Origin of the sequence: Ectopseudomonas guguanensis, assembly GCF_900104265.1 — a bacterium.
GTDB classification, from domain to species: Bacteria; Pseudomonadota; Gammaproteobacteria; order Pseudomonadales; family Pseudomonadaceae; genus Aquipseudomonas; species Aquipseudomonas guguanensis.
In genome coordinates this window covers 40672-265483 of record NZ_FNJJ01000003.1, presented here as the reverse complement: position 1 = coordinate 265483, position 224812 = coordinate 40672, and the positions used below count along the sequence as shown (strand labels likewise).

219 protein-coding genes, 4 tRNA genes and 1 other RNA gene (1 of these 224 cut by a window edge) are annotated in these 224812 nt (G+C 64.2%); 102 read left to right on the top strand and 122 right to left on the bottom strand.

What is annotated here, in order from left to right; all coding sequences use genetic code 11:
- The 4 genes in view from BLS61_RS06015 to sdhC are tightly spaced (at most 11 nt apart) and all read right to left on the bottom strand, a layout consistent with a single transcriptional unit that may run on beyond the window.
- Nucleotides 1-44, bottom strand: partial view of a succinate dehydrogenase iron-sulfur subunit gene (locus BLS61_RS06015; protein WP_003240848.1) — the start only. The gene continues 664 nt to the left of window position 1, outside the view; only the first 44 of its 708 coding nucleotides appear in the window; it begins with the start codon at nt 42-44; its stop codon lies off the left edge, out of view.
- An 11-nt stretch (nt 45-55) separates the two neighbouring features.
- Nucleotides 56-1828, bottom strand: a complete 1773-nt coding sequence (gene sdhA / locus BLS61_RS06010) for a succinate dehydrogenase flavoprotein subunit (RefSeq protein WP_090428744.1) — start codon at nt 1826-1828, stop codon at nt 56-58.
- A 3-nt stretch (nt 1829-1831) separates the two neighbouring features.
- A complete protein-coding gene (gene sdhD / locus BLS61_RS06005) occupies nt 1832-2200 on the bottom strand; it encodes a succinate dehydrogenase, hydrophobic membrane anchor protein (RefSeq protein WP_090428741.1) in 369 nt (122 codons plus the stop codon).
- On the bottom strand, nt 2194-2580 hold the full coding sequence (sdhC, locus tag BLS61_RS06000; protein WP_208598773.1) for a succinate dehydrogenase, cytochrome b556 subunit: 387 nt from the start codon (nt 2578-2580) through the stop codon (nt 2194-2196). The genes sdhD and sdhC overlap by 7 nt, the downstream gene beginning before the upstream one ends.
- Nucleotides 2581-2929: 349 nt before the next feature.
- On the opposite strand from sdhC, the gene gltA reads away from it, so the two are divergent.
- Nucleotides 2930-4210: a citrate synthase gene (gene gltA / locus BLS61_RS05995; RefSeq protein WP_090428735.1), complete on the top strand. Its 1281-nt coding sequence runs from the start codon at nt 2930-2932 to the stop codon at nt 4208-4210.
- Nucleotides 4211-4278: 68 nt separating this feature from the next.
- Here the strand turns inward: gltA and BLS61_RS05990 are convergent, their stop codons facing one another.
- From BLS61_RS05990 to BLS61_RS05980, 3 genes are all read right to left on the bottom strand, one after another.
- The gene (locus tag BLS61_RS05990) at nt 4279-4878 is read right to left on the bottom strand and encodes an START domain-containing protein (RefSeq protein WP_090428732.1); all 600 of its coding nucleotides are present in this window, start codon (nt 4876-4878) and stop codon (nt 4279-4281) included.
- Nucleotides 4879-4943: 65 nt separating this feature from the next.
- On the bottom strand, nt 4944-5195 hold the full coding sequence (locus BLS61_RS05985) for a YkgJ family cysteine cluster protein (RefSeq protein ID WP_090428728.1): 252 nt from the start codon (nt 5193-5195) through the stop codon (nt 4944-4946).
- A 187-nt stretch (nt 5196-5382) separates the two neighbouring features.
- Nucleotides 5383-6255 carry an NAD(P)-dependent oxidoreductase gene (locus tag BLS61_RS05980; protein WP_090428726.1) on the bottom strand — a complete coding sequence of 291 codons (873 nt, stop codon included), beginning with the start codon at nt 6253-6255 and terminating at the stop codon, nt 5383-5385.
- A 120-nt stretch (nt 6256-6375) separates the two neighbouring features.
- On the opposite strand from BLS61_RS05980, the gene BLS61_RS05975 reads away from it, so the two are divergent.
- From BLS61_RS05975 to rhtA, 3 genes are all read left to right on the top strand, one after another.
- Nucleotides 6376-6924 (top strand): 3'-5' exonuclease, encoded by a 549-nt coding sequence (locus tag BLS61_RS05975; RefSeq protein WP_090428723.1) that lies wholly within the window; start codon nt 6376-6378, stop codon nt 6922-6924.
- A gap of 67 nt (nt 6925-6991) precedes the next feature.
- Nucleotides 6992-7273 carry a pyrimidine/purine nucleoside phosphorylase gene (gene ppnP / locus BLS61_RS05970; RefSeq protein WP_024308040.1) on the top strand — a complete coding sequence of 94 codons (282 nt, stop codon included), beginning with the start codon at nt 6992-6994 and terminating at the stop codon, nt 7271-7273.
- A 77-nt stretch (nt 7274-7350) separates the two neighbouring features.
- Nucleotides 7351-8202: a threonine/homoserine exporter RhtA gene (rhtA, locus tag BLS61_RS05965; protein WP_090428721.1), complete on the top strand. Its 852-nt coding sequence runs from the start codon at nt 7351-7353 to the stop codon at nt 8200-8202.
- Here the strand turns inward: rhtA and BLS61_RS05960 are convergent.
- Genes BLS61_RS05960 through BLS61_RS05940 form a run of 5 tightly spaced genes read right to left on the bottom strand, consistent with a single transcriptional unit; the run spans nt 8199 to nt 12517 of the window.
- Nucleotides 8199-9962, bottom strand: a complete 1764-nt coding sequence (locus BLS61_RS05960) for an ABC transporter transmembrane domain-containing protein (protein WP_090428718.1) — start codon at nt 9960-9962, stop codon at nt 8199-8201. The two genes, rhtA and BLS61_RS05960, sit on opposite strands and share 4 nt — an antisense overlap.
- 8 nt (nt 9963-9970) lie before the next feature.
- The gene (locus BLS61_RS05955; protein WP_090428715.1) at nt 9971-10378 is read right to left on the bottom strand and encodes a DoxX-like family protein; all 408 of its coding nucleotides are present in this window, start codon (nt 10376-10378) and stop codon (nt 9971-9973) included.
- Nucleotides 10371-10805, bottom strand: coding sequence for a thiol-disulfide oxidoreductase DCC family protein (locus BLS61_RS05950; protein WP_090428712.1), 435 nt, complete (start codon nt 10803-10805; stop codon nt 10371-10373). The genes BLS61_RS05955 and BLS61_RS05950 overlap by 8 nt, the downstream gene beginning before the upstream one ends.
- Nucleotides 10802-11392: a DUF1287 domain-containing protein gene (locus BLS61_RS05945; protein WP_090428708.1), complete on the bottom strand. Its 591-nt coding sequence runs from the start codon at nt 11390-11392 to the stop codon at nt 10802-10804. The genes BLS61_RS05950 and BLS61_RS05945 overlap by 4 nt, the downstream gene beginning before the upstream one ends.
- A gap of 9 nt (nt 11393-11401) precedes the next feature.
- On the bottom strand, nt 11402-12517 hold the full coding sequence (locus tag BLS61_RS05940) for an ATP-NAD kinase family protein (RefSeq protein WP_090428704.1): 1116 nt from the start codon (nt 12515-12517) through the stop codon (nt 11402-11404).
- Between the two features lie 290 nt (nt 12518-12807).
- On the opposite strand from BLS61_RS05940, the gene BLS61_RS05935 reads away from it, so the two are divergent.
- Complete coding sequence (locus BLS61_RS05935) at nt 12808-12987, top strand: PA1571 family protein (protein ID WP_090428701.1); 180 nt, start codon at nt 12808-12810, stop codon at nt 12985-12987.
- A 41-nt stretch (nt 12988-13028) separates the two neighbouring features.
- Here the strand turns inward: BLS61_RS05935 and msrB are convergent, their stop codons facing one another.
- Nucleotides 13029-13424 (bottom strand): peptide-methionine (R)-S-oxide reductase MsrB, encoded by a 396-nt coding sequence (msrB, locus tag BLS61_RS05930; protein WP_090428698.1) that lies wholly within the window; start codon nt 13422-13424, stop codon nt 13029-13031.
- Between the two features lie 291 nt (nt 13425-13715).
- Here msrB and BLS61_RS05925 point away from each other — a divergent pair, with 291 nt between their 5' ends.
- The 3 genes from BLS61_RS05925 (at nt 13716) to htpX (ending at nt 16346) form a co-directional block, all read left to right on the top strand.
- On the top strand, nt 13716-14927 hold the full coding sequence (locus BLS61_RS05925) for a pyridoxal phosphate-dependent aminotransferase (RefSeq protein ID WP_090428695.1): 1212 nt from the start codon (nt 13716-13718) through the stop codon (nt 14925-14927).
- 6 nt (nt 14928-14933) lie between these two features.
- Entirely contained in the window at nt 14934-15380 is a 447-nt protein-coding gene (locus tag BLS61_RS05920) for a hypothetical protein (protein WP_090428692.1), read from the top strand.
- A gap of 93 nt (nt 15381-15473) precedes the next feature.
- A complete protein-coding gene (gene htpX, locus BLS61_RS05915) occupies nt 15474-16346 on the top strand; it encodes a protease HtpX (RefSeq protein WP_090428690.1) in 873 nt (290 codons plus the stop codon).
- 128 nt (nt 16347-16474) lie between these two features.
- Here htpX and BLS61_RS05910 read toward each other — a convergent pair whose 3' ends face one another.
- Nucleotides 16475-17134, bottom strand: a complete 660-nt coding sequence (locus BLS61_RS05910; RefSeq protein WP_090428687.1) for a thiopurine S-methyltransferase — start codon at nt 17132-17134, stop codon at nt 16475-16477.
- A gap of 104 nt (nt 17135-17238) precedes the next feature.
- Between BLS61_RS05910 and BLS61_RS05905 the strand changes: the two genes are divergently transcribed.
- A complete protein-coding gene (locus tag BLS61_RS05905) occupies nt 17239-18006 on the top strand; it encodes a DODA-type extradiol aromatic ring-opening family dioxygenase (protein WP_090429162.1) in 768 nt (255 codons plus the stop codon).
- Here BLS61_RS05905 and BLS61_RS05900 read toward each other — a convergent pair.
- Nucleotides 18003-18587 carry a TetR/AcrR family transcriptional regulator gene (locus tag BLS61_RS05900; RefSeq protein WP_090428684.1) on the bottom strand — a complete coding sequence of 195 codons (585 nt, stop codon included), beginning with the start codon at nt 18585-18587 and terminating at the stop codon, nt 18003-18005. The two genes, BLS61_RS05905 and BLS61_RS05900, sit on opposite strands and share 4 nt — an antisense overlap.
- A 101-nt stretch (nt 18588-18688) precedes the next feature.
- Between BLS61_RS05900 and BLS61_RS05895 the strand changes: the two genes are divergently transcribed.
- Nucleotides 18689-19126: a hotdog fold domain-containing protein gene (locus tag BLS61_RS05895; protein WP_090428681.1), complete on the top strand. Its 438-nt coding sequence runs from the start codon at nt 18689-18691 to the stop codon at nt 19124-19126.
- Nucleotides 19127-19160: 34 nt separating this feature from the next.
- Here BLS61_RS05895 and BLS61_RS05890 read toward each other — a convergent pair whose 3' ends face one another.
- Together BLS61_RS05890 and sohB are read right to left on the bottom strand one after the other, a co-directional pair.
- Nucleotides 19161-20150: a YhdH/YhfP family quinone oxidoreductase gene (locus tag BLS61_RS05890; RefSeq protein ID WP_090428678.1), complete on the bottom strand. Its 990-nt coding sequence runs from the start codon at nt 20148-20150 to the stop codon at nt 19161-19163.
- 69 nt (nt 20151-20219) lie between these two features.
- Complete coding sequence (sohB, locus tag BLS61_RS05885; protein WP_090428675.1) at nt 20220-21239, bottom strand: protease SohB; 1020 nt, start codon at nt 21237-21239, stop codon at nt 20220-20222.
- A gap of 199 nt (nt 21240-21438) precedes the next feature.
- Between sohB and BLS61_RS05880 the strand changes: the two genes are divergently transcribed.
- The 4 genes from BLS61_RS05880 to BLS61_RS05865 all read left to right on the top strand — a co-directional run bounded on the left by BLS61_RS05880 (nt 21439) and on the right by BLS61_RS05865 (nt 24652).
- A complete protein-coding gene (locus tag BLS61_RS05880; RefSeq protein WP_090428672.1) occupies nt 21439-22137 on the top strand; it encodes a histidine phosphatase family protein in 699 nt (232 codons plus the stop codon).
- A gap of 57 nt (nt 22138-22194) precedes the next feature.
- Nucleotides 22195-22506 (top strand): SCP2 sterol-binding domain-containing protein, encoded by a 312-nt coding sequence (locus BLS61_RS05875; RefSeq protein WP_003459932.1) that lies wholly within the window; start codon nt 22195-22197, stop codon nt 22504-22506.
- 294 nt (nt 22507-22800) lie between these two features.
- The gene (locus BLS61_RS05870; protein ID WP_090428669.1) at nt 22801-23868 is read left to right on the top strand and encodes a phosphotransferase family protein; all 1068 of its coding nucleotides are present in this window, start codon (nt 22801-22803) and stop codon (nt 23866-23868) included.
- Between the two features lie 16 nt (nt 23869-23884).
- Nucleotides 23885-24652 carry an SDR family oxidoreductase gene (locus BLS61_RS05865; protein ID WP_090428666.1) on the top strand — a complete coding sequence of 256 codons (768 nt, stop codon included), beginning with the start codon at nt 23885-23887 and terminating at the stop codon, nt 24650-24652.
- 575 nt (nt 24653-25227) lie between these two features.
- Here BLS61_RS05865 and BLS61_RS05860 read toward each other — a convergent pair.
- Nucleotides 25228-25875, bottom strand: coding sequence for a hypothetical protein (locus tag BLS61_RS05860; RefSeq protein WP_090428662.1), 648 nt, complete (start codon nt 25873-25875; stop codon nt 25228-25230).
- Between the two features lie 102 nt (nt 25876-25977).
- Between BLS61_RS05860 and BLS61_RS05855 the strand changes: the two genes are divergently transcribed.
- On the top strand, nt 25978-26757 hold the full coding sequence (locus tag BLS61_RS05855; protein ID WP_090428659.1) for a TSUP family transporter: 780 nt from the start codon (nt 25978-25980) through the stop codon (nt 26755-26757).
- Nucleotides 26758-26804: 47 nt separating this feature from the next.
- Here the strand turns inward: BLS61_RS05855 and nudC are convergent, their stop codons facing one another.
- The 7 genes from nudC to BLS61_RS05820 form a co-directional block, all read right to left on the bottom strand.
- Nucleotides 26805-27626 (bottom strand): NAD(+) diphosphatase, encoded by an 822-nt coding sequence (gene nudC / locus BLS61_RS05850; protein WP_090428655.1) that lies wholly within the window; start codon nt 27624-27626, stop codon nt 26805-26807.
- Complete coding sequence (locus BLS61_RS05845) at nt 27626-29305, bottom strand: FimL-related protein (protein WP_090428652.1); 1680 nt, start codon at nt 29303-29305, stop codon at nt 27626-27628. The genes nudC and BLS61_RS05845 overlap by 1 nt, the downstream gene beginning before the upstream one ends.
- Before the next feature lie 37 nt (nt 29306-29342).
- Nucleotides 29343-30155, bottom strand: coding sequence for a crotonase/enoyl-CoA hydratase family protein (locus BLS61_RS05840; protein WP_090428649.1), 813 nt, complete (start codon nt 30153-30155; stop codon nt 29343-29345).
- A 201-nt stretch (nt 30156-30356) separates the two neighbouring features.
- Nucleotides 30357-32600: an Orn/Lys/Arg family decarboxylase gene (locus tag BLS61_RS05835; protein ID WP_090428646.1), complete on the bottom strand. Its 2244-nt coding sequence runs from the start codon at nt 32598-32600 to the stop codon at nt 30357-30359.
- 176 nt (nt 32601-32776) lie between these two features.
- Nucleotides 32777-33529 carry a DNA polymerase III subunit epsilon gene (dnaQ, locus tag BLS61_RS05830; protein WP_090428644.1) on the bottom strand — a complete coding sequence of 251 codons (753 nt, stop codon included), beginning with the start codon at nt 33527-33529 and terminating at the stop codon, nt 32777-32779.
- 208 nt (nt 33530-33737) lie between these two features.
- Nucleotides 33738-34190, bottom strand: coding sequence for a ribonuclease HI (rnhA, locus tag BLS61_RS05825; RefSeq protein ID WP_012018492.1), 453 nt, complete (start codon nt 34188-34190; stop codon nt 33738-33740).
- 41 nt (nt 34191-34231) lie between these two features.
- On the bottom strand, nt 34232-34990 hold the full coding sequence (locus BLS61_RS05820; RefSeq protein ID WP_090428641.1) for a class I SAM-dependent methyltransferase: 759 nt from the start codon (nt 34988-34990) through the stop codon (nt 34232-34234).
- Between the two features lie 72 nt (nt 34991-35062).
- Here BLS61_RS05820 and gloB point away from each other — a divergent pair, with 72 nt between their 5' ends.
- Together gloB and BLS61_RS05810 are read left to right on the top strand one after the other, a co-directional pair.
- The gene (gloB, locus tag BLS61_RS05815) at nt 35063-35836 is read left to right on the top strand and encodes a hydroxyacylglutathione hydrolase (protein ID WP_090428638.1); all 774 of its coding nucleotides are present in this window, start codon (nt 35063-35065) and stop codon (nt 35834-35836) included.
- 106 nt (nt 35837-35942) lie between these two features.
- Nucleotides 35943-37520, top strand: a complete 1578-nt coding sequence (locus BLS61_RS05810; protein ID WP_090428635.1) for a LysM peptidoglycan-binding domain-containing protein — start codon at nt 35943-35945, stop codon at nt 37518-37520.
- Here the strand turns inward: BLS61_RS05810 and BLS61_RS05805 are convergent, their stop codons facing one another.
- Nucleotides 37521-38963 carry an HDOD domain-containing protein gene (locus tag BLS61_RS05805; RefSeq protein ID WP_090428632.1) on the bottom strand — a complete coding sequence of 481 codons (1443 nt, stop codon included), beginning with the start codon at nt 38961-38963 and terminating at the stop codon, nt 37521-37523.
- A gap of 147 nt (nt 38964-39110) precedes the next feature.
- On the opposite strand from BLS61_RS05805, the gene BLS61_RS05800 reads away from it, so the two are divergent.
- The 7 genes from BLS61_RS05800 to BLS61_RS05770 all read left to right on the top strand — a co-directional run bounded on the left by BLS61_RS05800 (nt 39111) and on the right by BLS61_RS05770 (nt 49098).
- Nucleotides 39111-40940: an extracellular solute-binding protein gene (locus BLS61_RS05800; RefSeq protein WP_090428630.1), complete on the top strand. Its 1830-nt coding sequence runs from the start codon at nt 39111-39113 to the stop codon at nt 40938-40940.
- Complete coding sequence (locus tag BLS61_RS05795; protein WP_090428627.1) at nt 40937-42796, top strand: extracellular solute-binding protein; 1860 nt, start codon at nt 40937-40939, stop codon at nt 42794-42796. Before BLS61_RS05800 ends, BLS61_RS05795 begins: the two co-directional genes overlap by 4 nt.
- Complete coding sequence (locus BLS61_RS05790; protein WP_090428624.1) at nt 42796-43869, top strand: microcin C ABC transporter permease YejB; 1074 nt, start codon at nt 42796-42798, stop codon at nt 43867-43869. The genes BLS61_RS05795 and BLS61_RS05790 overlap by 1 nt, the downstream gene beginning before the upstream one ends.
- A gap of 2 nt (nt 43870-43871) precedes the next feature.
- The gene (locus BLS61_RS05785; RefSeq protein ID WP_090428621.1) at nt 43872-44891 is read left to right on the top strand and encodes an ABC transporter permease; all 1020 of its coding nucleotides are present in this window, start codon (nt 43872-43874) and stop codon (nt 44889-44891) included.
- A 1-nt stretch (nt 44892) separates the two neighbouring features.
- Entirely contained in the window at nt 44893-46506 is a 1614-nt protein-coding gene (locus BLS61_RS05780) for an ABC transporter ATP-binding protein (protein ID WP_090428618.1), read from the top strand.
- A gap of 28 nt (nt 46507-46534) precedes the next feature.
- Nucleotides 46535-47329, top strand: a complete 795-nt coding sequence (fabI, locus tag BLS61_RS05775) for an enoyl-ACP reductase FabI (RefSeq protein WP_090428615.1) — start codon at nt 46535-46537, stop codon at nt 47327-47329.
- Nucleotides 47330-47550: 221 nt separating this feature from the next.
- On the top strand, nt 47551-49098 hold the full coding sequence (locus tag BLS61_RS05770) for a phospholipase D family protein (RefSeq protein ID WP_090428612.1): 1548 nt from the start codon (nt 47551-47553) through the stop codon (nt 49096-49098).
- 54 nt (nt 49099-49152) lie between these two features.
- Here BLS61_RS05770 and BLS61_RS05765 read toward each other — a convergent pair whose 3' ends face one another.
- The 9 genes from BLS61_RS05765 to BLS61_RS05725 all read right to left on the bottom strand — a co-directional run bounded on the left by BLS61_RS05765 (nt 49153) and on the right by BLS61_RS05725 (nt 58040).
- On the bottom strand, nt 49153-51000 hold the full coding sequence (locus BLS61_RS05765; RefSeq protein WP_090428609.1) for a SurA N-terminal domain-containing protein: 1848 nt from the start codon (nt 50998-51000) through the stop codon (nt 49153-49155).
- Nucleotides 51001-51194: 194 nt separating this feature from the next.
- Nucleotides 51195-51467, bottom strand: coding sequence for a nucleoid-associated protein HU-beta (hupB, locus tag BLS61_RS05760; protein WP_003239952.1), 273 nt, complete (start codon nt 51465-51467; stop codon nt 51195-51197).
- A gap of 135 nt (nt 51468-51602) precedes the next feature.
- Nucleotides 51603-53999, bottom strand: coding sequence for an endopeptidase La (gene lon / locus BLS61_RS05755; protein ID WP_090428605.1), 2397 nt, complete (start codon nt 53997-53999; stop codon nt 51603-51605).
- A 149-nt stretch (nt 54000-54148) separates the two neighbouring features.
- Nucleotides 54149-55429, bottom strand: a complete 1281-nt coding sequence (clpX, locus tag BLS61_RS05750) for an ATP-dependent Clp protease ATP-binding subunit ClpX (protein ID WP_090428603.1) — start codon at nt 55427-55429, stop codon at nt 54149-54151.
- A gap of 107 nt (nt 55430-55536) precedes the next feature.
- Nucleotides 55537-56178, bottom strand: a complete 642-nt coding sequence (clpP, locus tag BLS61_RS05745) for an ATP-dependent Clp endopeptidase proteolytic subunit ClpP (RefSeq protein WP_090428600.1) — start codon at nt 56176-56178, stop codon at nt 55537-55539.
- Nucleotides 56179-56272: 94 nt separating this feature from the next.
- Nucleotides 56273-57583, bottom strand: a complete 1311-nt coding sequence (gene tig / locus BLS61_RS05740; RefSeq protein WP_090428597.1) for a trigger factor — start codon at nt 57581-57583, stop codon at nt 56273-56275.
- 126 nt (nt 57584-57709) lie between these two features.
- Nucleotides 57710-57794: transfer RNA gene (locus BLS61_RS05735), tRNA-Leu, on the bottom strand.
- Nucleotides 57795-57849: 55 nt separating this feature from the next.
- Nucleotides 57850-57925, bottom strand: a tRNA-His gene (locus BLS61_RS05730).
- A 38-nt stretch (nt 57926-57963) separates the two neighbouring features.
- Nucleotides 57964-58040 (bottom strand) — tRNA-Arg (locus tag BLS61_RS05725).
- Between the two features lie 269 nt (nt 58041-58309).
- Here BLS61_RS05725 and folD point away from each other — a divergent pair.
- Entirely contained in the window at nt 58310-59164 is an 855-nt protein-coding gene (gene folD / locus BLS61_RS05720; RefSeq protein WP_003239941.1) for a bifunctional methylenetetrahydrofolate dehydrogenase/methenyltetrahydrofolate cyclohydrolase FolD, read from the top strand.
- Nucleotides 59165-59284: 120 nt separating this feature from the next.
- Here the strand turns inward: folD and BLS61_RS05715 are convergent, their stop codons facing one another.
- The 6 genes from BLS61_RS05715 to BLS61_RS05690 are packed head-to-tail and all read right to left on the bottom strand — an operon-like array spanning nt 59285 to nt 65224.
- Nucleotides 59285-61027 (bottom strand): ABC transporter substrate-binding protein, encoded by a 1743-nt coding sequence (locus tag BLS61_RS05715; protein WP_090428594.1) that lies wholly within the window; start codon nt 61025-61027, stop codon nt 59285-59287.
- 51 nt (nt 61028-61078) lie between these two features.
- Nucleotides 61079-61351, bottom strand: a complete 273-nt coding sequence (locus BLS61_RS05710; RefSeq protein WP_003459912.1) for a DUF2160 domain-containing protein — start codon at nt 61349-61351, stop codon at nt 61079-61081.
- Nucleotides 61352-61363: 12 nt separating this feature from the next.
- On the bottom strand, nt 61364-62164 hold the full coding sequence (locus tag BLS61_RS05705) for a carbohydrate ABC transporter permease (protein WP_037000801.1): 801 nt from the start codon (nt 62162-62164) through the stop codon (nt 61364-61366).
- A gap of 8 nt (nt 62165-62172) precedes the next feature.
- Nucleotides 62173-63036: a carbohydrate ABC transporter permease gene (locus BLS61_RS05700; protein WP_090428591.1), complete on the bottom strand. Its 864-nt coding sequence runs from the start codon at nt 63034-63036 to the stop codon at nt 62173-62175.
- The gene (locus tag BLS61_RS05695) at nt 63033-64130 is read right to left on the bottom strand and encodes an ABC transporter ATP-binding protein (protein WP_090428588.1); all 1098 of its coding nucleotides are present in this window, start codon (nt 64128-64130) and stop codon (nt 63033-63035) included. Before BLS61_RS05695 ends, BLS61_RS05700 begins: the two co-directional genes overlap by 4 nt.
- Nucleotides 64130-65224 carry an ABC transporter ATP-binding protein gene (locus BLS61_RS05690; RefSeq protein WP_090428585.1) on the bottom strand — a complete coding sequence of 365 codons (1095 nt, stop codon included), beginning with the start codon at nt 65222-65224 and terminating at the stop codon, nt 64130-64132. Before BLS61_RS05690 ends, BLS61_RS05695 begins: the two co-directional genes overlap by 1 nt.
- A gap of 260 nt (nt 65225-65484) precedes the next feature.
- Here BLS61_RS05690 and BLS61_RS05685 point away from each other — a divergent pair, with 260 nt between their 5' ends.
- Nucleotides 65485-67320 carry a sigma-54-dependent Fis family transcriptional regulator gene (locus BLS61_RS05685; protein WP_090428582.1) on the top strand — a complete coding sequence of 612 codons (1836 nt, stop codon included), beginning with the start codon at nt 65485-65487 and terminating at the stop codon, nt 67318-67320.
- Here the strand turns inward: BLS61_RS05685 and BLS61_RS05680 are convergent.
- Nucleotides 67310-68206, bottom strand: coding sequence for a DMT family transporter (locus tag BLS61_RS05680; RefSeq protein WP_090429159.1), 897 nt, complete (start codon nt 68204-68206; stop codon nt 67310-67312). The genes BLS61_RS05685 and BLS61_RS05680 overlap by 11 nt on opposite strands.
- 133 nt (nt 68207-68339) lie before the next feature.
- Here BLS61_RS05680 and BLS61_RS05675 point away from each other — a divergent pair, with 133 nt between their 5' ends.
- Nucleotides 68340-68777, top strand: a complete 438-nt coding sequence (locus BLS61_RS05675; protein WP_090428579.1) for an Lrp/AsnC family transcriptional regulator — start codon at nt 68340-68342, stop codon at nt 68775-68777.
- A 12-nt stretch (nt 68778-68789) separates the two neighbouring features.
- A complete protein-coding gene (ampC, locus tag BLS61_RS05670) occupies nt 68790-69926 on the top strand; it encodes a class C beta-lactamase (RefSeq protein WP_090428576.1) in 1137 nt (378 codons plus the stop codon).
- Nucleotides 69927-70143: 217 nt separating this feature from the next.
- Here the strand turns inward: ampC and cysS are convergent, their stop codons facing one another.
- On the bottom strand, nt 70144-71529 hold the full coding sequence (gene cysS, locus BLS61_RS05665; protein WP_090428573.1) for a cysteine--tRNA ligase: 1386 nt from the start codon (nt 71527-71529) through the stop codon (nt 70144-70146).
- Entirely contained in the window at nt 71529-73193 is a 1665-nt protein-coding gene (locus BLS61_RS05660) for a glutamine--tRNA ligase/YqeY domain fusion protein (RefSeq protein WP_090428570.1), read from the bottom strand. The genes cysS and BLS61_RS05660 overlap by 1 nt, the downstream gene beginning before the upstream one ends.
- Nucleotides 73194-73350: 157 nt before the next feature.
- Between BLS61_RS05660 and BLS61_RS05655 the strand changes: the two genes are divergently transcribed.
- On the top strand, nt 73351-73848 hold the full coding sequence (locus BLS61_RS05655) for a peptidylprolyl isomerase (RefSeq protein ID WP_024307989.1): 498 nt from the start codon (nt 73351-73353) through the stop codon (nt 73846-73848).
- Between the two features lie 4 nt (nt 73849-73852).
- Nucleotides 73853-74581, top strand: a complete 729-nt coding sequence (gene lpxH / locus BLS61_RS05650) for a UDP-2,3-diacylglucosamine diphosphatase (protein ID WP_090428566.1) — start codon at nt 73853-73855, stop codon at nt 74579-74581.
- A 191-nt stretch (nt 74582-74772) separates the two neighbouring features.
- Here the strand turns inward: lpxH and BLS61_RS05645 are convergent, their stop codons facing one another.
- Nucleotides 74773-75426, bottom strand: a complete 654-nt coding sequence (locus tag BLS61_RS05645) for a MiaE family protein (RefSeq protein WP_090428563.1) — start codon at nt 75424-75426, stop codon at nt 74773-74775.
- A 157-nt stretch (nt 75427-75583) separates the two neighbouring features.
- Here BLS61_RS05645 and BLS61_RS05640 point away from each other — a divergent pair, with 157 nt between their 5' ends.
- A complete protein-coding gene (locus BLS61_RS05640; protein WP_090428560.1) occupies nt 75584-76447 on the top strand; it encodes a universal stress protein in 864 nt (287 codons plus the stop codon).
- Nucleotides 76448-76541: 94 nt separating this feature from the next.
- Here the strand turns inward: BLS61_RS05640 and BLS61_RS05635 are convergent, their stop codons facing one another.
- The gene (locus BLS61_RS05635) at nt 76542-77018 is read right to left on the bottom strand and encodes a DUF1289 domain-containing protein (protein WP_090428556.1); all 477 of its coding nucleotides are present in this window, start codon (nt 77016-77018) and stop codon (nt 76542-76544) included.
- Between the two features lie 404 nt (nt 77019-77422).
- Between BLS61_RS05635 and acnB the strand changes: the two genes are divergently transcribed.
- From acnB to BLS61_RS05590, 9 genes are all read left to right on the top strand, one after another.
- Entirely contained in the window at nt 77423-80023 is a 2601-nt protein-coding gene (gene acnB, locus BLS61_RS05630) for a bifunctional aconitate hydratase 2/2-methylisocitrate dehydratase (RefSeq protein WP_090428553.1), read from the top strand.
- 143 nt (nt 80024-80166) lie between these two features.
- Nucleotides 80167-80376: a YgdI/YgdR family lipoprotein gene (locus BLS61_RS05625; RefSeq protein ID WP_090428548.1), complete on the top strand. Its 210-nt coding sequence runs from the start codon at nt 80167-80169 to the stop codon at nt 80374-80376.
- Nucleotides 80377-80562: 186 nt separating this feature from the next.
- Complete coding sequence (locus BLS61_RS05620) at nt 80563-81774, top strand: CmpA/NrtA family ABC transporter substrate-binding protein (protein WP_090428546.1); 1212 nt, start codon at nt 80563-80565, stop codon at nt 81772-81774.
- Nucleotides 81775-81792: 18 nt separating this feature from the next.
- Nucleotides 81793-82371 carry an ANTAR domain-containing response regulator gene (locus tag BLS61_RS05615; protein ID WP_090428544.1) on the top strand — a complete coding sequence of 193 codons (579 nt, stop codon included), beginning with the start codon at nt 81793-81795 and terminating at the stop codon, nt 82369-82371.
- 241 nt (nt 82372-82612) lie between these two features.
- Nucleotides 82613-83725 carry a polysaccharide lyase family 7 protein gene (locus tag BLS61_RS05610; protein WP_090428541.1) on the top strand — a complete coding sequence of 371 codons (1113 nt, stop codon included), beginning with the start codon at nt 82613-82615 and terminating at the stop codon, nt 83723-83725.
- A gap of 152 nt (nt 83726-83877) precedes the next feature.
- Nucleotides 83878-85107, top strand: a complete 1230-nt coding sequence (gene alaC, locus BLS61_RS05605; protein WP_090428537.1) for an alanine transaminase — start codon at nt 83878-83880, stop codon at nt 85105-85107.
- Between the two features lie 161 nt (nt 85108-85268).
- Nucleotides 85269-85991: a 1-acylglycerol-3-phosphate O-acyltransferase gene (locus BLS61_RS05600; RefSeq protein ID WP_090428534.1), complete on the top strand. Its 723-nt coding sequence runs from the start codon at nt 85269-85271 to the stop codon at nt 85989-85991.
- A 145-nt stretch (nt 85992-86136) separates the two neighbouring features.
- On the top strand, nt 86137-86343 hold the full coding sequence (locus tag BLS61_RS05595) for a hypothetical protein (RefSeq protein ID WP_090428531.1): 207 nt from the start codon (nt 86137-86139) through the stop codon (nt 86341-86343).
- Nucleotides 86340-86582, top strand: a complete 243-nt coding sequence (locus BLS61_RS05590) for a hypothetical protein (protein WP_090428527.1) — start codon at nt 86340-86342, stop codon at nt 86580-86582. Before BLS61_RS05595 ends, BLS61_RS05590 begins: the two co-directional genes overlap by 4 nt.
- Nucleotides 86583-86624: 42 nt before the next feature.
- Here the strand turns inward: BLS61_RS05590 and BLS61_RS05585 are convergent, their stop codons facing one another.
- Nucleotides 86625-87350: an amidotransferase gene (locus BLS61_RS05585; RefSeq protein WP_090428525.1), complete on the bottom strand. Its 726-nt coding sequence runs from the start codon at nt 87348-87350 to the stop codon at nt 86625-86627.
- A 297-nt stretch (nt 87351-87647) separates the two neighbouring features.
- Between BLS61_RS05585 and BLS61_RS23970 the strand changes: the two genes are divergently transcribed.
- Both BLS61_RS23970 and ptrC read left to right on the top strand, forming a co-directional pair.
- A complete protein-coding gene (locus BLS61_RS23970) occupies nt 87648-87761 on the top strand; it encodes a PA2485 family small membrane protein (protein ID WP_277425981.1) in 114 nt (37 codons plus the stop codon).
- Nucleotides 87762-87782: 21 nt separating this feature from the next.
- Nucleotides 87783-87983, top strand: a complete 201-nt coding sequence (gene ptrC, locus BLS61_RS05580; protein WP_090428522.1) for a type III secretion system co-regulatory protein PtrC — start codon at nt 87783-87785, stop codon at nt 87981-87983.
- A gap of 173 nt (nt 87984-88156) precedes the next feature.
- Here ptrC and BLS61_RS05575 read toward each other — a convergent pair whose 3' ends face one another.
- Both BLS61_RS05575 and BLS61_RS05570 read right to left on the bottom strand, forming a co-directional pair.
- The gene (locus BLS61_RS05575) at nt 88157-90301 is read right to left on the bottom strand and encodes a 3-hydroxyacyl-CoA dehydrogenase NAD-binding domain-containing protein (RefSeq protein ID WP_090428519.1); all 2145 of its coding nucleotides are present in this window, start codon (nt 90299-90301) and stop codon (nt 88157-88159) included.
- An 89-nt stretch (nt 90302-90390) separates the two neighbouring features.
- Nucleotides 90391-91596 carry an acetyl-CoA C-acetyltransferase gene (locus BLS61_RS05570; RefSeq protein WP_090428517.1) on the bottom strand — a complete coding sequence of 402 codons (1206 nt, stop codon included), beginning with the start codon at nt 91594-91596 and terminating at the stop codon, nt 90391-90393.
- 682 nt (nt 91597-92278) lie between these two features.
- Here BLS61_RS05570 and BLS61_RS05565 point away from each other — a divergent pair.
- Together BLS61_RS05565 and BLS61_RS05560 are read left to right on the top strand one after the other, a co-directional pair.
- Nucleotides 92279-92638 (top strand): rhodanese-like domain-containing protein, encoded by a 360-nt coding sequence (locus tag BLS61_RS05565; protein ID WP_090428514.1) that lies wholly within the window; start codon nt 92279-92281, stop codon nt 92636-92638.
- Nucleotides 92635-93444 (top strand): c-type cytochrome, encoded by an 810-nt coding sequence (locus BLS61_RS05560; RefSeq protein ID WP_090428512.1) that lies wholly within the window; start codon nt 92635-92637, stop codon nt 93442-93444. The genes BLS61_RS05565 and BLS61_RS05560 overlap by 4 nt, the downstream gene beginning before the upstream one ends.
- A 236-nt stretch (nt 93445-93680) precedes the next feature.
- On the opposite strand, the gene BLS61_RS05555 is transcribed toward BLS61_RS05560, so the two are convergent.
- The 4 genes from BLS61_RS05555 to BLS61_RS05540 all read right to left on the bottom strand — a co-directional run bounded on the left by BLS61_RS05555 (nt 93681) and on the right by BLS61_RS05540 (nt 97897).
- Complete coding sequence (locus BLS61_RS05555; RefSeq protein ID WP_090428510.1) at nt 93681-94478, bottom strand: transglutaminase family protein; 798 nt, start codon at nt 94476-94478, stop codon at nt 93681-93683.
- The gene (locus BLS61_RS05550) at nt 94475-95425 is read right to left on the bottom strand and encodes an alpha-E domain-containing protein (RefSeq protein WP_090428507.1); all 951 of its coding nucleotides are present in this window, start codon (nt 95423-95425) and stop codon (nt 94475-94477) included. Before BLS61_RS05550 ends, BLS61_RS05555 begins: the two co-directional genes overlap by 4 nt.
- A gap of 2 nt (nt 95426-95427) precedes the next feature.
- Nucleotides 95428-96837: a circularly permuted type 2 ATP-grasp protein gene (locus tag BLS61_RS05545; protein WP_090428504.1), complete on the bottom strand. Its 1410-nt coding sequence runs from the start codon at nt 96835-96837 to the stop codon at nt 95428-95430.
- A 385-nt stretch (nt 96838-97222) separates the two neighbouring features.
- Nucleotides 97223-97897 (bottom strand): alpha/beta family hydrolase, encoded by a 675-nt coding sequence (locus BLS61_RS05540; protein ID WP_244157913.1) that lies wholly within the window; start codon nt 97895-97897, stop codon nt 97223-97225.
- 101 nt (nt 97898-97998) lie between these two features.
- Here BLS61_RS05540 and ccoN (BLS61_RS05535) point away from each other — a divergent pair, with 101 nt between their 5' ends.
- The 14 genes from ccoN (BLS61_RS05535) to hemN all read left to right on the top strand — a co-directional run bounded on the left by ccoN (BLS61_RS05535) (nt 97999) and on the right by hemN (nt 111791).
- The gene (gene ccoN, locus BLS61_RS05535; RefSeq protein WP_090428496.1) at nt 97999-99438 is read left to right on the top strand and encodes a cytochrome-c oxidase, cbb3-type subunit I; all 1440 of its coding nucleotides are present in this window, start codon (nt 97999-98001) and stop codon (nt 99436-99438) included.
- A complete protein-coding gene (ccoO, locus tag BLS61_RS05530; RefSeq protein ID WP_090428493.1) occupies nt 99438-100046 on the top strand; it encodes a cytochrome-c oxidase, cbb3-type subunit II in 609 nt (202 codons plus the stop codon). Before ccoN (BLS61_RS05535) ends, ccoO (BLS61_RS05530) begins: the two co-directional genes overlap by 1 nt.
- A 5-nt stretch (nt 100047-100051) precedes the next feature.
- Nucleotides 100052-100228, top strand: coding sequence for a cbb3-type cytochrome oxidase subunit 3 (locus tag BLS61_RS05525; RefSeq protein ID WP_090428490.1), 177 nt, complete (start codon nt 100052-100054; stop codon nt 100226-100228).
- Nucleotides 100225-101151, top strand: coding sequence for a cytochrome-c oxidase, cbb3-type subunit III (ccoP, locus tag BLS61_RS05520; protein ID WP_090428487.1), 927 nt, complete (start codon nt 100225-100227; stop codon nt 101149-101151). Before BLS61_RS05525 ends, ccoP (BLS61_RS05520) begins: the two co-directional genes overlap by 4 nt.
- A gap of 346 nt (nt 101152-101497) precedes the next feature.
- Nucleotides 101498-102940: a cytochrome-c oxidase, cbb3-type subunit I gene (gene ccoN / locus BLS61_RS05515; protein ID WP_090428484.1), complete on the top strand. Its 1443-nt coding sequence runs from the start codon at nt 101498-101500 to the stop codon at nt 102938-102940.
- The gene (gene ccoO, locus BLS61_RS05510) at nt 102940-103548 is read left to right on the top strand and encodes a cytochrome-c oxidase, cbb3-type subunit II (protein WP_090428481.1); all 609 of its coding nucleotides are present in this window, start codon (nt 102940-102942) and stop codon (nt 103546-103548) included. Before ccoN (BLS61_RS05515) ends, ccoO (BLS61_RS05510) begins: the two co-directional genes overlap by 1 nt.
- 6 nt (nt 103549-103554) lie before the next feature.
- A complete protein-coding gene (locus BLS61_RS05505) occupies nt 103555-103743 on the top strand; it encodes a cbb3-type cytochrome oxidase subunit 3 (RefSeq protein WP_090428479.1) in 189 nt (62 codons plus the stop codon).
- On the top strand, nt 103740-104735 hold the full coding sequence (gene ccoP, locus BLS61_RS05500; protein ID WP_090428477.1) for a cytochrome-c oxidase, cbb3-type subunit III: 996 nt from the start codon (nt 103740-103742) through the stop codon (nt 104733-104735). Before BLS61_RS05505 ends, ccoP (BLS61_RS05500) begins: the two co-directional genes overlap by 4 nt.
- A 161-nt stretch (nt 104736-104896) precedes the next feature.
- On the top strand, nt 104897-106306 hold the full coding sequence (ccoG, locus tag BLS61_RS05495) for a cytochrome c oxidase accessory protein CcoG (protein ID WP_090428474.1): 1410 nt from the start codon (nt 104897-104899) through the stop codon (nt 106304-106306).
- Between the two features lie 13 nt (nt 106307-106319).
- Nucleotides 106320-106838: a FixH family protein gene (locus tag BLS61_RS05490; protein WP_090428472.1), complete on the top strand. Its 519-nt coding sequence runs from the start codon at nt 106320-106322 to the stop codon at nt 106836-106838.
- Nucleotides 106839-106846: 8 nt separating this feature from the next.
- Nucleotides 106847-109255, top strand: coding sequence for a heavy metal translocating P-type ATPase (locus BLS61_RS05485; protein WP_090428469.1), 2409 nt, complete (start codon nt 106847-106849; stop codon nt 109253-109255).
- 74 nt (nt 109256-109329) lie between these two features.
- Nucleotides 109330-109536, top strand: a complete 207-nt coding sequence (gene ccoS / locus BLS61_RS05480) for a cbb3-type cytochrome oxidase assembly protein CcoS (RefSeq protein ID WP_090428464.1) — start codon at nt 109330-109332, stop codon at nt 109534-109536.
- Nucleotides 109529-110212: a sulfite exporter TauE/SafE family protein gene (locus BLS61_RS05475; protein ID WP_090428462.1), complete on the top strand. Its 684-nt coding sequence runs from the start codon at nt 109529-109531 to the stop codon at nt 110210-110212. The genes ccoS and BLS61_RS05475 overlap by 8 nt, the downstream gene beginning before the upstream one ends.
- A gap of 196 nt (nt 110213-110408) precedes the next feature.
- Nucleotides 110409-111791 (top strand): oxygen-independent coproporphyrinogen III oxidase, encoded by a 1383-nt coding sequence (hemN, locus tag BLS61_RS05470; RefSeq protein ID WP_090428458.1) that lies wholly within the window; start codon nt 110409-110411, stop codon nt 111789-111791.
- A gap of 13 nt (nt 111792-111804) precedes the next feature.
- Here hemN and BLS61_RS05465 read toward each other — a convergent pair whose 3' ends face one another.
- The gene (locus BLS61_RS05465) at nt 111805-112248 is read right to left on the bottom strand and encodes a hypothetical protein (RefSeq protein ID WP_090428455.1); all 444 of its coding nucleotides are present in this window, start codon (nt 112246-112248) and stop codon (nt 111805-111807) included.
- A gap of 153 nt (nt 112249-112401) precedes the next feature.
- Here BLS61_RS05465 and fnr point away from each other — a divergent pair, with 153 nt between their 5' ends.
- The 4 genes from fnr (at nt 112402) to BLS61_RS05445 (ending at nt 115681) form a co-directional block, all read left to right on the top strand.
- The gene (fnr, locus tag BLS61_RS05460) at nt 112402-113136 is read left to right on the top strand and encodes a fumarate/nitrate reduction transcriptional regulator Fnr (protein ID WP_090428452.1); all 735 of its coding nucleotides are present in this window, start codon (nt 112402-112404) and stop codon (nt 113134-113136) included.
- 42 nt (nt 113137-113178) lie between these two features.
- Complete coding sequence (locus BLS61_RS05455) at nt 113179-113727, top strand: adenine phosphoribosyltransferase (RefSeq protein ID WP_090428449.1); 549 nt, start codon at nt 113179-113181, stop codon at nt 113725-113727.
- 79 nt (nt 113728-113806) lie between these two features.
- Entirely contained in the window at nt 113807-114622 is an 816-nt protein-coding gene (locus BLS61_RS05450) for an ion transporter (protein ID WP_090428446.1), read from the top strand.
- Nucleotides 114623-114844: 222 nt separating this feature from the next.
- A complete protein-coding gene (locus BLS61_RS05445; RefSeq protein ID WP_090428443.1) occupies nt 114845-115681 on the top strand; it encodes a metal-dependent hydrolase in 837 nt (278 codons plus the stop codon).
- A 141-nt stretch (nt 115682-115822) separates the two neighbouring features.
- On the opposite strand, the gene BLS61_RS05440 is transcribed toward BLS61_RS05445, so the two are convergent.
- On the bottom strand, nt 115823-116530 hold the full coding sequence (locus BLS61_RS05440) for a TetR family transcriptional regulator (protein ID WP_090428440.1): 708 nt from the start codon (nt 116528-116530) through the stop codon (nt 115823-115825).
- 116 nt (nt 116531-116646) lie between these two features.
- Between BLS61_RS05440 and BLS61_RS05435 the strand changes: the two genes are divergently transcribed.
- From BLS61_RS05435 to BLS61_RS05425, 3 genes are all read left to right on the top strand, one after another.
- The gene (locus BLS61_RS05435; RefSeq protein ID WP_090428437.1) at nt 116647-118200 is read left to right on the top strand and encodes a flavin-containing monooxygenase; all 1554 of its coding nucleotides are present in this window, start codon (nt 116647-116649) and stop codon (nt 118198-118200) included.
- A complete protein-coding gene (locus BLS61_RS05430; protein WP_090428435.1) occupies nt 118197-119084 on the top strand; it encodes an SDR family NAD(P)-dependent oxidoreductase in 888 nt (295 codons plus the stop codon). The genes BLS61_RS05435 and BLS61_RS05430 overlap by 4 nt, the downstream gene beginning before the upstream one ends.
- 372 nt (nt 119085-119456) lie before the next feature.
- Nucleotides 119457-119705 (top strand): hypothetical protein, encoded by a 249-nt coding sequence (locus BLS61_RS05425; protein WP_090428432.1) that lies wholly within the window; start codon nt 119457-119459, stop codon nt 119703-119705.
- Nucleotides 119706-119842: 137 nt separating this feature from the next.
- On the opposite strand, the gene BLS61_RS05420 is transcribed toward BLS61_RS05425, so the two are convergent.
- Genes BLS61_RS05420 through BLS61_RS05410 form a run of 3 tightly spaced genes read right to left on the bottom strand, consistent with a single transcriptional unit; the run spans nt 119843 to nt 121472 of the window.
- Complete coding sequence (locus tag BLS61_RS05420; protein WP_003243834.1) at nt 119843-120058, bottom strand: DUF3820 family protein; 216 nt, start codon at nt 120056-120058, stop codon at nt 119843-119845.
- 45 nt (nt 120059-120103) lie between these two features.
- Complete coding sequence (locus BLS61_RS05415) at nt 120104-120697, bottom strand: 2-hydroxychromene-2-carboxylate isomerase (RefSeq protein ID WP_090428429.1); 594 nt, start codon at nt 120695-120697, stop codon at nt 120104-120106.
- Nucleotides 120698-120740: 43 nt separating this feature from the next.
- The gene (locus BLS61_RS05410) at nt 120741-121472 is read right to left on the bottom strand and encodes an SDR family oxidoreductase (RefSeq protein WP_090428427.1); all 732 of its coding nucleotides are present in this window, start codon (nt 121470-121472) and stop codon (nt 120741-120743) included.
- A 90-nt stretch (nt 121473-121562) separates the two neighbouring features.
- On the opposite strand from BLS61_RS05410, the gene BLS61_RS05405 reads away from it, so the two are divergent.
- From BLS61_RS05405 to BLS61_RS05375, 7 genes are all read left to right on the top strand, one after another.
- Nucleotides 121563-122129 carry a TetR/AcrR family transcriptional regulator gene (locus BLS61_RS05405; protein ID WP_090428423.1) on the top strand — a complete coding sequence of 189 codons (567 nt, stop codon included), beginning with the start codon at nt 121563-121565 and terminating at the stop codon, nt 122127-122129.
- A 48-nt stretch (nt 122130-122177) separates the two neighbouring features.
- Nucleotides 122178-122828: a YceH family protein gene (locus tag BLS61_RS05400; protein ID WP_090428420.1), complete on the top strand. Its 651-nt coding sequence runs from the start codon at nt 122178-122180 to the stop codon at nt 122826-122828.
- A 34-nt stretch (nt 122829-122862) separates the two neighbouring features.
- Entirely contained in the window at nt 122863-123177 is a 315-nt protein-coding gene (locus BLS61_RS05395) for an I78 family peptidase inhibitor (RefSeq protein ID WP_090428417.1), read from the top strand.
- A 70-nt stretch (nt 123178-123247) separates the two neighbouring features.
- Nucleotides 123248-123700 (top strand): MarR family winged helix-turn-helix transcriptional regulator, encoded by a 453-nt coding sequence (locus tag BLS61_RS05390; protein ID WP_090428414.1) that lies wholly within the window; start codon nt 123248-123250, stop codon nt 123698-123700.
- 345 nt (nt 123701-124045) lie between these two features.
- Nucleotides 124046-124471: an organic hydroperoxide resistance protein gene (locus BLS61_RS05385; protein WP_090428411.1), complete on the top strand. Its 426-nt coding sequence runs from the start codon at nt 124046-124048 to the stop codon at nt 124469-124471.
- 57 nt (nt 124472-124528) lie between these two features.
- Entirely contained in the window at nt 124529-124789 is a 261-nt protein-coding gene (locus BLS61_RS05380) for a DUF2790 domain-containing protein (RefSeq protein ID WP_090428407.1), read from the top strand.
- Nucleotides 124790-124822: 33 nt separating this feature from the next.
- The gene (locus BLS61_RS05375) at nt 124823-125839 is read left to right on the top strand and encodes an alpha/beta hydrolase (RefSeq protein ID WP_090428404.1); all 1017 of its coding nucleotides are present in this window, start codon (nt 124823-124825) and stop codon (nt 125837-125839) included.
- 87 nt (nt 125840-125926) lie between these two features.
- Here BLS61_RS05375 and BLS61_RS05370 read toward each other — a convergent pair whose 3' ends face one another.
- From BLS61_RS05370 to BLS61_RS23630, 6 genes are all read right to left on the bottom strand, one after another.
- On the bottom strand, nt 125927-127294 hold the full coding sequence (locus BLS61_RS05370; protein ID WP_090428401.1) for an aspartate aminotransferase family protein: 1368 nt from the start codon (nt 127292-127294) through the stop codon (nt 125927-125929).
- Nucleotides 127295-127317: 23 nt separating this feature from the next.
- Nucleotides 127318-128664 carry a glutamine synthetase family protein gene (locus BLS61_RS05365; protein ID WP_090428398.1) on the bottom strand — a complete coding sequence of 449 codons (1347 nt, stop codon included), beginning with the start codon at nt 128662-128664 and terminating at the stop codon, nt 127318-127320.
- 28 nt (nt 128665-128692) lie between these two features.
- On the bottom strand, nt 128693-129250 hold the full coding sequence (locus BLS61_RS05360) for a helix-turn-helix domain-containing protein (protein ID WP_090428395.1): 558 nt from the start codon (nt 129248-129250) through the stop codon (nt 128693-128695).
- 16 nt (nt 129251-129266) lie between these two features.
- Entirely contained in the window at nt 129267-130556 is a 1290-nt protein-coding gene (locus BLS61_RS05355) for an NAD(P)/FAD-dependent oxidoreductase (protein ID WP_090428393.1), read from the bottom strand.
- A gap of 115 nt (nt 130557-130671) precedes the next feature.
- Entirely contained in the window at nt 130672-130971 is a 300-nt protein-coding gene (locus tag BLS61_RS05350; RefSeq protein WP_090428390.1) for an antibiotic biosynthesis monooxygenase family protein, read from the bottom strand.
- Nucleotides 130972-130990: 19 nt separating this feature from the next.
- The gene (locus tag BLS61_RS23630) at nt 130991-131137 is read right to left on the bottom strand and encodes a hypothetical protein (protein ID WP_167358702.1); all 147 of its coding nucleotides are present in this window, start codon (nt 131135-131137) and stop codon (nt 130991-130993) included.
- A gap of 327 nt (nt 131138-131464) precedes the next feature.
- Here BLS61_RS23630 and BLS61_RS05345 point away from each other — a divergent pair, with 327 nt between their 5' ends.
- Nucleotides 131465-132412, top strand: a complete 948-nt coding sequence (locus BLS61_RS05345; protein WP_090428387.1) for an AraC family transcriptional regulator — start codon at nt 131465-131467, stop codon at nt 132410-132412.
- A gap of 91 nt (nt 132413-132503) precedes the next feature.
- Here BLS61_RS05345 and BLS61_RS05340 read toward each other — a convergent pair whose 3' ends face one another.
- Together BLS61_RS05340 and ftrA are read right to left on the bottom strand one after the other, a co-directional pair.
- Nucleotides 132504-133652: an acyl-CoA dehydrogenase family protein gene (locus BLS61_RS05340; RefSeq protein WP_090428384.1), complete on the bottom strand. Its 1149-nt coding sequence runs from the start codon at nt 133650-133652 to the stop codon at nt 132504-132506.
- A gap of 76 nt (nt 133653-133728) precedes the next feature.
- Nucleotides 133729-134697: a transcriptional regulator FtrA gene (gene ftrA, locus BLS61_RS05335; RefSeq protein WP_090428380.1), complete on the bottom strand. Its 969-nt coding sequence runs from the start codon at nt 134695-134697 to the stop codon at nt 133729-133731.
- A gap of 96 nt (nt 134698-134793) precedes the next feature.
- Here ftrA and BLS61_RS05330 point away from each other — a divergent pair, with 96 nt between their 5' ends.
- Both BLS61_RS05330 and BLS61_RS05325 read left to right on the top strand, forming a co-directional pair.
- Nucleotides 134794-135231: a rhodanese-like domain-containing protein gene (locus BLS61_RS05330; protein WP_090428377.1), complete on the top strand. Its 438-nt coding sequence runs from the start codon at nt 134794-134796 to the stop codon at nt 135229-135231.
- Nucleotides 135225-135746: a GNAT family N-acetyltransferase gene (locus BLS61_RS05325; RefSeq protein WP_090428374.1), complete on the top strand. Its 522-nt coding sequence runs from the start codon at nt 135225-135227 to the stop codon at nt 135744-135746. Before BLS61_RS05330 ends, BLS61_RS05325 begins: the two co-directional genes overlap by 7 nt.
- On the opposite strand, the gene BLS61_RS05320 is transcribed toward BLS61_RS05325, so the two are convergent.
- From BLS61_RS05320 to dnaX, 4 genes are all read right to left on the bottom strand, one after another.
- A complete protein-coding gene (locus tag BLS61_RS05320; RefSeq protein WP_090428371.1) occupies nt 135727-136296 on the bottom strand; it encodes an eCIS core domain-containing protein in 570 nt (189 codons plus the stop codon). The genes BLS61_RS05325 and BLS61_RS05320 overlap by 20 nt on opposite strands.
- A gap of 30 nt (nt 136297-136326) precedes the next feature.
- Entirely contained in the window at nt 136327-136926 is a 600-nt protein-coding gene (gene recR, locus BLS61_RS05315) for a recombination mediator RecR (RefSeq protein ID WP_090428369.1), read from the bottom strand.
- 210 nt (nt 136927-137136) lie between these two features.
- Nucleotides 137137-137463, bottom strand: coding sequence for a YbaB/EbfC family nucleoid-associated protein (locus tag BLS61_RS05310; protein WP_003240957.1), 327 nt, complete (start codon nt 137461-137463; stop codon nt 137137-137139).
- A 26-nt stretch (nt 137464-137489) separates the two neighbouring features.
- A complete protein-coding gene (dnaX, locus tag BLS61_RS05305) occupies nt 137490-139562 on the bottom strand; it encodes a DNA polymerase III subunit gamma/tau (protein ID WP_090428366.1) in 2073 nt (690 codons plus the stop codon).
- Nucleotides 139563-140024: 462 nt separating this feature from the next.
- Between dnaX and BLS61_RS05300 the strand changes: the two genes are divergently transcribed.
- Complete coding sequence (locus BLS61_RS05300) at nt 140025-140246, top strand: hypothetical protein (RefSeq protein WP_090428363.1); 222 nt, start codon at nt 140025-140027, stop codon at nt 140244-140246.
- A gap of 53 nt (nt 140247-140299) precedes the next feature.
- Entirely contained in the window at nt 140300-140587 is a 288-nt protein-coding gene (locus tag BLS61_RS05295; RefSeq protein WP_090428360.1) for a DUF3509 domain-containing protein, read from the top strand.
- Nucleotides 140588-140708: 121 nt separating this feature from the next.
- On the opposite strand, the gene ffs is transcribed toward BLS61_RS05295, so the two are convergent.
- Together ffs and BLS61_RS05285 are read right to left on the bottom strand one after the other, a co-directional pair.
- Nucleotides 140709-140805: signal recognition particle sRNA small type (gene ffs, locus BLS61_RS05290), an RNA gene on the bottom strand.
- 106 nt (nt 140806-140911) lie between these two features.
- On the bottom strand, nt 140912-142546 hold the full coding sequence (locus BLS61_RS05285; protein ID WP_090428357.1) for a methyl-accepting chemotaxis protein: 1635 nt from the start codon (nt 142544-142546) through the stop codon (nt 140912-140914).
- A gap of 338 nt (nt 142547-142884) precedes the next feature.
- On the opposite strand from BLS61_RS05285, the gene BLS61_RS05280 reads away from it, so the two are divergent.
- Nucleotides 142885-143163: an HU family DNA-binding protein gene (locus BLS61_RS05280; protein ID WP_090428355.1), complete on the top strand. Its 279-nt coding sequence runs from the start codon at nt 142885-142887 to the stop codon at nt 143161-143163.
- Between the two features lie 44 nt (nt 143164-143207).
- Here the strand turns inward: BLS61_RS05280 and BLS61_RS05275 are convergent, their stop codons facing one another.
- From BLS61_RS05275 to BLS61_RS05235, 9 genes are all read right to left on the bottom strand, one after another.
- Nucleotides 143208-143501 (bottom strand): copper-binding protein, encoded by a 294-nt coding sequence (locus tag BLS61_RS05275; protein ID WP_090428353.1) that lies wholly within the window; start codon nt 143499-143501, stop codon nt 143208-143210.
- Nucleotides 143502-143520: 19 nt separating this feature from the next.
- Entirely contained in the window at nt 143521-144015 is a 495-nt protein-coding gene (locus BLS61_RS05270) for a cupredoxin domain-containing protein (protein WP_090428350.1), read from the bottom strand.
- 51 nt (nt 144016-144066) lie between these two features.
- Entirely contained in the window at nt 144067-145479 is a 1413-nt protein-coding gene (locus BLS61_RS05265) for a multicopper oxidase family protein (RefSeq protein WP_090428348.1), read from the bottom strand.
- Nucleotides 145480-145495: 16 nt separating this feature from the next.
- On the bottom strand, nt 145496-146896 hold the full coding sequence (locus BLS61_RS05260; RefSeq protein WP_090428345.1) for a TolC family protein: 1401 nt from the start codon (nt 146894-146896) through the stop codon (nt 145496-145498).
- Nucleotides 146883-147182, bottom strand: a complete 300-nt coding sequence (locus BLS61_RS05255; protein WP_090428342.1) for a hypothetical protein — start codon at nt 147180-147182, stop codon at nt 146883-146885. The genes BLS61_RS05260 and BLS61_RS05255 overlap by 14 nt, the downstream gene beginning before the upstream one ends.
- 73 nt (nt 147183-147255) lie before the next feature.
- Complete coding sequence (locus tag BLS61_RS05250; RefSeq protein ID WP_090428338.1) at nt 147256-147660, bottom strand: hypothetical protein; 405 nt, start codon at nt 147658-147660, stop codon at nt 147256-147258.
- Between the two features lie 68 nt (nt 147661-147728).
- Entirely contained in the window at nt 147729-149156 is a 1428-nt protein-coding gene (gene arcD, locus BLS61_RS05245) for an arginine-ornithine antiporter (RefSeq protein WP_090428335.1), read from the bottom strand.
- A gap of 62 nt (nt 149157-149218) precedes the next feature.
- Nucleotides 149219-149821, bottom strand: a complete 603-nt coding sequence (locus BLS61_RS05240) for a glutathione S-transferase family protein (protein WP_090428332.1) — start codon at nt 149819-149821, stop codon at nt 149219-149221.
- A 105-nt stretch (nt 149822-149926) separates the two neighbouring features.
- Nucleotides 149927-151084, bottom strand: coding sequence for an aminotransferase-like domain-containing protein (locus tag BLS61_RS05235; RefSeq protein ID WP_090428328.1), 1158 nt, complete (start codon nt 151082-151084; stop codon nt 149927-149929).
- Nucleotides 151085-151167: 83 nt separating this feature from the next.
- Between BLS61_RS05235 and BLS61_RS05230 the strand changes: the two genes are divergently transcribed.
- The 4 genes from BLS61_RS05230 to BLS61_RS05215 all read left to right on the top strand — a co-directional run bounded on the left by BLS61_RS05230 (nt 151168) and on the right by BLS61_RS05215 (nt 155844).
- On the top strand, nt 151168-151689 hold the full coding sequence (locus BLS61_RS05230) for a MarR family winged helix-turn-helix transcriptional regulator (protein ID WP_090428325.1): 522 nt from the start codon (nt 151168-151170) through the stop codon (nt 151687-151689).
- 196 nt (nt 151690-151885) lie between these two features.
- Complete coding sequence (locus BLS61_RS05225; protein WP_003243715.1) at nt 151886-152404, top strand: RNA polymerase sigma factor; 519 nt, start codon at nt 151886-151888, stop codon at nt 152402-152404.
- Nucleotides 152401-153357 (top strand): FecR family protein, encoded by a 957-nt coding sequence (locus tag BLS61_RS05220; RefSeq protein ID WP_090428322.1) that lies wholly within the window; start codon nt 152401-152403, stop codon nt 153355-153357. The genes BLS61_RS05225 and BLS61_RS05220 overlap by 4 nt, the downstream gene beginning before the upstream one ends.
- Before the next feature lie 78 nt (nt 153358-153435).
- Nucleotides 153436-155844: a TonB-dependent siderophore receptor gene (locus tag BLS61_RS05215; protein ID WP_090428319.1), complete on the top strand. Its 2409-nt coding sequence runs from the start codon at nt 153436-153438 to the stop codon at nt 155842-155844.
- A gap of 54 nt (nt 155845-155898) precedes the next feature.
- Here BLS61_RS05215 and BLS61_RS05210 read toward each other — a convergent pair whose 3' ends face one another.
- Nucleotides 155899-156546, bottom strand: a complete 648-nt coding sequence (locus BLS61_RS05210; RefSeq protein WP_090428316.1) for a hypothetical protein — start codon at nt 156544-156546, stop codon at nt 155899-155901.
- A gap of 157 nt (nt 156547-156703) precedes the next feature.
- On the opposite strand from BLS61_RS05210, the gene BLS61_RS05205 reads away from it, so the two are divergent.
- Both BLS61_RS05205 and BLS61_RS05200 read left to right on the top strand, forming a co-directional pair.
- Nucleotides 156704-157315, top strand: a complete 612-nt coding sequence (locus BLS61_RS05205; RefSeq protein ID WP_003243708.1) for a LysE family translocator — start codon at nt 156704-156706, stop codon at nt 157313-157315.
- Nucleotides 157315-158505, top strand: coding sequence for a benzoate/H(+) symporter BenE family transporter (locus BLS61_RS05200; RefSeq protein WP_090428313.1), 1191 nt, complete (start codon nt 157315-157317; stop codon nt 158503-158505). The genes BLS61_RS05205 and BLS61_RS05200 overlap by 1 nt, the downstream gene beginning before the upstream one ends.
- Nucleotides 158506-158598: 93 nt before the next feature.
- Here the strand turns inward: BLS61_RS05200 and BLS61_RS05195 are convergent, their stop codons facing one another.
- From BLS61_RS05195 to BLS61_RS05175, 5 genes are all read right to left on the bottom strand, one after another.
- The gene (locus tag BLS61_RS05195; protein WP_090428310.1) at nt 158599-159492 is read right to left on the bottom strand and encodes a bile acid:sodium symporter family protein; all 894 of its coding nucleotides are present in this window, start codon (nt 159490-159492) and stop codon (nt 158599-158601) included.
- Nucleotides 159493-159600: 108 nt separating this feature from the next.
- Nucleotides 159601-160362 (bottom strand): SDR family oxidoreductase, encoded by a 762-nt coding sequence (locus BLS61_RS05190; protein WP_090428307.1) that lies wholly within the window; start codon nt 160360-160362, stop codon nt 159601-159603.
- A 218-nt stretch (nt 160363-160580) separates the two neighbouring features.
- Entirely contained in the window at nt 160581-161282 is a 702-nt protein-coding gene (gene pyrF, locus BLS61_RS05185) for an orotidine-5'-phosphate decarboxylase (protein WP_090428304.1), read from the bottom strand.
- 240 nt (nt 161283-161522) lie between these two features.
- The gene (locus tag BLS61_RS05180) at nt 161523-162440 is read right to left on the bottom strand and encodes a response regulator (protein WP_090429156.1); all 918 of its coding nucleotides are present in this window, start codon (nt 162438-162440) and stop codon (nt 161523-161525) included.
- Nucleotides 162437-163741, bottom strand: a complete 1305-nt coding sequence (locus BLS61_RS05175) for a sensor histidine kinase (RefSeq protein ID WP_090428302.1) — start codon at nt 163739-163741, stop codon at nt 162437-162439. Before BLS61_RS05175 ends, BLS61_RS05180 begins: the two co-directional genes overlap by 4 nt.
- Before the next feature lie 232 nt (nt 163742-163973).
- Here BLS61_RS05175 and BLS61_RS05170 point away from each other — a divergent pair, with 232 nt between their 5' ends.
- From BLS61_RS05170 to BLS61_RS05155, 4 genes are all read left to right on the top strand, one after another.
- Nucleotides 163974-165368, top strand: a complete 1395-nt coding sequence (locus tag BLS61_RS05170) for an ethanolamine ammonia-lyase subunit EutB (RefSeq protein WP_090428300.1) — start codon at nt 163974-163976, stop codon at nt 165366-165368.
- Complete coding sequence (gene eutC / locus BLS61_RS05165; RefSeq protein WP_090428297.1) at nt 165368-166132, top strand: ethanolamine ammonia-lyase subunit EutC; 765 nt, start codon at nt 165368-165370, stop codon at nt 166130-166132. Before BLS61_RS05170 ends, eutC begins: the two co-directional genes overlap by 1 nt.
- 55 nt (nt 166133-166187) lie before the next feature.
- Entirely contained in the window at nt 166188-166361 is a 174-nt protein-coding gene (locus tag BLS61_RS05160) for a DUF2897 family protein (RefSeq protein WP_081648502.1), read from the top strand.
- A gap of 61 nt (nt 166362-166422) precedes the next feature.
- Nucleotides 166423-167181: a CPBP family intramembrane glutamic endopeptidase gene (locus tag BLS61_RS05155; protein WP_090428294.1), complete on the top strand. Its 759-nt coding sequence runs from the start codon at nt 166423-166425 to the stop codon at nt 167179-167181.
- Here the strand turns inward: BLS61_RS05155 and BLS61_RS05150 are convergent.
- The 3 genes from BLS61_RS05150 to BLS61_RS05140 form a co-directional block, all read right to left on the bottom strand.
- Complete coding sequence (locus BLS61_RS05150; RefSeq protein ID WP_167358701.1) at nt 167132-167950, bottom strand: substrate-binding periplasmic protein; 819 nt, start codon at nt 167948-167950, stop codon at nt 167132-167134. The two genes, BLS61_RS05155 and BLS61_RS05150, sit on opposite strands and share 50 nt — an antisense overlap.
- Nucleotides 167951-168026: 76 nt before the next feature.
- On the bottom strand, nt 168027-168764 hold the full coding sequence (locus tag BLS61_RS05145) for a substrate-binding periplasmic protein (protein ID WP_090429153.1): 738 nt from the start codon (nt 168762-168764) through the stop codon (nt 168027-168029).
- A gap of 142 nt (nt 168765-168906) precedes the next feature.
- On the bottom strand, nt 168907-169530 hold the full coding sequence (locus tag BLS61_RS05140) for a TetR/AcrR family transcriptional regulator (protein ID WP_090428287.1): 624 nt from the start codon (nt 169528-169530) through the stop codon (nt 168907-168909).
- A 219-nt stretch (nt 169531-169749) separates the two neighbouring features.
- Here BLS61_RS05140 and BLS61_RS05135 point away from each other — a divergent pair, with 219 nt between their 5' ends.
- The 8 genes from BLS61_RS05135 to BLS61_RS05100 all read left to right on the top strand — a co-directional run bounded on the left by BLS61_RS05135 (nt 169750) and on the right by BLS61_RS05100 (nt 181390).
- Nucleotides 169750-171537 carry an acyclic terpene utilization AtuA family protein gene (locus BLS61_RS05135; protein WP_090428284.1) on the top strand — a complete coding sequence of 596 codons (1788 nt, stop codon included), beginning with the start codon at nt 169750-169752 and terminating at the stop codon, nt 171535-171537.
- 94 nt (nt 171538-171631) lie between these two features.
- The gene (locus BLS61_RS05130; RefSeq protein WP_090428282.1) at nt 171632-172501 is read left to right on the top strand and encodes an SDR family oxidoreductase; all 870 of its coding nucleotides are present in this window, start codon (nt 171632-171634) and stop codon (nt 172499-172501) included.
- Nucleotides 172502-172505: 4 nt separating this feature from the next.
- The gene (gene atuC / locus BLS61_RS05125; protein ID WP_090428280.1) at nt 172506-174122 is read left to right on the top strand and encodes a geranyl-CoA carboxylase subunit beta; all 1617 of its coding nucleotides are present in this window, start codon (nt 172506-172508) and stop codon (nt 174120-174122) included.
- Between the two features lie 81 nt (nt 174123-174203).
- Nucleotides 174204-175364 carry a citronellyl-CoA dehydrogenase gene (gene atuD / locus BLS61_RS05120; RefSeq protein WP_090428277.1) on the top strand — a complete coding sequence of 387 codons (1161 nt, stop codon included), beginning with the start codon at nt 174204-174206 and terminating at the stop codon, nt 175362-175364.
- A gap of 70 nt (nt 175365-175434) precedes the next feature.
- Entirely contained in the window at nt 175435-176232 is a 798-nt protein-coding gene (gene atuE, locus BLS61_RS05115; RefSeq protein ID WP_090428274.1) for an isohexenylglutaconyl-CoA hydratase, read from the top strand.
- 116 nt (nt 176233-176348) lie between these two features.
- Nucleotides 176349-178337 (top strand): acetyl/propionyl/methylcrotonyl-CoA carboxylase subunit alpha, encoded by a 1989-nt coding sequence (locus BLS61_RS05110; protein WP_090428271.1) that lies wholly within the window; start codon nt 176349-176351, stop codon nt 178335-178337.
- Nucleotides 178338-178430: 93 nt separating this feature from the next.
- On the top strand, nt 178431-179255 hold the full coding sequence (locus BLS61_RS05105) for an SDR family oxidoreductase (RefSeq protein WP_090428268.1): 825 nt from the start codon (nt 178431-178433) through the stop codon (nt 179253-179255).
- Nucleotides 179256-179563: 308 nt separating this feature from the next.
- Nucleotides 179564-181390: a long-chain-acyl-CoA synthetase gene (locus BLS61_RS05100; protein ID WP_090428265.1), complete on the top strand. Its 1827-nt coding sequence runs from the start codon at nt 179564-179566 to the stop codon at nt 181388-181390.
- 8 nt (nt 181391-181398) lie between these two features.
- Here the strand turns inward: BLS61_RS05100 and BLS61_RS05095 are convergent, their stop codons facing one another.
- The 9 genes from BLS61_RS05095 to BLS61_RS05055 form a co-directional block, all read right to left on the bottom strand.
- Nucleotides 181399-183492: a hypothetical protein gene (locus BLS61_RS05095; protein WP_090428262.1), complete on the bottom strand. Its 2094-nt coding sequence runs from the start codon at nt 183490-183492 to the stop codon at nt 181399-181401.
- 123 nt (nt 183493-183615) lie between these two features.
- On the bottom strand, nt 183616-183999 hold the full coding sequence (locus BLS61_RS05090; protein ID WP_244157912.1) for a hypothetical protein: 384 nt from the start codon (nt 183997-183999) through the stop codon (nt 183616-183618).
- 218 nt (nt 184000-184217) lie between these two features.
- Nucleotides 184218-184907: a hypothetical protein gene (locus BLS61_RS05085; RefSeq protein WP_090428256.1), complete on the bottom strand. Its 690-nt coding sequence runs from the start codon at nt 184905-184907 to the stop codon at nt 184218-184220.
- Nucleotides 184904-185476: an RNA polymerase sigma factor gene (locus BLS61_RS05080; RefSeq protein WP_090428253.1), complete on the bottom strand. Its 573-nt coding sequence runs from the start codon at nt 185474-185476 to the stop codon at nt 184904-184906. Before BLS61_RS05080 ends, BLS61_RS05085 begins: the two co-directional genes overlap by 4 nt.
- Nucleotides 185473-187161, bottom strand: coding sequence for a vWA domain-containing protein (locus BLS61_RS05075; RefSeq protein WP_090428250.1), 1689 nt, complete (start codon nt 187159-187161; stop codon nt 185473-185475). Before BLS61_RS05075 ends, BLS61_RS05080 begins: the two co-directional genes overlap by 4 nt.
- A gap of 86 nt (nt 187162-187247) precedes the next feature.
- Nucleotides 187248-188693, bottom strand: coding sequence for an aminotransferase-like domain-containing protein (locus tag BLS61_RS05070; protein ID WP_003243660.1), 1446 nt, complete (start codon nt 188691-188693; stop codon nt 187248-187250).
- 994 nt (nt 188694-189687) lie between these two features.
- Entirely contained in the window at nt 189688-190500 is an 813-nt protein-coding gene (locus BLS61_RS05065) for an OmpA family protein (protein WP_090428248.1), read from the bottom strand.
- Nucleotides 190500-190850 carry a DUF4398 domain-containing protein gene (locus BLS61_RS05060; protein ID WP_090428245.1) on the bottom strand — a complete coding sequence of 117 codons (351 nt, stop codon included), beginning with the start codon at nt 190848-190850 and terminating at the stop codon, nt 190500-190502. Before BLS61_RS05060 ends, BLS61_RS05065 begins: the two co-directional genes overlap by 1 nt.
- Nucleotides 190851-190859: 9 nt before the next feature.
- Nucleotides 190860-191693 carry a substrate-binding periplasmic protein gene (locus tag BLS61_RS05055; RefSeq protein WP_090428242.1) on the bottom strand — a complete coding sequence of 278 codons (834 nt, stop codon included), beginning with the start codon at nt 191691-191693 and terminating at the stop codon, nt 190860-190862.
- A gap of 112 nt (nt 191694-191805) precedes the next feature.
- Between BLS61_RS05055 and BLS61_RS05050 the strand changes: the two genes are divergently transcribed.
- The gene (locus BLS61_RS05050) at nt 191806-192732 is read left to right on the top strand and encodes an alpha/beta fold hydrolase (protein ID WP_090428240.1); all 927 of its coding nucleotides are present in this window, start codon (nt 191806-191808) and stop codon (nt 192730-192732) included.
- 61 nt (nt 192733-192793) lie between these two features.
- Here BLS61_RS05050 and BLS61_RS05045 read toward each other — a convergent pair whose 3' ends face one another.
- Nucleotides 192794-193723 (bottom strand): electron transfer flavoprotein subunit alpha/FixB family protein, encoded by a 930-nt coding sequence (locus BLS61_RS05045; protein WP_090428235.1) that lies wholly within the window; start codon nt 193721-193723, stop codon nt 192794-192796.
- Nucleotides 193724-194473, bottom strand: a complete 750-nt coding sequence (locus BLS61_RS05040; protein WP_012018936.1) for an electron transfer flavoprotein subunit beta/FixA family protein — start codon at nt 194471-194473, stop codon at nt 193724-193726.
- A gap of 323 nt (nt 194474-194796) precedes the next feature.
- On the opposite strand from BLS61_RS05040, the gene BLS61_RS05035 reads away from it, so the two are divergent.
- Nucleotides 194797-196461, top strand: a complete 1665-nt coding sequence (locus BLS61_RS05035; protein ID WP_090428232.1) for an electron transfer flavoprotein-ubiquinone oxidoreductase — start codon at nt 194797-194799, stop codon at nt 196459-196461.
- 130 nt (nt 196462-196591) lie between these two features.
- On the opposite strand, the gene BLS61_RS05030 is transcribed toward BLS61_RS05035, so the two are convergent.
- The 15 genes from BLS61_RS05030 to leuC all read right to left on the bottom strand — a co-directional run bounded on the left by BLS61_RS05030 (nt 196592) and on the right by leuC (nt 213862).
- Nucleotides 196592-197368 carry an SDR family oxidoreductase gene (locus BLS61_RS05030; protein ID WP_090428230.1) on the bottom strand — a complete coding sequence of 259 codons (777 nt, stop codon included), beginning with the start codon at nt 197366-197368 and terminating at the stop codon, nt 196592-196594.
- Nucleotides 197368-198579, bottom strand: a complete 1212-nt coding sequence (locus tag BLS61_RS05025; protein WP_090428227.1) for an O-succinylhomoserine sulfhydrylase — start codon at nt 198577-198579, stop codon at nt 197368-197370. Before BLS61_RS05025 ends, BLS61_RS05030 begins: the two co-directional genes overlap by 1 nt.
- Before the next feature lie 73 nt (nt 198580-198652).
- Nucleotides 198653-200161 carry an amidophosphoribosyltransferase gene (gene purF / locus BLS61_RS05020; protein WP_090428224.1) on the bottom strand — a complete coding sequence of 503 codons (1509 nt, stop codon included), beginning with the start codon at nt 200159-200161 and terminating at the stop codon, nt 198653-198655.
- 75 nt (nt 200162-200236) lie between these two features.
- Nucleotides 200237-200758 carry a CvpA family protein gene (locus BLS61_RS05015; RefSeq protein WP_003461125.1) on the bottom strand — a complete coding sequence of 174 codons (522 nt, stop codon included), beginning with the start codon at nt 200756-200758 and terminating at the stop codon, nt 200237-200239.
- 85 nt (nt 200759-200843) lie between these two features.
- Nucleotides 200844-201458, bottom strand: coding sequence for an SPOR domain-containing protein (locus BLS61_RS05010; protein WP_090428221.1), 615 nt, complete (start codon nt 201456-201458; stop codon nt 200844-200846).
- Between the two features lie 15 nt (nt 201459-201473).
- Complete coding sequence (gene folC, locus BLS61_RS05005) at nt 201474-202751, bottom strand: bifunctional tetrahydrofolate synthase/dihydrofolate synthase (RefSeq protein WP_090428218.1); 1278 nt, start codon at nt 202749-202751, stop codon at nt 201474-201476.
- Nucleotides 202748-203632: an acetyl-CoA carboxylase, carboxyltransferase subunit beta gene (accD, locus tag BLS61_RS05000; RefSeq protein ID WP_090428215.1), complete on the bottom strand. Its 885-nt coding sequence runs from the start codon at nt 203630-203632 to the stop codon at nt 202748-202750. The genes folC and accD overlap by 4 nt, the downstream gene beginning before the upstream one ends.
- A gap of 146 nt (nt 203633-203778) precedes the next feature.
- Nucleotides 203779-204399 (bottom strand): phosphoribosylanthranilate isomerase, encoded by a 621-nt coding sequence (locus BLS61_RS04995; RefSeq protein ID WP_090428212.1) that lies wholly within the window; start codon nt 204397-204399, stop codon nt 203779-203781.
- Nucleotides 204400-204446: 47 nt separating this feature from the next.
- Nucleotides 204447-205310 (bottom strand): tRNA pseudouridine(38-40) synthase TruA, encoded by an 864-nt coding sequence (gene truA / locus BLS61_RS04990; RefSeq protein WP_090428208.1) that lies wholly within the window; start codon nt 205308-205310, stop codon nt 204447-204449.
- A gap of 7 nt (nt 205311-205317) precedes the next feature.
- On the bottom strand, nt 205318-208128 hold the full coding sequence (locus tag BLS61_RS04985; protein WP_090428205.1) for a motility hub landmark protein FimV: 2811 nt from the start codon (nt 208126-208128) through the stop codon (nt 205318-205320).
- A 155-nt stretch (nt 208129-208283) separates the two neighbouring features.
- A complete protein-coding gene (locus BLS61_RS04980; protein ID WP_090428202.1) occupies nt 208284-209294 on the bottom strand; it encodes an aspartate-semialdehyde dehydrogenase in 1011 nt (336 codons plus the stop codon).
- Between the two features lie 141 nt (nt 209295-209435).
- Nucleotides 209436-210548, bottom strand: coding sequence for an aspartate-semialdehyde dehydrogenase (gene asd, locus BLS61_RS04975; RefSeq protein WP_012018946.1), 1113 nt, complete (start codon nt 210546-210548; stop codon nt 209436-209438).
- Between the two features lie 57 nt (nt 210549-210605).
- Entirely contained in the window at nt 210606-211688 is a 1083-nt protein-coding gene (gene leuB, locus BLS61_RS04970) for a 3-isopropylmalate dehydrogenase (RefSeq protein WP_090428200.1), read from the bottom strand.
- A gap of 87 nt (nt 211689-211775) precedes the next feature.
- On the bottom strand, nt 211776-212423 hold the full coding sequence (gene leuD, locus BLS61_RS04965) for a 3-isopropylmalate dehydratase small subunit (RefSeq protein WP_090428197.1): 648 nt from the start codon (nt 212421-212423) through the stop codon (nt 211776-211778).
- A gap of 11 nt (nt 212424-212434) precedes the next feature.
- Nucleotides 212435-213862: a 3-isopropylmalate dehydratase large subunit gene (gene leuC, locus BLS61_RS04960; protein ID WP_090428194.1), complete on the bottom strand. Its 1428-nt coding sequence runs from the start codon at nt 213860-213862 to the stop codon at nt 212435-212437.
- Nucleotides 213863-214068: 206 nt separating this feature from the next.
- Between leuC and BLS61_RS04955 the strand changes: the two genes are divergently transcribed.
- Nucleotides 214069-214950, top strand: coding sequence for a LysR family transcriptional regulator (locus tag BLS61_RS04955; RefSeq protein WP_090428191.1), 882 nt, complete (start codon nt 214069-214071; stop codon nt 214948-214950).
- Nucleotides 214951-215051: 101 nt separating this feature from the next.
- On the top strand, nt 215052-218339 hold the full coding sequence (locus BLS61_RS04950) for a sensor domain-containing protein (protein WP_090428189.1): 3288 nt from the start codon (nt 215052-215054) through the stop codon (nt 218337-218339).
- A 112-nt stretch (nt 218340-218451) separates the two neighbouring features.
- On the opposite strand, the gene BLS61_RS04945 is transcribed toward BLS61_RS04950, so the two are convergent.
- A complete protein-coding gene (locus BLS61_RS04945) occupies nt 218452-218901 on the bottom strand; it encodes an Hsp20 family protein (protein ID WP_024307861.1) in 450 nt (149 codons plus the stop codon).
- 183 nt (nt 218902-219084) lie between these two features.
- Nucleotides 219085-220035 carry a tRNA dihydrouridine synthase gene (locus BLS61_RS04940; protein WP_090428186.1) on the bottom strand — a complete coding sequence of 317 codons (951 nt, stop codon included), beginning with the start codon at nt 220033-220035 and terminating at the stop codon, nt 219085-219087.
- Nucleotides 220036-220258: 223 nt separating this feature from the next.
- Between BLS61_RS04940 and BLS61_RS04935 the strand changes: the two genes are divergently transcribed.
- Nucleotides 220259-220654, top strand: a complete 396-nt coding sequence (locus BLS61_RS04935) for a hypothetical protein (protein WP_090428182.1) — start codon at nt 220259-220261, stop codon at nt 220652-220654.
- Nucleotides 220655-220660: 6 nt separating this feature from the next.
- Here the strand turns inward: BLS61_RS04935 and BLS61_RS04930 are convergent, their stop codons facing one another.
- Entirely contained in the window at nt 220661-221110 is a 450-nt protein-coding gene (locus BLS61_RS04930) for an acyl-CoA thioesterase (RefSeq protein ID WP_090428179.1), read from the bottom strand.
- A gap of 156 nt (nt 221111-221266) precedes the next feature.
- Here BLS61_RS04930 and BLS61_RS04925 point away from each other — a divergent pair, with 156 nt between their 5' ends.
- Nucleotides 221267-223180, top strand: a complete 1914-nt coding sequence (locus tag BLS61_RS04925; RefSeq protein WP_208598772.1) for a sensor domain-containing diguanylate cyclase — start codon at nt 221267-221269, stop codon at nt 223178-223180.
- Here the strand turns inward: BLS61_RS04925 and BLS61_RS04920 are convergent.
- From BLS61_RS04920 to BLS61_RS04910, 3 genes are all read right to left on the bottom strand, one after another.
- Nucleotides 223150-223989 (bottom strand): alpha/beta hydrolase, encoded by an 840-nt coding sequence (locus tag BLS61_RS04920; RefSeq protein ID WP_090428173.1) that lies wholly within the window; start codon nt 223987-223989, stop codon nt 223150-223152. The two genes, BLS61_RS04925 and BLS61_RS04920, sit on opposite strands and share 31 nt — an antisense overlap.
- A 22-nt stretch (nt 223990-224011) precedes the next feature.
- Nucleotides 224012-224551: a TetR/AcrR family transcriptional regulator gene (locus BLS61_RS04915; protein WP_090428169.1), complete on the bottom strand. Its 540-nt coding sequence runs from the start codon at nt 224549-224551 to the stop codon at nt 224012-224014.
- Nucleotides 224552-224736: 185 nt separating this feature from the next.
- Nucleotides 224737-224812: transfer RNA gene (locus BLS61_RS04910), tRNA-Glu, on the bottom strand.

Sequence of the window (224812 nt, the reverse complement as noted above, 5' to 3'; positions counted from 1 at the left end):
GCGTCCTTCTCCGGGTTGTAGCGATAAACACTGACTTGCAACATATCAGTCACCCTTAATAAGTCCGAACCTTGGGTTCAAATGCCGGAACGGTCTTCGGCGCGAAGTTGACAGCACGCTTGGCCACGCGCTTCTCGCCTGGGAAGTACAGGGAGTGGCACAGCCAGTTCTGGTCATCGCGCTCCTCGAAGTCTTCACGAGCGTGGGCGCCACGGGACTCTTTACGAGCCTCGGCGGCGACCGCGGTCGCTTCGGCGACTTCGAGCAGGTTTTGCAGTTCCAGCGCTTCGATACGCGCAGTGTTGAACGCCTGGCTCTTGTCGGAGATCTTCACCTTGGCGATACGCTCGCGCAGGTCGGCCAGTTGTTGGATGCCCTTCTGCATGTATTCGCCGGTACGGAATACACCGAAGTAGTTCTGCATGCACTGTTGCAGCTCGCGCTTGAGCGGCGCGACCTCTTCACCAGTGCTGCGCTCGTTGACGCCAGCCAGGCGGGCCAGCGACTGCTCGATGTCGGTTTCGCTGGCGCCACGCACCTCGACACCTTCCTTGAGCGCCTTTTCCAGGTGCAGACCGGCAGCGCGGCCGAATACCACCAGGTCCAGCAGCGAGTTGCCGCCCAGACGGTTGGCACCGTGCACCGATACGCAGGCGACTTCACCCACGGCGAACAGACCTTCGATGATCTTGTCGTTGCCATTGGCGTCCTGGGTGATGGCCTGACCATGAATGTTGGTGGCAACGCCGCCCATCATGTAGTGGCAGGTCGGGATGACCGGAACCGGCGCGACCACAGGGTCAACGTGGGCGAAGGTCTTGGACAGTTCGCAGATGCCCGGCAGGCGGCTGTGCAGCACTTCCTCGCCGAGGTGATCGAGCTTGAGCAGTACGTGGTCCTTGTTCGGGCCACAGCCGTTGCCGGCGATCACTTCCTTGACCATGGAGCGGGCGACCACGTCGCGGCCGGCCAGGTCCTTGGCGTTCGGAGCGTAACGCTCCATGAAGCGCTCGCCATGGGCGTTGATCAGGTAACCACCCTCGCCACGGCAGCCTTCGGTAACCAGCACACCGGCGCCGGCGATACCGGTCGGGTGGAACTGCCACATTTCGATGTCCTGCACCGGCACGCCGGCACGCAGGGCCATGCCCACTCCGTCACCGGTGTTGATCAGGGCGTTGGTGGTGGAAGCGTAGATACGGCCGGCACCGCCAGTGGCCAGAACCACGGCCTTGGAGCGGATGTAGACGGTTTCGCCAGTCTCGATGCAGATGGCGATAATGCCGACGATGGCGCCGTCCTGGTTCTTCACCAGATCAACGGCGTACCACTCGTTGAGGAACGAGGCGCCGGCCTTCAGGTTGGCCTGGTACAGGGTGTGCAGCAGCGCGTGACCGGTACGGTCGGCAGCGGCGCAGGTACGGGCAGCCTGGGTCGGATTGTCCGGCCCCTTGGACTGGCCGCCGAACGGGCGCTGATAGATGCGACCCTGCTCGGTACGAGAGAACGGCAGGCCCATATGTTCGAGTTCGAACACGGCCTCCGGGCCGACGGAGCACATGTATTCGATCGCGTCCTGGTCACCGATGTAGTCGGAGCCCTTGACGGTGTCGTACATGTGCCAGCGCCAATCGTCGTTCGGGTCGGCCGAAGCGATGGCACAGGTGATGCCGCCCTGAGCGGAAACGGTATGCGAACGGGTCGGGAATACCTTGGTGACCACGGCAGTCTTGTGACCGCCCTGAGCCAGTTGCAGCGCAGCACGCATGCCGGCGCCGCCGCCACCTACGATGATGGCGTCATAGGAAAGAGTACGGATGCTAGCCATGGATCAGAAACCCCACAAAATCTGCACGCCCCAGACGAACATCGCGAACATGGCGATGCCGCACACGGCCTGGAACAGGAAACGCACAACGGTCGCCGACTTGCCCAGCGCCATCGGCGTCAGGTAGTCAGTGGAGATGGTCCACATGCCGACCCAGGCGTGCACGCTCAGTGCTACCAGAGCCAACAGGCTGAAGATGCGCATTGCGGTATGCGAGAACAGACCATGCCACTCGGCGTAGCCCATACCCGGATTGCAGATCACATAGCCCAGCAGAAACAGCGTATAAGCCGCGAGAACGACCGCAGAAACGCGTTGCGCCATCCAGTCATAGAGGCCCGAACGCGAGAAATTCGTGACATTGGTTACCATATCCACACCCCCAGCAGCACGATCACGACCGCCGCGACGGCGATGACGATTTTCGAGCCCAGCTTGCCGCCTTCCAGCGTCTCGCCGATACCCATGTCCATGATCAAGTGGCGCACGCCGGCCACCAGGTGATACAGCAGAGCGGACAGAAGACCCCAGATCACGAACTTGGCCAGCGGGCTGGTCAGGCACTCTTTCACCTGGGCGAAGCCCTCTTCGGAGGTCAGCGACTTGTCGAGGCCGAACAGCAGGATGGCGATACCGACAAAGAGGATGACACCGGAGATGCGGTGAAGAATGGAGGTGTAAGCGGTGACTGGGAGCTTGATAGTCCTAAGGTCTAGGTTTACAGGTCGTTGGCTATTCACGGCTTTTATCACACTGAGAGCCCCTAACTATCAGGGCAAAGTTGTTGGGAAGTGCACTGGTCAGGTACCCATCACCCAAGGAGTGACGACCGCCATGATATGGCCGCAAAGCCCCTGGCGGTCGGGCGCAGAGTATAGACAGTTAGCAGACTAATGACAATGCAATGCCCTACCCCAAAAAGCGCATTGCAGCCTTGAAACAAATGGCGTAAATAGCGGCCTTTTTTCATTGAAAATCCCGTGCAAACCCTTCTACTGCCTGGGTTCTCGCAAATTGACTTTCGGATTTATCCCACTATAGTGGTGCGGGCCCTGCGTGGGGGGCTGTCTGATGATTTCAAGCATAACTAGGAGGCCACATATGGCTGACAAAAAAGCGCAGTTGATCATCGAGGGCAATGCCCCCGTCGAACTGCCCGTTCTGACCGGCACTGTTGGTCCCGATGTAATCGATGTGCGGAGCCTGACCGCCACGGGTCGGTTCACCTTTGATCCTGGTTTCATGTCGACCGCCTCCTGCGAGTCGAAGATCACCTATATCGATGGCGACAAGGGCATCCTGCTGCACCGCGGCTACCCCATCGAGCAGCTCGCCGAGCGCTCCGACTACCTGGAAACCTGCTACCTGTTGCTCAACGGCGAACTGCCGAGCAAGGAAGAGAAGGCCAAGTTCGTCAGCACCATCAAGAACCACACCATGGTTCACGAGCAGCTGAAGACCTTCTTCAACGGTTTCCGCCGCGACGCCCACCCGATGGCCATCATGTGTGGCGTGGTCGGCGCCCTGTCCGCCTTCTATCACGACTCGCTGGACATCAATAATCCGCAGCATCGCGAGGTTTCGGCCATGCGCCTGGTGGCCAAGATGCCGACCATCGCCGCCATGACCTACAAGTACTCCATGGGCCAGCCCATGATGTACCCGCGTAACGACCTGAACTACGCGGAAAACTTCCTGCACATGATGTTCAACACCCCGTGCGAGATCAAACCGATCAGCCCGGTGCTGGCCAAGGCGATGGACAAGATCTTCATCCTCCACGCCGACCATGAGCAGAACGCCTCCACCTCCACCGTCCGCCTGGCCGGCTCTTCCGGCGCCAACCCGTTCGCCTGTATCGCCGCCGGCATCGCCGCGCTGTGGGGTCCGGCACACGGCGGTGCCAACGAAGCGGTGCTGACCATGCTCGACGAGATCGGCAGCGTGGACAACATCGACAAGTACGTGGCCAAGGCCAAGGACAAGAACGATCCGTTCAAGCTGATGGGCTTCGGCCACCGCGTGTACAAGAACTTCGATCCGCGCGCCAAGGTCATGAAGCAGACCTGCGACGAAGTGCTGGCCGAGCTGGGCATCAACGACCCGCAATTGGAACTGGCGATGAAGCTCGAAGAGATCGCGCGCAACGATCCTTACTTCAAGGAGCGCAATCTCTACCCGAACGTGGACTTCTACTCGGGCATCATCCTCAAGGCCATCGGCATTCCGACCTCGATGTTCACCGTGATCTTCGCCCTGGCACGTACCGTGGGCTGGATCTCGCACTGGAAGGAAATGCTCTCCGGCCCGTACAAGATCGGCCGTCCGCGCCAGCTGTACACCGGTTACGAGCAGCGCGACCTGCCCGCCGATCGCGACTGATAGCGCCGCGAGACGAAACGAAAAAGGCTGCCCATCCGGCAGCCTTTTTTATTGATAACGCCACGTTTTCAGCGGCCCTCCACCTTGGCCCGCAAGCCTTGCAGCGTCTGCAACGGCGCATCGACGACGAAACTGTTGGCCAGCCACGACGGCACGCTGCCGCCCGGCTCGGTATGCGCCTCGTAGGTCACCTCCACCTTGCCGTCAGCCAGCGGCTTCAGCTGCCAGCGGCCATCGACGCGCTGCACGCGCACGAAGTCCTTTTCCTCAGGCAGGCGATCCGGCACCGCCTCGAGCAGACGCATAACGCCGCCATCGGCATCGATGTGCGTGGTCACCCTAATCACCGAATCGCGTGCCTTCACCGGCCAGGGCATTTCGAAGCGGGTGTACAGCTCGCTCACATCGCCCCGGGTGTCCAGCAGACGCTGCTGCTGGCAACTGAAGATCCAGGCGCAGGAACCTTCGATGTCCTCCTGCGCGGCCTGCACCGCAGCCAGATCGCCATTGATCGTGACCACGCCGCGATAGGCCTTGTACTTCGAGCCTGGCACGTCAGCCAGATACACGCTGACGCCCTGCTCTTCACGCTCCAGACGCCACTGCCTTTCGGCGGCCTGGACGGCGGTCGCGCAGAGCATCATGAGCAAAACGGAATAACGCATCATCTTCGAGCAACTCCCGGTGGGACTGTTTGCCTTCGACCCGCACGATGTGCAGGCGGTTCGGCTGCTCAGGCAGTCGCCTGCTCCAGCCAACCCAGCAGGCGGATGGCACTTTCCCGGTCATCGCCGCACACCTGCTCATCCGCCTTGAACCCGCTACAGACCGCGGGCCGCTCCGGGCGACCGAACAGGGCGCAGAGAAAATCGGCGTTGAGATGGATGCAGCGCACGCCAGCCGGCTTGCCGTTCGGCATGCCTGGAATCGGCGAGCTGATGGAAGGCGCGATGCAGCAGGCACCGCAACCGGCACGACACTCCATGAAACGACCTCGACTACAAACGAACGGCGGCGATCCTAATGAGGCGCGCGCCATCCGTCGAGGCCCTCGGGCGGGCCGCTGAACACCACCTTGCGCTGCACTGCCCGCCCCGGCTCGGGCGCCCTGCTTCGCCCCACCGCCTGCAGCCATGCCTTCGTTGCCGACGACGTTCAACGGCCTTTGTCAATCAGCGGTCTCGCTGCAGACGCGCCAGCAGGCTGGACGTATCCCAGCGCCCGCCGCCCATGCCCTGCACGTCGGCATAGAACTGGTCGACCAGCGCCGTCACCGGCAGCTGCGCGCCATTGCGTCGCGACTCCTCGAGCACGATCGACAGGTCCTTGCGCATCCAGTCGACCGCGAAGCCGAAATCGAACTCGCCGGCGAGCATGGTCTTGTAGCGGTTTTCCATCTGCCAGGACTGAGCCGCACCCTTGCTGATCACATCGACCAGGGCGTGAGCATCCAGGCCGGCGCGCTGGGCGAAGTTGAGGCCTTCGGCCAAGCCCTGGACCAGGCCGGCAATGCAGATCTGGTTGACCATCTTGCTCAGCTGCCCGCTGCCTGCCGGACCCATTAGGCGGATCATCCGTGCGTAGCACTGGATCACCGGCTCGGCCGCGGCGTAGGCCTGCTGTTCGCCGCCCACCATGACCGTCAGCACGCCGTTGACCGCGCCAGCCTGACCGCCGGACACCGGCGCATCGAGAAACCCCAGGCCGCGCTCGGCCGCGATGGCCGCCAGCTCACGCGCGACGTCGGCCGAGGCCGTGGTGTGGTCGACGAGAATGGCCCCCGGCGCCATGCCGGCGAAAGCGCCCTGCTCGCCCAGAATCACACTACGCAGGTCGTCGTCATTGCCGACGCAACACATCACCAGCTCAGCCCCCTGCGCCGCCTCGCGCGGAGTCGGCGCGCTGCTGCCGGCGTACTCGCCCATCCACTGCTCGGCCTTGCCCGGCGAGCGGTTGTAGACCGTCACCTGATGGCCTTTACGGGCCAGATGCCCGGCCATCGGATACCCCATAACACCCAAGCCGATAAATGCGACCTTTGCCATGACAACCTCCTGCGGACATAGGCCGCAGAGCCTAACACGACGTTTGCCCTGGCCGGAAAGGCCTTCCATACTGCCTGCCAGTCGGCCCCGAGCAGGCCTTGCGAACGATTAGGAGCGCCAATGGGACATTGGTTGGTCATCGACCTGGAAGCCACGACCGACGAAGGTGGCTGGCCGCTGGAGGAAATGGAAATCATCGAGATCGGCGCCAGCCTGGTCGGCGCTGACGGGCATGAGCGCGATCACTTCCAGCGCTTCGTCAAACCACAGCGCCGTCCCTGCCTGACCGACTTCTGCCGTGACCTCACCCACATCGCCCAGGCCGATATCGACAGCGCCGCCCCCATGCCGCAGGTCTGGGCACAGTTCGAGCGCTGGCTGACGCAGCATGCGCCACGCCTGGTCGGCTGGAGCAGCTGGGGCGATTACGATCGCCGCCAGCTGGAGCAGGAGTGGCGCCAGCATCGCCTGCACAGCCTGCTGGCCGACGCGCCTCACCTGAACCTGAAGCAGGCCTTCGCCAAGGCCCGCCAGCTGCAGCGTCCGGTCGGCCTGCACAGCGCACTGCAACTGGCCGGCATGCAGTTCCAGGGGCAGCAGCACCGGGCCCTCGAGGACGCGCGCAATACCGCGCGCCTGCTGCCGCTGGTACTCCCCCTCAAAGACTGATGACGAAGAAAAGGCGCTTGGGCATACTGGCGCCCCCTTTCGTAACCCTTTTCCCGAGGAATCGCAGATGTTCAAGGTCAACGAGTACTTCGACGGCACCGTCAAATCCATCGGCTTCGCCATGGCCGAAGGCCCTGCCACCATCGGTGTGATGGCCCCGGGCGAATACGAGTTCGGCACCAGCCAGCTGGAAGTGATGCACGTGGTGGCCGGTGCCCTGACCGTGAAACTGCCGGGCAGCGACAGCTGGAACACCTATGAGGCCGGCAGCCAGTTCACCGTCGAGGCCAACAGCAAGTTCCAGCTCAAGGTGGCCGTGGATACCGCCTACCTCTGCGAATACCGCTAACAGCCCAGCCGTAAAGCACTCAAAGAACCGGCCCCAGCGGCCGGTTTTTTCTTTGATCACCATCAGGACCCCAGCCCATGCCACGCTCCGCCCTTCTTGTTCCCATCGCCCTGCTCGTGGTGGCCATGGTGTCGATCCAGAGCGGCGCCTCGCTGGCCAAGAGCCTGTTCCCGATAGTCGGCGCCGAAGGCACGACCACCCTGCGCCTGGTGCTAGGGGCAATCATTCTGTCGCTGGTGATGCAGCCCTGGCGTGCCAAGCTGGACCTGCGCAAGTGCCAGTCATTGCTTGCCTACGGCCTGGCGCTGGGCGGCATGAATCTGCTGTTCTACATGTCATTGCAGAGCATCCCACTGGGTATCGCCGTAGCACTGGAGTTCACCGGCCCGCTGGCCCTGGCGCTGTTTTCCTCGCGCCGCCTGCTGGATTTCGTCTGGGTGATCCTGGCCGTCATCGGCCTGTGGATGCTCCTGCCAACTGGCGCCACGCAGAGCGCCATCGATCCACTCGGCGCGGCTCTGGCCCTTGGCGCAGGCGTTTGCTGGGCGCTATACATCATCTTCGGGCAGAAAGCCGGCGCCCAGCATGGCCGCCACACCGTCGCGCTGGGCACCTGGGTCGCCGCATTGCTGGTCTTGCCCATCGGCGCCTGGCACGCAGGCAGCGATCTGCTCAGCCTCGACCTGCTGCCCATTGCCTTAGGCGTCGCAGTGCTGTCCTCAGCACTGCCCTACAGCCTGGAGATGGTGGCTCTGACGCGCCTGCCAGCGCGCACCTTCAGCGTCTTGATGAGCCTGGAGCCGGCAATCGCGGCCATGTGCGGCCTGGCTTTTCTCGGCGAAAAGCTGCTCTGGGGCCAGTGGCTGGCCGTCGGCGCGATCATCGTCGCCTCGGCCGGAGCGGCGGCGACGATCCGGCCCAAGAGTTAGCCGGCCTCGCCGAACTGCAGCTGCGCCAGGCGCGCATAGAGCGGACTGCCGGCGAGCAACTGGGCATGGCTGCCGATGGCCGCCAGCCGACCGCGCTCGATCACCGCGATGCGTTCGGCCTGCTTGACGGTGGCCAGCCGATGCGCGATCACCAGCGTGGTGCGACCGCTCATCAGCGTAGGGAGCGCCTGCTGGATCAGGTGTTCGCTCTCGGCATCCAGGGCGCTGGTGGCCTCGTCTAGCAGCAGGATAGGCGCATCGGCCAGCAAGGCGCGGGCGATGGCCAGACGCTGACGCTGCCCACCCGACAGCCCGAGCCCGGCTTCACCCAGGTGGGTCTGATAACCCTGCGGCAGACGCTCGATGAACTCATGGGCATACGCCGCTCGCGCGGCTGCTTCTACCTCGGCCTGGCTGGCGTGTAGCCGGCCATAGCGAATATTGTCCTCGACCGTACCGAAGAACAGCGCCGGATTCTGCGACACCAGAGCGAAGCAGGCGCGCAGCTCGCGCGGATCGAGCTGATCGATCGGCACGCCGTCGATGAGGATGCGCCCGGCCTGCGGGTCGAAAAAGCGCAGCAGCAGATCGAACAGCGTCGACTTGCCCGCCCCGGACGGCCCGACCAGCGCCAGCGTTTCACCAGCCGCCACCTGCAGGTCGATGCCATCGATGGCATAGCTGTCGGGCCGCGACGGGTAGGCGAAACGCACGCCCTGCAACTCGATGCGCCCACGCACCGGCTGCGGCAGATGCTGAGGCTGCTCCGGCGCGACGATGGCATTGCTGGAGCGCAGCAGTTCGCCAATACGCTCCGCCGCTCCGGCCGCGCGCTGCAGCTCGCCGATCACCTCGCTCAGGGTGCCGAAGGACGAACCGACGATCAGGGCGTAGAAGACGAAGGCTGCCAGCTCGCCGCCGGAAATGCGCCCGGCGATCACGTCCATGCCGCCAACCCAGAGCATGACGCCCACCGCCCCGAGTACCAGCACGATGACCACGGTGATCAGCCAGGAACGCTGAGCGATGCGTTTACGCGCGACATCGAAAGCGGCCTCGGCGGACTCGCCAAAGCGTCGCTTGTCCTCGTTCTGGTGGTTGTAGGCCTGCACCGTCTTGATTTGCCCCAACACCTCGCCGACGTAGCTGCCCACGTCGGCCACGCGGTCCTGGCTCTGCCGCGACAGCGCGCGCACGCGGCGGCCGAACAGCAGGATCGGTGCCACCACCAGCGGCAGCGCGGCCAGCACGATGCCGCTGAGCTTGGGGTTGGTGACCACCAGCAGCACGCTGCCGCCGACCAGCATGATCAGATTGCGCAGGGCCATGGACAGCGACGAGCCGATCACCGACTGCAGCAAGGTGGTGTCGGCGGTCAACCGTGACTGAATCTCCGAGCTGCGATTGCTTTCATAGAAGCCCGGATGCAGCTCGATCAGGTGATCGAACACCCGCCGGCGAATATCGGCCACCACCCGCTCGCCCAGCCAGGACACCAGGTAGAAGCGCGTGTAGGTGCCGAACGCCAAAGCCAGCACCAGCACGAAGAACAGCAGCAGGGACTGACGCAATGCAGCCGGCGATTGCGTGGCCAGGCCCTGATCCACCAGCAGCTTGATGCCCTGGCCCATGGACAGGGTGATGGCGGCGGTAAACAGCAGCGCCAGCAAGGCGCCCAGTACCCGCCCGCGATAAGGCGCGATAAAGCGCCAGGCCAGGCGTATCGCACCACGCTGGCGGGAGGAAAGCAGAGAAGTCATGAGGGGCCTCAGGAGTCGGCGGTGGCAGGCGCTTCGGCCAGCCAGGCCACCGCGCAGAGGGCCAGCGCCGCCAGGTTGGTGGACAGCGGATTGAACGCCTGAATCAACAGATGGGGGCTCAGCAGCGCAACATCAAGCAGCAGCACCAGCAAGACTGCAGCGGCCACCAGCAACGGCCAGCGCTGACGGCGAATCGTCAGCAGCGCGATGCCCAGCAATACCTCGGCAACGCCGCCGACACGGGCGATCAGCTCCGGCGCGAACAACGCGTGATCGGGCAAGCCGTGCGCACCGATCATCGCCACCTCGTCAGGGCTCAGCCAGAGAATCTTCGGTGCCAGACCATGCCAGACGAATACCGCCGCCAATGCAAGCCGCGCAAGCCAGGCGATCTGCGCTAGCCGCCGTTCAGTCATGCAGAAAGCGCTCGGCGTGGTCGGCCGTGGGCAGCAGGCAGACGGCATGCCGGCCGAACAGGCGATAGCGATTCAGCGCAATGCGGTCATAACACCAATCCCGCAGCGGCCGGGGCACCAGGCGCAGCAATCGCAGCGCACGCCAGGGTTGCGGCAAGCGCGAGAGAATGCGCAGCAGCGCCGTGGAGCGTACATGCAGCCCCGCCTCGTCGATCAGGGCCATGGTGTCGAAACGATCGGTCGGCAGCCCATACCAGGCCAGCAACGCCTGCCCCTGGACGGACTGCACGGATGCCAGGCGAAACTGCCGCGTGGGGTCATGACGGATGAGGAACCTCGCCCAGCCGTTGCACAGCTTGCAGACGCCGTCGAACAGCACGACGCGCTCGCCTGCCGACAGGCCGGGTGGTAGCGATGGCTCCGTCATCTCAGGGCACTCGCCTGTTGCGCCTGCGGGCGGTAATGGCCAGTGATGCGGTAGGCGAAGAGGATGTCTTCCTCCTGCGTGCCGCGGCCGATGTTGTGCAGGATCAGCGGCGCACCATTTGACGCCCGGCGATCGCTGACGATGCCGATATGAGTCAGGCCGCGTCCCAGATCCCAGGTGACGATATCGCCGGCGCGGTAGGAATCAGCGTCCTGACTGATCGGCAGCGACCAGCCCTGACGTTTGAACCAGGTCATCAGATTGGGCACGCGACGGTGGTCGATATTGCTGTCCGGCCGGCTCAGGCCCCAGTTTCTCGGGTAGACGGCAAAATTGCCGCGCATGTCGCGATGCACCGCCTCCTGCAGGTCCAGCCCCTGCTGGCGCAGCGCGCGGATCACCACGTCGGTGCACACGCCGGTGGCCATGGGCACGTCGCCGCCCGGATAGCTCAACTGGCGGTAGGCCGGATCATAGCTCAGGGTCACGCCGACCTGCTTGCGCGCATCCAGCACCAGCCTGTCAGCCTCGATGGCCTGCGCAGCCAGGGCCAGCGCCCAGGCCAGCAGGACAACCAGCATCCGCATCGCGATCTCCTATCGAGCCAAGGGATACAGCAACTCTTCCTTGTAACCTGCCCAGACCCGCACGGCATCGGGGAAGGCATCGTCCAGCGTCACCTCGCCACTGTCCACCAGCAGCGGCCGGCCCTCAAGCGTCGCCAGCTTGCGCTTGGTGGCGACCACGCGCAGCCTCTCCAGGCCGACGGCGCGCAACACCCGCGGGCTGATCTGCTGATTGCCGCGACCAATGATATGCCCCTGGCCGCCAATGGCGGTGACCAGCAGGTAAGTCGGATGCCCATCGACCAGGGCGAACAGCTCGGCTTCATTGACGTCGCGAGCGATCACCTGGCCATCCTCGATCATATCGACACCGAGCAAGGTAGTTTCCAGCCCGAGATTCTGCGCCAGGCCATGCAGGGTCGAGCCGGGACCGAACACGTAGCGAACGCCCGGCTCCCATTCACTCTCCAGCCAGGCGGCCAGGTCGGCCAGCACCAGCTCTTCGGACTCCATCCCCCCCTGCTTGACCGCCTGCACGTAGCCGCCCTCCTGCGGCACGCACAGCTCGCCGTACCAGCGCGCGGTGACGCGGTCTTCGCGCAGGGCGGCCTCGTCGATGTCGCGCACCTCGCCGCTGGCCAGACGCACCAGGCCGCCCTCGACCAGGCGAGCGGTGAGCTCACCCGCCGCCCTTGGGCTGATGGCATAGACGCCGGACTGAATCTTCACCCCGGCCGGAATGCCCAGCACAGGCTGCGACGCGTTCACCACCGCACAGACATCACGTGCAGTACCGTCACCGCCGGCGAACAGAATCAGTGCCACGCCGGCGTCCTGAAGCTGCCGCACCGCACGCCGGGTATCCTCGGCGGTGGTCGCGCCGTCACCCAACTCACCCAGCAACCGATGCTCAAAGCCCATCTGCGCCAATAGCTCGCCACCCATCGCCCCCGGGTAGCTGACGAATTCGATGCGCTCGCGCAGGGCCAGCAACTGTTCCAGGGCCGTACGCGTGCGCTGCGCGGCTTTCGCCTCGACGCCAAGGGCCAATGCCTGCTCGGCCATGCCGTCGCTGCCCTTGAAGGCAGCCGGGCCACCCAGCCCGGCCAGCGGATTGATGATCAGACCGATATGAAAACGCGCCATGTATTCCTCGTTCCACGCAGGCTGGCACGCAGCCTGCAATACGACTTTCGCTAAGTGTTTTGTGACGGAGTTCCGCCGTCATGGAATCTGCTTAAAGTATCGCGAGCTAGAGCCAGGCAAGGCGAAATTGGGCGAAGAAGCGGAGTTTACGAGTTGTAAATGAGCATTCTGAGCCCGATTTCAACGCAGCATGGCCGACGCGCAGCAGACTTTAAGCAGGTTCCTTGTTGTCACCGCGCGTTCATCTAGCCCCCCTAGACTGGCGCGCATCACTGATGAGGAGACAGGCCATGAGCTTGCAAGACAATGTCGCCCAACGCCCCAACACCCCGGTCAAGCAACCGCAGATGCCGGTGGGCGGTTTTATCATCGATGGCCAGGGCCGCGAAGTGCCCATTACCGAAGACATGATCCAGCAGGCCTGCAAAGCCCTGGAAGAAAGCCGCCAGCAAGCGCATCGGCAGGGTTGAGTGTCAGGCGCCAGGCACGCAAGGTGCCTGGCGCACCCTGCTCAAGCGCGCGGCACCAGTTTCAGCGACAGCGAGTTGATGCAGTAGCGCAGCCCGGTCGGCCGCGGGCCATCCGGAAACACGTGCCCCAGATGAGCATCGCACTTGGCGCATTTGACCTCGATGCGATGCATGCCATGGCTGTAATCGTCGAGGCTGGCGATCACCTCCTCGTTGATCGGCTGGAAATAGCTTGGCCAGCCGCTGCCGGAATCGTACTTGGCGTCCGAATCGAACAGGGCTTCGCCACAGCAGGCGCAGTGGTAGATGCCTGGGGTCTTGCTGTCGTGGTAGGCACCGGTGAATGGTCGCTCCGTGCCTCCCAGGCGACAGACATGGAACTGCTCGTCGGTCAGCTCTTCACGCCAGGTGTCCAACGACTTGTCGACTTTATCCACGAGCGGGTTTCCTCCTCGGTAAATGGGCAGCACGGGGTTTCGCGCGCGACGCCAGCACTGCCCTGAAACTCTGGCCCACGGAGACCGCCGCTGAGAAGTTTCCGGGCCGCGGCATGAGTGTGCGGCGCGTGGCAGGCCAGAAAAAAGCAGGGCTGGCACCTTTGCCGCGCCCAGGTCGCCACGTATGATTCGACCCCAGTCTGTCACCCACGTTACGGGCTGCCAAGATTCCCCGTCGGGAGAATTTTGCAGCGTGCTTCAGTGGGTTTTCCTTAGCTCGGGATCCCTTACATGCAGGTCAGCAAATCGAACAAGCTCGCCAACGTCTGCTACGACATTCGCGGGCCGGTGCTCAAGCACGCCAAGCGTCTGGAAGAGGAAGGCCATCGCATCCTCAAGCTGAATATCGGCAACCCGGCGCCGTTCGGTTTCGAGGCACCGGAAGAAATTCTTCAGGACGTCATCCGCAACCTGCCCACCGCCCAGGGTTACAGCGACTCCAAGGGGCTGTTCAGCGCACGCAAGGCGGTGATGCAGTACTACCAGCAGAAGCAGGTCGAAGGCGTCACCATCGAGGACATCTACCTCGGCAACGGCGTGTCCGAACTGATCGTCATGGCCATGCAGGCGCTGCTCAACAACGGTGACGAGGTGCTCATCCCGGCGCCCGACTATCCGCTGTGGACCGCTGCCGTGGCACTGTCCGGCGGCAAGCCGGTGCACTACCTGTGCGACGAACAGGCCGGCTGGTTCCCCGACATCGCCGACATGCGCGCTAAGATCACGCCGAACACCAAGGCGCTGGTGCTGATCAACCCGAACAACCCCACCGGCGCGGTGTATTCCAGGGAAGTCCTGCAGGACATCGTCGAACTGGCGCGCCAGCACAACCTGGTGATCTTCTCCGACGAGATCTACGACAAGATCCTCTACGACGAAGCCGTGCACATCAGCACCGCCTCGCTGGCGCCGGACGTGCTCTGCCTGACCTTCAACGGCCTGTCCAAGAGCTACCGCGTGGCCGGCTTCCGTTCCGGCTGGGTGGCCATTTCCGGGCCCAAACACAAGGCGCAGAGCTACATCGAAGGCCTGGATATCCTGGCCAACATGCGCCTGTGCGCCAACGTGCCGAGCCAGCACGCGATCCAGACCGCGCTGGGCGGCTACCAGAGCATCAACGACCTGGTACTGCCGAACGGCCGCCTGCTGGAGCAGCGCAACCGCGCCTGGGAGCTGCTCAACGACATCCCCGGGGTCAGCTGCGTCAAGCCCATGGGCGCGTTGTACGCCTTCCCGAAGATCGACCCGAAGGTCTGCCCGATCCACAACGACGAGAAGTTCGTTCTCGATCTGCTGCTGTCGGAGAAGCTGCTGATCGTCCAGGGCACCGCCTTCAACTGGCCGTGGCCGGATCACTTCCGCGTGGTCACCCTGCCCCGCGTCGACGACCTGGAGCAGGCCATCGGCCGTATCGGCAACTTCCTCAAGGGCTACAGCCAGTAAGCCGACATGGACCTGCAGATCGACGACTTCTACAAGGATGCGGCCAGCGGCCTGCTGATGCTCTACCAGGCCTTCCCGCGCAAGATGGCCTTGTACGTGGAAGACCTGATCGGCCGCGAGGAGCCCGACGAATTCGGCCTGCCGAGCAAGCGCCACCAGGCCTGCCTGGGTGCGCTGCTGTGGCTGGCCGAGGAAGGCTATCTGCGTTTCGAGTCGACCATCGCCTACGACGCGCTGGATCAGGCGGTGCTCACCGAGAAGGGCTTCCTGCGTCTGTCACGCGCCGTCCCTCATGCCTTGCGCGAGGGCGAAGCACTGCCACCGAGCGTGCGCCGCGTGCATGCCACACTGGCCTTCCAGCTACGCGAAGCCCTGGCCCAGCAGCACGGCGAGCGCACCGCCCGCCTCACCCGCCTGCTGTTCGAGAGCTCGCTGCACGGCCAGGATACATAGTTTGAAATAGTCACTGGTTGAAAGCCCCAGGGGCGCGCCCTTATATAGCCGGCATTACTCGTACGTCTTTCCCGTGAGGAGTCCGTTCACACCATGATGCGCATTATGTTGTTCCTGGCCACCAACCTGGCGGTGCTGATCATCGCCAGCATCACCCTCAAACTGCTGGGGGTCGACCGCTTCACCGGCCAGAACCATGGCAGCCTGCTGATCTTCTGCGCCGTGTTCGGTTTCGCCGGCTCGCTGGTGTCGCTGTTCCTGTCCAAGTGGATGGCGAAGATGAGCACCGGCACCCAGATCATCACCCAGCCGCGTACCCGCCATGAACAATGGCTGCTGCAGACCGTCGAGGAGCTGTCGCGCGACGCCGGCATCAAGATGCCGGAAGTCGGCATCTTCCCCGCCTACGAGTCCAACGCCTTCGCCACCGGCTGGAACAAGAACGACGCGCTGGTGGCCGTCAGCCAGGGCCTGCTGGAGCGCTTCTCGCCGGATGAGGTGCGCGCGGTACTGGCCCACGAGATCGGCCACGTGGCCAACGGCGACATGGTCACCCTGGCGCTGATCCAGGGCGTGGTGAATACCTTCGTGATGTTCTTCGCGCGCATCTTCGGCAACTTCGTCGACAAGGCGATCCTGAAGAACGAGGACGGCCATGGCATCGGCTACTTCGTCGCGACCATCTTCGCCGAGCTGGTACTGGGCATTCTGGCCAGCATCATCGTCATGTGGTTCTCGCGCAAACGCGAGTTCAAGGCCGACGAAGCCGGCGCACGCCTGGCGGGTACCGGCTCGATGATCGCCGCCCTGCAGCGCCTGCGTGCCGAACAGGGCGTGCCGGTGCAGATGCCCGATAGCCTGACGGCCTTCGGCATCAACGGTGGCCTGAAGAACGGCCTGGCCGGCCTGCTGATGACCCACCCGCCGCTGGAAGATCGCATCGAGGCGCTGCGCCGCCTGGGTTGATCGCCCCGAAACAAAGAAAAGGCGACCTTCGGGTCGCCTTTTTTGTGCTCGACGCAAAAACGCCCCGCTCGTAGGATGCGCCGCGCGCACCGGGGTCCGCGGTGGATCGCTGGTGCGCGCGGCGCACCCTACTCCCGTTTATCCAGACGATAGACCACTTCGTCCAGCGCCTTGAGCTCGTGGCGGATGAACTTCCAGTTGCCCGCCAGCACGTCCTCGCGCTGCAGCGTCTTCAGTTGCCAGGCGGCAGCGAAATGCCCCTGCACTTCGTCGTCGCTGACGGCGAATGGCGGTCCATCCATCTGGCTCTGCAGATAGTCAAGAGTGATCAGCAGCCCGCGACAGCCGCGCGGCAGAATCGCCGTCAGGTGGGCCGCATAACGCTCGCGCATCGGCGGCGGTAGCGCGATGAGCGCGGCGCGGTCATAGAGCGCCAGGCAATCGGCGACGTCATCCGCGCGCAGCGCGAAGAAGTCACCACACCACAGCTCCAGCGCACCGGCGCGATAGACCTTGAAGGCGCCTTGCCGGGAGATTTCCGGCTGCAGCTCCTGCTCGGCGAAGAAGGCCTGCACGGCCTTTTCCGCCAGTTCCACGCCGAGCACTCGATGGCCCTGCCCGGCCAGCCAGGCCAGATCCAGGCTCTTGCCGCACAGCGGCACCAGCACCCGAGCAGCGGCAGGCGCGCCTAGCTGCGGCCAGTGCCGCAGCAGGTAAGGATTGACCTGCTCCAGATGAAAACCGATCTGCTCACGCGCCCAGCGCTCCTGCCAGAAACTCTCATGCACGAGGAAACTCCTGATTAATCGATAAAAAGGCTCAATAATTTATGCTGGAAGTCGATAGGCCCAGCAACGAAGATGACGACATCCTACTTCAGGAGCTGATCGCCATGCTGCCCTCACTGTTCATCTCCCACGGCTCGCCGATGCTTGCGCTGGAGCCCGGCGCCAGCGGGCCGGCACTGGCCAGGCTGGCCGCCGAGCTGCCCAGACCGAAGGCCATCCTGGTGGTGTCGGCGCACTGGGAAAGCCGGAACCTGCTATTGACCGCGGGCGCGCAGCCGCAAACCTGGCATGACTTCGGCGGCTTTCCCGCCTCGCTCTATGGCGTGCAATATCCAGCCCCTGGAGCGCCGCTGCTGGCCGCCGAAATCGCGGAACGACTGAAGGCTGCCAAGCTGCCGGCCGAGCTCGATGCACAGCGCCCCTTTGACCATGGTGCCTGGGTTCCGCTGTCGCTGATGTATCCGCAAGCCGACATTCCGCTGCTGCAACTTTCGCTACCCAGCCATCACGGCCCAGAGCTGCAGACCCGCGTGGGCCGGGCGCTGAGCGGCTTGCGGGAACAGGGCATCCTGCTGATCGGCTCCGGCAGCATCACCCACAACCTGGGCGAGCTGAACTGGCGCGCCGGCCCCGACGTCATCACGCCCTGGGCCAAGGCCTTTCGCGACTGGATGGTGGAAAAGCTCGCAGCGGGCGATGCAGAAGCCCTGCATCAGTACCGTCGACTGGCGCCGAATGCCGAACGCAATCACCCGAGCGAAGAGCATCTACTGCCACTGTTCTTCGCCCGTGGCGCTGGCGGCGCCTTTTCCGTGGCCCACTCGGGCTTCACCTACGGCGCACTGGGCATGGACATCTACCGCTTCGATTAGCCCCCGCCCTTCACGCTCTCCCAGGCGATCTGCGCGAGCAGCTCGCGGCACTCGCCCAGCTCGCTTTGGGTGCGACCAGCCAGCCAGTTGCGCGCCAGGTCCTGCGTCGGCCCGATCACCACCGAGGCGAAACAGTCGTCCGGCAGGCTCCTGAACAGCCCCTGCCGGCGGTACTCGGCGAGCGCCGCAAGTATCCGGGCAAAGTGCTCACGGTTGGCCTCACGCAGCACGTCGCCCAATTCCCCCGCTTCGACCCGGCTGCGGCTGTGCAGGATGAAACGCGCCCAATCCGGGTTGGCCACCACCCAGTCGATGTAGCTGGTCACCAGCAGTTTGACGCATGCCTCGGCGCTGCCTGCTTCGGCGAACCCGCGCTGCAGCAGATCGGCATATTGCGCGGTACCGGCCAGATAGAGCGCGGCGATGATGCGCTCCTTGTTGCCAAAGTGATGATACAGACTGCCGATGCTCGCCCCTGAGCGGTCACGGATCATCTCGATGGTGGTGGCATCGACGCCGTGCTCGGTGAAGCAGGCCAGCGCAGCCTGGAGAATCTCGTCTTTACGCGATGGACGGGCCATGCCACTCCTCGACTAGAATATTTTTCTAGAATAATTTTCTAACACTCGTATACTGCCTCGGCGCGCACTCTTCTTCAATCGCAGCACCCCAGGAGATAGCCATGAGTCAGATGTTGCAGATGTTTCAGCAGGCAGGCGCTGCCCAGTTCAGCGCAATGATCGGTCAGGTCGCCCCCTACTTCGCCAGCATCGCCCCGCAAATGGTCGAACTGCGTCCCGGCTATGCCGAGGTCCACTTCGCCAAGCGCCGCGAAGTGCTCAATCATATCGGTACGGTACATGCCATCGCGCTGTGCAACGCCGCCGAGCTTGCCGCCGGCAGCATGACCGACGCCTCCATCGCCCCCGGCTGTCGCTGGATTCCCAAGGGCATGACGGTGCAGTACCTGGCCAAGGCCGATGGCGATGTGCGCACGGTGGCCGATGGCAGCGAGGTGGATTGGAGCCGGACCGGCGACATCAAGGTGCCGGTGATGGCCTACGTGGGGGACAAACCTGTGTTCAGCGCAGAGATCACCATGTACGTCAGCCAGGCCTGAAAACGACGAGGCCCGTCATCGACGGGCCTCTCGCTCAATCCAGCCGAACCAGAATCCGGCCGACCATGCCGCCGGCCAGGATGCGCTCGATGGCCTCGGGCAGGTCCTCCAGCCCGACCTCCCGGCACAGCGCGGAAAGATCGAGCTTCCATTGCAGCGACAGCTTGTCCCACATCGAGGCCTTGACCACCAGCGGCAGCTCCACCGAGTCGACGCCCAGGAGGTTGACCCCGCGCAGGATGAACGGCAGCACACTGGCCTGGAAGCCGACACCGGCGGTCAGCCCGCAGCAGGCCACGCTGCCGCTGTGGCGCAGCGACTTGACCACGTTGAACAGAATGTCTCCGCCCACCGTGTCCACCGCAGCCGCCCAGCGCTCCTTGAGCATCGGTCGCTCGCTGCCCTGCTGCAGTTCTTCACGGCTGACGATTTCGTCAGCGCCCAGGCCACGCAGAAACTCGGCCTGTTCGGCCTTGCCGGTCGCGGCGGCGACGCGATAGCCCAGCTGCTTGAGCAGCACCACGGCAATGCTGCCGACCCCGCCCGTGGCGCCGGTGACCAATACGGTTCCGGCCTCGGGGGTGACGCCCGCCTGCTCCAGCTTGTCCACGCACAGGGCGGCGGTCAGGCCGGCGGTACCGAGGATCATCGCCTCGCGCAGCGGCAGGCCTTGCGGGCGCTTGATCGCCCAGGCGGCCGGCACGCGAATGTACTGGCCGAAGCCGCCGGCCGTGTTCATGCCCAGGTCATAGCCAGTGACGATGACCTCATCACCGACAGCGAACTCGGCCACGCCGGAGGCCTCGACCACACCGGCGGCATCGATGCCGGGCGTATGCGGATAGGCCTTGGTCACCCCGCGGTTGCCACTGGCGGACAGCGCATCCTTGTAGTTCAGCGAGGAATAGCGCACGCGGATCAGCAGTTCGCCCTGCGGCAGTTGCTCGACGTTGCGCTGGACGACTTCACGCTGGAAGCTGCCGTCGGTGCCTTCACTGACCAGCAAGGCCTTGAACTCGGTCATCACCCTCTCCTCTTGTCGTGGTTCGCTGCGCGACGCGAGTCGGTTGCACAGCCCATCCTGAACGAAGCGTTACCAGAAGCGCTGCTGGTTGAGCCGGCTCAACCAGGTCAGCACGAAACGATCCAGCGCCATGCTCGCGGCCAGCCCGACGCGTTCCTGCAGACTCTTTTTCTGAGCGAAATGCAGGTGGAACAGTTCAGCTTCGGCGGCGCGTTCGGCCAGGTACTGGTCGCTGGTCTTGAGCTCGTCCACCAGCAGCCGCTCCTGCGCGGCCATGCCCAGCCAGACCTCGCCAGTGGCAATGGCATCGATATCCAGCTGCGGGCGATAGCGCGCGACGAAGCCCTTGAACAGCTCGTGAGTGGTTTCCAGGTCCTCCTGGAATTTCTCCCGGCCCTTTTCGGTGTTCTCGCCGAACACGGTCAGGGTGCGCTTGTATTCACCGGCTGTCAGCACCTCGAAGTCGATTTCGTGCTTCTTGAGCAGGCGATGCACGTTGGGCAACTGCGCCACCACACCGATTGAGCCGAGAATGGCGAACGGCGCGCTGAGAATCTTCTGGCCGATGCAGGCCATCATGTAACCGCCGCTGGCGGCCACCTTGTCCACGCACACGGTCAGCGGAATGCCGGCGTCGCGGATGCGCACCAGCTGCGAGGACGCCAGACCGTAGCTGTGCACCATGCCGCCGCCGCTTTCCAGGCGTAGCACCACTTCATCTTCGGCCTTGGCCATGGACAGCAGCGCAGTCACTTCATGGCGCAGATTGTCGGTGGCCGAAGCCTTGATGTCGCCGTCGAAGTCCAGCACGAACACGCGCGGCTTGCCGGGCGGCGCTTTCTTGTCCTGCTTGGCGGCCTTGGCCTCTGCCTTGCGCGTGGCCTTGAGCTGCTCCTTGGACAGCACGCTCTGCTCCAGGCGCTCGCGCAGGTCCTTGTAGAAATCATTGAGCTTCTGTACCTGCAGTTGACCACTTGCCCGCCGACCTCGGCCACGGGTGGCTGCGACGGCCACCAGCACCACGACGATGGCGACCACCAGGGTCAGGGTTTTCGCCAGAAAGCTGGCGTACTCGCTAAGAAACTCCACGGTTCCCCCTTGGGTAATGCGGCTGCGCCTGGGCGCACAAAGGCTCAAGCATACCGGCGCAGCGCACCGCCGGCCAAGCGCGTCGGCGCTGCTGAACGCCCGTGCAAGCAATTCAAACAAGCGTATGTTTTTTCGTTGACAGCCCCCGAGCTTCCTCATAACCTCGCGAAACATTCAACGTGCCGAGATCGATACGGACGTGGGCAGCATCTACCTGATTCGACATGGCCAGGCCTCATTCGGTGCAGACGACTACGATGTCCTGTCTCCTGTCGGAGTGCGCCAGGCCGAAGTGTTGGGCGAACACCTCGAACAGCTTGGCATCACCCTCGATCGCTGCGTCAGCGGCAGCCTCCGCCGTCAGCAGCACACGGCCAACGCCGCGCTGCAACGCATGAGCAACGCACCTGCGCTGGATATCGACGAAGCCTTCAACGAATTCGATGCCGATGCGGTGATCCGCACCCTGCTGCCGGATCTGCTGCCTGAGGAACCCGAAGCGCTGCACATCCTGCGTAATGGCGCGCAGAATCGCGCCGAGTTCCAGCGCCTGTTCGCCAAGCTGATCCATCGCTGGATTTCCGGGGAGCATGACAAACCCGGTCTGCAAAGCTGGCAAGCCTACGTCGAGCAGGTCGAAGGTGGCCTGCGGCGCATCCTCGAGCAGGCAGGCAGCAAACAGAATATCGCCGTGTTCACCTCCGGCGGCACCATCACCGCCCTGCTCCGCCTGATCACCGGCGTGCCTTCGGCAAAGGCCTTCGAACTGAATTGGCAAATCGTCAATACCTCGCTCAGCCAGCTGAAATTCCGCGGCAGCGAGGTGAGTCTGGCTTCCTTCAACAGCCATGTGCATTTGCAGCTGCTGAAGGCGCCGGAGCTCATCACCTACCGATGAACTCCAGCCCAATGCGGCCGCGAGGCTGCGCGAAAAAACCGAAAAAAGGATAAGACCATGAGTGTTGCTGACATCGCCCAAACCATGCAATCCAAGTTCAACGCCAGCGCCGCTGCAGGCCTGGACCTGGTGTTCCAGTTCAACATCGAAGATGGCGAGAACTACGCGCTGATCGTCAAGGACGGCACCTGCGCCCTCGAGCAAGGCGACAACCCGAACGCCAACGTGACCCTGATCATGGACAGCGAAACCCTCAAAGGCATCGTCAGCGGCGAAACCGACGGCATGCAGGCCTTCATGGCCGGCAAGCTGCGCGCCGAAGGCGACATGATGCTGGCGATGAAGCTGGGCGAACTGTTCCCGGTCTGATCGGTGAACTGAGCGCAAGACACGAAAAACCGGAGTCCTGGCACTCCGGTTTTTTATTGCCTGCCATCCATGGCGGCAACCCTTCGGGCCGTCGCTGCGCGACGTTAAAAATTTCTCCTGAAATTTTTTATTGCCTGCGCACAAGCAAAGGCTCAGGTCAAAGTGACTGATCAGGCAGTTTGATCGAGGTGCAACACGCCCGCCTATAACGGCGCGTATTGCTTGTGACAGCCTGGGTGCAGCATTAGATTAACCAATTATCTAGGGCACCCATCATAAGTAGAAGGGATAAGCATGGCGCTCACTGACCAATCCACCCGCATCCGCACGGGCGAAGAGCTCGACGCTTCTATCATCGATGCCTACCTCAAAGCGAATATCCCGGGCCTCAGCGGCGAAGCGAAGATCAGCCAGTTCCCCGGTGGCGCGTCCAACCTGACCTACCTGATCGAATACCCGCAGCAGGAGTTCGTCCTGCGTCGCCCGCCGTTCGGCCACAAGGCCAAGTCCGCCCATGACATGGGCCGCGAATACCGCATCCTCAACCAGCTCAACGCTGGCTTTCCCTACTGCCCCAAGGCTTACGTGCACTGCATCGACGAGTCGGTGATCGGCGCCGAGTTCTACGTCATGGAGCGGGTCAAGGGCATCATCCTGCGTTCGGACATGCCGGCCGAGCTGAACTTCAGCGCCGAGCAGACCACCGCGCTGTGCAAGAGCTTCATCGACAAGCTGGTGGAGCTGCACAACGTCGACTACAACGCCTGCGGCCTTGGCGATCTGGGCAAGCCCGAGGGTTATGTCGAGCGCCAGATCAGGGGCTGGAGCGACCGCTACGAGAAGGCTCTGACACCGGACGCACCGACCTGGGAGCCGGTCAAGGCCTGGCTGAACGACAAGATGCCGGCCGATCACCACAAGCCGGGCATCGTGCACAACGACTACCGTTTCGACAACGTGATCCTCGATCCGAACAACCCGATGCAGATCATCGGCGTGCTCGACTGGGAGATGACCACCATCGGCGATCCGCTGATGGACCTGGGCAACACGCTGGCCTACTGGATCGAAGCCGGCGACCCGGCGCCGGTGCAGTTGATGCGCCGCCAGCCAAGCAACGCGCCGGGCATGCTCACCCGCCAGCAGTTCGTCGACTACTACGCCGAAAAAGCCGGCATCGAGATCAAGAGTTTCGACTTCTACTACACCTATGGCCTGTTCCGCCTGGCCGGCATCGTCCAGCAGATCTACTACCGCTTCTACCACGGCCAGACCCAGGACAAGCGCTTCGCCCAGTTCATTCACATGAACAAGCTGCTGGAGCAGATGTGCCTGCAGGTCATCGGCAAATCCACTCTCTAACCCCGGGGTAATCACAATGTCCAAGACCCAACTGTTCGACCTCGACGGCAAGATCGCCTTCGTCTCCGGCGCCAGCCGCGGTATCGGCGAGGCCATCGCCAAGCTGCTGGCCCAGCAGGGCGCACACGTGATCGTCTCCAGCCGCAAGATCGACGGCTGCCAGGCCGTGGCCGATGCCATCACTGCCGAGGGTGGCAAGGCCACCGCCATCGCCTGCCACATCGGCGAGATGGAACAGATCACCAATGTCTTCGCACAGATTCGGGAACAGTTCGGTCGCCTTGACGTCCTGGTCAACAACGCCGCCACCAACCCGCAGTTCTGCAACGTGCTGGACACCGACCTGGGCGCCTTTCAGAAAACCGTGGACGTGAATATCCGCGGCTACTACTTCATGTCCATCGAAGGCGGCAAGCTGATGAAGGAAAACGGCGGCGGCTCGATCATCAACGTCGCCTCGATCAACGGCGTCTCCCCCGGCGAGTTCCAGGGCATCTACTCGGTGACCAAGGCCGCGGTGATCAGCATGACCAAGGTGTTCGCCAAGGAGTGCGCGCAGTTCGGCATTCGCTGCAACGCCCTGCTGCCGGGCCTGACCGACACCAAATTCGCCTCGGCGCTGACCAAGAACGACGCCATCCTCAAGCACGCGCTGCAGCGCATCCCGCTCAAGCGCGTGGCCGACCCCAGCGAGATGGCCGGCGCAGTGCTCTACCTGGCCAGCGAAGCGTCCAGCTACACCACCGGCGTGGCGCTGAACGTCGACGGCGGCTTCCTCTCCTGAGGCCGGACTGCATGAACGACAAAGGCACCTAAGGGTGCCTTTGTCGTTCATGCAGGATAGGCCGAGCGCAGCGCGATTGCAGGGTCGGCGGGGCAGGGCTCTGCTTCAGGTCGCGGTGGGCTAAAGCCCACCCTACGGCACCGAGGCGAACGCCAACTTCGCTCCCTTCTCCCAACCTTCACGCACGCTCCCATCAAGCGGGAGAGGTTCATCAATTTTTGTAGGGTGGGCTTCAGCCCACCAACGACTCCGCAATGGGGGCTAAAGCCAACCCTACGGCACCGAGGCGAACGCCAACTTCGCCCCCTCTCCCACCCTTCACGCTCGCTCCCCATCAAGCGGGAGAGGTTCATCAATTTCTGTAGGGTGGGCTTCAGCCCACCAATGACTCCGCAATGGGGGCTAAAGCCCACCCTACGGCACCGAGGCGAACGCCAACTTCGCCCCCTCTCCCACCCTTCACGCTCGCTCCCCATCAAGCGGGAGAGGTTCATCAATTTCTGTAGGGAGGGCTTCAGCCCACCAATGACTCTGCAACGGGGCTAAAGCCCACCCTACATCCACCCTCCCGGCCACTACCAATCCTTAAGCGCGGCTTCGGCCGCAGGGTTCATCGGCTCGGCCAGCAAGCCGGTCGGCGTCAGGCTGACGCTGTACACCGCATCGGCGGCGATCGGCAGGTAGGTGACGCGCAGCGCCTGCGGATCGAACAGCAACAGGTCACGCTGATTCAGGCGCAGCCAGCGCCACAGGTCCACGCCGTAGGGGCTCTCGGCCAGCTGGACGCGGCCATGTTGCGCCAGCGCCTGCTGCTCGATGGCGAGAAACCGCCCGGACAGACGTTCCAGACGGTAGCCGGGTTCGAGGCCGATCAGCTCGGCCAGGCCCTTCCAGCGGATCAGGCGACCGTCGAGTTGCCACATGTCGCCCTCGAGCGTGACGGTACGCTCACGTCCTCTCTCGAGCAGCGTCACCTGGTAGCGCTGCGGACCATCGGCCTTGAAGCTCAGCGTCACCAGGGGCTTGCCCGCCTGCAGCGGCTCGTAGGCATACAGGTCGTAAGCCACCAGGCCGACCAACCCGGCCAGGGCCAGAAATGCCAGGCCACAGGTGCCACGCAACCAACCGAGGAACCAGCCCGCATTGAGCAGAATGCGCAATGCCACCAGCAGCGCCAACACGGCCAACAGCGCCACCGCCCAGGCCAACCCGTCGTATTGCATCGATTGCGTTCCTTCTCTGACGAAATCCCGGCATTATGCGCAGCTCTCCTTACGACGAACAGCCAGCAGGCTGCGCACTCGCCCACAAGTCGACACTTTGATATGCCTTTCGCCCTCGAGCTCGCCATCGATCCCGGTACTTTAGCCATTCTCGCCCTGGTCGCCTTCATCGCCGGCTTCATCGATGCCATCGCCGGCGGCGGCGGTCTGCTGACCATCCCCGCCCTGCTCACCGCCGGCCTGCCGCCGCATCTGGTGCTGGGCACCAACAAGCTGTGCGCCACCTTCGGCTCGGGTACCGCCGCCCTGACCTTCTACCGACGCAAGCTGTTCGACCCTGGGCAATGGCGCAACGCGCTACTGGCGACGCTGATCGGTGCCCTGCTCGGCGCCATCGTCGCGCACTGGATGCCGGCCGCCTGGCTCAACCAGATGCTGCCGGTGATCGTCTTCGCCTGTGGTCTCTATCTGCTGTTCGGTCGCATGCCGGAGGCGCCGGCCGAGCAGGACCTGCCGATAGCGCGCGGCCGGCAATGGCCGCAGGGGCTTGGCCTGGGACTCTACGACGGCGTGGCCGGCCCCGGCACCGGCGCGTTCTGGACGGTCAGCAGCCTGCTGATGTATCCGCTCGACTTGGTGCGCGCCAGCGGCGTGGCGCGCACCATGAACTTCGTCAGCAACGCCGCGGCGCTGGCGGTGTTCATCGCCTTCGGTCAGGTGGCCTGGGTGCTGGGCCTGAGCATGGGTGCGGCGCTGATGGTCGGCGCCTTTCTCGGCGCGCGCACGGCAATCAAGGGCGGCTCGAAATTCATCCGCCCGGTATTCATCACCGTGGTGCTGGCGCTGACCGCACGCCTGGTCTGGCAGCACTGGGTCGCGTAGGGCGGGCGCAACCCGCCACAGCATCGATTTGGCGGGTTGCACCCGCCCTACGGCAGACTGGGCTCGGGCAGGCCTAGACGGCGCGCGACGTAGAGATCGATCAGATGGCGGGCGATGGAGCGCGATGCCGGCAACGGCGGCAGGTCATCGACGCGAAACCAGCGGGCATCCTCGATCTCGTCCTCCTGCATGACGATATCGCCACCGGCATATTCGGCATGAAAGCCAAGCATCAGCGAATGCGGGAAGGGCCAGCCCTGGCTGCCGATGTAGTGCAGGTTCTTCACCTCGACCCCGACCTCCTCACGCACCTCACGCGCCACGCAATGCTCCACGGATTCACCCGGCTCGACGAAACCGGCCAGGGTGCTGTAGACGCCCGTGACGAAGCGCGGCGAACGGGCCAGGAGGATTTCGTCGCCACGGGTGACCAGCACGATCATGCTCGGTGAAATGCGTGGATAGTGTTGCGACTCGCAGCTGTCGCAACGCATCGCCCGCTCACCGGGAAGCTGACGCGTCGGCGCGCCGCAGCTGCCGCAGAAACGATGCTCGGCATACCAGGTACCGATCTGCGCGGCGTACGCCAGCATGCGGAAGGTTTCCGCCTCGCCCTGCAGCATGAACTGGCGCAGGCTCTGCCAGGTACAGCCTTCCAGCGTGGCCGAGGGTTTGAGCTGCAAAAGGTAAACGGCATCCTCGCCGAAATGACCGATGCCCTGCTCGCCGATGATCGGCAGATCCTGGCGCTTTACCCAGTCTCGCGGGAACAGCACGCCATTGCTGTCGGCCAGAAAATGCTGCTGGCTGTAGAGCACTGCCCAGCCGCCAGCCTGCGCCGGATCGAGAAAGGCATTGCGCCAGACCATCAGGCCGCCACCGACATACCCAGCGCCTTGACGCTTTCTTCGGCCAGGTCGAGCACGCTGGGACGGGTTTCCGGACGCATCACGGCGCCCGCCTCCAGGTAGTACTCCAGGCTGCTGAGGGCATCGGCCAGGGTTTCCAGCATCTGCTCCGACGGCATTTGCGCGGATTCGAGCATGCGCGTCTGGATATAGTCTGCGCAGGCACCGACCAGCATCGCGGCGCGAGGCTGCTCGAGGAACCACAGCCCGCCGCGCACCGCCTGCAGACTGAACGGCACGTTGGACAGGTGCATCTTGTCGCCGCCCGACTCCAGATAAGCCGTGATGGCGCGCTTGGCCAGGGCCAGACCGGCCTGCGCTTCGTCGACCACTACGATACGCGCTTCGTTGAGCTGGTGATTGGCGAAGGAATCGGCCTCGTTGCCAGGCTCGACCGCTGTCGGGCGGGAATCGCGACCTTCGCCACGTTCCAGGCTGGCCACCATGCCTTCGACATAGAGCACGGCATCGGCCAGCTTGTGCAACTGCTCCGGCTGCGGCGGCGTGTCCTCGCTCCAGGCGGCGACGTGCGGCAACTGCGCGCTCAGCGAGTTGCCGGCGGAATTCAAACCGACCATGCCGAGGGTCTTGGCCAGCTTGCCCAGCAGCGCATGCAGGGTGCCCAGGGTTTCGCCCTGCAGGGTGCCGCGCTCGAGCAGATCGAGCATGTCCTTGACGCTGGCCAGCTCTTCGCGAATCGCCGTGGACAGCGAACGCATTACCGCCTGGCCCGGGCCGGCCAGGCGCTGGTATTCCTCTTCCAGCAGGTGATCGGTGAACGGCAGCGGCGTCAGGCCGAACACCTCGCGCATGGCGCTGGCCAGCGGGCCGTGGCTGTCGGCCAGCGCGACCAGATACAGCAGCTCCTTGAGCAGGCTGCGCGGTGCTTCGTATTGCGGGTTGCCGAGCATCAGCTTGAGCTCGCGGTCGAGCCGCGAGAACAGCTGCTTGCGGGCCTTGCGCGGCAACAGCTGGCCATCGCACTGCGCCTCGATGGCGGCTGCGCCGATCCAGCACATGCGCCCGCGCGGCTCGTTGGCGAACAGGCTGTCCAGACGCGCCATGGCGCGAACCATCAGCTTGAGGCTGGCCTGGGGATTCTGCTCACGGATGAAACCGAGCAACCCCACCTGATACATGTGGCGCAGGCGTTTGCCTTCAGCCAGCTTGGCGGCGCCGTCGAGCGGCTGGGTCGCGCTGTGCGGCCGCGCATGATCCAGGCGCACACTGAAGAAGAAACTTTCCGGCAGCGGCTGCTGCGCGCCGGCCTGACGCAGATCGTTGATCGCCGGCAGCAGCAGCTCGGGCATTTCCTGGCGATGGGCGTCGACGTTCTCCAGATAGCGCCGCAGCACGTGCAGCGCGTTGCTCAGCGCCGCCAGCTGAACGTCGCGCTCCTCGCCGGCGCCGGCAGGGATGTCGGTGGCCTGGTCGAGCACTTCCTGCGCCAGCAGCTCGGCGCCGGCCAGTTCGATCAGATTGAGCGTACCGCGCACCTGCTGCAGGCTTTCCACCGCCTGCTGCAGCAGGCTGCCATTGTGCCGCTCGGCGATGAAGTGCTCGAGGCTCTGCTCGGCCTCTTCCATGGTGACGAACAGCTCGTCGCGCACCAGGTTCAGCGATGTGGCTCCACTTACCATGCTCTAGGCCTCGCAACGAACATCAGCGAATACGGCATCAGTCGGCGAACCCCGGCTTCTGCTTGGTCATGTGCGCCGCCATGGCCAGGCGCAGGTCTTCAGACTGCAGCATGGCGGCGTTCCAGGTGGCAATGTATTGCAGACCATCGTCGACCCGGTGATCGCGCATGTAGCGAATCATTTCCTTGGTACCGCGCACGGCGATCGGCGACTTGGCGGCGATCTGCGCGGCGATGTCCATGACCCCGTCCAGCAGGGTTTCCTGGTCTTCGTAGGTGCGGTTGACCAGGCCGATGCGGGCCGCCTCGTGACCGTCGATGCTGCGCCCGGTATAGGCCAACTCGCGCATCATGCCGTCACCGATGATGCGCGGCAGGCGCTGCAGGGTGCCGACATCGGCGGCCATGCCCATGTCGATCTCCTTGATGGAGAATTGCGCATCGACGGTGCTGTAGCGCATGTCGCAGGCGCTGATCAGGTCGATGGCGCCGCCGATGCAATAGCCCTGAATGGCGGCCAGCACCGGCTTGCGGCAGTTGTCGACGGCGTTGAAGGAGGCTTGCAGCTCGAGAATCTTGCGGCGCAGCGCGGTGGCGTTGCGCCCGACATCCTTGCCCAGCTGGGCGCCGACCGAGGCCAGCAGCGTCAGATCGATACCCGAAGAGAAATGCTTGCCCGCACCGGAGAGCACCACCGCGCGTACCGCGTCGGTATCGTCGACCCACTGGAAGATTTCGATGATCTCGCGCCAGAAGTCGGCATTCATGGCGTTGATCTTGTCCGGACGGTTGATCTGCACGTGGGCGATCTTGTCCACCTGCTCGACGCGGAAGGCTTGGTAGTCGGACATGGCAGGCATCCTCAGCCGCGGCGCGGCAGCGCTGTAATTATTGGTGATTAATAACCGGGCAACTATAACAAGCACGCCATAAAAGTCGATGCTTGCCACTGTGACGCAGGGCACGCCCCGGCACGTTAGCAACAGCTTTGAATATCAGAGATAAGAGATTGATCTGTCGGGGTTCTTGCACCCCGACAGTTTCGCCCAGGTTTATTCGACCAGGCAGTCCACGCAGTACTCGCCCGCTTCGGTCTGCAGGCCGTGCACATCGATGTCGAAACCCGGGAATGCCTGATCGAAGGTTCTGGCGAATGCCAGGTAGTCGAGAATCGAACGCGTGGCGGCGGTGAAGCGCTCGCCCGGCATGATCAGCGGGATACCCGGCGGGTAAGGCACCAGCATCACGGCGGCAATCCGCCCCTGCAGCTGGTCGATGGGCACCGCTTCCACTTCGCCGCGCACCAGCCGGTCATAGGCATTGGCCGGCTTGATCGCCACTTCCGGCAGTACCGTGTACATGCTCTTCAGCGCCTTGGCCGTGGCGTTGTCGCGGTAGCAGCCGTGCAGCGCGTCGCACAGATCGCGCAGGCCCATGCCCTGGTAGCGCCCGCCACCGGCGTGGGCGATGGAAGGCAGTACGTCGATCAGCGGCAGGTTGGCGTCGTAGCTGCGTTTGAACTCCAGCAACTCGGTCAACAGCGTGCTCCACTTGCCCTTGGTGATACCCATGGAGAACAGCACCAGGAAGGAATAAAGCCCGGTCTTCTCCACCACCAGGCCGCGCTCCCAGAGGAACTTGCTGACCACCGCGGCGGGAATGCCCCGCTGCTCCAGCCTGCCTGCGGCGTTGAGGCCCGGCATCACCAGGGTGACCTTGATCGGATCGAGCAGCACGTAATCGCTGGCCACCTCACCGAAGCCGTGCCAGTCGGCGTCCGGCTGCAGCACCCAGTCGGCGGTCGACAGACTGTCGGCGCCGTCGGCAGCCCCCGGCTGCCAGATGCTGAACCACCAGTCCTCGGCATCGAGGTTGCGCCGTACGTTGGCCAGCGCGCGGCGGAAGCTCAGCGCCTCGTCGAAGGTTTCCTGAATCAGCGAACGCCCGGCCGGGCCTTCCATCATCGCCGAGGCCACGTCCAGCGAGGCGATGATGCCGTACTGCGGCGAGGTGGAGATGTGCATCATGAAGGCTTCGTTGAAGCGGTCACGGTCCAGCTGGCGCTGGCCGCCATCCTGCACATGGATCATCGAGGCCTGGCTGAAAGCGGCCAGCAGCTTGTGCGTGGAGTGGGTGGTGAATACCAGCGGCGAGCGCGCGTCGCATCGAGTACCCATGCCGTAGCGGCCGGCGTAGAACTCGTGGAACGCGGCGTAGGCGTACCAGGCCTCGTCGAAATGCAGCACCTCCACCGAGTCGCCCAGGGCCTGCTTGACCATCTCGGCGTTGTAGCAGAGCCCGTCGTAGGTGGAGTTGGTCACCACCGCCAGCTTGACCCTGGGCGCACGACCGCGGGCCAGCGGACTGGCGTCGATCTTGGCCTGGATCGATTCGCGGCTGAACTCCGACAGCGGGATCGGCCCGATGATGCCCAGCTCGTTGCGCTCGGGGCACAGGTACAGCGGAATCGCACCGGTCATGATGATCGAGTGCAGGATCGACTTGTGGCAGTTGCGATCCACCAGTACCAGGTCATCGCGTCCGACCATGGAATGCCAGACGATCTTGTTCGCCGTCGAGGTGCCGTTGATCACGAAGAAGGTGTGGTCGGCGCCGAAGTTGCGCGCGGCACGCGCTTCGGCCTCGGCCAGCGGGCCGGTGTGATCGAGCAGCGAACCGAGCTCCGGCACCGACACGGACAGGTCGGAACGCAGCGTGTTTTCGCCAAAGAACTGGTGGAAGGCCTGGCCCACCGGACTCTTGCGATAGGCCACGCCGCCACCATGACCGGGTGTGTGCCAGGAATAGTTGGATTGCGCGGTGTGCTGCACCAGCGCCTTGAAGAACGGCGGCAGCAGGCCGTCGAGGTAGTTGTGTGCCGCGCGCGCCACCTGGCGGGCGAGGAAGGATACGGTGTCCTCGTAGAGATAGAGGATGCCGCGCAGGTGATTGAGATCGGCCATGGCCTCGGCCGGGGCATTCTCGATGGTGACCTGCTCGCCGAGGGCGAAGATCGGCAATTGCGGCGCACGCACGCGCGCCACGCGGATCAGCTCGACCATGTCCTGCAGCAGACGGCTGTTCTCCCCCGCCCCCTCCGCTGCCACCAGGATGCAGGCCAGGCCGTGGTGGGTGGAAGCGACGATGCGCCCCTCGGCGGCACTGGCCGTGGGCAGGATGCTGAAACCGTCCTGGGTGAGCTCCTGAGCGATGGCGCGCACGCGATCACCGGCGACCGTGTCGGCCTTGATGTCGCGGTGCACGATGAGGACGGGGAATTTTAGATCTTTATACATTGTGACGTCCTGAAGGCTGGCAGGCACGCGCCTGCCCATCACCTCAGGTTAGAGGCTCGCCCTGATCGGCGGAACCCCCCGTGCATCACGCTATAAGAAAAGGTCGCAAAGAAGCAGCTACAGTCAGCAGCCCCCCCCCTTCACAAGGCTTTTACTTTTGCCTGAAGCCTGCGCCCCTACTGCTCTTCCATCTGCGCCCACAGCGACGGGCCACCAGCAGATTTCTCGATGGCAGCCAGACGCGCCAGATGCGCCGCGAGTTCGTCCTCGCTGGCACGAATCACTCGGGTGCGCGGGCGCGCAGGGTCAAGACGACGAATCGGCGTGGCCTGCTGACGGCCGCTGCCATCACCATCGGCGCCCTCACCGGCCAGGGACAGATTGGTCTGCCCGCCGGTCATCGCGAGGTAGACGTCGGCGAGGATTTCCGAGTCGAGCAGTGCGCCGTGCAGTTCGCGGTTGGAGTTGTCGACGCCGTAGCGCTTGCACAGCGCATCGAGGCTGTTGCGCTGCCCCGGATGGCGTTCACGGGCCATCATCAGGGTATCGAGCACCGAGCAGTAATCGCTGACGTCGGCGCGCTCGCTCTGCCCCAGCAGGGCGAACTCGTTGTTGATGAAGCCGACGTCGAACGCCGCGTTATGGATGATCAGCTGAGCGCCCTGGATGAACTCGTAGAATTCATCGGCCACGTCCCTGAATCGCGGCTTGTCGGCCACGAACTCGTTGGTGATGCCGTGAACCGCGATGGCGCCTTCGTCGATTTCGCGATCCGGGTTCAGATAGACATGGAAATGACGCCCGGTCAGGCGCCGTCCCAACAACTCGACACAACCGATCTCGATGATGCGGTGCCCGTCGGTGACCGGCATACCCGTGGTTTCGGTATCCAGCACCACGTAGCGCTTGACGGTATTCTCGGTTGTCACGCCTTGCCTCTCTCAACTATTGGGGTTGTCGCACATTCAAGCGCGGCATATTAACTCATGTGGCCTAGCAGGCCGTTGAAAAACGTTGGCGAGGCAGCCAGTGCAAGGCGAAAACAGGCGAAAAAGCGGAGTTTACGAGCTGTAAATGAGCATTTTGAGCCTGTTTTTAACGCAGCAATGGCAACGCAGGTAGTTTTTCAACAGCCTGCTAACGCGCCGAACGCACCTCGTCGACCCCACGATTGGCCAACTGGTCAGCTCGCTCGTTGCCGGGGTGGCCGGTATGCCCGCGCACCCACTGCCAGCTCACCTGATGACGGTTTACTTCCTCGTCCAGCTTCTGCCAGAGGTCGGCATTCTTCACCGGCTCTTTCGAGGCGGTCTTCCAGCCGCGCTTCTTCCAGTTCGGCAGCCATTCCTGGATACCCTTCATCACGTACTGCGAGTCGGTTACCAGCTTGACCGAACAGGGTCGGGTCAGGGCGATCAGGCCGGCGATCGCCGCCATCAGCTCCATGCGGTTGTTGGTGGTGCTCGGGTCACCGCCCCACAACTCCTTTTCCACGCCTTTATAGACCAGCAGCGCCCCCCAGCCTCCGGGGCCAGGGTTGCCCTTGCAGGCGCCGTCGGTGTAGATCACCACTTCATCGGTTTCGGACATTCATAAGCTCTGTACGGAATTGACGGGCCGTGGCCCGGCCTTCAACTGTCGGCATCACGCCGGCTGATCTTGGCCACCGGCATCGGCAGCAACTTGCCCATCGGTTCGCGGCGCGATTGCCGCAAGGGACGCAAGCCGACCACCAGTTTGCGCGCCACCAACAGGTAGAAACCGGCGCCCGGCAGCTGCCAGGCATCGCCCCAGCTCTCCATTCGCCGCAGGCGCATTTGCCAGGCCAGCGAAGCGAGCGGCGGACGATAGCACCCGAAGCGACGTTTCTCCAACGCAAAGCCCAGCAGCGTCAGCCAGTCGCCAACGCGGCTCGGCGCGATACAGCGCGCCCTGGCCAGGCCATCCTGAGCGAACAGTCGCCGCACGCCCCAGGTGCTCCAGGGATGGATGCCGAGGATCAACAGATGTCCGCCAGGCCTGACGCTACGGGCCGCCTCACGCAACAGACCGTGGGGCGACAGACTGAAATCCAGACCATGCTGCAGCACCACCACATCGGCAGCGTGCTCGCCCAATGGCCAGGATTGCTCCTCACAGATGATCTGCACCCCCGGCATGGGCGCGCCGAGGCGCACGTTGTGCTGGATCTGTCCGGCCTTGGGCGGGCCTTCGGCGCCCGGGCCGTAGCTCACCAGATAACCACCGAAGAAACGCGCCAGCTCTTCCTCCAGCAAGCGCCGCTCTTCTTCCAGCAATAGCTGGCCGAGCGGCCCGGCCAGCCAGTCGCGCGCCTCGCCGATCAGCTTGAGCCACTCCGGGTCGGCCTGGGCGAATGCCTGATCAGTCATCGCTGCCTCCGCATGACAGGTTCTGCATGTCCTGTCTAAGATGCACCTTTATCACCAGCTTAGCGACCCGCAATGATTCAGATCGACGCGCTGCCCGCCTTCAATGACAACTATATCTGGCTGCTGCAGGATGCCGGCAGCAAGCGCTGCGCCGTGGTCGACCCCGGTGATGCGGCGCCGGTGCAGGCCTGGCTGGAAGCTCACCCGGACTGGCAGCTCAGCGATATCCTGATCACCCATCATCACTTCGATCATGTCGGCGGCGTCGAGACGCTGAAGAACGCCACCGGCGCTCGTGTCGCCGGCCCGGCGACGGAAAAGATCCCGGCGCGCGACCTCGACCTGAACGACAACGATACGATCGACGTGCTCGGCCTGCGTTTCCAGATCATCGCCGTGCCAGGCCACACCCTCGGCCATATCGCCTACTACCATGCCGGGCAGAATCTGCTGTTCTGTGGCGACACCCTCTTCGCCGGTGGCTGCGGTCGCCTGTTCGAAGGCACACCGCAGCAGATGCACCGGTCACTGAGTCGCCTTGCAGCGCTGCCTGCCAGCACGCGGGTTTACTGTACCCACGAATACACCCTGAGCAACCTGCGCTTCGCCCATGCCGTGGAACCGGACAACGTGCGCCTGAACGAGCGCCTGGCCGAAGTGACTCGCTGGCGCGCTGAAGGTCGCATCAGCCTGCCGTCCACCCTCGAACTGGAGTTGGCCACCAATCCCTTCCTGCGTACGGGCGAGCCGTCGATCATCGCGGCGGCCCAGGCACGCGACGGCGATCAGGTGACCGAACCGAGCGCCGTGTTCGCCAGCCTGCGCGCCTGGAAGGACAGCTTCTAGAAACTCGACAGGGAGGCAGGTCACAAAAGGCTGGTGAAAACTTGACCACCCCCGCTTCGGTTCCTAGAATCGCCCGACCTTTTCGCCGGGACAGCCACCTCACCCAATGCCTTTATCATCACGCAAGCCATTGAATATAAAGGCATTGGTGCGAAGCGCGCGAGCGCTAGCGGTGATGTGCAGCATGATCCTGGCCGGCTGTCAGAGCCTGCCCAGCGATCCACCCGACCGCTCGACCGATACCTCCCGAGCCGTGGGCCTGGAACGCGAGCCGGAGTGGCTCAACAGCCAGATCAAGCCGCGCGAGTACACCGATATCTGGGAGCGCGTGCGCGACGGTTTCAAGCTGCAGGATGAAATCGGCATCAACCCGCGCATCGAGCGCGTGCGCCTGTGGTACGCCAGCAACCCGAAACACGTCGACACCGTCAGCGAGCGCAGCGCTCCCTACATTCACTACATCGTCGAACGCCTGGCCGAACGCGATATGCCGATGGAGCTGGCGCTGCTGCCGGTGATCGAAAGCGCCTACGACCCACAGGCCTACTCCTCCGCCCACGCCGTCGGCCTCTGGCAGTTCATTCCCTCCACCGGCCGCCACTACAACCTGCGCCAGACCAACTGGTACGACGGCCGCCGTGACGTCACCGCCTCGACCCAGGCCGCGCTCAACTACCTGAGCCGCCTGCACGAGATGTTCAACGGCGACTGGCTGCTCGCTCTGGCCGCCTACAACGCCGGCGAAGGCCGCATCAGCCGCGCCATCGAACGCAACGAGAAACTCGGCCTGCCCAGCGACTACTGGAACCTGTCGCTGCCCAAGGAAACCGAAGACTACGTGCCCAAGCTGCTGGCCCTGTCGCAGGTGATCCTGACCCCTGAGGCCTATGGCGTGACGCTGTCGTCGATCGCCAACGAGCCCTACTTCGAGCAGGTCGCGATCAAGCAGCACATGGACCTGTCCCGCGTCGCCAAACTGGCCGATCTGGATGAACAGGAGCTGCTGCAGCTCAACCCCGCCTATACACGCGGCATCACCCTCGACGGCCCGCAGCACCTGCTGGTCCCGACCGAGAAGGCCGAGCTGCTGAGCGCCAACCTGGCCCTGATGAAACCGCAGGAAATGGTCGACTGGCAGAGCTACACCGTGCGCTCCGGCGACAGCCTGCATGCCATCGCCAACCGTCATCATCTGTCGGTGAACATGCTCAGGGACGTCAATCGCCTGAGCAGCAACAACCTGAGCATCGGCCAGGTGCTGACCATACCGGCCAAGCCAGGCACAGCGCCGAGCGAGCCGCTATATCAGCAGCGCAGCACCGCGCAGAGCACTGCCAACCGCACCTACCGGGTAAAGGATGGCGACAATCTCTGGCAGATCGCCCGTGCCAACCAGGTGGCGGTACATGACCTGAAACGCTGGAACAAGCTGCAAGGCAATCAGTTGCAGGTCGGCCAGCTGCTCAACCTGGCCGGCGCCGAAAGCGCCCCTCAGGTAGCCGACAACACGCGCCGCAGCACCTCCGGCTCTCGGGACAAGGCCACCTACTATCGCGTGCAGCAGGGCGACTCGCTGTACGAGATCGCCAAACGCTTCAAGATCGAACTCAAACGCCTGCAGGCCTGGAACCCGCGCAGCAGCACGCTGCGTCCCGGGCAGATGCTGACGCTTTATCTACCCTGATCAGCGCTTGCTGATGGCCTCCAGGCAGCGCCCCGTCAGCTGGGTGAAGCGCTGAAAGGCCACGAACTGCTCATGCCGCAGGGCCCGCCCGGACAGCCGGCTGTCGGCGTAGAGCACACCGATCTCGCGGGAGCCCGCAACGATCGGAGCGATGAAGAACATGCCACTGCCCAGACTGCGGCGAATCGGCTGGGTCACCAGCTCGGCAAGGTTATAGCTGGCCGGCACCCCCATCCAGATCGCCTCACGATTGCGCAGCGCATAGCTGAAGATGTGTGGCTGCTCGGCCTGCTCGGCCGGCAAGACGAAATCCTGCAGCCACTGCTCGCTCTTGTCGCCGATCACGCGCTTGGCGCGAAAGCGGCTTTGCCCATCGGCCAGCACCGCGAGCATCACCCGCTCCAGCCCGGCGCCACGGTGCAGTCCCTTGAGCAGGGTATCGAGCACCAGCCCGACATCGGCCCTGGCACTGACCATCAGGCCGAGATCCTGCAACGCCTGCTGCATCACCAGCAGATCCGGCTGCAGCAGGCGCGCCTTGCGCTCCTCCTGCTGCAGGCGAATCTGCTCGGGATCGGTATTGGGAATCAGCCGGCACAGCTTGCTGGCGCCGAACGTCGAGGCCACCTTGACCGCCTCGTCAGCGCTGGCCAGCACCTGCTGCAGCGCCTCCTCGGGACTGAGATCGACGAACGCGGCCATCTTCGCCAGTACCGCCTCCATCTCCGGCGACTCCCAGCCCTGCAGTGCGGCCTCGCTGATGCGCACGCCCAACTGCACGGCGTATGCCGCCGGGTCATGCTGACTGGCGCCGGCATGGGCCAGGCTGGCGGTCTCGCCCAGGTTCCAGCTCTTCAGCAGGCCCTGGGTGAGCTGGCGGAAGCTGGTGCCAAGCACCTCGCGCACCGCCTCCTCGGTCTCGAAACCCGGCTGCGCCAGGGCCGCGGCCAACTCGTCCGCCTGCTCGCCGCCGCAGCCCCAGAAGGCCAACTCGCCGAGATGATGAAGCAGCGCGGCGATGAACACCTCCTCGGCATGCTTGGAGAGTACGTAGCCGGCGATGTTGCGCGCCTGCACGGCGGCGTGGAAGGAGCGTGCGAGCAACTCCTGCAACTGCTCGCGCGGAGCGCGGGTGAGCAGGCCGTCGATCAGGCTGACCGACAGCCCGATCAGGCGCACGTTGTCGAAGCCGATCAGCACGATGGCCCGCGAGATGGTCTTGATGGTTTCCTGGGACGGGTTGTAGTAGACGCTGTTGCCGACCCGCAACACCTTGCTGGTCAGCGCCGCATCGCGCAGCAACACGTCGGCCAGCTGCTGCACCGAGGCAGAATCCTGCTGCGCCAGGCGCTGCAGATCCTGCACCACGGCAGCCAGCGCGGGCAGTTCGGCTTGGTTCAGGCGATCGATCCATGACTGCAGACCATGGCTACGTTCCGACAAATTTGTACCCTCGTGATGTGTACTGGAAGTGTATGCCAAAGTGCCGTCACTGCTTGCCCGGCACGGCGCTCTTTTTCCTGCCCAGACAAGCTGTTACTGTACGGCCCCAGAAGCCCAAACGCCGCCAAGGATCGGATCTCACGCCCGATGCGTCCCCTCCTCCTGCTGTTCCTCAGCCTGGCCTTGAGCTTTCCCGCCTCTGCGACTATCAGCGAGAGCCACGGCTACGCCCAGTTCGGGACACTCAAGTACCCTGCCAGCTTCAGTCATTTCGACTGGGTCAACCCCGATGCGCCCAAAGGCGGCACCCTGCGCATCATGGCTTCCGGCACCTTCGATACGCTCAACCCCTACACGCTCAAGGGCAGCAGCCCGATCTCGACCGCGCATTTCCTGCAATACGGCGCCAATGAGCTGAACGAGCCGCTGATGGTTGGCACCGGCGCCTACGATCCGTCGGGCGACGAGCCGGCTTCCAGCTACGGCCTGATCGCCAGGAGCGTCGAGTACAGCGAAGACCGCAGCTGGGTGGTGTTCAACCTGCGCCCGGAAGCCCGCTTTCACGATGGCAAGCCGATCACCGCCTACGATGTTGCCTTCTCCTATCGCCTGCTGCGCCATGACGGCCATCCGCAGTACCGCACCAACCTGCAGGAAGTGAAGCGCGTCGATATTCTCGGTCGGCACCGCATCCGCTTCGTCTTCAAGCGTGCCGGCAACCCGCTGCTGATCCTGCGCCTGGGCGAACTGCCGGTGCTGCCGCAGCACTACTGGAAAGACCGCGATTTCAAGAGCACCACCTTCGAGGCGCCGCTGGGCAGCGGCCCCTATCGCATCGTCCAGGTGGTGCCGGGCCGGCGCCTGGTATTCGAGCGGGTCAAGGACTGGTGGGGCAAGGACCTGCCGGTCAATCGCGGCAAGTACAATTTCGACCGCGTCGAGGTGGAGTTCTACCGCGACAACCATGTCGCCTTCGAAGCCTTCAAGGCCGGCGAATTCGACTTCTACATCGAGAACCAGGCGAAGAACTGGAGCAACGGCTATCGCTTCCCGGCCGTGACCCGCGGCGACGTGGTGCGCGCCGAGATACCGCACCAGATTCCGACCCAGACCCAGGCGCTGTTCATGAACACCCGCCGCGCCCTGTTCAGCGACCGCCGCGTGCGCGAAGCGCTGGGGCTGATGTTCGATTTCGAATGGACCAACCGCACCCTGTTCAACAACGCCTACGTGCGCGCCGCCAGCTACTACCCCAACAGCGAATTCTCGGCTACCGGCAAGCCGGAGGGCGCCGAGTGGCTGCTGCTTTCGCCGCACCGCGACAAGCTGCCCGCTCAGCTGTTCACCGAGCCTCCGACACAACCGCTTACCGATGGCCGCGGCATCCCCCGGGAAACCTTGCGCCGTGCCCTCGGTCTATTGGCCGATGCCGGCTGGAAGCCCGCCGGCCAGGAGCTGCGCAATGCGCGCGGGCAACGCCTGGAGTTCGAGATCATGCTGGTCAATCCCAGCCTCGAACGCATTCTCCAGCCCTATGTCGCCAACCTCGCCAGCGTCGGCATCAGCGCCAACCTGCGCACCGTCGACCGCGCGCAATACAAGCAACGCCTCGACCAGTTCGACTACGACATGATCCTGCTGACCCTGCCGCAAACCCTCAGCCCAGGCCTGGAACAGTCGCTGTATTTCCATTCCAGCCAGGTCAATGTCAGGGGCGGCAGGAACTACGCAGGCGTCAACGATCCGGTGGTCGACGAGATGATCGACAAGCTGCTCTCGGCGCAGACCCGCGACGAACAGATCGCCGCCGCCCGCGCCCTGGACCGGATCCTGCTCTGGCAGCACTACAGCATTCCCAACTGGTACATCAATTATCACCGCCTGGCGTACCGCAACCGGTTCGCCTTCGTCACCACGCCGCCCTATACCCTGGGCCTGCGCACCTGGTGGCTGAAGCCCACGGAGAACGCTCGATGACCCACCCGCTGCGCAGTTTCCTGCTCCACGGTAGCAGCCTCATTCTGCTCGGTCTGGCCGGCCTCGCCCTCGCCGCCCCCAAACATGCCGTCACGCTCTACGACGAGCCGCCCAAATACCCCGCCGACTTCACCCACTTCGAATACACCAACCCCGACGCGCCCAAGGGCGGCACATTCCGCGAAGCGGGGTTCGGCGGCTTCGACAGCCTCAACCCCTTCATCAGCAAGGGCGTCGCCGCCGACGACATCGGCCTGATCTACGACACTCTCACCGTGCAGAGCATGGACGAGCCCTTCACCGCCTACGGCCTGGTAGCGGAAAAGATCGAGAAGGCGCCCGACAATGCCTGGGTGCGCTTCCTGCTGCGCAAGGAAGCACGCTTTCACGACGGCACGCCGATCACCGCCGAAGACGTCAAGTTCACCTTCGACACCCTGATGAAAAAAGGCGCGCCCATGTACCGCGGCTACTACGCCGACGTCGATCAGGTGGAAGTGGAATCCCCGCACAGCGTGCGCTTCGTGTTCAAGCACGCGGGCAATCGCGAGCTGCCGCTGATCGTCGGCCAGCTGCCGGTGCTGCCCAAGCACTGGTGGGCCGAGCGCGACTTCACCAAGGGCAATCTCGAGGTACCGCTGGGCAGCGGCCCGTACCAGGTGGGGCGCGTCCAGGCCGGACGCAGCATCCGCTACGAGCGGGTCAAGGACTGGTGGGCCAAGGACCTGCCGGTCAGCCGCGGCTTCTACAACTTCGACACCATTCAGATCGACTACTACCGCGATAACACCGTGGCCCTGGAAGCACTGAAGGCCGGCCAGTTCGACTACTGGCTGGAAACCAGCGCGAAGAACTGGGCTACCGCCTACAACACTCCGGCAGTCGCCAATGGCCAGCTGATCAAGGAAGAGATCCAGAACCGCAACCCGACCGGCATGCAGGGTTTCATCTTCAATACCCGCCGCCCGCAGTTCCAGGACCGCCGCGTGCGAGAGGCCCTGGGTCTGCTGTACGACTTCGAATGGGCCAACAAGCGCCTGTTCAACGGCGCCTACTTCCGCACCCGCAGCTACTTCGACAATTCCGAACTGGGCTCGCGCGGGCTGCCCGGCGAAGACGAGCTGGCGATTCTCGAGCCGCTGCGCGGCAAGATTCCGGCCGAGGTGTTCAGCGAAGAGTTCCGCGTGCCGGTGACCGACGGCAGCGGCATCATCCGCGAGCAGCAGCGCCGTGCCTATCAGCTGCTGCAGCAGGCCGGCTGGCGCATCGAGGGTGATCGCATGCTCGACGCCAATGGCCAGCCGGTGAGCTTCGAATTCCTCCTGGCGCAGACCGAGTTCGAACGCGTTCTGCTGCCATTCAAGCGCAACCTGGCCGATCTGGGCATCGACATGGTGATCCGTCGCGTCGACGTTTCGCAGTACATCAACCGCCTGCGCTCGCGCGACTTCGACATGATCGTCGGCGGCTTCGGCCAGTCCAACTCGCCAGGCAACGAGCAGCGCGAGTACTGGCACTCCTCCAGCGCCGACAATCCCGGCAGCCGCAACTACATCGGCCTCAAGGACCCGGCCATCGACCAGATCGTCGAAGGGCTGATCAACGCCGACTCGCGACAGAACCTGATCGCCCATACCCGCGCACTGGACCGCGTGCTGCTGTGGGGTTACTACGTGATCCCCAACTGGCACATCAAGACCTGGCGCGTGGCCTACTGGAACCGTTTCGAGCATCCGAAGGTGACGCCGCTGTACGATATCGGCCTGCACACCTGGTGGGTACGCCCGGGCCTGGAGCAGCCGAGCAAGGCGCAGCAGCAAGCCGCCGAGCAGGCCACCGAAGAGGCGAAGCCATAATGCTGGCCTATATCCTCCGTCGCCTGCTGCTGATCATCCCGACCCTGTTCGGCATCCTGGTCATCAACTTCATCATCATCCAGGCCGCGCCCGGCGGCCCGGTGGAGCAGATGATCGCCAAGCTCGAAGGCTTCGACGGTGCCACCAGCCGCATCGCCGGCGGCGGCGCCGAGGTTTCGGTGGCCGGCTCCAACTATCGCGGCGCCCAGGGCCTCGACCCCAAGCTGATCGAGGAAATCGAGAAGATGTACGGCTTCGACAAGTCGGCGCCGGAACGCTTCTGGATCATGCTCAAGAACTACGCGCAGCTGGACTTCGGCTCCAGCTTCTTCCGCGATGCCCAGGTGATCGATCTGATCATCGAGAAGATGCCGGTATCGATCTCGCTCGGCCTGTGGAGCACCCTGATCATGTATCTGGTGTCCATTCCCCTGGGCATCGCCAAGGCCACCCGCCACGGCAGCGCCTTCGACGTCTGGACCAGTTCGGCGATCATCATCGGTTACGCCATCCCGGCCTTCCTCTTCGCCATCCTGCTGATCGTGCTGTTCGCCGGCGGCAGCTACTGGGACTGGTTCCCCCTGCGCGGGCTGACCTCGAACAACTTCGACGAGCTCAGCCTCGGCGGCAAGATTCTCGACTACCTCTGGCACCTGGTGCTGCCGGTCACCGCGCTGGTCATCGGCAACTTCGCCACACTGACCCTGCTGACCAAGAACAGCTTCCTCGACGAGATCAACAAGCAGTACGTGATCACCGCCCGCGCCAAGGGCCTGACCAACAATCGCGTGCTCTACGGCCACGTCTTCCGCAACGCCATGCTGCTGATCATCGCCGGCTTCCCCGCTGCCTTCATCGGCATATTCTTCACCGGCTCCCTGCTGATCGAGGTGATCTTCTCCCTCGACGGCCTGGGCCTGATGAGCTTCGAGGCAGCGATCAACCGTGACTATCCGGTGGTGTTCGGCACCCTCTTCATCTTCACCTTGCTGGGGCTGGTCGTGAAATTGATCGGTGACATCACCTATACCCTGGTCGATCCACGCATCGACTTCGAAAGCCGGGAGGGTTGAGCATGAAACTCTCCCCTCTCAACCAGCGCCGTTTCGATCGTTTCAAGGCGCACAAGCGCGGCTGGTGGTCGCTATGGCTGTTTCTCATCCTGTTCGGCCTAAGCCTCGGCGCCGAGCTGATCGCCAATGACAAGCCATTGGCGGTGCGTTACGACGGCCAGTGGTATTTCCCGGTACTCAAGCGCTACCCGGAGACGGTGTTCGGCGGCGAGTTCCCGCTGCAGGCCAACTACAAGAGCCCCTATATCCAGGAGCTGATCGCGGAGAAGGACGGCTGGATGATCTGGCCGCCGATTCCCTTCAGCTATTCGAGCATCAACTACGACCTGGAAGTGCCGGCCCCCGCCCCGCCCTCGGCACAGAACTGGCTGGGCACCGACGATCAGGGCCGCGACGTGCTGGCACGGGTGATCTACGGCTTTCGCATCTCGGTGCTGTTCGCCCTGACCCTGACCCTGGCCAGTTCGGTGATCGGCGTGATCGCCGGCGCCCTGCAGGGCTTCTATGGCGGCTGGGTCGACCTGCTCGGCCAGCGCTTCCTGGAAATCTGGTCGGGCCTGCCGGTGCTCTACCTGCTGATCATCCTGGCCAGCTTCGTGCAGCCGAACTTCTGGTGGCTGCTGGGCATCATGCTGCTGTTCTCCTGGATGAGCCTGGTGGACGTGGTGCGCGCCGAATTCCTCCGCGGGCGTAACCTGGAATACGTGCGCGCGGCGCGGGCGCTGGGCATGGGCAACGGCGCCATCATGTTCCGCCACATCCTGCCCAACGCCATGGTCTCGACCATGACCTTCATGCCCTTCATCCTCACCGGCGCCATCGGCACCCTCACCGCCCTGGACTTCCTCGGCTTCGGCCTGCCGCCTGGCGCGCCGTCGCTCGGTGAGCTGGTCGCGCAGGGCAAGAGCAACCTGCAGGCGCCCTGGCTGGGCATCAGCGCCTTCGCCGTGCTGGCGATCATGCTGAGCCTGCTGGTGTTTATCGGCGAAGCCGCCCGCGATGCCTTCGACCCGAGGAAATGACATGAGCCAGAACGAAACCCTGCTGCAAGTACGCGACCTGGCCGTCGAGTTCGTCATGGGCGAGCAATGCCAGCGCGTGGTCGAGGGCGTGAGCTTCGATATCCGCAAAGGCGAGACCCTGGCCCTGGTCGGCGAAAGCGGCTCGGGCAAGTCGGTCACCGCGCACTCGATCCTGCGCCTTCTGCCCTACCCGCTCGCACGTCATCCGGCCGGCAGCATCGAGTATGCCGGCCAGGACCTGCTCAAGCTCGGCGAAGGTCGCCTGCGCGGCATCCGTGGCAACCGCATCGCCATGGTCTTCCAGGAGCCGATGACCTCGCTCAACCCGCTGCATACCATCGAGAAGCAGATCAACGAGGTGCTCGCCCTGCACAAGGGCTTGCGCGGCAAGGCTGCCAGCGCGCGCACCTTGGAGCTGCTGGAGCTGGTCGGCATCCCCGAGCCGAAGAAGCGCCTGAAGGCCTACCCGCACGAACTGTCGGGCGGCCAGCGGCAGCGGGTGATGATCGCCATGGCCCTGGCCAACGAGCCCGAGCTGCTGATCGCCGACGAGCCCACCACCGCGCTGGACGTCACCGTGCAGCTGAAAATCCTCGAACTGCTCAAGGATCTGCAGGCGCGCCTGGGCATGTCATTGCTGCTGATCAGCCACGATCTCAACCTGGTGCGCAGAATTGCCCATCGCGTATGTGTCATGCAGCGCGGTCGCATCGTCGAACAGGCGTCGTGTGAAGAATTGTTCCAGGCACCGCAGCATCCCTATACCCGGGAACTGCTCGGCGCCGAGCCCAGCGGCGACCCTGCGGCCAACCCCGCAGGCCAGCCGTTGCTGGAAGTGGACGACCTGCGCGTATGGTTCCCGATCAAGAAGGGCCTGCTGCGCCGGACGGTGGATCATGTCAAAGCGGTGGACGGCATCAACTTCAGCCTGCCTCAGGGTCAGACCCTGGGCATCGTCGGCGAAAGTGGTTCCGGCAAGTCCACCCTGGGCATGGCCATTCTGCGGCTGCTCGCCAGCCGCGGCGATATCCGCTTCCAGGGCCAGCAGTTGCAGGGCCTGAGCCAGCAGGAAGTACGCCCGCTGCGTCGGCAGATGCAGGTGGTGTTTCAGGACCCCTTCGGCAGCCTGAGCCCCCGCATGTCGGTGGCGCAGATCGTCGGGGAGGGCCTGCGCATTCACGGTATGGGCAACGAGGCGGAGCAGGAACAGGCCATCATCGACGCGCTTTTGGAGGTAGGGCTGGACCCGCAGACGCGGCATCGCTACCCCCACGAGTTTTCCGGCGGGCAACGGCAGCGGATTGCCATTGCCCGGGCACTGGTGTTGAAACCGGCGCTGATCCTGCTCGACGAGCCCACCTCGGCGCTCGACCGCACGGTGCAGCGTCAGGTGGTGGAGTTGTTGCGCGGTTTGCAGGCCAAGTACAACCTGACCTATCTGTTTATCAGCCACGACCTGGCGGTAGTCAGAGCGCTGAGCCACCAGTTGATGGTGGTCAAGCAGGGCCAGGTGGTGGAACAGGGGTCTGCCGAGTCGATCTTCAGCGCACCGCAACACCCTTATACGCAGCAGTTGCTGGAAGCCGCCTTCATGGCCCCGGCAACGGCTCACTGATCCTTGAAACAGGAAGAGGAATAGCACAATGGGTTTTCTAACCGGTAAGCGCGTACTCATCGTTGGCGTTGCCAGCAAACTGTCCATCGCCTCGGGTATCGCCGCCGCCATGCACCGCGAAGGTGCCGAGCTGGCTTTCACCTACCAGAACGAGAAGCTCAAGGGCCGCGTCGAAGAGTTCGCCGCCGGCTGGGGCTCCAGCGCCGACCTGTGCTTCCCCTGCGATGTGGCCAGCGACGAGGAAATCGCCGCAGTATTCGACGCGCTGAGCAAGAAGTGGGACGGTCTGGACTGCATCGTCCACTCGGTCGGCTTCGCTCCGGGCGACCAGCTCAATGGCGACTTCACCGAAGTCACCACCCGTGAAGGCTTCAAGATCGCCCACGACATCAGCGCCTACAGTTTCGTCGCCCTGGCCAAGGCCGGCCGCGAGATGATGAAGGGCCGCAACGGCAGCCTGCTCACCCTCTCCTACCTGGGTGCCGAGCGCACCATGCCCAACTACAACGTGATGGGCATGGCCAAGGCCAGCCTGGAAGCCGGCGTGCGCTACCTGGCCGGCAGCCTCGGCCCGGAAGGCACCCGCGTCAACGCCATTTCCGCCGGCCCGATCCGAACCCTGGCTGCCAGCGGCATCGCCAGCTTCCGCAAGATGCTGGCGGCCAACGAGAAACAGACCCCGCTGCGTCGCAACGTCACCATCGAGGAAGTCGGCAATGCCGGCGCCTTCCTCTGCTCCGACCTGGCCTCGGGCATCAGCGGCGAAATTCTCTACGTCGACGGCGGCTTCAACACCACCGCCATGGGCGCCATGGAAGACTGAGTTGCGCTCAGCCGGGCATCGCAAGCAGAACAGCTGGCGATGCCCGGCACCTCCAGCACGGCTTGGTCGTGGCTGAACCACAACGCCGCAGCTTCCTCGGAAGTGCGGCGTTGTCGTTTCCGGCTTTGCTCGGCATTCGACGGACCGAAACGCCAGCATTACTCGGCACGCTTCAACCTTGGCGTTGTCCTAGCAGGGAAGCCTGGAATCGAGATGGATCAATGATCCCGACAAACAAATGGCGAGCCTGCCTGATCTGCGCGCTATGCAGCCTCGTGCTCGGCTGTGCCCTGCCGCCACTGGATGGCCGCAGCGAAAGCCAGGCCTTCACCCAGGCCGAAACAGCCGATACCACACTGGGGCAAGCCCTGGGCAGCGAACGCGATGCCCACCCCGGCCTGTCCGGCATCCTGACACTGGCGGCTGCCCGCGATGCCTTCGCCGCGCGCATGCTCATGGTCGAAGCGGCCGAGCGCAGCGTCGATGTGCAGTACTACATCTGGCGTAACGACATCACCGGCACCCTGCTGCTCGACGCCCTACTCAGGGCCGCCGAACGAGGCGTTCGCGTCCGCCTGCTGCTGGACGACAACGGCATCGCCGGCCTCGACCAGATCCTCAGCACGCTCGACCAACACCCCAACCTCGAAGTACGCCTGTTCAATCCCTTCTCCCTGCGCAAGGCCAAGGTGCTGGGTTATCTGACCCACTTTCCTCGCGCCAACCGGCGCATGCACAACAAGTCCTTCACGGTGGACAACCAGGCCACCATCATCGGCGGGCGCAATATCGGCGACGAATACTTCGATGCCAGTGAAGGCGTACTGTTTGCCGACCTCGACGTTATGGCCATCGGCCCGATCGTGGCCGACACCTCTGCCGATTTCGATCGCTACTGGGCCAGCGATTCGAGCTATCCACTGGAACGGATCGTGCCGCGCGGCCGGAACGCCCCGCTGCACCTGCACGACCTGGCGGCCGACCTGTCCGCCTCGCCGGCCGCCAGCGGTTACGTCAAGGCCCTGCAGGAAAGCGAGTTCATCCAGCGCCTGCTGGACAAGCGCCTGAGCTTCGAATGGAGCGAAACCACGCTGGTCAGCGACGATCCGGCCAAGGGGCTGGGTAACGCCAGTGACGGCCAGCTGCTGATCAGCCGCCTGGGCGAGATGCTCGACATACCCGAGTCGCGTGTCGACCTGGTCTCCCCCTACTTCGTCCCCACGCAGACTGGCGTCGACCTCTTCACCGGTCTGGTGCGACGCGGCATCGAAGTGCACATTCTCACCAATGCCCTGGAAGCGACGGACGTGACGCCCGTGCATGCCGGCTACGCCAAACGCCGCCGCGCCCTGCTCGAGGGTGGCGTCAAACTCTATGAAATGCGCCTGGGCGCAGAGGACGAAGGCCACCGGGAAAAAGCCGGGCCATTTGGCAGCTCCGGTTCGAGCCTGCACGCCAAGACCTTTGCCCTCGATGGCCAGCGCGTGTTCATCGGCTCATTCAACTTCGACCCACGCTCGGCCAGCCTCAACACGGAGATGGGCTTTCTCATCGAAAGCCCGGTGCTGGCAGCAGCCATCGGCCAGGCATTCGAGACCGATATTCCGGCCAATGCCTATGAGCCACGGCTCGACGAACGCGGCCGAATCTACTGGCTGCAGCGCGTGGACGGCGAGCAACGCCGCTTCGATAGCGAGCCCGGCACGGGCCTGCTCAAACGCCTGGGCATTCACCTGCTCTCCTGGCTGCCCATCGAATGGTTGCTCTGACCCAGAAACGACAAAGCCCCGCGCCAGGCGGGGCTTTGTCGTAGCGTACGGCGATCAGAACCGCTCGATATCGGCCTTGGCTTCCAGCTGCTTGCGCAGCGCCGCGAAGTCCTGCTGACCGGCGCGCGAGGCCAGGAAGTTGCGGTACATGGCAAGCTCCTCCTCAGCCAGCGCCTCTTGCGGCGCATTGACGCCATCGAGACGCAGCACGACATAGTCGCCATTGTTCAGCGTCACGCCGGCGAAGGTCGGCTCGCCTGCCTGGGCTGGTTTGGGCATGCGGAACAGCGCCTGCAGCACCTTGGGCTCTACACCCTCCTGGCTGCGAGTGGCCGCTTCCTGAACCTGCCAGTCGGCCGCAACGGCCTCGCCTGCCTCGGCGGCAGCCAGCTGCTTCTGCCCCTCAGCCTTGGCGGAAGCAGCGGCGCGTTCCTGCAGCAGATGACCGCGAATGCTCTCGGCAACCTGCTCCAGCGGCAACTGCTCGGGCTTGTTGTGCTCTTTCACACGCACGACCACCACGGTGCTCGGGTCCAGTTCGATGGTCGAGCTGTTGGTGCCGTCTTCCAGAACCTCGGGGCTGAAGGCAGCCTGCAGCACCTGACGATTGGCGGTTATACCGGTAGCGCCGCCCTCACGACCGAAGGCTTCGCTGACCTTGACTTCAAGGCCCAGCTCTTGAGCCGGCTGAGCCAGATCCGATGCTTCGAAGGCTGCGTCTTCCAGCTGTTTGGTCGCCTCGACGAAACGCTGCTCGACCTGCTGCGCCTTGAAGTCACGCGCCAGCTTGTCCTTGAGACTGTCGAAGCTCGGCACTTCCGGTGCCTGAACACCCAGCAGCTTGATCAGGTGCCAGCCGAACTCGGTCTTCACCGGCTCGGAGACCTGGTCCTGCTGCAGCGCATACAGCGCCTCCTCGAAGGCCGGATCGTAAACACCGGGGCCGGCGTAACCCAGGTCGCCACCCTCGACGGCCGAACCCGGATCCTGCGAGAACTCCTTGGCCAGCGCGGCGAAATCTTCGCCCGCGTCGACACGCTTCTTGATCTCCTCGATCTTGTTGCGCGCAGCTTCGTCATCACCTTCGATCAGAATGTGAGCAGCCTGACGCTGCTCGGCCAGGTTGGCGATTTCGCTCTCGTATAGCGGCTTGAGGTCTTCATCGCTGACTTCGACCTGATCGAAGAAGCTGTCCTTGTCCAGTTGCACGTACTCCAGCACCACCTGCTCGGGGCTCAAGAATTCGCTGGCATGCTCGTCGTAGTAAGCCTGGACATCGCTGTCGCTCAGCTCGATCGCAGCCGGGTCGGCCTTGATGGTGAGGCTGGCGAAATCGCGGGTCTGACGCTCGAGGTTGGCGAACGCACGCGCCTCCTGCTCGGTGACGAAGCTGCTGGCGCCGATACCGGCACGCAGTTGGCCGATCAGCATTTCCTCTTCCAGCATCTGGCGGAACTGCAGACGGGTGTAGCCCATCTGGCGAATGACCTGATCGAAGCGCGCAGCATCGAAGCGGCCGTCCACCTGGAATTCGGGAGTCTGCAGGATCACCTGATCCAGCGAGCCTTGCGAGAAGGCGAAACGAGCGTCGCCCGCTGCCTGCAGCAGCAGCTTGCGCTCGATCAGCCCCTTGAGCGAGGCCTCGCGCAGCAGCCTGTCGTCGAGCAGCGAGGCATCGAAATCGCGCCCCAGTTGCTGCAGCAGCTGACGACGCTGCATTTCAACGGCCTGGTTGAGCTCGTTGAGGGTAATGGTGTCACCGTTCACGTCAGCCGCATTGTTGCGGTTGCTGGTACCCGTGACGATGGCTTCGAAACCGGTAAAGGCCATCAGCATGACGATGAGGCCGATGATGGTTTTGGCAATCCAACCGCGTGAATTGTCCCTGATGTCTTGCAGCATGCTTCCCCCAGAACGACTGTACAGAGTCACCAGCCGCGCAGTGTGGGTAATGTCCAGATAGAAGAAAGGCGCATCCTTGGATGCGCCTTCTCGTAACGCGTTAAGCAGCCAGTGCAGAAAAGTCTCCGACTCCCTGCCCCGCCTCCTAACAGCCGCCAGACAGTGCCTGACGGCGAGGCAAGCCCGGAAGACGCTTAGTTGACGGCGTCTTTCAGAGCCTTGCCAGCTTTGAAGCCCGGGATCTTGGCAGCAGCGATGCTGATCGGCTTGCCGGTCTGCGGGTTGCGGCCAGTGCGAGCAGCACGCTCTTTGACAGCGAAGGTGCCGAAGCCAACCAGTACGACGGAATCACCAGCCTTCAGGGCGCCAGTGACGGATTCAATCACTGCATCCAGCGCGCGGCCAGCAACAGCTTTCGGGATATCAGCAGATGCAGCGATGGCATCGATCAGTTCCGACTTGTTCACTCTAAGTCCCCTTATTTCTGTTGAGTTTGTTTCTTGATTTTTAGTGTAAGCAAAGCGGGTGCTGGATGGCCTGCCGACACAATAAGAGCCGCTTTATAACAAGGGCTCAAAAATTGTGTCAAGGAAGCCCCCCGGCTAATGCGTGCTGATTCGCTCCTTGGAATCAGACTCGCGCTTGTCATCCGTTGCAACCATCTCGGGAGCCGCATCGGGCAAGGGCTCCGGGGCGTATTGCAGCGCAATTTGCAGGACCTCGTCAATCCATTTAACCGGTTTAATCTGCAGGTCTTGCTTAATATTTTCCGGAATTTCTTTCAGGTCGCGCACATTTTCTTCGGGAATGATCACGGTCTTGATGCCACCCCGGTGAGCGGCCAGAAGTTTTTCCTTCAGACCACCGATGGCCAGTACCTGACCACGCAGGGTGATTTCACCGGTCATGGCGACATCGGCGCGCACCGGAATCTGCGTCAGCGCCGAGACCAGCGCCGTGCACAGACCGATACCGGCACTCGGGCCATCCTTGGGCGTGGCGCCCTCGGGCATATGGATATGAACGTCGCGCTTCTCGTTGAAATCGGCGGGGATCCCCAGGCTCTTGGCACGGCTGCGCACCACGGTCATGGCGGCGGTCATGGACTCGGCCATGACATCGCCCAGCGAACCGGTCTTGATCAGATTGCCCTTGCCCGGCACCACGGCAGTCTCGATGGTCAGCAGCTCGCCGCCCACCTGGGTCCAGGCCAGCCCGGTGACCTGACCGATCTGATCCTGCTGCTCGGCCAGACCATAGCGGTGCTTGCGCACGCCGAGGAAGTGCTCGAGCGACTCGGCCGTCACCCGCACCTGGAAGCGCTTCTCGCTGGCGTGCTCCTTGACTGCCTTGCGGCAGACCTTGGCAATTTGCCGCTCCAGGCTGCGCACGCCCGCCTCGCGGGTGTAGTAACGGATGATGTCGCGAATCGCCGCCTCGTCGAACTCCAGCTCGCCCTTCTTCAGGCCATTGGCCTTGATCTGCTTGGGCGCCAGGTACTTGATGGCGATATTGACCTTCTCGTCCTCGGTGTAACCCGGCAGGCGAATGACTTCCATGCGGTCCAGCAGCGGGCCGGGGATGTTCATCGAGTTGGCGGTGCAGAGGAACATCACGTCAGAGAGGTCGTAGTCGACTTCCAGATAGTGATCGTTGAAATTGTGGTTCTGCTCCGGATCGAGCACCTCGAGCAGCGCGGACGCAGGATCGCCGCGCATGTCCTGGCCCATCTTGTCAATCTCGTCGAGCAAAAACAGCGGGTTGCGCACGCCGACCTTGGTCATCTTCTGGATCAGGCGCCCCGGCATCGAGCCGATGTAGGTGCGGCGGTGGCCGCGAATCTCGGCCTCGTCACGCACGCCGCCCAGGGCCATGCGCACGAACTTGCGGTTGGTGGCGGTGGCGATGGACTCGGCCAGCGAGGTCTTGCCCACGCCGGGTGGGCCAACCAGGCACAGCACCGGGCCCTTGAGCTTCTTCACCCGCTTCTGCACGGCGAGGTACTCGAGGATGCGCTCCTTGACCTCCTCCAGGCCGTAATGGTCGGCATCGAGAATGCTCTCGGCCCGCGCCAGATCCAGGCGCACCTTGCTCTCGGCCTTCCACGGCACGTTCACCAGCCAATCGATGTAGGATCGCACGACGGTAGCTTCGGCGGACATCGGCGACATCTGCTTGAGCTTGTTCAGCTCGGCATTGGCCTTGGTCAGCGCCTCCTTGGTCAGGCCGGCGTTGTCGATGCGCTTCTTCAGCTCGTCGATCTCGTTATGGCCTTCGTCGATGTCGCCCAGCTCCTTCTGAATGGCCTTCATCTGCTCATTCAGGTAGTACTCGCGCTGGCTGCGCTCCATCTGCTTTTTCACGCGGCCGCGGATGCGCTTCTCCACCTGCAGCAGGTCGATCTCGGCATCCAGCAGCGCCAGTACGTGCTCGACACGCGCGGACAGGGAGGTGATCTCGAGGATCTCCTGCTTCTGCTCGATCTTCAGCGCCATGTGCGCGGCCATGGTGTCGACCAGGCGGCTGGGCTCGTCGATGCTGTTGAGCGAGGAAAGCACTTCAGCCGGCACCTTCTTGCCCAGTTGCACGTACTGCTCGAACTGGCTCAGCAGGCTACGGGTAAAGACTTCCGACTCACGCTCTACGCTCTCGCCCTCCTCGATCAGCTGCACTTCGGCGCGGCAGTGGTCGTCGAGCTCGATGAAACGCTCGATGGAGCCGCGCTGCTCGCCCTCGACCAGTACCTTGACGGTGCCGTCGGGCAGCTTGAGCAGTTGCAGGACCGTGGCCACGGTGCCTACGCGATACAGATCCTGATCATCCGGATCATCGACGGCCGGGTTCTTCTGGGCCACCAGCAGAATCTGCTTGTCGCCCGTCATCGCTGCCTCGAGGGCCTCGATGGATTTCTCACGCCCGACGAAAAGCGGGATGACCATGTGCGGATACACCACTACATCGCGCAATGGCAGGAGAGGCAATTCGATGGTTGTCTTCATGATTTCGGCTCAGCGGCGGCCATAAGGCCGTAAACAGGCGGGATTACCCTTGGCTTTTAAGATGGGGGTAGCTCCCGTAAAAAACAAGCGCAATGTCCAGAAAAGCGAAGGGGCCCAAAGGGCCCCTTGTTTGCATCGTGTAACAGCCGTCAGGCGTCTGGCGCGGCCTTCGCCGGCGGCTCGCTGTTTTCGTAGATCAGCAGCGGCTTGGACGAACCTTCGATGACGCTCTCGTCGATCACCACCTTGCTCACGTCCTGCTGGGACGGGATTTCGTACATGGTGTCGAGCAGAATGCCCTCGAGGATCGAACGCAGGCCGCGGGCGCCGGTCTTGCGCTCCAACGCCTTCTGCGCCACGGATTTCAGCGCATCGGAGCGGAACTCCAGATCCACGCCTTCCATTTCGAACAGCTTGGCGTACTGCTTGGTCAGCGCGTTCTTCGGCTCGGTAAGAATCTGCACCAGCGCAGCCTCGTCCAGCTCCTCCAGGGTCGCGATCACCGGCAGACGACCGACGAACTCGGGGATCAGACCGAACTTGACCAGATCATCCGGCTCCACTTCACGCAGGGACTCGCCGATCTTCTTGCCTTCCTGCTTGCTGCGCACTTCCGCACCGAAACCGATGCCGCCCTTGGTCGAGCGCGCCTGGATGACTTTCTCCAGGCCGGCGAACGCGCCGCCACAGATGAACAGGATGTTGCGCGTATCGACCTGCAGGAACTCCTGCTGCGGATGCTTGCGTCCGCCCTGCGGCGGAACCGAGGCCACGGTACCCTCGATCAGCTTGAGCAGCGCCTGCTGCACGCCCTCGCCCGAGACGTCACGGGTAATCGACGGGTTGTCGGATTTGCGCGAGATCTTGTCGATTTCGTCGATGTAGACGATACCCATCTGGGCCTTCTCGACATCGTAATCGCACTTCTGCAGCAGCTTCTGGATGATGTTCTCGACGTCCTCACCCACGTAACCGGCTTCGGTCAGGGTGGTGGCATCGGCGATGGTGAACGGTACGTTGAGCAGGCGCGCAAGCGTTTCGGCCAGCAGCGTCTTGCCCGAACCGGTCGGACCGATCAGCAGGATATTGCTCTTGCCCAGCTCGACGTCATCTTTCTTGTCGCGCTGGTTGAGACGCTTGTAGTGGTTGTACACCGCTACCGACAGCACCTTCTTGGCGCGCTCCTGGCCGATGACGTACTGATCGAGGATGGCGCTGATTTCCTTGGGTGCCGGGAGTTTGTGCGCGTTGCTCTCGGCCTGGGCTTCCTGCACCTCCTCGCGGATGATGTCGTTGCACAGGTCGACGCATTCGTCGCAGATGAAGACGGAAGGACCGGCGATCAACTTGCGCACTTCATGCTGGCTTTTGCCGCAGAAGGAGCAATAAAGCAGTTTGCCGTTGTCCTCACCGTTACGGGTGTCAGTCATTCGATCAATCCAATACGGTAGGCTTGAAACACAAGATGAAGGCAAATGCGGGCATTTTCAAGGGCGCAGGTCGCGTCAGTGAAGGATGCCCGCAGCCGGCGCCTCATCTAGACCGGCATTTGACGCTTTTCGTGCACGGCATCGACGATGCCGTACTCCACGGCGCGCGAAGCGCTCATGAAATTGTCGCGGTTGGTATCGCGCTCGATGGTTTCCAGGCTCTGACCGGTGTGATGAGCCAGCAGTTCGTTCAGACGCTCACGGATGAAGAGGATTTCCTTGGCATGGATCTCGATGTCCGAGGCCTGGCCCTGGAAGCCGCCCAGCGGTTGGTGAATCATCACGCGCGAGTTCGGCAGGCAGAAACGCTTGCCCTTGGCGCCGCCAGCCAGCAGGAAGGCACCCATGCTGCAGGCCTGACCGATGCAGGTGGTGGACACGTCCGCCTTGATGAACTGCATGGTGTCGTAGATCGCCATGCCGGCAGTCACCGAACCACCCGGGGAGTTGATGTACAGGTGGATGTCCTTGTCCGGGTTCTCCGCTTCCAGGAACAGCAACTGGGCGCAGATCAGGTTGGCCATGTAGTCCTCGACCTGGCCGACCAGGAAGATCACACGCTCCTTGAGCAGGCGCGAGTAGATGTCATAGGCACGCTCGCCACGAGCGGACTGCTCGATGACCATCGGCACCAGGCCGCCAGCGGCCTGGATTTCAGGCATGTTTTGCATAAAAGGATTGCGGGACATGTCTTGCGCTCACTCCCTAATAGTCATGTCTCAAATACGCATAAGCCAGCACTGAGGCTGGCTTATGGTGGTGTACTCGAACGAGGTTGCCAGATCAGTCGGCTTTAGGAGCTTCCGCCGGCTTGACTGCGTCTTCGTAGGAAACCGCTTTATCGGTCACGTTGGCCTTCTGCAGAACAGTATCTACAACTTGCTCTTCCAGTACAACCGAACGCACTTCGTTCATCTGCTGGTCGTTCTTGTAGTACCAGGCCACGACCTGCTCGGGCTCCTGGTAAGCCGAAGCCATTTCCTCGATCAGCTCGCGAACGCGGGCTTCGTCAGGCTTCAGCTCGAACTGCTTGACCACCTCGGCGACGATCAGGCCCAGTACGACGCGGCGCTTGGCCTGCTCTTCGAACAGCTCGGCCGGCAGTTGATCGGGCTTGATGTTGCCACCGAACTGCTGAACGGCCTGCACGCGCAGACGATTCACTTCGTTGCCGATCAGCGCCTTGGGCACTTCGACCGGGTTGGCAGCCAGCAGGCCGTCCATTACCTGGTTCTTGACCTTGGACTTGATGGCCTGACGCAGTTCGCGCTCCATGTTCTTGCGAACTTCGGCGCGGAAGCCTTCCAGACCGCCTTCCTTGATGCCGAACAGAGCGAAGAATTCGTCGTTCAGCTCAGGCAGCTGCGGCGCGGAAACGCTGTTCACGGTAACGGTGAACTCGGCGGTTTTGCCGGCCAGGTCGAGATTCTGGTAGTCCTCGGGGAAGGTCGGGTTGATCACGCGCTCTTCGCCAGCCTTGACGCCAACCAGGGCATCTTCGAAGCCCGGGATCATGCGGCCGGAGCCCAGTACCAGCTGGGTGCCCTTGGCGCTGCCGCCAGCGAAGGCTTCGCCGTCGATCTTGCCGATGAAATCGATGTTCAACTGGTCGCCATTCTCGGCAGCGCGCTCGACCGCCTCGAAACGGGTGTTCTGCTTGCGCAGGATGTCCAGCATGTTGTCGACGTCGCTGTCGGCCACTTCAGCCTGCAGACGCTCGATGGCGATGGAGTCGAAGCCGGTGACCTCGAACTCGGGGAATACTTCGAAAGTGGCGACGTACTCCAGGTCCTTGCCCTTTTCGAAGGACTTCGGCTCGACAGCCGGAGCACCGGCCGGATTCAGCTTCTGCTCGACCACGGCTTCGTAGAAGGTAGCCTGGATCAGGTCGCCCAGCGCTTCCTGACGAGCGGCGTCTTCGTAACGCTGACGGATGACGCTCATCGGCACCTTGCCAGGACGGAAGCCAGGGACCTTGGCACGACGGGCAGTCTGCTGCAGACGCTTGTTGACTTCAGTCTCGATGCGCTCGACGGGGACGCCGACGGTCATGCGGCGCTCAAGAGCAGAAGTGCTTTCAACAGAAACTTGCATGGATATTCCTCGTTGCACAGACATAAGCCGGCTCGAACCGGCCCCGAATTCAAGGCCAAGCATTCTAGAGGGTCAATATGAAGAAGTCACCCTAGAAGCAGGCGGCAATCGGGGGGATTTGTAAGATGGTGCGGACGGAGAGACTCGAACTCTCACACCTTGCGGCGCCAGAACCTAAATCTGGTGTGTCTACCAATTTCACCACGTCCGCGTGGTTTGAAGCTTAAAACAAAAACGCCAGGCTTTGGGCCTGGCGTTCTGGAATATGGGGTGGACGATGGGAATCGAACCCACGACACCAGGAGCCACAATCCTGTGCTCTACCAACTGAGCTACGCCCACCATATTGCATTGCTTACTCAAATTGCCTGACCGCCAAATGGCGCACCCGGCAGGACTCGAACCTGCGACCATCCGCTTAGAAGGCGGATGCTCTATCCAGCTGAGCTACGGGCGCTTATCCATCCGCTAGCGCAGACTTACAAGCTTTCGACTCCGGCCTTGCCACGAGGGCTTGGCTTTTGCCGTCTCACCCAGCGAGTGGCTGTTCCTGAGAAGCGGGGCGAATGTTATAGACGCCCCCTAACCCCGTCAACATAAATTTTCAAAAAAGTTCAGCGATATAAAGGAGTTACGCGAAATCGACGGCAGGCGCCTTTGCCCAAGTGAGCACCCATGCGAGAATGCGCGTCCTTTTTTCATCCTTATTAATGGTTAACCAGCGCAATGACCGCACAACTGATCGACGGCAAGGCGATCGCCGCCAGCCTCCGCCAGCAGATTGCCCAACGTGTCGCCGAACGCCGCCAGCAAGGCCTTCGCGCGCCAGGCCTGGCCGTGATCCTGGTCGGTACCGATCCCGCCTCCCAGGTCTATGTGTCACATAAACGCAAGGATTGCGAAGAAGTCGGCTTCCTCTCCCGCGCCTACGACCTGCCGGCCGAGACCAGCCAGGCCGATCTGCTCGCCTTGATCGACGAGCTCAACGAAGACCCGACCATCGACGGCATCCTGGTGCAGCTGCCGCTGCCCGAACATCTGGACTCCTCCCTGCTGCTCGAGCGTATTCGCCCGGATAAGGATGTGGACGGCTTCCACCCCTACAATATCGGCCGCCTGGCCCAGCGCATGCCGCTGCTGCGCCCGTGCACGCCGAAGGGCATCATGACCCTGCTGGAAAGCACCGGCGCCGATCTGTACGGCATGCATGCCGTAGTCGTGGGCGCCTCCAATATCGTCGGCCGGCCAATGGCCATGGAGCTGCTGCTGGCCGGCTGCACCGTGACCGTCACCCACCGTTTCACCAAGGATCTGGCGGGCCATGTCGGCCAGGCCGACATCGTCGTGGTCGCGGCCGGCAAGCCGGGCCTGGTCAAGGGCGAGTGGATCAAGGAAGGCGCCATCGTCATCGACGTCGGCATCAACCGCCAGGAAGACGGCAAGCTGGTCGGCGACGTGGTGTACGAGACCGCCCTGCCCCGCGCCGGCTGGATCACCCCGGTGCCGGGCGGCGTCGGCCCGATGACCCGCGCAGGCCTCTTGGAAAACACCCTGCACGCGGCCGAACATCTGCATAAATAAGCGGTACGGCTGAATGAAAAACGGCACCCTAGGGTGCCGTTTTTTATCGCGGCTGAAGCCGCTCCCACAGGGAAGGAAGCCCCTCGTGGGAGGGGCTTCAGCCGCGACTGCGTTCTTTCTTCAGTTGCGCGCCTGCTCCCAGGATTTGAGCAGCTCGTCGTAGGCGATGGTTTCGCCCTGCGGCTTCTCGTTGGCCAGCTTGGGCTTGGGCGCACCGGGCTGATCGAACCAGTATTGCGGATCACGCGGCTCGTTCAGCTTGGGCCCACACTCGCCCAGCACACCGGAGCGCTCCAGACGACCGAGCATGGTGTCCTGCGCTGCGGCCAGGCCATCGAGCGCCTGCTGCGGGGTCTTGTCGCCACTGGCGGCCTCGGCGATGAACTGCCACCACAGCTGGGCCAGACGCGGATAATCCGGCACGTTGGTACCGGTCGGCGTCCACTGCACGCGCGCCGGGCTGCGGTAGAACTCCACCAGCCCGCCGAGCTTGGTCGCGGCGTCGGTCATGGCCTGGGAGTTGATGTCCGACTCGCGGATCGGCGTCAGGCCGACCAGGGTCTTCTTCAGCGACACGGTCTTGGAAGTGACGAACTGCGCGTAGAGCCAGGCGGCCAGACGCTGCTTCTCCGGGGTGGACTTGAGGAAGGTCCAGGAACCGGCGTCCTGATAGCCGAGCTTCATGCCCTCCTCCCAGTACGGTCCTTTCGGCGAAGGCGCCATGCGCCATTTCGGCGTACCGTCTTCGTTGACCACTGGCAGGCCCGGCTTGGTCATGTCGGCGGTAAAGGCGGTGTACCAGAAAATCTGTTGAGCGATGGCACCCTGCGCCGGCACCGGCCCTGCCTCGGAGAAGGTCATGCCCTGGGCTTCCGGCGGCGCGTACTGGCGCATCCAGTCGACGTACTTCTGCGTCGCGAACACCGCCGCCGGGCCGTTGGTGTCGCCGCCGCGGGCAACGCTGGAGCCCACCGGACGGCAGCCGTCGACGCGAATGCCCCACTCGTCGACCGGCAACCCGTTTGGCAGGCCCTTGTCGCCGCCACCGGCCATGGAGAACCAGGCGTCGGTGAAGCGCCAGCCCAGCGACGGGTCCTTCTTGCCGTAGTCCATATGGCCGTAGACGCGCTGACCGTCGATCTCCTTGACGTGCTTGGAGAAGAACTCGGCGATGTCCTCATAGGCCGACCAGTTGACCGGCACGCCCAGCTCGTAGCCGTAGATTTCCTTGAACTTGGCCTTCAGCTCCGGACGCTCGAACCAGTCGGCGCGGAACCAGTAGAGGTTGGCGAACTGCTGGTCGGGCAACTGGTAGATCTTCTTGTCCGGGCCGGTGGTGAAGGAAATGCCGATGAAATCGTCGAGATCCAGGGTCGGTGAAGTGAAGTCCTTGGCCTCGCCCTCGATCATGTCGCTGATCGCCACCGCCTTGCCGTAGCGCGCGTGGGTGCCGATCAGGTCGGAGTCGTTGACCCAGCCGTCGTAGATGTTCTTGTCCGACTGCATCTGCGTCTGCAACTTCTCGACCACGTCGCCTTCCTGCAACAGGTCGTGCTTGAGCTTGATCCCGGTGATCTCGCTGAACGCCTTGGCCAGCACCTTGGACTCGTACTCGTGGGTGGTGATGGTTTCCGACACTACGCTGATGTTCATGCCGCGAAACGGCTCGGCGGCCTTGATGAACCATTTCAGCTCTTCGAGTTGCTGTTCGGGCGCCAGGGTCGAGGGGTTGAACTCCTCGGCGATCCATTTCTTCGCGGCCTCTTCATAGGCATCCGCCCAGGCCGCACCGCTCAAACCGGACAACGCCAGCAAGGCGGCCAACGCCATGCTATGTCGGGTCTTGTTGTTATTGTCGAACATAGAGACCTCCATCTCAGGATTTGGGGAGAGGCATACCGGCGGCAGCCCGGCTCAGCCCCAGCGCATGACTGCGCACAACCACAACAGCGATAGCAGCGAGGCTATCCACACGCTCCAGTCGGTCACGCCTATCACCAGCAGGTGCAGGTAGGCGCTGCCGAGCAGACCGATGAACAACCGATCACCCCGGGTGGTGGTGATCGGCAGAAAACCCTTGCGCTCGACGCACGGCCAGCGCAGCTCGACCAGCGTCATGCCGGCCAGCAGCACGGCGATGCCGGCGAAGAACAGCGCGGTCGGTAGAGTCCAGGCCATCCAGCTCATGACGAACCTCCCTTACACACGACCGAGGGCGAAGCCCTTGGCCACATGGTTGCGAACGAACCAGATCACCAGCATCCCCGGGATGATGGTCAGCACCCCGGCAGCGGCCAGCACGCCCCAGTCGATGCCCGAGGCGGACACGGTACGGGTCATCACCGCGGCGATGGGCTTGGCGTCCACCGAGGTTAGGGTGCGCGCCAGCAGCAGCTCGACCCACGAGAACATGAAGCAGAAGAAGGCCGTGACGCCGATGCCGGAGCGGATCAGCGGGATGAAGATCTTCACGAAGAATTTCGGAAAGCTGTAACCGTCGATATAGGCCGTCTCGTCGATTTCCTTCGGCACGCTGGACATGAAGCCCTCGAGAATCCACACCGCCAGCGGCACGTTGAACAGGCAGTGAGCCAGTGCCACGGCGATATGGGTGTCGAACAGGCCGATGGACGAATAGAGCTGGAAGAACGGCAGCAGGAACACCGCCGGCGGCGCCATGCGGTTGGTCAGCAGCCAGAAGAACAGGTGCTTGTCGCCGAGGAAGCGGTAGCGCGAGAAGGCATAGGCCGCCGGCAGCGCCACGCTGAGCGAGATCAGGGTGTTGAGGCTGACGTAGTACAGCGAATTGAGGTAGCCCTCGTACCAGCTGCGGTCGGTGAAGATCACCCGGTAGTTGTCCAGGGTGAAACTCTGCGGCCACAGGCTGAGGCCGCCGAGGATCTCGGTATTGCTCTTGAACGACATGTTCAGCAGCCAGTAGATCGGCACCAGCAGGAACAGGAAATAGATCAGCAGCACCAGGCGTTTGCGTAGCGTCATGGTCGGCCTCAGCGGGTTTTGTCGTCGTGGGTCATGGCGGTGTAGAACAGCCAGGACACCAGCAGGATGATCAGGAAGTACACCAGCGAGAACGCCGCGGCCGGGCCCAGATCGAACTGGCCGATGGCCATTTGCGTCAGGGTCTGGCTGAGGAAGGTGGTGGCGTTGCCCGGCCCGCCGCCGGTGAGCACGAACGGCTCGGTGTAGATCATGAAACTGTCCATGAAGCGCAGCATCACCGCGATCAGCAGCACGCTTTTCAGCTTGGGCAACTGGATATGGCGGAACACTGCCCAGTTCGAGGCACGATCGATGCGCGCGGCCTGATAATAGACGTCGGGAATGGCGCGCAGGCCGGAGTAGCACAACAGCGCCACCAGCGATGTCCAGTGCCAGACGTCCATGATCAGCACCGTGACCCAGGCATTCATGGTGTTGGAGGCATAGTTGTAGCTGATGCCCAGCTTGTTCAGCACCCAGCCCATCAGACCGATGTCGGCGCGGCCGAAGATCTGCCAGATGGTGCCGACCACGTTCCACGGGATCAGCAGCGGAATGGCCATCAGGATCAGGCACAGCGACGCCCAGCGTCCGCGTGTCGGCATGCACAGGGCGATGGCGATGCCCAGCGGGATCTGGATCAGCAGCACGCAGGCGGAAAAGATGAACTGGCGCAACAGCGAGTCGTGCAGGCGCGGGTCCTGCAGCACCTGACGATACCAGTCGACGCCGACGAAGTAGCGCGTGGACGGGTCGAAGATGTCCTGCACCGAGTAGTTGACCACCGTCATCATCGGCACGATGGCGCTGAACGCCACCAGCAGGAACACCGGCAGCACCAGCCACCAGGCCTTGTTGTTCTGCACCTTCATGGCGTCACCTCCACCAGGTAGTCGTCGGCATAGAGCATCAGCCACTGCGCCGGGAAGCTCAGGTAGACCTGCTCGCGCGGCACCGGCTGGTCTTCCTGCAGGCGCGCCTTGAGCACCTGACCGTCGAGGTCGAAGGTGAGGATCTTGTAGGTGCCGAGGTCCTCGACGTGCAGCACGCGGGCGCACAGCGCGTCTTCATAGGCGCCGTCCCAGATGTGCACGAACTCGGGGCGGATGCCCGCCTGCAGGCGCTTGCCGTCCAGTTCGGCGAGGCGCTGGTTGAGCGCGTCGGACAGCGGCAGGACCGTCCCGGCGAACCGCACCCCGCCCTCGCAGCGCTGCACGTCGATCAGGTTCATGCCGGGGCTGCCAATGAAGTAGCCGACGAAGGTGTGCCCGGGGCGTTCGAACAGCTCGCGCGGCGTGCCGAACTGGACGATCTGCCCGCCGTACATCACCGCGATCTTGTCGGCGAAGGTAGAGGCCTCCAGCTGATCGTGGGTGACGTAGACCATGGTGATGTTGAACTGCTCGTGGATCTGCTTGAGCTTGCGCCGCAGCTTCCACTTCAGGTGCGGGTCGATCACCGTCAGCGGTTCGTCGAAGAGAATCGCCGAGACGTCGTCACGCACCAGCCCGCGGCCCATGGAGACCTTCTGCTTCTCGTCGGCGGTGAGGTTGCGCGCCTTCTTGTGCAGCAGCGGGTGCAGCTCCAGCACCTCGGCGATCTCGTGCACCTTGCTCATCACCCGCGCTTCGTCCATGCCCTGGTTGCGCAGCGGGAAGGCCAGGTTGTCGAACACCGTCATGGTGTCGTAGACCACCGGAAACTGGAAAACCTGGGCGATGTTGCGCTGCTGCGGCGACAGCGTGTTGACCGCTTTGCCGTCGAACTGCACCTCGCCCTGCGACGGGCTGAGCAGGCCGGAGATGATGTTGAGCAACGTCGACTTGCCGCAGCCCGACGGCCCCAGCAGCGCGTAGGCGCCGCCCTGCTGCCAGACATGGTTCATCTCGCGAATCGCGTAGTCTTCCGGCGCTTTCGGCGTGCCGCTGTAGCTGTGCGCCAGGTTGTGCAGACGAATCTCGGCCATCAGGCGGCCCTCCCCTGACGGCGACTGGGCGCCTGCACCAATTGCCCATCGGCGGCAAAGACGAACAGCTTGTGAGTGGGGATGTAGATCAGGATCGGCGTATCCACCGCGTACTCGTGCACGCCCGGCAGGTGCAGCACCAGCACGAACTGCTCGTTGCGCACGTGAAGGAAGGTTTCCGAACCGCTGATCTCGGCCAGCTCGACGGTCACGGCCAGCTCCAGATCATCGTCGTTGGACGGCACCAGGCCGATATGGCTGGGGCGCACGCCAAAGCGGTACTCGCCCTCGGCAATGCCGCACAGATCGGGGTTGAGCGGAAAGTGCACGCAATCGGCGAAGCTCACCTCGGTGCCACTGATACGCCCCGGCATCAGGTTGATCGCAGGTTCCGAGAACAGCTCGGCGGCCAGCACCTGCTGCGGGCGGTGGTAGACCTCGGCGGTCTTGCCGCTCTGCACCACCCGCCCTTCGTGGAGGATGGTGGTGGTACCACCCAGGGCCAGCGCCTCGTTGGGCTCGGTGGTGGCGTAGATGGCGATGGTGTGGCGCGCCTGGAACAGCTCGCGCATCTCCTGGCGCAGCTCCTCGCGCAGCTTGTAGTCGAGGTTGACCAGGGGCTCGTCGAAGAGGATCAAGGACGCGTCCTTGACCAGCGCCCGCGCCATGGCCGTGCGCTGCTGCTGGCCACCGGAGAGTTCCAGCGGGTAGCGCGACAGCAGCTTGTCGATGCGCAGCATGCGCGCGGTGGCCTCGACCTTCTCGACGATCAGCTCCTTGGCCACACCGGCCTGACGCAGCGGCGAGGCGATGTTCTCGAACACCGTCAGGGTCGGGTAGTTGATGAACTGCTGATAGACCATCGACACATTGCGCTGGCGCACCGGCACGCCGGTGACATCGGCGCCGTTCATCAGCACGCGGCCGCTGCTCGGCCGGTCCAGCCCGGCCATCAGGCGCATCAGACTGGTCTTACCGGCCAGAGTGCGGCCGAGCAGAACGTTGAAGGAGCCGGGTTCGAAACTCAGGCAGGCATCGTCAATATGCACCTGGCCATCGACGATACGGGTGACGTGTTCGAGCTTGAGCGACATGGCCTGTCCTTTTTCTTGTCGTGCCATTCGGTTTCGAACACCTACAGCGACAAGCGTGCCAGACCGCCTGAAATCGGAATATCCAACTGATATTCAAGAGAAAAAAGCGCGAGATCGGATTGCCTGGCGATGTTCGACTGAACACTTTTGAACAGTCAGATGTGAACAACTGAACAATTCGTTCGTTGACATTGAACAGTCATGAACGAGACTGGACCAATCGCGACACAGATCGCGAATCGACAAGAAGAGATCGCACCATGACAGAAGCTGCCCGTGCCCCGGCACACGACACCATCATCCAGGAGTCCTGGTCGCGTTGTCGTGACTATGGCCTGACCCACCAGAGCACGCCGCGCTTCGACCCGCCGGCCCCCGGCGAACTCTCGGCCCTACTGGAAAGCCGCCAGGCGCTGGTGCAGACCACCCATCAGGAAGTGCTGCCCTACTACGGCACCATCCTCGCCAACTCCAACTGCCTGATCATGCTCGCCGACGAGCAGGGTCGGCTGCTGCAATCCTGGGGCGACCAGCGTTTCATCGAGACGCGCCAGGCCGCCGGCTTCGTCGCCGGGGCCAGCTGGCTGGAGCGCTACACCGGCACCAACGCCATCGGCACCGCGCTCAGTTGCGGCCAGGCCGTGCATATCCAGCACGACGAGCACTTCCTCAAGGCCAACCGTTTCATGACCGGCTCGGCCTCGCCGATCTTCGACGAGCAAAGGCGCATGATCGCCGTGCTCGACGTGTCCAGCGACAGCTACCTGCCGCCGGCGCACACCCTGGGCATGGTCAAGATGATGAGCCAGTCGGTGGAGAATCGCCTGATCCTCAAGCTGTTCGCCGACCAGTATCACCTGCTCAGCTTCAACACCAGCCTGGACAACCTCGACAGCCCCTGGGCCGGCCTGGTGGTGTTCGACGAACGCGGCCATGTGGTCTCGGCCAACCGCCGCGCCGACAACCTGCTTGGCCAGTCGCTGACCTACGGCACCATCGAGCAGTTGTTCGACGTGCCGCTGCAGCAACTGCTCAACCAGCCGGACGGCCAGCCATTCAGCCTGCGCACCAGCGGCCATTTTCGCTTTCACGCGCGGGTGCGCCGCCCTGCCCGGCCGGCGCCGATACAGGCCCGCGATTTCCGTCCGCAGGGCCCCGCGCCCGTACCCGAGGAGCCGCCGCTGCGTGCGCTGAGCCTGGGTGACGCGCGGATGGACAAGGCCATCCGCCTGGCCGAGCGGTTGCTGGAAAAGGACATCCCGATCCTGGTGCAGGGTGAAACCGGCGCTGGCAAGGAGGTCTTCGTCAAGGCTCTGCATCACGCCAGCTCACGCGCCAGCCAGCCCTTCATCGCGGTCAACTGCGCGGCCATTCCGGCGGAGTTGGTGGAGTCGGAGCTGTTCGGCTACGAAAAAGGCGCCTTTACCGGCGCCAGCCAGAAGGGCCACATCGGGCTGATCCGCAAGGCGCACAAGGGCACGCTGTTTCTCGACGAGATCGGCGATATGCCGCTGCGCGTGCAGGCCCGCCTGCTGCGCGTGCTGCAGGAGCGCTGCGTGCAGCCACTGGGCAGCAGCGAGCTGCATCCAGTGGACGTGCGCCTGGTCTCCGCCACCAACCGCCCACTGCGCCTGGACGTCGACAGCGGCCAGTTCCGCGCCGACCTCTACTACCGCATCAGTGGCCTCAACCTGGAGCTGCCACCGCTGCGCGAGCGCGGCGACAAGCAGGCGCTGTTCCAGCGGCTATGGGAGCAACATCGCGAGCCCAGGCAGTGGGCCGGGCTCAGCCGTGAGGTAGTGGAACTGTTCGAGCGCCACCCCTGGCCGGGCAATCTGCGCCAGCTCAGCAGCGTGCTGCGCGTGGCCCTGGTGATGGCCGATGAGCAGCCTATCCGCGCCGAACACCTGCCGGACGATTTCTTTCTCGACCTGCCAACGGACGCCCCTGTGCAAGCCCCGGCCGAGATCGACGCCAGCGACCTGGCCAGCCAGTACCAGGCCTGCGGCGGCAACATTTCCTACCTGGCCCGCCACCTCGGCCTGAGCCGTAATACGCTGTACAAGCGCCTGCGCGAACAGGGCGTCAGGCCCTGACGGTAGGCCGCGCCTGCAGGCCGAAGCGCCAGCCCTGCTGCATGCCCGCCGCGGCCAGCAGGATGGCCGCCACGCCGAGCCACTGCAGCGGGCTGAGCCAGTGATCGAAGGCCAGCCAGTCGACGAAGATCGCCGCCACCGGGTAGATGAACGACAGTGCGCCGGTCAGCGCCGTCGGCAGTTTCTGGATGGCGCCGTAGAGCAGCATGTACATCAGCCCGGTATGCACCACGCCCAGGGTCATCAGGCTGGCCCAGGCCACCTCGCCCTGGGGCAGCTGATGCCCAGCCAGGGGCGCCAGCAATAGAACGCCGGTCAGCAGTTGAATCAGCGCGATCAGATGCGGCGGCGTAGCGCTGAGGCGTTTGACGATCAACGCCGCGACCGCATAGAGCAGCGCCGCACCCAGCGCCAGGGCGATGCCCAATAGATAGTTGCCACCAGCCACCGCACCACGACCATGGGCACCGACGATGGCCAGCATGCCGATGAAGGCCAGCGCCAGCCAACCGAGCTTGAGCCAGGTGATGCGCTCGCCGAGAAACAGCGCCGCCAGCCCCACCAGCATGAACGGCTGGACGTTGTACACCACTGTACTGACGGCGATGGATGCCTGCGCGTAGGAGGCGAACAGCAGCAGCCAGTTGCCGACGATGGCCACACCGCTGAGCACCGCCAGCAGCAATACGCGCCGTCCCAGCAGCTCGGCGCGCAGCAGGCCGAGCACAGCGCAGACCAGCAACAATGCGGCGCCGCCGATCAGGCAGCGCCAGAACACCACGTCCACCACCGCCTGGCCGGAGGCCAGCACGAACCAGCCGATGGTGCCGGAAATCAGCATCGCGGCGATCATTTCCAGCGAGCCACGCTTGAGCTTGTTGTCCACGGTTCGATCCTCGCGTTGACAGGCCTCCATTATCCGAAGGTGCAATTTTCCTCTCCATGGCGAATCTGAGGCAAAATCTGCCTCATGCCTTTTTTACGATGGCAGATTCCGGCTTTTGCCTAACGAGGTCCCTATGACCGATGAAATCGACCAGACCCTGATCGCCGCCCTGATGGAAGACTCGCGGCGCTCCCTGAAGGCCCTGGCGCAGATCAGTGGCCTGTCCTCACCCAGCGTGGCCGAGCGCCTGCGGCGTCTGGAAGAACGCGGCGTGCTCAAGGGTTATACGGTGGAGATCGATCCGCGCCATTTCGGCTATCAGTTGCAGGCCATCGTTCGCGTGCGGCCGCTGCCCGGCAAGCTGCATGAAGTGGAGCGACTGATTCAGGCCACCCCCGAGTTCACCGAATGCGACAAGGTCACCGGCGAGGACTGCTTCATCGCTCGCCTGTACGTGCGCTCGATGGAACAACTGGACGAGGTGCTCGACCGCATCAACAGCCATGCCGAAACCAACACCGCCATCGTCAAGAAGACCTCGGTGCCCCGCCGCCTGCCCCCGATGAACTGACAAGGAACGATCATGCGCCCATCCCTTCGCCCTCTGCTCCTCGCGCTCGGCCTTTGCCTGGGCAGCCAATCGGCCTTCGCCGAGCTGCGCCAGGCAGTCGATGCCGCCGTGGAACCGATGATGCAGACCTATGCCATCCCCGGCATGGCCATCGCCATCAGCCACAAGGGCCAGCAGCACTTCTTCGAGTACGGCATCGCCTCGCGTGAAAGCGGCCAGGCCGTGGATCGCCACACCCTGTTCGAACTCGGCTCGATCAGCAAACTCTTCACCGCCACCCTCGGCGCCTACGCCGAAGCGCGCGGCACGCTAAACCTCAGCGACAACGCCAGCCAGTACCTGCCAGCACTGCAGGGCAGCGCGTTCGATCACATCAGCCTGCTAGACCTGGCCACCTACACCCCTGGCGGCCTGCCACTGCAGTTTCCGGATGCAGTCGGTAACGAACGACAGATGCTCGATTACTACCACAACTGGCAGGCGGTCTACCCGCCCGGCACGCAACGACTGTATTCCAACCCCAGTATCGGCCTGTTCGGTCACCTGGCCGCCGCCAGTCTGGCCAAGCCGTTTCAGGAACTGATGGAGCAGGACCTGCTACCGCAACTGGGCATGCAGGAAAGCTATGTGCAGATACCGGCCGAGCAGATGGCGCGCTATGCCTGGGGCTACCGCGACGACAAGGCCGTGCGGGTAACCCCAGGCGCACTGGACGCCGAAGCCTATGGTTTGAAGTCCACTGCTGCCGACATGCTGCGCTTCATCGAGGCCAACCTGCACCCGGACAAGCTGCCCGCACCGCTGCGCCAGGCCATCAGCTCCATCCATCGCGGTTACTATCAGGTCGGTGACATGACGCAGGGCCTGGGCTGGGAGCGCTATGCCTACCCCATCAGCCTGGCGAAGCTGCAAGCGGGCAACTCTGCAGAAATGGCGCTGCAACCCCAGCCGGTCGAACGCTTCAGCGTGCCCAAGCCAGCCGCAGGTGACCTGCTGCTGAACAAGACCGGCTCGACCAACGGTTTCGGCGCCTACATTTTGCTGCTGCCGGCGCGCGATACCGGCCTGGTGATACTCGCCAACCGCAACTACCCCAATGCCGAGCGCATACGCCTGGCGTTGCAGTTGCTCGACGCGATCGAGCCATAACCGTAGGGTGCGCCGTGCGCACCGATGCCCCTGATCGGGCGTAGCCGGATGCAATCCGAGCCATGCAGGGCTCCCCTGGATTTCATCCGGGCTACGGATCTGCGCCGCTTGCAGACCGGTGGTGCGCACGGCGCACCCTACGCCCGCAAGCCCGAAAATAACCTCCATAAAATGACGAAGGCCACTGAAAAGCGGCCTTCGTCGTTTAGCATGAGGCTTATTCGGCCAGACGCCAGGTGGTGCCACCCTTGCCGTCTTCCAGCACCACGCCCATGGCGGTGAGCTGGTCGCGGATGCGGTCACTTTCCGCCCAGTTCTTGTCGGCGCGAGCCTGCAGACGCGCGGCGATCAGGGCTTCGACTTCGGCGGCGTCCACCTTGCCGGCGGCGCCGGCCTGCAGGAAGGCATCCGGTTCCAGCTGCAGCACGCCGAGCACGCTGGCCAGCTGCTTGAGCTGGGCAGCCAGGCCGGCGGCGGCTTGAACGTCCGATTCACGCAGGCGGTTGACCTCGCGGATCATCTCGAACAGCACGGCGCAGGCTTCCGGCGAGTTGAAATCGTCATCCATCGCCGCGCCGAAGCGCTCCACATACTTCTCGCCACCGGCAGGCGCTGCTTCCGGCAAACCTTTCAGGCCGTTGTAGAAACGCTCCAGGGCGCCCTTGGCTTCCTTGAGGCTCTCTTCGGAGTAGTTGATCGGGCTGCGGTAGTGGCTGGACACCAGCAGGTAGCGCACCACCTCGGGGTGGTACTTTTCCAGCACTTCACGGATGGTGAAGAAGTTGCCCAGGCTCTTGGACATCTTCTCGCCGTCCACGCGCACCGCGCCGGCGTGCATCCAGGCGTTGGCGTACTGCTTGCCGGTGGCCGCCTCGCTCTGCGCGATCTCGTTCTCGTGGTGCGGGAACACCAGGTCCGGGCCGCCGCCGTGGATGTCGAAGGTCTCGCCCAGGCAGCAGGTGGACATCACCGAGCACTCGATGTGCCAGCCCGGCCGGCCCTTGCCCCAGGGCGAATCCCAGCTCGGCTCACCCGGCTTGGCGCCCTTCCACAGCACGAAGTCCAGCGGGTCTTCCTTGATCTCGTCCACTTCGATGCGCGCGCCGATCTTCAGTTCGTCGATCTTGCGCCGTGACAGCTTGCCGTAGGTTTCGAACTTGGTGACGCGGTAATACACGTCGCCATTGCCCGGCGCGTAGGCATAACCCTTGTCGATCAGGGTCTGGATCATCTGATGCATGCCGGCGATATGACCGGTGGCGCGCGGTTCGATGTCCGGGCGCAGCACGTTGAGGCGTGCTTCGTCCTCGTGCATCGCCGCGATCATGCGCTCGACCAGCGCCTCGAACGGCTCGCCGTTCTCATTGGCGCGCTTGATGATCTTGTCGTCGATGTCGGTGATGTTGCGCACATAGGTCACGTCGTAGCCGCGCTGGCGCAGCCAGCGGGTGACCACGTCGAAGGCAACCATCACGCGGGCGTGACCGATATGGCAGAAGTCATAGACGGTCATGCCGCACACGTACATGCGCACCTGATTGCCGATCAGCGGCTTGAACGGTTCCTTGACCTTGCTCAGCGTGTTGTAGATCGACAGTGCCATTACTGCCCCCACGAATCGCGCAGCGTGACGGTACGGTTGAACACCAGCGCGTCGGCGGTCGAATCCTTGTCGAGGCAGAAGTAGCCTTCGCGCTCGAACTGGAAGCGGTCGTCAGCGCCAGCCTTGGCCAGCGAGGGTTCGGCGCGGCAACCGGTGAGCACCACCAGCGATTCGGGGTTGATGTTGTCGAGGAAGCTGCCGCCCTCTTCGCTCTTCTCCGGATTGGGCGACTTGAACAGACGGTCGTACAGGCGCACTTCGCATTCGACGCTTTCCGCGGCCGGCACCCAGTGGATCACGCCCTTGACCTTGCGGCCCTCCGGGTTCTTGCCCAGGGTGTTCTCGTCGTAGCTGCAGCGCAGCTCGACGATATTGCCGGTGGCATCCTTGATCGCCTCATCGGCACGGATCACGTAGCTGCCGCGCAGGCGCACTTCGCCACCGGGGATCAGGCGCTTGAAGCCGTCCGGCGGGGTTTCCTCGAAGTCGCTGGCGTCGATGTAGATCTCGCGGGAGAACGGCAGCACGCGTACACCCATGTCCTGCTTGGGATGGCGTGGCAGCTCGAGGTTCTCGACCTTGCCCTCCGGGTAGTTGGTGATCACCACCTTCAGCGGCTTGAGTACGCACATGGCGCGCGCGGCGTTGGCGTCCAGATCGTCACGAATGGCGAACTCGAGCATGCCGATGTCCACCAGGCCACCGGCGCGGTTGACGCCGATCATGTCACAGAACGCGCGGATCGAGGCCGGGGTGTAGCCGCGACGACGGTAGCCGGACAGCGTCGACATGCGCGGATCATCCCAACCCTTGACGTGACCTTCATCAACCAGTTGCTTGAGCTTGCGCTTGCTGGTGATGGTGTAGTTCAGGTTCAGCCGGGCGAATTCGTACTGACGCGGCTGCGCCGGCACCGGCAGATTCTCCAGGAACCACTCGTACAGCGGGCGGTGATCCTCGAACTCCAGGGTGCAGATCGAGTGGGTAATGCCCTCGATGGCGTCCGACTGACCGTGGGTGAAGTCGTAGCTCGGGTAGATGCACCACTTGTCACCGGTCTGGTGGTGACGGGCGTGGCGGATGCGATAGAGGATCGGGTCGCGCAGGTTGATGTTCGGCGAGGCCATGTCGATCTTCGCGCGCAGCGAGCGGGCACCATCGGGGAACTCGCCGGCCTTCATGCGGGCAAACAGGTCGAGGTTTTCCTCGACGCTGCGATCACGGAACGGGCTGTTCCTGCCCGGCTCGGTCAGGTTGCCGCGATACTCGCGCATCTCTTCGGCATTCAGATCGCAGACGAAGGCCTTGCCGGCCTTGATCAGCTCGACAGCCCAGGCATGCAACTGATCGAAGTAGTTGGAGGCGTAGCGTTCCTCACCCGCCCACTTGAAGCCCAGCCACTCGACGTCGGCCTTGATCGCGTCGATGTATTCCTGGTCTTCCTTGGCCGGGTTGGTGTCGTCGAAACGCAGGTTGCACTGGCCACCGAACTCTTCGGCCAGGCCGAAGTTCAGGCAGATGCTCTTGGCGTGGCCAATGTGCAGGTAGCCGTTGGGCTCCGGCGGAAAGCGGGTCACGATCTTGGCGTGCTTGCCGCTGTCCAGATCGGCCTGAACGATGGGACGCAGGAAGTTGGCAGCTTTTTCGACGGTGGGCTTGCTCATGGTGTCCTTAACAATACTGGCGCGGCACGGGTAGGCCGCCTCGGGCAAAGTCCGTATCATAACCAACCTGTCAAGCCCCTGACAGGGTGCATGCCACCCTGTCAGGGCTGTTCATCCCGGGCCACTGGCTCGAATCTGCCTCATCACGGATACGATCATGATCAAACTGCACACCAACCACGGCGTCATCACCCTGAACCTGTTCGCCGACAAGGCCCCGGAAACCGTGGCCAACTTCGAGCAATACGTGAAGGAAGGCCATTACGACGGCACCATCTTCCACCGTGTGATCGGCAACTTCATGATCCAGGGCGGCGGATTCGAGCCGGGCATGAAGCAGAAGCCGACCCGCGCACCGATCAAGAACGAAGCCAACAATGGCGTGGCCAACAAGGTCGGCACCATCGCCATGGCTCGCACCATGGAACCGCATTCGGCCAGCGCGCAGTTCTTCATCAACGTCGCCGACAACAGCTTCCTCAACCACAGCGCGCCGACCGTTCAGGGCTGGGGCTACGCCGTGTTCGGTGAAGTGGTAGAAGGCATGGACGTGGTCGAGAAGATCAAGGGCGTGGCCACCACCATGAAGGCCGGCCACCAGGACGTGCCGGTGGATGACGTGGTCATCGAGAAGGCCGAAATCGTAGCCGAGTAAGTCGATGATCCTGCTGATCTCCGATCTGCACCTCGAAGAGAAACGCCCGGACATTACCCGGGCGTTTCTGCATTTTCTCGCCACCCGCGCGCGCCAGGCCGAGGCGCTGTACATCCTCGGCGACTTCTTCGAAGTCTGGATCGGCGACGACGGCATGACGCCCTTCCAGCACGAGATCGCCGGCGCGCTGCGCACGCTGAGCGACAGCGGTACGCGCATTCACCTGATGCACGGCAATCGCGACTTTCTTATCGGCAAGCGCTTCTGCCGCGAGGCGGGCTGCACTTTGCTGAGCGACCCACACAAGGTGCAGATGGGCGGCGAGCCGGTGCTGCTGATGCACGGCGACAGTCTGTGCACCCTCGATGTCGGCTACATGAAGCTGCGCCGCTGGCTGCGCAATCCGCTGTCGCTGCTGATCCTGCACAACCTGCCGCTCGCCACCCGGCAGAAGCTGGCGCGCAAGCTGCGCAACGAAAGCCGCGCGCAAACACGGATGAAGGCCAGCGAGATCGTCGATGTCACGCCCGAGGAAGTGGTCAGGGTGATGGGCGAGTACGGTGTGCGTACGCTGATCCATGGTCATACCCATCGGCCGGCGCTGCATGAGCTGACCGTGGGCGGCCAACCGGCACGGCGCATCGTGCTGGGGGACTGGGATCGCCAGGGCTGGGCGCTGCAGGTCGATGCAGAGGGGTTCAATCAGGCGCCGTTCGAGCTGACGCCAGCCTGACCGTAGCCCGGATGAAATCCGGGGGATTTTCGGAGCTGCTCCCCGGATTTCATCCGGGCTACGAAAGCCGCACCCTGTTCGACTCGACCTGACTTTGTAGGTAGGAGCGGCTTCAGCCGCGAACGCGGAGATAGTGGCTTTCGCGGCTGAAGCCGCTCCTACAGTTATTGCGCAATCGCCTAGCGGCTGCTTTACGCAGGTACACCGCTATGAAAGCGGAACTGCTCGTCCGGCAAGGTGATCAGTTCCCGTTCCACCGCCCGCACCACCTCGATACGCGCATCCACGTCCGCCGCGTCGCCATACAGATAGGCGAGCTTGAGATAGCCGCGGTAGTGGCGCCCTTCGCTCTCGAGCAATCCGGCGTAGAACTTGGCCAGCTCGGCATCCAGACGCGGCACCAATGCGGCGAAGCGCTCGCAGGAACGCGCCTCGATAAAGGCGCCCACCACCAGCACGTCCACTAGCCGCTCCACTTCCCCGCCACGCAGCAGTGCTCGCAGCCCGGCCGCGTAGCGCGACGCGGAAACATGGCGCACTTCGATGCCACGCGCGCGGATGATCTTGCTCACCTGTTCGAAATGCACCAGCTCCTCACGGGCCAAACGCGACATTCTCGCGGTCAATTCGGTCTTGGTCAGGTAGCGCCCCATGAGGCTAAGGGCGGTCTGCGCCGCCTTGTATTCCAGGTTGCGGTGGTCGAGCAGAAGGATTTCCTGCTGGCGCAGGGCCTCTTCCAGCCAGGCGTCGGGGGTCGCAACACCGCCGAGAAACTCGAGAATTTCCTGTAGAATCGTTACAGGTTCCTCACCATTACTCGGAACATGCTGGGCATTCGACATCATATTTGAAGCGCTCTCGGTGCTGGCGAGGTTGGAAATGGCGGGCCATTATACGAGTGACAGGCCGCACGACCAGCACGCCGTTGATACAGGTCAAGAAGCTGCCGGCGATGACGCACCTATAGTTGGATATGCGCTATTCACTCTCAGGGAGACGACCATGCAAGCGATCCGTAGCATTCTGGTGGTGATGGAACCCCAGCACCCCGAAGGCCTCGCGCTGAAGCGGGCAAAACTGATAGCTGGAGTCACCCAGTCGCACCTGCACCTGCTGGTATGCGACAAGAAAGGTGACCACAGCGCGTGGCTCAACGATCTCAGCAGCAGCCTCGCCGGGGAAGGCTTCAGCGTCTCCACCCAGCAGTCCTGGCATGACAATCAGCACCAGACCATCATCGCCGTGCAGCAGGCCGAGGGCTGCGGCCTGGTGATCAAGCAGCACCTGCCGGACAACCCGCTGAAGAAAGCCATCCTCACCCCCGAGGACTGGAAGTTGCTGCGCTATTGCCCAGGCCCGGTGCTGATGGTCAAGACCGAACGCCCCTGGACCGGCGGCAACATCCTCGCCGCAGTGGACGTCGGCAATGCCGATGGCGAGCATCGCACCCTGCATGCCGGCATCATCAGCCATGGCTACGATATCGCCGGCCTGGCCAAGGGCACGCTGCACGTGACTACCGCACACCCTACGCCGATGCTCTCGGCAGCCGACCCCACTTTCCAGCTCAAGGAAACCATCGAGGCGCGCTACCGCGAACAGTGCCGCAGCTTCCAGGCCGAGTACGACATCAGTGACGAGCGCCTGCATGTACTCGAGGGCCCGGCTGACGTGGTGATTCCGCAGGTGGCACACCAGCTCGATGCCGCGGTCACGGTGATCGGCACCGTGGCGCGCACCGGACTTTCCGGCGCCCTGATCGGCAATACCGCCGAGGTCATACTCGATGCTCTGGAAAGCGACGTGCTGGTGCTCAAGCCGGACGAGATCATCGCCCACCTGGAAGAACTCGTCGCCCAACGCTAGGGCGTAGGTTGCGCCGCGTGCACCAGCGGTTGACGAGGTCCTGAAACCGATCCCGGGAGCGGTGCGCGCAGCGCACCCTACCGGCCATCGCCTCTTACACGCGCAGCTCCAGCCCCTCGCGCAAGAATTTCGGCGCGATATAGCGCTCGTAGTGCGCCTCGGAGAGCAGGAAGAACTCCCTGTCGATGGCATCGCGCAACTCGGGCAGCGCCCAGTTGCGGAATTCCGGCAGCAGCACCATGCCGTAGGCTTCCAGCTGATTGATCACCCGCGCGCCCCGCGCGATCAGCTGATAGGCCCAGCAGTACGGCGACTGCTGCGGCACGAAGCGAATCTGCCGCTGTTCCAGCTGAGCACGCAGACGCTGCTCGTCGAACACCTCGACCTTGGCCGTCATTACCTGCACCAGCAGCACTTCCAGGCGTGTCCAGACGGCGCGCTTCTCATCCTCGTTGTAGCTGTTCCAGTTGATCACCTCATGGTGGAAGCGCTTGCAACCGCGGCACACGACATCGCCGTAAACGGTCGAGCAAAGGCCTACGCAGGGCGTCTTGATGCGCTGATTGGACATGGCGAAACAACATAAACGGCAACACGGCCTGGCATCTTAGCCCTTTGTCTAATCCTTATCACCCCCGCGGATGCGGGGACATCGGCTTAACTTTATCCGCGCTTTCCATTAGAATCGGCCCGCCTTTTACGGCGCCAATGTCCGTTGGAAGCTGTTTTCAAAGCGTCACGAGCACAGTCGATCCTGCAGGTACGATGGCGGCGCAGCCACTTGGAGTCCCCCCGAGTCTCTGCGCCCGCCCTCATCAGAAACCGTCCTGCCGGCGTAAAACTTTGAAAGCAGCTTCTACAAGAGACTCGTGAAACCTCGGCTGATCGGCTCATAAAGTCGAAAGGCGCCTGGTTCATGGGTTTCTGGATCGCGTCCCGGACAACCCTTTGGGACCACTGATGAGGGTAATAACTGTGCTTGAAGCCTATCGCAAACACGTAGCAGAGCGTGCCGCTCAGGGTATCGTGCCCCAGCCGCTGAACGCCGAACAAACCGCAGGCCTGGTCGAGCTGCTGAAAAACCCGCCGGCTGGCGAAGAAGAATTCCTCGTAGACCTGATCACCAACCGTGTACCGCCAGGCGTCGACGAAGCCGCCTACGTCAAGGCCGGTTTCCTCTCTGCCATCGCCAAGGGCGAAGCCACTTCCCCGCTGATCAGCAAGCAACGCGCCGTCGAGCTGCTGGGCACCATGCAGGGCGGCTACAACATCGCCACCCTGGTCGAACTGCTGGACGACGCCACCCTTGGCGCCGTTGCCGCCGAGCAACTCAAGCACACCCTGCTGATGTTCGACGCCTTCCACGACGTCGCCGAGAAAGCCAAGGCTGGCAATGCCAACGCCAAGGCCGTGCTGCAGTCCTGGGCCGATGGCGAGTGGTTCACCGCCAAGCCGGCCATCGCCGAGAAGTACAGCCTGGCCGTGTTCAAGGTGCCTGGCGAAACCAACACCGACGACCTGTCCCCTGCCCCGGACGCCTGGTCGCGCCCTGACATCCCGCTGCACGCCCTGGCCATGCTGAAAATGGCTCGCGACGGCATCGTGCCGGAGCAGCAAGGCGCCATCGGCCCGCTGAAGCAGATCGAAGAGATCAAGGCCAAGGGCTTCCCGGTCGCCTACGTGGGTGACGTGGTCGGTACCGGCTCTTCCCGCAAGTCCGCCACCAACTCGGTGCTGTGGTTCTTCGGCGATGACATCCCCTACGTTCCGAACAAGCGCGCTGGCGGCTTCTGCTTCGGCACCAAGATCGCCCCGATCTTCTACAACACCATGGAAGACGCCGGCGCCCTGCCGATCGAGTTCGACGTGTCGAACATCAACATGGGCGACGTGATCGACGTCTACCCGTACGCCGGCAAGGTCTGCAAGCACGGCACCGACGAAGTCATCACCACCTTCGAACTGAAGACCCCGGTGCTGCTCGACGAAGTCCGCGCTGGCGGCCGTATCCCGCTGATCGTCGGCCGTGGCCTGACCGAGAAGGCGCGTGCCGAGCTGGGCCTGGGCTCCTCCGACCTGTTCAAGAAGCCGGAGCAGCCGGCTGACAGCGGCAAGGGCTTCACCCTGGCGCAGAAGATGGTCGGCAAGGCCTGCGGCGTCGAAGGCGTGCGTCCGGGCACCTACTGCGAACCGAAGATGACCACCGTCGGTTCCCAGGACACCACCGGCCCGATGACCCGCGACGAGCTGAAGGACCTGGCGTGCCTGGGCTTCTCCGCCGACCTGGTGATGCAGTCCTTCTGCCACACCGCTGCTTATCCGAAGCCGATCGACGTCACCACCCACCACACCCTGCCGGATTTCATCCGCACCCGTGGCGGCGTATCCCTGCGTCCGGGCGACGGCATCATTCACAGCTGGCTGAACCGCATGCTGCTGCCCGACACCGTCGGCACCGGTGGCGACTCGCACACCCGCTTCCCGATCGGCATTTCCTTCCCGGCCGGCTCCGGCCTGGTGGCCTTTGCCGCCGCCACCGGCGTGATGCCGCTGGACATGCCGGAATCGGTTCTGGTGCGCTTCAAGGGCAAGATGCAACCGGGTATCACCCTGCGTGACCTGGTCCACGCCATCCCCTACTACGCCATCCAGAAGGGCCTGCTGACCGTCGAGAAGAAAGGCAAGAAGAACATCTTCTCCGGCCGCATCCTCGAGATCGAAGGCCTGGACAACCTGACCGTCGAGCAGGCATTCGAGCTGTCCGACGCCTCCGCCGAGCGTTCGGCTGCCGGCTGCACCATCAAGCTGCCGGAAGCGGCCATCGCCGAATACCTGCAGTCCAACATCACCCTGCTGCGCTGGATGATCAGCGAAGGTTACGGCGATGCCCGCACCCTGGAGCGTCGTGCCCAGGCGATGGAAGCCTGGCTGGCCAACCCGGTGCTGATGGAAGCCGACAAGGACGCCGAGTACGCCGAAGTCATCGAAATCGACCTGGCCGAGCTCAAGGAGCCGGTGCTGTGCGCCCCGAACGACCCGGACGACGCACGTCTGCTGTCCACCGTGGCCGGCGACAAGATCGACGAAGTGTTCATCGGTTCGTGCATGACCAACATCGGCCACTTCCGCGCTGCCGGCAAGCTGCTGGACAAGGTCAAGGGCGGTATCCCGACTCGTCTGTGGCTGTCGCCGCCGACCAAGATGGATGCCCACCAGCTGACCGAGGAAGGCTACTACGGCATCTACGGCAAGGCCGGTGCACGCATGGAGATGCCGGGCTGCTCGCTGTGCATGGGTAACCAGGCACGTGTAGCTGCCAACTCCACCGTGGTGTCGACCTCCACCCGTAACTTCCCGAACCGTCTGGGCGACGGCGCCAACGTGTACCTGGCCTCCGCCGAACTGGCAGCGGTCGCTTCGATTCTCGGCAAGCTGCCGACCGTCGAGGAGTACATGGCCTACGCGAAGGATATCGACAGCATGGCTGGCGACATCTACCGCTACCTGAGCTTCGACCAGATCGCCGACTTCCGTGAAGCCGCGGCCAACGCCAAGATCCCGGTCGTTCAGGCCTGATCCCAGCGTTGCAAAAGGAGCCCCGCCCAGTGCGGGGCTTTTTTATGCGTGCTGGCATCGGAGATTTTTCCGCCCCCTTGCAGTCGTTGCGCCGCCGTCTACCTTCTGAAATGGGAGCACCCCATAACCTTCAGGAGCACGCCATGAAGCCATGGATCATCGCCGCCCTGTGCCTGTTCGGCCTGGCCGGTTGCAGCAGCGAGTACATCATCACCACCACCGATGGCCAGATGCTGACCAGCGATGGCAAGCCGGAACTGGACAGGGACACCGGCATGCTCGAATTCACCGACAGCGAAGGCCGCAAGCAGCAGATTCCGCAAAGCAGCGTGAAGCAGATGCTGGAGCGCTGACAGCTGCAGGCGCACTGGCATATGCCTTGCTTCACCTCACTGCAAAAGGCCCTTCCAACGTCGGAAACGGCTTGAGCGACAACGGCGTCGTATCCAGTCACGGCACTCTGGCCGGGATTGGTACGACGTTTTTTTATGGACGCGGTCCATGACCCGAGTCTTTTGCGTGAACGGTAAGGATGCAGCATGAGCGAACACGACACCCCGCGCGACGACGCCCTGACCTGGGCCTGGGGCAGCAACGCCCCGGAAAAGAGCGTGCTGAACATTGGCTTCATGGCCCTGAGCGACTCTGCTTCGGTGATCGTCGCTGCCACTCAGGGCTTTGCCGAGAAGCACGGGCTGAGCATCAGACTGCATCGCCAGAGCTCCTGGGCCGGCCTGCGTGACCGTCTGCTCAGCGGCGAGCTGGACGCCGCGCACAGCCTCTACGGGCTGATCTACGGCGTACAACTGGGCCTCGGCGTTGGCACGGCCACCGACATGGCGGTGCTCATGGGTCTGAACCAGAACGGCCAGAGCATCAACCTCTCGCACAGCCTGCAGGCCGCTGGCGTGACCAGTGGCGAAGCACTGCGCCAATACGTGCACCAACATGAGGCGCGCCTCACCTTCGCCCAGACCTTCCCCACCGGCACTCACGCGATGTGGCTCTACTACTGGCTGGCCAGCCAGGGCATTCACCCGTTGCGCGATGTCGACAGCGTGGTGGTGCCGCCACCGCAGATGGTCGAGCACCTGAAGGCCGAGCGCATCGACGGCTTCTGCGTCGGCGAGCCGTGGACCGCCAAGGCCGTCGATGAGCAGCTCGGCTGCACCCTGACCACCATCCAGGCGATCTGGCCGGATCACCCGGAAAAGGTGCTGGGTTGCACCCGCGCCTTCGCCGAGCAGCACCCCAACACCGCCCGCGCCCTGATCATGGCGGTGCTCGAAGCGGCCCGCTTCATCGACGACAGCGAAGAGAACAAGCGCAGCACTGCGCAACTGCTTAGCGGCAGCGACTATGTCGACGCCCCACTCTCGGCGATTACCCCGCGTTTTCTCGGCCAGTACCAGGACGGCCTGGGCCACGCCTGGCTGGACGAACACCCACTGCGCTTCCATGCCGGCGGCCTGGTCAACCAGCCCTATCTGTCCGATGGCATGTGGTTCATGACCCAGTTCCGCCGCTGGGGCCTGCTGCGCAGCGATCCCGACTACCTCGGCGTGGCCCGCCAGGTCCAGCAACTGGCGCTGTATCGTGAGGCTGCCACGGCCCTGGGCATCGCGGTGCCGGGGGAAATGCGCAGCTCCATCCTGCAGGACGGCAGCTGCTGGGACGGCAGCGACCCTGCCGCCTATGCCCGCAGCTTCCGCCTGCACGCCCTGGCCGACGGCCCGGCTGTCGCCCTGTAACCGCCGGGAGGGCCATCGATGCTGCGTATCCTTTTGATCAACGACACCCCGAAGAAGGTCGGCCGCCTCAAGGCCGCCCTGATCGAAGCCGGTTTCGAGGTGATCGACGAGTCCGGCCTGACCATCGACCTGCCCGAGCGCGTCGAGGCGGTGCGCCCCGACGTGATCCTGATCGACACCGAATCGCCCGGCCGCGACGTGATGGAACAGGTGGTGCTGGTCAGCCGCGACCAGCCGCGCCCGATCGTCATGTTCACCGACGAGCACGATCCCGGCGTGATGCGCCAGGCGATCCAGAGCGGCGTCAGTGCCTACATAGTCGAGGGCATCCACGCCCAGCGCCTGCAGCCGATTCTCGACGTGGCCATGGCCCGCTTCGAGAGCGACCAGGCGCTACGCGCCCAACTCCAGGCACGTGATGCCCAGTTGGCCGAGCGCAAGCGAGTAGAGCTGGCCAAGGGCCTGTTGATGAAGATGAAAAGCTGCAACGAGGAGGAGGCCTACACCCTGATGCGCCGCCAAGCCATGAGCCGTCAGCAGAAGCTGATCCAGGTAGCCGAGCAGATCATCGCGATGCACGACATGCTGGGCGGGTGAGCACTCCGGCAATTTTGATGCCATCAAGCCACCATAGAGGCAACCGATCGTCCGAAAGCGTGCTGCAGGGATGAAACGAAGCTGAACTCGGCGATGCAGCCGCCGGTCATGTTTGAGGTTCAACGGGCAATCAGGGAGCTATCGATCACCCGGCGAACCCTATCCATGGACAGGTCCGCCCCGTATCGCTGTTGCCAGGGAAAGACCCTTCATCTAGAGCATGACTTCAGGAAAAACAACGATGAACAACAATCTTGTCGCAACGTCTAGCAAGCGTAGTTACGCCGCCGTGATCGGAGCTGCCGTGACGGGCTCACTATTGAGTTTCACCAGCCATGCCGAACTGCGCCCGGAGCTGGCTCCCGGCGGCAACTTCGCCCTGGAGAACTGGTCGCTGACCTTGCCGGTGGACGAAGAAGGCGGCAACCAGGGCCGCGCTCAGACCCTGTATCCCGACCGCCTAAACGGCGCGCAGGGCTACACCTCGCCTTACTTCCGTACCGACACCGACGGCGCCATGACCTTCTGGGCACCGGCCAACGGTGCCCTCTCGGCGCGCGCCGACTATGCCCGTGCCGAACTGCGGCAGATGATCGACCCCAGCTCCAACGCGGTGAACTGGAGCAATCAGGGTCGCGCTCACCTGGACGCGCGCCTGCGCGTTCTGCAGGTGCCGGTTGGCAACGGCCTGGTCGCCGTTGGCCAGATTCACGCCTACGAGGCCATGCCGCTGGTCACCCTGTACTACCAGTACGACCTGGACGCCCAGACCGGCCGCCTCTTCGCCAGGGTCAAGCAGAGCCCGGAGGGCAACGAGGAAGCCAAACGCTACAACCTGGTCGAGGGCGTCAAGCTGGGTCAGGCATTCGTCTATCGCCTGGGCATGGCGCGCAACCGTGACGGGGTGGCCGAGGTGGCCGTCACCATCAATGGCTCGCCGGTCCTCCAGGTACCGCTGGATCCGGCCTGGGACAGCCGCACCTTCTACTTCAAGGCAGGTGCTCTGCTGAACAGCCGCAGCGACAACAGCGAAGATGGCGCGCGGGTCAAGTTCTATCGACTGGCCACCAGCCACCCGGCTGCAAGGCTGCATATCACCCAGCTCTCCGCATTGCCGCAGGCCAGGGTCGGCACCCCCTACTCCGTGCAGCTGGAATCGCGCGGCGGCGTGGGTGGCACCACCTGGCGACTGGTCAGCGGCTTCCCGCCGGCCGGCCTGACCCTGAGCAGCGATGGCGTGCTCAGCGGCGAACCGCAGAATGCCACGTCGATTCCCGATGACTTCACCGCGCAAGTTCGCGACTCCAACGGCAACACCGTTTCCAAGAAGTTCTCCATCGTCATCAATCCCTGAGGCTCGCCTCGATTGATGGTTGTCTGAGCCCTGCCAGGGGCTCAGACAACGCTCGACAGAATTGCCCGCTGCGCTTATCTTCTCGCCAGGCCGCCAGATGCGGCCAACGTCGCTCGGACGGTTCCGGGCGCTCACGTATCCCCGAGGAAATCATGGCTGAGAACGCCAAGCGTCGCTTTGCGCGCATCGATCGTCTTCCCCCCTACGTCTTCAACATCACCGCCGAACTGAAGATGGCTGCGCGCCGTCGCGGCGAGGACATCATCGACTTCTCCATGGGCAACCCCGACGGTGCGACCCCGCCGCACATCGTCGAGAAGCTCGTGCAGGTCGCCCAGCGTGAAGACACCCACGGCTACTCCACCTCCCGCGGTATCCCGCGCCTGCGCCGCGCCATCTCGCGCTGGTACAAGGACCGCTACGACGTGGAGATCGATCCGGAAAGCGAAGCCATCGTCACCATCGGTTCCAAGGAAGGCCTGGCGCACCTGATGCTGGCCACCCTGGATCATGGCGATACCGTGCTGGTGCCCAACCCCAGTTACCCGATCCATATCTACGGTGCGGTGATCGCCGGCGCCCAGGTTCGCTCCGTGCCGCTGGTGCCGGGCGTGGACTTCTTCGCCGAACTGGAACGCGCCATCCGCGAGTCTATTCCCAAGCCGAAGATGATGATCCTCGGCTTCCCCTCCAACCCCACCGCGCAGTGCGTGGAGCTGGACTTCTTCGAGCGCGTGGTGACCCTGGCCAAGCAGTACGACGTGCTGGTGGTGCACGACCTGGCCTACGCCGACATCGTCTACGACGGCTGGAAGGCACCGTCGATCATGCAGGTGCCGGGCGCCAAGGACATCGCGGTGGAGTTCTTCACCCTGTCCAAGAGCTACAACATGGCCGGCTGGCGCATCGGCTTCATGGTCGGCAATCCCGAGCTGGTCAGCGCCCTGGCGCGGATCAAGAGCTACCACGACTACGGCACCTTCACCCCGCTGCAGGTGGCGGCCATCGCAGCGCTGGAAGGCGACCAGCAGTGCGTGCTGGATATCGCTGAGCAGTATCGTCAGCGCCGCAACCTGCTGGTCAAGGGCCTGCACGAGATTGGCTGGATGGTGGAGAAGCCAAAGGCCTCCATGTACGTCTGGGCCAAGATTCCCGAGTCCTACGCCCATCTGGGCTCGCTGGAGTTCGCCAAGAAGCTGCTGGCAGAAGCCAAGGTCTGCGTCTCGCCCGGGCTGGGTTTTGGCGACTACGGCGACGACCATGTGCGCTTCGCCCTGATCGAGAATCAGGACCGCACGCGCCAGGCGCTGCGCGGCATCAGGGCGATGTTCCGCGCCGACGGGCTGCTGCCGGGCAAGCCGGCCAGGGCCGAGAGCGAGTAATGCCAGAGGGCGCCGCAAGGCGCCCTTTCTGTTTGGCCGGCGAACCGGACAAGATCTGCGACAATTCGGGACGTTGGGCCACGCAAGCGGTCGTTTCGGGTAATTGCCCGGCAGAGTGAACGCCCGTACACTGCGCGCCCCTCCTCTGACGGTTCCCCCCAATGCTCTTCGTTTTGCGCATGCTGCTGATGGGCGTGCATTTCGTGATCGCCGGCCTGGCCGGTTTGCTGCTCGGCCTGTGCCGTCCGTTCAATCCCGACAACAGCCGCCTCTGCGCCCGCCTTTATTCGCTGCCCGCGCTGTGCCTGCTGCGCCTGAAGCTGAAGGCCGACGTTCGCCCACTGCTGGAGCACCAGCGCTCCTGCGTGATCATCGCCAACCACCAGTCCAACTTCGATCTCTACGTACTCGGCCGCGTGGTGCCGAAGCGCACCGTGAGCATCGGCAAGAAGAGCCTCAAATGGGTGCCGTTCTTCGGCCAGCTGTACTGGCTGGCCGGCAACGTGCTGATCGACCGCAGCAATGCGGTTGCTGCCAAGCGCGCAATGCTCACCACCACCGAGACACTGCGCCATCGCGACACCTCGATCTGGGTCTTCCCCGAGGGCACGCGCAACCTCGGCCGCGGCCTGCTGCCGTTCAAGAAAGGCGCGTTTCAGATGGCGATCACCGCCGGCGTACCGATCATCCCGGTATGCGTGAGCAACTATGCCAAGTCCATGCGCCTGAACCGCTGGCACAGCGGCCGCATTCTCATCCGCTCGCTGCCGGCGATCCCCACGACCGGCCTGAGCCTGGACGACATGCCGGCGCTGATGGAGCGCTGCCAGCAGGCCATGAGCGAGTGCATCGCCAGCCTGGATCAGGAGCTGGCCAGGGCGTGAGGTTGATAGCGGGATGCCGAGGCAATTGGCGACCCGCGTCAACCATCAAAACTGTCGATAGTTACTCTGAAGAACATCCATTATTCAATCGAAATGACTTCAGCGACTCTGTGCCCATCGTCACTCCTGACCTGGAGCACAGAACATGTCCCGTCTCTCTCAAGCCGCCCGCAATGGCGCCCTCGCGGCCATCGGCCTATACCTGATCAGCACCTCCACGGTGCTGGTTGTGAGTTACGCCAGCCTGCAGCCCAGCACCCCGACCATCGAGCAGCCCGGCCCACTGCACAGCCTGAGCAATCGCTTGCCGGCCCTGCTCGGCGCGCTCTCGCAGGTGGGTGGTCGACCATGATCAGAACGCAACGCACCCGCCTGCTGATGCTCGCCAGCCTGTCACTGCTCACAACCCTGCTGGCACTCGGCGGCATCGGCAAAAGCTCGGCTGGCGCCGTGGCGCGCAATATCGAGTGCAGCCACAAGCTGACTCACCATCTGGATCTGGCCGAAAGCCTCAAGCGGCAGCTGAGCAGCCCGCCGCCGAACAGGAGCAAGCGACTTTCGCCCTACTTCGTGCTTACCCAGCAGGCATGAAAAAGCCCGGAAAACCGGGCTTTTTCATGGACCGAATCAGGCTCAGGCCTTGCTTTCCCTGCCTTGAGCGACAAAGCGCATCATCCACTCAGCCACTGCACTGCCCTGCTGCGAGTGCTTGAGGCTGTCCACGCCCTGCTGGTAAATCTCCTCGCCGAGATGCTGCTGACGCAGGTCGAGCAACGCGCGCGAATAGTCGTGGACGAACTCCGGATGGCCCTGGAAGCACAGCACCTGATCCTCGATGTGATAGGCGCCAATCGGGCAAAAGTCGCTGGAGGCGAGCAGCGTGGCCTTTTCCGGCAGGCGGGTGACCTGATCCTGGTGACTGATCAGCAACTGCAGCTCGTCCAGCGCCGGGCTCATCCACTCGGGCTTGTTCTCCAGTCGGTAGCTGTGTACGCCCACACCCCAGCCCTGCTCGGCACGCTCGGCCTTGCCACCCAGCAGCAGGGCCAGCAGCTGGTGACCGAAGCAGATGCCCAGTAGCTTGTCGCCACGCTTGTAGCGCTCCAGCAGATACTCCTTGAGCGTCTGGATCCAGGGATCGCTGCCGAAGGAATCGGCCTTGCTGCCGGTTACCAGATAGGCATCGAACTTCTCGCTATCGGGCGGGTAATGCCCCTCCACCACGTTGTAGACACTGAACTCCGCCGCTACCGGCTGTTGAGCGAACAGCTGCTCGAACATGCGGCCATAGCCCTGGTACTGGTCGACCAGTTCGGGACGAAGGATGTCAGTTTCCAGGATGCAGATACGCAGTGACATGAGGTTTCCTGTGATGAACACGGAGGGTAGGTGATTTGTGCGTTTTACTTAACACATGAAACTGCACAAAGAAATAGCCGGCCAGTTTTTCCATGATATTTGCGCTTGCCGGCGTTGTGCAACGCCGTCAACAGTCGTCAATTAAATTTGACAACCAGGATTGAAACCATGCCGGACCGAAGCGCCATCAGCCGCTTCGATAGTTATCATGCACCGCTTTCACTTCTGTGCCGACCGGAGCGCGACGAATATCGACACATCGGGCAGTCGCCCACATCGCACAGAAGGAAATCGATCATGAGCATCTACGCCGCACTCGCCAGCTTTGCCGCTGCATCCGCCTTCCAGACCGCCGCCCCGGCCCGTACCGAGCAGGTTGCTCCCGCAGCCCGCGACGTTCGTCCGAGCTGACACAAGCGCAGGAGAGCAGCCATGCACAGCCAACTCAGCCTTGACGCCTACGGCGTCACCTATGCCCACCTGCAGGATGGCAGCCTGCAGTTCGAGAGCGAAGCCGCCCTGCAACTCGACGACGGCAGCATGCTGACCCTGCGCATGCCGACCCGTCACAGCGAGATGCTGGCGATTCATGAGGCCGTGTGCATTCGCCAGGGCTGGTGCCAGGCGGCGTGAAGAGCCGGACCGCCGTGTACCCGCCGGAAGACAGGCGGTACGCCTTTTGGTGCGCACGGCACACCTTACGGGCCGGTTCACCGCATGGTCAGCGGACCATCGTCCGGCGGAGGACCGGCGGTACGCTGTCGGTGCGCACGGCGCACCCTACGGGTCACCGCATAGCCGAGGGTTCAGAAAGTTTCGCCCTTGGCCGCCTTTTCCAGCAGCAGCGCCGGTGGCAGGAAACGCTCGCCGTACTGCTCGGCCAGGTACTGGGCCCGTGCGACGAAGTCTTTCACCCCGTACTGGTTGATGAACTGCAACGCGCCACCGGTCCAGGCGGCGAAGCCGATGCCGAAGATCGAGCCGATATTGGCGTCGGCCACCGACTTCAGCACGCCCTCTTCCACGCAGCGCACCGTCTCGATGGCCTGGATGAACAGAATGCGGTCGCGCACGTCCTCCTGCGAGATCTGCGCATCGGCCTTTTCGAAACGCGCCTTTAGCTCCGGCCACAGGTGCTTCTTGCCCCCGGCCGGATACTCGTAGAAGCCCATGCCCGCCGCTTTACCCGGACGCTTGTACTCGTTAAGCATCAGGTCGATGACAGCGAAGGCCGGATGCTCGGGGATGGATTTGCCCTCGGCGGCCAGGTCCTTGATGGTCTGCTGGCGGATATGGTTCATCAGGCTCATGGACACTTCGTCGCTGATCGCCAGCGGGCCGACCGGCATGCCGGCCTTGCGCGCCTCGTTCTCGATCATCGCGGCGCTGACGCCTTCGCCGAGCATGGCCAGGCCTTCGTTGGTGAAGGTGCCGAAGACGCGCGAGGTAAAGAAGCCGCGGCTGTCGTTGACCATGATGGGCGTCTTCCTGATCTGCATGACGTAATCGAAACCACGCGCCAGTGTCTCGTCGCTGGTCTTCTCGCCGCGGATGATCTCCACCAGCGGCATCTTGTCCACCGGGCTGAAGAAATGCAGGCCGATGAATTTTTCCGGTTTTGCCACGGCAGTCGCCAGACCGGTGATCGGCAGCGTCGAGGTGTTGGAGGCAATCACCGCATCGCTCAGCGCCGCGGCCTCGGCGGCAGCGGTGACCTTGCCCTTGAGCGCACGGTCCTCGAACACCGCTTCGATGATCAGGTCGCAGCCCTCGAAGTCTGCCTCGCTATCGGTGGCCTTGATCCGCGCCAGGAAGGCGTCGCGTTGCTCGCCACTCATATGGCCCTTGCCGACTTTCTTGTCCAGCAGCTTGGCCGAGTAGGCCTTGCCCTTCTCCGCCGCTTCGACGGACACATCCTTGAGCACCACTTCGATACCGGCCGCTGCCGATACGTAGGCGATACCGGCGCCCATCATGCCGGCACCGAGCACGCCGACCTTCTTCGTCTGGGTTTTCGGGTAGCCCTGCGGGCGCGAGCCGCCAGCGTTGATCTCGTTAAGCTGGAACCAGAAGGTGCCGATCATATTCTTCGCCACCTGACCGCAGGTCAGCTCGGTGAAGTAGCGCGCCTCGATGATCTGCGCGGTGTCGAAGTCGACCTGCGCACCTTCCACGGCGGCGCACAGGATCTTCTCCGGCGCCGGGAAGCAGCCCTTGGTCTTGTCGCGCAGCACGCTCGGGGCGATGGCCAGCATCTGCGCCACGTTCGGCGAACTGGGCGTGCCGCCGGGAATCTTGTAGCCCTGCACGTCCCACGGCTGCTTGGCCGCCGGGTTGGCGGCGATCCAGGCGCGGGCCTTGGCCAGCATCTCCTCGCGGTCGCTGGCCAGCTCGTGGATCAGCCCGGCCTTGAGCGCTGCCTCGGGGCGCACCTTCTTGCCCTCGGCCAGGTACGGTAGGGCCTTTTCCAGGCCAAGCAGGCGCACCATGCGCACCACCCCGCCGCCGCCCGGCAGCAGGCCGAGGGTGACCTCCGGCAGGCCGAGCTGCACGTGGCTCTCGTTCAGCGCGATGCGGTGGTGGCAGGCCAGGGCGATTTCCCAGCCGCCGCCCAGCGCAGCGCCGTTGATGGCGGCGACCACGGGTTTGCCGAGTGTTTCCAGACGGCGCAGCTGACCCTTGATTCTCAGGATCATCTCGTAGAAGCCCTGCGCCTCGGCCTGGGTGACCTTGATCAGTTCATTGAGGTCACCACCAGCGAAGAAGGTCTTCTTCGCCGAGGTGACGATCACCCCGGCAAGCGAGTCCCTTTCCGCTTCCAGGCGATCGACGATCTGGCCCATGGCCTCGCGGTATACCGCGTTCATGGTGTTGGCGCTCTGGCCGGGCATGTCCATGGTCAGGACGACGATATTGTCCTGGCCCTTTTCGTAACGGATGGCGTCAGTCATTTTTTATCTTCTCTTCCCTTGGATGGGGAGCTGCGTAGGGCGGGTGCAACCCGCCAACACATGAACGGCGGGTTTCACCCGCCCTACGGTCAGATGCGTTCGATGATAGTGGCGATGCCCATGCCGCCGCCGACGCAGAGGGTAGCCAGGCCATAGCGCAGCTGGCGCTTCTCCAGCTCGTCGAGCAGCGTGCCGAGGATGGCGCAGCCGGTGGCGCCCAGCGGGTGGCCCATGGCAATGGAACCGCCATTGACGTTGACCTTGTCCTCGCTCACGCCCATGTCCTTCATGAACTTCATCACCACCGAGGCGAAGGCCTCGTTGACCTCGAACAGGTCGATGTCGTCGATGGCCAGCCCTGCCTTGGCCAGCGCCTTGCGCGTGGCCGGCGCCGGGCCGGTGAGCATGATGGTCGGGTCAGTGCTGGTCACTGCGGTGGCGACGATGCGCGCGCGCGGCTTCAGGCCCAGCTCCTTGCCCTTGGCTTCGGAGCCGATCAGCATCAGCGCCGCGCCGTCGACGATGCCAGAGCTGTTGCCCGGCGTATGCACATGGTCGATGCGCTCGACATGGCTGTAGACGCGCAGCGCGGTGGCGTCGAAGCCCATCTGCCCCATCATCTCGAAGCTCGGCTTGAGCTTGCCCAAACCTTCGAGGGTGGAGTCGCCGCGAATGAACTCGTCATGATCCAGCAGCAAGATGCCGTTCTGATCGGTCACCGGCACCAGCGACCTGGTGAACGAACCATCGGCGCTGGCACGTGCGGCCTTCTGCTGCGAGCGCAGGGCGAAGGCATCGACATCGGCGCGACTGAAACCCTCCAGGGTGGCGATCAGGTCGGCACCGATGCCCTGCGGGACGAAATTGCTGTGGATGTTGGTTGCCGGGTCCATCACCCAGGCGCCGCCGTCAGAGCCCATGGGCACGCGCGACATGGACTCCACGCCACCGACCACTACCAGATCCTCGAAGCCGGAGCGCACCTTCATGGCGCCCATGTTCACCGCCTCCAGGCCCGAGGCGCAGAAGCGGTTGAGCTGCACACCGGCGACGCTGACATCCCAGTCCGCGACCATGGCGGCGGTCTTGGCGATATCGGCGCCCTGATCGCCCACGGGCGTCACGCAGCCCAGCACGATGTCGTCCACCTGGCTGGTATCCAGGTCGTTGCGGGCCTGCAAGGCGTTCAGCAGGCCGGCGACCAGTTGCACCGGCTTGACGCTGTACAGCGCGCCGTCCTTCTTGCCCTTGCCACGGGGCGTACGCAGCGAATCGAAAATATAGGCTTCGGTCATGGCGTCCTCGGAGACTGATACGGCGCTGGCGGAACATTGCCGACCGGCCGCGCCTGTTCTTATTGAGCCTGCCTACCATAGCGCCGAGGCGCCGGGGCTCAATGACCTAAGCGCTCAGCACCATTGACCGCTGAGCTCAGACGAACGGTCGACCGCCCTCGGGAGAACGGCGATGCCCAAGCAAGCTGTCTGCCTCAAGCCTCGCTGCAGGAAAACCATGGGCCATGCATAGCCCGAAGTTCCTAACCGCCAACCATTAGCAACCAAGTCATCTAAAGGAATAGTGATGCCAGCCCTAGAGTTAATTCTGTACCCGCTACCAAAGGGGTACCGGGAACCGCTGCCGGGACATGCCGGAGCGGTGCATCAGAACCACGCCCAGGCGTGACGCAGGCCTGCCAGGCAGCACGGCAGCCCCAACGCCACCCATAACAACAAAAGGCATGCGGCCATGTTCAAACAGCCGAAGTACCGCCAGGCTGGAATCATCCTTTTCGCCACGGCGGTTATCCTGATTCTTCCCAACCTGACCAGCCTGGTCAGCTGAACGTCCCTCCACCCCGCTGCTGTGCGACGCCGTGGTGCGTCTTGCGCAGGGCGGGCGCCACACTCATGCATCCTGCTGGACGGCGCGCGGAGCTCGGGCAAAGATAGGGTGATAGTCCCTTTCCCGGAGCCTGACATGCGTGTTGCCATCTTACTGGTCGGTCTGCTCACCCTGCTCGGCGCTCAAGCCGAAGAAGCGGACCATGCCGCCGCCCTCGCCAGTTTGCAACGAGCCGACAGCCTGCTGATCGACGTGCGCAGCGCGCAGGAGTTTTCCGCCGGCGCCCTGCCGGGCGCCATTCGCATCGGCCATGACGAGATCGCTGCGCAGATCGCCAGCATCGCACCGGACAAGGACCGCCCCCTGGTGCTCTATTGCCGCAGCGGCCGCCGCTCGGGCCTGGCCAAGCAGAGCCTGGAAGAGCTGGGTTACCGCCAGGTGATCAATGCCGGCGCCTATGACGATCTGCTGCCTCTACTGGAGGCCGACCAGTGAAGGCACTGTTTCTTGCGCTGCTGGTCATCAGCGGGACGGCGCAGGCCGCGCAGCTCGAGGTGCAACTGAATGGCGGGCAACGCAGCTGGAGCAGCAGCGAATTGCTCGGCCATCCGCAGGCACGCGACATCCAGATAGACGAAGACGTGAGCTACAAGCGGCCCATGCGCTACCGCGCGGTGCCCATAAGCGCCCTGCTGGACGGCGTCAGCGCGGGTGACCACCTGCAGGCCGTGGCCCTGGACGGTTTTGCCGCCGAGCTGCCGGCCGCCACCCTGCTGGCGCGCGAGGGTGCCAAGGCCTGGCTGGCCATCGAGGACCCGCAGCATCCCTGGCCACCGCTGGCCAAGGGCAAGCCCAGCGCCGGCCCCTTCTATCTGGTCTGGACCGATCCGGCGGCCAGCCAGATCGGCCCGGAGCAGTGGCCATTCCAGGTCGCCCGGATTCGCCAGCTCGCCGCGGTCGAACAGCGCTTCCCCGCCCTGCTGCCGGCAGCGGACGCCAGCGCCGAAGTCCGTACCGGCTTTGCGCTGTATCAGAAGAACTGCATGGCCTGCCATCGGCTCAATGGCGCGGGTGACTCCGAGTTCGGCCCCGACCTGAACATCCCGCACAACCCGACCGAGTACTTCACAGGCGATTTCCTGCGCCAGTACATCCGCGACCCGCAGAGCCTGCGGCGCTGGCCGCAGGGGCGCATGCCCGGCTTCACCGAGCAGGTGCTGAGCGAACAGGAGCTGTCCGAGCTGATCGGCTATCTGGCGCACATGGCCGAGATCCGCGAGCAGCGCAGCGAAGGTCAGTAGATGCCGGATGATGTCACGGGTGCGCCCAGACCATGCGCACCGCGGGCAGCATGAAGAGGATGGTGCGCGCGGCGCACCCTACCCGCGCGGATAGACGATGAAGGCCAGACTGGGGCAGGCAATCACCCCTCGGAGCCTCCTCGTCTGGCGCGCCGCGATCATGCTGGCGCATGCCGATATCAGGGAAGACTTGCAACCGCCGGGCTTCGTTCAGCCCCGCTCGCCCGCCGAGCGACTCACTGCTGGCGCACCTGCAGCAGCGGCGCCACCTGCACCTGCGCGTGCATCTGCTCGCAGCCACCGCCTCGGCGCATGCCGCGCACCGGGCAGGCGTCGAGGTAGTCAAGACCGACCGCCAGTTTCAAATGCCGCTGCGGGAGCGCCAGGCAGTTGGTCACGTCGAAGCTGTACCAGGCATCGTCCAGCCAGGCCTCGGCCCAGGCATGGCTGGCCAGGTGCTCGGCGCCGTCGTTGAACAGATAGCCGGACACGTAGCGCGCCGGCACGCCGAGGCTGCGCGCGCAGGCGAGGAAGGCATGGGTATGGTCCTGGCACACGCCACGGCGGCCGGCGAAGGCCTCGGCGGCGCTGGTGTCCACCTCGGTGCTGCCGGGCTGGTAGGCGATATGCTCGTTGAGCGCGTGCATCAGGTCGATCAGGCCCGTGCGATCCGTGCGCGCCTTGCTCTGCTGCGCGGCGAATGCGCGGAGGGCGTCGTCGGCCTGGGTCAGGCGGGTGAAACGCAGGAATGGCAACGCCGACTGACGCTCGTGCTCGGCCTCGCAGGTTTCGTCGATTTCCACCTGACCACGGGCGCCGATGACGATGGACTCGTGCGGCTCGTCCAGGGTCAGCACGTGCAGGATGTTGCCGTAGGGGTCGAGCTGGGCGTGCACCGGGCGCGGCAGGTCGAGCTGCCAGCTGAGCACCTGTTGGCGCTCGCTGTCGTGCGGGGTCAGACGCAGGTACTGGATGCTCGCGCGTACCTGATCATCGTAACGGTAGGTGGTGTCATGACTGATCGAGAGTCTCATGCGACCTCCAGGTAGGACGTATGGATGGTATTGCCCAGCTGGCGCACCAGCAGGATGAAGTCGGTGAGCCAGGCGTGCAGGCCTTCGTCGAGCACTTCATCGATGCTGGTGTAGCGCAGCCGCGCATCCAGCTCGGCGGCCAGGCGCTGCGCCGGGCGACCGTTCTCTCCGGGTAGACCGGCAAGCATCAGGTTGAGTTCTTCCAGGCAGGCGCGCAGCGAGCGCGGCACGTCCGGGCGCAGCAGCAGCAGTTCGGCGACCTTGCGCGTGCGCGGCGAGCCGCGGTAGATCTCGGCGAAGGCCTCGAACGAAGACAGTGCCCGCAGCAGCGCACTCCATTGGTAATAGCTGCGCGCGGTGCGCTCCTCCAGCTCGTCGATCTCCTCGCCAAGCATTTCATAGCGCGCATCGAGCAGGCGCAGGGTGTTGTCGGCGCGCTCGATGAAGGTACCCAGGCGAATGAAGCGATAGGCCTCGCCACGCATGATGGTGCCGAAGGTGGCGCCGCGGAACAGGTGCGAACGCTCCTTGACCCACTCGCAGAAGCGACTGATGCCGTAGCGCCCCAGGCCCTGTTCGGCGATGCCGCGCATCTCCAGCCAGGTGGCGTTGATGTTTTCCCACATGTCGGCGGTGATTCGCCCGCGCACCGCATGGGCGTTGCTGCGTGCAGCCTGCAGGCAGCAGTAGATGCTGCCCGGGTTGCTCGCATCGAGGGCGAAGAAGTGCAGCATGCGCTCGGCGTGCAGCGGACCGTGGCGCTCCAGGTAGTCGTCCAGGGTGCCGGTGATCAGCAGCGGCATGGCCAGTTCGTCGAGGCCGTCGCCACGTCCGTCCTGCGGCATCAACGACAGCGAATAGCTGACGTCGAGCATGCGCGCCAGGTTCTCGGCACGTTCCAGGTAGCGCGACATCCAGTACAGATCGGAGGCGGTTCTACTCAACATGATCAGTCCTCCACCACCCAGGTGTCCTTGGTCCCGCCGCCTTGCGACGAGTTGACCACCAGCGAGCCTTCGCGCAGTGCCACGCGCGTCAGGCCACCGGGCACCAGGCGGGTTTCGCGGCCGGTCAAAACGAACGGGCGCAGGTCGATATGGCGTGGGGCGATGCCGCGCTCGACGAAGGTCGGGCAGGTCGACAGGCTCAGCGTTGGCTGGGCGATATAGGCCTCCGGCTTGGCCTTGAGCCGCTCGCGGAAGGCTTCGATCTCGGCCTTGCTCGCTGCCGGACCGACCAGCATGCCGTAGCCGCCGGAACCCTGGGTTTCCTTGACCACCAGCTCGGACAGGTTGGCCAGCACGTGGGACAGCTCCTCCGGTTTGCGACACTGCCAGGTCGGTACGTTCTTGAGGATCGGCTCCTCGTCCAGGTAGAAGCGGATCATGTCGCCGACGTAGGGGTAGACCGACTTGTCGTCGGCCACGCCGGTGCCGATGGCGTTGGCCAGCACCACGTTGCGCGAGCGGTAGGCCGACAGCAGGCCAGCCACGCCAAGCATCGACTCGGGGTTGAAGGCCAGCGGATCGAGAAAGGCGTCATCGAGGCGCCGATAGATCACGTCCACCTGGCGCGCGCCGGCGGTGGTGCGCATGTAGACCTTGTCGTCGCGCACGAACAGATCGGCGCCCTCCACCAGTTCCACGCCCATCTCGCGAGCGAGGAAGGCGTGCTCGAAGTAGGCACTGTTGAAGCGCCCCGGCGTCAACACCACCACCGTGGGGTTGTCCAGCGGGCTGGAACTCTTCAGCGCATCGAGCAGCAGATTCGGGTAGTGGTCCACCGGGGCCACGCGCTGCGCGGCGAACAGCTCGGGGAACAGGCGCATCATCATCTTGCGGTCCTCGAGCATGTAGCTGACGCCGCTGGGGGTGCGCAGGTTGTCTTCCAGCACGTAGTAGCTGCCGTCGCCGTCACGCACCAGGTCGACCCCGGCGATGTGGGCGTAGATGTCACGGTGCAGGTCCAGGCCCTGCATGGCCATCTGGTAGCCCTCGTTGGCCAGCACCTGCTCGGCCGGGATGATCCCTGCCTTGATGATGCGCTGGTCGTGATAGAGGTCGGCGAGAAACAGGTTGAGCGCCTGCACGCGCTGGATGCAGCCGCGTTCGACGATGCGCCATTCGCTGGCGGGAATGGCGCGGGGAATGATGTCGAAGGGAATCAACCGTTCGGTGCCCTGATCATCCCCGTAGAGGGTGAAGGTGATGCCGGCGCGATGGAACAGCAGGTCGGCTTCTCGTCGGCGCTGGGCCAGCAAATCGTCCGGCGTTTCTGCCAGCCAGCGGGCAAATTCGCGGTAGTGCGGGCGGACAGCGCCGCTCGCGTCGTACATCTCGTCATAAAAGGTGCGGGCCATGCCGTACTCCTTGTCACCCGGACTTGCAGACAGCTTTGCAAGCCCCGAGCCAGAGCAGTTAATCCTTTAATTTCAACTACATACCAACAACACCCAAACAAAGCGCACCACAATGGTGCCTTGCAATGTTCCTGTCATGAGCCGCCGCCCCATTGCGTGGCAGCCTCGCCTGCCCCGTTCGGACAGCGCCTCAAGAAGCCCGCCACGGTACTGCTGTGGCGGCGCAGGACACTCAGCTGTCACATTGCGTGACCGCCCGGTCGAGCGCAACCGCTTTTCGGTGCGCTCCGCTCATGAAAAGGTATCCGAATGAAAGCGCGCGGCCATGCCGCAGGCACGGCTTTCATCCTGGCTACCGAGGCGCCCGCTCGGGCCTGGCGTTGCGTCAGTTCGCGCGAAGAAACGCCGTGATCGATTCGGCGGCCGTCTCCAGGTGCTGTTCATGGGTCAAGCCCGAAGCCTTGAGCGGCTTGAGATCATGGTCGGCCGCCTGCAGCCAGTGCAGCGTGACAGCCGCTGACAGGTGGTAGCCGGCGACGGCCTCGCGATTGCCCAGGGCATCGCGCTCGCCCTGGATGATCAGCGCCGGCGTATGCAGCTCGGCGAGATGGGCGACGCGCGGCTTCTCCGGCTTGCCGGCGGCATAGAACGGGTAGCCCAGACAGATCAGCGCCGAGGCGCCCAGCTCGTCGGCCAGCAGGCTGGCCATGCGCCCGCCCATGGACTTGCCGCCGATGGCCAGCGGCCCTGCGACCCGTTGGCGCACCTGGGCATGCACCTCGCGCCATTGCTGCAGCAGTTGCGCCTGCGGATTGGGCGGGCGCTTGCGCCCATCCACGCGGCGCTGCGCCATGTAGGCGAACTCGAAGCGCACCAAACGCACGCCACGTGCCGCCAGGCCCTGCGCCATGGCCTGCATGAACGAACTGTCCATCGGCGCGCCCGCGCCATGGGCCAGGATCAGCGTGGCCTGCGCCCCCTGCGGCGGTTCGTCCCACAACCAGGGTAGCCCCTGCTCACATTGACCGGCGTCAATAAACCCAGATGGCCCTTTGCTCATGCTTGCCTCGCGTCGATATCCGTGGTGTCCGTGGCTTGCTCATGCCTGCGGCCGCCACGGTTATCGGCCGCTCTGCCATAACCGTGGATGGAAACCCAGACATGAACACAACAACCCGCTGCGCCTACAACTACAGGGTGGTTCGCCAGTTCGCCATTATGACGGTGGTTTGGGGCATCGTCGGCATGGGACTCGGCGTATTCATCGCTGCCCAGCTGGCCTGGCCTGAACTGAACCTGAACCTGCCGTGGACCAGCTTCGGCCGTCTGCGCCCGCTGCACACCAATGCGGTGATCTTCGCCTTCGGTGGCTGCGCCCTGTTCGCCACCAGCTATTACGCGGTGCAACGCACCAGTCAGACCACGCTGTTCGCGCCCAAGCTGGCTGCCTTCACCTTCTGGGGCTGGCAACTGGTGATTCTGCTCGCGGCCATCACCCTGCCCCTGGGCTGGACCAGCTCCAAGGAATACGCCGAACTGGAATGGCCGATCGATATCCTGATCACCGTCGTCTGGGTCTCCTACGCCATCGTCTTCTTCGGCACGGTGATGCAGCGCAAGGTCAGCCACATCTACGTGGGCAACTGGTTCTTCGGTGGGTTCATCCTCACCGTGGCCATTCTGCACGTGGTCAACAACCTGGAAATTCCGGTCACCCTGACCAAGTCCTACTCGCTCTATGCGGGGGCGACCGATGCGATGATCCAGTGGTGGTACGGCCACAACGCCGTGGGCTTCTTCCTCACCGCCGGCTTTCTGGGGATGATGTACTACTTCGTGCCCAAGCAGGCCGGTCGCCCGGTCTATTCCTACCGCCTGTCCATCGTCCACTTCTGGGCGCTAATCGCGGTATACATCTGGGCCGGCCCGCACCACCTGCACTACACCGCCCTGCCGGATTGGGCGCAGAGCCTGGGCATGGTGATGTCGCTGATCCTCCTGGCGCCCTCCTGGGGCGGCATGATCAACGGCATGATGACCCTCTCCGGTGCCTGGCACAAACTGCGCACCGACCCGATCCTGCGCTTCCTGGTCGTTTCCCTGGCGTTCTATGGCATGTCGACCTTCGAAGGCCCGATGATGGCCATCAAGACCGTCAACGCCCTGTCCCACTATACCGACTGGACCATCGGTCACGTACACGCCGGCGCCCTCGGCTGGGTTGCCATGGTGTCCATCGGCTCGCTGTATCACCTGATTCCCAAGGTGTTCGGCCGCGAGCAGATGCACAGCATCGGCCTGATCAACAGCCACTTCTGGCTGGCCACCATCGGTACCGTGCTGTACATCGCCTCGATGTGGGTCAACGGCATCACTCAGGGCCTGATGTGGCGCGCAGTCAACGAAGACGGCACCCTCACCTACTCCTTCGTCGAAGCGCTGGAAGCCAGCCATGTCGGCTTCGTGGTGCGGGTGATCGGCGGCGCCATCTTCTTCGCCGGCATGCTGCTGATGGCCTGGAACGTCTGGCTGACCGTACGTAGCGCCAAATCGACCGAGATGGAAGCCGCTGCGCAGTTCTCGGTAGAAGGAGCCCACTGATGAAACACGAGATTCTCGAGAAGAACATCGGCCTGATGGCGCTGGTGATGATCCTCGCGGTCAGCATCGGCGGCCTGACCCAGATCGTCCCGCTGTTCTTCCAGGACGTCACCAACGAGCCGGTCGATGGCCTCAAGCCGTACAACGCGCTGCAACTGGAAGGCCGCGACATCTACATCCGCGAGGGCTGCGTCGGCTGCCACTCGCAGATGATCCGCCCGTTCCGCGCCGAGACCGAGCGTTACGGCCACTACTCCGTCGCCGGCGAAAGCGTCTGGGATCACCCCTTCCTGTGGGGCTCCAAGCGTACCGGCCCGGACCTGGCCCGCGTCGGCGGCCGTTACTCGGACGAGTGGCATCGCGCCCACCTGTACAACCCGCGCAACGTCGTGCCCGAGTCGATCATGCCCGCCTACCCCTGGCTGGTGGAGCACAGCCTCGACGGCAAGGACACCGCCAGGAAGATGAGCGCGCTGCGCACACTCGGCGTGCCCTACAGCGACGATGACATCGCCGCAGCCGGTGACGCCGTCAAGGGCAAGACCGAGATGGACGCCCTGGTGGCCTACCTGCAGGTGCTCGGCACCGCCGTGAAGAACAGGAGGTAAGCGCCATGATCGAGTTCATCGATGTGGGTACGTTGCGCGGTTTGGGTACCGCACTGGTACTGATCGCCTTCACCGCAGTCACCTTCTGGGCCTATAGCGGCGATCGCCGCGAAGCGTTCGACGCAGCGGCCAACCTGCCGTTCGCCGACGACAAGCCCGATGTCTGGAGTAATGAAGCATGACAGCCTTCTGGAGCATCTACGTCACCCTGCTCACCGTCGGCACGATGGTCGCGCTGTTCTGGCTGATCTTCGCCACCCGCAAGAGCGAAGTGCACAAGAACCCGACCGAGCAGACCATGGGTCACGCCTTCGATGGCATCGAGGAGTACGACAACCCACTGCCGAAGTGGTGGTTCATGCTGTTCGTCGGCACCCTGGTGTTCGGCGCGGCCTACCTGCTGCTCTATCCGGGCCTTGGCAACTTCAAGGGCCTGCTGCCGGGCTACGAGGACGGCTGGACCCAGGTCAACCAATGGCAGCGCGAGATGGATCGTGCCGATGAGCTGTACGGCCCGATCTTCGCCAAGTACGCCGCCATGCCCATCGAGGAAGTGGCCAAGGACGAGCGCGCGCTGAAAATGGGCGGTCGCCTGTTCGCCTCCAACTGCTCGGTCTGCCACGGCTCCGACGCCAAGGGCAGCTATGGCTTCCCCAACCTGGCCGACAACAGCTGGCGCTGGGGCGGCGAGCCGGAGACCATCAAGACCACCATCCTCAAGGGACGCCACGGCATGATGCCGCCGCAAGGCGCTGCCATCGGCGAAGATGGCGTGCGCAACGTCGCCGCCTTCGTGCTGACCCGGCTAGGTGGTCGCGAACTGCCGGAAGGCAGCGAGGCCGATATCGCCGCCGGCCAGCAGATCTTCGCCAGCACCTGCTTCGCCTGCCACGGTGCCGACGGCAAGGGCACTGCGGCAATGGGTGCACCTGACCTGACCCAGCCGAGCGCCTTCATCTACGGCAGCAGCTTCACCCAGCTGCAGCAGACCATCCGTTATGGTCGCAGCGGCCACATGCCGGCCCAGGAAGACTTTCTCGGCAACGACAAGGCCCACCTGCTGGCCGCCTACGTGCTCAAGCTGAGCCAAGGCGAAAGCAAGTAATTCCCGCGCCGTACCGGCGACCCGATCAGGGTCGCCGGTCCCTCCTTATATATGTGCGACTCAGTGTCGCACCTGCCGACCAGTAGCCCGACGAATTCCTTGATTTGGGCTAAGCTGCGTTTCAGTCGCCATCTGTCACAACTCCAAGGCGATCCTTTCTTAGCGCTGCGCAAACTGGTTGCGCCAAAAGCTGCCAGAGCACTTTCCCGGGTCGGTTCGCAGACCCCGCGAAAGCCTCTGCAACCCTATTCGCGTCGGCACGTTGCGTTGCAATGGCTACCTGCTTTCTCCATACTTGCCGCCGATTTTTGCCCCATAAAACTCCATTAACCGTGGAACCCCTAGCATGAGCACAGCAATCAGTCAGACTGCTTATAACTATAAGGTGGTCCGCCAGTTCGCCATTATGACGGTGATCTGGGGGGTCATTGGGATGGGTCTAGGCGTGTTCATCGCCGCACAACTCGTGTGGCCAGAACTCAACCTGGGCCTGCCGTGGACCAGCTTCGGCCGTCTGCGCCCGCTGCACACCAACGCGGTGATCTTCGCCTTCGGCGGATGCGCACTGTTCGCGACCTCGTACTACGTGGTCCAGCGCACCTGTCAGACGCGCCTGATCTCCGACGGTCTGGCTGCCTTCACCTTCTGGGGTTGGCAAGCGGTCATCGTTCTCGCGGTGATCACCCTGCCGATGGGCTACACCAGCTCCAAGGAATACGCCGAGCTCGAGTGGCCGGTGGACATCCTCCTGGGCATCGTCTGGATCACCTACCTGGTGGTGTTCTTCGGCACCATCGTCAAGCGCAAGACCAAGCACATCTATGTGGGTAACTGGTTCTTCGGGGCGTTCATCCTGGTTACCGCGATGCTGCACATCGTCAACAGTGCCTCCATGCCGGTGAGCCTGTTCAAGTCGTACTCGGCCTACGCCGGTGCGACCGACGCGATGATCCAGTGGTGGTACGGCCACAACGCCGTGGGCTTCTTCCTGACCACCGGCTTCCTGGGCATGATGTACTACTTCGTACCCAAGCAGGCCGAGCGTCCGATCTACTCGTACCGCCTGTCCATCGTGCACTTCTGGGCGCTGATCACCCTGTACATCTGGGCCGGTCCGCACCACCTGCACTACACCGCCCTGCCGGACTGGGCACAGTCCCTGGGCATGGCCATGTCGGTCATCCTGCTGGCTCCGAGCTGGGGCGGCATGATCAACGGCATGATGAGCCTGTCCGGCGCCTGGCATAAGCTGCGCACCGACCCGATCCTGCGTTTCCTGGTGGTGTCCCTGGCGTTCTACGGCATGTCGACCTTCGAAGGCCCGATGATGGCCATCAAGACCGTCAACGCCCTGTCCCACTACACCGACTGGACCATCGGCCACGTGCATGCCGGCGCCCTCGGCTGGGTCGCGATGATCTCCATCGGCTCGCTGTATCACCTGATTCCCAAGGTGTTCGGCCGCGAGCAGATGCACAGCATCGGCCTGATCAACGCGCACTTCTGGCTGGCTACCATCGGCACCGTGCTGTACATCGCCTCGATGTGGGTCAACGGCATCACCCAGGGTCTGATGTGGCGTGCGGTGAACGAAGACGGCACCCTCACCTACTCCTTCGTCGAAGCGCTGGAAGCCAGCCATGCAGGCTTTGTCGTGCGCATGATCGGCGGCGCCTTCTTCGTTACCGGCATGCTGCTGATGGCCTACAACACCTACCGCACCGTGCGTGCCGCCAAGCCGGCTGAATACGAAGCGGCTGCGCAGATTCCCGCCGGAGTAGCTCACTGATGAAACACGAAATCATCGAGAAGAATATCGGCCTGATGGCGCTGCTGATGGTGATTGCCGTCAGCATCGGTGGCCTGACCCAGATCGTCCCGCTGTTTTTCCAGGACGTCACCAACGAGCCAGTGGAAGGCCTCAAGCCCTACACCGCCATGCAACTGGAAGGTCGCGACATCTACATCCGCGAGGGCTGCGTAGGCTGCCACTCGCAGATGATCCGCCCGTTCCGCGCCGAGACCGAGCGTTACGGTCACTACTCCGTCGCTGGTGAAAGCGTCTGGGATCACCCCTTCCTGTGGGGCTCCAAGCGTACCGGTCCGGACCTGGCCCGTGTCGGCGGCCGCTACTCGGACGAGTGGCATCGCGCCCACCTGTACAACCCGCGCAACGTCGTGCCTGAGTCGAAGATGCCCGCCTACCCCTGGCTGGTGGAGAACAAGCTCGACGGTCGCGACACCGCCAGGAAGATGGAAGTCATGCGTGGCTTCGGCATCCCCTACACCGACGAGGATATCGCCGGCGCCCGCGATGCCGTGAAAGGCAACACCGAAATGGACGCGCTTATCGCGTACCTGCAGGTGCTCGGCACTTCCATCAAGAACAAACGGTAAGACGCTATGGACATCGGGATGATTCGCGGCATCGGCACGGCGGTGGTTTTCATCGCCTTCATCGGCGTGGTGCTCTGGGCCTACAGCAGCAAGCGCAAATCGAGCTTCGACGAAGCCGCCAACCTGCCCTTCGCCGACGATCCCAAGCCCGAGTCCAAGAGCGATCAGGACTCTTCCAGGAGCAATAACCAATGACCACGTTCTGGAGTTGGTACGTAACCATTCTGTCTCTGGGCACCATCTTCGCCCTGACCTGGCTGATCTTCGGCACCCGCAAGGGCCAGCGCCAGGAGACCACCGAGGAAACCGTCGGCCACAGCTTCGACGGCATCGAGGAGTATGACAACCCGCTGCCGAAGTGGTGGTTCATGCTGTTCGTCGCCACCATCGTCTTCGCCCTCGGCTACCTGGCCCTGTACCCGGGCCTGGGTAACTGGAAAGGCCTGCTGCCTGGCTACGATTACCTCGACAGCGAAAACAAGACCCCCTTCGCGGCTGGCGTGCAGGTTGCCGGTGGTGAAGTGCGTCATGCCGGCTGGACCGGCGTGCACCAGTGGGAGAAGGAGATGCTGCGCGCCGACGAGCAGTACGGCCCGCTGTTCGCCAAGTACGCTGCCATGCCGATCGAAGAAGTCGCGCAGGACCCGCAGGCCCTGAAAATGGGTGGCCGCCTGTTCGCCTCCAACTGCTCGGTCTGCCACGGCTCCGACGCCAAGGGCAGCTACGGCTTCCCCAACCTGACCGACAACGAGTGGCGCTGGGGCGGCGAGCCGGAAACCATCAAGACCACCATCCTCAAGGGTCGCCAGGGCGCCATGCCTGCTCAAGGCCCGGCCATCGGCGAAGACGGCGTGCGCAACGTCGCTGCCTACGTGCTGACCCAACTGGGCGGCCGCGAACTGCCGGAAGGCGTGGAAGCCGATATCGAAGCAGGCCAGAAGGTCTTCGCCGGTACCTGCTTCGCCTGCCACGGCGCCGACGGCAAGGGCACCCCGGCCATGGGCGCACCGAACCTGACCAACCCGGCAGCGTTCATCTACGGCAGCAGCTACGCGCAGCTGCAGCAGAGCATCCGCTACGGTCGTCACGGCAACATGCCGGCCCAGGAAGAATTCCTCGGCAACGACAAGGTGCACCTGCTGGCCGCCTACGTGTACAGCCTGTCGCACAAGACCCAAGAGCAGTAATCGCAAAACGACTCCTTTGACAAGGGTCAATGAACGCCCGGGACGCGACCGCTGGTCGCACCCGGGCGTTGTCTTTCAGGCGTACCATATGGCAACCGTGAACTGACCCAGGCCGGCACGCATCGGCCCGGGCTGCCAATCCACCGCTTTGGTACGCATTGATGAGCGAACAGATTCCCGTCCAGGACGTCACCCCTCCTGCCAAGAACGCCAGCGTCGATCTCTACGCCAGCCGCGAGAAGATCTACACCCGCGCGTTCACCGGCCTGTTCCGTAATCTGCGACTCGCCGGCGGCGCCCTCCTCTTCCTGCTGTTCTTCGGCACCGTGTGGCTGAACTGGGACGGTCGACAGGCCGTCTGGTGGAACCTGCCGGAGCGCAAGTTCCATATCTTCGGCGCTACCTACTGGCCACAGGACTTCATGCTGCTGTCCTGGCTGCTGATCATCTGCGCCTTCGGCCTGTTCTTCATCACCGTGTTCGCCGGCCGCGTCTGGTGCGGCTACACCTGCCCGCAGAGCGTGTTCACCTGGGTGTTCATGTGGGCCGAGAAGGTCACCGAAGGTGACCGCAACCAGCGCATGAAGCTCGACAAGCAGCCCATGAGCGGCGCAAAACTGGGACGCAAGGCGGCCAAGCACGGTATCTGGGTCGGCGTCTCGCTGCTCACCGCGATCACCTTCGTCGGCTATTTCACGCCGATTCGCGAGCTGGTGATCGAGATATTCACCGGCCAGGCCAGTGGCTGGGCCTATTTCTGGATTGGTTTCTTCACCCTGGCCACCTACGGCAATGCCGGCTACCTGCGCGAGCAGGTGTGCATCTACATGTGCCCCTACGCGCGCTTCCAGAGCGTGATGTTCGACCAGGACACCCTGATCGTCTCCTACGACCCGCGTCGCGGCGAGAAGCGCGGCCCGCGCAAGAAGGACGCCGACTACAAGGCCCAGGGCCTGGGCGACTGCATCGACTGCAAGATGTGCGTACAGGTGTGCCCCACCGGTATCGACATCCGCGACGGCCTGCAGATCGAATGCATCGGCTGCGCCGCCTGTATCGATGCCTGCGACGACATCATGGACAAGATGAACTATCCCAAGGGCCTGATCAGCTACACCACTGAACACAACCTGTCCGGACGCAAGACCCACCTGCTGCGCCCGCGCCTGATCGGCTACGCTGTCGCGCTGGTGGCCATGATCGGCCTGTTCGCCTGGGCCGTGGCCACCCGGCCGCTGGTGGAGCTGGACGTACTCAAGGACCGCGTGCTGTTCCGCGAGAACGAGCGCGGCCATATCGAGAACGTCTACACCCTGAAGATCATGAACAAGGCGCAACGCGACATGACCTACATGATCACTGCCGACGGTCTCGACGGCCTGGTCTACGAGGGCAAGCGCGAGGTGCGTGCCCTCGCAGGCGAGGTGTATTCCTTCCCGGTGGAACTGTCCATCGCGCCGGAAAAACTGCCATCGAGCGCCAACAACATCGTCTTCCACGTACAATCGGCGGATGACCCCAGTATCAAGAACGACGCCGACAGCCGCTTCATCGGCCCAAGCGTCCGCTGACAACGGAAAGAGCATGTCCGAGCAAAATCCATCGCCAGTCAAACCCTGGTACAAGCAGTTCTGGCCCTGGTTCATCCTGTTCCTGCTGGGCTATTCCGTGGTGCAGGGCCTGACCCTGCTCACCATCGCCACCAAGAACCCGCCGGGGCTGATCTCCGATGACTACTACGACGTCGGCAAGGGCATCAACCAGTCGCTGGAACGCGAGAAACTGGCCGAGCGCCTGCAACTGCACGGCGAACTGGTGCTGGACAACACCACCGGTGTCGCCAGCCTGTCGCTGCAAGGCAACAGCAAGCCGCAGCAGATCGTCCTCAACCTGATCTCGCCCACCCAGCCGGAGCGCGACCGCCGTGTCATCCTGCAGCCGGCTGCCGACGGCCAGTATCGCGGGCAGATGCTCGACGCGGTCAGCGGTCGCCGTTTCGTCGAACTGCTCGGCCAGGAAGGCAGCCAGAACTGGCGTCTGTTCGAGGAAGAGAACATCACCGATGGCCAGACCATCCTGATCGGTGACAACCCCTCCTACTGACCCTGCCAATGCCCGCCCCTACTCCCTGCTACCACTGCGGCCTGCCGGTGCCTGCCGGCAGCGCCTTTCACGCCGAAGTGCTCGGCGCGACCCGCGAAATGTGCTGCCCCGGCTGTCAGGCCGTGGCCGAAGCCATCGTCGCCGGGGGGCTGGAGCATTACTACAGCCATCGCAGCGAGAACTCGGCCAACCCGCAGGCGCTGCCACAGGCGCTGCCTGACGAACTGGCCCTGTACGACCGCAGCGACGTGCAGCAACCCTTCGTCCAGCATCAGGGCGAGTTGAGCGAAACCCAGCTGCTCATCGAAGGCATCAGTTGCGCCGCCTGTGGCTGGCTGATCGAGAAGCATCTGCGAGGCGTGCCGGGCGTGGCCGAGGCGCACCTGAACCTGTCCAACCACCGCCTGCAGGTACGCTGGCAGGACAGCCACATCCCCCTTAGCAAACTGCTCGCCGAGCTGCGCCGCATCGGTTACGCCGCCCATCCCTGGCGCGCCGACGAGGCCGCCGAGCGCCTGGCTGCGGAAAACCGCCGGCGCATGCGCGAACTGGGCGTGGCCGGATTGTTGTGGATGCAGGTGATGATGGCGACCATGGCCACCTGGCCGGAATTCAACATCGACCTGTCGCCGGAACTGGACAAGATCCTGCGCTGGACCAGCCTGTTTCTCACCACGCCCATCGTCTTCTATTGCTGCGGCCAGTTCTTCCGCGGTGCCCTGCGCGACCTGCGCACCCGCCACCTGACCATGGACGTGTCGGTCTCGCTGGCCATCGGCCTTGCCTACGTGGCCGGCATCTGGTCGACCATCACCGGCCAGGGCGAGCTGTATTTCGATGCCGTGGGCATGTTCGCCCTGTTCCTGCTTGCCGGCCGCTACCTGGAACGACGAGCACGCGAGCGCACCGCTGCGGCGACCGCACAACTGGTGCAGTTGCTGCCGGCCTCCTGCCTGCGCCTGGAGGCCGACGGCCAGAGCCAGCGCATCCTGCTCAGCGAACTGCGCCTCGGCGAACGGGTGCTGGTGCAGCCCGGCTCGCTGATTCCGGCCGACGGCCTGATCCTCGCCGGCCAGTCCAGCGTCGATGAATCGCTGCTCACCGGCGAATACCTGCCGCAGCCGCGCGGCATCGGCGACGGCGTCACCGCCGGCACGCTGAATGTCGAAGGCCCGCTGACCATCGAAGTGCAGGCACTCGGCGATGCCACCCGCCTGTCGGCCATCGTGCGCCTGCTGGAACGAGCGCAGAGCGAGAAGCCGCGTCTGGCGGAAATCGCCGACCGTGTCTCGCAATGGTTCCTGCTGTTCATTCTGATCGCCGCCGCCGTGGTCGGCTTCGCCTGGTGGGAAATAGACTCCAGTCGCGCCTTCTGGGTGGTGCTTGCCCTGCTCGTGGCCACCTGCCCCTGCGCCCTTGCACTGGCCACGCCGACAGCGCTGACCACCGCCACCGGCAGCCTGCACAGACTGGGCATGCTGCTGACCCGCGGCCATGTACTCGAGGGGCTCAACCAGATCGACACCCTGGTGCTGGACAAGACCGGCACACTGACCGAAGGCCGCCTGACCCTCAAGGCCATCCATCCGCTACGCGATCTTGACGAGGGTGCCTGCCTGGCGCTGGCCGCTGCGCTGGAAAACCGCTCGGAGCACCCCATCGCACGCGCCTTCAGCCAGGCGCCCCGTGCCGCGCAATCCGTCGACAGCCATCCGGGCCAGGGCCTGCAGGGCAGCGTCGACGGTCGCCTGCTGCGCATCGGCGAAGCCGGCTTCGTCTGCGCCCTGAGCGACCAGAGCGTGCCGCCGCTTGTCGGCGAGCACGGCCAGTGGCTGCTGCTGGGCGACGAGCAGGGGCCGCTGGCCTGGTTCGTCCTCGACGACCGCCTGCGCGAAGACGCGCCCGACCTGATCGCCGCTGCGCGCGCCCGCGGCTGGAACATCCACCTGCTGTCCGGCGACAGCTCGCCGATGGTGGGCGAGGTCGCCCGTCAGCTCGGCATCGACGATGCCCGTGGCGGCCTGACCCCGGATGCCAAGCTGGCGGTGCTCAAGCAGTTGCACGGAGAAGGACGACGCGTGCTGATGCTTGGCGACGGGGTCAACGACGTACCGGTGCTGGCCGCCGCCGATATCAGCGTGGCCATGGGCTCGGCCTCAGACCTGGCGAAAACCAGCGCCGACGCGATACTGCTGTCCAACCGCCTGGGCAGCCTGGTCGACGGCCTGAAACTGGCCAAGCGCACGCGGCGCATCATCATCGAGAACCTGGCCTGGGCAACCCTGTACAATGGCCTGGTACTGCCCTTCGCCGCCCTGGGCTGGATCACACCGATCTGGGCGGCCGTGGGCATGTCGCTCAGCTCGCTGCTGGTGGTGCTCAATGCGCTGCGCCTGAGCCGCACCCCGAACACGTAGGAGCGAGCTCTGCTCGCGAAGAAGCAGTTCGCGAGCAAAGCTCGCTCCTACTCAGATGCCCCTCTGGAGACCGCATGTCCGCCCTGTACATCCTGATTCCCGTCGCCATCGCCCTGGTCGGCTTCGCCATCTGGCTGTTCTTCTGGGCGGTGGACAGCGGCCAGTACGACGACCTGGACGGGCCGGCCCACAGCATCCTGTTCGACGACGAAGACCCGCTGCACAAGGCCGGCATCGAACAGGCAGAAGAGCAGAGCAAGCAGGACAAACCCGATGCCTGAACTGGCGCCCTTGCTGGTGTCGGCGCTGATTCTCGGCCTGCTCGGCGGCGGCCATTGCCTGGGCATGTGCGGCGGGCTGATGGGCGCCCTGACCCTGGCAATTCCGCCGGAGCGACGCGGCAGGCGCCTGCAGTTGCTGCTGGCCTATAACCTCGGGCGCATTCTCAGTTACAGCCTGGCCGGCCTGCTCCTGGGCCTGGCCGGCTGGGCTATCGCCGGCAGTAAGGCCGAGGTGGTGATGCGCACGCTGGCGGCACTGCTGCTGATCGCCATGGGCCTGTACCTGGCCGGCTGGTGGAGTGGCCTGACCCGCATCGAGGCACTGGGCCGCGGCCTGTGGCGCCACATTCAACCGCTGACGCGACGCTTTATGCCGGTCAGCAGCCTGCCGCGCGCCCTGGTGCTCGGCGGCCTCTGGGGCTGGCTGCCATGCGGCCTGGTCTACAGCACGCTGCTGTGGGCCTCCAGCCAGGGCAATGCACTGGACAGCGCCCTGCTGATGCTGGCCTTCGGCCTGGGCACCTGGCCGGTGCTGCTGGCTACCGGGCTGGCGGCCGAGCGCGTCACCGCCGTGCTGCGCAAACGCGGCGTACGCATGGCGGGCGGCCTGCTGGTCATCCTGTTCGGCATCTGGACCCTGCCTGGCCCGCACCAGCACTGGCTGATGGGGCATTAGAGCGGCTTCAGGCTTCAGGCTTCAGGCTTCAGGCTTCAGGCTTCAGGCTTCAGGCTACGCCACTACCGGCTAGGGTGAAGCTTTTTTCGCTCTTGCCTGCAGCTTGCCGCCTGAGGCCCTCCGGTTGATTCAAGTCAAGGCCACCACCCGCTCGCATCCCTAGACTGGCCGCACAGCCTGTCCAGGATTATTTCCCATGCAAGACGCCATCCAGTGGGATGCCGACCTGATCCGCCGTTACGATCTCGCCGGCCCGCGCTATACCTCCTACCCGACCGCCGTGCAGTTTCACGACGATATCGGCCCCTTCGACCTGCTGCATGCACTACGCGACAGCCGCAAGGCCAGGCGTCCGCTGTCGCTGTACCTGCACGTGCCGTTCTGCGCGCACATCTGCTACTACTGCGCCTGCAACAAGGTGATCACCAAGGATCGCGGCCGCGCCCTGCCCTATCTGGAAAAGCTCGAGCGGGAAATCGAGATCATCAGCCGCCACATCGACAGAACCCAGCCGATCGAACAGCTGCATTTCGGCGGTGGCACGCCGACCTTCCTCAGCCACGACGAACTGCGCCGCCTGATGCAGCACCTGCGCCAGCACTTCAACCTGCTCGACGACGACTCCGGCGACTACAGCATCGAGATCGACCCGCGCGAGGCCGATTGGTCGACCATGGGCCTGCTGCGCGAGCTGGGCTTCAACCGCGTCAGCCTCGGCGTGCAGGACCTCGACCCGGAGGTGCAGCGCGCGGTCAATCGCCTGCAGACCCTGGAAGAAACCCGCGCCATCGTCGAGGCAGCGCGCACGCTGCAGTTCCGCTCGGTGAACATCGACCTGATCTACGGCCTGCCCAAGCAGACGCCGGAACGCTTCGCCCGCACCGTCGCCGAAGTCATCGCCCTGCAACCGGACCGCCTGTCGCTGTTCAATTACGCGCATCTGCCCGAGCGTTTCATGCCGCAGCGGCGCATCAGCAGTGACGACCTGCCCAGCCCGACCGACAAGCTGGCCATGCTGCAGGCCAGCATCGAGCAACTGAAGCGCGCCGGTTATCGCTACATCGGCATGGACCACTTCGCCCTGCCCGACGACGAACTGGCCATCGCCCAGGAAGAAGGCACCCTGCAGCGCAACTTCCAAGGCTACACCACCCATGGCCACTGCGACCTGATCGGCCTGGGGGTATCGGCCATCAGCCAGATCGGCGATCTCTACAGCCAGAACGACAGCGATATCGCCAGCTATCAGCAGACCCTGGGCAACGGTCAGCTGGCGACGCGCCGCGGCCTGCACTGCAATGCTGACGATCGTCTGCGCCGCGCCGTGATCCAGCAGCTGATCTGCCATTTCCAGCTGCGCTTCGCCGACATCGAACAGGCCTACGACGTGGTATTTCCGCAATACTTCGCGGCGCTCTGGCCACAGCTGGAGCAGCTGCATCGCGACGGCCTGATCGAGCTGAGTGCGGCGGGTATCGAGGTGCGCCCGGCCGGACGCCTGCTGGTGCGCTCGCTGTGCATGCTGTTCGACCGTTATCTCAACGATCAGCTGCGCCAGCGCTTCTCGCGGGTGATCTGAACAGGGGCGCGCTTCAACTCATGGCCAGCGTGGTCGCCGCCTGCATCTGCTCGCTGGAAAGGCCATTCTCGCGCATCAGCTTGACCAGATTGGCGTTGGCCGAAGCCAGGGCGCCATTGAGCGAGGCCAGCTCGGTCTGCAGCGACTCCAGCTGCAGGCGTTTGGCCTCGGGATCGAGGCCCTGGTCGCGCATCAGGGCGTCGATCTGCGCCTGCTTCTCGGCGATCTGCGCGCGCAACTCGCGAATCATCTTGAGCAGGTCCTTGATCGCCTGGGGCAACTCGCTTTTGTCGATATCCTCGTTCCTGTCGGGCTTGGCCGACATGCTCCTGCCCAGCTCGGACAGGCTAACGCGCAGGCCCTCGCGCACCTCCTCGGGGCTGCGCTCGACTGCGCTGAATTGTCGCTGAACGCCCTGAGCGAGATTGCTCAGCGGGCCGCCGGATTGGATACGCATCGCGCCGTTCCCTGTCTTGGACTATGGTTCTACAGTCTGCATCGGCGCCGCAGGCCTGAACTTGAGCGCTCGGTCAGTCTGCATATGGCTGGCCGCCACCCCGAGCCTGCGGTAACCTTACAAGCATTGCGTGTATATCCAGGAAGCCCAACGATGTCCGAGAGCGTCAAGCTGCGTTCGCAGCATCAAGCCCATTGCAAGGATTGCAGCCTGGCAGCCTTGTGCCTGCCCATCTCTCTGAACATGGAGGACATGGACGCGCTGGACGAGATCGTCAAACGCGGCCGCCCGCTGAAGAAGGGCGAGTTCCTGTTCCGTCAGGGTGATGCCTTCGGTTCGGTGTTCGCCGTGCGCTCCGGTGCGTTGAAGACCTTCAGCCTGAGCGACGGCGGCGAGGAACAGATCACTGGCTTCCACCTGCCCAGCGAACTGGTCGGTCTGTCTGGCGTCGACGGCGAACGCTACCCGGTTTCGGCGCAGGCTCTGGAAACCACCTCGGTCTGCGAGATTCCCTTCGAGCGCCTCGACGACCTGGCCCTGCAACTGCCCCAGCTGCGCCGTCAGCTGATGCGCATCATGAGCCGCGAGATCCGCGACGATCAGCAGATGATGCTGTTGCTGTCGAAGAAAACCGCCGACGAGCGCATCGCCACCTTCCTGGTCAACCTCTCCGCACGCTTCCGCGCCCGCGGCTTCTCTGCCAACCAGTTCCGCCTGGCCATGTCACGCAACGAAATTGGTAACTATTTGGGCCTTGCGGTGGAGACGGTGTCTCGCGTATTTACCCGCTTCCAACAGAACAAGCTGCTCGAAGCCGAAGGCAAGGAAGTACACATTCTCGACCCGATCGAGCTGTGCGCATTGGCCGGCGGCAACCTCGACGTTTGAGTTCGCACGGTTCTCGCGGGCTCATGCATTCAGGACCCCACGATGATCTTTGACGAATTCAGCATCAAGACCCTGATCCGCCCGGTACCGGATTTTCCCAAGCCGGGCGTCATCTTTCGCGACATCACCCCGCTGTTCCAGTCGCCGCGTGCCCTGCGCATGGTCGCCGACAGCTTCATCCAGCGTTACGTCGAGGCCGAGTTCAGTCATATCGGCGCCATGGATGCCCGTGGCTTCCTGATCGGCTCGATCATCGCCTACGAACTGAACAAGCCGCTGGTGCTGTTCCGCAAACAGGGCAAACTGCCGGCAGACGTGCTCAGCGAGGGCTATCAGACCGAATACGGCGAGGCCTTCCTCGAGGTGCACAGCGACAGCCTGTGCGAGGGCGACTCGGTGCTGATCTTCGATGACCTGATCGCCACCGGCGGCACCCTGATCGCCGCGGCCAACCTGGTACGACGCATGCGCGCCAGCGTGTTCGAGGCCGCGGCGATCATCGACCTGCCGGAGCTGGGTGGTTCGCAGAAGCTGCAGGACGCGGGCATTCCCACCCTCACCCTGACCGCATTCGCCCTCGACGATCGCTGAGCCGTCACGCCCGCCGCGCAGGCGGGCTCTCGATTCAAGCCGGCACGACCGGCATCACCACAGCCATAGCCAGACTCCCATGCACGAACTCGAATTCGATCCCTCCAGTGACTGGCGTCAGCGCCTGGGCACCTTGATGGACGGCAAGCCCGTCCAACGCCTGATCACCCTGCTGATCATCGTCAACGCCGCCATTCTCGGCCTGCAGACCTCGCCCTCGATCATGGCCGACTGGGGCAAATCGCTGCTGATCCTCGACAGCCTGATCCTCGCCTGCTTCGTCATCGAGCTGGCGCTGCGCTTCACCGCGCGCGGCATCGGTCTGCTGCGCGATCCCTGGGCGGTGTTCGACTGCCTGGTGGTGGGCATCGCCCTGGTGCCGGCCAGCGGCCCCTTCGCCGTGCTGCGCGCCTTGCGCGTACTGCGGGTGCTGCGCCTGGTGTCGATCAACCCGAGCATGCGCAAGGTGGTGCAGGCGTTGCTCGCCTCGCTGCCGGGCATGGGCAGCATCGTCATGCTGATGGGGCTGGTGTTCTATGTCGCCGCGGTGATGGCCACCCAGCTGTTCGGCCAGAGCTTTCCGGAGTGGTTCGGCAGCATCGGCGCCAGCCTCTATACCCTGTTCCAGGTGATGACCCTGGAAAGCTGGTCGATGGGCATCGTTCGCCCTGTGATGGAGCAGCACCCGCTGGCCTGGATGTTCTTCGTGCCCTACATCCTCATCGCCACCTTCATGATGCTCAACCTGTTCATCGCGGTGATCGTCAACGCCATGCAGAGCACCCACGAGCCCAGCGCCGAGGAGCTGGCGGCCGCCGCCCGCGAGCAGGCGATTCTCGACGAATTGCGAGCACTGCGCAGCGAAGTGGCGGAGCTGCGGCGCAACGCGTCCTGACCCCTGCCCAATCGAAATGGCGGGCCCGCGCCGCCGTTTCGACTCTGCCGATCACTCGACACACCCGCCTTAAGTTGGCGGCGCCCGGCGCCGCCAAATCCGATAGTTACATCGTTCACTGACACAGTTGGTCCGTTGAGGCTAACCGCCTGCAACCCCGATGTTGTCACCCAGAGCCGTACAACAATCGGGAGCACCGACTCCCAGAAGAGGACTCGAACGATGAATGCAAGCGCCACCCTGCCCCAGCCGAAATCCAGCTTTCCGGTTCGTCGCATGGACTTCAGCTTCGCCGAAACGCCGAAATACTGGTTCTTCGACGATCCCTTCATGAGCCACTTCATGAACAACCTGTCGTCGCTGTTCCCCTACGGAGAGAAATTCTTCGTCGACAGCGTGCGGGCGGTGCGCGACCAGGTCAGCGAGCCGCAGCTGAAGAAGGACATCAGCGCCTTCATCGGCCAGGAGGCCATGCACTCCAAGGAGCATGCGGCCTATAACGACTATGCCAACGAGCACAATATCGACCTGGAGCGCCTGGAGCTGCGCATCAAGGTACTGCTCGAATGGACGACCCGCTTGAGCACCAAGAAACAGCGCCTGGCCGCCACCTGCGCACTGGAGCACTTCACTGCGACCATGGCCGAGCAACTGCTCAAGCGCGAAGACCTCACCACGCAGATGAACGACCCTAAGCTGTACCAGCTGTGGATGTGGCACGCCATCGAGGAGAACGAGCACAAGGCGGTGTGCTACGACGTGTACCAGAAGGTCTACGGCGGTTACTTCACCCGTACGCTGGTGATGCTGCTGACCACCGTGATGTTCCTCGGCGTGATCGGCTGGTTCCAGATTCACCTGCTGCGCAAGGACGGTCAGCTGTTCAACTGGCGCAGCTGGGGCTTCGGCCTGAAGAAACTGTTCGGCCCGCGCAACGGCTTCTTCACCAAGCTGATCGGCCCCTACCTGGACTACTACCGCCCCGGCTTCCATCCCAAGGATCACGACACCGAGAAGCTGGAGAATCGCTGGCGCGAGCGCCTCGGCTTCAGTAACTGATATTCCAAGGGCGGCCCAGGCCGCCCTTTTTCGTTCGAGTGCGCAGATTGCGGACCGTAGGAGCGGCTTCAGCCGCGAAAACCTCGCGGATAGTTCCGTTCCTGCGCCTCGCCTCCCCTCATCAGCATCGCCAAACGCCCTTCAGCCCAGGCGCAGCTGCCCCATGCCCTGCAGCACGCTGGCGCCGGTGAACAGCATGACGATCTGCTCCTCGGCCAGCGCACAGATCGCCTCGCGTCGCTGCGGCTGGCCGATGTAGTCCAGCGATTGCTCGAACAGGCTGCGACTGATCAGCCCCGAAACCTGGCGCACCGCCGCCGCGCTGACGATATCCGGCAGCAGCTTGAACTCGATGATGTCCTCGGCCATGTCGTCGGCGAAGTCGTCCATTACCTGGCGCAGGGCCTCGCGCAACACGGGCGAGGCGCCATGCAGCTCGCGCACCCCGATGATGAACGCCTCCGGGTGCTCGGCGACGAAGTCGAAGAACAGCTGCACCGTCTCGTGACACACTCGCCGCCCGCGCCCGAGATCGATACCCAGCAGTTTGGGCAGCAGCGGCCCGTCATCCTTTACCGCGCGCTGCGCGGCCTCGCGGCGCAGATCGCGCAGCGGTTGACGCAGCAGCCGGGTGATCTCGCCGATCACGGTCAGGCCGAGATCATCGACATCGCGAAAGTGACGGTAGAAGGTGTTGGGGTTGAGCCCCGCCTCGCGCGCCAGCTCGCGCAGGCCCAGGCTGCTGAGGCTGCGGCTGGTCGAGGTGAGACGTAACGCCGCCTCCATCAGCAGGCGCTTGCCAGGCGCTTCGCTGGCCCTGTCGCGTACCTGCGCATCGTCGTTGTGCATCCTTACCCCTACCTAAAGTTGGTTTGTCGATTCGATGGCTTGCCGCAGAGTATACACATGTCTACCTTGGTATACAGATGTAGACACCAACAAGAACGACAAGCAGGAGTCCGGCCATGAATGCGCCCGTGTCACCCCCTACCGCTGCCCGCCATTGCAAGATCGCCATCCTCGGCAGCGGCTTCTCCGGCCTCGGCATGGCCATCCGTCTCAAGCAACGGGGCGAGCAGGACTTCCTGCTGTTCGAAAAGGAAGCCGGCGTCGGCGGCACCTGGCGGGTGAACAACTACCCCGGTTGCGGCTGCGACGTGCAATCGCACCTGTACTCCTTTTCCTTCGAGCCCAACCCGAACTGGACGCGGATGTTCGCCAGGCAGCCGGAAATCAAGGCCTACCTGGAAGGCTGCTGGGAAAAGTACCGCTTGCAGGACAAGACCCTGCTGGACACCGAAGTGGTACAGATCCGCTGGGACGAGCACGCCGAGCTGTGGCACCTGCAGGATCGCGCCGGTAACCAGTACAGCGCGCAGTTCGTGGTTTCCGGCATGGGCGCCCTGTCGACACCCTCGATTCCCAGGCTCAAGGGCCTGGAGAACTTCACCGGCGAGGTGTTCCACTCGCAGCAGTGGAATCACGACTATGACCTGAGCGGCAAACGCGTGGCGGTGATCGGCACCGGCGCCTCGGCCATCCAGTTCGTGCCGCAGATTCAGAAGCAGGTGGCGCGCCTCGATCTCTACCAGCGCACCGCGCCGTGGATCATGCCCAAGCCCGATCGCGCCATTGGCGATGGCGAACGCCAGCGCTTCAAGCGCTTTCCGCTGGCGCAGAAGCTCTGGCGCGGCGCCCTGTACGGCATCCTGGAAAGCCGGGTGATCGCCTTCGCCTTCGCCCCGCGCCTGCTGCGCATGGCCCAGGGCATCGCCAAGCTGTACATCAGGAAGCAGATCAAGGACCCGGTGCTGCGCGCCAAGGTCACCCCGGACTACACCATGGGCTGCAAGCGGGTGCTGATCTCCAACGACTACTACCCGGCGCTGACCCAGGCCAACGTCGAGGTGATCACCGACGGTATCGCCGAAATCCTGCCGGGTGCCGTGCGCACCGCCGACGGCCAGGAGCGCGAAGTGGATGCCATCATCTTCGGCACCGGCTTCACCCCCAGCGACCCGCTGCCGCGCGGCACGGTGTTCGGCCGCGGCGGCGTCGACCTGCTCGACACCTGGCCCGAAGGCCCGGAAGCCTACAAGGGCACCATGACCGCGGGCTTCCCCAACCTGTTCTTCCTCATGGGGCCGAACACCGGCCTGGGCCACAACTCCATGGTCTACATGATCGAGTCGCAGATCACCTATGTGCTCGGCGCCCTCAGGCAGCTCGAAGAAGGCCAGCTGCAGAGCCTGGAACCCAAGCGCGAGGCGCAGGACGCCTTCAACCGCAAGATCCAGGGCACCCTCGGCAGCACCGTATGGAACGCCGGCGGCTGCATGAGCTGGTATCTGCACCCGGTCAGCGGGCGCAACTGCACGGTGTGGCCGGGCTTCACCTGGCGCTTTCGCATGCTGACGCGCAACTTCGATCCGCATGCCTACCACTTCAGCCGCAAGCACGCCGCCCACCCGGCGCAGAGCAATGCCATCACCCTCGCCGCGCAGGAGGTCAGCGCATGAAATCCTTCGAGAACAAGGTTGCCGCCATCACCGGCGCCGGCTCCGGTATCGGCCGCGCCCTCGCCTATCACCTGGCGCGCCAGGGCTGCCACCTGGCACTGTCCGACGTCAATGTCGAGGGCCTCAAGGAAACCGTCGAGCAGGCCCGCAAGCTCGGCGTCACCGTCAGCGGACAACGCGTCGACGTCGCCGACCGAGCTGCCGTCGAGGCCTGGGCCGAGCAGGTCGTCAGCGAGTTCGGCCGGGTCAACGCCATCTTCAACAATGCCGGCGTGGCTCAGGGCGGCACCGTGGAGGGCAACGACCATGCTGACTACGAATGGATCATGAACATCAACTTCTGGGGCGTGGTCAACGGCACCAAGGCCTTCCTGCCCTACCTCAAGGCGGCCGGCCAGGGTCACGTGATCAACGTCTCCAGCGTGTTCGGCCTGTTCTCCCAGCCGGGCATGAGCGCCTACAACGCCAGCAAGTTCGCCGTGCGCGGCTTTACCGAATCGCTACGCCAGGAACTGGACATGGCCGATTGCGGGGTTTCCGCCAGCTGCGTGCATCCGGGCGGCATCAAGACCAACATCGCCAAGACGGCGCGGATGAACGACAGCCTGGCCAAGGTCACCGGCCAGGAAGCCGAGCAGGCGCGCCAGCAGTTCCACGACCAGTTGCTGCGCACCACGCCGGAACAGGCGGCCAAGGTCATCGTAAACGGAGTGCTGGCCAACAAACGGCGCATTCTGATCGGTGCCGATGCCCATGCCCTGGACTGGATGCAGCGCAGCATGCCGGCGCTGTATCAGCGCCTGGTGACCGTCTCGATGCGCCTGGCGGCGCGCTTTGCACCGAAACCGAGGAGCGTGAACAAGGTGAGTGAGGCGACCGAGTAGAGGCGCGTCAGCAGCAGACACAGGGCCGGCCATTGCCGCAATGCTGTTCACTTAAGAAACGGTCAAACACGACCAGCCCCCGCGCCCCTTTGGGGAGAGGGGAAACTGGCGGTTTCGCGGTGTTTTCGGCCCTCTCCCCCAGCCCCTCTCCCATAAATGGGAGAGGGGAGCCAATCGCGTTGAACCTGGGAAAGGTATCAGGCCATCGCCGGCCCTGTGCGTTTGTCGGGCAACGCTCACAACGCCTGCGTCTGCGTTAAGGTGAGCAGACAGACGCACCACTCATCCACGCGGCGCCGCTACCGGCTCCCGGCTGGAACCTCGGTGTAGCGTCGACGCCGAGGGCGGCGCCTTGATCCACGAGGTGGCCTCATGAGCGCACTTACCTGCACCCACCGCGATCACATCATCCGCGCCAGTGTCATGGAGCATCCCGGCCTGCCCACGCCCTGGGCCGGCGGATGCCAGATCACCGACCCCGACGGCAACACCAGCAAACGCCAGACCCTGCCGGTGGACTATGCCTTCATGGATGACCTGCACAAGGCCCAGCACGCGTCCATCGCCCACGGCAAATGGCTGGTGGACCAGAAGCTGGATCACGGCCGCAACTGGCATTGAGGCCAACCCAGACGTAGGGTGCGCCGCGCGTACCGATGGCCTGCAGTGGGTCCTTCTGCAATGTGCAGGGGCGATGCACGCGGCGCACCTACGGACATCCGGGAGAATTCGAAGTCTCCCGCGGATTTCCATCCAGGCTACGAACGGTCGCGCAACGGATCGAGCAAGGGTTTGAGACCGTTGTGGTCGATCTCCTGCATCAGCGCGAGCAGTTGCCCCAATTCGCCCTTGGGAAAACCCGTGCGGGCGAACCAGTTGAGGTAGTGGCCCGGCAGGTCGGCGATCAGCCGATCCTTGTACTTGCCGTAGGGCATGCGACGGGTCACCAGGAGTTTCAGCGCTTCGGGGTTCATCGGTGGCTCGAATGGCGAAAAAGAACCCCGCCATTGTGCCAGGCATCAGTCGCGCAGTGCTTCGCGTACGAAATCCAGGCGATCCTGGCCGAAGAACATCTCGCCATCGACGAAACAGGTCGGTGCGCCGAATACACCGCGCTTGACCGCCTCTTCGGTGCTCGCCTTGAGCGCGTCCTTCACCGCAGGTTCGGCGATCTGCGCCTGCAACGCCTGGGCGTCGAAGCCGGCCGCCGTCAGCACTTCGGCCACCTTGGTCGGATCGCCCATGTGAATACCTTCGACCCAGATCGCCTGGAACAGCGCCTGCAAGGCATCGTCGAAACGCTCCGGCTGATGCAATTGAACGGCCACCAGCAAGCGCATCAATGTCAGGGTATTGATCGGGAAATGTGGGTTGAAGCGCATCGGTACGCCGTAGCGCTCGGCGAAGCGCGCCAGGTCGCGCAGCATGTAGCGCCCCTTGGCCAGAATCATCGCCGGCGAGGCGTTGCCGGTAGCCTGGAACACAGCGCCCAGCAGCATCGGCCGATAGACCAATTCAGCCCCGGCGTCGCGACATAGATCAGGTAGCTGGGTATGGGCCAGGTAGGAGGCCGGACTGCCCAGGTCGAAGAAGAACTCCACCGTCTTGCTCATGGCTTTCACTCGCTCGTTATTGTGGTTATGGGTTCAGCGCAGATTACCAGCGCTCGATCCACGGGCGCAGATCCAGCTCGAAGGTCCAGGCGTCGCGCGGCTGGGCGTGCAGGAACCAGTAGCTGTCGGCGATGTGCTCGGGATCGAGAATGCCATCCTGATCCTTCCTGGCGTACAGCTCGGGAAAGCTGTCGCGGATGAAGGCGGTATCGATGGCACCGTCCACCACCACATGGGCGACATGGATATTCAGCGGTCCCAGCTCGCGCGCCATGCTCTGCGCCAGCGCGCGGATGCCGTGCTTGGCGCCGGCAAAGGCGGCGAATCCGGCGGCGCCCCGCAGCCCGGCCGTGGCACCGGTGAACAGGATGGTGCCGCGTCCACGCGTGACCATGCGCTTGGCCACCGCCTGGCTGGTGAGAAAGCCGGCGAAGCAGGCCATTTCCCAGATCTTGAAGTACTTGCGCGCGGTTTCTTCGAGAATGCTGCACGGCACGTTGGCGCCGATGTTGAACACCATCGCCTCGATGGGGCCGATGTCACGCTCGATGCTTTCGACCAACTCGGCCACCTGCTCCTCGCGCCGCGCATCGGAGGCGAAACCATGGGCCTCGCCGCCTGCGCTGCGGATGTCCTCCAGCAGCGGCTGCAGCTTGTCCAGGCTGCGGCGGGTGACGCAGGCAACATAGCCCTCACGGGCAAAACGCCGGGCGATGGCGCCACCGGTGGCATCGCCTGCGCCAATGATCAATGCGACTTTCTTGTTTTCATTCATGGCCTTCTCCATTGACTAACGATCGTTAGCTTAACGAACGTTATGCTATGCTCCCAGGCAGGTCAAGTCACCCCCACCACGGAGTCATCCATGCGTTATTCCGCTGAACACAAGGCCGAAACTCGCGAGCGCCTGCTTGCCAGCAGCGGCGCCATCGCCAAGCAGCAAGGTTTTGCCGTGACCGGCGTGGATGCCATGATGAAGACCATCGGCCTGACCGGCGCGGCGTTCTACAGTCACTTTCCAAGCAAGGACGCCCTGTTCGCCGAGCTGGTCGAGCGCGAACTGCGCAACAGCCTGGCGCGCCTGGGCGGCGAACCGGGCGAAGCCGGACGCGACAAACTGCGACGCTGCCTGGCAGCCTACCTCAACCTGGCGCATGTCGAGCAGCCCGACAAGGGCTGCGTGTTGCCCGCCCTGGGCGCGGAAATCGCCCGCGCCGACGAAAGCGTGCGGCAGCGCACCGAGCAACAGATCCTGCAGCTGCATACGACCTGGGCCGAGATCATCGGCGACGCACAGCAGGCCTGGACACTCCTCGCGCAATGCCTGGGTAGTCTGCTGCTGGCGCGCATGATGGCCAGCCAGGAATCCCGCCAGCAGGTACTGGGCGCCAGCCTGGACATGCTCGAACACACATTGCAGCCTGTCGGCTGAGCAGCGATACCGTTAACCTAGGCAAGTTCTTTCTGCCAGGATCGATCCATGTCTCTCACCCCCTCCCCGCTGGTTGGTGAAACCCCGCTGCACGCCGTCGAGGTACGCATTCTCGGTTGCCTGATCGAGAAGCAGCTGACCACCCCGGAAACCTACCCGCTGACCCTCAATGCCGTGCAACTGGCCTGTAACCAGAAGACCAGCCGCGAACCGCTGATGCAGCTGGAAACCGGTGAGGTCGGCCGTTACCTGCGCAGCCTCGAGGGGCGCAAGCTGGTGCACCTGGTCATGGGCAGTCGCGCCGACCGCTGGGAACAGCGCTGCGACAAGCAGCTGGAACTGGTCAAGCCGCAGACGGTGCTACTGGGCCTGCTGATGCTGCGCGGCCCGCAGACCCTCAACGAACTGCTCACGCGCAGCAACCGCATGCACGACTTCGACGACGTGGCCGAAGTCCAGCATCAGCTGGAGCGCCTGATCGCTCGCGGCCTGGCCGTGCTGCTGCCACGCCAGAGCGGCCAGCGTGAGGATCGCTACATGCATTTGCTGGGCGAACCCGCCGATCTGGAAAGCCTCCTGGCCAGCCGTCCCGCCGCGCGCACCGAAGCCGGGGCACCTAACGAAGATCGTCTGGTCGAACTGGAAGCGCGTATCGCTGCGCTCGAAGAGCGCCTGGCCCGCCTCGAAGGCGCGCAATGACAAAAGAATACCTATGCAAAAGGAGCCCACAGCGTTGAATCTCAAGACCCGTTTCAGCCTGATTCTCACGGCCGCCCTGCTCGCGGCCGGCTGCAGCAGCACTGCCGACCAATCCGAGCCGGCGGCCAAGCCCGCCGATCCCGCACAGGGCTGCACCTCTTCTGCGGTCGAGCATCTCAAAGGCAAGGCCGCCACCGCGGAACTGCTCGAACAGGCGCGCCAGCAGGCGGGCGCCAGTACCGCTCGCATACTGACGCCAAACAGCGTGGTGACCTTGGAATACAATGGCCAACGCCTTAACCTCAATGTCGATGATCAGCGAGTGATCACCCGCGTCTCCTGCGGCTGATGCCATCGGTGCGGGTTTACCCCGCACCCCTTGCCGACAACGCCCCACCACCCTTGCACAGGCCAATGCCATGACCTCCCAAGTGGAACCCTGCGCCGAGCTGATGCTGGACAACCAGCTGTGCTTCGCCCTCTATTCCACCTCGCTGATGATGACCAAGACCTACAAGCCTCTGCTGCAGGCTCTGGGGCTGACCTACCCGCAGTACCTGGCCATGCTGGTGCTGTGGGAAAACGAAGGCATCACCGTCAGCGAAATCAGTGCGCGCATGCTGACCGACCCGGGTTCACTCACCCCCCTGCTCAAACGCCTGGAAAGCGAAGGCCTGCTGCAGCGCCAGCGCAGCAGTCAGGACGAACGGGTCGTGCAACTCCACCTGACCGACAAGGGCCGCGCCCTTCACGAACAGGCCAAGGCCATACCGGCCTGCATCCTCAAGGCCTCGGGCCTGGATATCGAGCAGCTCGGCAAACTGCGCGATGATCTGATCGCCCTGCGCACGCAGCTGCAGGACGCCCTCTGACCGCAGGCGCTGGTCGCCTCCCTTCTCTGCGGCAAATGCCTGCGTTGCACGTTTCTGGCTGACGACAGCGCAATCGCTGCTATCGCGGCGCAATCCCGGCCGCCTCCTGCTGTGCACTCAATATTGAAATCGGCAGCTCACCCGGTAATTCCTGCAGCCAGATAGCGCTGAAACCCGCTCAGGCTCTAGTTATTCCAAAAAAGCAGAAACGGTATAGCGAAATACTCCAAACATTTATCTTGCGCACTAAATATTTGCGCAATATAGTTCACCCCATGGAAACGGTTAGCGCACAAAACATTAGCGAGCCAATCCATTTCAACTACCTAATCGAGGATCACCGTCATGACTATCGAAAACGTTCTCTACCGCGCCACCGCTGAAGCCTTTGGCGGCCGTGAAGGCCGCGCCGTCTCCTCCGACGGCGTCCTGGACATCGCCCTGACCACTCCGAAAGAACTCGGTGGCGCAGGCGGTAACGGCACCAACCCGGAACAACTGTTCGCCGCCGGCTACTCCGCCTGCTTCCTCGGCGCCCTGAAGTTCGTCGCCGCCCGCGACAAGCTGAGCATCCCGGCTGACACCTTCATCGAAGGCACCGTCGGCATCGGCCCGATTCCCACCGGTTTCGGCATCGAAGTGGAACTGCGCATCAGCCTGCCGGGCCTGGACGCTGATGCTGCGCAAACCCTGGTGGATCGCGCGCACATCGTCTGCCCGTACTCCAACGCCACCCGCGGCAACATCGACGTCACCTTGACCATCGTCTGACAGCTACGGCCGAGCGCTCAGGGCCATCCCTGAGCGCAGCCCAAGAGGAGAATCGCCATGAAAACCCGCACCCTGTTCGCCACCGCCCTGACCGCCCTCTCGCTCAGCGCATCGCTCGGCGCCTTCGCCCAGAGCACCGACACCACGCTGTACCGCTATGGCCTGGATCTGGATATCGCCCAGGTGATTTCCATCGAAGTGCCCAACAGCCCGCAGTGCGAAGTCGTGACCGCGAAGATGACCTATCGCAACAGCGCGGGCGAAGTGGAAGCGCTCAACTACGAGCAACTCTCCAGCGTTTGCGCCAACCAGAACTGACCCCAGCAGCCCTCTACCGACAGGAGTTTGATCATGAACATTTCGCGCACTCTGACCGCCGGGCTGCTTGCCCTGGCTGTAAGCAACAGCTTCGCCGCCGGCAGTGCCGGTGTGGAACGCACCACCCAAGGCTTTCTCGATGCACTGGCAAGCGGCGGCGGCCAGCCGCTGGAAACCCTCTCGCCCAAGGATGCCCGCGCTGTGCTGGTGGGCGCTCAGGCCAGCGTCGAGGTGGACCTGTCCGGCATCAAGGTGGACACCCAGGTGATCCAGGTGAACGGTCAATCGATCACCCTGAAAGTGGTACGCCCTGAAGATGCCCAGGGTGTGTTGCCCGGCTTCATGTTCTTCCATGGCGGCGGCTGGGTGCTGGGTGACTACCCAACTCACGAACGTCTGATCCGTGATCTGGTGGTGGGCTCCGGCGCCGCGGCGATCTACGTCGACTACACGCCATCGCCGGAGGCCAAGTATCCGACCGCGATCAACCAGGCCTACGCCGCCACCAAGTGGGTGGCTGAGAACGGCAGCAAGATCGGTGTCGACGGTTCGCGTCTGGCCGTGGCCGGCAACAGCGTCGGCGGCAACATGGCGGCCGTGGTGGCCATTAAGGCCAAGGAAGCCGGCACACCCAAACTGCGCGCTCAGGTGCTGCTGTGGCCGGTGACCGATGCCAATTTCAACAACGCCTCCTACAACCAGTTCGCCGACGGCCACTTCCTGACCCGCGGCATGATGGAATGGTTCTGGGACAACTACACCACCGACCCCAAGCAGCGTAACGAGATCCATGCATCGCCGCTGCGCGCCAGCCTGGAACAGCTCAAGGGCCTGCCGCCAGCGCTGGTGCAGACCGCCGAGATGGACGTGCTGCGCGACGAAGGCGAAGCCTACGCCCGCCGCCTGGACGCCGCCGGTGTGCCGGTGACCGCCGTACGCTACAACGGCATGATCCACGACTACGGCCTGCTCAACGTGCTGGCTGAAGTCCCGGCGGTACGCTCCGCCATGGATCAGGCTGCGCAAACGCTGAAGAACAGCCTCAAGTAAGCGGCTGAAAAACGAAACCCCGCCACCGTCACCGGTCGCGGGGTTTTCATTTGCCTGGCCGGTGCGCGCCGCGTGCACCTTCTTGAATTACATCAGACCGCTAACCTGTTCCCAGGTCAGATCCAGACACTTGCGCGCTTTCTCCACCAGCTCGTCGATCTCGGCAGAGCTGATCACCAGGGGTGGCGCGATGATCATGGTGTCGCCCACGGCGCGCATGATCAGACCGTTGTTGAAGCAGTGGCCACGGCAGATCATGCCCACACCCAGATCACCCGAGAAACGCTTGCGCGTGGCCTTGTCCTGCACCAGCTCAATCGCGCCGAGCATGCCAACGCCACGCACTTCGCCCACCAGCGGATGATCCGCCAGTTCACGCAGGCGCTTTTGCAGGTAAGGCGCGGTGTCTGCCTTCACCCGTTGGACGATGCCTTCTTCCCGAAGCAGGCGCAGGTTCTCCAGCCCCACCGCCGCCGCCACCGGATGGCCGGAATAGGTGAAGCCGTGGTTGAAGTCGCCATGCGCCTCGATCACCTCGAACACCTTGTCGCTGACGATCAGCCCACCCATCGGCACATAGCCGCTGGTGAGGCCCTTGGCGATGGTCATCAGGTCCGGTTTGAGGTCGTAGTACTGGCTGCCGAACCATTCGCCGGTACGGCCGAAACCGCAGATCACCTCGTCGGCCACGAACAGAATGTCGTACCTGGCCAGGATCTCCTTGATCCGCGGCCAGTAGGTCTCGGGCGGGATGATCACGCCGCCGGCGCCCTGGATCGGCTCGGCGATAAAGGCGGCAACGTTCTCTTCGCCCAGCTCGAGAATCTTCTTCTCCAGCTGATCGGCAGCCCAGATGCCGAATTCTTCCGGCGACTGGTCGCCGCCCTCGCCGAACCAGTAGGGCTGCGGGATATGTGCGATGCCCGGAATCGGCAGATCGCCCTGTTCGTGCATGAACTTCATGCCGCCGAGGCTGGCGCCGGCCACAGTGGAGCCGTGGTAGCCGTTCTCGCGGCCGATGATGATCTTCTTGTTCGCCTTGCCCTTGCACGCCCAGTAGTGGCGTACCAGACGCAGCATGGTGTCGTTGCCTTCGGAGCCCGAACCGGTGAAGAACACGTGGTTCATGCCGGCCGGCGCCAGCTGGGAGATGGCGTGGGCCAGCTCCAGCACCGGCGGGTGGGCGGTCTGGAAGAAGGTGTTGTAGAACGGCAGCTGCCGCATCTGCTTGGCTGCCGCTTCGACCAGTTCCTCGCGGCCGTAGCCGACCGCCACGCACCACAGGCCGGCCATGCCATCGAGGATCTTGTTGCCCTCGCTGTCCCACAGGTGCACGCCCTTGGCTTCAGTGATGATGCGCGGACCTTTTTCGGCCAGCTGCCTGTAATCACTGAACGGCGCCAGGTGGTGGGCCTGGCTCAGGGCCTGCCAGTGTGCGGTTTTCGAGTGGTTCATGTCGCCTCCTTCGATCCGTGACATCACAGGTACCAGCGGTATTCGCGCGGGCTGATGTCGTGCATGAAGGCCAGGTGATCCTGGCGTTTGTTTTCGCAATAGACCATGACGAACTCGCTGCCGAGGCCGGCCGCGACGCGCTCGCTGGCCTGCATGCGGCGCACGGCGTCGAGCATGTCCTTGGGAAAGTCGACGCCACTTTGGCGGTCGTCATTCAGTGGTGCGATGGGCTCGACCTGGGCGTCGAGCCCCTGCTCGATACTGGTCAGCAGCGCCGCCAGCACCAGATAGGGGTTGGCATCGGCGCCCGGCAGGCGGAACTCCAGGCGCAGGTTGCGCGCGTCCGACTCGGGAATGCGCACGCAGGCGTCGCGATCCTCGAAGCCCCAGCTGGCCTTGCTCGCCGAGTTCACCTGGGCGCCGAAGCGACGGTAGCTGTTGTGGTTTGGCGCGTAGATCGGCATCAGCTCCGGCAGCAGTTCCAGACAACCGGCCACGGCATGCCGCAGCGGGCGCTGCTCGTCACGGACCAGCAGGTTGTCACCGGCCTCGTCGTACAGGCTGACGTGGATGTGCATGCCGCTGCCCGGATACTGCAGGTAGGGCTTGGCCATGAAGCTGGCGCGATGGCCGTACTTGAGCGCCACGCCACGGGTCAGCCGGCAGAACAGCGCCGACCAGTCGGCCGCCTGCATGGGATCGGCGTTATGGCTGAAGTTGATCTCGAATTGCCCCGGGCCGATCTCGGCGGTGATCACCGTGGTATCGATGCCCTGCAGCCGCGCGGTCTCGGTGATGTCGTCGAGCACCTCGGCGAAACGCGAGAGACGCTCGATATGCATGTTCGGCTGGTCGTCGGCATCGCCGCTCAGGTCATCGCGCGGGTACTGCGGCAGGCCGTCCTTGAGCGCCTTGTCGAACAGGTAGAACTCCAGCTCGAAGGCCACCACCGGACGAATGCCACGCGCGGCCAGGCGCTGCACCACGCGCGCCAGCACCTCGCGCGGTTCGAACTCGATGGGCGCTTCGGTGCCGTCGGAGCTGATCAGCATCTGCCCCAGCGGCTGGCGCTCCCAGTTCACCAGCTTGAGCGTGCCGGGAATCAAGCGCCGTGGCGCATCCGGATCGCCATCGTGGAAGCAGTAGTCGCCGATTTCGTACAGCCCGCCCTGGGCACCCAACAGCACGCAGTTCTGCGGCAGCTTGAGGGCGCTGCCGGCGGCGACCTTTTCCAGCATCTCGATGGGATAGCGCTTGCCGTAGAAATGCCCGGGGATGTCCAGGCAGATCAGGTCGACGAAGCGCACCTCGGGGTGGGCCTGGCGGAATTGGCGGACTTCGTCGAGCAGCTCGACTCGGGTGGCGTTCATTATGATTGTTTCCGGTTCACGAGTAGGTTCAGGTGTAGATCCACAGCACGCGCGCTGGCGTATCGCCCTGGTTGGCATAGCGCAGGCGCGCGTAGCTCGGTACCTGGAAGGCATCGCCGGGATACAGGGTGGCGCTCTGTTCGTCCTCGCCCAGCCACAGGGTCAGCTGGCCTTCGAGCACGTAGCCGGCCTGCTCCGAACGGTCGCTCATCTGTCGCTCGCCACTGCTGGCGCCCGGTTCGAGCAGGCTGTCGACCACCATGAAGGCGCCCTGCAGGGTGGGCGAGGCCATGATGTCGGTGATGCCACCGGCCAGGTACAGGGTGCGGCGCTCATCCGGGCGCGTGACCCAGTCCAGCGCCTTGGGTTTGGGCAGGCTGTAGAAATAGGTGGTGGGCACGTCGAGCGTCTCGGCGATGGCGGTCAGATCCGCCACTGTCGGCCGTGACAGGCCGCGCTCGACCTGCGACAGAAAGCCCACGGAACGACCGATGCGCTCGGCCAGCTCGTTGAGGGTGACCTTCTTGTGCTTGCGCAGGTCGTGGATAAGCACGGCCAGGGCCGCCATCTCCAGATTCTTGTCCATATCAGGGCTGTCCATTTCAGAAATAGTCCCGCAGGCGATACCAGGCCTTGCCGATGGCCTCCAGGGGAGCGGCCAGGCGCTCGCCGAAGGGAAAGGCGGGATTGCGCAGTTGCCGGTACAGCGCCAGCTCATCGCCATTGCCGAGAATCGCGTCACTGACCGCCCGCGCAGCCGCGAGCGTGGGCAACACGCCATGCCCGGAGAAGCCCTGCAGCCAGTAGCGACCGTTTTCGCCGCCGACATCCGGCGTACGCGCACGGGTCACGTCGATATGCCCGCCCCAGGCGAAGTCGATGGCCACGCCCGACAGTTGCGGGAAGACGCGTTCGAGGAACGGCCGCGTCGCCGCCGCCATGTCCTTCGGCAGGCCGCCGAGATAAGTGCAACCGCCGCCGAACAGCAGACGGTGATCGGGCGTGCGGCGGAAATAGTCGAGTACGAACTGGTTGTCGGTGACGCAGGCATTGCGCGGCAGCAATGCCTCGGCCCGCTCGGCGCCCAACGGTTCGGTGGCGATCTGGTAGGTGCCCACTGGCAGAATGCGCCGCGCCAGGCGTGGCTCCAGATCGTCGATATAGGTATTGCAGGCCAGCACCAGATTGTCGGCCTGCACGCTGCCCTGCTCGGTACGCACCCGGTAGCCCGCGCCATGGGCCTCCTGGCTCAGCGCGCAACTCTGCTCGAAGATCTGCCCGCCGGCGCGGACGACAGCCTCTGCCAGGCCGAGCGCCAGCTTGAGCGGGTTGAGATGCCCGGCCTCGGGGTCGTAAAGGCCGGCGTGATAGCGCTCGCTGGCGACCCACTCCGGCATCTGCTGGCGGGAGACGAACTGCAGCGCGTGGTGCCCCCACTTGTAGGCGGCCTCCTCCTGCCATTCGTGCAACAACGCGACCCGCCTTGGCAGCACCGCCGTCCACAGATGGCCACGGCGATAATCGCAATCGAAGCCATGGCGCTGCGGCAATTCGCGCAGCTCCCGCGCAGCCCAGGCCATGCCGTCCCAGAGGCGGCGAGCACGCTCGATGCCGAGCGTTTTCTCCAGCGGCGGCATATCGCAGGACCAGCCGAGAATCGCCTGCCCGCCATTGCGTCCGGAGGCCGCCCAGGCCACGCGACTTGCTTCCAGAACGATCACCCGCTTCCCAGCCTCGGCCAGGCGCAAGGCGCTATGCAGGCCACTGAAGCCGGCGCCAATGACCAGCACATCGCACTGCAGTTGCCCCTGCAAAGGGGGATACGGCGTCAGTCGATCCTTGCAGCTATGGGCGTAGTAGCTGTCGACGTGCTCACTGGCGTGGCGAAACATAGACGACTCATGAAATTTAAAATAATTAATTTCATGAAAATCTATAGAGATAAATTCACAAAGGCAAGCTCGAGCGGCTTGAGGGCGCCCTGCGAAAGACTACCCGCAGCCGACCTCAGGCCACCTGCTGCTGCAGCTCCACGGCACATTCGAGATGGCTGAACAGCGCTTCGTCTATCGCCTGCGCCAATACCCGGCGCAGACCTTCGCTGCCGAGAAAGGCATCTCGCGCCGCCGCCGAGCGCCATTGCCCTTCTACCTGCCAGGTCAGCGGATCACTGCGCAGCGAGAAAATCCGCAGGCGCAGGCAACCGGGAATGTCCCGACCTACCTCGTCCAGCCGCGCCAGGCACTGCCCCAACCGGGTCGAGCGATCCTGGCGGGCGCGAACGGTCATACGGTGAATGATGCTCATGGCAACCTCCTGGAATGAGTCAGTACAGACCGGCAGCGTTTCGCTGCAACACATGGGGCGCCGCTTGCGGCTCGGCGAAAGCTGCATTGCCGCCGGCTCGGGAATCGAGCCAGGCCGTGGCAAGCAGCAGTAGCGTCAGTGGCGCGATCAACCATTTGCTGGACATGGTTCGCTCCTTGATTGACAGGTGGGGCACCGCTCAGCGGGTACATCGCTAATGCATGGCTTCGAGCCGACGCAGAGGAACGGCGCGATGGCTACAGAGATTAAGAGGAAGGTCACCAGAGCGTTAGTCGATTACTGGCAGATTCTTGCCTAAAACTGCAGCCTCAGAATTTGCACCAGGCAGGTGCAATGGGCAGCAGGACTCCTTGAAATACTCTGTATCAGCGGCCATTTGCCCATTACTGGCAAATATTTGCCTAATCCTGCCGCCCCTCATGACTTGCCTGAAAAACCTGGCTAGGCTTCGCTGACTTCCCGGAGGCGCGCCATGCAGTCACCCACCCACACCGCGACAAATCTCGACACCCCTCTAGCCGAACTCAGTCACGAAATGGCGCGCCTGGTCGATCGCTTCGTGCCCGAGGACGGTTTGCACCTTACGGCCATTCCCGGCCTCAAGCTGGCGCGCGCCACCTCGCCAAGCCTGCCGATACAGACGGTCTACGATCCCTGCCTGTGCATCATCGCGCAGGGGCGCAAGGAGATACGCCTAGGCGACGAACTCTATGTCTACGACCCGCTCAATTATCTGGTGGCGTCGGTGGTGTTGCCGGTCACCGGCCGGGTGATCGAAGCCAGTCCGGAGGCGCCGTACCTGAGTCTCGCGCTGGAGATCGACCCGGCCCTGATCAGCAGCCTGCTGACCGAGATGCCGCCCATCCCGGCGCCTGATGCAGCCTCGCAACGCGCCCTGTTTCTCGACCGTCTCGACCCGCGCCTGCTGGATGCGGTGATCCGCCTGCTGCGTCTGCTGGAAACCCCGCGCGACATCGCCATGCTGGCGCCACTGGCCCTGCGCGAGATTTTCTACCGGATGCTGCTCAGCCCGCAGGGCCACCGCCTGCATGAAGTGGTAGTCGCCGACGGCCAGAGCCAGCGCATCTCCCGCGCCATCGAGTGGCTGCGCAAGAACTTCGACCAGCCGCTGCGCATCGAAGAACTGGCCCGCGAAGTCAACCTGAGCCCATCGACCCTGCATCACCGTTTCAAGGCCGTCACCGCCTTCAGCCCGCTGCAATATCAGAAGCAACTGCGCCTGCAGGAGGCTCGCCGGCTGATGCTGTGCGACAACCTCGAGGCCGCCGCGGCCAGCTACCGCGTCGGCTACGAGAGCCCTTCGCAGTTCAGCCGCGAATACAGCCGCCTGTTCGGCGCCCCGCCGCAGCGCGATATCGCGCGCCTGCGTCAGGCGGCGCAGAGCCAGGTCGCGTCCTGAACGCTGCCTTCTGTGGGAGGCGCTTCAGCGGCGAGCTTTTCCGCCCTTGGTTAAAGGATGATCGCGGCTAAAGCCCCTCCCACGATTCCTGCTACAGCCCCATCTGCTTGGCGATGATCTCGTTCATGATCTCGCGCGTGCCACCGCCGATGGAAAGGATGCGGTTGTCGCGGTACAGGCGCTCGACCAGGGACTCGCGCATATAGCCCATGCCGCCCATGATCTGCACGGCATCGTAGGTAAGGCGGTCGGCGATATCGGTGGCGAAGTTCTTGGCCATGGAGATTTCCTTGATCACGCTCCTGCCGGCCGCCATCTGCGCGGCCTGGCGGTAGGTGAATTCGCGGGACACCTCGAGCTGCGTGGCCATTTCGGCCAAACGGTGCTTGAGCACCTGGAACTTGCCCACCGGCTTGCCGAACGCCTGGCGCTCGCGTGCCCATTTCAGCGACTCCTCCAGCGCCAGCTGCGCGGTCATGTTGGCCATGATCGCCAGGCTCAGACGTTCGCTCTGGAAGTTGGCCATGATGCAGGCGAAGCCGGCGTTCTCCACGCCGATCAGGTTCTCCACCGGCACCCTGCAGTCGTCGAAGAACAGCTCTGCGGTGTCGGACGCCCACCAGCCCATCTTCTTCAGCTTGCGGCCGACGCTGAAACCCGGGGTGCCCTTCTCCACCAGCAACAGGCTGACGCCGCCAAAACCTTCACCCCCCGTGCGCACCGCGACCGTGTAGTAGTCGGCGCGCACGCCGCTGGTGATGAAGGTCTTGCTGCCATTGATGCGGTAGTGATCGCCGTCACGCACGGCGCGGGTCTTGAGGTTGGCCACGTCGGAGCCGCCCGATGGCTCGGTCACCGCCAGCGCCATGATCTTCTCGCCGGCCAGCACCTGCGGCGCCACGCGCTCGCGCACGGCGGGCTTGGCCCACTTGACGATGGGCGGCAAGCCGATATCCAGCGAACCGAGCCCGGCCACCAGGCCGCCGGAACCGCAGCGCATCAACTCCTCGCTGGCCGCGACCTTGGCGAACACATCGCCCTCATGGCTGCCGCCGTACTGTTCGGGATAGCCGATACCGAGGATGCCCGCCGCGCCCGCCCTCTGATAAAGCTCACGAGGAAACTCCTCGGCCTCCTCCCATTCATCGATATGCGGAAGGATCTCGCGCTCAACGAAACGCCGGACGGAATCGCGAATCAGTTGGTGGGAATCATCGAAGTACGACTGGGGGGCGGCCATGCGGGATTCTCCCGTTATTGTTTCGGCCACCCTAACCTAGCGCTTGCTTGGTTTTCAAGCTGAGGCTGTTCGCGGATCAGGATGCGTGCGTCACACCGAAACGCTCGCGGTAAGCCGAAGGCGGTAGCCCGACAGCGTTGCGAAAGGCCACACGGAAACTCTCCACCGAGCGAAAACCGCACAGCTCAGCGATGCGCTCACTGCCATCCGCGCCGCTCTCCAACAGTTCACGGGCACGTGCCAGGCGCTCGTGCTGCAGCCAGGCCTTGGGCGTCATGCCCGTGGCCTCACTGAAGCGGCGCAGGAAGGTACGCTCGCTCATGGCAGCGCGACGTGCCAGCTGGCTCACTTCCAGGGGCTCATGCAAGTGCTGCCGCGCCCATTGCATCAGGGTGGAGAGGTCGCTGCGCGGCGCCCGGGCCACCGGGGCCGGAATGAACTGGGCCTGGCCGCCGGCCCGCTGGGGTGACATCACCAAGCGCCGGGCTACGCTGTTGGCCACCCGGGTACCGAAGTCTCGCGCCACCAGGTGCAGGCAGGCATCGATACCGGCGGCACTGCCAGCCGAGCTGATGAGCGAGCCGGCATCGACATAAAGCACGTCTGGATCCACCTCGACAGCGGGGAAACGACGCGCCAGCTCCTCGGCGTAGCGCCAGTGGGTAGTAGCGCGTCGACCGTCCAGCAAGCCGCTGGCAGCCAGGACGAAAACGCCGGAACAGATGGAAACCAGCCGAGCGCCACGCCCATGAGCGTCGCGCAGGGCGGACAACAAAGGCTCGGGAGGAAACTCGGCACGGTCACGCCAGCCGGGGATGACAATGGTGCGCGCCTCGGCCAGGCGTTCCAGTCCTGCCTCGGCGAGTATCTGGATACCGCCCATGGCGCGCATGGGGCCGTTGTCCAGGCCAACGATGCAATGGCGGTACCAGGGGAAATCGAACTCGGGCCGGGGGAGACCGAAGATCTCCACGGCAATGCCGAACTCGAAGGTGCACAGGCCATCGTAAGCCAGGATGGCCACCAGGCCAGGATCGTCGTGCATTGGCGGAAACCTACCAGTTACTGTCTTGCCCGCCACTTTAGAGCAGGATGCGCGCTGGATACAGTGGCGCCATCACCCAACCGATGGAGAGTCACCATGCCCAGCCTCGTTCGTCAGCACCCTGCTGCCAGCCCGGAAACCGCAATTGCCCATTTCACCCAGCGCATGGCCTTCGAAACCGACTGCTCGGACGTGCATGCCAGCCAGCAGGCGGGCGAGGTCGACTACGTGCTGGTCGACGTGCGCGGAGAAGCCGCCTACGCCGCTGGCCACATACCCGGCGCGATCAACATCCCCCATCGTCTGATGAGTGCGGAGTTCATGGCCGGATATCCACGCGACACCCTGTTCGTCGTCTACTGCGCCGGCCCACACTGCAATGGCGTGCACCGAGCCGCCGTGCGCCTGGCCGGATTGGGTTTCGCGGTAAAGGAGATGCTCGGCGGTGTCACGGGTTGGCTGGATGAAGGCCTGAGCCTGACCGGCGCGCAAAGCCCGCAGCAAGCCCGCCCTACCTTTACCTGCGCATGCTGAGCCCATATGTGCGCGAGGCGCGGGCCGAGGATGTGCCCGTCCTCCTCCCGCTGATGCGTGAGCTGGCCCGCTTCGAGGACTACCTGGAGAATTTCGCGGTGGACGAGGAGCAACTGACAGCCCGCGCATTCGCCCCTGAACCCCAGTGCCGGATATTCGTGGCAGAGACTTCGGACCGCCTGCTCGGCTATGCGGTAATTCAGGAGCTCACCTTCACCTATGACCTGCGCCCGACGGTTCGACTCAAGGAGCTATACGTGGCCTCTGATGCACGCAGCCAGGGACTGGGCGAACAGTTGCTGGCCGCGGTGGCCCGCTGGGCAAAGACTCGCGGTGCAGGCCGATTGAAGTGGGATGTGCTGGCGGGAAACCAGAAGGCCGAGCGCTTCTATCGGCGCCTGGGCGGACAACCGGATACCAAGTGGATCGCCTACACGATGGACCACAGCGCCCTGGCTGCCCTGGCAGAGCATCACTGCGCAGCAGACTGCACCGCTAACGCAGCGCCCGCCTGACCCGCGCCTGCATCTCGTACGCAGGCCCTTCCACAGACTGGAAATCACGGGTGTAGCGGCGGGCAAACTCGGCCGTGCCCCAGTCGCGGTACTGCTGCACATGCCACAGCTCGTGCGCCCAGAGCGCGGCATCGCTGGCGGCTGCCTCGGCATCGCGAAACACCACCACATCCACCAGCGTCACGGCCTGCACATCGGGGTTCTGCAGCATGACGGTGGCGGCGTCCATCTCGTCGGTGATGCCCACGCGAAAGCGCACTTCATCGAGCAAGGCATCGTCGTAGAAGGGCGCAAGCTGCGCGCGAATCATCAGGGGGATGGGCTCGGTACCGGCTCGCAGCGCCGCCTGACGCGATTGCAGCAGCCAGGCCTCCAGGCGCGCCGCCGCCATGTTCAGGCCATCTTCACGCACGCGCACCGGATCGGGTACGCACAGACAGGAACCACCGAGGCAGACCTGTATCTGCCCGGTCGGGCATTGTGCCTGGGTGACCAGGGGCGCTCCCAGCAGGAACAGCAGAGCGATGCGGCGCAGAGTGTCGGTGATCACAGGCACTCCGAGTTGGAAGGTTCTGAGGGCTTAAAGACTGATCGGACGCCGACCGGCCAGGGCATGCGCCAGGGTACCGCCGTCGACCAGCTCCAGTTCGCCACCCAGCGGCATGCCATGGGCGATGCGCGAAGCGACCAGGCCCTTGCCGGCGAGGATCTGCGCAATGTAGTGCGCCGTGGCCTCGCCCTCTACCGTCGGGTTGGTGGCGAGGATCACCTCGCTGAAGGCACCGGCCTCGATCCGCTCCAGCAGCTCGGGAATGCCGATGGCCTCGGGACCGAGGCCATCGAGTGGCGACAGGTGCCCCTTGAGCACGAAGTAACGGCCGCGAAAGCCGGTCTGCTCCACGGCATGCACATCCATCGGCCCCTCGACCACGCACAGCAGGCTGTCGTCGCGACGTTCGTCCAGGCACAGCTGGCAGATCTCGTCCTCGCTCAGGCTACGGCAGCGCTTGCAGTGCCCCACACCTTCCATCGCCGCATTCAGCGCCTGCGCCAGGCGCTGACCGCCGCTGCGATCACGCTCGAGCAGCTGCAGCGCCATGCGCTGCGCCGTCTTCTGCCCGACACCGGGCAGGATGCGCAGGGAGTCGATCAACTGGCGAATCAGAGGGCTGAAGCTCATGGAAGTCCTGCAAAAGTTGGCGGGCAATGATCTGGTGGGCTAAAGCCCACCCTACGAACGGGTGCGTTTTGCACACCATCACCACGGGGCGACCAGACGGTATGCAGTACAAGGCGCGAAAGGCCGCGAGCACCGGAGTTTACGTCTGTAAATGAGGATGCTCGGAGCCTTTCGCAACGCAGTAATGCGTGCCGGCTGGGCGTCACAGGATCAGAAGGGCATTTTGAAACCGGGAGGAAGCTGCATCCCCGCCGTCATGCCGGCCATCTTCTCCTGGCTGTTCTGCTCGACCTTGCGCACAGCGTCATTCACCGCGGCGGCGATCAGGTCTTCCAGCACTTCCTTGTCTTCCTGCATCAGGCTGTCGTCCAGGGTGATGCGCTTGACGTCGTGACGACCGGTCATCACCACGCTGACCAGGCCGGCGCCGGACTGGCCGGTGACTTCGGCATTGGCCAGCTCTTCCTGCATCTTCTGCATCTTTTCCTGCATCTGCTGGGCCTGCTTCATCAGGCCTGCCATGCCACCTTTCATCATGTCGGTATCCTCGGTGTTCGGGGGTGTTAGCTGGGGGTATCGATAGGTTCGATGCTGTCGTCGCGCACCTTGGCGGCGAACTGTTGAATCATCTGCTGCACCAGCGGGTCGGCATGGATCGAGGCCTCGGCGCTGCGCTGGCGTTCGGCGCGGCGACGGGCTGCGGCCTGCGCCGGCGTCTCTTGCTCCGGCTTGCACAGCTCTATGCGCAATTTGATGCTGCGCCCCTGCAGCTGGTTCAGCGCGTCGTTGAGACGGCGCTGCTGGGTCGGATTGAACAGCGCGCTGTGCGCCGGATCCAGGTGCAGCAGCCAGTCGTCGCCATTGGCTTCGATCAGCGTGCAGTTGGCGGCGATGCTGCCGGTCATGCCGCCCAGCCCCAGCTGCGGGAACAGGGTCAGCCATTCTGCCGCCAGGCCGGTAGCCGGTTTGGCGGCCGGCAACGGCTCTGCAACCGCTGGCGCCTCGGCCTCGGCTTGGCCGAAGTCATAGTCGAGCGTTTCCGCGTCCATCTCGACATAGTCGTAATCGCCGGGCGGTGGCTCATCGTCAACACCATCAGCATCCACCACAGGCGGCACGACCTCGCTCGGAGCGGGCTCGGCAACTGCTGCCACCTCCACCGCTACAGGCTCTGGCGCAACGACAGGCTGAACGGCTGCGACTGCCGGTTCCGCGGCTTTGGCGGTCTCCCAGGGCACATCGACGGCAGCCGCAGGAGCAGCGATTTCGGGCTCTGGCTCGGGCGGCAGGCTGGGGGCGGTCGCAACCGGGGCCTCAACAGGCGGGACGGGTTCACTCACGACAGGCTCGCTGCTCGGAGCTGGCGTGACCGGACGGACTTCGGCCACTGCTGGAGAGACAGGCGCAGACGGTGCCGAAACCACAGCAGCAGCGGGAGCAGAAACCACAGGAGCCGGCATAGCGGTGCCGGCCACTGGATTCGGTTGGGAATCAGCAGTGGCCTGGCTGATCCCCAAGGGCTTTAGCGTGACCTTTGGCGCGTCGTCCGCGCCTGCGGGGCGAAACGCCAACATGCGCAGCAGCACCATCTCGAAGCCGCCGCGCGGATCCGGCGCCAGCGGTAGATCGCGACGACCGATCAGGCCCATCTGGTAATAGAACTGCACATCCTCGGCCGGCAGCGCCTGGGCCAGTTGCAGCACACGCTCGCGGTCACCCTGACCGTTGTCCACGGCATCGGGCAGTGCCTGGGCGATGGCCACGCGGTGCAGGACGTTGAGCATCTCCGAGAGCACGCCATTCCACTCCGGCCCCTGTTCAGCCAGATGACGCACCGCCTCGATCAGCGCGCGCGCATCGCCTTCGATCAACGCATGCAGCACGCCATAGACCTGACCGTGATCCAGCGTGCCGAGCATCGCGCGCACATCGGCGGCCAGTACCTTGCCTTCACCGAAGGCAATCGCCTGGTCGGTCAGGCTCATGGCATCGCGCATCGAACCGTCGGCGGCACGACCCAGCAGCCACAGCGCATCGTCCTCGAAGGGTACGTTCTCGGCGGTCAAGACGTGAGTCAGGTGCTCGACCACCCGCTCCGGCGGCATGTTCTTCAGCGAGAACTGCAGGCAGCGCGACAACACGGTAACCGGCAGCTTCTGCGGGTCGGTGGTGGCGAGCAGGAATTTCACATGGGGCGGCGGCTCCTCCAGGGTCTTCAACAGGGCATTGAAGGAACTGGTGGAGAGCATGTGCACTTCGTCGATCAGGTAGACCTTGAAGCGCCCGCGGCTCGGCGAGTACTGCACGTTATCGAGCAGCTCACGGGTGTCCTCGACCTTGGTGCGGCTGGCGGCGTCCACTTCGATCAGATCGACGAAGCGCCCTTCATCGATCTCCCGACAGACCGAGCAGGTGCCGCAGGGCGTGGAGCTGATGCCGGTCTCGCAGTTCAGGCACTTGGCGATGATCCGCGCTATGGTGGTCTTGCCCACACCGCGGGTGCCGGTGAACAGGTAGGCGTGGTGCAGGCGCTGGCTGTCCAGGGCGTTGATCAGGGCTTTGAGCACATGGGTCTGGCCGACCATTTCGCGGAACGAGCGCGGACGCCATTTACGTGCAAGAACCTGATAACTCATGGAAAACCGTCATGTGAGGAAAGCAAAAGTGGGCTAATCCTAGCGGAGCAACCGGCAAATTGCATCCGCCAACCGAGCCCGGTACGGCGCGCGCGTGGGCACAGGCAAATAGCGCTGGTCAAACCTTGACCAATGACTTATCATCCGCGCCGTCGTACCACGCTGTAAGTCAAAAAGGCTTTCGCGCCGCCTCGCTGGTTTCCCGGTTCAACGTCTAGCGCATCCTGTCGCTACCGCCCTCCCCGATCCCACCTGCTGACTGATCAGGCCGACTCACCGCTTATCGGTGCTGTTTCCCCGCCTGCCTCCGACGTACCGACCACGCCGAAGAACCGTAACAATGGAACTTTATCGTGCCCATAAAGCTCCGAATGGTTACTTGCTGAGGCCGCTTTTCGGCCGACCTCATGGAGCAATACAACGCGCATCGATGCGCACATGTTTTAAGGAACACCCAGGAAAATGAATACTCAACATCAGATCCAGAAAGCCATCAGCACCCTGACCCACGCCTTCGCGCCTTTCGATTGCCGTATCCAGGCCGCACGCAAGGGCAGCTTCAGCTTCACACTGGTCGACAAGACCGGCATAGCCCAGTACAGCCAGCGTCTGTATCCGGGCCAGTACAACGACGAGTCGCTGCAACAGGTGATCGAGCGCACGCGCCAGTCGCTCACGGCCTGAACCAATTCACCATCCCGAGGTCGAAGGTGACCCACCACAGGATGGAGTAGGACATGGAACTCACCAACCAGCAACTCGTCGATCACCTGTTCAATCCGCTGCGTGCCAGTTTCAGCTCGCCACGCCCGGACGGCAGCATCATCCTCGCCCTGCTCGACGAGAGCGACAGCACCGTCTACAGCCGCGTCCTGGCCAAACCACAGCTCGACGATCAAGGTGCCTTTGCCCAGAGCCTGGAAGAGATTCGCCTGGAGCTGGCGGTACGTGCCGGCAATATCCCCGCCGACCTGCGCAAGACGCTCAAGGAACAGGACAGCGTGCTGAATTACCGCACTGCCTGAATCCATCCGGCCCACGAGAAGCCCGCGCCCATGCGCGGGCTTTTTATTGCGCGCAGCAAAGTACAAGGCAGCCAGCCGGCCATGACGAACAAGAAGAAGACGGGAAGATGCTGGAGGCGAACCCTGCCAGCCACACCCCGGCACACGATGTTCCCGCTGTGGCTGCTCCCTTCCGGGCCTGACCAGGTTCACGGGTAATCGTTGCGAGGGGACCGACAGGGTCCACCATAACGAAGCCCGTCATTGCGACGGGCCGCGCCATTGTAACGACTAAATGCAAACTTACAACCGCCTCAAGCACTTAGATGCCAGAGACGGGCTGCATCAGACCCGAAACCGCCCCACCAGCTGGGCCAAGCCGCTGGACAGCTCGGACAGGCGCTGACTGGCTTGGCTGCTTTGTTCCGAGGTCTGCGCAGCCTCGTTGGACAGGTCGCGAATGTCGCTGATATTGCGCGCGATCTCTTCGGTGACGCTGCTCTGCTCCTCGCAGGCGGTGGCGATCTGCGCTGCCATGTCGTTGATGCGCTGTACCGAATCCCCGGTCACGCTCAGCGCCTGATCCACCCCGGCGGCCTGCTCCACGCTCTGCCGCGCCCGCTCGCTACCCGAGTGGGTGGCCTTGACCGCGTTCTGCACCCCCACCTGCAGGCGCTCGATCATTTGCTGGATGTCCTTGGTCGACTCCTGGGTGCGCGCGGCCAGCGCCCGCACCTCATCGGCAACCACGGCAAAACCGCGGCCCTGCTCCCCTGCCCGCGCCGCCTCGATGGCAGCGTTCAGCGCCAGCAGGTTGGTCTGCTCGGCGATGCCCTTGATCACCGCCAGCACCGCACCGATGTTGGCGGTTTCCTGCTCCAGGGTCTGGATGGTGTCGGAAGCACTTTCCACTTCCTGCGCCAGTTGCCGGATCGAATGAATGGTCGCACCCACCACCTGCGCGCCTTCGCGCGACTGCACTTCGGCGTGCCGCGCGGCATCGGCCGCATTCTGCGCATTGCGTGCCACCTCATGCACCGCCACGCTCATCTCGGTGGCCGCTGTACTGACCTGATCCACGGCGGCATGCTCGCTGCTGATCAGCCGATCATTGGCCGCCGCCATGCCGGCCAGGCTCCTGGCCGAGTCAGCCACCTCGCCGGTTACCCGTCCGACCTCCCTGATCAGCGGCTGCAGCTTGTCGAGGAAGCGGTTGAAGGCATGGCTGAGCTTGCCCAGCTCGTCCCGGGACGACACATCCAGACGGACCCGCAGGTCGCCATCGCCGTCAGCGATCTGCTCGATGCGATGCAGCAGGCTGTGCAGCGGACGGGTCACCAGCAGCGGGAAGCCCACCACCAGCACCAGGCACACCAGCAGCCCGATGGCGATGATCAGTCCCTGCTGCCAGACCAGCGCGTCGCCACGCGCGATCGCCGCGGTGCCCAGCGCATTGGCGGCGTCGTCCTCCATCTCGCCCAGCTTGTCGATGGCACTACGGGCCTCATTGAACTGCGCCTCGCTGTCGGCAAAACTCAGCCGACTGGCCGCAGCGGGGTCAGTGCGGGCCATTTCCAGCACGCGCAACGAAGTTGCCTTCCAGCGCTCGAAGCCACGATCGAACTCCGCCACCAGGGCCAGCGCTGCGCTACCTGGCTGCGTCGCGGCGAACTTGTGCACGCGGTCATAGGCTTGCTGCAGGTTCTCCGCGTGATAGGCGCGGAGCTTCTCGGCATACGCAGCGGAGTCCTCGTCGAGCAAACTACGTTCGGCGACGAAGGCCTGATAGAGATCGCGGTCGGCATTGAGCAGCAGACTGATGGCCGGCAGATGGCGATTGGTCAAGGTGGTGCTGGACTCTGCAACCTGGGTGATACCACGCATACCCAGCGCCCCCATGGCCACCAGCAAGGCAGCGAGCAGCAAAATGGGCAGGGCGATCTTCCAGCGAAACCCCAGATCAGCGAATGCGCGCAGCATGATTGCACTCCAGTGTTGGGCAGTTTCCTGAAGCTTAGTCGAGCGCTGCCGGCGCGCAGTCCGGCCATCTGAAAAGGATGCCGAGCCCCCCTGCGGACCAGGCAGCCTGGGTGAGACCCCACGCGGTGCGCTGCGACGCTGTGAATCCAGACATCAGCGGCCACTGCGTTTTTTACTCGCCCCCTGGAACCACCCGAGCCGCTGCGACACTAAGCCCTATCGGAAGTACCGCAACGGCGCTGCCGATTCCTACCTTTTGTGCTAGCGTTCCCCACGTTTTCGGCTGTGCGGCCCATGCCTGCGGCGCCGAACCTATTACCTGCAAACGGAGTTACATCATGGCAATCACCAAAGACCAACTGATCAGCGACCTGGCCGAGGCCGTATCCCTGCCGAAGGCTACCGTCCGCACCCTGATCGATCAGTTGGGCGAAATTGTCGGCGACGCGCTGGAAAACGACGGTGAGATCACCCTGCCGGGTATCGGCAAGCTGAAGGTGAGCGAGCGCCCGGCCCGCACCGGCCGCAACCCGCAGACCGGCAAGGCCATCGAAATCGCTGCCAAGAAAGTGGTCAAGCTGGTGCCAGCCAAGGCCCTGACCGACGCACTGAATTGATTGTTCGCCGGCCCGGAGCGCAATGCCCGGGCCGGCTCTGCTGGCTATTCCACCACCTGCAGTTCGGTAACGATGTAACGGTTACCCTCCTGGCGCGCCTGGAAGCGCACCTTCTTTCCAGCTGAAACTCCTTCCAGCAGTTCCGCTTTCTCAACCTCGAACACCATGGTCATCGGCGGCATGCCGATACTGGCGATGGGGCCGTGACGCAGGGTGATCTTCTGCGCGGCGGCGTCCACCTTGCGCACCTCGCCCTGGCTCAGCGGTGCGGGGTCGGCGGCCTGCAACGGCAGACTGAACAGGGCGGCCAGCGCCGCGATCATCAGTTGCTTCTTCATGCGTGTTTCCTCTCGTAGGTCAGTCGGCCAGCACCTGAATGGTGCCAACCATGCCGGCTTGGTAGTGGCCGGCGATCAGGCAGGCGAAATCGAATTCGCCGGCGCGGTTGAAGGTCCAGATCATCTCGCCGCTCTGCCCCGGCGCAACGTGAGCCATATAGGGCTCGTCGTGTTCCATGCCGGGAAAACGCAGCATCGCCTCGGCATGTTCATCCAGGGTTTCGCGGGTACCGATGACGAACTCGTGGAGGATCTTGCCGTCGTTGCGGTGGACGAAACGAATGGTCTCGCCCTGCCTGACCTGCAGCCGATCCGGGGTGAAGCGCATCTGATCGGTCATGCGGATCTCGATGGTGCGGTCGACCTCACCGGCATCGCCGGCGATGCCCCAGGGCTTCTGCTCCTTGATCGTTGCGGCGGCCTTATGGCGCTCGTGCGTCTCGCTATGGGCCAGCGCTGCCGGGCTGCCAAGCAGCCCGATCAGGGTCAGAACCAGTACCTGTGCTGTTTTCATCGGTGAATCCTCGCTTGCTGTGGGGATCGGGCCGCGTGGCGGCCCGCCCCGTCAATGCCCGGCATGACCGCCGGGCTTGCGTACCTGCACTTCCACCGGTGCATCGAGCGGTTGCTTGAGCGGCATCGACTGGCCGCCGCCGTCGTGCGAGCGGCTCGGGTTGGCCAGTGCCCCTTTCCATTCATAGGCCACCGTGCCGGCCGGATGCTTGAACCAGCCCGGGTCGCGGTAGTCGCCAGCGGCCTGCTCCTTGCGCACCTTGAGCATGGTGAACATGCCGCCCATCTCCACCGAGCCGAACGGGCCGTCGCCGGTCATCATCGGCACGGTGTTGTCCGGCAGCGGCATCTGCATCTCCGCCATGTCGGCCATGCCGCGCTCGCCCATCACCATGTAGTCCGGCACCAGTTTGGCGATCTTGCGGGTCATGTCGCGGTGATCGACGCCGACCAGGGTCGGCACGTCGTGGCCCATGGCGTTCATGGTGTGGTGGCTCTTGTGGCAGTGCAGCGCCCAATCGCCCTCCTCGTCGGCGATGAACTCGAGCTGGCGCATCTGCCCCACCGCCACGTCGGCGGTCACCTCCGGCCAGCGCGAGCTGACCGGGGTCGGCCCGCCGTCGGTGCCGGTGACCTCGAACTCGTGACCGTGCAGGTGGATCGGGTGGTTGGTCATGGTCAGGTTGCCGACGCGCAGGCGCACCCGCTCGCCCTGGCGCGCCACCAGCGGGTCGATGCCGGGGAACACGCGGCTGTTGAAGGTCCACAGGTTGAAATCGAGCATCTGCATGATCTTCGGCGTGTAGGCGCCCGGCTCGATGTCGTAGGCGCTGAGCAGGAAGCAGTAGTCGCGGTCCACCTCGGCGATCAATGGGTGATGCTCTCTGGGGTGAGTGACCCAGAACCCCATCATGCCCATGGCCATCTGCACCATCTCGTCGGCGTGCGGGTGGTACATGAAGGTGCCGGGGCGGCGGGCGACGAACTCGTAGACGAAGGTCTTGCCCACCGGAATCGCCGGCTGGGTCAGGCCCGCGACGCCGTCCATGCCATTGGGCAGACGCTGGCCGTGCCAGTGGATGCTGGTGTGCTCGGGCAGCTTGTTGGTGACGAAGATGCGCACCCGGTCGCCCTCCACTACCTCAATGGTCGGCCCCGGCGACTGGCCGTTGTAGCCCCACAGGTGGGCCTTGTAGCCGGGCGCCAGCTCGCGTACCACCGGCTCGGCGACCAGGTGGAACTCCTTGACGCCGTTGTTCATGCGCCATGGCAGGGTCCAGCCGTTGAGGGTGACCACCGGGTTGTAGGGCCGCCCGCTGCCCGGCTGCAGCGGCGGCTGGGTGTCGGCGCTGGCCTGCAGCACCGGTTCGGGCAGGGCCGCCATGGCCACCCGGCTGACCGCCGAGCTGGCCACCGCAGCGCCGATGGCGCCGGCCCCGAGAAAGAAATCGCGTCGTGAAACCATCTGGGAAATTCCTTGTTCAATGGCCGGCGGCGGCCGGCTCGGCAGCAGCGGCAGGCGCCGCGCCGAGCGAGGGATTGGGGGCGCCCAACAGGGCCATGTCGAGGTCGGCGCGCGCCAGCCAGAAGGCGCGCTGCGCCTGCAGGTAGCCATCCACCGCCTGCACCTGGCGGCGCGCATCGGCGAGCAGGTCGAAGGGGCTGATGAACATGCCGTTGTAGCGCAGCAGGTTTTCCTCGGCGATGCGCTGGCGCAGCGGCAGCACCTCGGTGCGGTAGTGCTGCGCCAACTCGAAGGCGTTGCGGTAGGCGTGATAGGCCTCGCGCACCTGCGAGCGGGCGTTGATCGCCGTCTCGGCGGCGCGGTTGAGCGCCTGGCGATACTGCGCCTCGGCCCGTGCCACCTTGGCACCGCTCCAGTCGAACAGTGGCAGCTCGACGCTGATCTCGTAGCCGCGCTGGGTCGGCTCCTCGTTGGAACGGTTGTTGACCACGCCCAGCTCCAGCACGTTGATGAAACGCGTGGTGCGGGTCAGGCCGAGGTTCTGCGCCAGGCGCTCGGCATCCAGGCGCACGGCCTGGATGTCCTGGCGCTGGTTCATGGCCAGGCGCTCCACGTCCGGCAACTCGTCCGCGTTTTTCGGCAGCGCCGGCAGGCGTTCGGGCAGGCGGTAGTCGAGCTGCACGCCCCACAGGCCGAGCAGACGGGTCAGTTGCTCGCGGCTGCGTACGCGCGCCTGTTCGGCCTGGATCAGACCGATGCCGGCCTCGGCGTAGAAGTTCTGCTGCTCGGCCTGCTGCAGCTTGCTGAAGTTGCCCACCGCGGCCATGCGCCGGGCCAGCTCGGCGCCGGCTTCGGCGGCGTCCAGCACCTGCCGCGCGTAGACCAGGCTCTCCTCGGCGGCGACCGCCTGGTACCAGGCCTTGCGCGTCTCGCTGGCCAGGTCGAACACCGCCAGGCTGGTCTGCCGCTGCAGCTGCTCGAAGCGCCGAACTTCCAGGCGCGAGGTCAGCGGCAGGGCGATCAGCCGCGCCAGATTCAGGTGCAGGCCGCGCTCGTATTCGACCTCGCTGCCCTTTTCCAGACGGCCATAGGAGAAGCCGGGATTGGGCAGGCGCCCGGCCTGCACGCGCTCGGCCTCGCCGATGCCCAGCTCGTCGAAGGACGCCTGCAGACCACGGTTGTTGAGCAGCGCCAGCTGCACCGCGGCATCCAGGCTCAGGGGTTCGGCAAGCAACTCGGCGACGCGTGCCTCGACCTGCCCGCGCCCGGCCTCGTCGCGGGCCCACAGCAGTTGCTTGTCCAGCTGGCGCTCGGCGCTTTGCTGCACCGGGTCGAAGCCACCGTCCTGGCTGAAGCCGGCGCATCCGGCCAGCAGCAGCGCGGCGCAGAGCAGTACGGCGGGTTTAATGGTGGTCATGGCCACCTCCCTCGACGGGCTCGGCGCCCTGCTCGGCCGGCTGCTCCCAGCCTTCCATGCTGTAGGTGCGCCAGCCGCCGATACGGCCGACCAGGTCGTTGGCCGCGCGCCAGTCCTGCAACGGCTCGTCGGCCTGGGCACGGTAGTCTTGCAGAGGGGAACGGTAATCCTGCGCCGGCACGGCGGCGTTGGCGTCCAGCGGATCGGGCTGGGCCGCCATCAGAATGCCGGGCAGCGCCAGGGCGGCGATGCCCAGCAGCCTTGCGGCAAGGGAATGCAAAGTCATGATGTATTCTCGCGTACGGCGGCCAGGCGGCCGCGTGAGCTACAGGCGCCGCAGGACGGCGCTACCAAGGGGCTCAGGCGAGAGAAAGACGCGGGGGGCGTTCGGGCGTGTCGGCCAGACCGACGATAAGGCGGTCGGGCCAGGCTGTAGCCGGCTCGACGGTTTGCAGGGCAGAGTCGTTCAGAAACGGCTGGCTGGGCGCGGCGACACCGACGCAGAAGGCGCACAGGGTGCAGAGGCTGCCATCGGCGGGAGCATCGTTGCTGGCAACCGGGGCGGCGTCCTGATGCGCGCCATGTGCGCTGGCGGCCGCCATGTCGTGGTGCATGCCGTGCTCGCCGTGCTGACTGGCGCTGATCTGCAGGGCGCCGCTGCGATGCACCTGCTCGCACAACTGCATGCCGAGCGCCGCCATGGCCTGTGCCGGCAGGGCCAGCATCAGTATCCAGATCAGGGCGGTACGCAGGGTTTTGCGCATGGGGTAGCGAGGCCAGAGTCAGAGGGCGATGGGGCGGATTATCCGCGCGCTGGCCGCTTTGTCCAGCCCTACAGTGTCAGGTGACCGGCATACAGGCCATAGCCGGCCAGCACGGCGGTCAGCAATACGGCGGCGAAGATCGGCCATTCGTAGCGGGTGAACAGTACCTGCCCCTGCTCGCGCTTGGCCTGGCGAAACAGCAGCACCCCCGGCGCGTAGAGCAGCGCCGACAGCAGCAGATACTTGACCCCACCGGCATACAACAGCCAGATCGCGTAACCCACCGCCAGCAGGCCGATGGCCAGATCCTTGCGGCGCAGCGCGGCCTGATCTTCATAGGTTTCACCGCGCAACGCCAGCAACAGCGCATAGACCGCCGACCACAGGTAGGGCACCAGAATCATCGACGACGCGAGGTAGATCAGCGACAGGTAGGTGCCCTGGGAAAACAGGGTGATCAGCAGAAACAGCTGGATCATGCCGTTGGTCAGCCACAGCGCGTTGACCGGCACCTGGTTGGCATTCTCCCGGTGCAGGAAGGCCGGCATGGTGCCGTCCTTGGCAGAGACGAAGAGGATTTCGGCGCACAGCAGCGCCCAGGACAGCAGCGCACCGAGTAAGGACACCGCCAGGCCGATGCTGATCAGCACCGCCCCCCAACGCCCCACCACATGCTCCAGCACTCCGGCCATGGACGGGTTCTGCAGCGCCGCCAGCTCGGGCTGGCTCATCACCCCCAGCGACAGCAGGTTGACCAGCATTAAAAGTGCCAGCACGCCGAGAAAACCGATCACCGTGGCCTTGCCCACATCGCGGCGGCGCTCGGCACGCGACGAGTACACGCTCGCCCCCTCGATACCGATGAACACGAACACCGTGACCAGCATCATGTTGCGCACCTGCTCCAGCACGCCGCCGAATTGCGGATTGCTGCGCCCCCAGATGTCACGGGTGAAGATGTCGCGGTCGAAGGCCAGGCCGACGATGACGATGAACAGCAGGATCGGCACCAGCTTGGCCACGGTGGTGATCAGGTTGATCAGCGCCGCCTCCTTGATGCCGCGCAGCACCAGGGCGTGCACGCACCACAGCAACACCGAGGCGCAGGCGATGGCCAGCGGCGTGTTGCCCTGGCCGAAGGCCGGGAAGAAGTAACCCAGGGTCGAGAACAGCAGGACGAAGTAGCCGACATTGCCCAGCCAGGCGCTGATCCAGTAGCCCCAGGCCGAGGAAAAACCCATGTAATCGCCGAGGCCCGCCTTGGCGTAGACGTACACCCCGCCATCGAGCTGCGGCTTGCGGTTGGCCAGGCCCTGGAACACGAAGGCCAGCGCCAGCATGCCCACCGCGGTAATCCCCCAGCCGATCAGCACCGCGCCGACATCGGCCCGCGCGGCGATGTTCTGCGGCAGCGAGAAGATCCCGCCACCGACCATCGAGCCCACCACCAGCGCGGTCAGCGACCCCAGGCCCAGCTTGCGACTTCCATCCGACATGGCGGCTCCCTCGTACGGCTACCGCCAAACTCTAGTCGAGGCTGTTACAGCTGCCAGGCAGCTCAGCCCAGCATGGTCACATGACGCGGATGACTGGCCACGCGCTCGAGCCAGGCGCGCACGGCCGGGAAGGCTTCGAGGCTGAAACCGCCCTCATCGGCCACGTGGGTGTAGGCATACAGGGCGATATCGGCGATGGAGTAATGCTCGCCGACCAGATAGGGCGTGCGTTCGAGCTGCTTTTCCATCACCTTCAGGGCCTTGTAGCCGAGTTTCAGGCAGCGCGCATGCTCCTCGCGGCGCTCCTCGGGCATGCCCTGGTAGAGCTGGATGAAACGCGCCACCGCAACGTAGGGCTCGTGGCTGTACTGCTCGAAAAACTGCCACTGCAGCACCTGGGTGCGCAGGCGCGGCTCGCGGGGCAGGAAGTCGCTACCATCGGCGAGGTAGTTGAGGATGGCGTTGGACTCCCACAGGCAGGTGCCGTCGTCCAGCTCCAGCACCGGAATCTTGCCGTTGGGGTTCTTGGCCAGGAAGGCTTCGCTCTGCGTTTCGCCCTTGAGAATGTCGATCGGCACCCACTCGTAGGGTTTGCCGAGCAGATGCAGCATCAGCTTGACCTTGTAGCAGTTGCCCGACCGGTAATCGCCGTAGACCTTGTACATCGCATCGCCCTCCCCGAGTTTCCCTGTGTTTTCGTAGGAGCCGACTCGCCGGCGATCCGCCGCAGCGAGAGCGTCGCCAGCTAGTTGCTCCTACGCTACAAACCTCTACTTCGCCTGCGCCTCTTGAATCACCGCCGCCAGCCGGCGCAGCCCCTCGCCCAGGCGCTCCGGCGCCACATGGCTGAAGTTCAGTCGCAGGTGGCCGGGGTTGGCATCCGGGTCGATGAAGAACGGCTCGCCCGGCATGAAGGCGACGTTCTGCGCCAGCGCCGCATCGAGCAGCGTGCGGGTATCCAGCGGCTGCTTGAGGGTCAGCCAGAAGAACAGCCCGCCCTGCGGGATCTGCCACTCGGCCAGTTCGCCGAAGTGTTCCAGCAGCGCGGCCTGCATGGCGTCGCGGCGGATGCGGTAGAAATCGCGCAGCTCGGCCAGGTGGCCACGGTACTGCTCGCTGCCCAGCCACTGCAGCGCCTGCCACTGACCGATGCGGTTGGTGTGCAGGTCGGCCGACTGCTTCAGGCGCAGCAGGTGCGGGTACAGGTCCTTGGTGGCGATCAGGTAGCCGACGCGCAGGCCCGGCAGCAGGGTCTTGGAAACGGTGCCGGTGTAGATCCAGCTGGCCTTCTGCAGGCGGCTGACGATGGGCGTGGCGCTGCCGGCGTCGAACACCAGCTCGCGGTACGGCTCGTCCTCGATCAGGGTCACGCCGAACTCGTCGAGCAGCGCCGCCACCGCTTCGCGCTTGGCTTCGCTGTAACGGGTGCCGGACGGATTCTGGAAGGTCGGAATCAGGTAGGCGAAAGCCGGCTGGTGCGTTTCCAGACGCTGGCGCAGCGCGGCCAGCTCGGGGCCATCGGCCTCCTGCGGCACGCTGATGCAAGCGGCGCCGAACAGCTGGAAGGCCTGCAGCGCGGCCAGGTAGGTCGGCGCCTCGAGCAGCACCTCGGTGCCCGGATCGATGAACAGCTTGGAGGCCAGATCCAGCGTCTGCTGCGAGCCGCTGACGATCAGCACCTGGCTGGCCTCGCAGGGCACGCCCAGGGCCCGCGCTTCGGCGGCGATGGCTTCGCGCAGCGCCGGCTCGCCCTCGCTCATGCCGTACTGGCCCATGCTCGCCGGCATCTCGGCCCAGTCCACCTTCGGCAGCATCGGCTCGGCCGGCAGCCCACCGGCGAAGGACATCACCTCCGGACGCTGCGCCGCGGCGAGAATTTCACGGATCAGGGAGCTTTTCAGGCGGGCGATGCGTTCGGAGAAGGCCATGGGATGTCCTGGGGTGCAAATGTCATTGGAATTAAGTCAAACTGCTTGACCGAAACTACGACGCCGCCCAGAGATACGTCAATATGACTGACCTAAAAAATTTCCCCGAGAAATTTTTGACCTCGCCCAGCGACGGCCCGCAGGGTGGCCGCACCGGGTGGCAGGCGATGAAGAGCCCCGCCGTGCAGCAGGCGGCCATGGAGGCCTTCTTCTTCGGCTACCAGGCCTTCACCGCCAAGCCCGACGAGATGCTGGCCAGGCGCGGCCTGTCGCGGGTGCACCACCGCATCCTGTTCTTCATCGCCAAGTATCCCGGGCTGAGCATGAAGGAGCTGCTGGGCTACCTGGGCGTGAGCAAGCAGGCGCTGAACACGCCGCTGCGCCAGCTGATGGAGATGCACCTGGTGCAGAGCGAGGCGGCAGAAGACGACAAGCGCAAACGCCTGCTCGGCTTCACCGCCGAAGGCGCCAAGCTGGAACAGGCCCTGCGTCGCGAGCAGGCGCGACTGCTGCAGCGGGTGTTCAGCGAAATGGGAGAAGAAGCCGTACAGGGCTGGCTGGCCGTCAATCACGCCCTGGCCCGCAGCCGCCACGAACGTACGTAGCCACCGCCGCCATGTCCCACTCCTAGCAGCGTTGCTGGCGAAGCCTCTTGTTCGCGAGCAACGCTGCTCCTGCCGATTCAGCCTCCCCCCTTGCATTCCCCTGCACCGCCGGTCATTTCGGCAATTGCGCGCAACCATGACCTCTGCAATCATATGCGAATCATTATCACCTTAACTTAGATCTCGCGAGGTGCGCGTGTCGGTTCAGGATTCCAGCAATCAGCAGTTGGTCGGCCTGCTTTACCGCGACCATCGCGACTGGCTGTTCGGCTGGCTGCGCAAAAGTCTGAATTGCACGCAGCGCGCCGAAGATCTGAGTCAGGACACCTTCGTGCGCCTGCTCGGCCGCCCGGACCTGCACAGCCCGCGTGAACCTCGTGCCTTGCTCACCACCATCGCCAGGGGCCTGCTGATCGACCAGTTCCGCCGCAGTGCGCTGGAGCGCGCCTATCTCGAAGAACTCGCTCTGGCCCCCGAGGCCCTGCAACCGAGCCCCGAGGAACAGGCGCTGGCGCTGGAACAGCTGAGCGAGATCGATCGTCTGCTCGGACACCTGTCGAGCAAGGCGCGCGCCGCCTTCCTCTACAACCGCCTGGACGGTCTCGGCCATGCCGAGATCGCCGAGCGTCTCGGCGTGTCGCCCTCGCGGGTGCGCCAGTACCTCGCCCAGGGCCTGCGCCAGTGCTACATCGCGCTGTATGGAGCGCCGCAATGAACCGGGTATCGGCGCGCGCCCTGGATGAGGCCATTGCCTGGCAGCTGTGCCTGGACTCCGGCGAGGCCAGCGAACAGCAACGCCAGGATTTCGCCCGCTGGTTGGCGGCCCATCCCGAGCATGGCCTGGTCTGGCGCAGGCTCGGCGGCATCGACCAGCAACTCGCCGCCGCCACCCCAGCGCCGGCCCGCCGCGCCCTGCTGCAAGGCGGCCAGCGGCGTCGCAGCCTGCGACGCCTGGGAGGCGATGCCCTGGCCCTGCTGCTGGCAAGCGGCGTCGCCCTGGCCTTGCTGGCTCAGCAGCGCCCGCTGGGCGACTACCTTGCCGACTATCGCACCGCTGCCGGGGAACAGCGCGACCTGCTGCTCGCCGACCGCAGCCAGATCCGCCTCAACAGCCGCAGCGCGCTGGACGTGGCGTTCGACGACGACGAGCGCCGCCTGGTACTGCTCAGCGGCGAAATCCTGATCCAGACCGCCAAGGGCGATGCGCGTCCGTTCGTCGTGGAGACGGCGCAGGGCCGCCTGCGCGCCCTGGGGACGCGCTTTCTGGTGCGTCGCGATGGAGACGCCACCGAGCTGATCGTCCTGCAGTCGGCTGTGGCTGCGCGGCCGCTCTCCGCTGCGCAGGAGCGCATCATCCAGAGTGGCGAGCAGGTGCGCATGGACAGCCGGCAGCTCAGCGACAGCAGCCCCGCGCCCATCGGCGCCGATGCCTGGAGTCGCGGCATGCTGGTGGCGGACAACCTGCCGCTGCAGCGCCTTATCGATCAACTCGGCGAATACCGTAGCGGCTACCTGGGCCTCGACCCGAGCCTGGCCGGCTTGCGTATCAGCGGCAGCTTCCCGCTGCACGACAGCGACAAGGCCCTGGCCGCACTGCCACCGAGCCTGCCGGTGCGCATCGAGCAGATCGGCCCCTGGTGGACGCGCGTCGTGCCGGCAGAAAAATAATCCGCCGCCCCTGTCACTTTTCATTTTTGCTTCGGCAAAAGGACATTGAGATACATTACCTCTTAGGAGAAGTTCGCAATGTCCTCCACCGCTGCTCCCTTCCGCCGCACTCTGCTGGCGCTGACCATCGCTTTCGCCGGCCAGGTGGGACTGGCTCATGCCGAGCCCTATCAGCTGCCCGCCGGCCCCCTGGCCGCCACGCTCAACCAAATCGCCAGCCAGGCTGGCGTGACCCTGAGCATCGACCCGGCGCTGACCGAGGGCAAACGCTCGGCGCCGGTGCAAGGTGATCTGCAAGCCGTCGACGCGCTCAACCACGCCCTGCGCGGCACCGGTCTGCAACTGCAGAGCAACGGCGCTGGCGTCTACAGCCTGGTGCCTGCCGCCGAATCGGCGGTGGCGCTGCCCGACGTGACCGTTACCGCCAGCGAACAGGCCGCCGAAACGGCCTGGGGCCCGACCCGCGGCTACCTGGCCAGCCGCACGGCAACCGGCACCAAGACCGACACGCCGCTTCTGGAGACGCCACGCTCCATCTCGGTTGCCACCCGTGAGCAGATGCAGGATCGCAAGGTGCAGAACCTGGACGATGCGGTGCGCTACATGCCCGGCGTGATCGCCAGCAGCTATGGCAGCGACAGCCGCGCCGACTGGATGAAGATCCGCGGCTTCGAACCGATTCAGTTGCTCGACGGCCTGCCACTGCCCAAGGGCAGCTACACCATGCCCAAACTGGAGACCTGGAACCTGGAGCGCGTCGCCGTACTGCGCGGCCCGGCCTCCTCGGTCTATGGCCAGACCCCGCCCGGCGGCCTGGTTGACGCCGTCAGCCGTCGCCCACAGGCCGAAAGCAGCCATGAAGTACAGGTGCAAGTCGGCAACTACCAGCACAAGCAGATCAGCTTCGACAGCACCGGCAAGATCGATGACGATGGCCGTTTTCTCTACCGTTTCAGTGGCGTGGGTCGTGACAGCGGCACGGTCATCGAGCATATGGATGACCAGCGCTTCAACCTCGCACCCAGCCTGACCTGGAACATCGACGACAATACCAGGCTTACCTTCCTCGGCCAGTTCAATCGCGACGATACCGGCGGCACCAGCCAGTTCCTGCCCCTGCAAGGCACCAAGCTGGGCACGCCGGCCGGCAAGATCGACTACAACAAGAACCTCGGCGACCCCGACTGGGAGTTCTACGACAAGACCTTCTATGCCCTCGGCTACGCCTTCGAGCACCGCATCAACGATATCTGGCAGTTCAATCAGAACCTGCGCTACAGCAAGCTCGAGCTGGATAACCAGATCATCACGGCTGGCGGTTGGGCTACCGCGGTCGCTGACGACGGCACGGTTGCGCGCGGCGCCAATGTGTACGACGAGAACATCAGCCACTTCGCCATGGATAACAATTTCCAGGCTGACTTCCATACGGGCGCGCTGACCCATACCTTGCTGCTGGGCGTGGATTATCTGCGCGTCAATACCGATTACCGCTGGCTGTATGGCAGCGCCCCGAGCAGCAATATCATCAACCCGATCTATGGCCAGGACTTCAGTGGTGTCGCCTACACCGCCTTCCAGGACTACAACCAGAAGCGCCGGAACACCGGCCTCTACCTGCAGGATCAGATCGCCCTCGACGCCTGGCGCCTGACCCTGGGTGGCCGCTGGGATCGGCTGGATACCGACTCGGTGTTCTACAACGCCAATGACGCCAAGGACAGCCGCCGCGACAGCCAGTTCAGCGGCAACGCCGCGCTGAGCTACGTCTTCGACTCTGGCTTCACGCCTTATGTGTCCTACGCCGAATCCTTCCAGGCCGAAGCGGGCGGCAACGGCGGCGCCGCGTTCAAACCCAGTACCGGCAAGCAGTACGAACTGGGCATCAAGTACCAACCGCCGGGCAGCGACATGCTGCTGACCGCCGCGGTCTATGACCTGAAGCGGCAGAACATCGTGACCACCAATATCGCCGGCGCCAGCGAACCGGTGAGCGAGGTAGAGGTACGCGGCCTGGAGCTGGAGGCCACCGGCAGCCTCACCGAGAACCTCAGCCTGACGGCCTCCTACACCTACACCAACAGCAAGATGACCAAGGTTGGCGACCCGCGCGACAAGAACCGCGCCCTGCCTCTCACGCCGGAACACCAGGCCTCGATCTGGGCCGACTATGACTGGAATCAGGGCATGCTGGCCGGATTCGGCGTTGGCTTCGGCGCCCGCTTCGTCGGCTCCACCGACAACATCGCCGTCGGCAACCTGGGTTTCGTGCGCGATGCCTCCGACGGCCATAGCAGCGCCTACACCGTCTACGACGCTGCCGTGCGCTACGACCTCGGTCAGCTCGATGCCAGCCTGCGTGGTGCCAGCGTATCGCTCAACGCCACCAACCTGTTCGACAAGGAATACCTGGCCACCTGCGATGGCTTCTACTGCTATGCCGGCGACCCGCGCCGGGTCACCGCGAGCATCGACTACAAGTGGTAACAGGCTGAAAAACAGGAGTCGCCCGATGGGCGGCTCCTGTCATTTACGCCACAGTCAGCTCGCCGTCTCCTGCAACTCGGCAGCGCCCTTGAAGAACACCAGCATCAGCGCCACGCCCGCCCCCAGCAGCGGCAACAGTGCCAGCAGCATCAACAGCACGCTGGCCAGCATCAGCCCGCCGACTATATTCAGCCAGGCCATCACCTTGAGCGCCGGATAGGGAAACTCCAGCCTGAGCAGGCGCACGCCCAGCCAGGTGGTGCAGCCGCCCATCAGACACAGCAGCGCCATATAGCTCAGCGTCTGCCAGTCCAGCCCGCCAAACAGCTGCTCGCCCAGCAGCAGGTCGGCCCACTCCAGCAGCAGGGACAGCACCACCACGGCCCACACCGGCACGCTCAGGCGGCGCGCCGCAAAGCGTGCCTCGGCAAAAGCCTTGAAACGCAGCAGCAGATAGCAACCGAGCAGCACCAGAGCCAGGCTTAGCCAGTCGGTATAGGTCAACAGCAATTGCGCATCGTCCTGCGGCAGCATGGCGCCAGCGAACAGCAGGCTCACCACCAGCGCGTTGGCCAGTACCGAGACCAGCGCCAGCCAACCGAGCATCCGCAACTGGCGAGCGCTCCAGCCCGGCAGGCGGTGAACGGGGGCGGCGTCGAGCAGTTCCACCTGTGGCGCACTGTAGGGATTGTCCGGTTGCATCGCACGTCAGCCTTGTTCGGCAAACTTGTTCGGCAAAAGCACGAGGCTAACCAGCCGCGCGGCGCTTGACCAGACTGTACGGTTCAACCCAGCGGTGGCTGTACCGCGACGCCACCGCAGCCGCGCAATAGGCTTTGCCAGTCACCGGAGAACGACCATGTCCACCGAACTGCTGCTCGCCTTCATTGCCTTCGCCTTCGTCACCTCGGTGACGCCCGGCCCCAATAACATGATGCTGCTCGCTTCGGGCGTGAATTTCGGCGTGCGCCGCAGCATCCCGCACATGCTCGGCATCAGCCTGGGCTTCATGCTGCTGGTGGCCTCGGTAGGCCTGGGCCTCGGCCAGCTGTTCGAACGCCTGCCGGTGCTGCATGACGTGCTGCGTTACGTCGGCGCGGCCTACCTGCTCTACCTGGCCTGGAAGATCGCCCAGGCCGGCGCTCCGCAAGGCCGTGACAACCCCGCCGCCAAGCCGTTTACCTTTCTCCAGGCCGCGGCCTTCCAATGGGTCAACCCGAAGGCCTGGATCATGGCCATCGGCGCCATTACCACCTACACCCCGCAGGACGGCTTCGTCAGCAACGTGCTGCTGATCGCTGCACTGTTCGCCCTGGTCAACTGCCCCAGCGTCGGCCTGTGGACCGTTGCCGGCAGCCTGCTGCGCAGCTGGCTGGACAACCCGCGCGCCCTGCGCGCCTTCAATATCGGCATGGCGCTACTGTTGGTCGCCTCGCTCTACCCCATCTTCGTCGACACGGGACTGCTCTGATGCAAGACATCGCCCCTACCCGCCTGCGCCCACTGGCCGACACCTCCACCTCGGCCGTGGTGGCTGGTTTCATCGCCATGCTCACCGGCTATACCAGCTCCCTGGTGCTGATGTTCCAGGCCGGTCAGGCTGCCGGCCTCACCGCCGGGCAGATTTCCTCGTGGATCTGGGCGCTGTCGATCGGCATGGCGCTGTGCTGCATCGTGCTCTCGCTGCGTTATCGCGCGCCGGTGATGATCGCCTGGTCGACGCCTGGTGCGGCGCTGCTGGTCACCAGCCTGCCGCAGGTGTCCTACGGCGAGGCCATCGGCGCCTACATCCTGGCCTCGGGCCTGATCGTGCTGATCGGCCTGACCGGTACCTTCGACCGCCTGATGCGCCGCATACCCGCCTCCATCGCCGCTGCGCTGCTGGCCGGTGTGCTGTTCAAGATCGGTCTGGAAATCTGCGTGGCTGCCGAGCAACAGCCCTTTCTCGTGATCGCCATGCTGCTGGCCTATCTGCTCGGCAAACGTCTGTGGCCGCGCTACTCGGTGCTCTCCGCGCTGATCGTCGGCAGTGTGCTGGCCGGGGTGTTCGGCCTGCTGGACTTCAGCGATTTCCAGCTGCAACTGGCCACGCCCGAGTGGACCACGCCGAGCTTCTCGCTGGCCGCGGCGATCAGCATCGGCATTCCGCTGTTCATCGTCGCCATGGCCTCGCAGAACCTGCCGGGCATGGCCGTGCTGCGCGCCAACGGCTATGACGTGCCGGCCTCACCGCTGCTGACCAGCACCGGCCTGGTATCGATCCTGATGGCGCCTTTCGGCAGCCACGGCATACACATGGCCGCCATCAGCGCCGCCATCTGCGCCGGCCCGGAAGCCCATGAAGACCCGCGCAAGCGCTACACAGCGGCGGTCTGGTGCGGGGTGTTCTACGCCATCGCCGGCATCTTCGGCGCTACCCTGGCCTCGCTGTTCGCCGCGCTGCCGGCGGCGCTGATCCTCTCCATCGCCGCGCTGGCGCTGTTCGCCTCGATCATTGGCGGCCTGACCCAGGCCATGAGCGAGCCCAACGAGCGCGAAGCGGCGCTGATCACCTTCCTGGTCACGGCGTCGGGGATGACCCTGGCCGGCGTCGGCTCGGCCTTCTGGGGCATAGTCGCCGGGCTGTTGACCCTGGCCGTGCTGAGCTGGGGCAAGCGGTAGCCCCCGCAGCCCGGACTGCATCCGAGCAAGCGGTAGGGTGCGCCGCGCGCACCACTGGCTAGCCGCGTGTTCAAGCGGTGCGCGCAGCGCACCCTACCGTCCGGGCGCCGGCTCGGCCAATTCTGCGCCATGCACGCGGTTGACCCACAGGCCGAACAGCGCCGCCGTGATGAACATGATCAGGCTGTAGATGGCCGCAGGGATAGCCATGGTCGGGTTGTTCAGCAGCGCCGGGCTGAGCGCCAGGGCGATGGCCAGGGTGCCGTTGTGGATGCCGATCTCCATGGCGATGGCGATCGCCTGACGCAGATTGAGCTTGAGCAGCCTGGGTACGCAGTAGCCCACCGCCATGCTCAGCAGGTTGAAAGCCAGTGCCGCGCCGCCGACCGAGGGCGCGTAATCGACGAAGGTGCGCCAGTCCTTGGCCACCGCCAGCAGGATGATCAGCAACAGGAACAGCGCCGAAACGATCTTCACCGGCCTCTGCATCCGCTCGGCGAAACCGGGAAAGCGGCTGCGCAACCACATGCCGATGGCCACCGGGCCGAGGACGATGGCGAACACCTGCACCACCTTGGCGAATTGCAGCGGTATGGCCTGATCGTCCGCCATGAAGTACATCAGCGACAGGTTGACGATCAACGGCATGGTCAGAATGGCGATCACCGAATTCACCGCGGTCAGGGTGATGTTCAGCGCCACGTCGCCATGGGCCAGGTGACTGTACAGGTTGGCCGTGGTGCCGCCCGGCGAGGCGGCCAGCAGCATCAGGCCCACGGCCAGCGCCGGTGCCAGGCCGAAGGCCTTGGCCAGGAAGAAGCAGGCCAGCGGCAGCAGCAATAGCTGGCAGGCCAGGCCGATGAGCACGGGTTTGGGGAATTTCACCACCCGGGCGAAATCGGCCAGGGTCAGCGACAGGCCGAGGCCGAGCATGATGATGCCCAGCGCGGCAGGGAGGAAAAACGTCAGCAAGGGATCGGCGGTCATTATTGTTATCGCTCCAGGGGAACCTGGCAGGATTTTGCGCAGTCAGGGCCACCGCTGACAGTGGCCCTGCGAGCCAACCTTAGCTCGCTCGCTGACGGGATAGAGCCGTCAGATCGCCGTGGCCCCACCATCCACGGCCAGTGCCTGGCCGGTGGTGAACGCGGCGTGGTCGCTGCACAGATAAAGCACGGCGGCGGCGATCTCCTCGACCTTGCCGATGCGCCCGACCGGGTGCATGGCGGCGGCGAACTCGGCCTTCTTCGGATCGGCCTCATAGGCGCGGCGGAACATGTCGGTGTCGATCACCGCCGGGCACACCGCGTTGACGCGGATTTTCTTCTTCGCGTATTCCACCGCCGCGGACTTGGTCAGGCCGATCACCGCATGCTTGGAAGCGGCGTAGATGCTCATCTTGGGCGCAGCGCCGAGGCCCGCCACCGATGCGGTGTTGACGATGGCACCGCCGCCCTGAGCCAGCATCAGCGGAATCTGATGCTTCATGCACAGCCAAACGCCCTTGACGTTGACGCCGATGATGGCGTCGAACTCGGCTTCGTTGCCGTCGGCCAGCTTGCCCTGCTCGATCTCGATACCGGCGTTGTTGAAGGCGTAATCCAGGCGGCCGTATTGCGCCATGGTGGCGTCCATCAGCGCCTTGACTTCAGTAACGCGGGTCACGTCGCAGCGCACGAAGCAGGCCTCGCCACCGGCCGCGCGAATCAGCTCGACGGTACCCTCGCCACCTGCCACGTCCACGTCGGAAACCACCACCTTCAGCCCTTCGGCAGCGAAGGCCTGGGCCGTGGCGCGGCCAATACCGGCGGCACCACCCGTGACCAGGGCGACCTGGCCGGAAAACCTCATGCTCATATCTGCTTCCTCGCAGCGATTCTTGTTGAATTGGCGAGGAGTCTAGCCAGCAAGCCAGACGGTGAGCAGCACTATCAGGCTCTGGAGTGGAGGGTCATGCAAAGCGCTGATGACGACTCCACCAGCGCGATGCCGCGATCAGCGGGTAGCTCGGATGAAATCCGCGAAAGATCGGACGGCATGCCAGGCCGCCCCGGATTTCGTCTGGGCTACAGGGCTCAGGCGCGCAGCTCGGCGACCACCGCAGCCAGCGCCTGCGCAGGATCGGCGGCCTGACTGATCGGGCGACCGATCACCAGATAGTCGGAGCCGGCCTCCAGCGCCTGAGCCGGGGTAAGGATGCGCTTCTGGTCATCGGCATTGCTGCCGGCAGGACGAATACCCGGCGTCACCAGCTGCAGGCGCGGCTGCGCGACCTTCAGCGCGCGGGCCTCCTGCGCCGAGCAGACCAGACCATCGAGCCCGGCATCGGCAGCCAGGCCGGCCAGGCGCAGCACCTGCTCCTGTGGCGGCACGTCCAGGCCGATGCCGGCCAGATCCTGCTGCTCCATGCTGGTCAGCACGGTCACGCCGATCAGCAGCGGCTTGGCGCCAGTCAGCTTGTCCAGCTCGTTGCGGCAGGCCGCCATCATGCGCAGGCCGCCGGAGCAGTGCACGTTGACCATCCACACGCCCAGCTCGGCCGCAGCCCTGACCGCCATGGCCGTGGTGTTGGGGATGTCGTGGAATTTCAGATCGAGAAACAGCTCGAAGCCCTTGGCCTGCAGCGCCTCGACCACCTGCGGACCACTGCGGGTGAACAGCTCCTTGCCGACCTTGACCCGGCACAGCGCCGGATCGAGGCGATCGGCCAGGGCCAGAGCGGCTTCGCGGCTGGGAAAGTCGAGGGCGACGATGATCGGGGTTTGGCAGGCAGGCATGAGCGGGTCTCGAACAGGATAAAAAACGCCGCGCATTGTAGCGCAAAGCTCGCCGGCACTGGTCGCGGTCAAAGCCCCTCCCACATGCAAACCTCTAGTCTGTAGCCCGGATGAAAGCCGGGGCTTTGGCTTCGGCACAAAGGCATCGCGGCTGAAGCCGCTCCCACGGGGCACTGAACTTCCGCAGGAGAGGCAGGGGCGGCATTGCGTTTCGGCCGGGAAAGCCAAAGGATCAGGCGATCAGGCGATCAGCCGTTCACGCAGACGACCGAGCATACCGAGCAGACTGCCGACCTTCTCCTGCTCGCGCTCGTCGCGCGGCACCTCGGCCAGGCGAGTGACCACCTGTTGCGGCTGGGTACGCCAGATCAGCGCCTGTTCGGCGGCTGCCTTCAGCCCCTTCTCGAACAGACCGCGGCGAATCGGCTTGGGCAGATAGCGGAAGATCTGCGCCTCGTTGACCAGGCGCAGTAGCGCCTGGGTGTCCTGAAATGGCGTGACCACCAGGCTGAGCAGGCGCGGGTGAGCCTGCGCCAGGGTCTTGAGCAGCGGCGCGGTGTCCTCGCCGACCAGCTTGAGGTCGCTGACCAGAATGTCCACGCGCTCGTTGTTCAGTTGCAGCACTGCCTCGGCCAGGTTGCGCGCGCGCAGCAGCTGGTGACCGCCGGCAACGCAGAACTCGCCGACGACGCCGAGCGTGTCCGGATCATCGTCCAGCAGCAGCACTGCCAGCGGTGCGCTCAGCGCCGCACTGGCACCCGAGGCCACCGGCTGCGCCTGACGCACCGCCAGCTCTGCCGCCTGGCGCAGGGTGAAGGCCATTTCCTGCTGATCCCAGGGCTTGGTCAGGTAGCGGAAGATGCCGCCGTTGTTCAACGCCTCCACCGCGGCATCCAGATCGGAATAGCCGGTCAGGAGGATGCGCAGGGTGTTCGGGGCGATCTCGCGGGCTTCGGCCAGCAGCTGCGCTCCGCTCATCTGCGGCATGCGCTGATCGCTGACCAGCACGTGAATGTGCTCCTCGCGCAGGCGCTGCAGTGCGCGCAGCGGATCGCTCTCGGTCAGCACCTCGTAGTGGCGGCGAAACTGCATCGCGAGGCTGCGCAGGATACGCTCCTCGTCGTCGACGAACATGATGCGAACGGGTGCGGACATCAGGCGCTCCTTTTCATGGCGGCGGTGGCGGGCAACGGCAGGCTGACGAGAAAGCGCGTGCCACGCCCTGGCTCGGAGGCGACGCGAATCTGGCCACCGTGGTCCTGGACGATCTTGTAGCTGATGGACAACCCGAGGCCGGTACCCTGGCCCACCGGCTTGGTGGTGAAGAACGGATCGAAGATCTTCGCCATGACCTCCGGCGGCATGCCGCGGCCGTTGTCCTGCAGCGAGAGGTGGATGCCCTGGGCATCGGCCCAGCTGCGAATCTGGATGCGCCCCTTGCCATCGATGGCCTGGGCGGCGTTGGTCAGCAGGTTGAGCAGCACCTGGTTGATCTGCGAAGGCGCGCAGGCGATACGCGGCAGCTCGCCGAGCTGCTGCACCACCTCGGCCTTGTCCTTGATGTGGTTGCGCGCGATCAGCAGCGCGCTGCGGATGCAGTCGTTGAGGTCCACCTCTTCGCTCATGGCACGGTCGAGACGGGCGAAATCCTTCAGACCCACCACCAGTTCGGCAATCTGCTCGAGGCCGTACAGGGTGTCGCCATACAGCTGCTGCAGATCCTCGGCGAGCAGCTCCGGCGCCGCCTGCTGGCGAGCCTGTTCGGCGGCCTGCAGGGCCTGGCTCAGGCTCGCCTCGTCGCAGTCGGGATCGTTCAGGCACTGGCCCAGGCGCGCCTGTGCGGCGGCGAGTTCGAACAGTGGCTCGCTCAATTCGCGCAGCAGCTGCACGTTGTTCTTCACGTAGCCCAGCGGCGTGTTCAATTCATGGGCGACGCCAGCGACCATCTGCCCGAGCGACGCCATCTTCTCCGATTGCAGCAGTTGCGCCTGGGACTCCTTGAGGTCCACCAGCGCCTGGCGCAGCACGCGGTTGCGCTGGGCGACGCGCGCTTCCATGGCCTTGAGCAGGTCCAGCACCGTGCCCAGACCGCAGTACCCGCCCTGGGCATCGATCAGCACGAAGTCCTCGGTGATCGGGTATTGCAACTGCGCGGTGACCTGCTTGGAGGCCTCTTCCAGGCTGGCTTCCAGGCTGACGATCAGCGGCGCGTCGTTCATCACCTCGCCCACCGGGTGACGGCCGCGCAGGTCGCGCCCGAAGCGCTGCATGAAGATGTCCTGCAGGGTGGCGCGACTGACCAGACCGAGCGGCCGATTGTTCTCGTCCACCACCGGCAGGGAGAGAAAGGCACGGTGCTCGGCCGCCAGGAACAGGTCGGCGACCTCGTTGATGCTCATCGACGCTGCGAGCGGCTTCACGGCTCGCAGCAGCGATTGCAGCGCGCTGGCGTGGGTCACGAACGGCCTCCCCTGCTGTCGGAAAGCCGCCATTCAAGCAGCGCCAGGTTGCCATCTTGTGACAGGGATCACGACTCGCCGCGCCAGGCTGGTGCGTCCAGCACGCCCCTTGCACCGTTGTCACGCCTGCGCGCCAATCGCCCTGCGCCCAGGAACCGCGAAACACGGGCGGCAAGCCCTCTGGCATGAGCACTGCACGGCAGATCCACCACACTTGCAGCAGGTTGCAGCCATGCCCTACCAAACCACCATCGGCAGCCTGGTCTACCGCTTCGCCGACCTCAAGACGCTGCTGGCCAAGGCCAGCCCGGCGCGCTCCGGCGATTACCTGGCGGGGCTGGCCGCTGCCACCTATGAGGAGCGCATGGCAGCCAAGCTGGCTCTGGCCGAGGTGCCGCTCAAGCGTTTTCTCGACGAGGCGCTTATCCCCTACGAGCAGGACGAAGTCACCCGCCTGATCATCGACCGCCATGATGCCGCTGCCTTCGCCCCGATCAGCCACCTGACCGTGGGTGACCTGCGCGACTGGCTGTTGCTGGAAAAGACCGACAGCGCGCGCCTGGCGGCCGTAGCCGCCGGCCTGACGCCGGAGATGGTCGCCGCCGTGAGCAAGCTGATGCGCAACCAGGACCTGATCCTGGTGGCGCGCAAATGCCAAGTGATCAGCCGCTTTCGCAACACCCTGGGCCTGCCCGGTCATCTGGCCGTGCGCCTGCAGCCCAATCACCCCACCGACGACGTGCGCGGCATCGCCGCCAGCATGCTCGATGGCCTGCTCTACGGCTCGGGCGACGCCACGGTCGGCATCAACCCGGCCAGCGACTCGCTGCCGACGCTGATGCGCCTGTGGCAGATGATGGACGAGGTGCGCGAGCACTTCGAAATCCCCATGCAGAGCTGCGTGCTCACCCATGTCACCACACAAATACAGGCCATCGAAGCCGGCGCGCCGATCGATCTGGTGTTCCAGTCCATCGCCGGCACCGAGGCCACCAATGCCGGCTTCGGCGTGTCCCTGGCGATCCTGCGCGAGGCCCACGAGGCCGCGCTGTCGCTGGGACGCGGGACGTTGGGGGATAACCTCATGTACTTCGAAACCGGCCAGGGCAGCGCGCTGTCGGCCGGCGGCCACCATGGCGTCGACCAGCAGACCTGTGAAGCCCGCGCCTACGCCGTGGCCCGCGAGTTCCGCCCGCTGCTGGTCAACACCGTGGTCGGCTTCATCGGCCCGGAATACCTCTACGACGGCAAGCAGATCATTCGCGCCGGCCTGGAAGACCACTTCTGCGCCAAGCTGCTCGGCCTGCCGATGGGCTGCGACGTCTGCTACACCAACCACGCCGAAGCCGATCAGGACGACATGGACAGCCTGCTCACCCTGCTCGGCGCGGCCGGCATCAACTTCATCATGGGCATCCCGGGCGCAGACGACATCATGCTCAACTACCAGAGCACCTCGTTCCACGATGCGCTGTACCTGCGCAGCGTACTGGGCCTGAAACGCGCCCCGGAGTTCGATGCCTGGCTGGCGCGCATGGCCATTACCGAGCCGAGCGGCCGCCTGCGCGAGATCGGCCGCGGCCACCACCTGCTCAAGCAACTGCCACATATCTCGGGAGCCGCGTGATGGCCAACGATCTGATCCAGCACAACCCCTGGGACGAACTGCGCGCACACACCTCGGCGCGCATCGCCCTCGGCCGCGTCGGCTGCAGCCTGCCCACCCGCGAGGTGCTCAAGTTCGGCCTGGCCCACGCCCAGGCGCGCGACGCCGTGCATCGCCCGCTGGACTTCGCCGAACTCAAGCATCAGCTGCATGCCGCCGGTTTCCGGGTGCTGAAAGTGCGCAGCAATGCCGAGGACCGTCAGACCTACCTGCTGCGCCCGGATCACGGCCGCCACCTGCATGGCGACTGCAGGCTGCAGCTGCAACACGAGCTGCCGGCGCCGGAGCTGGCCATCGTGCTGGCCGACGGCTTGTCCGCCATCGCCGTGCAGCGCCATGCCCTGCCGCTGCTGCAGGCCTTTCGCGAACGCTTCGCTACCGACTGGGCCAACACCCCGGTGGTGCTGGCCGAACAGGGCCGCGTGGCGATTGGCGACGGCATCGGCGAAGCGCTGCGCGCGCGCCTGGTGATCGTGATGATCGGCGAGCGCCCGGGCCTGACCTCGCCGGACAGCCTGGGCCTGTACCTGACCCATGCGCCGCGGGTGGGCTGCCCGGACAGCGCGCGCAACTGCATCTCCAACGTGCGTCCCGAGGGCCTGCCTTACGAACTGGCCGCGCACAAACTCGACTACCTGACGCGCCAGGCGTTGCGCCTGCAACTGAGTGGCGTGCAGCTCAAGGACGAAAGCGATCTGCAAGCCATAGCGCTACAGGCCAACTGACAACTCTCCGATCGCGGGGTATGGTGAAGGCTCCATTCCCCGGAGAGGACTCGTCATGCCCTGGTACGTCTGGCTATTGCTGGTGCTGGTATTCGGCTCGGTGATCGGTAGCCTGCTGATACTGCGCAGCAGCGCCAAGAAGATGCGCCTGAGCGAGGATCAGCTCGAACGCATGCGCAAGCGCGCCATCGAGCAGGAAGCCAAGGACGCGCGCGAGCGTCAGCGCTAGGCACGTCACCTCCCCGCAGAGACAGCCTGCTAGACTGCGCGCCTTCCAAGGAGAAGGTGCCATGCCCCTGCATCTGCGCTTGCTGCTTCCCACCTCCACCCTGGCCCTGGCTACGGGCCTGGGCTTCGTCCAGCCCGTCGGCCTGCTGCTGGGCATCCTTTTCGTCATCGCGCTGCTGGCCGGCCAACGGCATCTGCCTGAGTGGTTATGGCTGCCGCTGATCCTGCTCGGCAGTATCGCTCTGGCAGCGCATCTGCTGCCCGGCTTTCGTCCCTGGCAGCTGTGGCAGCCGCGCTCCATCAGCGCCGATGCGGCGCCCTACGGCCTGCGCCTTTCCTGGGACAAGCTGCTGCTGGGCACTGCGCTGCTGGCCTGGTGGCTGGGGCAACCGCACCGGCCAGTCATAGCGCCGAAACGGGCCTGGTGGGTGTGCCTGGCCACCCTGCTGCTGATTCCGGCACTGGCCATCGCCCTGGGCCTGGTTGCCTGGCAACCCAAATGGCCCGAAGGGCTGTTGCTGTGGCTGGCGGTCAATCTCGGCGTGGCGGTGCTGGCCGAGGAGCTGCTGTTTCGCGGCATGCTGCAAACGGCGCTGGTCAAGCGTCTGGGCACCTGGCCCGGCTTGCTGCTGACAGCGGGCCTGTTCGGAGCGGCTCACCTGCCCTTCAGTCCGCTATTTGCCGTGGTGGCGACCTGTGCGGGGCTGGGCTACGGTCTGGCCTTTCACTACAGCGGGCGTCTGAGCCTGGCCATCGCCCTGCATGGCGCGGTCAATCTGCTGCATATTCTGCTGCTGAGCTATCCGCTGCGGCTGACGTGACGGCGATACGGTAGGGCGAGAAAATGCGCGCCAGCTCGCCATTGGCACGCAGCTGTTCGAGCAGCGCAGCGAAGCGTTCGGCGCTGATCGGCGCGCCGGAGCGAATCATCGCGTGGTGGCGATAGACCTGATCGATACGCTCGGAAATCAGCAGCTGGCGAGCGTACTCGCGATTGCGCTCGAGAAAGTCGTAGAGATTGGAGCGCGTCACCAGGGCGATGTCGGCACGCCCGCGCAGCACCATCAGCAGGTTGCTGTCGTGGGAATGGCCGAGATTGGCGTTGAAGGTAGTGGTGAGAAACTCCGGGTCGCTGTTGAACTGGGCGAACCCATAGTGATAACCGCGATATAGCGCCAGGCGCTTGCCGGCCAGCTCATCGAAGAAGTGCTGGTCACGCAGAGCCTCGCTGCGGGCGACGAACAGCTCGGCATCCTCCAGCCCCATGTCGACGGCTTCGGCATCGATGCCCTGCCAACCCCATTGCGGGTTTTCGAATATCGCCATGTCGATGCGCCCGCGCTGCAGGTCGCCGAAGCGGCGCACGATGGCGGTGGGCAACATGGTGAAGTGGTATTCGCTCTGCTGCTGATTCAGCGCTTCGAGCAATTGCGGCAGAAGCCCACTCGACTCCTGCAGGTTGGACTTGACCACATAGGGCGGGAAGTGCGCACCGCCGACCTTGACCACTTCGGCAGCGCAGAGAAGACCGGCAAACGACAGCAACAAGGCACCCACACATCCATGAATCCAGCGCCGCGCATGCCGCATGTCGAGTCCCCAAAAAAATCCTTCTCTCAGTGTGGTGCAGCCTACTCCAGTCTCTCCTGACCGACTAGATGGATTTTCATTGCACGGACACGTTGTTGCCCAGTTGCAGACGATAGCGCCCAAGTAGCCTTGATAGCTCGCCGTTGCCCTGCAACTGGTTCAACAACCGGGCAATGTCGGAGGGGCCTACAGGCCCCTCGGGCCGCAGCAGTACCTCATGGTGATAGAGCTGGTCCAGACGTTCGGAAACCAGCAGCCTGGGCACCAGTTCCGGGTGCCGATCCAGAAACAGCTCCAGGTATGAACGGGTCACCACGGCGATATCGGCACGCCGCGCCAGCAGCATGCGCAGGTTGCTGTCGTGGGAATAGGTCAGCACTGCATTGAAGGTGCGCATCAGGTATTCAGGGTCGGCATCGAAACTGGCGAACCCATAGTGGTAGCCGTGGTAAAGCGCCATGCGCTTGTCGTCGAAGCGCTCGAAGTAACGCTGATCACGCCCTGGCTCGGCAGCGGTGACGTACACCTCCGCATCGTCGATATCCATCCCCAGGGCCAGATAAGGCGTGCCTCGCCACCCCCAGCGACTGGACTCGAAGAACATCAGATCGAAACGGCCATTTTCCAGGTCGCGGTAACGACGAGTCGCCGAGGTGGGTACCAGCACGAAGTGGTACTGCTGCTGCAGCGCGTTGAGCGCACGCAGCAGCTCCGGCACCAAGCCTTGCGGATAGGCTGACTCGGGTTTGTCGAGGTACGGCGGAAAGTGATAGCCGCCGACGCGCACTTCCTGCACCGCAACGGCAGCAGGCATATGCAGCAGACAAAGACAGCACAACAGGCTGAAGGCAAGCGCGCGCAAACTCGACCTCTCGTCACGAAGTACGATACGGGGCATCCAGGGCCACGTGTTCGAGCCGAAAACCGGCGGTTGTTCCTAGCCTAGCCGAGTTTGCTCAGACTTCCTTGCACACCAGCGACAATGCTTCTTCGGCCAGCTGATCCAGGCTCATCGGCCCCTGGGGACGGAACCAGGTGGTGGTCCAGCTCAGCGCACCGGTGAGAAAACGCCGCTGGATGAAGGGGTCACCCTTGAAGTAGCCGGCCTCGCGCGCCTCGCCCAGCACCGCCAGCCAGATCTGCTCATAGGTGTCGCGCAGGGCCAGCACCTGCGCCTGGCCGTCTGCCGACAGCGAACGCCATTCGTAGACCAATACGGCCATGGCCTCGCCGGTGCCGCCCATGATCGATTGCAGCTCGCAGCGAATCAGCGCCAGTAGCCGTTCGCGGGTGCCCTGCGCCGAAGCCAGAGCCGCGCGCATCAGCGCAGTGTTGTAGACGATGGTTTCCTCCATCACCGAACGCAGGATTTCATCCTTGCTCTTGAAGTGATGGAAGATGCTGCCGGACTGAATGCCGATGGCGGCGGCCAGATCGCGCACAGTGGTGCGCTCGTAACCCTTGCTGCGGAACAGGTGGGCGGCCATCTGCAACAGCTTGCCGCGGGCGCTGTCCGGATCGGTCACCTGGCCGCTGGCGACCAGTTCCTGCATCACGGCCTGGGCCTTGTGTTCATCCACGCTGACTTCTCCCCTGATTGCCCTGCTCGGCGTTTGTTCTGATGAATTCTTCATGCTGCCGGCAAGTGCTTGTCTTGCTTGATGAAATGTATGCGGCGCCAGCGGACCAAGCAAGCGCTTGGCCGTACTTTTGGCCGATTTGCCCTCCTTCAGCGCTTTTCAACCAAGCGCTTGCTTGGTAATGTCGACTCACCTTCAATGTGTGACGGGCCAATTCCAATGAGCAAGACCGTACGCATCGGCTGCGCCTCCGCGTTCTGGGGCGACACCTCCACCGCCGCCGACCAGCTGGTGCGCGGTGCCGAGCTGGATTACCTGGTGTTCGACTACCTGGCCGAAATCACCATGTCGATCATGGCCGGCGCCTGCATGAAGAAGCCCGACGAGGGTTACGCCCGCGACTTCGTCGAAGTGCTCATGCCGCTGCTCGGCGAGCTGGCAGCGAAGAAGATCCGCGTCATCAGCAACGCCGGCGGGGTCAACCCGATGGCCTGCGCCGCCGCCCTGAGCGCCGCCTGCGAGCAGGCCGGCGTACAGCTGAAGATCGCCGTGCTGCACGGCGACAATCTGCAACCCAAACTCGGCGAGCTGGTCAAGGCCGGTACCCGCGAGATGTTCACCGACGCGCCGCTGCCGCCCTTCTGCGTCTCGGTCAATGCCTACCTGGGCGCACCGGGCATAGTCGCGGCATTGGATGCCGGTGCCGACATCGTCATCACCGGCCGCGTGGTCGACAGCGCCGTGGTCAGCGCCGCCCTGGTGCATGAGTTCGGCTGGGCCTGGAGCGACTACGACAAGCTGGCCCAGGCCGCACTGGCCGGGCACATCATCGAGTGCGGCGCGCAGTGCACCGGTGGCAACTTCACCGACTGGCGCGACGTGCCGGACTACGAGCACATCGGTTTCCCCATCGTCGAAGTCGAAAGCGATGGCCGTTTCGTCGTGACCAAGCCGGAGGGTTCCGGCGGCCTGGTCACGCCTTTTGCCGTTGGCGAGCAGATGCTCTACGAGATCGGCGACCCGCGCGCCTATCTGCTGCCGGACGTGGTCTGCGATTTCACCCAGGTCGAACTTAGCCAGGTCGGCGCCGACCGCGTGCAGCTGCAGGGCGCGCGGGGCCTGCCGCCCTCCGCGCACTACAAGGTCAGCGCCACCCACCCGGACGGTTTTCGCTGCACCGCCAGCTGCGTGCTCGCCGGTATCGATGCCGTGGCCAAGGCCGAGCGGGTCAGCCAGGCGATCATCAACAAGACCGAAGAGATGTTCGCCGAACGTGGCTGGGGCCGTTACCAGGAAGTCAGCGTCGAGCTGCTGGGTAGCGAGGCCACCTACGGTGCCCACGCTCGGCGCCAGGACAGCCGCGAGCTGGTGGTGAAAATTGCCGTGCGTCACGCCAAGAAGGAGGCGCTGATCCTCTTCTCCCGCGAGATCGCCCAGGCCGCCACCGGCATGGCACCGGGCCTGACCGGCATCGTCGGCGGTCGCCCCACCGTCTACCCGGTGATCCGTCTGTTCAGCTTCCTGGTGGACAAGAGCGCCTGCGCGCTGGAAGTGGAAATTGGCGGCGAACGTCAGCCGGTCGCCCTGCCTCAGGTCGATGCCTTCGACCCCGAGCGACTGCGCGCGCCAGCCGCCCTGCCCGTACCGATGGGCGAAGCCGACGCTGCCGTGCCACTGATCCGCCTGGCCGTGGCGCGCTCCGGCGACAAGGGCAACCACAGCAACATCGGCGTGATGGCGAGAAAACCCGAGTACCTGGCGTGGATAGCCGCTGCGCTGACGCCCGAAGCCGTGGCCAGCTGGATGGCGCATACCCTGGACGCCGAACAGGGCCGCGTCAGCCGCTGGTACCTGCCGGGCAGCCACAGCCTCAACTTCCTGCTGGAAAACGCTTTGGGCGGTGGCGGCGTAGCCAGCCTGCGCATCGACCCGCAGGGCAAGGCTTTCGCCCAGCAGTTGCTGGAATTCCCGGTGCCAGTGCCCAGGGCGCTAGCTGAAAGCCTGTAGGAGCGAGCTCTGCTCGCGAAGACGTTTCGTTCGCGAGCAGAGCTCGCTCCTACAACAGAACTAGGCGTCCCCAAAGAGCCGAAGGACAAGAACAATGAGCTACGACTCCGTATTCAAACCCGGCCTGTTCGCAGACCAGACCATTCTGGTCACCGGCGGTGGCAGCGGCATCGGTCGCTGCGTGGCCCACGAACTGGCCCACCTGGGCGCCCATGTGGTGCTGGTCGGGCGCAAGCAGGAGAAGCTGGAGAAGACCTGCGCCGAAATCATCGAGGATGGCGGCGGCGCCAGCTTCCAGGCTTGCGACATCCGCGACGAAGAGGCAGTGAAGGCCATGGTCGGCGCGGTGATTGCGCAACGCGGACGCATCCATCACCTGGTCAACAACGCCGGCGGCCAGTTCCCCGCGCCGTTGATTGGCATCAACCAGAAAGGCTTCGAGACAGTGGTGCGCACCAACCTGGTGGGCGGTTTCCTGGTGGCCAAGGAAGTCTTCCTGCAGAGCCTGAGCAAACACGGCGGCAGCATCGTCAACATGCTCGCCGACATGTGGGGCGGCATGCCCGGCATGGGCCATTCCGGCGCGGCGCGGGCCGGCATGGAGAACTTCACCAAGACCGCCGCTTACGAGTGGGGCCACGCCGGCGTGCGGGTCAACGCCGTAGCGCCGGGCTGGATCGCCTCCAGCGGCATGGACACCTACCCCGAGTCGATGAAGAACATGATCCGCAACCTCAAGGATCACGTGCCGCTGCAACGCATCGGCAGCGAGTCCGAGGTGGCCGCCGCCATCGTCTTTCTGCTCAGCCCCGGCGCCAGCTTCATCAGCGGCAACACCATCCGCATCGATGGGGCGGCCAGCCAGGGCACCCGTGCCTGGACCCTGGGCAAGGCGAGAAACAGCGAGCCCTACAACGGTTTCCACCGGGCCTACCTGCCCGATGTACTGAAAGATCAGGAGTAAGGCGATGCCCGTGATCCAATCGGAAATCGACGTGCATGGCGAAGCCTTCGCGCAGAACCGCGAGGCCATGCTGGCCGCCATCGCGGCCTTCCGCGAGGTGGAGCAGAAGGTGCAGGGCAAGGCGCAGGAGGCCAAGGCCAAGTTCGACAAGCGCGGCCAGTTGCTGCCGCGCGAACGCCTCAACCTGCTGCTCGATGCCGGTGCGCCCTTTCTCGAACTGGCCTCGCTGGCCGGCTACAAGCTGCACGACGACAAGGACGGTAGCCAGGCCGGCGGCGGCCTGATCGCCGGTATCGGCTACATCGCCGGTGTACGCTGCCTGGTGATCGCCAACAACAGCGCGATCAAGGGCGGCACCATCTCCCCCACTGGCCTGAAGAAATCCCTGCGCCTGCAGCAGATCGCCTTCGAGAACAAGCTGCCGGTGGTGACCCTGGCCGAGAGCGGCGGCGCCAACCTCAACTACGCCGCCGACATCTTCGTCGAGGGCGCGCGCGGCTTCGCCAACCAGGCGCGCATGTCCGCCATGGGCCTGCCGCAGATCACCGTGGTGCACGGCTCCAGCACCGCCGGCGGGGCCTACCAGCCCGGCCTGTCGGACTATGTGGTGGTGGTGCGCGGCAAGGCCAAGATGTTCCTTGCAGGCCCGCCATTGCTCAAGGCCGCCACCGGCGAGATCGCCACCGACGAGCAACTCGGTGGCGCCGAGATGCATGCCCAGGTCGCCGGCACCGCCGAATACCTGGCCGAGAACGATGCCGATGGCGTGCGTTTGGCGCGCGAGATAGTCGGCATGCTGCCGTGGAACCAGCAGCTGCCGGCACGTGAGAAACGCACCTGGCGCGAGCCGCTGTATCCGGCCGAGGAGTTGCTGGGCCTGGTGCCGGCCGATGCCAAGAAGCCCTACGACGTACGCGAGATCATCGCGCGCATCGCCGATGGCTCGGCGTTTCTCGACTTCAAGAACGAGTTCGACAGCCAGACCGTCTGCGGCCATCTGCAGATCGAAGGCCAGGCCTGCGGCTTTATCGGCAACAACGGCCCGATCACCCCGCAAGGCGCGGCCAAGGCGGCGCAGTTCATCCAGCTGTGCGAGCAGAGCAATACGCCGATCCTGTTCTTTCACAACACCACCGGTTTCATGGTCGGCACGGAATCGGAACAGAACGGCGTGATCAAGCACGGCTCGAAGATGATGCAGGCCGTGGCCAACGCCACGGTGCCGAAACTGACCATAGTGGTCGGCGGTTCCTACGGCGCCGGCAACTACGCCATGTGCGGCCGCGGCCTCGACCCGCGCTTTATCTTCGCCTGGCCCAACAGCCGCACCGCCGTGATGGGCGGCGCCCAGGCCGGCAAGGTGCTGCGCATCGTCACCGAGGACAAGCACGCCAAGGAGGGCAAGGAGCCTGACCCGAAGATGCTCGACATGCTGGAGATGGCCACCGCGCAAAAGCTCGACAGTCAGTCCACGGCCCTCTATGGCACCGCCAGCCTGTGGGACGACGGCCTGATCGATCCGCGTGACACGCGCAAGCTGCTGGGCTTTCTGCTGGATATCTGCGCCGAAGCCAATCTGCGACCGCTGAAGAAAAGCAGCTTCGGCGTCGCGCGTTTCTGACCGTAGGGCGGGTGAAACCCGCCAAGCACACGGCGGGTTTCACCCGCCCTACAGACCCATTCGATACGGAGCACAACAACAATGATCTTCACCCAGGAACACGAAGAACTCCGCCGTACCGTCCGCAACTTCGTCGACAAGGAAATCAACCCGCACGTCGACGCCTGGGAGAAGGAAGGCCGCTTCCCCATCCACGACATTTTCAGAAAAGCCGGCGAGCTGGGTCTGCTGGGCATTTCCAAGCCGGAGAAATTCGGCGGCATGGGCCTGGACTACAGCTACTCCATCGTCGCCGCCGAAGAGTTCGGCACCATCCATTGCGGCGGCATCCCCATGTCCATCGGCGTGCAGACCGACATGTGCACACCGGCCCTGGCACGCTTCGGCTCTGATGAGCTGCGCGAAGAGTTCCTGCGCCCGGCCATCAGCGGCGAGATGGTCGGCTGCATCGGCGTCTCCGAAGTTGGCGCCGGCTCCGACGTGGCGGGCCTGAAGACCACCGCACGCAAAGACGGCGACGACTACGTGATCAACGGCAGCAAGATGTGGATCACCAACTCGCCGTCGGCCGATTTCATCTGCCTGCTGGCCAACACCTCGGACGACAAGCCGCACGTCAACAAGTCGCTGATCATGGTGCCGATGAAGATCCCGGGCATCAGCGTCAGCCCGCACCTGGACAAGCTGGGCATGCGCAGCTCGGAGACCGCCCAGGTGTTCTTCGACAACGTGCGCGTGCCGCAGCGCTACCGCATAGGGGCGGAAGGGTCTGGCTTCATGATGCAGATGCTGCAGTTCCAGGAAGAGCGCCTGTTCGGCGCAGCCAATATGATCAAGGGCCTGGAGCACTGCGTCGACGCCACCATCGACTACTGCAAGCAGCGCCACACCTTCGGCCAACCGCTGATCGACAACCAGGTCATCCACTTCCGCATGGCCGAGCTACAGACCGAGATCGAGTGCCTGCGCGCGCTGGTCTATCAGGCCACCGAACAATACGTGAAGGGCCGCGACGTGACCAAGCTGGCATCCATGGCCAAACTCAAGGCCGGCCGCCTGGGCCGCGAGGTATCCGACGCCTGCCTGCAGTACTGGGGCGGCATGGGCTTCATGTGGGACAACCCGGTGTCGCGCGCCTACCGCGACGTGCGCCTGGTCAGCATCGGCGGCGGCGCCGACGAAATCATGCTCGGCATCATCTGCAAGCTGATGGGCATTCTGCCGGGGAAAAAGAAGGGCTGACCCGTAGGGCGGGTGAAACCCGCCACTCACACCGTTGCGGCGGGTTTCACCCGCCCTACCGAGGTATGCGATGAACGACCTGCCCCACTGCGAAACCCTGCTGCTGAACCTCGAAGGTGGTGTGCTGCACGTCACCCTCAACCGCCCGGACAGCCGCAACGCCATGAGCCTGGCCATGGTCGGCGAATTGCGCGCGACCCTGGAAGCCGTGCGCCATGAGCCGAACGTGCGCGCCCTCGTCTTGCGCGGCGCGGGCGGCCACTTCTGCGCTGGTGGCGATATCAAGGACATGGCCGGCGCCCGCGCAAAAGGCGGCGATGCCTACCGCGAGCTGAATCGCGCCTTCGGTGCGCTGCTGGAAGAGGCTCAGACAGCACCGCAGGTACTGGTGGCGGTGCTGGAAGGTGCCGTGCTCGGCGGCGGTTTCGGCCTGGCCTGCGTGTCCGACGTGGCCATCGCCGCCAGCGACGCCAGGTTCGGCCTGCCGGAAACCACCCTCGGCATCCTCCCGGCGCAGATCGCCCCCTTCGTGGTGCGCCGCATCGGCCTGACCCAGGCGCGCCGCCTGGCGCTGACCGCCGCCCGCTTCGACGGTGCCGAGGCCCTGCGTTTGGGCCTGGTGCACTACTGCGAGAACGATGACGCCGCCCTGCAGCAGCGCCTGGACGAGACCCTGAAGCAGATTCGCCAGTGTGCGCCGCAGGCCAACGCCCAGACCAAGGCCCTGCTGCTGGCCAGCGAACGCGAAGCCCTCGGCCCGCTGCTCGACCGCGCCGCCGAACAGTTTGCCGCCGCCGTGACCGGCGCCGAGGGCGTCGAAGGCACCATGGCCTTCGTGCAGAAGCGCAAGCCTAAATGGGCCCAATGATGGATTGGACAGACCAGCACAGCCGACAAAGACCGTAGCCCGGATGCAATCCGGGAGCGCTCGGCCAACATGATTCCCCGGATTGCATCCGGGCTACGCACAGCAGGAGCACAAAGATGCCCGCATTCAACAAGATCCTGATCGCCAACCGTGGCGAGATCGCCTGCCGGGTGATGCGCACCGCCATCGAACTTGGCTACCGCACCGTCGCGGTGTACTCCGAGGCCGATGCCGATGCCCGCCACGTACAGATCGCCGACGAAGCCGTGTGCATCGGCCCAGCCCAGGTCAACCAATCCTATCTGCGCATCGACGCCATCATCGAAGCCGCGCGCAAGACCGGCGCCGACGCCATTCACCCCGGCTATGGCTTCCTCTCCGAGAACGCCGACTTCGCCCGCGCCTGCGAGGCGGCCGGCATAGTCTTTATCGGCCCGACCGTCGAAGCCATTCACCTGATGGGCAGCAAGCGCCTGTCCAAGATCGCCATGCTCGAAGCCGGCGTGCCCTGCATCCCGGGCTATGAAGGCGCCGCCCAGGATGACGAGACCCTGGCCAGCGAAGCCGAACGCATCGGCTACCCGCTGATGATCAAGGCCAGCGCCGGTGGCGGTGGCCGCGGCATGCGCCTGGTACAGGAATCTTCCGAACTGCTGGGACAGATCCGCACCGCCCGCTCGGAGGCGCAGAACGCCTTCGGCTCCGGCGAGCTGATCCTCGAGCGCGCCGTGATCCGCCCGCGCCACGTGGAGGTCCAGGTATTCGGCGACCAGCACGGCAATATCCTCTACCTCGGCGAACGGGACTGCTCGGTACAACGCCGCCACCAGAAGGTGGTCGAGGAAGCGCCCTGCCCGGTGATGACGCCCGAGCTGCGCAAGGCCATGGGTGAAGCGGCGGTCAAGGCTGCAGCTTCGGTGAACTACGTCGGCGCCGGCACCGTGGAGTTCCTGCTCGACGCCAGCGGCGAGTTCTTCTTCCTGGAAATGAACACCCGCCTGCAGGTGGAACACCCGGTCACCGAGCTGATCACCGGCCAGGATCTGGTGGCCTGGCAGATACGCGTCGCCGAGGGCCAGCCCCTGCCGCTGCAGCAGGACGAGATTCGCCTCACCGGCCATGCCATGGAGGTGCGCCTGTACGCCGAGGACTCGGCCGCCGGCTTCCTGCCGCAAACCGGCCAGGTGCTGCGCTGGGAACCCGAATTGTTGGCTGGCGTGCGCATCGACCACGGCCTGGTCGAGGGCCAGGCCGTCACCCCCTTCTACGACCCGATGCTGGCCAAGGTCATCGCCTACGGCGCAACCCGCGACGAAGCCCGGCGCAAGCTGGTGCGCGCGGTCGAGCAGTGCGTGCTGCTCGGCGTGAACGGTAACCAGCGCTTTCTCGCCAACCTGCTCAAGCACCCGGAGTTCGCCGCCGGCAACGCCACCACGGCGTTTATCACCGAACACTTCGCTGATGACCCCAGCCTGCAGCCGCACACGGCCAGCCTGGCCGAGCTGGCCATGGCCGCTGCCCTGCTCTACCAGACCTCGGCCGACGCCCGCGCGCACCAGCCCGGCCTGTCCGGCTGGCGCAGCGCCGGCAGCGCGCCTTGGCGCTTCGTCCTCAAGCAGGGCGAACACAAGCACGCCGTGGAGCTGGACGTGATCGCCAGCGGCATGCAAGCGCAGCTGCGCGTGCGCCGCGGTGAGGAACAGCTGTCCCTACGCCTGCTGGCCAGCGACGGCCGCTGGCTAACCCTGGAACTGGACGGCGTTCGTCGCCGCCAGGCCTACCACCTCGAAGGTGAGCGCCTGTGGCTGTACGGTGAACACGGCAACCTGGAGCTGCTGGATGTTACCCACGAGCCGGCCGGTGGACAGAACGCCGCCAGCAGCGGCGCGGTGAATGCGCCGATGGATGGTGCCATCGTCGAGGTGCTGATCGCCGAGGGAGCCAGCGTGAGCAAGGGGCAACTGCTGGTTGTGCTGGAAGCGATGAAGATGGAGCACCCGCTCAAGGCTGGTGTCGACGGCATCGTTCGCCGCGTCGGCGTGAGCCAGGGCGACCAGGTGAAGAATCGCCAGTTGCTGGTGGAAATCGAAGCTGTAGAGGCTTGATATATCGCTGTGGGAGGGGCTTTAGCCGCGAGCGTCGTTCATCGCGGCTAAAGCCCCTCCCACGGCCCCATAACAACAAGAAGGAGCACGCCCATGTCCCTTTCCGGCAAGACCCTGTTCATCACCGGCGCCAGCCGTGGCATCGGCCGCGAGATCGCCCTCAAGGCAGCCGCCGATGGTGCCAATATCGTCATCGCGGCCAAGAGCGCCGAGCCGCACCCGAAGCTGGCGGGCACCATCCACAGCGTCGCCGCCGAGGTCGAAGCCGCTGGCGGCAAGGCGCTGGCCCTGCAGCTGGATGTGCGCGATGAGCAGGCCGTGGTCGCCGCCATGGCGCGCGCGGCCGAGCATTTCGGCGGTATCGATGCCCTGGTCAACAATGCCGGGGCGATCAAGCTGGTGGGCGTGGAGAAGCTTGAAGCCAAGCGCTTCGACCTGATGTACCAGATCAACACCCGCGCGGTGATGGTCTGCAGCCAGGCGGCCTTGCCATATCTGAAACAGAGCGCCAGCGGGCATATCCTCAACCTCTCCCCGCCGCTCAACCTGGATGCCAAGTGGTTCGCCCAGCACGGCCCCTACACCGTCACCAAGTACGGCATGAGCATGCTCACCCTGGGCATGAGCGAGGAGTTCAAGAAGTACGGCATCAGCGTCAATTCGCTGTGGCCGAAGACCATGATCGCCACCGCGGCCATCGAGTTCGAACTGGGCAGCCGCGACGCCTTCAAGCGTGCGCGCACGCCGGTCATCATGGCCGATGCGGCCCACGCCATCCTGAGCAGCGAAGGCCGCAGCCTCACTGGGCGCCTGCTGATCGACGATGACATCCTGCGTGAACAGGGCGTCACCAACTTCGAGCAGTACCGCTTCGATCCCGCTGGCGGCAGCCTGGTGCCCGATCTGTTCGTCGATTGAGCACTGGATGCGCTCCGCTCCCCTCTCCCATTTATGGGAGAGGGGCTGGGGGAGAGGGAATGCCGTTTCCGACTTTGTAGCCGGATGCAATCCGGGCTACGTGCGAGCCTCGACCCGTAGGGTGCGCCGCGCGCACCAAGACGACCCGCGGATTTGCACCTGGCTCGGTGCGCACAGCGCACCCTACGACACGGTGCGTATTTGCCGATCTGCCCGCCGTTCGGCGCACCAGAGCCATGGTTGCTGCGTGCCACGCTGACTAGAGTCAGGACTCGCCCTCAATTCATAACAGCCCAAGTGCGAGCCCCATGAGCCAAGCCGATCTGATTTCGCCCTTCCGCTTCCTGGCCCACCTGCCGCAGCACCTGCCACGCGTGCCGCGCATGCTGCGCGGCCTGTACTACGCTGGCATCCGTAACCGCGAGAAGAACCTGTCACTGGCCTGGGCCCTACAGCGCGCTGCCGAGCGCCACCCCGAGCGCCCGGCGCTGATGGACGAAAACCGCCAGCTCAGCTATCGCGCCTTCAATGCCTGGGCCAACCGCCTGGCCTGGGCGTTCAAGGCCGAAGGCGTCGGCCATGGCGACGTGGTGGCGGTGATGCTGGAGAACCGCCTGGAGCTGCTGGCGATCCTCGCCGCCCTGAGCAAGCTCGGCGCGGTCGGCGCACTGATCAACACCACCCAGCGCGGCAAGGTGCTGGCGCACAGCTTCAACCTGGTCAAACCCGGCTTCCTGGTGATCGGTGACGAACTGCTCGGCGCTTTCGGCGAATTCGCCGCTCAAGTGCAGAACCAGCAGGCCAAACGCTACTGGATCGCCGACCAGGACTGCCTGCGCGATCCCGGCCAGGCGCCGGACGGCTGGCTCAACCTGATGCACCTGGCCGCCGGCCAGGCCCAGGACAACCCGCCGGACAGCCAGCGCGTACGCATGAAGGATGCCTGCTTCCTGATCTACACCTCCGGCACCACCGGCCTGCCCAAGGCCTCGATCATGAGCCACGGCAAGTGGATCAAGGCCTATGGCGGCTTCGGCCATTCCGGCCTGACCCTGAACGAGCACGACGTGCTCTACCTCACCCTGCCCTGCTACCACAACAACGCCGTCACCGTATGCTGGAGCGCGGCCCTGGCCGGCGGCGCGGCCATCGCCCTGCGCCGCAAGTTCTCAGCCAGCGCCTTCTGGAGCGACGTGGCGCGTTACCAGGCCACCTGCTTCGGTTACATCGGTGAACTGTGCCGCTACCTGCTCAACCAGCCGGAAACCGATAGCGAAAGGAACAACAGCCTGCGCTGCATGATCGGCAACGGCCTGCGCCCCTCGATCTGGGCCGAGTTCAAGCAGCGCTTCGGCGTCGAGCAGATCACCGAGTTCTATGCCTCCAGCGAAGGCAATATCGGCTTCACCAACGTCTTCAACTTCGACAATACCGTCGGCTATACCCCGGCCACCTACGCCATCGTCCGTTACGACCTGGAAAACGACCGCCCCGTGCGCGGCAAGCAGGGCTTTCTGCAAAAGGCCGACAAGGGCGAAGCAGGCCTGCTGATCAGCGAAATCAGCGCCAAGTGGCCGTTCGACGGCTACACCGATCCGGCCAAGAGCGAGGCGGCGATCCTGCGCGACGTATTCAAGAAGGGCGATGCCTGGTTCAACACCGGCGACCTGATGCGCGACATCGGCTGCAAGCACGCGCAGTTCGTCGACCGCCTCGGCGACACCTTCCGCTGGAAGGGCGAGAACGTTTCGACGACCGAGGTGGAAAACGTGCTTGGCGCCTTCCCCGGGGTAGAGGATGCGGTGGTCTACGGCGTGGAGATTCCCGGCACCAATGGCCGCTGCGGCATGGCTGCATTGCGCCTGGCGCCTGGCATCGAGCTGGACGGCGCCGCGCTGGCCGCCCACCTCGATGCGGAACTGCCGGCCTACGCCGCGCCGCTGTTCGTCCGCCTGCTCGGCGAAGTCGAGACCACCGGCACCTTCAAGTACAAGAAAACCGACCTCAAGCAGGCCGGCTACGACCCGAGCAAGGTCGATGGTCCGCTCTACGTGCGCCTGCCAGGCTCGGACAGCTTCCAGCCGCTCGATGGCGAACTGCACGCGGCCATCGCACGGCAGGCCTATCGTTTCTGAGCGAAACGCTACGCCCGAGATGGCTCGACCTCAGGCGAGCGCCAGCTTTGCAAGTGTGCGCTGTCCAGGCGCTGCCAGTGCACCGCATCGCTAAGCTGTTCGGCAGGCAGCCAGATATCGCCACTTCGGATCAGCATCTGTCGGGGCAGTGCCAGCAACCTCTCCATCGTGATCAACTGCACCTCGTGCTCGACACCACTGACGTGCAGGCCGTTGGCATCGAACGCCTCGAAGCACGGCATCGTAGGCAGGGGCCGGACGCTGTAGCGCAGCGTATGCTCCCAGATATCCAGCAGCAACAGGTGCCACTGTATGGTCTCCTCGCTGATCACCCGGTGACTCAACGCCAGATAGCGGCCGTCCGCCGACCAGGCCATCGAGGGTGCCAGATCCGCGATACCACAACCGGAGGCGGTCAGGACGCAGGCACCACCCGGCACAAGCCCACTGCCTTCATGCATTTTTCTGTCCAGTCCGAACAGCCAGGCGGCATCGCCTGCACCGGGTGCAGCGAGCAGGTAATCGCCCTGAGCACTGGCAGGCACAGGGCGCCATTCCAGACGCCAATTGGGCAGCAGACGCAACGACCAGGCATCGACCGCCACCTGCACGGTCCGATGATGCAAGCGGCCAAGCGCAACGAAGGCGTCGGCCTGTTGCGCTGCCGGCGCCAGCGCCTCGAGGCGCGGCAAGGGACCGGCACCAAGGGCAGTTGCCTGCCTGCCGACTATCTGCTGCAGGCTGATGACGCCGTCTTCGAACGCCTGCAGCCCGGCGATCAGCAGCGGCTCGTCGAGTCTCAGCAGGCGCCGCGCCAGCACATCAGCCACAACCAGTTGATGCGGAACGGCGGGCGCCTCGGCAAAGGCGATCAAGGCCAGATAACGCCCGCAGTCCGAAACGCGGTGATCGAGACACCATTGCCCCGGCAACCGCCAGGCGCCGACATGGCAGGCAAAGGCATGACGACGGCCATCGCGGCTCTTGCGCAGCAGGGTCAGGCAGGGTTGCGCGCCACCTTGCATCGACGGCAGCTGCAGCGACACGACGCCCGCATGCTCCCCATCCAGCTCGATGCACAGTGTCAGAGCCATAGGCTTTTCCGTTTCCGCCCCATGCATCAGCGCCTCGTAGAAGAGACGCTCATCCTCCAGACGACAGGGCGTGCTCCACTCCAGTACGGGTTCATCGACGAGCGATTGCCAGGGCTCCTCCAGCGGACGCCAACCGGAGGCTACTCGCCACAGCCAGGTAGCGCTTTCCTCCACCGACTGGCTCTCGGCTCGCGCGCGACAGACAAGCGCCTGATCGTCTTCACTCCATAGTACCGAAGCGCCCTGATTGAGCAGCAGTCCGGTGGGCTGCTCATCCAGCCAAAGGCTATGCCCGGACTCGCCTTGGCCACCCACCGTGCTGAACGGCTCACCCCGCAGAGTGCGGCTGCCCTGCGGTGCACTGAAGATCAAGTGACCGCTGGCATCGACTTGGCCCTGACAACTGCGCCCCGGCGCAGGGATGCTGACGACCGCGGGCGGCTCGATTGGCGCAGGCGAAGACGCCATTACCTGGACGATGGGGCGGGACCACTGATCGATTCCAGCCTGTGGCTGCTTAGCCACCCGGCCATCAACCGCCCAGGCAAAGCCAGCTATGGTTCTGGCCAGCCAGGCGGTGCCATATTTGGGTAGGTAGCCCGAATGGGGGGCAATTTGCAGCGAGAGAGCAACTCCCTGAAAGCGCAGAGTGACGTCCTGACGTTTGACGACAAGTCCCAGAAACCGCATCCAGACGTACAGATGTACCCAGCTGAAAATCAGGATGAACAGTCCGACAGCGAACCCGAGAAAGCCGGAAGTAGTTCCCCATAACTGAAAGCTGAGCCCCAAGACCATGCTCATCAGAGGGACTGGGAGGCGTTTGACGAACTCAGGGTGTCCGGCAACCACGATGATTGTGGTCGCGATCAAGATGGCTTGCACGATCCCCCACGAGTACCACCAAGGGACAAAGATCCCAACAGCCAGTGGAATAACGAAACTCAGCAGGGTGAGCAGGACTTTAGCTTGCGTAGAGCTTTCGTGCTCATCGAGCATCAACGACATTCGGCACTCCTTTGCCAGTGACTCAGATAGAGGCTGCGATGATAGCAGCGCCCCGCACGCGCAGGATTGAGCCAGCCCGCACTCTGCCTCGATCGTGCATAGCCAAATATGACGAACGGAAGCCTACCGCCTGAACTCGAACTGCACCTCGGCGCCTTCGATGGAATCCCAGTAGTCGTCCACTCGCTCGTTGCTGATCAGCCGACCGCTGATCTGGAACGGGCTTTGGACTTCGGGTTTCTCGCCGAACATCGGCGGCAACAGGGGCGAGAGCTCCTCGCGGGTTTCGCTTTCCAGCGCCAGTTCGAACAACTCCTGCGGCACGCTCAGATCCAGCGCCAACCGGGGTTCGGGCTGGGGAGCGATGGCGGGTTTGGCCTTGGCCGGGGGCTTGGCCTGCGCTTGCGGTTTGTCCGTGGCCTTGGGCTTGGGCTTGGCGGGTTCCGCCGGCTCGGGCTTGGGCGCAATGACTGGAGCCGGCGCCTCGTCCGGCTCGCTCGCAGTCACATCCGCCGGTGCCTCGGGGGCTGGCGAAACGACAGCGGGAGCGGCGCTTTCGGGCTTTTCCGCAGCGGGCTCCGGAGCGGGCTCGCAGCCGCTCAGCAGAGCCAGGCATACGAGCGTTAGACAGGTTCTACGCATCATGGGGACAGCAGCAACTCGATCAACATACTGCCCCATGCTCCCCTGCTCGGCGCCAACTGGCAAGCCGACTTACATGACATTTACCGGTCCTTGCCCACCTCGCCGCTTTCAGACGCCAGATGCGCGAGCTCGGCTTCGATATCCAGTTGCGGATGGTCGGCCTGGAGCTGCTCCAGCAGCCGCTGCGCCTGCTCCTGCTCGCCAGCCCTGCGCAGCTCAAGCAAACGCAGCAACGCCTCGCGCGGTTCGCTCTGCATCACCAGCTCAGCCATCGGAGCGATTGCGGCGGCGCTGGCCATCGGTGCCTCGGCCATATCGGCAGACGGCGCCTGGCGTGCCATGGCCTGGCTCTTCATGCGCTCCTGCGGCGCCGCCATGGGAGCTACCGCCTCCTGCTCGGCCGCACGCTTGGCCGCCATCGGAGCCGGTGCAGCCGGGCTCATCAGCACGCTGGGCGGGACTGCATCGAAAGTATCCGGCGCCCGCTCCAGGGTGCGCCAGGTCAGGCTGACGCCGATGCCGACGCAGGCCAGCCCGGCTACCGCCACCGACCAGCGCTGCCGGCCGCTGCCGAACAGCCACTGATGCAAACGCTGCGCCCAGCCAACCTTGTCACTGGCGGCTTCGGCCTGTTGCGTCTCACGTGCGGCTGCGCTAGCCGCCGCCAGAATGCGTGCATCCAGCTCGGCCGAGGGCTCGCCGCTGCCATGGGCACGGAAATGCGCCAGCAGCGCCTGTTCGTGATCCAGCGGTTCTCGTTCATGGGTCATGCGGACAACTCCTCGGTGGCCAGCAGCCGGCGCAGTTTCTGCAGGGCATAGCGCAGACGGCTCTTGACCGTCTCGGCCGGCGTGCGGGTCAACTCGGCAATCTCGTTCAGTTCCAGGTCGCCATGGGCGCGCATCAGAAAGACTTCGCGCTGATCTTCCGGCAGGTCGGCCAGCGCCGCCTGCAGCCGTTCGCTGTCGCGACTCAGGCCCCACTGCTGCTCCGGGCCGGGCTGCGGGTCAGCCAGGGCATGCTGGCTCTCGTCGTATTCGTCGTGCCCGGCCTGATGCCGGCCCGTCTTGCGCCAATGGTCGATCAGACGGTTGCGCGCGATCTGGTACAGCCAGGTCTTGAACAGCACCGCCTCGCGCTGTTCGCTCTGGCTGCGCACCAGGCTCATCCAGGTTTCCTGGAACACTTCCTCGGCCAGGGCGTGATCGCCGCACAGGCCGAGCAGGAAGCGGAACAGGCCCAGCCTGTGGCGCTGGTACAGGGCATTGAAGGCCGCCGCGTCGCCGCGGCGGTAACGCCGCAGCAAGGCGGCGTCGTCATCCGTGAGAGGTGCGTTCACTGCTGAACTCGTACTGGAGTGGAGCCGGAAGTGTGCAGGCTCTGGGCAATTTCGGCCAGCTGGATGAACTCGCCGCGCAGGCCGAAGCGATCCTCGCCCTTGCCCGAGCGGGCCAGCGCGATGCTCTGCGCCAGGTCGAAGTCGCCGGTGTAGTGGCCGTCCTTGAGCTGCTGGGCGAAGGCTGCGACCGCAGCGGCGAAACGCAGATCCTCGCTGGCGGCCGCAACCGGTTTCGCCTCGTTGCGCGCAATGGGTCGTTCCAGCAAGCGACTGCTCGCCTCCCCCGGCGCCTTGTAGCGAATCCGCAGCCAGGCCAGCTCGCCGCTCTTGCCCGCTGGCTGAGCACTGCTCTGATAGCGCAGCGGCTCCAGCCAGCCCTTGCCACCGGCCGGGACGATCTCGTAGAGCGCGGTGACGGTGTGCCCGGCGCCGATCTCGCCGGCATCGACCTTGTCGTTGCTGAAATCCTCGCGCTTGAGTGCGCGGTTCTCGTAGCCCAGCAAGCGGTACTCGCTGACCTCGGCCGGGTTGAACTCCAGCTGCAGCTTCACGTCGCTGGCCACGGTGGTGAGGGTCGACGCGAGCTGATCCACCAGCACCTTGCGCGCCTCGCGCAGGTTGTCGATATAGGCGTAGTTGCCGTTGCCGGCATCGGCCAACTGCTCCATCAGGCGCTCGTTGTAGTTGTCCACGCCGAAGCCCAGGGTGGTGAGGGAAACGCCCGTCTTGCGCTTGTCCGCCGCCAGTTGCTTGAGGCTGTCGAAGTCGCTGATGCCGACGTTAAAGTCACCATCGGTGGCCAGCAGGATGCGGTTGATGCCGCCCTCGATCAGGTGCTTGCTCGCCTGCTGATAGGCCAGCTGGATGCCCGACTCACCGGCAGTGGAGCCGCCTGCCGTCAGTTGATCGATGGCCGCACGGATCTTCGCCTTGTCGCTGCCGGGCGTGGAGTCCAGCAGAACCTGGCTGTCACCGGCGTAGGTGACCAGCGAAACACGATCCTGCGGGCGCAGCTGCTCCACCAGCAACTTCAGGGTACCCTGCACCATCGGCAGGCCCTCGCGGCGATGCATCGAGCCGGAGACATCCACCAGAAACACCAGGTTGGCCGGCGGCAGCTCCTCGACGCTGCGGTCCGACGCCTTGATGGCGATGCGCAGCAGGCGGGTCTGCGGGTTCCACGGCGTCACCGCCAGTTCGGTGCTGACGCCGAAGGGCGCATCGCCCTGCGGCAAGGGATAGGCATAGGGGAAGTAGTTGACCAGTTCCTCCAGACGCACCGCGTCCTTCGGCGGCAGCTGGCCGCCATTGAGAAAGCGCCTCACGTTGGCGTAGCTGCCGGTATCGACATCGAGGCTGAAGGTGGACACCGGCGTCTCGCTGACGGCGAAGACCGGATTGTCGGGGTAGTTCTGGTACTGCTCGCGCGACTCGTCACGGTAACTCGGCGGCAGAACATCGGCGCTAGGGGCCGGTGCATAAGCCAGGTTGGCCATGCGTTTCTGGCTGGCTTCGGCTGCCGCAGGAGCAGCCAGGCGTTCACGTACCAGCGGTGCTGCTGGCGCAGGGCTGGCCTGTACCTCCGGCTCCGGGCCAGAGGCGCTGCAGGCGGCGAGCAGGAGCAATGTGCCCGCCGAAAAACCGACGGCGAGCGGACGAACGAGCAGCTGGGAACAAACGGACATGGTGCATCTCCTGAGCAATGGCACGAGACCTTCGCTCAGGTAGACGCAGCCCTGCGATCGTTCGGGTTAAACCATCAGGCGATTTTTCAGCCTTCCCAAGAACCGCCTGCCTCCTGACACAGCTGGGTGGCCAGCATGCCCAGGGTCATCAGCGCCCTTTCGGCCTCGCGATTCCACGGGATGCCGCAGTTGAGCCGCACGCAGTGGTTGAACTGCTCGGTATTGCTGAAGATCAGTCCCGGTGCGATCGAGATGCCCTGCTGCAGCGCGCGCACGTGCAGGTCCTTGGTGTTGACCCGCGCCGGCAGACTGACCCAGAGAATGAAGCCGCCCTTGGGTCGGGTCATCTGCGTGCCGGCCGGGAAGTACTGCTGCACCGCCAGCTGGAAGGCGCTGAGGTTCTTGCGGTACTCCTGACGAATGTGGCGCAGGTGACGGTCATAGCCGCCGTTCTCCAGATACGCCGCCACCGCCATCTGGGTGACGCTGCACGCCGAATGGGTGGAGAAGGTCTGCAGGCGCTGGATCTCGTCCTGATACTTGCCAGCGACGATCCAGCCGATGCGCACGCCCGGCGACAGCGTCTTGGAGAAGCTCGAGCAATAGATCACCCGGCTGTCGCGATCATGCGACTTGAGTGCCTTGGTCGGGCCCTGCTCGAACATCAGCTCGCCGTAGATGTCGTCCTCGACGATCTGGAAATCGTAGTCGCCGGCCAGGCGCAGCAACTGGCGCTGACGCTCCTCGGGGATGGTGCCGCCCAGCGGGTTGGACAGCCGCGCGGTCAGCACCAGAGCCTTGATCGGCCACTGGTTGGCGGCCAGTTGCAGGGCTTCTAGGCTGATGCCGGTGGTCGGGTCGCAGGGAATCTCGATGACCTTGAGCCCCAGCAGATCGGCCAGCTGCAGCAGGCCGTAGTAGGTCGGCGATTCAACCGCGATCAGATCGCCCGGCTTGGTCAGCACGCGCAGGCTCATCTGCAGCGCATCGACGCAGCCGTGGGTGACCACCACCTCGGAGGGGTCGACCACCACGCCGGCATCGCGCATGCGGATCGCCACCTGGCGGCGCAGCGGCTCGAAGCCGGGGCTGAACATGTAGCTGAAGGCGCGTGGACTGTGGAACCGCGTGACCTTGGCCAGTTGCTGGTGCAGCGCGCGCACCGGCAGGTAATCGACATGCGGCACCGCGGCCCCGAGCGGGAACACGCCTTCGCGGCGCGACTCGGTGAGCACCTGATTGATGATGCTGGCGCGGGTGACCAGGCCCGGTCGCTCGACCTTGGCGATATCCGGGGTCGGCGCGGTCAGCGCCGGTGTCTGATGCACGTAGAAGCCCGATTGCGGGCGCGCACGGATCAGCCCCTGATCTTCGAGATTGGCGTACGCCTGCAAAACGGTGGCGTGGCTGACGTTGAGCTGGGCGCTCATCTTGCGTACAGACGGCACGCGCTCGCCGGGCTGGTAGACGCCGCGACGAATATCCTCGGCCAACTGCTGGGCGATGCGTTGATAGAGCAGCAGATTGGTCATGGCGCTATCCTCCTGATCACTGGAGCATAACAGTAACCTATTGCCACACAATTGTACCGGCACAGATACGATCTGTTTTTACCGTACGCGTCACTTTGCTGATTTCCAAGTTACGTAACCGCCGTGCTCCGAACATAAAAAAGGCTCTTCGCATTCTCACGGGGAAGATACGCTTGACACCGGACTGGCAAGTTTGTGTGCGTATCGCTTGCTGACTTAGCACTATCCATTACCGCGTATACTGAGCGCTTGGGTTGCGCCCCTTACGGGCGCCACACCTTGATTCGCTGCGCTCACCCTTCGGGCCAGCCTGCGGCTGTTACTCCGCTGCGCTACGTTTCGTTGCTTGCCCAAGAAAGGTGTGCCAAAGAAGGGCACCCCGACATCCGGGTTTCGCTACGCGAAACTTCCCTCGTTCCGGCGCCGCTCCGGGGGCCGGCTTACATGGGCCATCCCTGGCCCATTAAGCCTCTCGCCGCATCCATGCGGCTCGTCCCCCTGCGCAACACCTTCACTCGGCCTCCTGAAGGGGACCAGGTCGCGAGCTTGCGACATCTCCGCAAGATCACAGTCGGCAGCGTTTGGCTTTTGCTCTTGAAGTGCGATCTCACAGACGACGCCCAAGTCCCCTTCAGGAGGCCGAGTGGAATCACCGTGGAAGGGGTTGAGCGACATGGATGTCGCGAGAGCTGTGATGGGCCATGGATGGCCCTTCGCGGCGTGCCCCTGGAGCGGTGATGGAGGGAGGGAACCCCGGCGTAGCCGGGGCCGTATGCAGGGGTGTGTTTCTTTGCTTACTTTCTTTGCACAAGCAAAGAAAGTGAGTCGCCCGTGAGGGGCGAAACCCAGCAGATCAGGCGACACGCTAACGGATAGTGCCAAGTTATCGATAGCTAACACGTAAATGCCAGTCCGGTGTCAACCCGCACTTTCCCCAAAATATGCGAAGAAAAACCCCGGGCACGCCGGGGTTTTCAGGCTCGGTAGCAGGCAATCAACGCTCTGCGCCAAGCTGGCCTCGCTCATCGGAGAAGACGATTTCCACTCGCCTATTCTGCGCCCGCCCGCGTGCCGAGGCGTTTTCCGCGACGGGAAAGTCCACGCCGTAACCGACTACCTGAATGCGTTTGGCATCCACGCCCAGATCGACCAGCAGATCGGCCACAGCCTGCGCTCGCGCGCGGGACAGTTCGAGATTCTCGGCAGCATCACCGGTGTTGTCGGTATAGCCCTCGATACGCACGCGCCGCTGCGGGTTGATCTGCAGGAACTGCACGAGCTTGAGCACGGTGCGATTGGCGGCCGGTTGCAGATCGGCGCGACCGGCATCGAACAGCATGTCGCCCAGAGTCATCACCAGGCCGCGCTCGGTCTCGCTGGTGGCCAGGCTGACCATCTGCTCTTCCAGCCAGCCGTTATGCTGCTGCACGCTGAGCAGCTTGGCTTCGCGCAGGGTCAGCTGCAGGCGCTGGCGCTCCAACTCGAGTTTGGCGGCGCGCTCCTGATTCAGGCTGATATCGCTGTGTTGCCGGGCTATTTCGGCATAGCGCTGGCTGAGATAGGCATAATGACGCACATCGTCTCCGCTGCCCCAATAGCTGGACAGACGCTCGGCACGTGCCAGGGATTCACCCGCCCGGATCACGTCCTTGGGTGCGGCGCGCAGGACGTTGGGATCTTCCTTGACCGACTGGAAGCTCAGTCGCGCCTCTTCAAGCGCCTGCTCACTTGCCGGCTGATGGGCCGCGCATCCGCCGAGAAATGTGGCAGCCAGCGCCACGCCGCACAGATAACCGAAAACCCTCATCACATGGCCCCCAGTTGCTGGCGCAGACGGCCGATACGTTGGTTGAGCTCGGTCAGTTGCTCGCGGCCCTTGGCGTTGAGATGCTCGGCCTCGGCCAGGCGCGCGTCCAGCTCGGCCTGCTCGGCCAGGTGGCGTGCCTGTTTGTTTTCGCCATCCTGCATGGCCGCTCGAGCCTGGGAGAACTTGTCTTCGGCCTGTCGCAATGACTCGGATTGCTCGCTGACCACCCCCAGGGATTTGGTCTGCGCCAGCGCCTGCTCGGTCAGACGCAACTGCTCGATGGGTGCAGGATCGCTGGCGCAGCCCGTCAGGCCCAGCGCCAGCAGCAAGGGAAGGGTTCGATTGATCACGAAGATTTCCTACTGAGTGGCGTCGCCGACCGGGTCGGGCTGCATCTGCTGCGCCTTCCACAGTTCCAGATTACTCTGCAGGAACTGCTCCGGCAGCCCGGCGGCGACCATTTCTGTCATTTTCCGCGCCAGCTGACCACGCAGCCACGGCTCGTTGCACGCCGAATTGTGCGACAGGGTAAGGTAGAGGCCCTCGCTGGAAATCGGCGGTTCCAGCACCTCCAGATCGTCATCCATACCCAGGGTTTCGGCCAGTGCCAGGCCGGGATAGCGCTCGTACAACACATAATCGGTGCGGCCGAGCAACAACTTCTGGAAGGCCTGGGTCAGGCTGGATACGCCCTCGAGCGTCAGGTTCTGCTTGGCGAAGGTATCGAACTGCTGACCGAAGCTGTTGCCCACCAGGGTGTCACCGGTGTGTCCCTGCAGGTCGACCCAGCTGCCATAGGGGAATGCCTCGCCCTTGCGGACCCAGACGACACTGGGCGTATAGAAGAAGGCTGGGTGCACGTAATCCATGTGTTCGAGCCGTGGCAGGGTGATGAACGCGCCGGCGATAAGATCGACACGCCCGGTCCGCACCTCGTCTTGCGCGCGCGACCAGGGCCCGGTGTGGATCACGTCGATCACCACGCCCAACTCCTTGCCAAGATGCTTGAGCAGATCGGCATTGGCGCCAATCAGCTGCTGCGGGTTCTGCGGGTCGCGCCAGAGATAGGGCGGATACTCGGGGTTGCCGGTCGCCACCAGGCGCTCGCATTTACCAGCGGCCAGGGCGACACCCGGCATCACGGCCAGTGCGCACCACAGCAACAGCGACTTAAACAGACAACGCTCAGGCATTGGCTACTCTCGGTTCCTGCGTTGATCGGCGGGATGGGCTCAGGCCCGGAATCGTTTCGTGTTCATGCTAGCTTAATGGCGCCGCCATAATAATTCGCGATAAGGATGCGCCATGAAAAAACTGCTGTTCGCACTGCTGCTCCTGTTGTCAGGCCTTGCAGCCACGCTGTATTTCTTTCCAGCGACGCAACTGGCCAGCCTGCGCCTGATCGAACAGTATCGCGCTGGGCTCGCTCACGAGCAGCTGTCTGTTCACAATCTTAACATCCATTACTACCAGGGAGGACCGGCGAGCGGCGAAACCCTGGTGCTGCTTCATGGTTTCGCTGCCGACAAGGATAACTGGCTGCGCTTTTCCCGCCATCTGACCCAGGACTATCGCGTCATCGCCCTGGACCTGCCTGGCTTCGGCGACAGCGACTTGCCGCCTGGCAGCTATGACGTCGGCACTCAGGCCGAGCGCCTGGCGGACATTCTCGATGCGCTGGGCATCCAGCAGGCACATGTGCTGGGCAATTCCATGGGTGGACATATCGCCGCACTCTTCGCAGGGCGCTACCCGGATCGCGTGCGCTCGCTGGCACTGTTCGCCAATGCCGGAATCGACAGCCCGCACAAGAGCGAGCTGTATCGGCTGCTGACCAGTGGCGCCACCAACCCATTGGTGATCAGACTGCCGCAGGACTTCGACAACCTGCTGCAGTTCGTTTTCGTCGAGCCGCCCTATCTGCCGGCATCGCTCAAGCGCTATCTGGGTAAGCGCGCCATGGCCAGGGCCGAGCACTACGATAGGGTGTTCGAACAATTGGTGGAGCGCAGCATCCCTCTGGAACCCGAGCTGGCAAAAATCCAGGCCCCCACCCTGCTGCTCTGGGGCAGACAGGATCGCGTGCTGGATGTCTCCAGCATCGAGGTCATGCAACCGCTGCTGCGTAAACCCAGCGTGGTGATCATGGATAACGTCGGTCACGCGCCGATGCTTGAACGCCCCGAGGAAAGCGCCCTGCTCTACCGGCGTTTTCTGCAAAGCCTGAAGTAGCAAAATGCAGGCAATAAAAAACCCGCTCACGAGAGCGGGTTTTTCGTAGCGGGAAAGCAGCTTAGACCGACTTTTCCAGCTCCGGTACGGCTTCGAACAGGTCGGCGACCAGGCCGTAGTCGGCCACCTGGAAGATCGGCGCCTCTTCGTCCTTGTTGATCGCAACGATCACCTTGGAGTCCTTCATACCGGCCAGGTGCTGGATCGCACCGGAGATACCGACGGCGATGTACAGCTGCGGCGCGACGATCTTGCCGGTCTGACCGACCTGCATGTCGTTCGGTACGAAGCCGGCGTCGACCGCGGCACGCGAGGCACCGACGGCAGCGCCCAGCTTGTCCGCCAGGGCGTACAGGTGCTTGAAGTTGTCGCCATTGCCCATGCCACGGCCGCCGGAAACGACGATCTTGGCAGCGGTCAGTTCCGGACGGTCGGACTTGGCCAGCTCTTCGCCAACGAAGGCGGACTTGCCGGCATCGGCCGGGCCGGAAACAGCTTCAACGGCAGCGCTGCCGCCTTCGGCAGCTGCGGCGTCGAAACCGGTGCTACGCACGGTGATCACCTTGATGGCAGCCGAGGACTGCACGGTGGCGATGGCGTTACCGGCATAGATCGGACGCTTGAAGGTGTCGGCGCTCTCGACGGCGATGATCTCGGAGATCTGGTCGACGTCCAGGGCAGCGGCGACGCGCGGCAGGATGTTCTTGCCGTTGCTGGTGGCGGCCGCCAGGATGTGGCTGTAGCCCTTGCCCAGTTCGGCTACCAGCGGCGCGACGTTTTCCGGCAGCTGGTTGGCATAGGCAGCGTTGTCGGCCAGCAGCACCTTGGCCACGCCAGCGATCTTGGCAGCGGCGTCGGCAGCAGCGCCAGCGTTGGCACCGGCTACCAGAACGTGAATGTCACCACCGATCTTCTGCGCAGCAGCAACGGTGTTCAGGGTAGCGGCAGCCAGAGCGGCATTGGTGTGTTCAGCGATAACCAGGATAGTCATTTAGATTACCTTCGCCTCGTTCTTCAGTTTCTCGACCAGTTCAGCCACGGACTTGACCTTGATGCCAGCGCTGCGAGCAGCCGGCGCTTCGACTTTCAGGGTCTTGACGGTGGAGGCGGTGGAAACGCCCAGAGCGTCCGGAGTGACGGTTTCCAGCGGCTTCTTCTTGGCCTTCATGATGTTCGGCAGCGACGCGTAGCGCGGCTCGTTCAGACGCAGGTCGGTGGTGACGATCGCCGGCAGGTTCAGCGCAACGGTCTGCAGACCGCCATCGATCTCACGGGTGACGTTGACCTTGTCGCCAGCCACTTCGACCTTGGAAGCGAAGGTGCCTTGGCCGAAGCCGGTCAGGGCGCCCAGCATCTGGCCGGTCTGGTTGTTGTCGCTGTCGATGGCCTGCTTGCCCATGATCACCAGCTGCGGTTGCTCCTTGTCGACCACTGCCTTGAGCAGCTTGGCCACGGCCAGGGAGTTCAGCTCGTCATTGGATTCGACCAGGATGGCACGGTCGGCACCCAGAGCCAGCGCGGTACGCAGTTGCTCCTGGGCGGTAGCCGGGCCGATGGAGACGACGACGATTTCGCTCGCCACGCCTTTCTCCTTCAGGCGTACGGCTTCTTCCACGGCGATTTCGCAGAAGGGGTTCATGGACATCTTGACGTTGGCGAGGTCGACGCCGCTGTTGTCCGCCTTCACGCGGACCTTGACGTTGTAGTCAACCACTCGTTTGACAGCTACAAGAACCTTCATGGATTCCTCGTTACTCTCCGGTGAATAAGAATGTCGCCAAGGCGAGCCTGGCCGGTGATGCAAAATCGGCCGCAACCAACCTTTCAGCTCAGACGGCGAGCGCAAAACCGCCCGTATCTTGACCCCGCGGCATGGCCCGGTCAATACAGCGAACTGGCCGGTCATCCGCGATGTAGTACGATTCTAGCAGGCCTACAGAAAATTCAAACAAACGTTTGTATTGGCCCGCTGGGAGGGTGTAGATATAATGCCCACGCCGTGCTTAGGGAGCGAGCCGCGCCTCCCCTATAAAACATCGAAGAGCCTTGAGTAGGAGATAGCCTGTGGAACGCGAATTTATGGAGTTCGACGTCGTCATCGTCGGCGCCGGCCCGTCCGGACTGTCCGCCGCCTGCCGACTGAAGCAGAAAGCCGCTGAAGCGGGCCAGGAGATCAGCGTCTGCGTGGTCGAGAAAGGCTCCGAAGTTGGCGCTCACATCCTCTCCGGTGCGGTGTTCGAGCCGCGCGCCCTGAACGAACTCTTCCCCGACTGGAAAGAGCTTGGCGCCCCGCTCAACACCCCGGTCAAGCGCGATGACATCTACCTGTTGCGCGACGCCGACAAGGCTACCCGAATTCCCGACTTCTTTGTGCCGAAAACCATGCACAACGAAGGCAACTACATCATTTCCCTGGGCAACCTGTGCCGCTGGCTGGCCCAGCAGGCCGAGAACCTGGGTGTGGAGATCTACCCGGGCTTCGCCGCTCAGGAAGCGCTGATCGACGAAAACGGCGTGGTGCGCGGCATCGTCACCGGTGATCTGGGTGTCGACCGTGAAGGCAACCCCAAGGAAGGCTACTACACCCCCGGCATGGAACTGCGTGCCAAGTACACCCTGTTCGCCGAAGGCTGCCGTGGCCACATCGGCAAGCAGCTGATCAAGAAGTACAACCTCGACAGCGAAGCCGACGCCCAGCACTACGGCATCGGCATCAAGGAAATCTGGGACATCGACCCGGCCAAGCACGAGCAGGGCCTGGTGGTGCATACCGCCGGCTGGCCGATGGACATCATGGGCACCGAGAACACCGGCGGCTCCTTCCTCTACCACCTGGAGAACAACCAGGTCGTGGTGGGTCTGATCATCGACCTGTCCTACGCCAACCCGCACCTGTCGCCGTTCGACGAGTTCCAGCGCTACAAGCACCATCCGGTGATTGCCCAGTATCTGGAAGGCGGCAAGCGCGTCGCCTATGGCGCTCGCGCCATCTGCAAGGGCGGCCTGAATTCGCTGCCGAAGATGGTCTTCCCCGGCGGCGCGCTGATCGGCTGCGACCTCGGCACCCTGAACTTCGCCAAGATCAAGGGCAGCCACACCGCGATGAAGTCCGGCATGCTGGCTGCCGATGCCATCGCCGAAGCCCTGGCGGCCGGCCGCGAAGGTGGCGACGAGCTGACCAACTACGTCGATGGCTTCAAGGCCAGCTGGCTGTACGACGAACTGTTCCGCAGCCGCAACTTCGGCGCCGCCATCCACAAGTACGGCGCCATCATCGGCGGCGGCATCAACTGGCTGGATCAGAACATCTTCGGCGGCAAGGCGCCCTTCACCCTGCACGACAACAAGCCGGATTACGCCTGCCTGAAGCCGGCGGCCGAGTGCGCGAAGATCGCCTACCCGAAACCGGACGGCAAACTGAGCTTCGACAAGCTCTCCTCGGTGTTCCTCTCCAACACCAACCATGAAGAAGAGCAGCCCTGCCACCTGAAGCTCACCGACCCGAGCATCCCGCTGGCCAAGAACCTGCCGCTGTACGACGAACCGGCACAGCGCTACTGCCCCGCCGGCGTATACGAGGTGGTGACGCAGGAAGACGGCGAGAAGAAGTTCCAGATCAACGCGCAGAACTGCGTGCACTGCAAGACCTGCGACATCAAGGACCCGGCCCAGAACATCACCTGGGTGGCGCCGGAAGGCACCGGCGGCCCGAATTACCCCAACATGTAATTCGCGCCCATATGAAAAAGGCTCCCTCGGGAGCCTTTTTGCTTTCTGTCAGATTTGTAGGAGCGAGCTCTGCTCGCGAAGCTTCTAAAACTACCACGTTTCGCGAGCAGAGCTCGCTCCTACAGGGTGTTCAGTCCTCGTAAACCATCTTGCGGCTCATGCCGCCATCGATGACGAACTCCTGGCCAGTGACGAAACCGGCCGCATCGGACAGCAGCCAGGCGACCTGAGCAGCGACATCCTCAACCGTGCCGACACGGCCGACCGGATGCTGCGCATGATCGAACACCGACAGCGGCTCCAGACGCTGCTGCACAGGATCGCGAGCATCGATCCAGCCCGGGCTGACGCAGTTCACGCGCACCTCCGGCCCAAGGCTGACCGCCAGCGCATGAGTGAGCGCCACCAGCCCGCCCTTGCTCGCGGCATAGGCCTCGCAATTGGCCTCGGACTGGCTGGCGCGGGTCGAGGCAATATTGACGATGGCGCCGCGGTGCGCGCGCAGGTACGGCGCGCAATGCTTGGCCAGCAGCATGGCACCGGTCAGGTTGACCGCCAGCAGGCGATTCCAGCGCTTGAGATCGAGCGACTCCAGCGGCGGCGTGTGCGGGTCCGCGATGGCCGCATTGCATACCAGCGCATCGAGGCGGCCGAACTGGCCGAGCACCTCGGCGACACCGACGCTCACCTGGTCCTCCTTGGCCACGTCCATGGCCACGAACCAGGCGTTATCGCCCAGCACACGCGCCACCTTCGAGCCCCGTTCGCGATCGATGTCGGCCAGCACCACCTGCCAGCCCTCGGTGATCAGCCAGGCGCTGATCCCCAGACCAATCCCGCGCGCGGCGCCAGTGACCAGCGCGACACGCCCGTTGTTGGGCGTATCGTCGTTCCCCCACTCCAGCATCAGAGCGCAGCCAGACCGCGCGCCAGGTCTGCCTGCAGGTCTTGCAGCTCTTCCAGCCCTACGGCAACGCGGATCAGGCTGTCGCTGATGCCGGCGTTGGCGCGTTCCTGCGGCGTCAGGCGGCCATGGGAGGTGGTGGCCGGGTGAGCGATGGTGGTCTTGGTATCACCGAGGTTGGTGGTGATGGAAATGACGCGCGTGGCATCGATCACCTTCCAGGCCGCATCACGCCCGCCCCTGACCTCGAAGCTGACCACCGCACCGAAAGCGCTCTGCTGCTTTTTCGCCAGCTCGTGCTGCGGATGGCTGGGCAGGCCGGCGTAATACACGCGCTCGACCTGCGGCTGCTGCTCGAGCCACAGCGCCAGCTGCAGCGCACTCTCGCTCTGCGCGCGCATACGGATGCGCAGGGTTTCCAGCCCCTTGAGAAACAGCCAGGCATTGAATGGGCTGAGGGTCGGGCCTGCGGTGCGCAGAAAGCCGACCACCTCCTTCATCTGTTCGCTGCGCCCCGCCACCACACCACCCAGGCCACGGCCCTGACCATCGATATACTTGGTGGCCGAGTGCATGACGATATCCGCGCCCAGCTTCAGCGGCTGCTGCAGGGCCGGCGTACAGAAGCAGTTGTCCACTGCCAGCAGCGCGCCGCGTGCGTGAGCGATCTCGGCCAGTGCGGCGATGTCCACCAGCTCGGCCAGCGGGTTGGACGGCGACTCGACGAACAGCAGCTTGGTATTGGGCTTGAACGCGCCCTGCCAGGCGTCCAGATCGGCCAGCGGCACGTAATCCACCTCGATGCCGAAGCGCTTGAGGTACTTCTCGAACAGGCTGATGGTGGAGCCGAACACGCTGCGCGACACCAGCACGTGGTCGCCGCCGCTGCACAGGCTCATGACGATGGCGAGGATCGCCGACATGCCGGAAGCGGTCGCCACCGCTTGCTCCGCACCTTCCAGCGCGGCGATGCGTTCCTCGAAGGTGCGCACGGTCGGGTTGGTATAGCGCGAATAGACGTTACCCGGCACTTCACCGGCGAAGCGTGCAGCCGCATCGGCCGCGGTGCGGAATACGTAGCTGGAGGTGAGAAACAGCGCCTCGCCGTGCTCGCCCTCGGGTGAGCGGCGCTGACCGGCGCGCACCGCCAGGGTATCGAAGCCTGCGCCATCCAGATCGCTGTCGAGCCGACCCGCTTCCCATTCCAGTGTCATAGCAATTCCTCATCCAGAAAACAGGCCGGGCCACTAGGGCCCGGACTTCAATCGATCATGCAGAGTGTGCCGCTCAGTTATTGTGCAAATCAATAATCGCACTGACCGCCTGCGCCTTGGCCTTGCTGGCGTCGTTGCGCGCCTGCTCGATGCGGTTCAGGTAGGCCTCGTCGACATCGCCGGTGACGTATTTGCCGTCGAAAACCGCGCAATCGAAGTTGTCGATCTTGATCTTCTTGCTGCCGCTGACCGCTTCGATCAGGTCCGGCAGGTCCTGGTAGACCAGCCAGTCAGCACCGATCAGCTCGCACACCTGCTCGGTGGTGCGACCATGAGCGATCAGCTCGTGAGCGCTGGGCATGTCGATGCCATAGACGTTGGGGTAGCGAACCGCCGGCGCCGCCGAGCAGAAATAGACGTTCTTCGCCCCGGCCTCACGGGCCATCTGGATGATCTGCTTGCAGGTGGTACCGCGCACGATGGAGTCATCCACCAGCATCACGTTCTTGCCGCGAAACTCCAGTTCGATGGCGTTGAGCTTCTGCCGCACGGATTTCTTGCGCGCCGCCTGGCCGGGCATGATGAAGGTACGGCCGATGTAGCGGTTCTTGACGAAGCCTTCCCGAAACTTCACGCCCAGGCGGTTGGCCAGCTCCAGCGCCGCGGTACGGCTGGTGTCGGGGATCGGGATGACCACATCGATGTCGTGATCAGGACGCTCACGGAGGATCTTGTCGGCCAGCTTCTCGCCCATGCGCAGGCGCGCCTTGTACACCGAGATGCCATCCATGATCGAGTCCGGACGGGCCAGGTAGACGTGCTCGAAGATGCACGGCGCGTACTTCGGGTTGGCCGCGCACTGACGGGTGAACAGCTGGCCTTCCTCGGTGATGTACACCGCCTCGCCCGGCGCCAGGTCGCGGATCAGGGTGAAACCCAGCACGTCCAGCGAAACGCTTTCCGAGGCGATCATGTATTCCACGCCTTCGTCGGTGTGACGCTGGCCGAACACGATCGGACGGATGCCGTTGGGGTCGCGGAAGCCGACGATGCCGTAGCCGGTGATCATCGCTACCACGGCGTAGCCGCCGACGCAGCGCTCGTGCACGTGGGTCACGGCGGCGAACACGTCTTCTTCGGTGGGCTGCAGCTTGCCGCGCTGGGCCAGCTCGTGAGCGAACACGTTGAGCAGCACTTCCGAGTCGGAATTGGTGTTCACGTGGCGCAGGTCGGACTCGTAGATTTCCTTGGCCAGCTGCTCGACGTTGGTCAGGTTGCCGTTGTGCGCCAGGGTGATGCCGTAAGGCGAGTTGACGTAGAACGGCTGCGCTTCGGCCGAGCTGGAGCTGCCAGCCGTGGGGTAACGCACGTGGCCAATGCCCATGTGGCCGACCAGACGCTGCATGTGGCGCTGCTGGAAGACGTCACGCACCAGGCCATTGTCCTTGCGCAGGAACAGGCGGCCATCATGGCTGGTGACAATACCGGCAGCGTCCTGGCCGCGATGCTGAAGGACGGTTAGCGCGTCATACAGCGCCTGATTGACGTTCGACTTGCCGACGATACCGACGATGCCACACATGTGCCACGACCCCTGCTAGATAATTCAGGCTAATTCAGCGACCGGTGCAGCGGTTGCTCCGCACCGGCCACTCTTTCAAAGCAGATCGGCTGGGTGAGCCGATCCACCGGTAAACCACTGATCCGACCACCCCAGAATGAGGTTCTTCGACCAGTCGGCGACCATCAGAAAATGCGGCACCAGTTGCGACTGCTGCCACCACGTATCCTGCTCCACCGGCGCCAGGCTGATCAGCCCGACCAGCAGCACGACCAGCAAGCCACCGCGCGCGGCACCGAACACCATGCCGAGAAAACGGTCGGTCCCGGACAGGCCGGTGACACGGATCAGCTCGCCGATCAGAAAATTGACCAGAGCCCCCACCAGCAGGGTGGCGATGAAGAGAATGGCACAGGCGGCGATCACCCGCGCGGAAGGCGTTTCGATGAATTCGACCAGATGCTGAGCCAGTGCGCCACCGAACATCCAGGCGACCACACCCGCGATGATCCAGGTCAGCAGCGACAGGGCTTCCTTGACGAAGCCGCGCTTGAGACTGATCAGACTAGAAATGGCGATGACGGCGATGATCGCCCAATCGACCCAGGTGAATACCACGGTGCGGCCTACCAGCGGAAAAGGCGGAGCATTCTAGCAGAGCCCGGCGAATCGGGTAACCGGGCGTTGCATCTCGGCGATGGACTCAGCCCGCCTCGGGCTGGAAACGCACGACGAAACCACTCAGCTTGTGCTGGCGGTTGAGCTGATCACGCAGGCGCTCGGCCTCGGCACGCTCGATCAGCGGGCCGACGAACACCCGGTTCATGCCGTCGAAGGTGCGAATATAGGCGTTGTAGCCCTGGCTGCGCAGCGTTTTCTGCAGATTCTCGGCACCGCTGCGGCTGGACAGGCTGGCGAGCTGCACCGACCAGCTGATCGGCAGGTTATTGGCGTCCAGGCGCCCCTGAGGCTGAGCAGGAGCAGCAGCCTGCTCGGTCCTGGCCGGCTCGGGCTTGAGCGGCTGGGCAGCAGGCGGCGTTGGCGTGGGCTTGGGCTGCTCCGGCACCTCGACGATCTGCGGCTCCAGCTCTTCGACGGGCAAGGGCTCCTGCGGCAATTGCTCGGGCTCGACCACCTCGGCGGGCTCAACCACGATTTCGGCGGTGGCGGGCGCCTGCGGCATGGCCGGGGCCTCCACCACCACGCGACGCATCTCGTCCTCGCGCGACAGCAGCATCGGCAGGAAAATCACCGCCAGCGCCACCAGCACCAGAGCGCCGACCATGCGCTGCTTGAGCCCCTTGTCCAGCATTGCCATCCCCCAATCCCCTTATCAAGCCGGGCGGGCCAGCCAATCCAGGGCCTCGGCCACGCAGAAAAACGATCCGAACAACAGTATCTCGTCACCCTCGGCAGCCTGCTCGCACTGCGCCTCGAGCGCGGCACGCACGTCCGGGTACTGTGCCACCGCAGCCCCCAGCCCCCGCAGGTGCCCGGCCAGCTCTCCGGCGGAGCGCGAGCGTGGCGTATCGAGCGGCGCCACGGCCCAACCTGCAACCAGACTCAAGAGCGGTGCGACCACCCCCGGCAGATCCTTGTCGGCCAGCAAACCGAATACCGCCCAACGTTTGCCAGCAGGCGGGCGACTCTCCAGGCGCTGCGCCAGATAATCGGCGGCATGGGGATTATGCCCAACATCGAGCAACAGTGTGAGTGACTTGCCTCGCCAATCCAGCGCGCGACGATCCAGACGGCCGGTCACCCGCGTGGCGAGCAGCGCCTGAACGATCCGCCCCTCGTCCCAGGGCAGCGGCAACAGTGCGTAAGCCTGCAGCGCCAGCGCGGCGTTCTCCATCGGCAAATCGAGAAGTGGCAACCGCTCCAGGCGCAGCACCCGCCCCTGCGGATCGAGGCCGTACCAGGACCAGCCTTGCGCATCGACGCTCAGGTCGTAGTCACGACCGCGCAGCAACAGGGGCGCATCCAGGACTGCGACCTGATGCAGCAAAGGCCCGGGCGGGTCCAGATCGCCGCACAGGGCAGGCTTGCCGGCGCGCATGATGCCGGCCTTTTCGAAGGCCACCGATTCGCGGGTATCGCCCAGCCAGTCGGCATGATCCAGGCCAATACTGGTGATCAGGGCCAGGTCGGCATCCACCAGGTTGACCGCATCCAGACGCCCGCCCAGACCGACCTCCAGCACCACGGCGTCCAGCCCGGCACGCTCGAACAGCCAGAAGGCCGCCAGCGTGCCCATCTCGAAGTAGGTCAGCGATATCTCGCCACGCGCGGACTCGACCGCGGCGAAGGCCTGACACAGCGCCTCGTCGCTCGCCTGCTGCCCGTCGATAACCACCCGCTCGTTGTAGCGAAGCAGATGCGGCGAACTGTAGACGCCCACTCGCGGCCCCTGCACGCCGATCAGGCTGGCAAGAAAGGCGCAGGTGGAACCCTTGCCGTTGGTGCCGGTGACGGTGACCACCAGCGGCGCCGGCTTGCCCAGGCCGAGTCGGCGCGCCACCTCGCGCGAACGCTCCAGGCCCATGTCGATAGCCGAGGGATGCAGCTGCTCGAGGTAGGCGAGCCACTCGCCCAGGCTACGCTCGGTCATGCAGTGGCCGGCAGGGAAACCGGGGAAGGACGATTCATCAGCTGCGCCAGGAGGCGCGCCAGACGCGGGCGCAGTTCGTTGCGCGGAATGATCATGTCGATGGCGCCATGCTCGAGCAGGAACTCGCTGCGCTGGAAGCCTTCCGGCAGTTTTTCGCGCACGGTCTGTTCGATCACGCGCGGGCCGGCGAAACCGATCAGCGCCTTCGGCTCGGCCACGATCACGTCGCCAAGCATGGCCAGACTGGCCGATACGCCGCCGTAGACAGGGTCGGTCAGCACGGAAATGAACGGCAAGCCCTCTTCACGCAGACGCGCCAGGGCAGCGGAGGTCTTGGCCATCTGCATCAGCGAGATCAGCGCCTCCTGCATGCGCGCCCCGCCGGAGGCGGAGAAGCACACCAGCGGGCAGCGCTTCTCCAGCGCGACGTTGGCCGCCTGGACGAAACGCTCGCCGACGATGGCACCCATGGAGCCGCCCATGAAGGAAAATTCGAACGCGCAAACAGCGATCGGCATGCCTTCGAGGGTGCCGCTCATGGAGATCAGCGCATCCTTCTCGCCGGTCTGCTTCTGCGCAGCGGCCAGGCGATCCTTGTATTTCTTGCTGTCGCGGAACTTCAGGCGGTCGACCGGCTCCAGATCGGCGCCGATCTCCTCGCGCCCCTCGGCATCGAGGAAGATATCGAGGCGCGCGCGAGCACCGATACGCATGTGGTGATTGCACTTGGGGCAGACGTCGAGGGTCTTTTCCAGCTCGGGGCGGTAGAGCACGGCATCACAGGACGGACATTTGTGCCACAGGCCCTCGGGCACAGAGCTCTTCTTCACCTCGGAACGCATGATCGAGGGAATGAGTTTGTCTACCAACCAGTTGCTCATGCTGTCATTTCTCCATAACCGTTGGTTCGGATGAACGCTTCATCGTGAAGGCCCACCTCCAGCAATTCTTTTCTGCCGCCTTCACACCCGTCGAAACGAGTCATGGCGGCGTGACAGGCTAATTGACGGCCCTGCCTCAGTCGCCGTCACATCGCGTCACGCACGGCCTGCACGAATGCGCGAATCCTGTTTGCATCCTTTATGCCCTTGCTGACTTCTACCCCGCCGCTGACGTCGACGGCATAGGGTCTAACCTGGGCAATCGCAGCGCCGACGTTGTGCGCCTCCAGGCCGCCGGCAAGGATGACCGGCCTGGCAGCGTCCCGCGGCACAAGCGACCAGTCGAAGGTCGCGCCAGTACCACCAGGCACCCCCTCGACGAAGGTGTCGAGCAGGATGCCGCGCGCACCAGCATAGGGCGCCATCGTGACAGACAGGTCTTCACCAGGGCGCACGCGCAGTGCCTTTATGTAGGGCCGGCCATACCCCTCGCAATCCGCAGGCGACTCGTCACCGTGGAACTGCAGCAGGTCCAGCGGCACCTGCTGCAAAAGAGCCTGCAGCTGATCGCGCGGCATGTTGACGAACAGGCCGACACTGGTCACGAACGGCGGCAAGGCCTGCACGATCGCCGCGGCCTGCTCGACACTGACGGCGCGCGGGCTCTTGGCGTAGAACACCAGACCGATGGCATCCGCGCCCGCCTCCACGGCGGCCAGCGCATCCTCCACACGGGTAATGCCGCAAATCTTGCTGCGCACGCGCATTCGCTTCACACCTTTCTGCCTGTCGAACGCCGGATGGTAACAAAGGCTCAGCCCTGTCGCACATCTGCCAGACCGGAGAGAAAATGCGGGCCGAGGTAGCGCGACGGCAACTCGAACTCCTCGGGATACTCCACCTGCACCAGATAGAGCCCGTAGGGATGTGCCGTCACGCCGCCACTGCGCCGCTGCGCACGCGCCAGCACCTCTGCGACCCATTCCACCGGACGCTCTCCGGCACCGATGGCCATCAGCACGCCGGCGATGTTGCGCACCATGTGATGCAAAAAGGCATTGGCACGAATATCCAGCACGATGAAACGACCATGCTCGATCACCTCCAGGTGATGCACGGTCTTGATCGGTGACTTGGCCTGGCACTGACTGGCGCGGAACGAGCTGAAATCATGGGTACCGACCAGCGTACGCGCCGCTTCGCGCATGCGCGCCACGTCCAGCGGCCGGTGGTTCCAGGTCACCTCTTCGGCCATGTGCGCCGGGCGAATCGGATCGTTGTAGATCACATAGCGATAACGCCGCGCCATGGCACTGAAGCGCGCATGAAAATGCGCCGGCATCACCTTCGCCCAGGTCACGCTGATGTCCTTGGGCAGGTTCATGTTGGCACCCATGATCCAGGCGTGCAGCGGCCGCTCGACCTCGGTATCGAAATGGACGACCTGCCCACTGGCATGCACCGATGCATCGGTACGCCCGGCACAATGGATATTGACCGGGGCGCCACCAGCCACTTTCGACAATGCATCCTCCAGGCAGCCCTGGATCGATGCGACCTTGCCAGCCTGACGCTGGAAGCCACGGTAACGCGCGCCCTTGTATTCGAGGCCCAGGGCGACTCTGGAAAAGCCAGCGGCCGCCATTTCGGCGGCCGCTACAGGTACTGCTTCAGACATGGATCGGTCAAACCAGCTTGGAAATCATCTCGCGAGCTTCCTGCTGCTGAGCGTCGTTACCCTCGGCGATCACCTCATCGAGAATATCGCGCGCACCCTCGGTGTCGCCCATGTCGATATAGGCACGTGCCAGATCGAGCTTGGTCGCGGTCTCGTCGGTACCGGAGAGGAAGTCGAAGTCGTCATCGCCATCCAGATCACCCGCCAGGCCCTCGGCAGAGGCCGGCGAAGGCGCTTGCGGCTCGTCGAGGTCGGTCGACAGCTGATCCAGCTCGGCCGTCACCTCGTCCAGTTGCGCCGCAAAACTGTCGGACTCCACGGCAGGTCGAACCGGCGCTTCGTCTTCGAGAGACAGGTCGAAGTCGGCCGGTAGGTCGAGGTCGGCAGCAGCCGGCGTCTCTTCCACCAGATCGAGGCCAAGGTCGGACAGCTCGTCGGCAGGCTGACTCAGCGGCGCATCGTCATCCAGGCTGCGCAGGAAGTCATCCGCTTCGTCGCCGGCCGGTACAGCAGGCTCGTCCAGATCGAGGCTGAATGCCGACAGATCATCAGCAGGCTGAGACAGCTCGACCTTGTCGTCGCCCAGAGCCAGGTCGAAATCCAGATCGTCAGCAGCGGAAGCCGCCGGCGCAGCGGGCTCGTCGACCAGACCGAAATCCAGGTCATCATCCAGCGCCAGCGGCGCTTCTTCGGCCTTGGCAGACTGAAGGTCGTTTTCCAGGTCCGCCTCGAGGTCATCGAGACTCAGATCGAAGGCATCGTCCAGATCGCCGGCGGCCGAGGCAGACGCCTGAGCGGTCGGCTCATCCAGGCTGATGTCGTCCAGGCTGAATTCGCCCAGGTCGTCATCGGCGGAGGCGGCAGCGGCCACCGCACCGGCACCTGCAAAGGCGGCGATGGCCGGATACTTGGCCTTCAACTGCTCGGCCTGGGCATTCACCCCGCCAATTTCGCGCAGCTCGTTATCCTGACGGGCGAAACCTTCGCGATCACCGAGCTCGGCATAGACTTCCATCAGCTTCAGGCGCAGATCGGCACGGTGCGGCTCGTCATTGATCGCGTTCTGCAGCAGTTCGGCTGCCTGATTGAAGCGACCGTAGGCGATGTAGATGTCCGCCTCGCCCAGTGCGTCGCCCGTCTGCGCGGTGACACGCTCCTCGCTGGCAGCCTGAGCGGCCTGGGCGGGCTCGTCGTCGAGACCTGCGAAGCTGTCTTCCGGCATGTCCAGATCGGATGCGAAGGCCTGATCCTGGGACAGATCGTCGACTAGTTGTTCCTGCAGCTCGGCCTCTTTCATCGCGTTGCGGCGCGACAGTGCCATCAGCGCGAGCAGCAGGAGCAGCAGCGCACCACCGCCAGCCAGGCCCAGCGTCATCGGGTTGGCCATCAGGTCATCAATGAAGCTCTGCGGAGCCGGAGCCGGAGCTGCCGGCTTGGCCGGCTCGACGGGTTGCGCCGGGGCAGCCGGCTCAACGGCAGCAGCCGGCTCACTGGCCGGCTGTTCGGTGGCGGCAGCGCTGTCTTCGACAGGCGCGGCCGGCTCCTCTGAATAGTTGTAGTCCGGCGCCGCCTCCTCAGGCGGCGAAGCGGGCGGCGTCGCAGCCTCCGCAGCGGGAGGCGCGGCCTCGGGCTGTGCAGCCGGAGCTTCGACGGCCGGCTCATCGACCGCAGCCGGTGCAGCGGGCGCTGCAGAAAGGTCAGCTTGCAACTTGGCCAACTGGCTGTCTTTCAGCTCGACCAGACGCTGCAATTTATCCAGCTGGCTTTGCAGGTCACTGACGCGGCTCTGCAGCTCGGCATTCTCGCGACGGGTGGAGTCCAGACTTTCCTGGGTCACGGCCAGCTTGTCGGCCAGCGCCTTGCTGTTGGCCGAGCCGGTATCGCTACCACGGGTGGATTGACCTGCTTCAGCTGCAACCAGTTTCAGGCTATCGGTCGACTCGGCAGTGGCCGGCGCGGCACCTGCGGTGGTGCGGCGAGTGGCATCCAGCTGACGCGAGGCAACGGCGCGACCTTCACGCCAGGCGGCATTCTGCTCGGCCACCTGAGCCACGGCCTCGGCATTGCTACGACTGCGAATCTGCTGCTCATCCGGCAGGCGCAGCACCTGACCGCTCTTCATGCGGTTGATGTTGCCACCCACGAAGGCGTCCGGGTTCAGATCCTGGATGGCCAGCATGGTCTGGTTGACCGAGCCACCGCCGACGCGCTTGGCGATTTCCCAGAGCGTATCGTTGGCGGTGGTTCTGTATTCGTTGCCGGAAATGGCACGCGAAGCCGGAGCCGGCGCGGCCGGACGGGGTGCAGGCGCAGGCGAGGCAGCAGTCGGCGCCACGGGAGCCACGGCAGGACGCGGCGCTGGTGCAGGCGCTGCGATCGGCAGTTGCGGCGCAGCAGCTACAGTGGTTTGCGGAGAATAAAGTGGCGGATCGAGCAGCAGGGTGTATTCGCGCAGCAACCGACCATTCGGCCAGAGCACTTCCACCAGGAAGTTGAGATAAGGTTCGCGCACGGCCTTGCTGGAAGTGACGCGAATAACGCTCTTGCCATTGGGCTTCAATACGGGGGTGAACTTGAGATCGGTCAGAAAGTACTGACGATCGACGCCCGCCTTGATGAACTCTTCGGGGGACGCGAGGCTGGGAATCACCTCGTTGGAGGCCAGATCACGCACCTCCAGCAATTCGATTTCCGCTACCAACGGCTGATTCAGCGAGGATTGCAGGGTAACCTCACCCAACCCCAGCGCATGTGCCATACCGGAAGACAGCGCGGAAGCGGCTGCGATTGCCAGCACCAGTTTGCGAACCCGAACCATAGCGTTATCCCTTGTTTTAGCTTTTTTCTCGACATGCGAGAGGGTCTTGAGAATTGCTGCCTGCCTCCGCTCCAAGAGCGGCTCCCCATTCAGCAATCAACTCAGCCAGTATTGCCAAGCTAGAAAGATTCTTCAAATTTCTAGGTAAGTATCTTTTACAGATAGTGTTTTATCAATAACTCCGCTATCTGCAGAGCATTCAGCGCGGCGCCTTTTCGTACATTATCAGACGCAATCCACAAATTGAGTTGCCTTGGATCGCTGACGCCATGGCGAACCCGCCCGACATAGAGCTGATCCTGCCCCACCGCATCGCCCACTGCAGTCGGGTAATCACCCGCCTCCACCAGCTCGATACCCTGCGCAGCTTCGAGCAACTGCTGCACGGCGGCAAGGTCGATCTCCGCATCTGCCTGCACACCCAGTGCCAGGCTGTCGCCAAAGAATACCGGCGCCAGGGCGCACGTCGCAGCCACTGGAAGGGCATCCATGCCCAATAGTTGCTGAACCTCCACGGCAAGGCGTCTTTCCAGCTGCGAATGCCCCTGCTCGTCGACTTCACCGACCTGCGCCAGGAGGTTGAAGGCGACCTGTCGATCCACCGTCCTGGGCTCCAGAGGGCGCGCATTGAGCAGCTCGGCTGTCTGCCGCGCCAACTCCTGCACGCCGCTGCGCCCCAGCGTGGATATCGACAGCATGGCCGTCAACTGTAGCCGCTGTGGTTGCAGCGCAGGCTTCAAGGCCGCCAGCACCAGGGCACAGGCGACCGCAGAAGGGGTCGGCGCACTGACGCACCAGGGCTTGCTCAACGCCGGCAGCCCCTCGACGCCCAGCTCGGGCAGCACGCAAGGTGCCTGCTCCAGTGGCAACGCCGCGCTCAGATCGATCAATGAACAGCCGGCCGCCAACACACGCTCATGGCAGGCGCGCGTCACCTCCACGCCGGCGGCGAAGAATGCCAATTGCACCTGAGAGAAATCGAAGGCCTCGAGCGACCGGACCCGTACCTGGCGGCCACGAAAGGAAAGGCTCTGCCCTGCCGACTCGCTGCTGGCCAGAAGGTGCAGATCCTGCACCGGAAACTCACGCTCTTCGAGCAATTCGACCAGCGCTTCACCGACATTGCCGGTGGCACCGATCAGGGCGACATTGATGGACTGACTCATGGACGAACCTGTGACGCATAGGGAGCGGCACTGTAACTGCGCGCCCCAGACCCAGGCAATCGGCTTTCGTGCCCCATAAAAGACAAAGCCCCTCTGCCGAAGCAGAGGGGCCTTGCTTGCCTGCGGAGGACAGCCTGGCGCTTAGCGCTCAAGCAGGATGCGCAGCATGCGCCGCAGCGGCTCGGCGGCGCCCCACAGCAGCTGGTCGCCGACGGTGAAGGCGCCCAGGTACTGCGAGCCCATGTTGAGCTTGCGCAGGCGACCGACCGGCACGCTCAGGGTACCGGTAACGGCAGTCGGGCCGAGGTCGCGGATGGAGTCTTCGCGGTGGTTCGGCACCAGCTTGACCCAGGGGTTGTGCTGGCTGATCAGGCCTTCGATGTCGGCCATCGGCACATCCTTGTTCAGCTTGATGGTCAGCGCCTGGCTGTGGCAACGCATGGCCCCGATGCGCACGCAGATGCCATCGACCGGGATCGGGCTCTTGAAGCGGCCGAGGATCTTGTTGGTTTCGGCCTGGGCCTTCCATTCCTCACGGCTCTGCCCGTTGGGCAGCTCCTTGTCGATGTAGGGGATCAGGCTGCCGGCCAGCGGCACGCCGAAGTTGTCCACCGGGAAGGCCTCGCCGCGCATGGCTTCGGCCACCTTGCGGTCGATGTCGAGAATGGCGCTGGCCGGATCGGCCAGTTCATCGGCGACGGCACCGTTGATCGCGCCCATCTGCTTGATCAGCTCGCGCATGTTCTGCGCACCGGCACCCGAGGCCGCCTGGTAGGTCATGGCGCTCATCCACTCCACCAGACCGGCTTCGTACAGACCGCCGAGGGCCATCAGCATCAGGCTGACGGTGCAGTTGCCGCCGATGTAGTTCTTGGTGCCGGCGTCCAGCGCCTGGTCGATCACCTTGCGGTTGACCGGGTCGAGCACGATCACCGCACCGTCATCCATGCGCAGCGACGAGGCGGCATCGATCCAGTAGCCCTGCCAGCCGGCTTCACGCAGCTTGGGGAAGACCTCGTTGGTGTAGTCGCCGCCCTGGCAGGTCAGGATCACGTCCAGGCCTTTCAGGTCTTCGATGCTGTAGGCGTCCTTCAGCGGGGCAATGTCCTTGCCAATGGCAGGACCCTGGCCACCGACATTGGAGGTGGTGAAGAACACCGGCTCGATCAGGTCGAAGTCCCGCTCTTCCAGCATGCGCTGCATGAGCACGGAACCGACCATGCCACGCCAACCGATCAGACCTACACGTTTCATAACGACTACACCTATATAAACAGCCCGCCGGACCCACCCCGGCGCAGCCGTGGAAGATTACAGACTACGCAGCGCTTCGACTACTGCATCACCCATCGCAGCGGTACCGACCTTGGTCTTGCCCTCGGACCAGATGTCGCCGGTACGCAGGCCCTGATCCAGCACCAGGCTCACCGCCTTTTCGATGGCATCGGCGGCAGCGACCTGGCCGAAGCTGTAACGCAGCATCATGGACACCGAGAGAATGGTGGCCAGCGGGTTGGCGATGCCCTTGCCGGCGATGTCCGGCGCAGAGCCGTGGCACGGCTCGTACATGCCCTTGTTGTTGGCATCCAGGGATGCCGACGGCAGCATGCCGATGGAGCCGGTAAGCATCGAAGCTTCGTCGGACAAAATGTCACCAAACATGTTGTCGGTGACGATCACGTCGAACTGCTTGGGTGCACGTACCAGCTGCATGGCGGCGTTGTCGACGTACATGTGGCTCAGCTCGACGTCCGGATAGTCCTTGGCCACTTCCTCGACCACCGCGCGCCACAGCTGACTGGAGGCCAGGACGTTGGCCTTGTCCACCGAGCACAGCTTCTTGCCGCGCACGCGGGCCATGTCGAAGCCGACCTTGGCAATACGGCGGATCTCGCTCTCGCTGTACGGCAGGGTGTCGTAGGCCATGCGCTCGCCGTTTTCCAGCACCTTGCTCTCGCGCGGCTGGCCGAAGTAGATGCCGCCGGTCAGCTCACGCACGATGAGGATGTCCAGGCCGGCGACCACTTCCGGCTTGAGGCTGGAGGCCTCGGCCAGTTGCGGATAGAGGATGGCCGGGCGCAGGTTGCCGAACAGGCCCAGTTGCGAACGGATCTTCAGCAGGCCGCGCTCCGGACGGATGGCCGGATCGATGGTGTCCCACTTCGGCCCGCCAACGGCGCCGAGCAACACGGCATCGGCGGCCTTGGCGCGCGCCAGGGTCTCGTCGGCCAGCGGCACGCCGTAGCGGTCGATGGCGCCGCCGCCCAGGTCATCGAAGCTCAGTTCGAAACCCAGGGCGTACTTGTCGTTGGCCAGGTTCAGCACCTTGACCGCCTCGGCCATGATTTCCGGACCGATACCGTCGCCGGGGAGAACCAGAATCTGTTTGCTCATTGCATCCTCATCAAACCGTAGGGTGCGCCGTGCGCACCGCTTAAATAGTGATTGATCAGGTGCGCACAGCGCACCCTACTGCGCGCGTTATTTGATTGCGCCGAACAGCCAGGGGCTGCTCTGCTGGTGTTTGGCTTCGAAGGCCTTGATCGCGTCCTGATCCTGCAGGGTCAGGCCGATGTCGTCCAGGCCGTTGAGCAGGCAGTGCTTGCGGAAGGCATCCACCTCGAAGCTGTACTGCACGCCATCGGGACGGGTCACGGTCTGCGCCTCGAGGTCGACGGTCAGTTGGTAGCCCTCGGTGGCCTCGGCCTGTTCGAACAGCGCATCGACCTCTTCATCCTTGAGGATGATCGGCAGCAGGCCATTCTTGAAGCTGTTGTTGAAGAAGATGTCGGCGAAGCTCGGCGCGATGATGGTACGGAAACCGTACTCTTCCAGCGCCCAGGGCGCGTGCTCACGGGAGGAACCGCAACCGAAGTTCTCGCGAGCCAGCAGCACGCTGGCGCCCTGGTAGCGCGGGAAATTGAGCACGAAATCCTTGTTGATCGGGCGCTTGGAGTTGTCCTGATTCGGCTGGCCGACATCCAGGTAGCGCCACTCGTCGAACAGGTTGGGGCCGAAGCCGGTACGCTTGATCGACTTCAAGAACTGCTTGGGAATGATCTGATCGGTGTCGACGTTGGCACGATCGAGCGGGCAGACCAGGCCGGTGTGTTGGGTAAAGGCTTTCATCATCTAACTCCTCAGGCCTGGATCAATTCGCGAACGTCGATGAAACGGCCGGTCACCGCCGCCGCGGCAGCCATGGCCGGGCTGACCAGGTGGGTACGGCCGCCGGCGCCCTGACGGCCTTCGAAGTTGCGGTTGGAGGTGGAGGCGCAATGCTCACCGCTGCCCAGCTTGTCCGGGTTCATCGCCAGGCACATGGAGCAGCCCGGCTCACGCCATTCGAAACCGGCCTCGATAAAGATCTTGTCCAGCCCTTCCGCCTCCGCCTGCGCCTTGACCAGGCCGGAGCCCGGCACTACCAGCGCCTGCTTGACGGTGCTGGCGACCTTGCGCCCCTTGGCCACCTCGGCGGCAGCGCGCAGGTCCTCGATACGCGAATTGGTGCAGGAGCCGATAAAGACGCGATCCAGACGAATATCGGTGATCGGCTGGTTGGCGGTCAGGCCCATGTACTTGAGTGCACGGGTGATCGAATCCTTCTTCACCGGGTCGGCTTCCACGGCCGGATCCGGCACGTTCTGGTCAACGGCCAGGACCATTTCCGGCGAGGTGCCCCAGCTGACCTGCGGCTTGATGTCTTCGGCCTTGAGTTCCACCACGATGTCGAACACCGCATCGGCGTCGGACACCAGGTTCTGCCACTGCGCCACGGCCTTGTCCCAGTCGCTGCCCTTGGGCGCGAACGGACGGTCCTTGACGTAGGCGATGGTCTTCTCGTCCACCGCCACCAGGCCCACACGTGCACCGGCCTCGATGGACATGTTGCAGATGGTCATGCGCCCTTCCAGCGACAGGTCGCGAATCGCGCTGCCGGCAAATTCCAGCGCATGGCCGTTACCGCCGGCAGTGCCGATCTTGCCGATCACGGCCAACACGATGTCCTTGGCGGTGACGCCGAACGGCAGCTTGCCTTCGACGCGCACCTGCATGTTCTTCATCTTCTTGGCCACCAGACACTGGGTGGCGAGCACGTGCTCGACCTCGGAGGTGCCGATGCCGTGGGCCAGCGCGCCGAAGGCGCCATGGGTGGAGGTGTGCGAGTCGCCGCAGACCACGGTCATGCCCGGCAGCGTGGCGCCCTGCTCCGGCCCGACCACGTGAACGATGCCCTGACGCACATCGTTCATCTTGAACTCGAGGATGCCGAAGTCATCGCAGTTCTCGTCCAGGGTCTGCACCTGGATACGCGAGACTTCGTCGGCAATGGCTTCGAGGCCGCCCTGGCGCTCGGCCTTGGTGGTCGGCACGTTGTGATCGGGGGTGGCGATGTTGGCATCGATGCGCCATGGCTTGCGCCCGGCCAGGCGCAGCCCTTCGAAAGCCTGCGGCGAGGTCACTTCGTGGAGGATGTGACGATCGATGTAGATCAACGAGGAACCGTCGTCGCGACGTTTCACTTCGTGCATTTCCCAGAGCTTGTCGTAGAGCGTCTTGCCGGCCATCAGCTTTACCTCATCAGCGTGTTTCTATGCCTGGGCGAAAAGGCCCTTTGGCTTATGGGGTGAAATGCTATGATCGCGAGACGAATAACTCAAATTCATATTTTTCATCCAGAGGATTCCATAAAGGAATCCATAAAAACTACCGACCGCAGGCATAAGCACAGGATCCGCCGGTGGCCTGCATCCTCAAGCCCGGAGCCGCTCTTATGGATCTCGCCAACCTCAACGCCTTTATCGCCATTGCCGAAACCGGCAGCTTTTCCGAAGCCGGTGAGCGCCTGCACCTGACCCAACCGGCCGTGAGCAAGCGTATCGCCGGCCTGGAGCAGCAGCTGGGCGTGCGCCTGTTCGATCGCCTCGGTCGCGAGATCGGTCTGACCCAGGCCGGACGCGCCCTGCTGCCCCGCGCCTACCAGATACTCAACGTGCTGGACGACACGCGCCGGGCGCTGACCAACCTGTCCGGCGAGGTCAGCGGCCGTCTGACCCTGGCCACCAGTCACCACATCGGCCTGCATCGCCTCCCTGCCCTGCTGCGCGCCTTCACCCGCGCCCACCCGCAGGTGGCGCTGGACATCCAGTTCCTCGATTCGGAAGTGGCCTATGAAGAAGTGCTGCATGGTCGCGCCGAACTGGCGGTGATCACCCTCGCCCCGGAAACCCGCGAACCGATTCGTGCCGTGGCGGTATGGGACGACCCGCTGGATTTCGTTGCCGCCCCTGAGCACCCGCTGGCGCGCAGCCAGGCGATCGACCTGGCCGACGTGGCGCAGCATCCCGCGGTGTTTCCCGGCGGCAACACCTTCACCCATCACATCGTGCAGCGCCTGTTCGAAGCTGAGGGCCTGACGCCGAACATCGCCATGAGCACCAACTACCTGGAAACCATCAAGATGATGGTGTCCATCGGTCTGGCCTGGAGCGTGCTGCCGCGCACCATGCTCGACGAGCAGGTCGCGCGCCTGCCGCTCCCCGGTATTCAGCTGACCCGTCAGCTGGGCTACATCCTGCATACCGAACGCACGTTGTCCAATGCGGCGCGGGCGTTCATGGATCTGCTCGACAGCCAGCGGGACGACCTTGCATAAGCGGCCGGCATCAGACTAACGTGGCGCTATAACGATAAACAGTGTCTACATGCCGTTAACGCCCGCCCCGCGCATCGCGCATTCCGGAGAAAGGTTCGGCCATGGCCAGATCGACTGACCAGACCCCGCCCCTGCCACACATACCGGCGATGGACCCCGCCGAATTCGAGCAAACCTGGCAAGACGCGCCGCGCTTGCTGGCCGCGCTGAACGGCGCCCATCTCGGTACCTGGTACTGGGACATCCGCAGCGGCCAGGTGAACTGGTCGCGCGGCGCCCAGGCGTTGTTCGGCCTCGACCCCAACCGCCCGGTAACGCGGGAACTGCATTACATCGAACTGATCCCTGAAGAGGAACGCGCCGAGGTTCTGGCCACCTTCAACGCCATCCTCAAGGGCGAACAGATTTCCAATGCCCTGCGCCACCGCATCCGCTGGCCCGATGGCAGCCTGCACTGGCTGGAGATCACCGGCAGCCTGCAGCACGAGGCCGACGGAAGGCCGCGAATGTTCGGCGTGATTCGCGACATCAGCGCCCAGCAGGAGCGCGCCGAGGCCCTGCGCGCCTCCGAGGAGCGCTTCGCCAGCCTGTTCCGCCTGAGCCCCGACATCATGATGCTGGTGCACTACGAGAGCAGCGAGATCATCGAGGTCAACCAGCATTTCACCCACGCGTTCGGCTGGAGCGCCAGCGACATCATTGGCCGCCCTACCCACGAACTGAATCTGTGGGTGCACGCCAGCCAGCGCGATTACCTGCGCCAGCAGGCACCGCTAAGCCGCGAACCGGTGATCCAGGACGTGCAGCTGCGCACCCGCGACGGCGCCATTCTCGACGGCGTACTGTCGAGCCAGTACATCGAACTGCAGGGCGAGCGCCTGATGCTCTGCACCTTTCTCGACACCAGCGAACGCAAACGCGCGGAAAATGCGCTGCGCGCCAGCGAGGAAAAGTTCGCCAAGGCCTTCATGCACACGCCGGACGCGGTGGCCATCACCGATCGCGAGACTGGCCGCTTCATCGAGGTCAATCCGAGCTTCGAGCGGCAATTTGGCTGGAGCTCCGCCGAGGCCATCGGCCGTACATCCCTGGAGCTGGGCATCTGGGCCGACCCCAGCGACCGCCAGCGCATGCTCGAAGCGGCACAAAACGGCGGCCTGGACAACCTCGAGGTGCGCCTGTTCAGCCGCGACGGCAGCGTGACCAGCAACCTGCTGTTCGGTGGCGAAATCGAACTCAACGGTAGCCACTGCCTGGTACTCACGGTGCGCAACATCACCGAACAGCGGGCCCAGGAACAGGCCCTCAACGAAAGCAAGCAGCGCCTGCGCCTTGCCCTGGAGTCCGCCGATCTCGGCACCTGGGACTGGCACATCCCCAGCAGCCGACTGATCGCCAGTGCGCGGGCAGCGCAACTGCAAGGCCTGCAAGCGGAGCCATTCGAAGGCGCCTTCCTCGACTTCTTCCGCCACGTACCGATGGAAGATCGCCACAGCCTGCGCCAGAACTACCAGCAACTGGTGGAAGGACGCCGCACCCACTATCAGGTCACCTACCGCGTGCAGTTGGAAAATGGTGGCCTGCGCTTTCTCGAAAGCACCGCCAAACTGCAGCTCGACGATGCCGGCCAACCGTTGCGCATGGTCGGCACGCTGGTCGACATCAGTGAACGGGTCCTGCGCGAGCAGCGTGTCAGAGCCTCCGAGGAGAAGTTCGCCAAGGCCTTTCACTCCAGCCCCGACGCCATCACCATCACCGAGCGCGATACTGCCCGCTACATCGAGGTCAACGAAGGCTTTACCCGCCTGACCGGTTATCTGCCGGAAGAGGTGGTCGGGCGCACGGCCTTCGAGATGAACATATGGGCCTTCCCGGAAGAGCGCCAGCAGTTGCTCGAACATCTGGCCGTCCACGGCCAGGTGCTGCACCTGGAAATGCATGGCAGGCACCGCAACGGCGAAATCCGCCTGGTGGACGTTTCCGTACAGCCCATCGAACTCGATGGCGTGCCCTGCCTGCTGCTGACTGCGCGTGACATCAGCGAACTCAAGCAGGCCCAGGCCCAGGTTCGACACCTGGCCTATCACGATGCCCTGACCAACCTGCCCAATCGCGCCCTGCTGATGGATCGCCTGACCCAGCAGATTGCCCTGCTCAAACGCCATGACCTGCGTGGCGCCCTGCTGTTCCTCGACCTCGACCACTTCAAGCACATCAACGACTCGCTCGGTCATCCCGTCGGCGACTCCGTGCTGCGCCTGATCACCGCCCGTCTGGAGGCCAGCGTGCGCCTGGAAGACACCGTGGCGCGCCTGGGCGGTGACGAATTCGTGGTGCTGCTCTCCGGCCTGGAAGGCAAGCGCTCGGAAGTCACCCGTCACGTCCGCCAGGTCGCCGACAAGCTGCGCAAGCTGCTCGCCGAACCCATGCTGCTGGACGGCCATCGCCTGCAGGTGACGCCGAGCATCGGCGTCGCGCTGATTCCCGACCACGGCAACAACCCGGCGGATCTGCTCAAGCGCGCCGATATCGCCCTCTACCGCGCCAAGGATTCCGGGCGCAACGCCATCCAGCTGTTTCGCTCCACCATGCAGGACGCCGCCAGTGCCCGCCTGCGCCTGGAGAACGATCTGCGCCTGGCCCTGGCGCGCGGCGAGTTCGAACTGCACTTCCAACCCCAGGTCGACGCCCGCGACGGCCAGGTGGTCGGCGCCGAGGCCCTGCTGCGCTGGCAACACCCACAACTGGGGCCGCAGTCGCCGGCGCAATTCATTCAGGTGCTGGAGGAAAGCGGGTTGATCGTCGAAGTCGGTGGCTGGGTGCTGGCCGAGGCCTGCCACTTCTGCTCCCGGCTGCTGGCTGACGGCCTTGTAGATGGCGAGCGTTTCAGCCTGTGCGTCAACATAAGCCCCCGGCAGTTTCGCCAGCACGATTTCGTCGAACGAGTCGCCAGCAGCCTGCGCGACAGCCAGCTGCCCAACGCCATGCTCAAGCTGGAAATCACCGAGGGCATCGTCATCCAGAACATCGATGACACCGTGGGCAAGATGCTGCGCCTGAAAAAGCATGGCGTCAGCTTCGCCATGGACGATTTCGGCACCGGCTACAGCTCGCTGACCTACCTCAAGCGCCTGCCGGTGGACATGCTGAAGATCGACCAGTCGTTCGTGCGCGACGCGACCAACGACCCCAACGATGCCGAGATCATCCGCGCCATCGTCGCCATGGCGCGCAGTCTGGGTCTGGGCTTGATCGCCGAGGGCGTCGAACAGCAGGAACAGCTGGACTTCCTGCAGGCGCAGGGCTGCCATCTGTATCAGGGTTATCTGTTCAGCAAGCCGGTGCCGCAGGATGCCTTTCGCGAGCTACTGGACAGGCCGCGCCCTTAGGGCACCCCGAGTCCGCGGTGCGCACGGCGCACCCTACGCGAGCAGCGGCGGCCAGATTGCCCCTGAAACGAAGAAGGCGCCCCGCAGGGCGCCTTCTTCATCGGCCATCAGTTCAGTTTTCCAGCGCAGGACGCTGGCTGCCGATGGGAATGCGCTTGGCCTTGGCCTCTTCCGGCACGATGCGCTCCAGCTCGACATGGAGCAGGCCGTTGACCAGATTGGCACCCTTGACCTCGATATGGTCGGCCAGGCGGAAGGACAGCTTGAACGCGCGCTGAGCGATGCCCTGATGCAGGTAGCTGATGCTCTCGGCGCTGCGATCGCGCTTGTTGCCGACTACGGTCAGCACGCCACGCTCGACCTGCAGTTCCAAGTCGTCTTCCTCGAAGCCGGCAGCCGCGACCACGATGCGGTAGTGGTCTTCGCCATGCTTCTCGACGTTATAGGGCGGGTAGGAACTGCCGGCGTCGTTGCTGCGCAGGGCAGATTCGAAAAGATCGTTGAAACGGTCGAAACCGACGGACTGGCGGAACAGAGGGGCCAGGGACAGTACGTTGCTCATGAGTGTTCTCCTGAATTCTTCAGCAAGGTTCATATCGCGGAACCCGACTTCGGCATCCCGCAGTCGGTAATCTGAGGTCGGTCAGAAGAATTTCAAGGCATGCTTTATCTGCGCACGCAAGAATAAGGATGGCGTAGGAGCGAGCTCTGCTCGCGAACGCACTTTCGCGAGCAGAGCTCGCTCCTACGCCGTGGGTGCAGCCAGCAAGCGGTCGATACGCTCGCAATCCTGCTCGCGGCGCACCTCGGCAAACAGCGCGACGGCTTCCGGATAGGTACGCGTAAGCATCGCCAGCCACTGCTTCAGTCGCCCCGGCGCGTAGCGTGGCGCCAGCTTGCGGCGTGCCTGCTGCCAGAAATCGAGCAGCAGCGGCTGCAGTTCGGCCCAGCTCATTTCCTCGGGCTCCGCCCCCGCCCTGACCGCCGCGATCTGCCGCGCCAGCCCCGGGCGCGATACCAGGCCACGCCCCAGCATGATGTCGTCCACACCGCTGATCTCGCGACAGCGGCGCCAATCGTCCAGCGTCCATACCTCGCCATTGGCGAACACCGGGACCTCGACCACCTCCTGCACCCGCGCCACCCACTCCCAGTGCGCCGGCGGCTTGTAGCCCTCGACCTTGGTGCGTGCATGCACGACGATCTGGCTCGCGCCGCCTTCGGCCAGCGCCCGCGCGCAGTCCAGCGCGCCCTCCTTGCCCTCGAAGCCCAGGCGCATCTTCGCCGTCACCGGAATCTCGGCCGGTACCGTGCGCCGCACCTCACGGACGATGGCGTGCAACAGCTCCGGCTCCTTGAGCAGCACCGCGCCGCCACGCGACTTGTTCACCGTCTTGGCCGGGCAACCGAAGTTGAGATCGATCACCGGGGCGCCGAGCGTACAGGCATAGGCGGCGTTGTCGGCCAGGCATTGCGGGTCGGAGCCGAGAAACTGTACGCGCATCGGCGTACCGGCCCGGGTGCGTGAGCCGTTGAACAGCTCGGGCGCCAGCTTGTGGTAGGTGGCCGCGGGCAACAGCCGCTCGCTCACGCGAATGAACTCGGTGACGCACCAGTCGATGCCACCGATGCGGGTCAGCACGTCGCGCAGAATCTCGTCGACCAGCCCCTCCATGGGCGCCAGGGCGATTTGCATGAGGTAGTCCGGAAAAATGGGGCGCACAGTTTAGGTTCTGCACGAAAAGCCGTCGAGCACAGGTCAGGCGAGGCGAAAGACGCTAACCAGGCGCAACGTGCAAGCCGCACATGAGCATGACGAAGCGGCCCTCGATGACACGTCACCGCACCCGAAACACTGGGGGTCGCGCGCAACGCGCAAGATGGGCCACACTGATGGACCACCAAACAGGAGGCTCGCCATGCGTAATCTCACGCTGATCGTTCTGGGTATCTGCTGCCTGAGCGTGCAGGCCGGTGACGAGCTGCCCCGAGGTGTCCAGCTGATGCCGGCAGCCCCGGCGGCCGAGGCGCCGGCGCGGCTGATCTTCAGCCGCGACAGCAACGCACCGAACGCCTGCGACGTGGAGCTCTATGTCAACCAGCAGGTGGTGGCGAAACTCGGCCCTGGCGAGCGCACCAGCCTGGACCTGCCCAGCGGCGAGCTGAGCGTTGCCGTGGCCCTGTCGCCCGATGGCTATTGCGCCGGTCGTGGGCCTGAGGCCGCGCAATCGGTGCTGCTGCGCCCCGGAGAAACTCGCCAGTTCGCCATCATGGTCGAGCCGCAGCAGGTGTTTCTCGCGCCGCTGATCGACTGAGCCTGATTACAGCTCCAGCGGGTAAGGCGGGATCAGTGCCTTGCCATAGCCTTCGACGAACTCTGCCGGCATGCGCTTGGGGCGGCCGCTGGACAGTTCGATGCAGACGAAGGTGGTCTTGGCCCTGAGCAGCGTCAGCCCATCCTCGGGGCGCACCAGCTGGAAACGTCGATCCATCTTCAGGCGCTGATCGGACTCGACGATCCAGGTCCCCATCTGCAGCTGCTGCCCTTCATAGGCACTGGCCAGATAATCGATCTCGTGACGCACCACGGCCATGGCCCGATCCAGACGGCGATACTCGACCAGATCCAGCCCCAGGAATTGCGAATGACGCCAGGCACAGCGCTCCAGCCAACTGACGTACACCGCATTGTTGGCATGGCCGAGACCGTCGATGTCTTCTGCCGTCACTTCGATATCGATGACGAAGGGGCCGGGCAGCTCCCAGTTCATGGCTGTACCTCCAGATTGTGCAGCCGGCATGCGCACGCGCGGCGAGCTGAGTGTTGCAATTCGAGAGTCTGGCCAGCCGCGTCGCCGGCCGACCGATCAGGAGCCGCATGATACGCCGCAGCGCCATTTCATGCAGTGTCGAGCTTTCTTCGTCTCATGGCGACGCGCCATAATGCGGCACTCGCCCGAGAGCCCGAGAACGAGCAATTGACTGCCATCCTGCGCCTACTGATCCTTCTGCTGCTGCCTGCACTGGCCGGGGCAGAGAGCCTGCCGCTGCCGATCGGCCAGACGCAGATAATGCCCGGGCCCTACATGTACGTCTGGCAAGACCCGAGCGGCCAGGCCAGCTTCGCCGATGTCCGCGCCCTGCCCGACTCCGCCTGGCAGGCTGTGGCTCGGCGCGATGCCAGCTTCGGTTACGGCGGCAGCGCCTACTGGCTGCGCCTTGACGTGCACAACCCGCACAGTCGCTCGCTGGGCTGGGTGCTGCTGGTCGGCAATCCCCTGCTCGATCAGCTGGACGCCTACGGCCTGGACGGCGAGCGGATCTACCGCGCAGGCGACCAGCGCCCCTTCGACTGGCGCTGGGTCGAGCACCGCCAACTGGTGCTCCCACTGCAGGTGGACACCGGTGAGCAGCGACGCATCTGGCTGCGCATGCAGACCGACGGCTCGGCCAACCTAAGCGCCAGTCTGATGACCCGCGAGGCCTTCGACCATCAGGAGCAACGCAGCCTGCTGCTGCAGGGACTGTTCTTCGGCGCCCTGATCGCGATGCTGATCTACAACCTGACCATCTTCTGCATCACCCGTGACCGCAACTACTTCTGGTACAGCCTGTTCGTCGCCAGCTTCAGCCTCTACCAGTTCATCCAGCTCGGCTTCGCCCTGCAATGGCTGTGGCCCGACGCCCTGACCTGGCACCAGCTCAGCTTCCCGCTCAGCTCGGCCCTGGCCACGCTGTTCGGCATTCAGTTCACCTATGGCGTGCTGGAGCTGGACAAGGCCGCAAGACCCTATCGCTGGACCACTCACATACTCAAGGCGTGCGCCTGGCTGGTACTCGGCATGGCGCTGTTCGGGCCCTACACGCCCGCACTGATCGGCAGCTTCGCGCTGGTAGTCGCCTGCGCCGTGGCCGCCTTCGTCATCACCCTGCTGCGCTGGCGCAGCGGCTACGCGGCCGCCCGCCTGTTCGCCCTGGGCTGGTTCGTGCTGATCGCCGCCAGCCTGGCCAGCATCCTCAGCGGCACCGGTGTGCTGCCCTATTCACTACTGACGCTGCACGCCCAGCAGATCGGCGGCCTGATCGAGATGACGGTGTTTTCCATCGCCCTTGCCGCTCGCATCCGCCAGGCTCAGGAGGCCGAACGCCTGGCGCAGGCCAAACTGATCGAGCAGGAGCGCCGCCTGCGCAGCGAGCAGGCCAAGCACCTGGCGCTGCAGACACAGATCAGCGAGAGCCTGGAACAGCGGGTGCAGGAGCGCACCGCGACCCTGCAGGACACCCTGCAGCAACTTTCCAGCGCCAACCTGCGCCTGGCCGAGCTGAATCGCCGCGACGGCCTTACCGGCCTGTTCAACCGCCAGACCCTCAGCGAGGAGCTGGCGCGCGCCTGCGCCCGCGCCGAACGAAGCCGGCAGTCGCTGGCAATCCTGATGATGGACCTGGACCACTTCAAGCAGGTCAACGACCGCTATGGCCACCTGGCCGGCGACGCCTGCCTGCGCCATGCAGCCGAGCGCATCCAGCAACGCCTGCGCAGCAGCGACCTGCTGGCGCGCTTCGGCGGCGAGGAGTTCGTCGCCCTGCTCGACAATACCGACCATACCGGCGCACTCGACCTGGCCGAACAGTTGCGCGAAGACATCGCCCGAAATCCCTGTCTGTACCAGCAGCATTCGATACCGCTGAGCCTGAGCATCGGCCTGCACGCCGGCGTACCGCATGACCCGAGCTGTGGCGAGCACTGGCTCGAGCTGGCCGATCGCGCCCTGTATCGCGCCAAGGCAGGCGGCCGCAACCAGGTCGTCAGCTACGAAGCCAACGCCTTCGACGGCGCCTGACGCACCTCGCCAAGCAGCCCCAGCACCGCCTGCAGAAGCAGCGGATCGCCCAGCACCCGCTGATGCCCGCCGGCCGGCAAACGCAGCAACTGGCTGTCGAACCAGGCGCCGTGAATCCGCTCAGCTTCGCTCACGGGCACCACCTGATCATCCTCGGCGTGCACGACCAGACCCGGCAGCTCCAGTTGATAGCGCTGCACGTCGAGATGCGCCGCCGGAATGCCGGCAGTCCTCTCCACCTGGCGCACGAAATGCGAACGCGCCACCGCCGGCAGACCCATGAAATGGGCGAAGCCGCGCAGCATGGTGAGAATCCGACTCGGCGCCGCAATGCAGACCAGCGCCTCGGCGCGCAAGCCCATCTGCGTCGCCAGCATCGCGCTGGCGCCTCCCATCGAGTGTCCGATCACGGCCTGCAGCGGCGGCAGTTCGCTGGCCGCTTCGAGCAATGCCCGCGCGAACAGCACCACATTGGCCTCGCGGCCGGGCGAGCGCCCATGAGCCGGAGCATCCAGCGCCACGACCCCGTAACCGGCATCGACCAGGCCACGGATCAAGTAGGCGAACTGGGTCGGCCGCCCTTCCCAGCCGTGCATCAGCAGCACCGTAGGCCCGCTGCCCCAGCGCAGGGCGGACAGGCCGAAACGCAAGGTGATGCGCTCGGCGCTGGCCAGCAGCGGCAGCTCCCAGTCCCGCGGGGGCAGATTGCGCGGCGTCATGAAACGCTCGCGCAGACGACTGGCGACCATTTGCGGAGCGACCCTGCCCAGGGTGGCATTGACGCCACGTACCCATGTCATCTGGTTCATCACCTTCTCCTTCGAGCCTGATTCACACCACTGCCGACTTGGCAGCACGCAACACACGGTCGGACAGCTCACCAGGGCCCAACGCCCGGGCCAGAGCCAGACCACCGACCATCAGCGCCAGGTCAGCCAGCGCCGCATTCGACTCTTCCGGCGCACTGCTCATCTGCGCCACCATCAATTCAATGTGTTCGGCCAGAGCCTGACGAAAGCCGTCCGGCATGCGTGCGATTTCCGCCAGCGAGCTGGGCAGCGGACAACAGGCTTCAGGCGTGTCGCGATGCCGACGCGACAGGTAGAACGCCGCCATCAGAGCTCTGCGCTCGACGCCGGCGAGTTTCGGATCGACCGCCGCCACTCCCTCGCGTCGCATGCTCAGCAACTGGCGAAAGGCCTCGAGCATCAGGGCATCCTTGCTGGGGAAATGGGCATAGAAGCCCCCCACCGTCAGCCCTGCAGCGGCCATCACCTCCGCAACCGCGGGATCGCTGGGGCCGCGCTCTGCAAGCACGCGCTGCGCAGCAGCGAGAATGCGTTTGCGGGTTTGAATCTTGCCGTCGCTCATGGCCAAGCCCCTTCATATGATGGACACAATATTACGACCATCATATTAATTTGCAAGTTGCCGCCGCGACCGCTGGTCCGCCAGCAACGCGACAGCGCACAGACCCTGAGACAGACAAGGCAGAAACAAAAAGGGGCCGCCTCTGAAGAGGCAGCCCCTGGGTTCCGCAAATGCGGCAAGAAAATTGGCGTCCCCTAGGGGACTCGAACCCCTGTTACCGCCGTGAAAGGGCGGTGTCCTAGGCCACTAGACGAAGGGGAC

Bases quoted from the DNA above. Each gene is read 5' to 3' on its own strand.
- sdhA (WP_090428744.1), bottom strand. From the start codon at position 1,828: ATGGCTAGCATCCGTACTCTTTCCTATGACGCCATCATCGTAGGTGGC.
- sdhD (WP_090428741.1), bottom strand. From the start codon at position 2,200: ATGGTAACCAATGTCACGAATTTCTCGCGTTCGGGCCTCTATGACTGG.
- gltA (WP_090428735.1), top strand. From the start codon at position 2,930: ATGGCTGACAAAAAAGCGCAGTTGATCATCGAGGGCAATGCCCCCGTC.
- BLS61_RS05990 (WP_090428732.1), bottom strand. From the start codon at position 4,878: ATGATGCGTTATTCCGTTTTGCTCATGATGCTCTGCGCGACCGCCGTC.
- BLS61_RS05985 (WP_090428728.1), bottom strand. From the start codon at position 5,195: ATGGAGTGTCGTGCCGGTTGCGGTGCCTGCTGCATCGCGCCTTCCATC.
- BLS61_RS05980 (WP_090428726.1), bottom strand. From the start codon at position 6,255: ATGGCAAAGGTCGCATTTATCGGCTTGGGTGTTATGGGGTATCCGATG.
- BLS61_RS05975 (WP_090428723.1), top strand. From the start codon at position 6,376: ATGGGACATTGGTTGGTCATCGACCTGGAAGCCACGACCGACGAAGGT.
- ppnP (WP_024308040.1), top strand. From the start codon at position 6,992: ATGTTCAAGGTCAACGAGTACTTCGACGGCACCGTCAAATCCATCGGC.
- rhtA (WP_090428721.1), top strand. From the start codon at position 7,351: ATGCCACGCTCCGCCCTTCTTGTTCCCATCGCCCTGCTCGTGGTGGCC.
- BLS61_RS05960 (WP_090428718.1), bottom strand. From the start codon at position 9,962: ATGACTTCTCTGCTTTCCTCCCGCCAGCGTGGTGCGATACGCCTGGCC.
- BLS61_RS05955 (WP_090428715.1), bottom strand. From the start codon at position 10,378: ATGACTGAACGGCGGCTAGCGCAGATCGCCTGGCTTGCGCGGCTTGCA.
- BLS61_RS05950 (WP_090428712.1), bottom strand. From the start codon at position 10,805: ATGACGGAGCCATCGCTACCACCCGGCCTGTCGGCAGGCGAGCGCGTC.
- BLS61_RS05945 (WP_090428708.1), bottom strand. From the start codon at position 11,392: ATGCGGATGCTGGTTGTCCTGCTGGCCTGGGCGCTGGCCCTGGCTGCG.
- BLS61_RS05940 (WP_090428704.1), bottom strand. From the start codon at position 12,517: ATGGCGCGTTTTCATATCGGTCTGATCATCAATCCGCTGGCCGGGCTG.
- BLS61_RS05935 (WP_090428701.1), top strand. From the start codon at position 12,808: ATGAGCTTGCAAGACAATGTCGCCCAACGCCCCAACACCCCGGTCAAG.
- BLS61_RS05925 (WP_090428695.1), top strand. From the start codon at position 13,716: ATGCAGGTCAGCAAATCGAACAAGCTCGCCAACGTCTGCTACGACATT.
- BLS61_RS05920 (WP_090428692.1), top strand. From the start codon at position 14,934: ATGGACCTGCAGATCGACGACTTCTACAAGGATGCGGCCAGCGGCCTG.
- htpX (WP_090428690.1), top strand. From the start codon at position 15,474: ATGATGCGCATTATGTTGTTCCTGGCCACCAACCTGGCGGTGCTGATC.
- BLS61_RS05905 (WP_090429162.1), top strand. From the start codon at position 17,239: ATGCTGCCCTCACTGTTCATCTCCCACGGCTCGCCGATGCTTGCGCTG.
- BLS61_RS05900 (WP_090428684.1), bottom strand. From the start codon at position 18,587: ATGGCCCGTCCATCGCGTAAAGACGAGATTCTCCAGGCTGCGCTGGCC.
- BLS61_RS05895 (WP_090428681.1), top strand. From the start codon at position 18,689: ATGAGTCAGATGTTGCAGATGTTTCAGCAGGCAGGCGCTGCCCAGTTC.
- BLS61_RS05890 (WP_090428678.1), bottom strand. From the start codon at position 20,150: ATGACCGAGTTCAAGGCCTTGCTGGTCAGTGAAGGCACCGACGGCAGC.
- BLS61_RS05875 (WP_003459932.1), top strand. From the start codon at position 22,195: ATGAGTGTTGCTGACATCGCCCAAACCATGCAATCCAAGTTCAACGCC.
- BLS61_RS05870 (WP_090428669.1), top strand. From the start codon at position 22,801: ATGGCGCTCACTGACCAATCCACCCGCATCCGCACGGGCGAAGAGCTC.
- BLS61_RS05865 (WP_090428666.1), top strand. From the start codon at position 23,885: ATGTCCAAGACCCAACTGTTCGACCTCGACGGCAAGATCGCCTTCGTC.
- BLS61_RS05860 (WP_090428662.1), bottom strand. From the start codon at position 25,875: ATGCAATACGACGGGTTGGCCTGGGCGGTGGCGCTGTTGGCCGTGTTG.
- BLS61_RS05855 (WP_090428659.1), top strand. From the start codon at position 25,978: ATGCCTTTCGCCCTCGAGCTCGCCATCGATCCCGGTACTTTAGCCATT.
- nudC (WP_090428655.1), bottom strand. From the start codon at position 27,626: ATGGTCTGGCGCAATGCCTTTCTCGATCCGGCGCAGGCTGGCGGCTGG.
- BLS61_RS05845 (WP_090428652.1), bottom strand. From the start codon at position 29,305: ATGGTAAGTGGAGCCACATCGCTGAACCTGGTGCGCGACGAGCTGTTC.
- BLS61_RS05840 (WP_090428649.1), bottom strand. From the start codon at position 30,155: ATGTCCGACTACCAAGCCTTCCGCGTCGAGCAGGTGGACAAGATCGCC.
- BLS61_RS05835 (WP_090428646.1), bottom strand. From the start codon at position 32,600: ATGTATAAAGATCTAAAATTCCCCGTCCTCATCGTGCACCGCGACATC.
- rnhA (WP_012018492.1), bottom strand. From the start codon at position 34,190: ATGTCCGAAACCGATGAAGTGGTGATCTACACCGACGGCGCCTGCAAG.
- BLS61_RS05820 (WP_090428641.1), bottom strand. From the start codon at position 34,990: ATGACTGATCAGGCATTCGCCCAGGCCGACCCGGAGTGGCTCAAGCTG.
- gloB (WP_090428638.1), top strand. From the start codon at position 35,063: ATGATTCAGATCGACGCGCTGCCCGCCTTCAATGACAACTATATCTGG.
- BLS61_RS05810 (WP_090428635.1), top strand. From the start codon at position 35,943: ATGCCTTTATCATCACGCAAGCCATTGAATATAAAGGCATTGGTGCGA.
- BLS61_RS05800 (WP_090428630.1), top strand. From the start codon at position 39,111: ATGCGTCCCCTCCTCCTGCTGTTCCTCAGCCTGGCCTTGAGCTTTCCC.
- BLS61_RS05795 (WP_090428627.1), top strand. From the start codon at position 40,937: ATGACCCACCCGCTGCGCAGTTTCCTGCTCCACGGTAGCAGCCTCATT.
- BLS61_RS05790 (WP_090428624.1), top strand. From the start codon at position 42,796: ATGCTGGCCTATATCCTCCGTCGCCTGCTGCTGATCATCCCGACCCTG.
- BLS61_RS05785 (WP_090428621.1), top strand. From the start codon at position 43,872: ATGAAACTCTCCCCTCTCAACCAGCGCCGTTTCGATCGTTTCAAGGCG.
- BLS61_RS05780 (WP_090428618.1), top strand. From the start codon at position 44,893: ATGAGCCAGAACGAAACCCTGCTGCAAGTACGCGACCTGGCCGTCGAG.
- fabI (WP_090428615.1), top strand. From the start codon at position 46,535: ATGGGTTTTCTAACCGGTAAGCGCGTACTCATCGTTGGCGTTGCCAGC.
- BLS61_RS05770 (WP_090428612.1), top strand. From the start codon at position 47,551: ATGATCCCGACAAACAAATGGCGAGCCTGCCTGATCTGCGCGCTATGC.
- BLS61_RS05765 (WP_090428609.1), bottom strand. From the start codon at position 51,000: ATGCTGCAAGACATCAGGGACAATTCACGCGGTTGGATTGCCAAAACC.
- lon (WP_090428605.1), bottom strand. From the start codon at position 53,999: ATGAAGACAACCATCGAATTGCCTCTCCTGCCATTGCGCGATGTAGTG.
- clpX (WP_090428603.1), bottom strand. From the start codon at position 55,429: ATGACTGACACCCGTAACGGTGAGGACAACGGCAAACTGCTTTATTGC.
- clpP (WP_090428600.1), bottom strand. From the start codon at position 56,178: ATGTCCCGCAATCCTTTTATGCAAAACATGCCTGAAATCCAGGCCGCT.
- tig (WP_090428597.1), bottom strand. From the start codon at position 57,583: ATGCAAGTTTCTGTTGAAAGCACTTCTGCTCTTGAGCGCCGCATGACC.
- folD (WP_003239941.1), top strand. From the start codon at position 58,310: ATGACCGCACAACTGATCGACGGCAAGGCGATCGCCGCCAGCCTCCGC.
- BLS61_RS05715 (WP_090428594.1), bottom strand. From the start codon at position 61,027: ATGTTCGACAATAACAACAAGACCCGACATAGCATGGCGTTGGCCGCC.
- BLS61_RS05710 (WP_003459912.1), bottom strand. From the start codon at position 61,351: ATGAGCTGGATGGCCTGGACTCTACCGACCGCGCTGTTCTTCGCCGGC.
- BLS61_RS05705 (WP_037000801.1), bottom strand. From the start codon at position 62,164: ATGACGCTACGCAAACGCCTGGTGCTGCTGATCTATTTCCTGTTCCTG.
- BLS61_RS05700 (WP_090428591.1), bottom strand. From the start codon at position 63,036: ATGAAGGTGCAGAACAACAAGGCCTGGTGGCTGGTGCTGCCGGTGTTC.
- BLS61_RS05695 (WP_090428588.1), bottom strand. From the start codon at position 64,130: ATGGCCGAGATTCGTCTGCACAACCTGGCGCACAGCTACAGCGGCACG.
- BLS61_RS05690 (WP_090428585.1), bottom strand. From the start codon at position 65,224: ATGTCGCTCAAGCTCGAACACGTCACCCGTATCGTCGATGGCCAGGTG.
- BLS61_RS05685 (WP_090428582.1), top strand. From the start codon at position 65,485: ATGACAGAAGCTGCCCGTGCCCCGGCACACGACACCATCATCCAGGAG.
- BLS61_RS05675 (WP_090428579.1), top strand. From the start codon at position 68,340: ATGACCGATGAAATCGACCAGACCCTGATCGCCGCCCTGATGGAAGAC.
- ampC (WP_090428576.1), top strand. From the start codon at position 68,790: ATGCGCCCATCCCTTCGCCCTCTGCTCCTCGCGCTCGGCCTTTGCCTG.
- cysS (WP_090428573.1), bottom strand. From the start codon at position 71,529: ATGGCACTGTCGATCTACAACACGCTGAGCAAGGTCAAGGAACCGTTC.
- BLS61_RS05660 (WP_090428570.1), bottom strand. From the start codon at position 73,193: ATGAGCAAGCCCACCGTCGAAAAAGCTGCCAACTTCCTGCGTCCCATC.
- BLS61_RS05655 (WP_024307989.1), top strand. From the start codon at position 73,351: ATGATCAAACTGCACACCAACCACGGCGTCATCACCCTGAACCTGTTC.
- lpxH (WP_090428566.1), top strand. From the start codon at position 73,853: ATGATCCTGCTGATCTCCGATCTGCACCTCGAAGAGAAACGCCCGGAC.
- BLS61_RS05645 (WP_090428563.1), bottom strand. From the start codon at position 75,426: ATGATGTCGAATGCCCAGCATGTTCCGAGTAATGGTGAGGAACCTGTA.
- BLS61_RS05640 (WP_090428560.1), top strand. From the start codon at position 75,584: ATGCAAGCGATCCGTAGCATTCTGGTGGTGATGGAACCCCAGCACCCC.
- BLS61_RS05635 (WP_090428556.1), bottom strand. From the start codon at position 77,018: ATGTCCAATCAGCGCATCAAGACGCCCTGCGTAGGCCTTTGCTCGACC.
- BLS61_RS05625 (WP_090428548.1), top strand. From the start codon at position 80,167: ATGAAGCCATGGATCATCGCCGCCCTGTGCCTGTTCGGCCTGGCCGGT.
- BLS61_RS05620 (WP_090428546.1), top strand. From the start codon at position 80,563: ATGAGCGAACACGACACCCCGCGCGACGACGCCCTGACCTGGGCCTGG.
- BLS61_RS05615 (WP_090428544.1), top strand. From the start codon at position 81,793: ATGCTGCGTATCCTTTTGATCAACGACACCCCGAAGAAGGTCGGCCGC.
- BLS61_RS05610 (WP_090428541.1), top strand. From the start codon at position 82,613: ATGAACAACAATCTTGTCGCAACGTCTAGCAAGCGTAGTTACGCCGCC.
- alaC (WP_090428537.1), top strand. From the start codon at position 83,878: ATGGCTGAGAACGCCAAGCGTCGCTTTGCGCGCATCGATCGTCTTCCC.
- BLS61_RS05600 (WP_090428534.1), top strand. From the start codon at position 85,269: ATGCTCTTCGTTTTGCGCATGCTGCTGATGGGCGTGCATTTCGTGATC.
- BLS61_RS05595 (WP_090428531.1), top strand. From the start codon at position 86,137: ATGTCCCGTCTCTCTCAAGCCGCCCGCAATGGCGCCCTCGCGGCCATC.
- BLS61_RS05590 (WP_090428527.1), top strand. From the start codon at position 86,340: ATGATCAGAACGCAACGCACCCGCCTGCTGATGCTCGCCAGCCTGTCA.
- BLS61_RS05585 (WP_090428525.1), bottom strand. From the start codon at position 87,350: ATGTCACTGCGTATCTGCATCCTGGAAACTGACATCCTTCGTCCCGAA.
- BLS61_RS23970 (WP_277425981.1), top strand. From the start codon at position 87,648: ATGAGCATCTACGCCGCACTCGCCAGCTTTGCCGCTGCATCCGCCTTC.
- ptrC (WP_090428522.1), top strand. From the start codon at position 87,783: ATGCACAGCCAACTCAGCCTTGACGCCTACGGCGTCACCTATGCCCAC.
- BLS61_RS05575 (WP_090428519.1), bottom strand. From the start codon at position 90,301: ATGACTGACGCCATCCGTTACGAAAAGGGCCAGGACAATATCGTCGTC.
- BLS61_RS05570 (WP_090428517.1), bottom strand. From the start codon at position 91,596: ATGACCGAAGCCTATATTTTCGATTCGCTGCGTACGCCCCGTGGCAAG.
- BLS61_RS05565 (WP_090428514.1), top strand. From the start codon at position 92,279: ATGCGTGTTGCCATCTTACTGGTCGGTCTGCTCACCCTGCTCGGCGCT.
- BLS61_RS05555 (WP_090428510.1), bottom strand. From the start codon at position 94,478: ATGAGACTCTCGATCAGTCATGACACCACCTACCGTTACGATGATCAG.
- BLS61_RS05550 (WP_090428507.1), bottom strand. From the start codon at position 95,425: ATGTTGAGTAGAACCGCCTCCGATCTGTACTGGATGTCGCGCTACCTG.
- BLS61_RS05545 (WP_090428504.1), bottom strand. From the start codon at position 96,837: ATGGCCCGCACCTTTTATGACGAGATGTACGACGCGAGCGGCGCTGTC.
- BLS61_RS05540 (WP_244157913.1), bottom strand. From the start codon at position 97,897: ATGAGCAAAGGGCCATCTGGGTTTATTGACGCCGGTCAATGTGAGCAG.
- ccoN (WP_090428496.1), top strand. From the start codon at position 97,999: ATGAACACAACAACCCGCTGCGCCTACAACTACAGGGTGGTTCGCCAG.
- ccoO (WP_090428493.1), top strand. From the start codon at position 99,438: ATGAAACACGAGATTCTCGAGAAGAACATCGGCCTGATGGCGCTGGTG.
- BLS61_RS05525 (WP_090428490.1), top strand. From the start codon at position 100,052: ATGATCGAGTTCATCGATGTGGGTACGTTGCGCGGTTTGGGTACCGCA.
- ccoP (WP_090428487.1), top strand. From the start codon at position 100,225: ATGACAGCCTTCTGGAGCATCTACGTCACCCTGCTCACCGTCGGCACG.
- ccoN (WP_090428484.1), top strand. From the start codon at position 101,498: ATGAGCACAGCAATCAGTCAGACTGCTTATAACTATAAGGTGGTCCGC.
- ccoO (WP_090428481.1), top strand. From the start codon at position 102,940: ATGAAACACGAAATCATCGAGAAGAATATCGGCCTGATGGCGCTGCTG.
- BLS61_RS05505 (WP_090428479.1), top strand. From the start codon at position 103,555: ATGGACATCGGGATGATTCGCGGCATCGGCACGGCGGTGGTTTTCATC.
- ccoP (WP_090428477.1), top strand. From the start codon at position 103,740: ATGACCACGTTCTGGAGTTGGTACGTAACCATTCTGTCTCTGGGCACC.
- ccoG (WP_090428474.1), top strand. From the start codon at position 104,897: ATGAGCGAACAGATTCCCGTCCAGGACGTCACCCCTCCTGCCAAGAAC.
- BLS61_RS05490 (WP_090428472.1), top strand. From the start codon at position 106,320: ATGTCCGAGCAAAATCCATCGCCAGTCAAACCCTGGTACAAGCAGTTC.
- BLS61_RS05485 (WP_090428469.1), top strand. From the start codon at position 106,847: ATGCCCGCCCCTACTCCCTGCTACCACTGCGGCCTGCCGGTGCCTGCC.
- ccoS (WP_090428464.1), top strand. From the start codon at position 109,330: ATGTCCGCCCTGTACATCCTGATTCCCGTCGCCATCGCCCTGGTCGGC.
- BLS61_RS05475 (WP_090428462.1), top strand. From the start codon at position 109,529: ATGCCTGAACTGGCGCCCTTGCTGGTGTCGGCGCTGATTCTCGGCCTG.
- hemN (WP_090428458.1), top strand. From the start codon at position 110,409: ATGCAAGACGCCATCCAGTGGGATGCCGACCTGATCCGCCGTTACGAT.
- BLS61_RS05465 (WP_090428455.1), bottom strand. From the start codon at position 112,248: ATGCGTATCCAATCCGGCGGCCCGCTGAGCAATCTCGCTCAGGGCGTT.
- fnr (WP_090428452.1), top strand. From the start codon at position 112,402: ATGTCCGAGAGCGTCAAGCTGCGTTCGCAGCATCAAGCCCATTGCAAG.
- BLS61_RS05455 (WP_090428449.1), top strand. From the start codon at position 113,179: ATGATCTTTGACGAATTCAGCATCAAGACCCTGATCCGCCCGGTACCG.
- BLS61_RS05450 (WP_090428446.1), top strand. From the start codon at position 113,807: ATGCACGAACTCGAATTCGATCCCTCCAGTGACTGGCGTCAGCGCCTG.
- BLS61_RS05445 (WP_090428443.1), top strand. From the start codon at position 114,845: ATGAATGCAAGCGCCACCCTGCCCCAGCCGAAATCCAGCTTTCCGGTT.
- BLS61_RS05440 (WP_090428440.1), bottom strand. From the start codon at position 116,530: ATGCACAACGACGATGCGCAGGTACGCGACAGGGCCAGCGAAGCGCCT.
- BLS61_RS05435 (WP_090428437.1), top strand. From the start codon at position 116,647: ATGAATGCGCCCGTGTCACCCCCTACCGCTGCCCGCCATTGCAAGATC.
- BLS61_RS05430 (WP_090428435.1), top strand. From the start codon at position 118,197: ATGAAATCCTTCGAGAACAAGGTTGCCGCCATCACCGGCGCCGGCTCC.
- BLS61_RS05425 (WP_090428432.1), top strand. From the start codon at position 119,457: ATGAGCGCACTTACCTGCACCCACCGCGATCACATCATCCGCGCCAGT.
- BLS61_RS05420 (WP_003243834.1), bottom strand. From the start codon at position 120,058: ATGAACCCCGAAGCGCTGAAACTCCTGGTGACCCGTCGCATGCCCTAC.
- BLS61_RS05415 (WP_090428429.1), bottom strand. From the start codon at position 120,697: ATGAGCAAGACGGTGGAGTTCTTCTTCGACCTGGGCAGTCCGGCCTCC.
- BLS61_RS05410 (WP_090428427.1), bottom strand. From the start codon at position 121,472: ATGAATGAAAACAAGAAAGTCGCATTGATCATTGGCGCAGGCGATGCC.
- BLS61_RS05405 (WP_090428423.1), top strand. From the start codon at position 121,563: ATGCGTTATTCCGCTGAACACAAGGCCGAAACTCGCGAGCGCCTGCTT.
- BLS61_RS05400 (WP_090428420.1), top strand. From the start codon at position 122,178: ATGTCTCTCACCCCCTCCCCGCTGGTTGGTGAAACCCCGCTGCACGCC.
- BLS61_RS05390 (WP_090428414.1), top strand. From the start codon at position 123,248: ATGACCTCCCAAGTGGAACCCTGCGCCGAGCTGATGCTGGACAACCAG.
- BLS61_RS05385 (WP_090428411.1), top strand. From the start codon at position 124,046: ATGACTATCGAAAACGTTCTCTACCGCGCCACCGCTGAAGCCTTTGGC.
- BLS61_RS05380 (WP_090428407.1), top strand. From the start codon at position 124,529: ATGAAAACCCGCACCCTGTTCGCCACCGCCCTGACCGCCCTCTCGCTC.
- BLS61_RS05375 (WP_090428404.1), top strand. From the start codon at position 124,823: ATGAACATTTCGCGCACTCTGACCGCCGGGCTGCTTGCCCTGGCTGTA.
- BLS61_RS05370 (WP_090428401.1), bottom strand. From the start codon at position 127,294: ATGAACCACTCGAAAACCGCACACTGGCAGGCCCTGAGCCAGGCCCAC.
- BLS61_RS05365 (WP_090428398.1), bottom strand. From the start codon at position 128,664: ATGAACGCCACCCGAGTCGAGCTGCTCGACGAAGTCCGCCAATTCCGC.
- BLS61_RS05360 (WP_090428395.1), bottom strand. From the start codon at position 129,250: ATGGACAAGAATCTGGAGATGGCGGCCCTGGCCGTGCTTATCCACGAC.
- BLS61_RS05355 (WP_090428393.1), bottom strand. From the start codon at position 130,556: ATGTTTCGCCACGCCAGTGAGCACGTCGACAGCTACTACGCCCATAGC.
- BLS61_RS05350 (WP_090428390.1), bottom strand. From the start codon at position 130,971: ATGAGCATCATTCACCGTATGACCGTTCGCGCCCGCCAGGATCGCTCG.
- BLS61_RS23630 (WP_167358702.1), bottom strand. From the start codon at position 131,137: ATGTCCAGCAAATGGTTGATCGCGCCACTGACGCTACTGCTGCTTGCC.
- BLS61_RS05345 (WP_090428387.1), top strand. From the start codon at position 131,465: ATGCAGTCACCCACCCACACCGCGACAAATCTCGACACCCCTCTAGCC.
- BLS61_RS05340 (WP_090428384.1), bottom strand. From the start codon at position 133,652: ATGGCCGCCCCCCAGTCGTACTTCGATGATTCCCACCAACTGATTCGC.
- ftrA (WP_090428380.1), bottom strand. From the start codon at position 134,697: ATGCACGACGATCCTGGCCTGGTGGCCATCCTGGCTTACGATGGCCTG.
- BLS61_RS05330 (WP_090428377.1), top strand. From the start codon at position 134,794: ATGCCCAGCCTCGTTCGTCAGCACCCTGCTGCCAGCCCGGAAACCGCA.
- BLS61_RS05325 (WP_090428374.1), top strand. From the start codon at position 135,225: ATGCTGAGCCCATATGTGCGCGAGGCGCGGGCCGAGGATGTGCCCGTC.
- recR (WP_090428369.1), bottom strand. From the start codon at position 136,926: ATGAGCTTCAGCCCTCTGATTCGCCAGTTGATCGACTCCCTGCGCATC.
- BLS61_RS05310 (WP_003240957.1), bottom strand. From the start codon at position 137,463: ATGATGAAAGGTGGCATGGCAGGCCTGATGAAGCAGGCCCAGCAGATG.
- dnaX (WP_090428366.1), bottom strand. From the start codon at position 139,562: ATGAGTTATCAGGTTCTTGCACGTAAATGGCGTCCGCGCTCGTTCCGC.
- BLS61_RS05300 (WP_090428363.1), top strand. From the start codon at position 140,025: ATGAATACTCAACATCAGATCCAGAAAGCCATCAGCACCCTGACCCAC.
- BLS61_RS05295 (WP_090428360.1), top strand. From the start codon at position 140,300: ATGGAACTCACCAACCAGCAACTCGTCGATCACCTGTTCAATCCGCTG.
- BLS61_RS05285 (WP_090428357.1), bottom strand. From the start codon at position 142,546: ATGCTGCGCGCATTCGCTGATCTGGGGTTTCGCTGGAAGATCGCCCTG.
- BLS61_RS05280 (WP_090428355.1), top strand. From the start codon at position 142,885: ATGGCAATCACCAAAGACCAACTGATCAGCGACCTGGCCGAGGCCGTA.
- BLS61_RS05275 (WP_090428353.1), bottom strand. From the start codon at position 143,501: ATGAAGAAGCAACTGATGATCGCGGCGCTGGCCGCCCTGTTCAGTCTG.
- BLS61_RS05270 (WP_090428350.1), bottom strand. From the start codon at position 144,015: ATGAAAACAGCACAGGTACTGGTTCTGACCCTGATCGGGCTGCTTGGC.
- BLS61_RS05265 (WP_090428348.1), bottom strand. From the start codon at position 145,479: ATGGTTTCACGACGCGATTTCTTTCTCGGGGCCGGCGCCATCGGCGCT.
- BLS61_RS05260 (WP_090428345.1), bottom strand. From the start codon at position 146,896: ATGACCACCATTAAACCCGCCGTACTGCTCTGCGCCGCGCTGCTGCTG.
- BLS61_RS05255 (WP_090428342.1), bottom strand. From the start codon at position 147,182: ATGACTTTGCATTCCCTTGCCGCAAGGCTGCTGGGCATCGCCGCCCTG.
- BLS61_RS05250 (WP_090428338.1), bottom strand. From the start codon at position 147,660: ATGCGCAAAACCCTGCGTACCGCCCTGATCTGGATACTGATGCTGGCC.
- arcD (WP_090428335.1), bottom strand. From the start codon at position 149,156: ATGTCGGATGGAAGTCGCAAGCTGGGCCTGGGGTCGCTGACCGCGCTG.
- BLS61_RS05240 (WP_090428332.1), bottom strand. From the start codon at position 149,821: ATGTACAAGGTCTACGGCGATTACCGGTCGGGCAACTGCTACAAGGTC.
- BLS61_RS05235 (WP_090428328.1), bottom strand. From the start codon at position 151,084: ATGGCCTTCTCCGAACGCATCGCCCGCCTGAAAAGCTCCCTGATCCGT.
- BLS61_RS05230 (WP_090428325.1), top strand. From the start codon at position 151,168: ATGACTGACCTAAAAAATTTCCCCGAGAAATTTTTGACCTCGCCCAGC.
- BLS61_RS05220 (WP_090428322.1), top strand. From the start codon at position 152,401: ATGAACCGGGTATCGGCGCGCGCCCTGGATGAGGCCATTGCCTGGCAG.
- BLS61_RS05215 (WP_090428319.1), top strand. From the start codon at position 153,436: ATGTCCTCCACCGCTGCTCCCTTCCGCCGCACTCTGCTGGCGCTGACC.
- BLS61_RS05210 (WP_090428316.1), bottom strand. From the start codon at position 156,546: ATGCAACCGGACAATCCCTACAGTGCGCCACAGGTGGAACTGCTCGAC.
- BLS61_RS05205 (WP_003243708.1), top strand. From the start codon at position 156,704: ATGTCCACCGAACTGCTGCTCGCCTTCATTGCCTTCGCCTTCGTCACC.
- BLS61_RS05200 (WP_090428313.1), top strand. From the start codon at position 157,315: ATGCAAGACATCGCCCCTACCCGCCTGCGCCCACTGGCCGACACCTCC.
- BLS61_RS05195 (WP_090428310.1), bottom strand. From the start codon at position 159,492: ATGACCGCCGATCCCTTGCTGACGTTTTTCCTCCCTGCCGCGCTGGGC.
- BLS61_RS05190 (WP_090428307.1), bottom strand. From the start codon at position 160,362: ATGAGCATGAGGTTTTCCGGCCAGGTCGCCCTGGTCACGGGTGGTGCC.
- pyrF (WP_090428304.1), bottom strand. From the start codon at position 161,282: ATGCCTGCCTGCCAAACCCCGATCATCGTCGCCCTCGACTTTCCCAGC.
- BLS61_RS05170 (WP_090428300.1), top strand. From the start codon at position 163,974: ATGCCCTACCAAACCACCATCGGCAGCCTGGTCTACCGCTTCGCCGAC.
- eutC (WP_090428297.1), top strand. From the start codon at position 165,368: ATGGCCAACGATCTGATCCAGCACAACCCCTGGGACGAACTGCGCGCA.
- BLS61_RS05160 (WP_081648502.1), top strand. From the start codon at position 166,188: ATGCCCTGGTACGTCTGGCTATTGCTGGTGCTGGTATTCGGCTCGGTG.
- BLS61_RS05155 (WP_090428294.1), top strand. From the start codon at position 166,423: ATGCCCCTGCATCTGCGCTTGCTGCTTCCCACCTCCACCCTGGCCCTG.
- BLS61_RS05150 (WP_167358701.1), bottom strand. From the start codon at position 167,950: ATGCGGCATGCGCGGCGCTGGATTCATGGATGTGTGGGTGCCTTGTTG.
- BLS61_RS05145 (WP_090429153.1), bottom strand. From the start codon at position 168,764: ATGCCTGCTGCCGTTGCGGTGCAGGAAGTGCGCGTCGGCGGCTATCAC.
- BLS61_RS05135 (WP_090428284.1), top strand. From the start codon at position 169,750: ATGAGCAAGACCGTACGCATCGGCTGCGCCTCCGCGTTCTGGGGCGAC.
- BLS61_RS05130 (WP_090428282.1), top strand. From the start codon at position 171,632: ATGAGCTACGACTCCGTATTCAAACCCGGCCTGTTCGCAGACCAGACC.
- atuC (WP_090428280.1), top strand. From the start codon at position 172,506: ATGCCCGTGATCCAATCGGAAATCGACGTGCATGGCGAAGCCTTCGCG.
- atuD (WP_090428277.1), top strand. From the start codon at position 174,204: ATGATCTTCACCCAGGAACACGAAGAACTCCGCCGTACCGTCCGCAAC.
- atuE (WP_090428274.1), top strand. From the start codon at position 175,435: ATGAACGACCTGCCCCACTGCGAAACCCTGCTGCTGAACCTCGAAGGT.
- BLS61_RS05110 (WP_090428271.1), top strand. From the start codon at position 176,349: ATGCCCGCATTCAACAAGATCCTGATCGCCAACCGTGGCGAGATCGCC.
- BLS61_RS05105 (WP_090428268.1), top strand. From the start codon at position 178,431: ATGTCCCTTTCCGGCAAGACCCTGTTCATCACCGGCGCCAGCCGTGGC.
- BLS61_RS05100 (WP_090428265.1), top strand. From the start codon at position 179,564: ATGAGCCAAGCCGATCTGATTTCGCCCTTCCGCTTCCTGGCCCACCTG.
- BLS61_RS05095 (WP_090428262.1), bottom strand. From the start codon at position 183,492: ATGTCGTTGATGCTCGATGAGCACGAAAGCTCTACGCAAGCTAAAGTC.
- BLS61_RS05085 (WP_090428256.1), bottom strand. From the start codon at position 184,907: ATGACCCATGAACGAGAACCGCTGGATCACGAACAGGCGCTGCTGGCG.
- BLS61_RS05075 (WP_090428250.1), bottom strand. From the start codon at position 187,161: ATGTCCGTTTGTTCCCAGCTGCTCGTTCGTCCGCTCGCCGTCGGTTTT.
- BLS61_RS05070 (WP_003243660.1), bottom strand. From the start codon at position 188,693: ATGACCAATCTGCTGCTCTATCAACGCATCGCCCAGCAGTTGGCCGAG.
- BLS61_RS05065 (WP_090428248.1), bottom strand. From the start codon at position 190,500: ATGAGGGTTTTCGGTTATCTGTGCGGCGTGGCGCTGGCTGCCACATTT.
- BLS61_RS05055 (WP_090428242.1), bottom strand. From the start codon at position 191,693: ATGCCTGAGCGTTGTCTGTTTAAGTCGCTGTTGCTGTGGTGCGCACTG.
- BLS61_RS05050 (WP_090428240.1), top strand. From the start codon at position 191,806: ATGAAAAAACTGCTGTTCGCACTGCTGCTCCTGTTGTCAGGCCTTGCA.
- BLS61_RS05045 (WP_090428235.1), bottom strand. From the start codon at position 193,723: ATGACTATCCTGGTTATCGCTGAACACACCAATGCCGCTCTGGCTGCC.
- BLS61_RS05040 (WP_012018936.1), bottom strand. From the start codon at position 194,473: ATGAAGGTTCTTGTAGCTGTCAAACGAGTGGTTGACTACAACGTCAAG.
- BLS61_RS05030 (WP_090428230.1), bottom strand. From the start codon at position 197,368: ATGCTGGAGTGGGGGAACGACGATACGCCCAACAACGGGCGTGTCGCG.
- BLS61_RS05025 (WP_090428227.1), bottom strand. From the start codon at position 198,579: ATGACACTGGAATGGGAAGCGGGTCGGCTCGACAGCGATCTGGATGGC.
- purF (WP_090428224.1), bottom strand. From the start codon at position 200,161: ATGTGTGGCATCGTCGGTATCGTCGGCAAGTCGAACGTCAATCAGGCG.
- BLS61_RS05010 (WP_090428221.1), bottom strand. From the start codon at position 201,458: ATGGCAATGCTGGACAAGGGGCTCAAGCAGCGCATGGTCGGCGCTCTG.
- folC (WP_090428218.1), bottom strand. From the start codon at position 202,751: ATGACCGAGCGTAGCCTGGGCGAGTGGCTCGCCTACCTCGAGCAGCTG.
- accD (WP_090428215.1), bottom strand. From the start codon at position 203,632: ATGAGCAACTGGTTGGTAGACAAACTCATTCCCTCGATCATGCGTTCC.
- BLS61_RS04995 (WP_090428212.1), bottom strand. From the start codon at position 204,399: ATGCGCGTGCGCAGCAAGATTTGCGGCATTACCCGTGTGGAGGATGCG.
- truA (WP_090428208.1), bottom strand. From the start codon at position 205,310: ATGTCTGAAGCAGTACCTGTAGCGGCCGCCGAAATGGCGGCCGCTGGC.
- BLS61_RS04985 (WP_090428205.1), bottom strand. From the start codon at position 208,128: ATGGTTCGGGTTCGCAAACTGGTGCTGGCAATCGCAGCCGCTTCCGCG.
- BLS61_RS04980 (WP_090428202.1), bottom strand. From the start codon at position 209,294: ATGAGTCAGTCCATCAATGTCGCCCTGATCGGTGCCACCGGCAATGTC.
- asd (WP_012018946.1), bottom strand. From the start codon at position 210,548: ATGAAACGTGTAGGTCTGATCGGTTGGCGTGGCATGGTCGGTTCCGTG.
- leuB (WP_090428200.1), bottom strand. From the start codon at position 211,688: ATGAGCAAACAGATTCTGGTTCTCCCCGGCGACGGTATCGGTCCGGAA.
- leuD (WP_090428197.1), bottom strand. From the start codon at position 212,423: ATGAAAGCCTTTACCCAACACACCGGCCTGGTCTGCCCGCTCGATCGT.
- leuC (WP_090428194.1), bottom strand. From the start codon at position 213,862: ATGGCCGGCAAGACGCTCTACGACAAGCTCTGGGAAATGCACGAAGTG.
- BLS61_RS04955 (WP_090428191.1), top strand. From the start codon at position 214,069: ATGGATCTCGCCAACCTCAACGCCTTTATCGCCATTGCCGAAACCGGC.
- BLS61_RS04950 (WP_090428189.1), top strand. From the start codon at position 215,052: ATGGCCAGATCGACTGACCAGACCCCGCCCCTGCCACACATACCGGCG.
- BLS61_RS04945 (WP_024307861.1), bottom strand. From the start codon at position 218,901: ATGAGCAACGTACTGTCCCTGGCCCCTCTGTTCCGCCAGTCCGTCGGT.
- BLS61_RS04940 (WP_090428186.1), bottom strand. From the start codon at position 220,035: ATGCAAATCGCCCTGGCGCCCATGGAGGGGCTGGTCGACGAGATTCTG.
- BLS61_RS04935 (WP_090428182.1), top strand. From the start codon at position 220,259: ATGCGTAATCTCACGCTGATCGTTCTGGGTATCTGCTGCCTGAGCGTG.
- BLS61_RS04930 (WP_090428179.1), bottom strand. From the start codon at position 221,110: ATGAACTGGGAGCTGCCCGGCCCCTTCGTCATCGATATCGAAGTGACG.
- BLS61_RS04925 (WP_208598772.1), top strand. From the start codon at position 221,267: ATGGCGACGCGCCATAATGCGGCACTCGCCCGAGAGCCCGAGAACGAG.
- BLS61_RS04920 (WP_090428173.1), bottom strand. From the start codon at position 223,989: ATGAACCAGATGACATGGGTACGTGGCGTCAATGCCACCCTGGGCAGG.
- BLS61_RS04915 (WP_090428169.1), bottom strand. From the start codon at position 224,551: ATGAGCGACGGCAAGATTCAAACCCGCAAACGCATTCTCGCTGCTGCG.